The sequence below is a fragment of the Micromonospora sp. CMU55-4 genome, assembly GCF_011602315.1.
GTDB classification, from domain to species: domain Bacteria; phylum Actinomycetota; class Actinomycetes; order Mycobacteriales; family Micromonosporaceae; genus Micromonospora; species Micromonospora chalcea.
Window position 1 is genome coordinate 1 of record NZ_JAAOLH010000010.1, and the last position, 227,414, is coordinate 227,414.

Genomic DNA, 227,414 nt, shown 5'->3' on the forward strand with positions numbered 1-227,414 from the left:
GGCCGTGATGGCTGATCGTCCGGTGCGTCTCTCCCTCGCCGGCCAACTGCTAGCGGTGCGTACAGGCCGACTCGTCCGTCGCCCACCAGGTCAGCCGCCTCTACGTGGCGGTTGACCTGCTCTTTTTCTGGGCAATGCTGGTCGTCGTCGGTCATCTCCGGTCGGCCCTCGGCGGCCCGAACGGCCCAGAAACGCCAAGCTGATCTTCCTGAGCTCCATCGCCGCTGTGGCGCTGTGCCGACTCTACGATCATGCGCATGGAAGGTCTCTTCGCCGTCGGGGCACTGCTCTGCGGCGGGTTCAGTTGTCTGCTGCTGCTGTGCATCGTCGCAGCGATGTGGGCGGCCGGGCGGCCTGAGAAGCGGAAGTGATGACGTCACCGCCTCAGACGTTGAAGCGGAACTCCACCACGTCGCCGTCCTGCATGACGTACTCCTTGCCTTCGATCCGGACCTTGCCGGCGGCCTTCGCCGCCGCCATCGATCCGGCCTCGACCAGGTCGTCGTAGGAGACCACCTCGGCCTTGATGAAGCCGCGCTGGAAGTCGCTGTGGATCACCCCGGCGGCCTCCGGCGCGGTCGCGCCGACCGGGACGGTCCAGGCCCGCGCCTCCTTGGGGCCGGCCGTCAGGTACGTCTGGAGCCCGAGCGTGCGGAAGCCGACCCGGACGAGCTGGTTCAGGCCGGGCTCGGACTGCCCGATGGACTCCAGCAGCTCGCGGGCCTCGTCCTCGGGCAGGTCCACCAGCTCGGACTCGATCTTGGCGTCCATGAAGATCGCCTCGGCGGGGGCGACCAGACCGCGCAGCTCGTCGAGGAACTCGGCGTTGCCCAGCTCGGCCTCGTCGACGTTGAAGACGTAGAGGAACGGCTTGGTGGTGAGCAGGTGCAGCTCACGCAGGTGTTCCAGCTCGACCTTCGCGGCTGCGGCGCCCGCGTACAGGGTCACACCGTTGTCGAGGACCTCGACCGCCTTCTTGGCGGCCTCGACGGCGGCGGCCCGGTCCTTGCGGAGCTTGGCCTCCTTCTCCAGCCGGGGCAGCGCCTTCTCCAGCGTCTGGATGTCGGCCAGGATCAGCTCGGTGTTGATCGTCTCGATGTCGTCGGCCGGGGAGACCTTGCCGTCGACGTGCACCACGTTCGGGTCGGAGAAGGCGCGCACCACCTGGCAGATCGCCGAGGCGTCGCGGATGTTGGCGAGGAACGCGTTGCCCCGGCCCTGCCCCTTGGACGCGCCGCGGACCAGGCCGGCGATGTCGACGAAGGAGACGGGCGCCGGCAGCACCTTCTGCGAGGAGAAGATCTCGGCCAGCTTGGCCAGCCGCTCGTCGGGCAGCCCGACCACGCCGACGTTCGGCTCGATGGTGGCGAACGGGTAGTTCGCGGCGAGCACGTCGTTCTTGGTCAGCGCGTTGAACAGGGTGCTCTTGCCCACGTTGGGCAGGCCGACGATGCCGATGGTGAGACTCACGACGAACCAGCTTACGCGGTTCGCCGCCCGCGCCGGGCAGGCAGGTCCGCGAAGCCTGTCACTCCGACAGCAGGCTCGGCTCGATCCGGGTCTCCCGGGCGGTGCCGTCCTCGGCGCGGACCAGCTCGTACGCGGCCACGCCCGGCCGGTCGGCCACCGCCTCGGCCAGCCGCGTGCCCCGGTAGATCAGCCCGACGCCGTCGTCGGTGCAGTGGCTGGCCGGGAGCGTGCCGTCGGCGACCAGCTGGTGCATCAGCGGTCGCCGCTGTTCCTCGCTGTCGTAGTGCACGCCGTTGCCGTACGGGAGCCAGCCCAGCCCTTCGGTGAAGGGCCGCAGCGTCGGACCGTAGCTGTCGGTGGCGCCGCCGGTGTGCCAGCAGATCGAGCCGGCGGAGACACCGCCGAGCACCACGCCTGCCTGCCAGCACTCGTGCAGGATCTCCGGCAGGCCGTGCACCCGCCAGACCGCGCAGAGGTTGGCCACGCTGCCGCCGCCGACCCAGATGACGTCCTGCGCGAGCAGGTGGGCGCGGATGTCCTCGACGTTCGGCATCGGGTAGAGCGCCAGGTGGGAGGCTCGGAACCGGGTGCCGGCGAAGGCGCCGTAGAAGACGGTGAACCCGGTCGGCTGGTCCCCGGTGGCCTGGCCGAGGTAGCAGACGCGCGGCGCGTCACCGGCCCCGGCCAGGTCGGCCATCAGGTCGAACAGGGCGCTGGGCCGGGCGTCCCAGGGGCCACGACGACGGCTGGCGAAACCCATGCTGGTGGCGACGATCGTCGGTTCAGTGGCGGGCACGGGCGTCCTTCCGGCCGATGACAGTGACGATCATTGTGCCGGACCGGAGGTGTCGGCCGCGGCGAGCAGCGTACGCAGCAGGTCGGCCAGCCGCTCCTGGTCGGCCGGGGGCAGCGCGTCGAGGATCCGCCGCTGCACCGCGAGCCCGGCCTCGGCGGACTCCTCGACCACCCGGCGACCGGTGTCGGTGAGTATGACCCGCAGCGCCCGCCGGTCGGCCGGGTCCGGCGAGCGCCGTACCAGGCCGGCCCGTTCGAGGCGGTCGAGCCGCCCGGTCATGCCGCCCGAGGTGAGCATCAGCGAGGCGGCGAGCGCCTTCGGCGCCAGCGTGTACGGCTCACCGGAGCGGCGCAGCGCGGCGAGCACGTCGAACTCACCTCGGCCGATGCCCCAGGCCGCGTACACCTTCTCCTGGCCGTCGCCGACCAGCCGGGCGAGCCGGTAGATGCGGCCGAACACGGCCATCGGCTCGGGCCGCATGCCGGGTCGTTCCCGCCGCCACTGCTCGACGATCGCGTCCACCTCGTCGCCTGTCACGGCTGCCGATTGTGCCCCACGTCCCACTTCCCTTTTCGCTCGGGCCTGAGTAGCTTAGCCCTAAGATACTTAGAGCTGAGGAAGCTGCTGTGAACTCTCGCTGGACCGACGTCGCGCTCACCGCCGCCGCCCCCGTCACCTGGGGCACCACCTACCTGGTCACCGCCGAACTCCTGCCCCCGGACCGGCCGCTCTGGGCCGGCGCGATCCGCGCCCTCCCGGCCGGTCTGCTGCTGCTCGCGCTGACCCGAAGGCGACCACACGGCCGCTGGTGGGGGCGGGCCGCCGCGCTCGGCGCGCTCAACATCGGGGTGTTCTTCCCGCTGCTCTTCCTCGCCGCGTACCGGCTGCCCGGTGGCACCGCCGCCGTGCTCGGCGCCGCCCAGCCGCTGCTGGTGGCGGTGCTGACGGTCGCGCTGCTCCGCGACCGCCCCACCCGGCCGGCGCTGGTCGCCGCCGTGGCCGCCCCGCTCGGCGTCGCCCTCGTGGTGCTGCGCCCCGGCGCCGGCCTCGACCCGCTCGGCGTCGCCGCCGGGCTCGCCGGGGCCGTGGCGATGGCCACCGGGCTGGTGCTCACCCGCCACTGGGGCCGGCCACCCGGAGTGGGCGTCCTGGCCGCGACGAGCTGGCAACTCGTCGCCGGTGGCCTGATGATCGTGCCGGTCGCCGCCGCCGTCGAGGGCGCGCCGCCCGTGCCCGACGGGCCGGCCCTCCTCGGGTACGCGTGGCTCGGGCTGGCCGGCACCGCGCTGGCGTACGTGCTGTGGTTCCGGGGCGCGGCGCGACTGCCGGTGTCCCGCGTGTCGGTGCTCGGCGCGTTGAGCCCGCTGACTGCGGCGACGCTCGGCTGGGCGGTGCTCGGTGAGGCGCTGGACCCGGTCCAGCTCGCCGGTTTCGCGGTGGCCGTGGCGGCGATGGTGCTCGCCCAGATGCCGGACCGGCCTCCTCGCCCGCGGCTGGGTGGCGACGCGGACCACCCGGCGATGGCGCTGGTCGGCGTTCGGGCGGGCGGCGGAGCGGTGGGCTGGTGGCGGCGCCGTCAGCCGGCCCGCAGCCGGCGCCAGTCGTCCGGCCACGCCTCGGCGGCGACACCCTCGGGCAGCGCACCGGCCGGCAGTTGCGCCGCGGCGGCCAGCGGCAGCGTGAACCGGTGCGCGGCGGCGGGCCCGGCCTCGTACGACCGGTCGAGCAGCCACCGCACCTCGTCGGCGGTCCAGCCCAGGCCGGACCGGGCGGCGATCTCCCGGACCAGCCGCAGGCCGACGCGGGTGTCGTCGTCGTAGAAGCGCATGCACCAGTGGTGCGCCCACATGCCGAGCGCGCGCAGCCCGTCCGGGTCGAGCGAGCCGACCAGCCGGCCGCAGGCGGTGTCGGGGAAGGGGCGCCCGGGGTCACCGGCCCGGTCGCGCTCGATCGCGCCGTAGGCGGCCGGCGCCACCAACCTCATCCGCTCGTAGAAGCCCTGCACCACCGCGGCGTCCAACGGTGCCCGCCCCGATCGCATCAGCGGACACCCCGCCCGGCCACGCTCGCCATGCCCCGCACCTTTTCTTGAGTTGGTGGCGGGACCGTACCGACCACTTACGACACTTTCTCGGGTCCGCCGGGCATGATCCACACCATTCCGCCGAGGTGGCGGCATCCGGGAACCGGCGATACCGCCACCTCCCCGAGCTGGCGCGACTGCCACACGTCATGTCCGAATACCGCCAGCCACGGCCGGGGACGGCGAGGCAGGATCGGGGGCATGGAGCTGGACTTTGAGCGGTGTTACCGGGCCGTCGACAGCCGCGATCCGCGGTTCGACGGCTGGTTCTACACCGGCGTGACGTCGACCGGGATCTACTGCCGGCCGTCCTGTCCGGCGATGACACCCAAGCGGCAGAATGTCCGCTTCTTCCCGTCGGCCGCCGCCGCGCAGGGGGCCGGGCTGCGGGCGTGCCGCCGGTGCCGGCCGGACGCGGCGCCGGGCTCCCCGCAGTGGGACGTCCGGGCCGACCTGGTCGGCCGCGCCATGCGGCTGATCGCCGACGGCGTGGTCGACCGCGACGGGGTGCCCGGGCTGGCCGGCCGGCTGGGCTACACCGAGCGGCACCTGCACCGGATGCTCCAGGCCGAGCTGGGCGCCGGCCCGCTGGCGCTGGCCCGGGCACAGCGCGCGCAGACCGCCCGGATCCTGATCGAGACCACCGGCCTCGGCCTGGCCGAGGTGGCCTTCGCCGCCGGGTTCGGCAGCGTCCGGCAGTTCAACGAGACGGTCCGTGAGGTCTACGGCGGCACCCCGTCCGAGCTGCGCGCCGGGCGACGCGGTCCGGCCTCGGCCACCGGCGCGGGCACGCTCTCGCTGCGGCTGGCATACCGGCCACCGCTGCACGCGGGCGCGCTGCTGGACTTCCTCGCGCTGCGCGCGCTGCCCGGCGTCGAGGTGGTCCGCGACGGCACCTACCACCGGGGGCTGCGCCTGCCGCACGGTCCCGGCACGGTGGCGCTGACCCCGTCCGACGGCCACATCGACGCCACGTTGCGGCTGGCCGACATGCGTGACCTGGCTCCCGCGGTGGCCCGCTGCCGCCGCCTGCTCGACCTGGACGCCGACCCGGTCGCGGTGGACGCCACCCTGGCCGCCGACCCGGCGCTGGCCCCGGCGGTCGTCGCCGAGCCGGGCGTCCGGCTTCCGCACGCGGTCGACGGCTTCGAGCTGGCCGTCCGCGCCGTCGTGACCCAGCAGGTCTCGCTGACCTCGGCGCGGACCACGCTCACCCGCCTGCTCTCCGCCGTCCCGTCGGCGAGCGGTTCGGGCACCGACGACCCGGCCGACGGCCTGGTGGCGTTCCCGGGTCCCGCCGACGTGCTCGCGGCGCCGGACCCGGCGTTCCGGATGCCGGCCGCCCGCCGGGAGACGATCCGGGCGCTGGCCCGCGCCGTCACCGACGGGACGCTGGACCTGGAACCCGGGGGCGACCGGGAGGAGACGGTCCGGCTCCTGGCCGCGGTGCCCGGCGTCGGCCCGTGGACCACCGGCTACCTGGCCATGCGCGCACTCGGCGACCCCGATGTCGCCCTCACCACCGACCTGGGCGTACGCCGCGGCGCAACCGCGCTCGGCCTGCCCGACACCCCCAAGACCCTGCTCGCGTACGCCGAACGCTGGCGCCCCTGGCGGTCCTACGCGACGATCCGACTCTGGAGAGCAGCATGAGCACTGTGGACAGCACCGTCATCGACACACCGGTCGGCCCGTTGAGCGTGCTCGCCGGCCCCGACGGCGCGGTACGTGCGGCCGGATTCACGCCCGACCCGGCGGCCCTGGCGCCGTTGACCCACCCGAGCCTGCGTGGTGACCTGCGGGAGCGGGCCGACCTCGGTCCGGTCACTGCCGCCGTCCGGGCCTACCTGGACGGAGACCTCGCCGCGATCGACGCGGTCCCGGTGGAGCAGCACAGCGGCGGGCTCTTCCTGACGCATGCCTGGCAGGTGCTGCGCGACGTCAAGCCCGGCGACCCGGTCACCTACACCGGGTTCGCCGCGCTGGCCGGACGCCCCGCCGCGGTCCGCGCCGCCGCGGCGGCATGCGCGCGCAACGCGGCAGCGCTCTTCGTGCCCTGTCACCGCGTGCTGCGCACCGACGGCACGCTCGGCGGCTACCGCTGGGGCCTGCCCGTGAAGAAGTGGCTTCTCGGGCATGAGGGACGGGTGACGGCTAGCTGACAGCGGAAACGTCACCCCCGGCGGCTACCGTCGGGTAGTGCCCGCGCCCAGCGACGGCAACCCCGCGGCGCAGAACGACGCCCGGTCCAAGCCGCTGCGCAACCTCTGGCGGCTGCGGCCCTACCTGCGCCCGTACGCGACGGAGTTCGCCTGGCTGCTGGTGGCGGCGCTCGCGGCCACCGCGGCGAGCCTCGCCGTTCCGCTCGTGGTGCAGCGGGTGGTCGACGGGCCGGTGGCCCGGCACGACGAGGCCGGGCTGCTGCGGCTCGGCGCCCTGGCGCTGCTGCTCGGGCTGGCCGAGGCGGTTCTCATCTTCATCCGCCGCTGGACCCAGTCGTCGTCCTCGGTGGGCATGGAGGCGGCCATCCGCGCCGACATCTACGCCCACCTGCAACGGCTCCCGGCCGGCTTCCACGACCGCTGGCAGTCCGGCCAGCTGCTGTCCCGGATCACCAGCGACCTCTCGGTGATCCGGCGGTTCCTCTCCTTCGGGCTGCTGTTCCTGGTCCTCAACCTGATCACCTACGTCGCCGTGGTGGTGCTGCTGATCCGGCTGCACCCCTGGCTGGGTTCGCTGGTCGCGGCCAGCGCCGTACCGCTGTTCCTGATCAGCCGCCGCTTCGCCCGGCACTACCACGCGGCGTCGCGCCGGATGCAGGACCAGCAGGGCGACGTGGCCACGCTCGTCGAGGAGACCGCGCAGGGGCTGCGCACCATGCGGGCGTACGGGCGGGGGCCGGAACTGGCCGCACGGTTCGCCGTCGGCGCGCGCCGGTTGCACGACACCGGGATCGGCAAGGCGCGGCTGCTGGCCCGCACCTCGGCGCTGTTCGACCTGGTGCCCAACCTGACCCTCGGCGCGGTCCTGGTGACCGGCGCGGCGGCCGTCGCCGAGGGCGCGCTGTCCATCGGGGAGCTGGTCGCGTTCGTCAGCCTCCAGCTCATGCTGATCTGGCCGGTGCAGTCGCTCGGCTGGATCATCGCCAACGGCCAGGAGGCCGCCACCGCCGCCGACCGGATCCAGGAGGTCCTCGACACCCGCCCGACGATCGTGGACGCGCCGCACGCCCGGTCGCTGGAGCGCGCCGACGTACGCGGCCGGCTCCGCTTCGAGGGGGTCACCTTTCGCTACCCGGGCACCTCGGCGCCGGTGCTGCACGACCTGGACCTGACCGTCGAGCCGGGCGAGACGATGGCGCTCGTCGGCGTCACCGGCTGCGGCAAGAGCACGCTGCTGTCGCTCGTCCCCCGGCTGCACGAGGTGACCGGCGGCCGGATCACCGTCGACGGGCGCGACGTGCGTGACCTGCGGCTCGGCTCGCTGCGACGGCTGGTCGGGGTGGCGTTCGAGGAGCCGACCCTGTTCTCCATGTCGGTCTGGGAGAACCTGACGCTGGGGCGGCCGGAGGCGGGCGAGGAGGAGGTCCGGGCGGCGCTGGCGCTGGCGCAGGCGGACTTCGCGTACGAGCTGCCCTGGGGGCTGGCCACCCGGGTCGGTGAACAGGGGCTGTCGCTGTCCGGCGGGCAGCGGCAGCGCCTCGCGCTGGCCCGCGCGGTGCTCGGGCGGCCCGCACTGCTGGTGCTCGACGATCCGCTCTCCGCGCTCGACGTGCACACCGAGGCGCTCGTGGAGGCGGCGCTGCGCCGGGTGCTGCGGGAGAGCCGCACCACGGCCCTGCTGGTGGCGCACCGCCCCTCGACAGTGGCGCTGGCGGACCGGGTGGCGCTGCTGGACGGCGGCCGGATCGTCGCCGTCGGCACCCACTCGGAGCTGCTGGCCCGGGTGCCGGCGTACCGGGCGGTGCTCTCCGCCGAGCCGGAGCGCCGTTCCGGCGGCGTCGGTCTGGTGCGCTCGTGACCGGCGGCGCGCCGCGGGTGCCCCGGCCCCGCGACGCGCCGCGCGACACCGGCGCGCGCACCGCCGGGCACGGGCAGGCGCACGGCGCAGCCGGCCCACGCCACGACGACGCGAACCGCACCGGCGGACGCGACGACCTGTCCCGCTGGCGCGGCCGGGCCACCGACCCGGACGCCGACCGCAGCCGCGCCGAGGACTCCTCCCCGGCGGCGGTGGCCCGGCTCCGCGCCCGCAGCCGGCTCCTGCTGCGGCAACTGCTGCGCCCGCACCGGCGTGCGCTCGGGCTGGCGGTGGCGCTTCTGCTGGCCCAGAACGCCGCCGCGATGTCCGGCCCGTACCTGGTCATGCTCGGCATCGACCGGGGCATCGGGCCACTGCGGGCCGGTGATCCCGGCCCGCTGATCGCTGTCGCCGCCGCGTTCGTGGTGGCGACAGCCGTCGAGTACGCGGCCCGGCGCGCGTTCCTCACCCTCGCCGCCCGGATCGGCCAGGCCGTCCTGCTGGACCTGCGCCGACGGGTGTACGGGCACTTCCTCCGCCTCGACGTCGGTTTCCACGAGCGCTACACCTCCGGGCGGATGGTGTCCCGGCTGACGAGCGACCTGGAGTCGATCGCCGAACTGGTCGACGGCGGCATCGACAAGCTGGTGATGGCCGGGCTGTCGGTGCTGTCGGTGGCGGGCATCCTGCTCTGGCTGGACCTGCCGCTGGCGGCGGTGACGCTGCTCGCGTTCCCGTTCCTGTTCCTGCTGTCACGCTGGTTCGCGCGCGCGTCGGCGGGCGCGTACCGGCGTACCCGGGAGGCGGTGGCGCTGGTCATCGTGCACTTCGTGGAGTCGCTGCGCGGGATCCGGGCGGTGCAGGCGTACCGGCGGGAGGAGCGCAACGAGCGCATCTTCGCCGCCGTGAACGACGACTACCGGCGCTCCAGCCTGCGCGCGTTCCGGCTGATCGCGATCTACTCGCCGGGCATCCGGCTGATCGGCAACCTGACCACGGCGGTGGTGCTCGGGTACGGCGGCTGGCGGGTGCTGGGCGGCGGCGTCGAGGTGGGCGTGCTCGCCGCGTTCCTGCTCTACCTGCGCCGGTTCTTCGAGCCGATGGAGGAGTTGAGCCAGTTCTACAACGCGCTCCAGTCGGCGACCGCCGCGTTGGAGAAGCTGGCCGGGGTGCTGGACGAGCGCCCGGCGGTGGCCGAACCGGCGGACCCGGTGCCGCTGCCGGCCGGGCCGCCGCGCGGGGCGGTGACGTTCCGCGCCGTCGACTTCGGCTACCGGCGGCAGACGCCGATCCTGTCCGGCCTGGACCTGACCGTGCCGCCCGGGCAGACGGTGGCGCTGATCGGGCCGACCGGCGCCGGGAAGTCCACAGTCGCGAAGCTGCTGGCCCGGTTCCACGACCCGGACGCGGGCGCTGTCGACCTGGACGGGGTGAACCTGCGTGACCTGGCCGACGCCGAACTGCGCCGGGCGGTGGTGCTGGTGACCCAGGAGACCCACCTGTTCAGCGGATCCGTGGCCGACAACATCAGGTTCGGGCGGCCGGACGCGGACGACGAGGCGGTGGTCGCGGCGGCGCGGGCGATCGGCGCGCACGACTTCATCGCCGCGCTGCCCGACGGGTACGCCACGGACGTGCACCGGCGCGGCGGGCGGCTGTCCGCCGGTCAGCGGCAGCTCGTCGCGTTCGCCCGGGCGTTCCTCGCCGACCCGCGGGTGCTGATCCTGGACGAGGCGACCTCGTCGCTGGACGTGCCGACCGAGCGGTTGGTGCAGCGGGCCCTGCACAACGTGCTGCGCGACCGTACCGCCTTGGTGATCGCCCATCGTCTCTCCACCGTGGAGACGGCGGACCGGGTGCTGGTGCTCGACGACGGCCGGATCGTGGAGGACGGCCCACCGGCCGAGCTGATCGCCGCCGACGGCCGCTACGCCGCCCTGCACCGCCAGTGGCGCGACTCGCTCCTCTAGCTCGCTCCTCCGACCCTCGTTGATCTTGCACTTGCGGCCCGAGGGATGCCCGAAAAGCGGCTTGTGCCGGGGCGGCAAGCGCAAGATCGGCGAGGACGCGCGGGGTGGGGAAAGTCGTGGAGTGCGGCAACCGGGCTGCCTACCATCGGACGATGACCGACACGACGATCAGCGCCCGCGGCGGCGTCCCCGAGCGTCCGAGCCTGGACGGCATCGAGGAGACCTGGGCCCGCCGCTGGCAGTCCGACGGCACGTACGCGTTCGACCGTACGAAGGAGCGGTCGGACGTATACGCGATCGACACTCCCCCGCCGACCGTGTCGGGCGAACTGCACATGGGGCACGTGTTCTCGTACACGCACACCGACACGGTGGCCCGGTTCCAGCGGATGCGCGGGCGCACGGTCTTCTACCCGATGGGCTGGGACGACAACGGGCTGCCCACCGAACGCCGGGTGCAGAACGTGTACGGCGTGCGTCCCGACCCGGCGCTGCCATACGACAGCAACTGGCGGCCGCCGTCCGCGCCGGTGGACGACACGGCCCGGAAGAACCCGACGGCGATCTCCCGGCGCAACTTCATCGAGCTGTGCGAACTGCTCACCGTCGAGGACGAGAAGGCGTTCGAGGCGCTGTGGCGGCGGCTCGGGCTGTCGGTGGACTGGTCGCTGACGTACACCACGATCGGGTCGGCGGCCCGCGCCGCGAGCCAGCGCGCGTTCCTGCGCAATCTGGCGCGGGGCGAGGCGTACCAGGCCGAGGCGCCGACGCTGTGGGACGTCGGGTACGGCACCGCCGTGGCGCAGGCCGAGCTGGAGGACCGGGAGCGGCCCGGCGCGTACCACCGGCTGCGGTTCACCGGGCCGGACGGCCGCGAGGTGCTGATCGACACCACCCGCCCGGAGCTGCTGCCGGCCTGCGTGGCGCTGGTCTGCCACCCCGACGACGAGCGGTACGCGGACCTGGTCGGCGCGTCCGCGCGTACCCCGGTGTTCGGGGTCGAGGTGCCGGTGCGCGCGCACCCGCTGGCGGACCCGGCCAAGGGCACGGGCATCGCGATGGTCTGCACGTTCGGTGACCTGACCGACGTGACCTGGTGGCGTGAGCTGCGGCTGGACACCCGCGTGGTGATCGGCCGGGACGGGCGGCTGCTGCCGGAGCCGCCGGCCGGCGTGCCGGCGGCGCCCTACGCGGCGCTGGCCGGGCAGACGGTGAACGGCGCCCGGCGGACGCTGGTGGAGCTGCTGGCCGACGCGGGTGATCTGGTCGGCGAGCCGCGCCCGATCACGCACCCGGTGAAGTTCTACGAGCGCGGCGACCGGCCGCTGGAGATCGTCTCGACCCGGCAGTGGTATCTGCGCAACGGCGGCCGGGACGCCGGCCTGCGCGAGGAGCTGCTGGCCCGGGGTCGGGAGCTGCGCTGGGTGCCGGAGCACATGCGGCACCGCTACGAACACTGGGTGGGCGGCCTCACCGGTGACTGGCTGGTCAGCCGGCAGCGGTTCTTCGGCGTGCCGGTGCCGGTGTGGTACCGGCTCGACGACACTGGCGAGCCGGACTGGACCCACCCTCTCACACCGGACGAGGCGACGCTCCCGATCGACCCGAGCAGCGAACCGCCGCCCGGATACGAGGAGTCGCAGCGCGGTGTGCCGGGCGGTTTCACCGGCGACCCGGACGTGCTGGACACCTGGGCCACCTCGTCGCTGACCCCGCAGATCGTCGGCGGCTGGGAGACCGACCCGGACCTGTTCGCCAGGGTCTTCCCGATGGACCTGCGCCCGCAGGGGCACGACATCATCCGGACCTGGCTGTTCGCCACCGTCGCCCGGTCCCACCTGGAGCACGGCGCGCTGCCCTGGCACACCACTGTGCTCTCCGGCTGGATCCTCGACCCGGACCGCAAGAAGATGTCGAAGTCCAAGGGCAACGTGGTCACGCCGATGGCGCTGCTGGAACAGAACGGCTCCGACGCGGTCCGCTACTGGGCCGCCAACGGCAAGCCGGGCATGGACCTCGCCTTCGACCCGGCCCAGGTCAAGGTGGGCCGGCGGCTGGCCACCAAGCTGCTCAACGCGTCGCGGTTCGCGCTCGGGCTGGGCGCCGCCGACGCGCTGCGGGCCGCGGCGACCCAACCGCTGGACACCGCGATGCTCGCCGAACTGTCCGGCGTGGTCGCGACCGCGACCACCGCCTTCGACGGGTACGACCACACGGCCGCCCTGATGGCCACCGAAGCGTTCTTCTGGCGGTTCTGCGACGACTACATCGAGTTGGTGAAGGAGCGCGCCTACGGCACCGGGCCGGCGGCCGACTCGGCCCGGGCGGCGCTGGCGACCGCGTTGACGGTGCAGTTGCGCCTGTTCGCGCCGGTGCTGCCGTTCGTCACCGAGGAGGTCTGGTCGTGGTGGCGGTACGGCTCGGTGCACCGCTCGCCGTGGCCGACCACGTACGAGGTGGGCCGCGCGACGCAGGTGCCGGGTGACCCGGAACTGCTGCGACTGGCCGCCGACGCGCTGGGTCAGGTGCGCCGCGCCAAGTCGGAACGGAAGCTGTCGATGAAGGCGGACGTGCCGCTGGCCGAGGCGCTCGGACCGGCCGCGGTGCTGGACCAGCTCGGCACGGTCGCCGACGACCTGCGCGCGGCGGGCCGGATCGCGAAGCTGGACCTGCTGCCGGATCGCACCACCGAACTGGTCATCGCCTGCGCGTTCTGAGCGCCGCCGGCGATGTAAGGAAGGGCCCCTTCTTAACGCCTGGCGTCGTAGAAGGGGCCCTTCTTAACACCCCGAAGGGCCGGCCGGACCGGCCCGCGGCGGTGCATTCCTCAGTCGGCCGCGCAGGCCGCCTTGAGCTTGTCCCGGGCGGCGGTGAGATCCGCCCTGCTCGGCGCCTTGCCCGGCGCCTTGGCCCAGGCGTCGGCGAGGTCGCTCATCTCGGTCGCGACGCCCTTCACCGCGCTGTTCACCTCGTCGCTGTTGGTGAAGGCGTGCGTGTAGAGCGTGGCCGCGCCCGCCGAGTACTGCGCGCTGACCGCCGAGTGACCGGCCGGCGGGCCGATCTTCTCCGCCTCGGCCACCTCCTTCAGGGCGGCCGTGATGTCCTTCTCCGCCGTCGTGCAGGTCTTCCGGGTGGCCTCGTCGAGGCCCACCGGGGCCGGCGTCACCGGCGGCACGGACGTGGCGGCCGGGGCGGAGGGCGCCGCCGACCCGGCCGAGGGGGTGTCCTCGTCGTCGCCGCAGCCGGACATGACGATCAGCGCCACCGCGGCCGGAGCCAGCAGGGCGAAGCGAGCTGAACGCACAGTGTTCTCCCCGTGTCGGTGTTCGTAGCCGCCGCAAACTAGCAGACCGGACACGGCAGGGCGGAACCCGTTTTCCGTCGCGAACGCCGGAAAACGGGTCCCGCCCTCCGGGCTCAGCTCGTCTCGCCGGCCACGCTGAACGAGCGCAGGCGGTCGATCGCCAGCACGGTGAACCCGACCGCCACCAGCGCGGTGAGCACCGCCGCGACCGGCACCGAGACACTGGTGCCGAGCAGCGGCGTCGGCGCCATCCGGTCGGCCAGGGCGATCACCCACTGCTGGATCGACAGCACCCGGGTGCCGCTGACGAACCGGCCCAGCAGGCCTTCCCAGATCAGCACGTAGACCAGGCCGAGCAGCACCGGCCGCCGGGTCACCAGGCTCAGCGCCAGGAACAGCGCCGAGTACGCCAGCGCGCCCGCCGCCGAGGCGACGACCAGGGCGAGTCCGAGGCGTACCGAATCGGCGAGCACGCCCGCGACGTAGATCGGGACACCGACGGTGACCGCCGTGACGCCGGCCGCGACCGCCAGCTTCGGCAGCACGATCTGCCAGCGCGGCAGCGGCTTGGTGAGGATGTGCACGACGGTGCCGTCGTCGATCTCCGCGCCGAGCACGCCGGTGCCCACGATCAGCGCCACCACCGGCAGCACCACCGCCAGGCCGAGGCCGACGAGCACCGGCGGGCCCCACTGGCCGGGGTCGACGCCGAGCGACCGGCAGAGCACCGCCAGGCCGATCAGGATCAGCGGCAACGGCAGCAGCATGAGGAACCGGCTCCGGCCGAACAGGCCGCGCGCGGTGATCCAGGTGACTGTCGACATCATGCCTCCACCAGATACGAGAAGACGCTCTCCAGCGACTCGTCCTCCGGCAGGAGCTGCCGGACCCGGATGCCGTGCCGGAGCGCGATCCGGGGCAGGGCCCGGGTGAACGCGCCGTAGTCGCCGGCCTTGACGGTCAGGCCGGTGCGGCCCAGCTCGACGCCGGAGACCGACGCCTCGGCCATCAGCGCCACCGCCAGGGCGCGGTCGTCGGTGGAGCGGACCGCGAACACGTGCGGCCGGTTGGTCATCAGGCGGCGGATGGTCCGGTAGTCGCCGGAGGCGGCCAGCCGGCCGGCGACCATCACCTGGACGGTGCCGGAGACCTGCTCGACCTCCTCCAGGATGTGCGAGCTGAACAGGATGGTCCGTCCCGCGTCGCCGAGCCGGTGCAGCAGCGCCATCATGTGCAGCCGCTGGCGCGGGTCCATCCCGTTGAACGGCTCGTCGAGCAGCAGCACCTGCGGGTCGTGCACCAGCGCGGCGGCGACCCGGGTGCGCTGCCGCATGCCCTTGGAGTAGGTGCCGATCCGGCGGGTCTGCGCGTCCTCCATCTCGACCAGCTCGATCGCCCGCTTCGTGGCGGCCTCCGGGTCGGGCAGCCGGTGCAGCTTCGCGCTGGCCAGCACGAACTCGTACGCGCTGAGGAACGTGTGCACCGCCTCGCGCTCGCTGACCAGGCCGAGCCGCCGGTAGACGCCGGGGTTGCGCCAGGTCGGCTCCCCGTCCAGCGTCACCGTGCCGCGCGACGGCGACAGGAAGCCCGCCATCATGTGCAGCAGCGTGGTCTTGCCGGCGCCGTTGGGGCCGAGCAGGCCGGTCACGCCGGGGCCGAGCCGCATGGTGACGTCGTTGACCGCCACCACGTTGCCGTACCAGCGGGAGACACCGGCCAGGTCGAGCGTGCTCGTCGCGGCGGCGGGCGCGCCGGCCGCCGACTGGGTGCTGATCGCCGTCATCGGGCGGCCACCTTCCGGTATCGCAGGAGCAGCAGGCTGACGCAGGCGGCGACCAGCAGCACGGCGACCGCGGCGTAGACCGGCCCGAAGTCGCCGATCGGCATGCCACCCCGTCCCTGGGTCAGCCGGTCGCCGAGCGCCCAGTTGCCCACGCCGCCGACGAGCGTCGGCGGGGAGGCGACGAAGGCCAGCTCGTTGATCGTCCGCGAGGGCAGGATGGACAGCACGCCGACGACCGGCGTGGTCATCAGGAAGACCGCCACGATGCCGCCGGCCGCGAACGCGCGCTTGCCGGTCAGCGAGGCGACGAGCAGCGCGATCGAGGCGAACACCACCGCCCAGAGCCCGGCGTAGAGCAGCCCGGGCAGCAGGTCGAGCAGTTCGTCCCACACCCCGCGTACGCCCCGGTTCGTGGTGAACGCGGCGCCGAGGAACATCACCAGCTGCGGGCCGCCGAGCAGCAGCCACAGCGCGGTGACAAGCGCCAGCAGCTTGGACAGCGCGTAGTCGCCGCGCGGCAGCGGCCGGGAGAAGTACAGCGGCAGCACGCCGCTGCGCAGGTCGCGGGAGACCAGCTCGGGCGCGGCCACCGCGGCGAAGAAGATGACCAGCCAGCTCATCGCGTCGGCGAACTGGGCGTACGTCATCACCACCTCGCCGATCTGGCTGCGCACCGCGGTGACCCCGGCGGCCACCACGGTCACCACGGAGACGACCAGCCACGGGAAGATCTTGGCCTTGGCGCTGCGGCCCAGCCCGAAGACGGTACGCACGCCGTGCAGGTAGAGCGCGCCGAAGACCTGCCGGCGGCCGAGCCGCGGGCCGGTGTAGCGCTGGTAGCCGATGTCGTGGATGACCCCGGTCGCGTCAGACATGGCTGGGCTCCCTCGCGGCGAAGAGTTCGGCCACCCGGTGCCGCCGCTGGTCCAGCCGGTGCAGCGGCAGGTCCAGCTCGGCGACCGCGCCGAGGATCTGGTCGTAGGTGGCGTCGTCGGCGAGCGGGACGAGCAGCAGCCGCCCGTCGCGGGTCACCGGCAGGTCGAGCGCGGCGAGCCGGGCGGCCAGGTCGTCGGTGCCCTCGCTCACCTCGACGGCGAGCACGTCGGTGGCGGTGGTCATGGCGGACACCCGGTCGGCGCGCAGCAGCCGGCCGCCGTCGATGGCGACGAGCGTGTCGCAGATCCGCTCCACCTCGCCGAGCAGGTGCGAGCAGACCACCACCGAGATGCCGAACTCGGTGCCGATCCGGTGGATCAGCGCGAGCATGGCGTCCCGGCCGGCCGGGTCGAGGCCGTTCGTCGGCTCGTCGAGCAGCAGCAGATCGGGATCGTGTACGAGCGCCTGGGCGAGCTTGACCCGCTGCTTCATGCCGGTGGAGTAGCCACCGACGGCCCGGTGCCGCTCCTCGTGCAGGCCGACGTGGCGCAGCGCCTCGGAGGCCCGTTCCCGGGCGACGGTGCGCGGCAGTCCGCTGATCCGGCCCAGGTGGGTGACCAGCTCGGCGGCGGACAGGTCGGGCGGGAGGGCGTCGTGCTCGGGCATGTATCCGACCCGGGCGCGGACCGCGGCCGGGTCGGTGGTCGGGTCGAGGCCGAGCACCTGTACCCGGCCGCTGGTCGGCGGGAGCAGACCCAGCAGGATCTTGATCAGAGTGGACTTGCCGGCGCCATTCGCGCCCACCAGCCCGATGATCCCCGGCTCGACCGATACGGTGAGGTCGGTCAACGCGGTGACCCGGCCTCCGTACGTCTTGGTCAGCGACTCGGTCGCGAGCAGTGTCACGCCGTTCAGCGTAGAACTCCGGGGCCGCGCCGGAGCCCGTCCTGACCCGGGCGATCCCCTGATCCCTCGGCTCCGGGCCCCCTAGGTGACCGACGGGGTAGCGGCGTCGCGGGGAAGCTGCCACCGTGTGAGGCGACTCGACGGGGGGCGTCATGAGCGACGGTACGGACCGGCCGGCGGTGAGCGTGGTGGTGCCCACGTACAACTGCGGTGCCCACCTCGATCCGCTCGTCGCGTCGCTGTCGCGGCAGGGGCTGCCGCCCGGCGGATACGAGGTGATCTTCGCCGACGACGGGTCGACCGACGGGACGCCGCAGCGCCTGGACGAGCTGGCCGCTGCCGACCCGCACGTGCGGGTGCTGCGCCTGCCGCACTCGGGCTGGCCGTCGCGCCCGCGCAACCAGGGGCTGGAGCAGGCACGCGGCGAGTACGTCTTCTTCGCCGACGACGACGACTGGTTCGGCGACGAGGCGCTGGCCCGCCTGCACTCCTGCGCCCGGGCACACGACGCGGACATCGTCGTCGGACGGATGATCGGGCACCGGCGGGGCGTACCGCGGGAGCTGTTCCGGGAGAACCGGTTCGACGCCACCCTGGCGAACGCGCCGCTGGCCGACAGCATGACCTGTCACAAGCTGTTCCGGCGGTCCTTCCTCGACCGGCACGGGCTGCGCTTCCCGGAGGGCCACCCGCGACGCCTGGAGGACCACCGGCTGATGGCGGCGGCCTACCTGCTCGCCGAGCGGATCTGCGTGCTGGCCGACCACCCCTGCTACCACCACGCCCGCCGCGAGGACGCGGGCAACGTCACCGCCACCCGGATGGACCCGGCGGAGTACTACGCGGCGCTGCGGGCCGCGATGGACACCGTGGACACCTACCGCCCACCGGCCGCGGCCCGCCTGCGGCTGCACCGGCGCTGGCTGCGCAAGGAGATGCTGAACCGGCTGCGCGGGCAGGCGCTGCTGAGCGCGCCGGAGCCCTGGGCCGGGCAGGTGGCGGACGAGGTGGGGCAGCTCGTGAAGGAGCGTGTCGCACCCGAGGCGATCGCCGGGGTGCCGCCGATGTACCAGGTGATCGCGCATCTCGCCGCGCAGGGGCGGATGGCCGACCTGCGCCGGCTGGCGGAGTGGGACGTGAGTGTCCGGGCGCACGCCGCCGTCGACCGGTGGCAGGTGGAGGGACGGACGCTGACCGTCGCCGTCTCCGCCCACCTGCGCGCCGGGGACGAGCCGCTGCGCTTCGACGACCGAGGGCTGCCGGTGCTCCCGGTGGCCGGGGCCGCGCCCGACGGTGTCGTGATGCGGGCCGGCGGGGCGAGGACCGACGTGGTGATCCGCCGCCGGGAGACCCGGGAGGAGTTCTTCCTGCCGGTCGACGGCACCACCGAGCCGGCCGCCGACGGCCGGGTCTGTCACCGCAGCACCGCCACCGTCGACTTCGCGGCGCTCGACGGCGGCCGGACCCGGGGCACCTGGGAGGTCCGGGCCCGGGTGATCCAGGCCGGGTGGGCGCTGGACGCGAACCTGCCGCTCGTGGTGCGCTGCGCGGCCGACGGCGGGCCGCCCCGGGTGGAGGATCCGCGCCGGCTCCGCGCCCGGATCCGGCGGGCGGTCCGGCGGATCCGGGATCGCGCGCTCGGCCGGACGGCGCGCGCCGGCAGCCGTTCGCACGATCGACCGGCGGCGGCCCGGCGGTAAGGATTCGAAGACCCCGGTTCGTCCTCGGCACGATCGCCGGAACGCGCGATTACCGGGAGGCCGGGTGGCGCTCTCGACCGATCGCCGGTGGGCTGCGAAACTGTGTGCCGGCCGGTGAGTTGGGGGTTCGATGAGCAACGGGTGGCTGCTGCCCGAGGACGTTCTGCGGGATGCGCCGTCGTACGCGCCCAGACCCGCTGAGCTGGCCGATCTCCAGTTGTTGCTGAGCGGGGCGTACGCGCCGCTCACCGGTTTCATGAGCCGGGCCGACCTGACCTCGCTGAGCCGGCGCGGCCGGCTGGCCGACGGCACCCCGTGGCCGGTGCCGGTGACGCTCCAGGTGCCGGCCGCGCTGGCCGACGGGCTCGACCCGGCGGACCCGGCCCGCCGGGCGGTGGTGCTCACCGACGGCGAGGGCGCGCCGGTCGCGGCGATGGACGTGACGGACGTCTGGCCGGGCCGCGAGGGCCTGGTGGGCGTCGGTGGCACGGTGCGCCGCCTGGGCGACGGCGGCCACGGACCGTTCCAGCGCCTGCGGCGCGGCCCCGACGAGGTACGCGGCCTGCTGCCGCCGGGCCGGGTGCTCGGGGTCTTCGCCGACCGTCCGCTGCACCGCCCGCAACTGGCGCAGATCGCGCACGCGGCCCGCACGCTCGGCGCGCACCTGCTGGTGCTGATCCCGGTGGGCGAGGGGTCGACCGGTGGCCTGCCGTCCGAGGCGCTGGTGCGTACCGTGTTCGCCGCCCGCGACCGGATGCCCCCGGCGACGCTGGTGGCGGTGCCGCTGGCCCGCCGGCGTGACGAGATCAGCGACGCGCTGCTGCGGGCCCGGGTCGCCGCCGCGTACGGCGTGACCCACCTGCTCTCCACCGAGGGCATGCTCTCCGGCGCCGGCCTGCGTGTGCTGGTGCCCCGCGAGCTGGCCTACGACAACCGGGACGGGCAGTGGCGCTGGCGGGAGGACATCCCGCCGCGCAACCGCCGGCTGGCGCTGAGCGTGGAGGAGATCGACGACCTGCTGGACCGGGGCTTCCCGCTGCCCGAGTGGCACACCCCGCCGGCGGTGGCGAAGGAACTGGTCCGGGCCCGCCCGCCGCGGCGGTACCGGGGACTGGTGATCTTCCTGACCGGGCTGTCCGGCTCGGGCAAGTCGACGATCGCCCGGGGCCTGGCCGACGTGCTCCGTGAGCAGGGCGACCGCACGATCACGCTGCTCGACGGCGACGTGGTGCGGCGGGAGCTGTCCGCCGGGCTCGGGTTCAGCAAGTCCGACCGGGATCTCAACGTGCGCCGGATCGGCTGGGTGGCCGCCGAGATCGCCCGGCACCGCGGGGTCGGCATCTGCTGCCCGATCGCGCCGTACGCGGCGGCCCGCGCCACCGCGCGGGAGATGGCCGAGGCGGCCGGCGCGGGCTTCCTGCTGGTCCACGTGGCGACGCCGCTTGAGGTCTGTGAGCAGCGCGACCGCAAGGGCCTGTACGCCCGCGCCCGGGCCGGCCTGCTCACCGGGATGACCGGCATCGACGACCCGTACGAGGAGCCCACCGACGCCGATCTCGTGGTGGACACCTCGGACATCAGCGTCGAGGAGGCCATCGGGAAGGTGATGGAACACCTCACCGAGACCGGCTGGGTGGAGCCCCGCCTCCAGCCCGCCTGACCTTTCGGCCGCCGGACGCGTCCGGCCTGCGAGCACCTCGACCGCCGTCGTCCGGCCTTACGGACGACGGCGGTTTCGCATCGCCCCTCGCTGCGCGGTAGTGTTCGCCTTTGTTGGAACACGTTCGACCGCGTGAGCATCGCGGTCGGTGACGCTCGGAGGTGGGCCGGGATGCTGGCGCGGCAGCGGCAGACGGCGATCCTGGAACGACTGCGTCTCGCCGGCGGCGTCCGGGTCACCGAACTGGCCGCCGAGTTCGGCGTGTCCGACATGACCATCCGCCGCGACCTGGACACGCTGCACGAGCAGGGCCTGCTCGCCAAGGTGCACGGCGGCGCGACGCCCGCCGGTCCCGGCTCGACCGACGAGCCCGGCTTCCGCGCCAAGGCCGACCGCCAGTCCGCCGAGAAGGCGGCGATCGCCGACCACGCCGCAGGGCTGGTCCGGCCCGGCGCCGCCATCGCGCTCTCCGCCGGCACCACCACCGCCGAGCTGGCCCGGCGACTTGTCGACGTGCCCGGCCTCACGGTGGTCACCAACTCGCTGCCGGTGGCGGAGGCGCTGCACGTCGGCGGCCGGCCCGACCAGACAGTGGTGCTCACCGGCGGGGTACGCACGCCGTCGGACGCGCTCGTCGGGCCGCTCGCCGTGGCCGCGATCGCCGCGCTCCACCTGGACGTGCTCTTTCTCGGCGTGCACGGCATCAGCGAACGGGCCGGGTTCACCACGCCCAATCTGATGGAGGCGGACACGAACCGGGCGCTCGTGGCCGCCGCGGACCGGCTCGTGGTGCTGGCCGACCACACCAAGTGGGGCACCGTCGGCATCTCGTCGATAGTGCCGCTGGACGCGGCGGACGTGCTGGTCACCGACGACCGGTTGGCGCCCGAGGCACGACGGGTACTCGACGACAGGGTGGGCGAGCTGGTGACGGTGCCCGCGCAGAGGGGGGCGCAGTGAAGCGTACGCAGATCGCGCTGGCCGACGGCCGCGAGCTGATCTACTTCGACGAGCGGGACGACGCGGTCCGGGACCAGCCGGACCGGCGGGACCTGCCCCCTCCCCCACCCGCCTCGCAGCTGCGGTACGACCCGCTGACCGACGAGTGGGTGGCGGTCGCGGTGCACCGGCAGACCCGCACGTTCCTGCCCCCGGCCGACCAGTGCCCGCTGTGCCCGTCCCGGGGCGACCGGCACAGCGAGATCCCGGCGCCCGACTACGACGTCGTCGTGTTCGAGAACCGGTTCCCGTCACTGAGCCAGCGGGTCGCCGACGAACCGGCCGAGATCACGCCGTTCACCCCGGTACGGCCCAGCCTCGGCAGGTGCGAGGTGGTCTGCTTCACCGACGACCACAACGCCTCGTTCGCCCGGCTCCCCCCGCATCGGGTGCGGACCGTGCTGGACGCGCTCGCCGACCGCACCGAAGCGCTGAGCGCGCTGCCCGGCGTGGAGCAGGTCTTCCCGTTCGAGAACCGGGGCGTGGAGATCGGGGTGACGCTGCACCACCCGCACGGGCAGATCTACGCGTACCCGTTCGTCACGCCGCGCACCCGCGACATGCTGGCCGCCGCCCGGCGGCACGCCGAGCGCACCGGCGGCAACCTGTACGCCGACGTGCTGGCTGCCGAACGCGCCTCCGGGGAACGGGTGGTGACGAGCAACGAGCACTGGACCGCGTACGTCCCGGCGGCGGCGCGCTGGCCGTTCGAGGTGCACGTGGCGCCGCACCGGCCGGTGCCGGACATCCCGGCGCTCGACGACGCCGAGCGGGACGCGTTCGGGCCGCTATACCTGGACCTGCTGCGTCGCTTCGACGGGCTGTTCGACCTGCCGATGCCGTACATCGCGGCCTGGCACCAGGCGCCGGTACGGATCGACAGGGAGTTGGGCCACCTGCACCTGCAGCTGTTCAGCATCCGGCGGGCCAAGGACAAGCTGAAGTACCTGGCCGGGTCGGAGTCCGGCATGGGGGTGTTCATCAACGACATCGCCCCCGAGCGAGCCGCCGAGCTGCTGCGCGCCGCATGAAAGGAAGGGCCCCTTGTTAACGCCTGCGGTAGAGAAAGGGCCCCTTCTTAACAACCGCGGCCCGGGCGCGGGGGCGCGGGGGGCCCGGGACAGGACCCCCCGCAGGGAAGGGACGGCTGGCTGCGCTCAGCAGCCTCGAAGGTCGGCCGGCCGGCGCGCGGCGACGGCCCACCTTCACGGACGCGACTGGCATCTCGTCCACCCTGTCAACGAGAACGCACCGAGCGAGGTCACGCCGCCCCGACAGCCCTGAGGTGTTAAAAAGGGCCCCTTCTACAACGCGAGGCGTTAAGAAGGGGCCCTTCCTTACACGTCAGGCGGCGAGCCGGCGCGCCAGGTTCTCGTCGAGCGCGTTCATGAACTCGTCGGTGGTCAGCCACGGGGCGTCCCGCGAGATGAGCAGCGCGAGGTCCTTGGTCATCTGGCCGCCCTCGACGGTGTCCACGATGACCTTCTCCAGCGTGTTCGCGAACTCGGTGACCGCCGGGGTGCCGTCCAGCTTGCCCCGGTGGGCCAGGCCCCGGGTCCAGGCGTAGATCGAGGCGATCGGGTTGGTCGAGGTCTTCTCGCCCTTCTGGTACTGCCGGTAGTGCCGGGTGACGGTGCCGTGGGCGGCCTCGGCCTCGACGGTGCGGCCGTCCGGGGAGAGCAGCACCGAGGTCATCAGGCCGAGCGAGCCGAAGCCCTGCGCGACGGTGTCGGACTGCACGTCACCGTCGTAGTTCTTGCAGGCCCAGACGTACCCGCCCTCCCACTTGAGCGCGGCGGCGACCATGTCGTCGATCAGCCGGTGCTCGTAGGTGAGGCCGGCGGCCTCGAACTCGGCCTTGAACTCGTTCTCGAACACCTCGGCGAAGATGTCCTTGAACCGGCCGTCGTACGCCTTGAGGATGGTGTTCTTGGTGGACATGTAGACCGGGTAGTTGCGGTCCAGGCCGTACCGGAACGAGGCGCGGGCGAAGTCCCGGATCGACTCGTCGTAGTTGTACATGCCCATGGCGATGCCGCCGCCGGGGAAGTTGGCGACCTCCATCTCCATCGGGGTGCCGCCGTCGGCCGGGGTGTAGGTGATGGTCACCGTGCCCGGGCCGGGGACGACGAAGTCGGTGGCCTTGTACTGGTCGCCGTGCGCGTGCCGGCCGATGATGATCGGCTTGGTCCAGCCCGGGACGAGCCGCGGCACGTTCGACATGATGATCGGCTCGCGGAAGACCACGCCGCCGAGGATGTTGCGGATGGTGCCGTTCGGCGACCGCCACATCTTCTTCAGGCCGAACTCCTCCACCCGGGCCTCGTCCGGGGTGATGGTGGCGCACTTGACGCCGACGCCGTGCTCCTTGATGGCGTTGGCGGCGTCGACGGTGACCTGGTCGTCGGTGGCGTCACGGTGCTGGATCGACAGGTCGTAGTAGTGCAGGTCGACGTCGAGGTAGGGCAGGATCAGCTGCTCCCGGATCTGCTTCCAGATGATCCGGGTCATCTCGTCGCCGTCGATCTCCACGACCGGGTTGTTTACCTTGATCTTCGCCATCGGCCGGCGCTCCTCTCGGGGGACACGTGCTCAAGCAGTACGAGCGTACTGGAAACTGGCCGGCAGTCCCCAGGCGGCCCGGGTGGGCCGCCGGAAAAGCGGGCTGCGCCGTACCGCGACCCGCTGGCATCATCGTGCGATGCCGCGCAGCCGCACCCTCGGGTCTATCACGGTCACCGCGCTGTCCGACGGCGAGGGGCCCTTCTTCCAGCCCCGCGGCGAGGCGTTTCCCGGCGCCACCCAGGCGCACTGGGCGGCTGCCGACCGGCTCGACCCGGGCGCCGTCACCGCCGACGGCCGGTGGTGGCTGCGGTTCCGCGCGTTCGCGGTGCGGACCGGCGACGGGCCGGTCACGCTCGTCGACGCCGGCATCGGCCCGGCCGACTCGCTCGCCGCGAGCTGGGCGCCGGTCCCCGGCCGGCTGCCGGCCGAGCTGGCCGCCGCCGGGATCGATCCGGCCGACGTCCGCACCGTGGTCCTCACCCACCTGCACACCGACCACGTGGGCTGGGCCGGCGCGCTGTTCCCGAACGCGGACCACCTGGTACAGCGCGCCGAGCTGGACGCGCTGGAGCTGTTCCACCCGGAGCTGCCGGCCCGGCTGCTGGGGCCGTTGCGCGCCGCCGGCCGCCTGCGGGTGGTCGACGGCGAGACGCCCCTCACCCCGGGGGTACGGCTGCTGCACACCCCAGGCCACACGCCGGGTCACCAGTCGGTGCTCATCGAGGCGGACGACGAGCGCCTCCTGATCACCGGCGACCTGCTCGTGCACGCGATCCAGTTGGTCGCCCCGGAGCTGGCGTACGCCCACGAGGTGGACCCGGACGAAGCCCGCCACTCCCGCACGACCCTGCTGGCAACCCTCTCCCCCGCCACCCTGGCCACTCCCCACCTGACCGCTCCCTTCACCCCCACCCCCGACCGGCTCGATCATGAGGTTGGCGGCGGAATTGGAGATCGAATACGCCGTCAACTTCATGATCGACGGGGAGAGCGGGGAGAACTGGGAGGGCGGGGAGAGACGCGGGCGGGACAGCGGAAGGCCCGCCGGCGGAAGCCGGCGGGCCTTCTGCGCAGTTGGTCGGGCTCACATGCTGGCGACGTCGCCCTGCTTGGCGCGGACGGCCTCGGCGGCCTCCTTCAGCGCGGCCAGCTCGTCGGCGTCCAGGTCGGTCTCGACGACCCGCTTCACGCCCTCGGCGCCGATCTCGGCCTCGACGCCCAGGTAGACGCCGGAGATGCCGTACTCGCCGTCGACCCAGGCGCAGACCGGCATGACCTCGCCGGAGTCCTCGGCCACTGCCTTCGCCATCCGGGCCGCGGCGGCGGACGGGGCGTAGTACGCCGAACCGGTCTTGAGCAGCGCGACGACCTCGGCGCCACCGTTGCGGGTCTTGACGACCAGCTCCTCGATCTGCTCGGCCGGCATGACGTCACGCAGCGGCTTGCCGTTCACGGTGCTCTTGGACGGCACCGGGACCATCGTGTCGCCGTGCGAGCCGAGCGTCAGGGTCCGTACCGACTTCACCGGTACGCTCAGCGCCTCGGCGACGAAGTTGGTGAAGCGGGCGGTGTCCAGCATGCCGGCCTGGCCGAGCACCCGGTTGCGCGGGAACTGGGTGGCGAGCTGGGCCAGCGCGGTCATCTCGTCGAGCGGGTTGGACACCACGATGACGACGGCGTTCGGCGCGTACTTGGCGACGTTCTCGGAGACCTGCCGGACGATCTTGGCGTTGGTCTCCAGCAGGTCCATCCGGCTCATGCCGGGCTTGCGCGGCAGGCCGGCGGTGATGACGACCACGTCCGAGCCCTCGATGGCGTCGTAGCCCTCGCCGTTCGGGCCGGTGGTGACGCCGACAACCTTGGTCTCGAAGCCCTCGACCGCGCGGGACTGGTTGAGGTCGAGCGCGAGACCCGCCGGCTTGCCCTCCACGATGTCGGTGATCACGACGGTGTCGAAGACGTCGTACTCGGCCAGGCGCTGTGCGGTGGTCGAGCCGTAGAAGCCGGCGCCGACGACAGTGACCTTCTTACCCATGGTCGTCCCACTCCCTGATCCCAGTCGGTTTTCCGGACCGTATCAGCCATCCTGGCACCGATCGGGCCAGGGGCGGACGGTTATGACCTGGGTGGGTGTCAGCCCGCCCGCTCGGCCCGTTCGACCACGTTGGTGAGCAGCATCGCCCGGGTCATCGGACCGACGCCGCCGGGCATCGGCACGAGCTTGCCGGCGACCTCGGCGACCTCCGGGTCGACGTCGCCGGTGTAGCGGCCCTTGCCGTCGTCGCCGATCACGCGCGTGATGCCGACGTCGACCACTGTCGCGCCCGGGTTGACCATGTCGGCGGTGAGCAAACCCGGTACGCCGGCGGCGACGATGACGACGTCGGCGGCGCGGGTGTGCGCGGCGAGGTCGAGCGTGCCGGTGTGGCAGAGCGTCACCGTGGCGTTCTCGCTGCGCCGGGTCAGCAGCAGGCCCAGCGGACGGCCGACCGTGTTGCCCCGGCCGACGACGGCCACGTTCGCGCCGCGCAGCGGCACGTCGTGGCGGCGCAGCAGCTCCACGATGCCGCGCGGGGTGCAGGGCAGCGGAGCGTCGTACCCGAGGACGAGCCGGCCCAGGTTGACCGGGTGCAGCCCGTCGGCGTCCTTGTCCGGGTCGATCGACTCCAGCGCGCGCTGGGTGTCGAGGTGCCCGGGGAGCGGGAGCTGGACGATGTAGCCGTGGCAGGCCGGGTCGGCGTTCAGCTCGGCCAGAGCCGCGTCGAGCTGCTCCTGGGTGGCGTCTGCGGGCAGCGTGACCCGCAGCGAGGCGATGCCGACCTCGGCGCAGTCGCGGTGCTTGCCGTTGACGTACGCCTGGGAGCCGGGGTCCTCCCCGACCAGCACCGTGCCGAGGCCGGGGGTGATGCCGCGTTCCGCGAGCGCCTTGACCCGGGCCCGTAGCTCGTCCTTGATCTCCGCCGCGGTGGCCTTGCCGTCCAGGATCGTCGCCGTCACGTCGTGATCGTCTCACGCCCGCTGGCGGGCCCGGACGACGACGGCCGACGATCACGCTGCGCAACGTGCGCTAAGTCACGGAGAGTCACCAATCACGGTGACGCCGCAGCCCGGTCACACCCGGACGGGCAGGGACCGGACAGCGGGAACAGCCGTCGCAGACCGCCCGGCCACGCGCGGACCGGAACAGAGGCAACCAGGAAAGAACCAGGCAGGAGCGAGGTTTAGCACGCGCGAGCGGCAACGACAAGACAGGGCGAACACGATCCGTCATCGATCAACCACGCGCCAGTTGTCGATGGGCCGAACCGCGACCTACCGTTACCGCTCGTTGCGCAGAGTCACCCAACGTCGGGACGACCGCGCAGCGTGAGGAGATGAGGAGACCCCATGCGTGTTCGTAGGCTCGCGGCCTGGGCCGCGCTCCCGCTCGCGGTGACGCTCGGCCTGACGGCCTGCGGCTCGGGCGGCGGCAGCGGCGGTGCCGGCAACCCCGACGCGGCCGTGCGGATCGAGATCGCCGAGCCGCAGCACCTGGTGCCCACAAACACCAACGAGACGAGCGGCTCCCAGGTCCTGTCGGCCCTGTTCAGCCCGCTCGTCGACTACGACGAGGCGAACAAGCCGCACGAGGTGGCGGCGGACTCGGTGACGACGTCGGACAACAAGGTCTGGACGATCAAGCTGAAGCCCGGCTACACGTTCCACAACGGCGAGAAGGTCACCGCCGACAACTACATCGACGCCTGGAACTACGGCGCGTACGCCCCGAACGGCCAGAACTCCAGCTACTTCTTCGAGAAGGTGGCCGGCTACGACGACCTCCAGGGCGAGACGCCGAAGGCGAAGACGCTCAGCGGCCTGCAGAAGGTCGACGACCTGACCTTCACCGTGACGCTCAACGAGCCGTACGTGGACTTCAAGTCGATGCTCGGCTACACCGCCTTCTACCCGCTGCCCAAGGCGGCCTTCTCCGCGCCGGGCGTACTGGCCGAGGGCTACGAGCAGGCCCCGATCGGTCAGGGCCCGTTCAAGATGAAGGGCAGCTGGCAGCACGACGCCAAGGTCGAGGTGGAGCGCTACGACGCCTTCCCGGGCCAGCAGCCCAAGGTCGCCGGTGTCGAGTTCCGCATCTACCAGCAGCCGACCGCCGCGTACGCGGACGTGCTGTCGGACAACCTCGACGTGATCAAGACGATCCCGACCGAGAACCTGTCCACCGCCGCGACCGACCTGGGCGACCGCTACCAGGAGAGCCCGGCCTCGTCGCTGCAGGTGCTGGCCTTCCCGACGTTCCAGGAGGAGTTCAGCAAGCCCGAGGTGCGCAAGGCCATCTCGATGGCGATCGACCGGGACGAGATCACCAAGTCGATCTTCAAGGACTCGCAGCGGCCGGCCCGCTCGTTCGTCTCGCCGGTGGTCGCCGGCTACCGGGAGAACACCATCGGCACCGCGGGCGCGTTCGACCCGGTCAAGGCCAAGGCCATGTACGAGGCCGCGGGCGGCCCGAAGAAGATCGAGCTGTCCTACAACGGCGACGGCGGCCACAAGGACTGGATCGACGCCACCTGCAACCAGCTCAAGGCCAACCTGGGCGTGGACTGCGTCGGCACCGCCGAGCCGAAGTTCGCGGACCTGCTGACCAAGGTCAAGAAGAAGCAGCCGGTCGGCCTGTTCCGGATGGGCTGGGTCATGGACTACCCGTCCATGGAGAACTACCTCGGCCCGCTGTACAGCAGCACCGGCTCGTCGAACTACTACGGCTACAGCAACCCGGAGTTCGACAAGCTGCTCGCCGAGGGCGCCCGCGCGGCGACCGAGGACGAGGCGATCAAGAAGTACCAGGCGGCGGAGGACCTGCTCGCGCAGGACATGCCGGTGATCCCGCTGCGGTACGGGCAGAACAACTTCGGCCACTCGACCAAGGTCAAGAACGTCCACGTGGACCTCTTCGACCGGGTGGACCTGCTGAAGATCGAACTCGCCTGACACCCTGCTGACGGGCCGGGCCACCCCCACCGGGTGGCCCGGCCCTGGCATTGGCCCACATTTACGCCGTTTTCGGCAGACTTGCCAGCATGCTCCGCTTCATCCTGCGGCGACTCCTGCAGATGGTCCTCGCCTTCTTCGGGACCACTCTGATCGTCTACGCGCTGATGTTCGCCGGGCAGGGCGACCCGATCCAGGCCCTCGCCGGGGAGCGGCCGGTGACCCCCGCGCAGCGGGCCTACCTGACCGAGAAGTACCACCTGGACGCGACAGGGATCGGCGGCTTCTTCTACCGCTACTTCAACTACCTCGGCGGCCTGGTCCAGGGTGACCTCGGGCAGTCGCTGACCGGGCGGCAGATCAGCGACATCCTCGCCGCCGCCTGGCCGGTCACCCTCAAGCTGGCGGTGATCGCGATGGCGGTCACGGTGATCTTCGGAGTCACCGCCGGCGTGATCGCGGCCATCCGCCGCTCCGGCGTGTTCGACCACGCCACGCTCGTGCTCACGCTGCTGGTGCTCGGCATACCCACCATCGTGCTCGCGCCGCTGGCGCAGTACTTCCTCGGCGTACGGTGGCCGATCTTCCCGCCCACCGCCGGAGCGCAACCCTCCTTCTACGCGCTGCTGCTGCCCGGCATCGTGCTCGGCTCGCTGTCCCTGGCCACCGCGCTGCGGCTGACCCGTACCTCGGTGACCGAGAACCTGCGCGCCGACTACGTCCGCACCGCCCGCTCGAAGGGCCTGCGGCGACGCCGCATCGTCGGCGTGCACGTGCTGCGCAACTCGCTCATCCCGGTGATCACCTTCCTCGGCGTCGAGCTGGGCAACCTGATGGGCGGCGCGATCATCACCGAGGGCGTGTTCAACGTGCCCGGCGTCGGCTTCAACCTGTTCCGCGGCATCCGCACCGAGGACGGCCCCCTGGTGGTCGGCATCGTCAGCGTGCTCGTCGTGGTCTACCTGCTCTCCAACCTGGTGGTGGACGTGCTCTACGCCGTCCTCGACCCGAGGATCCGCTATGAGTGACTTCGAGACGGTGGCGGCCACCGAGAACCAGGCGGCGCGGCGCGGCGTCTCCGGCGAACCGGGCACGCCCGGCCGGGCCGGGCGGCCGGAGCGGGCCCGCAGCCTGGCCGGGGACGCGTGGCGGGACCTGCGCCGCAACCCGGTCTTCTGGATCAGCCTGCTCCTGGTGGTGCTCGTCGCCGCGATGGCGGTGGCCCCCGGGCTGTTCGCCGCGAACGACCCGCGCGACTGCGTGCTCTCCCGCCAGCACGCCGGGCCGTCCGGCGGGGCCATCTTCGGGTACGACTTCCAGGGCTGCGACACGTTCGCCCGCGCGGTCTACGGCGCCCGCGCCTCACTGCTGGTGGGGGCGCTCTCCGCGCTGATCACCGGCGTGATCGCGCTCGTCGTCGGGATGCTCGCCGGCTACTTCGGCGGCTGGGTCGACGCGGTGCTCTCCCGGGTGATCGACATCGTGCTCGGCATCCCGCTGCTGCTCGCCGCGATCGTGCTGCTCAAGCGGGTCAGCACCAGCGGCGACACGGTACGGCTGTTCGCGGTGATCTTCGTGCTGGCGCTGCTCGGGTGGACCACCGCGGCCCGGGTGGTCCGCTCCTCGGTGATCACCGCCCGGGAGCAGGACTACGTGGCCGCAGCCCGGATGCTGGGGGCCGGCAACGGGCGGATCATGTGGCGGCACATCCTGCCGAACGCGCTCGCCCCGGCCATCGTGGTGCTCACCATCGCGCTCGGCTCGTTCATCGCGGCCGAGGCGACGCTGAGCTTCCTCGGCATCGGCCTGAAGGCGCCGACCATCTCCTGGGGCATCGACATCGACGCCGGGCGGGTGCACATGCGCGAGTCGGCGACGCCGCTGATCGTGCCGTCGGCCTTCCTCGCCCTGACCGTGCTCGCCTTCATCATGCTCGGCGACGCGATCCGCGACGCCTTCGACCCGAAGCTGCGGTGACAACCCATGACCCAGTCGTCGGCCCGGCCCACGCCGGCCTCGCCCACCCCGCCGGGCGGGCACCTGCTGGAGGTACGGGACCTGCACGTCGAGTTCCGCACCCGCGAGGGCGTGGCCCGGGTCATCAACGGGGTGACGTACCACCTGGACGCCGGGGAGACGCTCGCGGTGCTCGGCGAGTCCGGCTCCGGCAAGTCCGTCACCGCCCAGGCGATCATGGGCATCCTGGACACCCCGCCCGCGTACGTGCGCGGCGGGCAGATCCTCTACCAGGGGCGGGACCTGCTGACCCGGCCGGAGGAGGAACGCCGTCAGATCCGGGGCACCGAGATCGCGATGATCTTCCAGGACGCGCTGTCGGCGTTGAACCCGGTCTTCCCGGTCGGCTGGCAGATCGGCGAGTCGCTGCGCGAGCGGGCCGGGATGTCCCGGGCCGACGCACGCAGGCGCACGATCGAGCTGATGGACCTGGTCCGGATCCCGGCCGCGGCGAAGCGGCTCGGCGACTACCCGCACCAGTTCTCCGGCGGCATGCGCCAGCGGGTCATGATCGCCATGGCGCTGGCTCTCGACCCGAAGGTGCTGATCGCCGACGAGCCGACCACCGCGCTGGACGTGACGGTGCAGGCGCAGATCATGGACCTCCTGGCCGACCTGCGCCGCGACCTCGGCACGGCGCTCATCCTGATCACCCACGACCTGGGCGTGGTCGCCGGTGTCGCGGACCGGATCGCGGTCATGTACGCGGGCCGCATCGTCGAGCACGCCGACGTGCACGCGCTGTACCGGGCGCCGGCCCACCCGTACACGAAGGGGTTGCTGGAGTCGATCCCGCGCCTGGACGTGCGCGGCCAGGAGCTGTCGAGCATCCGCGGCCTGCCGCCGAACCTGATGGCGATCCCCTCCGGCTGTCCGTTCCACCCCCGGTGCCCGTACGTCCAGCAGGTCTGTGTGGACGAGGTGCCGCACGACCTGGTGCTCGGCGACGGGCGGACCAGCGCGTGCCACTTCGCGCAGGAGGTGCACGATGACAGCGCCGGCTGACGCCACGAAGGTGCGCGGCGAGACCATCCTCTCCGTCGACCACCTGGTCAAGCACTTCCCGATCAGCCAGGGCGTGCTGTTCAAGAAGACCATCGGCCAGGTCAAGGCGGTCGACGGCGTCTCCTTCGAGCTGCGGCGCGGTGAGACGCTCGGCGTGGTCGGCGAGTCCGGCTGCGGCAAGTCCACGCTGGCCCGGCTGCTGATGCGCCTGGAGACGCCCACCGCCGGGCGGGTCACGCTGGAGGGCCGCGACCTGCTCCGGGCCGGCGGGGCGGAACTGCGCCGGCTGCGCCGCAACATGCAGATGGTGATGCAGGACCCGTACACCTCGCTGAACCCGCGCATGACTGTCGGCGACATCGTCGGCGAGCCGTTCGAGATCCACCCGGAGGCGGCGCCGAAGCGCAGCCGGCGGCAGCGGGTGCAGGAGCTGCTGGACGTGGTCGGGCTCAACCCGGAACACGTCAACCGGTACCCGCACCAGTTCTCCGGCGGCCAGCGGCAACGCATCGGCATCGCCCGGGCGCTCGCGCTGCGGCCCGAGATCATCGTCTGCGACGAGCCGGTGTCGGCGCTCGACGTCTCCATCCAGGCCCAGGTGATCAACCTGTTGGAGCAGCTCCAGGACGAGTTCGGGCTGTCGTACATCTTCATCGCCCACGACCTGTCGGTGGTGCGGCACATCTCCGACCGGGTCGCGGTGATGTACCTGGGCCGGATCGTCGAGATCGGCACCGAGGAGCAGATCTACCAGCGGGCCACCCACCCGTACACCCAGGCGCTGCTGTCGGCGGTCCCGGTGCCCGATCCGGAGGCCCGCGACCGGCAGACCATCATCCGGCTCAGCGGCGACGTGCCCAGCCCGGCCGACCCGCCGTCCGGCTGCCACTTCCGGACCCGCTGCTGGAAGGCCGAGGAGGTCTGCGCGGTCCAGGACCCGCAGACCGTGCCCCGGGCGGCGGACCCGCACCCCAGCGCCTGCCACTTCGCCGAGGTCCGCACCGACGTGCGAGCGTGACGAAGGCCCCGTCCCCCGGAGGAAGAGGGGGCGGGGCCTCCGCTGCGGCGGGTTGGGCGTGGACCCGGGGCGATCCCGGCGGCGTTGAGGCGCGCCGCCGTACGTGATCGGTGTCCCGCGACGGAACCGCCGGGTCGACGCGGCGGTCCGGTGCGGCTCGGGTGAGGTGTCCCGGCGTGCGGGTCCCGGGTCCGGCGTGGCTCAGGCGGCCGGCGGGGCGCGCGCGGCGAGCGGGCCGCGCGGCGGCAGCGGCACGACCGGCGGCCGGGGCGCGGGCACGACGGGTTCCGGCACGGCCGGACCGGCCACGCGCGGGAGCGCGGCCGGGGCCAGGTCGTCCGGTCCGTCGGCGTAGCCGAGGCCGCCGCCGTGGTCGTGCCACGGCCCGGCGGCAAGCCCCGACCAGGAGATTCCGGGGTACGCGGTACGCAGCGCGACCGGGCTCGTTCCGGCGGCCGGCGCGGCGGCGAGCGTTCCGGCAGGTGGCGCGACGACGGCGGGCGCGGCGGCCGATCCCAGTCCGGCCAGGACGAAGGCCAGCGTGACGACGACGGCGGTCAACCGGTCGCGAACGCGCATGGCACACCTGCCGGTCTCACGGGCGGCGGAGACGGTCGATCGTCGCCGCGCACACGCTAGCAACCGGTTCCGGCGGCGGGCAACGGCCCGGCGTCCGGGTGCGTCCGTCGGGTGGACGACCGACGCACCCGGGCGACTACGGCCTGGTCAGTGGAAGAAGTGCCGCGTCCCGGTCAGGTACATGGTGACGCCGGCCGCCTTGCAGGCCGCGATGGTCTCCTCGTCCCGGATCGAGCCGCCCGGCTGCACGATCGCCCGTACCCCGGCGTCGATGAGGATCTGCGGGCCGTCGGCGAACGGGAAGAACGCGTCGGAGGCGCAGACCGAGCCGCGGGCCCGCTCGTCGCCGGCGCGGCTGACCGCCAGCCGCGCCGAGTCCACCCGGTTGACCTGACCCATGCCGACGCCGACGGTGGCGCCGTCGCGGGCCAGCAGGATCGCGTTGCTCTTCACCGCACGGACCGCCCGCCAGGCGAACGCCAGGTCGCGCAGCGTCGCGGAGTCGGCCGGGTCGCCGGTGGCCAGCGTCCAGCCGGACGGGTCGTCGCCGGGCGCGTCGACGGCGTCCCGCGACTGCACCAGCACGCCGCCGCTGACCTGCCGCCACTCGGCGGGCCGCACAGCGAACTCGGGCGCCCGCAGCAGGCGGAGGTTCTTCTTGGCCCGCAGCAGCTCCAGCGCGTCCTCGTCGAAGCCGGGCGCCACCAGCACCTCGGTGAAGATCTCCGCGACCTGGCCGGCCATCGCCGCGTCGACCGGCCGGTTCACCGCGATCACCCCGCCGAACGCGGAGACCGGATCGCAGGCGTGCGCCTTGCGGTGCGCCTCGGCCACGTCTGCGCCGACCGCGATGCCACACGGGTTGGCGTGCTTGATGATCGCCACCGCCGGCTGGTCCGGGAAGTCGTTGGCGGCCCGCCAGGCGGCGTCCGCGTCGACGTAGTTGTTGTAGGACATCTCCTTGCCGTGCAGCTGCTCGGCCTGGGCCAGCCCGGCCGGCGCGCCCGGATCGGTGTAGAGCGCCGCCGCCTGGTGCGGGTTCTCGCCGTACCGCAGCACGGCCTGGCGGCGCAGCGCCAGCCCGGCGAACTGCGGCCAGCCGTCCTCGGCCGGCGCCACGGTGGTGGCGAACCAGTCGGCCACCGCCACGTCGTAGTCGGCGATGTCGGCGAAGGCCCGGGCGGCGAGCGCCCGGCGCTGGGCGATCGTGAAACCGCCGTCGGCGAGCGCGGCCACCACCGCCGGGTACGCGGCCGGGTCGGTCACCACCGCGACCGAGGCGTGGTTCTTCGCCGCGGCCCGCACCATCGCCGGGCCGCCGATGTCGATCTGCTCGACACACTCTTCGGTGTCGGCGCCGGAGGCGACGGTGGCCTGGAACGGGTAGAGGTTGGAGACCAGCAGGTCGATGCCGGCGATGCCGTGCTCGTCGAGCTGGGCGGCGTGCGCGTCCTTGCGCAGGTCGGCGAGGAGACCACCGTGGATCTTCGGGTGCAGCGTCTTGACCCGCCCGTCGAGGATCTCCGGGAAGCCGGTGACCTGCTCGACCGGCGTGACCGGCACCCCGGCGCCGGAGATCGTCGACGCGGTGCTCCCGGTCGACACGATCTCCACGCCGGCCCCGTGCAGGGCGCGGGCCAGCTCGGCCAGGCCGGTCTTGTCGTAGACGCTGACCAGCGCGCGCCGGATCGGGCGGCGGCCGGCGTCCTCAGTGGCGTTCACGGGATGGTGACCTTTCTTCCGGTGATCGTCCAGCCTTCACGGACCAGGCGGCCGACCTGCTCGACGAGCTGGCGCCGCTCGGCGGACTTGATGCGCTCGGTGAGCGTGTCCTCGTCGTCGCCGTCGAGCACCGGCACGGCGACCTGGGCCACGATCGGCCCGGTGTCCATCCCGGCGTCGACGAAGAACAGCGTGGCCCCGGTGACCTTCACGCCGTACGCCAGCGCGTCACGGGGGCCGTGGATGCCGGGGAACGCCGGCAGCAGCGTGTTGTGCGTGTTGAGGTAGCGGTCGCCGAACGCGGCCAGGAACTCCGGCCCGACCAGCTTGAGGAACCCGGCGCTGATGACCAGGTCCGGCCGGTGCTCGGCGACCCGCGCAGTGAGCGCCTTGTCCCAGTCGGCGCGGGTGGGGTGGTCCTTGACACGCTCGACGAAGGACGGCACGCCGGCGGCGGCGGCCCGGTCCAGGCCGGCGATCCCGTCCCGGTCGGCGCCGACGGCGACGACCCGGGCGCCGAAGCCGGGGTCGGCGGTGGCGTCCAGCAGCGCCTGGAGGTTGCTGCCGGAACCGGAGACGAGGACGACGAGGCGGGCGACGGACGCGGGCTCGGTCACGCGGCAACCCTATCGGGCAGGTCAGGCGGCCCGGCCTCGGGGCGGCGGCTCAACGGTTGACCTCCCGGGTGGCGTGCTCGCGGTACGCTGCCGGTCGCCCGGTGTCCGGCCTCGCGCCCGGCCCGCACCCCCACGAAGAATCCGGCACGCCGCGTGCCGTCGGACCGAGGAGTACGTCGCATGCAGCCCGGATACCCCCCGCAGCAGCCGCAGCAGATCGACAACAACATGACGATGTCCATCGTCGCGATCTTCCTGTTCTGGCCGCTCGCGATCCCGGCCATCATCAACGCGTCGAAGGTCAACCCGCTGATCCAGCAGGGCGACTACGCCGGCGCCCAGGCTGCCGCCGCCGAGTCCAAGAAGTGGTCCAAGTGGGCCCTCATCGCCGGCCTGGCCTGGATCGCCATCATCGTGGTGGGATGTTGCCTCCTCGGCGGCCTGGCTGGTATCGCCGGCAACAGCGGCAGCAACTGACGCACAACCGAACCGAACCTGAGGAGCACCCAGACATGCAGCCCGGTTACCCCGGCCAGGACCCGTACGGCCAGCAGCCGAACCAGGACCCGACCGCTCAGCCGAACGACCCGTACGCCCAGCCGCCGCAGGCCCCGCAGTACGGCCAGCAGCCGCAGTACGGCCAGCAGCCGACGTCGGGCCAGCCGTACGGCCAGCCCACCTCGGGTCAGCCCGCCTACGGCCAGGACCCGTACGCGCAGCAGCAGCCGCCGTACGGTGCCGCGCCGCAGTACCCGACCGCCGGCTACCCGGCCGGCCCGGCGCAGGGTCAGGGCCAGAACAACACCATGGGCCTGGCCGGCATGATCGTCGGCATCGCCTCGATCGTGCTCGGCCTGTGCTGCCCGCTGCTGGGTGTCCCGGCCGGCATCGTGGCGGTCGTCCTCGGCGTGCTCGGCCAGAAGAAGGTCCAGGCGGGCGAGGCCAGCAACGCCGGCCAGGCGCGGGCCGCCCTGATCTGCGGCGCCGTCGGCGTGGTCGTCGGCATCGTCAGCGCCATCGCGGGCGCTGCGATCAACATGAACAACTTCGGCGCCTGACCGTCGTTCGAACGAGGGGCGTCCGGCGACCGCCGGGCGCCCCTCGCGCGTCTCTCTCCCCGCGCGACGCCGGACGGTTCAGCGGGGCGCCGGGGTGGCGCGGGGCGGGGGTGCCGGACGCGCCGGGCGGGTCAGGGTGCGGGTGGCGGCCGCGCCGAGTACCGCGCCCACCGCGATCACCAGGGTGGCCACCACCGCCACCGGCCAGGGCGACGGGCCGACCTCGGCCAGCCGCCCGCCGCCGAGCGGCCCGCCGGAGACCGCCGCGACCAGCCCCAGCAGCACGCCGGCCACCGGTCCGGCGAGCGCGGCCGGCCCGAGCAGCGCCGGCCAGGCCACATCGGCCCGTTCCTCGGCGGCCGCCCGGATCAGCCGCCGGGCCAGGAGCCAGCCGGCCGCCATCGCGGCCAGCACCGGCACCGCGAGCAGCGCGGCGCCGAGCCCGTCCATCGGGCCGCGCGGCAGGCCGGCCAGCAACGGTACGGCCGGCAGCGCGCCGACCGACACCTCACTCGTGCGGACGGCGGTGTCGGTGCCGACGGCGAACCCGGGACCGAGCAGGTAGCTGGCCGACCAGGCGATGGCGTTCGGCGCGTACGCGAGGCTGACCAGGGTGATGCCGGCCTGACCGGCCACCCCGGTCCGGTAGGCGCCGATCATGTCGGCCGCGTCGCCGCCGCCGGTGGCCACCGCCAGTCCGGCCGCCCCCGCGCCCGCGCCGAGCAGCAGCAGCGCCGCGACCAGGCCGGTACGCAGGCCGTCGCGCAGCGGCGGTGGGCAGCGCGCGGTCAGCAGCGCCCAGACGCCTGTGGTGCGCAGCGCCCCGACCAGGGCGGCCGGCACGCCGAACGCGGCGAACGTGAGCGCGGCGGTGACCGGGGAGACCCGCAGCCCGCCCGCGTCGACGGCGAACGCGGCGAGCGCGCCGAGCAGCGCGTACGCGATCCCGACGGCGGCCGCGACGGTGAGCGCCTGGCGGGGCGAGCCGGCCCCGCGCGCGCCGACGGCCCGGCTGACGTGCACGCCGGCGCGGGTGAGCCGCCAGACGGCGAGCGCGCTCAGCGCGAGCGGGATCAGGCCCAGCGGCCCGGCTGTGGTCTGCAGCGGCACGCCGTGCCCGAGCAGCCAGCCGGCCAGGCCGGCGCGCAGCGCGCCGCCGAGCGAGCCGGCGTCCTCGCTGAGCTGGGCCAGGCCCAGCACGACGGAGACCGGCAGCCACGAGGTCAGCGCGGCCCAGAGCGCCGCCACCCCGGCCGCGACGGGCAACGGCGCCCGGCTGCGCGGCTCCTCGCCCGAGCGCGGCGCGGGCACCCGCGCGGCCGGGCGGGCGCGGCCGGGTGGCCGTTCCCCGGCGCGGGGACCGGAAGCCGGACGGCGTGGCTGGTCAGGGGTGACACGTGACATCGGGTCTACTCTGGCACGCCGCGGGAAGGACGGCAGTCCGATACCGGGTCGGCAGCGCGGCGAGTTCGCCGAACCCCCGCCTCAGCGGTGGTGATCCGGTCTAGCCTCGGCCTCAGACGCGACCATTCCCGTCGCGGCGCCTACCGTTCGGAGGAAGCCGTGCACGCTCCGTATCCGCCACCACCGCCGCCGCCGGCCGTCGGCCGGGACCGGACCACGCTCTGGGGCGTCCTCGGCATCGTCTTCGGCCTGTTCTGCTGCGGCATCCTGGGCATCGTCTTCGGCGCGCTGTCGATCCGCGACGCGCGGCGCAACGGCAAGTCGCAGCTGCTCGGCTGGCTGGCCATCGCGTTCGGTGTGATCAACATCGTCGCCAGCGCCATCGTGCGGGCCCGGGGCAACTCGTACTACCCGTACTGGTACCGCTGAACGCGAGGGGGCCGGCCGGTTCCCCGGTCGGCCCCCTCGGCGCGTGGTACGGCCGCTCAGCGGCCGGACATGAGCTCCCGCATCAGGTTGGCGGTCTCGGTCGGGGTCTTGCCGACCTTGACGCCCACCGCCTCCAGCGCCGCCTTCTTGGCGTCGGCGGTGCCCGCCGAGCCCGAGATGATCGCGCCGGCGTGACCCATGGTCTTGCCGGGCGGGGCGGTGAAGCCGGCGATGTAGCCGACCACCGGCTTGGTGACGTTGGCCTTGATGAACTCGGCCGCCCGCTCCTCGGCGTCGCCGCCGATCTCACCGATCATGACGATCGCGTCGGTCTCCGGGTCCGCCTCGAAGGCGGCCAGGGCGTCGATGTGGGTGGTGCCGATGATCGGGTCACCGCCGATGCCGACGCAGGTGGAGAAGCCGATGTCGCGCAGCTCGTACATCATCTGGTAGGTCAGCGTGCCGCTCTTGCTGACCAGGCCGATGCGGCCGGAGCCGGTGATGTCGGCCGGGATGATGCCGGCGTTGGACGCGCCCGGCGAGGCGATGCCCGGGCAGTTCGGGCCGATGATCCGGGTGCGCTCGCCCTTGGACTTGTTGTACGCCCAGAACGCGGCGGTGTCGTGCACCGGCACGCCCTCGGTGATCACCACGGCCAGGTCGATGCCGGCGTCGATCGCCTCGACCACGGCGGCCTTGGTGAACTGCGGCGGCACGAAGATGACTGTGACGTCCGCGCCGGTGGACTTCATCGCGTCCGCGACGGACGCGAAGACGGGCAGCTCGGTGCCGTCGAAGTCGACGGTGGTGCCGGCCTTGCGCGGGTTCACGCCGCCGACCACGTTGGTGCCGGCGGCGAGCATCCGCCGGGTGTGCTTGGAACCCTCGGAACCGGTCATCCCCTGCACGATGACCTTGGAGTCCTTGGTCAGCCAGATAGCCATTGTCAGACCCCCGCAGCTGCCAGCTCGGCGGCCCGCTCGGCCGCGCCGTCCATGGTGTCGACCCGCTGGATCAGCGGGTTGGCCGCGCCGTCGAGGATCGCCCGACCGGCCTCGGCGTTGTTGCCGTCGAGACGGACGACGAGCGGCTTGGTGGCCTTCTCGCCGCGCTGCTCCAGCAGCGCCAGCGCCTGCACGATGCCGTTGGCGACCGCGTCGCACGCGGTGATGCCGCCGAAGACGTTGACGAAGACGCTCTTGACCGACGGGTCGGACAGGACGATCTCCAGGCCGTTCGCCATCACCTCGGCGCTCGCGCCGCCGCCGATGTCGAGGAAGTTGGCCGGCTTGACGCCGCCGTGCCGCTCGCCCGCGTACGCGACCACGTCGAGCGTGGACATGACCAGGCCCGCGCCGTTGCCGATGATGCCGACCTCGCCGTCGAGCTTGACGTAGTTGAGGTCCTTGGCCTTGGCGGCCTGCTCCAGCGGGTCCACCGACGCCTGGTCGACCAGGGCCTCGTGGTCCGGGTGCCGGAACGCGGCGTTCTCGTCCAGCGTGACCTTGGCGTCCAGGAGCAGCAGCTTGCCGTCCTTGGTGGTGGCCAGCGGGTTCACCTCGACGAGCGTGGCGTCCTCGGCGACGAACGCCTGCCACAGCTTCACCGCGACGTCGACGACCTGGTCGGCGACCTCGGCCGGGAATCCGGCCGCGGTGACGATCTCCCGGGCCTTCGCCTCGTCGACGCCGGTGTTGGCGTCGATCGGAGCCTTGACGACCTTCTCGGGCGTCTCGGCGGCGACCTGCTCGATGTCCATGCCGCCGGCCACGCTGGCGATGCAGAGGAAGGTGCGGTTCGCCCGGTCGAGCAGGTAAGAGAAGTAGTACTCCTCGGCCACGTCCGCGGTCACGGTGATCATGACCTTGTGGACGGTGTGACCCTTGATGTCCATGCCGAGGATGTCGGTGGCCCGGGCCACCGTCTCCTCCGCGCCCTCGGCCAGCTTCACGCCGCCGGCCTTGCCGCGGCCACCGACCTTCACCTGCGCCTTGACGACCACCCGACCGCCGAGGCGTTCGGCGATCGCGCGGGCCTCCTCCGGGGTAGTGGCGACGCCGCCGGCGAGCACGGGCAAGCCGTGCCGCTCGAACAGGTCCCGCCCCTGGTACTCGTACAGGTCCACGTTTGCGCGTCCCGTCCCGTCTCCGCGGCGCGCCGTCGCGCCGCCACCAGCGTTGGAAAATCAGTTTGACGCCTGTCATCAGAAGAGACAGGCCATTTGCCGCAGCCTAACGAGATGGGAACCGGCGGCAACCGAGCGGGTGCGGGGTGTGCGGTAATGCACAGCCCTCTTCGGCCGGCACCGGTTTCCGGCGGCGCCGGCACGCGGCGGCGGCCGCGGTTGTCAGCCGTCCGGGGGATGTGCCGGACCGGGCGTAACCGCCGGTCGGGGGCGTCGTTGAGTGTGATGTCGGAGCGCTGGTCAAGCGCGACGACGGGAGCGGCCGATGCCCTGTCGGTCGAGGGGTGGCGGCGGGGCATCGTGCATAGAGGGGCCGGGCGTGTGAGGGGTGCGTCCGGCCCCTCCCCCGTGCCCGGAGCCGCAGATGCGGCGGGTCAGCCGACCGGCTGGGCCACGTTCTCCCGCACCCATTCGACGATCGACCCGGTGGTCGCGCCGGGGGTGAAGATCTTCGCGACGCCGAGCCGCTCCAGCTCCGGCAGGTCGGCCTCGGGGATGATCCCGCCGCCGAACACCACGATGTCGGTGGCCTCGCGCTCGGCGAGCAGTTCGAGTACGCGCTTGAACAGCGTCATGTGCGCGCCGGAGAGCACGGACAGGCCGACCGCGTCCGCGTCCTCCTGGATGGCGGTCTCCACGATCTGCTCGGGCGTCTGGTGCAGGCCGGTGTAGATGACCTCCATGCCCGCGTCGCGCAGGGCACGCGCGACGACCTTCGCGCCCCGGTCGTGGCCGTCCAGGCCGGGCTTCGCGACGACGACCCGGATACGAGAGCTCATCTGCGCACACCTTTCACCAGGACTCCTGACCTGAACGAACGGTAACCCGGCGGAGCGGGGGGCGGAAAGCGGGGCCCGGACCGTCCCACGCCCGGGCTACCCTCCTACCGCTCAGGCGCGGACGCGGAAAGCCGGACACCTCCGCCGATCGGTCACTGTCCGCGACGAATGGACAGTCGGAGGCCCATCCGACCGGCGGCACGAGACATGACAAGCCAGGATGGAAACGGACATAACGAATCGCCAGTTCGGCGCTTCGGCTTGTGACAGGAGTGGCAGTTGGCTAACGTGTCCACGGTTGTCATCAGGTCCACGGACGGGTGACGACGCGACACCGGAGGTTCCACCGAGCTTCACCGAACGGTCCGGAGTCGCATCGGATCCCCGACAACGGAGGGTGTGCGTGCGCCAGCGCCTGTCGTCTGAGCCCGATCGCTATCGCGGCCGCCGTCGCGTACCCACCCCCCCGCGGAGCCGCTACGCGGCGGTGGTCACCACCGCGTTCGTCGGCGCCGGCATCGTCGCCATCGGCGCGAACGCCCTTCCTGACGCCAAGAGCGTCAACCCCTCGGTCCTCGACGAGCTCCGGCAGGCCTCGGTCGCCAGCCAGGACGCGGCGGCCCGTGCCGACAGCGCCGACCGCGCGTCCCGGTCCGACCGCACCGACAGCAAGATCACCGAGCAGGACCCGTGGCTCCTGCCGCTGCACGGCTACGACTTCAAGTCCCCCTACGGCATGCGCTGGGGCAAGCTGCACACCGGCATCGACCTGGTCGCGCCGGAGGGCACGCCGTACAAGGCGGTCCACGCCGGGACGGTCACCAAGGCGGGCTGGTTCGGCGGCTACGGCTACGCGGTGATCGTGAAGCACTCCGACGGCACCGAGGCCATCTACGGCCACTCCTCCGCCGTGTCGGTCAAGGAGGGCCAGGAGGTGAAGGCCGGCGACCAGCTCGGCCTGGTCGGCAACACCGGCCACTCCTACGGCTCCCACCTGCACCTGGAGATCCATGTCAAGGGCCAGCCGCAGGACCCGGTGGCGTTCCTCAAGGAGCGCGGAGTGGACATCCAGCTCGAAATCGAAGCGATTTACGGCGACGTAGCCGCCTCCTGACGCTCAGTACGCCCCGTCACCGCCCGGATCACACGATCCGGGCGGTTTCGTTTGGCGGAAGTCTGCCACGTCACACCCGCCGGTGTGAGCGGGACCACATCGGTAGGTGATCGTCTTCGCCGATGAACCGCCCGTCCGGTCCGCAACCGGGCACGCCGCGACGGCCCGCAGCCATTGCTCCGGCCACCCGATACCCGCCACCACCTGCGCCGACACCAGTATTTCGTGGTCACGTGCCCCTCGACTGGTGAAGGATCCCGTGCAGCACAGCAGCCCCACCCCGGACAACGCTCCCGCCCGGCACCGGCGTCCGCGCCGCGCCCGGCGCACCGCATACGTGGTCACCGGCGCGGTGGCCCTGCTCGGCCTCGGCATCGGCGGCGTGGTCACCGTCGCCGACCGGTCCGCGCCGACGCCGGCCGCCGTCGACCTCGGCGTACAGGCCCGCGTCGACGACGCGGCCCGCGCCGACCGCTCGGCCCGCGAACCGATCACCCCGTCCGCCGTCCCGGCCAGCCCCGCGCCGACCCCGAGCGCGACCACCCCGGCACCGAAGAAGACGGCCACCGCCAAGCCCAAGCCGAAGAAGACCGTGGCGAAGAAGGCGGTGGCGAAGAAGCCGACCTGGGTCATCCCGATGAAGGGCGCGGACATCACGTCCTGCTACGGGCCCCGCTGGGGCACCCAGCACGCCGGCATCGACTTCGCCATGCCGGCCGGCACCCCGATCCACGCCGCCGCGGCGGGCACCGTGGTCAAGGCCGGCGACGTGGGCGACGGCTACGGCATCTCGGTCTTCATCGACCACCACAACGGCTACCTGACCCACTACGCCCACCAGAGCCGGCTCGCCGTCGCCGTGGGCGACAAGGTCACCGCCGGTCAGGTCATCGGCTACGAAGGCTCCACCGGCGACTCCACCGGCCCGCACCTGCACTTCGAGGTGCACCAGGGCGCCATGTGGAACCAGATCGACCCGGCGCCGTTCCTGCGCGCACGGGGCATCGACGTGGCCTGCTGACCGCGCCACGACAGGGGCAGGGCCCGGTCCGGCCACGAGCCGGACCGGGCCCGCTCACGCTCAGAGCTTGTCGATCGGGGCGTGCCGCAGCACCAGCCACATCGTCTGGTCGCCGAAGTCGATCTGCGCCCGGGCGCCCGGCCCGGCCCCCTCCACCGCCAGCACCCGGCCCAGGCCGTACCGCTGGTGGTTGACCCGGTCCCCGGCCGAGACCTTCGGGGCCTGCTTCAGCTCACTCGCCGTGGACAGCCGGCTGGCGTCCACGCCCAGCCGCTTCGCCAGCTCGGTCGCCTTCGGCGTGCCGCCGGCGAAGCCGCCGCGGCCCAGGCGGTCCGCCCGGCCGCCGACGCCGCCGCCCCCGCCACCCCACGAGGTGTACGACCCCTCGGTGCGCTCCCAGCGGACCAGCTCCGGCGGCAGCTCCTCCAGGAACCGCGACGGCGGGTTGTACGCGGGCGCGCCCCACGCCGACCGGGTCACCGCGCGGGACAGGTAGAGACGCTGGCGGGCCCGGGTGATGCCCACGTACGCCAGCCGCCGCTCCTCCTCCAGCTCCCGGGTGTCGCCGAGCGAGCGCAGGTGCGGGAAGACGCCGTCCTCCAGGCCGGTCAGGAAGACCACCGGGAACTCCAGGCCCTTGGCGGTGTGCAGCGTCATCAGCGTGACCACGCCCTGGTGGTCCGGGTCGTCGGAGGGGATCTGGTCGGCGTCGGCGACGAGCGCCACCTGCTCCAGGAACCCGGCCAGGGTGGCCCGCTCGTCCTCGGCGCCGAGCGCCTCGATCCGTTCGGTGTACTCCCGGGCGACGCTCACCAGCTCCTGGAGGTTGTCCACCCGGCCGGCGTCCTGCGGGTCGAGGCTCTCCTCCAGCTCGGCCAGGTAACCCGAGCGGGTCAGCACCGCCTCCAGCACCTCCTCCGGCGTGCCGGTGGCGGCCAGCTCCCGCGCCGCGTCGAGCAGCGCGACGAACTCGGCGATGCCGTTCGCGGCCCGGGTGGAGATGCCGGGTGCGTCCTTGGCCCGGCGCAGCGCGGCGCCGAAGGAGATGCGGTCGCGCGCGGCCAGCGCCTCCACGCACGCCTCGGCCCGCTCGCCGATGCCCCGGCGCGGGGTGTTCAGGATCCGCCGCAGGCTGACCGTGTCGTCGTCGTTCACCACCGCGCGCAGGTACGCGAGCGCGTCGCGGACCTCCTTGCGCTCGTAGAAGCGCACCCCGCCGACCACCTTGTAGGGCAGGCCGACCCGGATGAACACCTCCTCGAACACGCGGGACATGGCGTTGGTGCGGTAGAAGACGGCCACGTCGCCCGGGCGGGTGTCGCCGTCGTCGACCAGGCGGTCGATCTCGCGGGCGACCCAGTCGGCCTCGGCGTGCTCGGTGTCGGCGACGTACCCGACGATCTGCTCCCCGGCCCCGGCGTCGCTCCACAGCCGCTTCGGCTTGCGCGAGGTGTTGCGGTCGATGACCGCGTTCGCCGCGTTGAGGATGGTCTGGGTCGAGCGGTAGTTCTGCTCCAGCAGGATCGTGCGGGCGTCGGTGAAGTCCCGCTCGAACTCCAGGATGTTGCGGATGGTCGCGCCGCGGAACGCGTAGATCGACTGGTCGGCGTCGCCGACCACGCACAGCTCGGCCGGCGGGATCCCCTCGGTCCCGGAGACCAACTCCTTGATCAGCACGTACTGGGCGTGGTTGGTGTCCTGGTATTCGTCGACCAGCACGTGCCGGAACCGCCGCCGGTAACTCTCCGCCACGTGCGGGTGCGACTGGAGCAGGTGCACCGTGGTCATGATCAGGTCGTCGAAGTCCAGCGCGTGCGCCTCGCGCAGCCGCCGCTGGTAGAGCGTGTACGCCTCGGCGAGCGCCCGCTCGTTCGGCCCCTTGGCCCGGCCGGCGAACTCCTCCGGGTCGACCAGCTCGTTCTTCAGGTTCGACACCTGGGCGGCCAGACCCCGGGCCGGGTAGCGCTTCGGGTCCAGGTCCAGCTCGCGGGCGACCATCTGCATCAGCCGGCGCGAGTCGTCCGCGTCGTAGATCGAGAACGTCGACTTCAGGCCGGCGTGCTCGTGCTCGGCCCGCAGGATGCGTACGCACGCGGAGTGGAACGTCGACACCCACATCATCCGGGCGCGCGGGCCGACGAGCGCGGCCACCCGCTCCTTCATCTCGCCGGCGGCCTTGTTGGTGAAGGTGATCGCGATGATCTCGCCGGGATGCACGTCCCGGGCGGCGAGCAGGTAGGCGATCCGGTTGGTCAGCACCCGGGTCTTGCCGGAGCCGGCGCCGGCCACGATGAGCAGCGGGGAGCCGGCGTGGGTCACCGCGTCCCGCTGGGGGCCGTTCAGGCCGTCGAGGAGGGCCTGCGGGTCCGACCCGGGGGCCCCGGGGCGGCGCGGCGGGGTCGGCCGGGACTCCGGCGCAGGCGGGGACGCGGGGATGTCGAAGAGAGGATGCATCGCAGTCCGAGTCTATGCCGTCGGCCGGACACTTCCCCGCCCGCGCGGCCGGTCGGCGCCCGGCGGCACGTCTCACCTGTTGGTGCGTCTTCTTGCGCGCCCGCCCGGGTGGTCGGCATACTCGACGACGTGTTCGATCAGCGCTTCTACTTTTACTACGGCACCGGGAGTCCGGCAGCCGTGGGTCGCGCCTGATCACAGACCTACGAAACGCCCCGGGCTCGGAGAGCCCGGGGCGTTTCCGTCCCGGGATCCGGGTACCGGGCCCGAGCCCCGAGAGGGACGACGATGATGACTGACGTGGTGGAGTCCAGCGGCAGCCCGGCGCGCAACGGCCGGCCGGCCGACGCCGACCCGAGCGGCGCCGCGGCGTCCCGGACCGGCACCGACGACGCGACGGCCGCCGAGCGGATCGGTGAGATCCGGCGGCGGATCGACGAGATCGACAGCACGCTCATCGCGCTCTGGCAGGAGCGGGCCGCGCTCTCCCAGGAGGTCGGCGCGACCCGGATGGCCTCCGGTGGGACCCGGCTCGTGCTCTCCCGCGAACGGGAGATCCTGGAGCGGTTCCGGGCCGAGCTCGGCGCGGACGGCACCCAGCTCGCGCTCCTGCTGCTGCGCGCCGGTCGCGGCCCGCTGTGACGCCGTGACGCCCCCGGATACGACGAACCGCCTGCCGGCGTCGAGTTGACGCCGGCAGGCGGTCCGGTTCGGGTCAGGCCGCGTCGTGGGTGACGACGATCTCCCGCTTCTCCGCGAAGTGGCAGGCGCTCGGGTGGTCCGAGCCCGGCCGGATCTGGAGCAGCGGCACCTCCTGGGCGCAGACGTCCTGCGCCTTCCAGCACCGGGTCCGGAACCGGCAGCCCGAGGGCGGGCTGACCGGCGAGGGGACGTCGCCCTGGAGCCGGATGATCGCCTTGCTCTCGCGCACCGTCGGGTCGGGCACCGGCACCGCCGACAGCAGCGCCTGGGTGTACGGGTGGGTCGGACGCTCGTAGATCTCGTCCTCGGTGCCGATCTCCACCATCTTGCCCAGGTACATCACCGCGACCCGGTCGGAGAGGTGACGCACCACCGACAGGTCGTGGGCGATGAAGACGTACGACAGGCCGAACTCGCCCTGGAGCTTTTCCAACAGGTTCATCACCTGCGCCTGGATGGAGACGTCCAGCGCCGACACCGGCTCGTCGCAGACGATCACCTCGGGCCGCAGCGCGAGCGCCCGGGCGATGCCGATGCGCTGCCGCTGGCCGCCGGAGAACTGGTGCGGGTACCGGTTGATGTGCTCCGGGTTGAGGCCGACCAGGTCGAGCAGCTCCTTGACCTTGGTGCGCCGGCTGCCGCGCGGAGCCACCTCGGGGTGGATCTCGAACGGCTCGCCGATCAGGTCACCCACCGTCATCCGGGGGTTGAGCGAGGTGTACGGGTCCTGCATCACCAGCTGGATCTGCCGGCGCAGCCGCCGCAGCGCGCCACCGGAGAGCTTGGAGATGTCCTGGCCCTTGTAGAGCACCTGGCCGCCGGTCGGCTTCTCCAGGTTCATCAGCACCCGGGCCAGCGTGGACTTGCCACAGCCGGACTCGCCGACCACGCCGAGCGTCTCGCCGGCCTTGAGGTCGAAGGAGACGCCGTCGACCGCCTTGACGTGGCCGATGGTCTTCTTGAACACCACGCCCCGGGTCACGGGGTAGTGCTTGACCAGGTCACGAACCTCGATGATGTTCTCAGTCACGGTTCACCAGTTCCTCGGCGAAGTGGCAGGCGCTGGCCCGGCCGTTGCCCAGTTGCAGCAGCGGCGGGACCTTCTCCCGGCACACCGGCTGCGCCATCGGGCAGCGCGGGTTGAACGCGCAGCCCGGCGGGATGTTCATCAGGTTCGGCGGGAGGCCCTTGATCGTGCGGAGCTCCTGGCCCTTCTCGTCCATCCGCGGGATCGAGTTGAGCAGGCCGAGCGTGTACGGGTGTGCCGGCTTGCGGTACAGGTCGTAGACGTCGGCTTCCTCGACGATCCGGCCGGCGTACATGACCGCGATCCGGTCCGCGACGTCGGCGACCACGCCGAGGTCGTGGGTGATCAGGATCATGCCCATCTGCCGTTCCCGCTGGAGCTCACCGAGCAGGTCCATGATCTGGGCCTGCACGGTCACGTCCAGCGCGGTGGTCGGCTCGTCGGCGATCAGCACCTCGGGGTCCAGCGCCAGCGACATGGCGATCATGGCGCGCTGCCGCATACCGCCGGAGAACTGGTGCGGGTAGTTGCTGAACCGGCCCTTGGCGTTGGGGATCTTCACCTGGTCGAGCATCTCGATCGCGCGCTTCTTGGCGTCCGAGCGGCTCATGCCGCGCCGGATGCGGAACTGCTCGGCGATCTGGAAGCCGACTGTGAAAACCGGGTTGAGGGCCGAGAGCGAGTCCTGGAAGATCATGGCGATGCCCTCGCCCCGGATCCGCCGCCGCTGTTCGGGGGACATGGTGAGCATGTCCTTGCCGTGGAAGCGGACCTGGCCGCCGGTGACGAACCCGGGCGGGGTGTCCAGGATGCCCATGATGGTCTGCGCGGTGACGCTCTTGCCGGAGCCCGATTCGCCGAGCACGGCGAGGGTCTCCCCCGCGTCGACGTGGTACGTGACTCCGTTGATGACCTTGGCGACGCCGTCCCGGGTACGGAACTCCACCCGAAGGTCGTCGACCTCGAGCAGCCGGCCCGAGGGGCGACCGGATCCGTCGGCGCCCGGCGCGGACTGCTCGGACACGAGAATGTCGGACAACTCAGTTCCCCTATCGAAGCTTCGGGTCGAGGGCCTCGCGGACCGCCTCGCCGAGCATGACGAAGCTCAGCACTGCGGCGACGAGGAACGCGGAGGGGAAGAACAGCAGGTACGGCGAGACCCGGATGTAGTTCTGCGCCTCGCTGATCATGATGCCCCAGGAGACGACCGGGCTCTTCAGGCCGATGCCCAGGAACGAGAGCGTGGCCTCCGCGCCGATGAACGAGCCGACCATGATCGTGCCGTAGACCAGAAGCGGGGCCAGGCAGTTCGGCAGCAGGTGCTTGAGGATGATCCGGCCGGTGCTGGCGCCGAGCGCGCGGGCCGCGACGATGTAGTCGGCCTCCTTTGTGGCGAGCACCGAGGAGCGCATCAGCCGCATCACCACCGGCCAGCTCAGCACGCTCAGGGACAGGATGACCAGGCCCATGATCGTCCACTCGCCGTTGTCGGTGCCGGAGCCGTTGAACGTGGTCAGGATGACGATCGAGCCGAGCACGAACGGCAGGCCGAAGAAGATGTCCGCGACACGGGACAGCAGCGCGTCCACCCAGCCGCCGCGGTAGCCGGCGATGATGCCCATCGTGCCGCCGACGAGCAGCGTCAGGACGGTGGAGACCACTGCGACCACGATCGAGGCGCGGGCGCCGTAGATGACCCGGGCGTAGACGTCGCGGCCCTGCACGTCGTAGCCGAACCAGGCGGCCGACGACGGCTCGACCCGGCTGCGGTCCAGCGAGCCGTTGACCGCGTCGCCGGAGGTGAACAGCCACGGGAAGGCCGCCATCACGAGGAAGATCAGGATGATCGTCGCCGAGATCCAGAACAGCGGCTTGCGGCGCAGGTCGATCCAGGCGTCACCGAGCAGGCCACGCGGCTTGTTCTGCTTCGCGCTCTCCGGCAGGCCCGCGTTGGTGGGCGCGCCCGACCCCGCCTCGGTGGGCATGGTCGCGGGCGGCGTCGACACGATCGACGCGGTATTCGGGTCACTCATGCCCGTACCTCGCTGCGCTCGGCGCGGGCGTGGTTACCCGCGCAGACTGCTGGGACGTTTCGTACGCTGCGGCGGTCACTCATAGCGGATCCTCGGGTCGAGGGCGGCGTAGAGCAGGTCCACCACCAGGTTCATGATGAGATAGACGAGCACCAACACCACGACGATGCCGACAACGGTAGCGCTCTCCTTGGTGACGATCGAGCGGAGCACCTGACGGCCGATGCCGTTGATGCCGAAGATGCCCTCCGTCACGATCGCGCCACCCATCAGCGCGCCGAGGTCGGTGCCGAGCAGGGTGACCACCGGGATGAGCGAGTTGCGCAGCAGGTGCACGCCGACCACGCGGCGCATCGGGAGGCCCTTGGCGATCGCGGTGCGGACGTAGTCGGCACGCCGGTTCTCGGCGATGCTCGTACGCGCCACCCGGGCGATGTACGCCATCGATGCGCTTCCGAGCACGAAGCCCGGCACGATCAGTTCACTGAACCGCATCTCGTTGGACACGGTCGGGTTGATGATGCCCCACTTCACACCGAGCAGCCACTGCAGCACGAAGCCGATGACGAAGACCGGGAGGGCGATCAGGAAGAGGGTGGAGACCAGGACCAGGTTGTCCAGGAAGCCGTTGCGCCGCAGGCCGGTGAGGATGCCGGCGCCGAGACCGATCACGGCCTCGATGGCGAGGGCGACCACCGCCAGCTTCAGGGTGTTCGGGTACGACGTGGCGATGATGTCGCTGATCTCGCGACCGCCGAACGTGATACCGAAGTCACCCTGCAGAAGGTTCTTCATGTAGCTGGCGTACTGCACCCAGATCGACTCGTCGAGGTTGTACTTCTCGGTCATCATGGCGCGGTAGTTCGGCGGGCAACCGCGGTCGCCGCACTTGCCGGCGAAGGGGTCACCGGGCACTGACCAGACGAGCCAGTAGATCAGGAACGTCGTACCGATGAACACCGGCACGAGTTGCAGCAGCCGTCTCAAGAGATAACGGCCCATGGGGTGGTCCTCCAGACAGGGAGCGCCGGGGCGGGCCGGCGCGGCGGCGACAACGTTGCGAGGGGTTCGTTGTACACCCCCTCGCGGAACGGCCCCGGGTCGGGCTCACCGGTAGGCGAGCCCGACCCGGGGTCAGAGCGTTCGGATCAGAGCTCGACCGAGGTGATGTCGAGCTCGCCGACGTTGGTCAGCTCGAGCTTCTTGATCTTCTCCGAGTGGCCGGACTGCTGGCCACCGAAGTAGATCGGCATCGACGGAACGTCCTGGTCGATCAGCTTGACGGCCTCAGCGAACTTCTTGTGGGCCTCCTCGATGCTGGGGGCCGCGGTGGCCTCCTTCGAGAGGGCGTCCACCTGCGGGTTGCTGTACTTGCCGTCGTTCGAGGAACCACCGGTGACGTAGAGCGGGTTGATCCAGTTCTCCACGTCCGGGTAGTCCTGCTGCCAGCCGGCCCGGTACGCGCCGGTCATCTTGTAGGCGTTGATGTTGGCGCGGAAGACCGCGAAGGTCGGCACGCCGACGGCGACCGCGTCGATGCCCAGGTTGGTCTTGATCTGCTGGGCGACGGCCTCCATCCACTCCTTGTGGCTGGCGTCCGCGTTGTACGACAGGGTCAGCTTGCCCTGGAAGCCACCGGACTCGGCGTAGAGCTTCTTGGCCTCGGCCACGTCGAACTTGCAGGCGGTGCAGTTGCCCGGCTCGGCGCCCGGGGTCAGCGGGTTGGCCCAGCTGTCGGCCGGCTTACGGGTACCGAAGAAGATCTTGTCGGTGATCGCCTGCCGGTCGATGGACAGCGAGATCGCCTTGCGCAGCTTCGGGTTCTGGAAGCGCTTGTCGTAGATCGGGAAGGCGATGATGCCGGTCGACGGGGTGGTCGAGGACATGGCCCGCTCGGCCAGGTCGGTCTTCCACTTGTCACCGGCCAGCGCGGAGACCGGAACCTGCTGCTGGAAGTCCAGGTTGCCGGCGAGCAGGTCGTTGTAGGCCGCCGTGTCGTCCTGGTAGATCTTGACGGTGACGTCCTTGATCTTCATCTTGTCGCGCAGGCTGTAGTCGTCGAAGCGGGTCAGCTTGATCTCGACGTCGTCCTGCCAGGAGACGAGCTTGACCGGGCCGTTACCGATCGGCTTCTTGCCGAACTCCGCCGGGGTGGTGGAGAAGAAGGCGTCCGGCAGCGGCACGAAGGCGCTGTAGCCGAGCTTGGTCGGGAACACGGCGGTCGGCGCGTTCAGCGTGACCTCGAAGTTCCAGTCGTCGACGACCTTGAGGCCGGACATGTCCTTGGCCTTGGGCTCCGGGGCCTTCTGCGGGCCGTCCGGGCCGTCCGGGTCCTCGGTGTAGACCTCGTCGAAGCCCTGGATGTCGGAGAAGAAGGAGGCGTTCTGCGCGCCGTTCGGGCCGTACGCCGCCCAGTTCCAGGCCTTGACGAAGCTCTCGGCCTTGACGGTGGTGCCGTCGTGGAACTTGGTGTTCTGCTTGATCTTGATCTTGAAGACCTTCGAGTCGCTCGTCTCGATCGACTCGGCGAGCAGGTTCTGCGGCGCCCCACCGTTGTTGGGGTACTCGACCAGACCGCTCCACATCCAGTCGATGATCGCGCCGCCACCGGTCTCGGTGGTGTTCGCCGGAACCAGGGGGTTCTCCGGCTGGGTACCGTCGATGACGATCGCGCCGTCCGAGCTGGCGCCGGCGTCGCCACCGTCGTTGTTCCCGCTGGAGCAGCCGGACGCGACGAGCGCGAATGCCGCGCCCACCGCGAGCGCGCCGCTCGCCCGCTTCGAGACTCTCATTCCGAGGGGCCTCCTCTTTCTTAACCTGGTTCCGTCGTGGGTTTCACGCACGTTTGGGGGTGACACCACCGGCGACCCGGACAAGCCGGACGTCGGTTTACCGCAGAGGATTTCGGGACACCCCAGGGGTACCGATCCGCCGGGCGCCACACCTTGGACGTGGGCACCGCGCAGGGTCGACAACCACGCGGCGACGCTGGTGGCGGCGTCCACGTGGTCGGCAGGCCCGACGAGATGCCTCACACCGGGGGGTGAGGTGCTGCCACTGTGACACCCACCGGCCCTTTCCGTGAAGGTGCCGTTATCAAGACGTTAGTTGCCCGCCACGTTGCCGATACTTGAGAAAAGATCACAAAGCGTACGGACGATAGGGCCCTGAACAGGCAAGACGGGCACATGGAGGTTGACGGGCATCCCTGCCGCCCGCATGCGCTGTGACGTGGACCGCGCCCGCTCCGGGCCGTCAACGGGCGCACGGCTGCGGCTTTTTTGTCCGTCCGGAGGATACCGACGTCGACTGTGCGGACAACAACGACCCCCCGGGGGGACGATGCCTCCCAGGGGGTCGCCGAGCGACGTGAGCTCAGACCAGGCGGCGGTCGGCAGCCCAGCGGGACAGCTCGTACCGGTTCGACATCTGGAGCTTGCGCAGGACGTTGGAGACGTGCGTCTCGACCGTCTTGATCGAGATGTACAGCTCCTTGGCGATCTCCTTGTAGGCGTACCCGCGGGCGAGCAGCCGGAGCACCTCGCGCTCCCGGTTGGTGAGCTGGTCCAGCTCGGGGTCGGCCACCGGCGCGTCCGGCCGGGACGCGAACGCGTCAAGCACGAACCCGGCCAGCCGGGGGCTGAACACGGCGTCCCCGTCGGCCACCCGGCGGATCGCGTCGGTCAGCTCCTCCGGGGAGATCGTCTTGGTGACGTAGCCCCGCGCGCCGGCCCGGATCAGCCCGATCACGTCCTCGGCGGCGTCGGACACGCTCAGCGCGAGGAACCGCACCTGTGGGTGGGTACGCCGCATCGCCTCCAGCACCGCGCGGCCGCCGCCGTCGGGCATGTGCACGTCGAGCAGCACCACGTCCGGCGCGGTGGCCGCGATCCGGGTCACCGCCTCGGCCACCGAGCTGGCCTCGCCGACCACCTCGACCCGCGCGCCCAGCTCGGCGCGCACGCCGGCCCGGAACATCGCGTGGTCGTCGACGAGGAAGACCCGCAGCGGCCCGCGCGGCGCCGTGCCCTCGACCGGTTCCTGCTCGGACATGTCACCTGTCCCTTTCCGCCGTGGAGCCGGAGCCGCTGATCGGCAGGATCAGCCGGACCTCGGTCCCTTCTCCCGGCTCGGACCGGATCTCCGCCCGGCCGCCGTGCCGCTTCATCCGCCCGATGATCGATCCTCGGACGCCGTGCCGGTGATTCTCCACCGTATCCGGGTCGAAGCCCTTGCCCCGGTCCCGGACGAAGACGCTCACCTGCTCCGGCTCCACCTCGGCGTAGAGCGACACGGTCTGCACACCGGCGTGCCGGGCCGCGTTGACCAGGGCCTCCCGGGCGGCGGCCACGAGCGCGCCGACCCGCTCGTCGGTCTCCCGGTCGCCGACGACCACCGCCTCGACAGTGATGGCGAACGTGTCCTCCACCTCGGCGGCGGCCTGCTCCAGCGCGGCCGCGAACCGCTCGGTCGGCGAGGCGGTCGGCTTGTAGAGCCAGTTGCGCAGCGAGCGCTCCTGGCCACGGGCCAGCCGCTGCACCGTCTTGACGTCGCTGGCGTTGCGCTGGATCAGGGCCAGCGTGTGCAGCACCTGGTCGTGGACCATGGCGGCCAGCTCGGCCCGCTCCTGCTCGCGGATGCGTCCCTCCCGCTCCGAGCGGAGCTGGTTCCAGGTCCGCCAGAGCACTGGGCCGGTCACCACGCCGACGCCGGCCAGCCCGACCAGCGCGAAGATCACGCCGTTGAGCACCGCGTCGAAGTTCTGCGCCGGCGAGTAGACGGCCGCCACGCCGATGATGCCGACCGCGACGAGCACGCCGCCGCCGATGAAGCGCAGCACGAACGCGCGCCGGTCGGTCTCCTCCACCACCGCGCCCAGCCAGGGCACCGCCGCGTCGCCCCACTGCCGGCGCCGCTCCGGCCCGGACTGGTGCCAGATGACGCCCGCGCCGACCGCGATGATCGCCACCAGCCAGCCGGCGGTGCCGGCCGCGCCCACCGAGTTGAAGGCGAAGACCTGCAACAGCAGTACGCCCAGCCCGATCGCCACGAACGGCAGCAGCTGGGTCAGGTCACGGCGCGGCGGGACGGCGGTGTCGCCGGGGCGGGGTGGCACCACCGCCCAGAAGGCGGCGTACAGCAGCAGCCCGAGGCCGCTGAGCCCGAGCAGGACCATGAACGCCATCCGCACCCGCAGCACCGGGATGCCCAGGTGCTCGGCGATGCCCGCGGCCACCCCGGCGGCCAGCCGGTGCTCGGTGGCCCGGTAGAGGCGCGGGGCGTGCGGGGCAGGGGTGCTGCTGATCGGAAACTCCCAGGTCGAGATGGAGAGGGCGGCGGCGCCGACGCTCAGATCGTCACACGGCGGCGACGTCCCGGACCACGGGGACGCCCCGGACTTTCGCCACCGGCGGATCTCAGGGTGGGGTCAGGGTCGGGTCCTGAGGCAGTCCGGGCGGCCGGGCAAGCAGTATCGGAGGCATGACCGAGGACGCTGCCCGTCCGCCCCGCCCCTGGGCGGCAGCACAGGACGCCCCGCCGCCGCCCCCACCGGGGTCGGCGCCCCCCACCGACCACGCGACCACGCCGCCCGGCGGCGAGCCGTTCACCGGCCCGCCACCCGGGGGGTACGCCCCGCCGCCGGGTGCCGCCGGCTTCACCACCCGGTACGGGCTGGTGCGCCCTCGCGAAGGCCGCTACCTGGCCGGGGTGTGCGCCGCCATCGGCCGGGCCACGAACACCGACCCGGTGCTGTGGCGCGTGCTGCTGGCCGTGCTCGGCTTCTTCGGTGGCATCGGCATCATCGTGTACGTCGCCGGCTGGCTGATCATCCCCGGCGAGGGCGACACCGCTTCCCCGGTGGAGGCCATGCTCGGCCGCGGCCGGTCCAGCATGTCCCCGATCACCGTGATCGTGCTCGGCATCGTGGTGGCGCTCGGCTTCGCCTACGTCGTCACCGACGGGTTCCGGGCCATCCTGCTGGGCGCGGTGATCCTGATCGGCGGCGCGCTGCTGCTCAACCGCGAGCAGCGCGGCCCGGGGCAGCGGCCGGCTCAGCCGGCTCAGCCGGCACCGCCGCCCGGCCCGGTGCCGGGTCCGGTGCCGCCGGTGGCCTGGCCCGCGCCGCCGGCCCCCGGCACGTGGACCGCGGGGGCCGCCGGGCCGCCGTGGACCGCCGCGCCGCCGGTCGGTACCACGCCACCGGTACGCCCCGAAGCAGCGTCGTACGCCGCCCACGCCGAGCCCGGCTACCCGCCGGCCGGCCGCACCGAGCCGGGCTATCCCCCGGCGCCCGCCTCCGAGCCCGGCTACCAACCGGCGTCCCCGTCCGGCCCGGGCCACCCGGCGACGCCGGGACGCGAGCCGGGCCTGCCGGAGGCCGGGACGAGCTACCCGACGCTCCCGGCGCCGGGCTGGCCCGCCGCGGCCGGCACCCGGCCGGGCTGGTCCGAGCCGACGACCGCCGCGATGCCCCCGGTGAGCGGTCCGGTCGCGGACACCGCCACCTGGCCGGCCTACGGCGCGGCGCCCTCCTGGCCGGGTGCGCCGGGCACCGGCGCCCCGCTGGGTGAGCCGGCCGCCGTGCCGCCCCCCGCGCCGGTGGGCGCGCCGCTGCCGCCCGGCGGATACCGCCCGCCGTTCGCCCCGCACGGCCCGTACGCCGGGTCGCCGCCCTCGCCACCGCCGGGCCGGCCGCCGCGACCGCCGAAGCGGCCCAAGGAGCGGTCCCCGCTCGGCGCGATCACGTTCTCGCTGATCTTCCTGGCGCTGGGCGTGGTGGCCATGCTCGACCTGCTCGACGTCTTCCCGGTCGGCGCCGCCGGCTACTTCGCCGCGGTGCTCGCCACCATCGGCCTCGGCCTGCTCGTGGGCACCTGGTTCGGCCGGGCCCGCTGGCTCATCGCCCTCGGCCTGGTGACCGCGGCGGCGCTCGGCATCGCCACCGTCGCCGAGTCCTACGACCGGGTGCGCGGCATCGACGGCAACGTCACCTGGGCGCCGACCGACCTGCGCGACCTGGCCGACCGGTACGAGAACAACCTCGGTGACGCCGTACTCGACCTGCGTGGGATCAACTTCGACAAGCAGGACGTGCAGGTGACCCTCGACGTGAACCTCGGCAACGCCACAGTGGTCGTACCGCCGGACGTGGACGTGACAACCGTCGCCGAGGTGAACGCCGGTGACGCCTCGGTCTTCGGCAAGCGCAGCGGCGGGCTCGGCAACCGCCAGTGGGAGAGCACCGACACCGGCGCCGACGGCCCCGGCGGGGGCAAGCTGCGCCTCTACATCCACGTGAACGCCGGCAAGCTGGAGGTGACCCGATGAAGGCGCACCGCACCGACATCGTGTCGTTCGCTTTCGGACTCGTCTTCCTCGGCCTGTCCGTCTGGTGGCTGCTGGCCCGCATCCTCGGGCTGTCCGTACCTCCGGTCGGCTGGTTCCTGGCCGGCGGCCTGGTCCTGATCGGGTTGCTCGGGCTGATCGGCGCGCTGCGCTCGGGGCGGGCCGCGGAGCAGCCCGCGCCGCCGGAGGCGACGGTCTCCGCGCCGTACCGGGACGACAGCCCGGCCGGCGACGGCGAGACGACGTCCGACGTGGCCGACGAGTGGGCCACCGAGGCGACGACCGACGACGCGGGGCCCGCCACCCGCGAGATGCCGGCGGTGGACCCGCCGGCGGACGAGACACGCGAGGAACGGCGTACGCCGGGCGACCCGGCCTGACCGCGCCACTGCGGGGCCCTCGGAACGCGGCCTATGCTGGTCGGCGGAGATCTCGCCTCCGCCGGCCGGCCCGCGCACCCGACCACGCCGGAGCCGCCGGCCGGGTCGCCGGAGAGCCGCCGCCCGTCCGTCCGCTACCTCGTCAGGAGCCCGCCCGACATGACCCAGTCCCCCGCCGTGCGCGTCACCGGTCCCTCCGGTGCGGTCCGCATCGGCGAGCGCGCCGCCCGCACGCTCGTCAGCGAGTTCGCCCGGCGTAACGACCCGAAGGCCGGCCTGCTGGTCGGCGCGACTCCGGAGTCCGCGGTGCTGGCCGCGGCGATCGAGGCGCTGCTACCCGGCGACCGGCTCACAGTGGTGCCGGCGGAGGGCGCCGCGGCGGCCGCGCTGCGGGAGCACGTCACCGCGCAGGGCCGTTGGGTCGCCGACCGGGTACGGGTGGTCGACACCCTCGCCGAGGCGGACGCCGCCGCCGTGGTGGTCGTCGCCGAGCCGTTCACCGGCACCGCCGAGCAGGCGCGTGCCGCTGTGGACGGGCTGACGAAATACCTGGCCGACGGCGCGGTGCTGAGCGTCGCCGCGCCGCTGTTCCGCACCGAGGGCGCGGACGGCGAACTGGACCGGCAGGGCGTGCTGCACGGCGTCCGCACCGACCTGGTGCTGCGCAACACCCCGCCGGTACGCGTGCACCACCTGCGGTTCACCCCGGCGCCGGTCGCGCTCGCGGCCTCGCTGTCCCCGGCGTACCGGCCGTCGAGCGTGCCGCTGACCCGGGGCATGCACATCGACTCGAACGGGGTGGCCGCCGCCGGCATCACGCTCGGCCTGGCCGCCCTGGCCCGGGCCGCCCGCCCGAAGTCGAAGCTCTGGCTGCTGCCGGCGCTGGCCGCCGCGCCGGTGGCCGCGTTCTTCCGGGACCCGGAGCGGGACGTGCCGGAGGACCCGTCGGCAGTGGTCGCCTCGGCGGACGGCCAGGTGCTCTCCGTGCAGCGCCTGCAGGACGAGCGCTTCGGCGACGGTGAGTGGCTGCGGATCGCGGTGTTCCTGTCCGTGCTGGACGTGCACGTCAACCGCGCCCCGGTGGCCGGCAAGGTGGTCGACTACTTCGTCGCCGACGGCGGGTTCGTCAACGCCATGAAGCCTGATGCCGAGCACAACGTGGCGGCGTACACGGTGCTGGACACCGACCACGGCACCGTGGTCGTGGCGCAGCGCACCGGGCTGATCGCCCGTCGGATCGTGCAGCGGGCGCCGGTCGGTTCGCTGCTGGCCCGGGGTGAGCGCTTCGGCCTGATCCGGTTCGGCTCGCGTACCGACGTCTACCTGCCGGCCGACGCGGCGGACCCGCTGGTCGGTCCGGGCGACAAGGTGGTCGGCGGCGCGACGGTGATCGCCCGCTGGCGCTGAACGCCGGACACGAAGAAGGGGCGCCGCTGCGGCGGCGCCCCTTCTTCGTTCTCGGATCAGGCGGTACGGCGCTGGTGCAGCCAGAGCAGCGGCCCGCTGACCAGGTAGCCCACCACCACGAGGGCGAACGTGAGCCGGATGTCGACGAGCGCGCCGATCACCGGGGCCAGCCAGAGCCACGGCGGCAGCTTCAGCAGCCGGGCGAGCTTGGCGTACGGGAAGCTCGACACCATGGCGAAGGCGAGCAGCGCCACGCCGGCCACCATCACCAGGCCGGGGACCGGCACGCCGATGGCCACGGTCAGGGCGAGCACTGCCGCCGCCATGGTGGTCGGCACACCGCAGAAGAAGCGGCCGTCCTTCGGCGAGACGTTGAACCGGGCGAGCCGGATCGCCGCGCAGGCGGCGACGAGCGCGCAGGAGACCGCGGCGGCCGCCGGGGGCACCGAACCGGCCAGCGAGGCGTAGACCACCACCGGCGCGGCGAGGCCGAAGGAGCACATGTCGGCGAGCGAGTCCATCTGCGCGCCGAACGGGCTGGCCACGCCGAGCTTGCGGGCCAGCGCGCCGTCGAGGCCGTCGAACGCGACGCACGCGATCAGGCAGATCGCGGCGATCTGCACGTCACCGCGCATGGCCAGGAAGATGGCCAGCATGCCGAGCATGAGGCTGCTCAGCGTGCACGCGTTGACGAGCGCGAACTTGACCCGGCGGGCGGCGGTGCGCTCACCCGGCAGGAGCGGGATCGACATCGCCGATGACTCGTCGTCGACCGGGGCGGCCGGGGCGAGCGCCGGGCTGACCGGGCGTACCACCTCGATGTCGGTGTCGAGCCGGCCGTAGCGGAGACGCTGGCGGTCTGCGTAACGGTGGTCGGGGGTGACCAGGTCGGTCCCCGGAACGGCCGCGCCGTCCCGGCGGCCCACCCGGACCAGCAGCACCTGGCGGGCGAACGTGCTGCTGCGGCGCAACCGGCCCGCCCAGCGACGCCCTGCGGGGCGCGGACTGTCAGTCGTACGACGCCGGCGCCATGGGGCTCTCGGCACGTTTCCTCCATCACCGGATCGGCTGGCCGCCCTCGACGGGGCGGGTGTCCGGCTGTCTCGTGCCGGACCTTTCGGGTCCGGCAGCCCTTTTGCGGAGTACACCATTGCACAGGGAACAGGGGCTTGGCGATAGCTGCCGGCGGTACTTATATCTCCCTTAACCGCACGAACCGCTCAATCATTCCCATCTCGGGCTTCAACGTCCGTTTTTGTCGGCCAACCCTTCCTTCCGACTGTACCGGAGGTCACCCAGGGCGGCTCGGCGAGCGATTCACCTCACCCGCTGCCCGGTGGCGCGGGCCGCCACGTCGGTCATCGACAGGCCGCCGACCTGCTCCGGCGCGAACCAGGCCGCCCGGGCGGTGGAGCCACCGGCCAGCTCGGTCACCACCGCCTCGGTCGGCGCGTCCACGCGTACCCGGTAGATCACCCGGATGCCGTGCCAGTCCAGCGGCCGGCCCTCCGGGCCGAGCGCGGCCGGGTTGTGCAGGTTGTCCACCGCCATCAGGTCGACCACCCGGCCCAGCTGTCCGGCCTCCTCGACCAGCTCACGCAGCAGCCCGGTGGCCGGCTGCTCGCCGTGGTCGGTGCCGCCGCCGGGCAGGTGCCAGCGGCCCGCGCCCGGGTAGCCGTCGGCGATCATGGTGAGCAGCACCCGGTCGGCCGGATCGGTGACCAGCCCGTACGCGGCGAAGCGCTGCCGTCGGTCGACGGCCGGCCCGGCCGGGTCGACGGGCAGCCCGCGGGGCATGTCGGCCGGCAGCGGAGTCACCGGCAGGCCGAGCAGCTCGGCGGTGAACACCATCAGCGGGAGGCCCGCCGCCTCCTCCGGGGTGAACCAGCCCACCTCGTCGGTGCCGCCGGCGGGCTCGGGTCGCAGCCGCCCGCCGCGCGCCTCGACGTCGAAGATCAGCCGGTCGGTGTGCATCGCGACGTTCTCGGCGCGGAACGCGGTCACGTCGGCGACGGCGGCCCGGATCGCGCCGGGCGCGACGGTCAACCCGGTCTCCTCGGCGAACTCGCGGACCACCGCGTCGGCCGGGTGTTCCGCGTGCTCGACGCCACCGCCGGGCAGCTGCCACACCCCCGGGTACGGGCACTGCGCCGAGCCACGCGCCAGCAGCACCCGCCCCTCGGAGTCCCGCAGCATCCCGTACGCCCCGACCCGCCGCTGCTGCTCCACCCGCACCACTCCCCCGCACCCGAGCGCCCCACTCCGTCGATCATGAGGTTAGCGGTACCGCGGCGGACATTTCCCGCCGTCAACTTCATGATCGCCGGAGTGGGGCGCGGGTGTGAGCGGGTCGGGTGGGTCTAGAGGAGATGGGCGGCCTGGACCGCCTCGGCGGTCACCTCGGTGAGGCGGTCGGTGGGCAGGGCGCCGAGTTCCTCGCGCCGGAACCAGCGGGCTTCGCAGGTGGAGCCGCCGACGTCGGCCACCGTGGGCGGCGCCGGCTGGTCGACCACAACCCGGTAGAAGGCGCGTACGCCGTGCCAGTCGATCGGGTAGCCCTCCGGGCCGAGCGAGGCGGCGTCCCGGTGGCTGGCCACGCCGAGCAGCTCGACCAGGCGGCCGGTCTGCCCGGTCTCCTCGACCAGCTCCCGGATCAGCGCCGCGCCCGGCTGCTCGCCGTAGTCGGTGCCGCCACCGGGCAGGTGCCAGCAACCGGCGCCCGGGTAGCCGTCGGACACCCGGGTCAGCAGCACGCGCTCCTCCGGGTCGGTCACCACCGCGTACGCGGCGAAGCGCTGCGCCCGGTGCAGCCCGTCCGGGCCGGGCACGGCGTAGAACGAGGGGAACTCGGGCACCTCCTCCGGCACGATGTCGTCGGTGGAGGTGGGCAGGCCCAGCGCACGCGCGGTGAACGACCGCAGCGGCAGCTCCCGGGCCTCGTCGAGGGTGAACCAGCGGGCCAGGTCGGTCGGGCGGTCGATCCGCTCGGTGAGCGTCCCGCCGCGTACCGAGACGGTGTAGAGGAGGCGGTCGGTGTGGATCGTGATGCGCCGCTCGGGCAGGGCCCGCATGTCGGCGAGCACGTCCTGGAGGCCGGCGACGGCGACCGAGAGCCCGGTCTCGGCCGCGGTCTCCCGGACGACTGTGTGCTTGGGGTCCTCACCGTGGTCGACCGCTCCTCCGGGGAGCGACCAGGTGCCGGGGGTGCCGGAGCGCTCCGATGCGCGGACCAGCAACACTCGGCCGTTTGAATCAGCACAAACTGCGTATGCCGCGATCCTGCGGAGCGGCTCCAGCGAGGTGGTCACGGGATCAAATTCTCCCCGGAGCGGGTTACCGGGATCGAAAAGAGTCAGATTCCTGACTCTTCGCTGGCGTCTCAGGGACGCATCAGGGTAGGGCTCCGGGCGGTCACCGAGGTCGCCCGCCGCGGCGCGCGGGACCGTGGAGACATGACCTCTCCGAATCCCTCCCACGCCCCGTACAAGCAGCTCCGCCGCCCGATCAGCGACCGCATGATCGCCGGCGTGGCGAGCGGCCTCGGCCGCTACTTCGCCGCCGACCCCACACTGATCCGGGTGATCTTCGCGACCGCCACGGTGCTCACCGGCGGGCTCGCCGCGCTCGCGTACCCGATCATGTGGTTCCTGATGCCCGAGGAGCCGGCCGGCGCGCCCGCCTGGCCGCACCCGCCGGGCACCGCGCCCGGGTGGCCGCCGGTCCCGCCGACCGGGCCGGACGCCGGACCGCCGCCCGCGGCCTGAGCGGCGTCACTCCCACTCGATGGTGCCCGGCGGCTTGCTCGTCACGTCCAGGACCACGCGGTTGACCTCGGCGACCTCGTTCGTGATCCGGGTGGAGATCCGGGCCACCACGTCGTAGGGCAGCCGGGACCAGTCGGCGGTCATCGCGTCCTCGCTGGAGACCGGGCGCAGCACCACCGGGTGACCGTAGGTGCGCCCGTCACCCTGCACCCCGACGCTGCGGACGTCGGCCAGCAGCACCACCGGGAACTGCCAGACGCCCCGGTCCAGGCCGGCAGTGGTCAGCTCCTGCCGGGCGATCAGGTCGGCCTTGCGGAGCACGGCGAGACGCTCCTCGTCGACCGCGCCGATGATCCGGATGGCCAGGCCCGGGCCGGGGAACGGGTGCCGCCAGATCATCGCCTCGGGCAGGCCCAGCTCCAGGCCGATCGTGCGAACCTCGTCCTTGAACAGCGTGCGCAGCGGCTCGACCAGTGAGAACTTCAGGTCCTCGGGGAGGCCGCCGACGTTGTGGTGGCTCTTGATGTTGGCGGTGCCGGTGCCGCCGCCGGACTCCACCACGTCCGGGTAGAGCGTGCCCTGCACCAGGTATTCCACGTCGCCGTGCGCCGCGATCTCCCGGGCGGCGGCCTCGAAGACCCGGATGAACTCCCGGCCGATGATCTTGCGCTTCTGCTCCGGGTCGGTCACCCCGGCCAGCGCGCCTAGGAACCGCTCCCGGGCGTCGACCACCTTCAGCTTGATGCCGGTGGCGGCGACGTAGTCCTTCTCGACCTGCTCGGCCTCACCGGCCCGCAGCAGGCCGTGGTCCACGAACACGCAGGTGAGCTGGTCGCCCACGGCACGGTGCACGAGCGCCGCGGCGACCGCCGAGTCGACACCGCCGGAGAGGCCGCAGATGACCTCCTTGTCGCCGATCTGCTCGCGGATCCGGGCGACCTGCTCGTCGATGATGTTCGACGGCGTCCACGTCGGTTCGATGCCGGCGATGTCGTACAGGAAGCGGGTGAGCATCTCCTGGCCGTGTGCGGTGTGCCCGACCTCCGGGTGGAACTGCACGCCGGCGCGGCGGCCGGCCAGGTCCTCGAACGCGGCGACCGGGGCGCCCGCCGACTCGGCGGTGACGGTGAAGCCCTCCGGCGCCTCGGTGACGCAGTCGCCGTGGCTCATCCAGACCGGCAGGTCGGCCGGGAGGTCGCGCAGCAGCACGCCGGGCTCGGTCAGGCGCGGGCGCAGCGGGGTGCCGCCGTACTCGCGGTTGCCGGTGCGCGCGACGGTGCCACCGAGCGCCTGGGCCATGGCCTGGAAGCCGTAACAGATGCCGAAGACCGGCACGTCGGCGGTGAACACGCCGGCGTCGATCTGCGGCGCGTCCGGCGCGTACACGCTGGCCGGACCGCCGGACAGGATGATCGCGGCGGGGTTCTTCGCCAGCATCTCGGACACCGGCATGGAGTGCGGGACGATCTCCGAGTAGACCTTCGCCTCGCGGACGCGGCGCGCGATGAGCTGGGCGTACTGGGCTCCGAAGTCCACCACGAGGACGGGGCGAGGCGTGCTCATGTGCGCAAAGCCTACCGACAGTCACCGGGCGCGCGGACGCGCCCCGGCGGTGTGGCGGGGTGAATGTGTTAACAGGGGCCCCTTCCTCTACCGGAGGCGTTAAGAAGGGGCCCTTCCTTTCACCGCAGGGCGGCGGGGGCGTGCGCGGGGACGGCGGGCCGCCGCGGCGGGACCGGCGCGACCCGGGTGTACGGCGAGCCGAGCGCCGGGCGCGGGTCCGCCTCGTCCTTGTTCGGCCAGTACGACATGGCCCGCTCGGCCTGCGCGGTGATCGTCAGCGACGGGTTGACGCCCAGGTTCGCCGAGACCGCCGCACCGTCCACCACGTGCAGCCCCGGGTGGCCGTACACCCGGTGCCAGGGGTCGATGACACCGTCGTCCGGGGAGGCGCCGATGACCGCGCCGCCGAGGATGTGCGCGGTCACCGGGATGTTGAACGGCTCGGTGACCGCCCCGCCCGGGGTGCCGCCGATCTCCTCGGCGAGCAGCCGGGCCGCCGTGTTGCCGGCCGGGATCCAGGTCGGGTTGGGCGCGCCGTGGCCGGGGCCGGAGACCAGCCGGCCCCGGCGGTAGCGGGTGGTCAGCGAGTTGTCGACCGACTGCATGACGAGCGCGATCACGGTGCGCTCGGACCAGCGGCGTACCGACAGCATCCGCGCCGCCAGCAGGGGCTGCCGGACGATGCTGCCCAGCCAGCGCCGGGCGCGGCGGGGACCGCCGTCTACCAGCAAGGACTGGAGCAGGCCCATCGCGTTGGAGCCCTTGCCGTACCGGACCGGCTCGATGTGGGTCTGCGGGTCGGGGTGGAACGAGCTGGTGATCGCCACCCCCTCGGTGAAGTCGAGGCCGCGCTTCCGGGCCGCGCCGGGCGCCACCGAGGCGCCGAGGATGGCCTCGGAGTTGGTGCGGGTCAGCTCGCCGAGGCGGGGCGAGAGCGCCGGCAGCGCGCCGGTCGCCTTCATCTCGTGCAGCAGCCGCTGGGTGCCGAGCGCGCCGGCCGCGAAGACGACCTGGTCGGCGTGGATCACCTCGCGCCGCTTGCGCAGCCAGGCGCCGGTGCGTTCGGTGTGCACCGCGTAGCCGCCGGCCGGGTCGGGGCGGACGGCGGTCACGGTGGTCAGCGGGTGCACCTGCACGCCGAGCCGCTCGGCCAGCCAGAGGTAGTTCTTCACGAGCGTGTTCTTGGCGCCGTGCCGGCAGCCGGTCATGCACGACCCGCAGTGGCTGCATCCGGTGCGGTCCGGGCCGGCCCCGCCGAAGTACGGGTCGGCCACCCGCTCGCCCGGCCGCCCGATGTGCACGCCGACCGGCGTCGGGTGGTAGGTGTGCGCCACCCCCATCCGCTCGGCCACCGCGCGGACGGCCTGGTCCGCGCGGGTGTCGATCGGGTACGTGGTGACGCCGAGCATCCGCTTCGCCTGGTCGTAGTGGCGGGCCAGTTCGTCGCGCCAGTCGGTGATGTCGCGCCACTGCGGGTCGGCGTAGAACGCGTCGAGCGGCTCGTAGAGCGTGTTCGCGTAGACGAGCGAGCCGCCGCCCACCCCGGCGCCGGAGAGCACGAGCACGCCGCCGCCGGCCTTGCGGTCGGCCGAGCGCAGCAGCGTGATCCGCTGGAGCCCGAAGCAGCCGAGCCGGGGCGCCCAGAGGAACCGTCGCGCCCGCCAGGACGTACGCGGGAACTCGTCGTCGGCGAAGCGCCGCCCGGCCTCCAGGACGCCGACCGAGTAACCCTTCTCGGCCAGCCGCAGCGCGGTGACGCTGCCGCCGAACCCGGACCCGATGACGACCACGTCGTAGCGCATGGACGCATCATTACCGACGAGTAGCTATAGCGCCAACGAGACCTTTTCGCACATCATGCAGAGCGCTCGATCGCCGGGATTCCCACCACTGCAACCTCTGGGCCCTCCTGGCGCGTCGAATCACACGGGGAGGCACGAACGTGACGAGACGACGCCTGCTGGGCCTGGCCGCGCTGGTGGCCGCGCTGCTGGTCGCCACCGGAGCGGTGGTGACCACCCGGCTGGTGGCGAACCGTCCGGCCGCCCCGGCCGCCGGCCCGAGCACCACGCCACCGGCCTCGCCGACGCCCGCCCCGACCACCGCCAGCCCGACGCCGCCGCCCGGCGCCGACCTGAAAGGCCCGCTCAACCTGCTGCTCGTCGGCGTCGACACCCGGGTCAGCATCCCCGGCTGGGAGCCGCACGCCGACGCGGTGCTGCTGCTGCACGTACCCGCCGGGCTGGACCGGGCGTACCTGTTCTCGCTCCCCCGCGACCTGGTGGTGGACATCCCCGCCTACCCGAAGGCGCGCTACCCGGGCGGCCGGACCAAGCTCACCCACGCGATGAGCTACGGCAGCCGGGTGCCGGGCGACAAGGCCAACCCCAGCACCGCCCAGGGGTACGAGCTGCTGCGCACCACCGTCTCCCGCTACACCGGGCTGCGCATCGACGCCGGCGCGGTGATCACGTTCGGCGGCTTCGACAAGCTGGTGGACACGCTCGGCGGGGTGGACCTCTACGTCGACCAGCGGGTCGAGTCCCGGCACCGCCGCCCGGACGGCACCATGCGGACGCTGACCGGCGGCGGCTACACCGGGCCGCAGATGGTCTACGAGAAGGGCACCCGCCACCTGACCGGCTGGCAGGCGCTGGACTACGCGCGGCAGCGCTACACCGCGGGCGGCGACTACACCCGGCAGCGGCACCAGCAGCAACTGCTCCGGGCGCTGGCCCGCAAGATCGTCGACCAGGGCACCGCGCGCGACCCGCAGCGGGTCGAGCAGGTGGTCGCCGCGCTCGGCAAGACCCTGGTGTACGCCGGAGGCGGCCGCAACCTGGTCGACTTCGCGTACGCCCTCGGTGGCCTGCCCGCCGACCGGCTCACGCTCGTCGTGCTGCCCGGCGCCGGGGTGAGCAGCGGCGGCGCGTACCGGGGCGAGCAGCTCAAGCCGCTGGGCCGCGACTTCCTCACCGCGCTGCGCGACGGGCGGGCCGACGCCTTCCTGACCGCCCACCCGTCGCTGCGCGTCAAGAACTGAGGACCTACAGCGGTTTCGGGGCGGGCGGGCGCTCGGTGCCGTACAGCCACGGGTCGAAGACCTTCGCCAGCTTCTTGCCCGAGACCCGCTCGGCCAGCGCGACGAAGTCGGCTGTGGTGGCGTTGCCGTTCTTCCGCTCCGCCGCCCAGGTACGCAGGACGGTGAAGAACGCGGTGTCGCCCACCGCCACCCGCAGCGCGTGCACAGTCATCCCGCCCCGGTCGTAGACCGAGCGGCTGAACAGGTTCTCCACCCCCGGCTTGCCCGGCGGCGTCCGCCACACCTGCGAGCCGGCGTTCGCGTACTTCTGCTCGAACGTGCGCTGCACGGTGGTCGAGCCGCTGTGCTCGGCCCACAGCCACTCGGCGTACGTGGCCAGCCCCTCGTTGAGCCAGATGTCCTGCCAGCGCTGGATCGACACGCTGTTGCCATACCACTGGTGGGCCAGCTCGTGCGCGACCACGCCGGTGTTGTCGCCCTGCCGGAAGAAGCTGGCCGAGTAGACCGGACGGCTCTGCGTCTCCAGCGCGTACCGGATCCGGTCGTCGTCGATCACCACGCCGCCGTACGAGTCGAACGGGTACGGCCCGAAGACGCTCTCCAGGTAGTCGGCGACCTCGACGGTACGCGCGATCGACCGGTCCGGGGCGCCCTGGGGCAGCTGCGTGGTGACCGCGCTGTACACCGGCCGCCCCTTGTGCTCGCCGGTGGTGACCCGGAACTTCCCGATCGCCACGGTGGTCAGGTAGCTGGCCGCCGGCGCGCCCTCCGACCATTTCCAGGTGGTCCAGTCGCCGCTTGTCGACTTCCCCTTCGGCACGCCGTTGGAGACCGCCGTCAGTCCCTTCGGGACGGTGATCTCGAAGTCGTAGGTCGCCTTGTCCGACGGGTGGTCGTTCACCGGGAACCAGGTGCTCGCCGACTCCGGCTGACCGAGCGCGATCGCCCCGTCCGAGGTGTGCAGCCAGCCGCCCTCGCCCAGCGACTCGGTACGCAGCGGCTCCGGCCGCCCGTCGTACCGGATCTCGGCGGTGAACCCGTTGCCGGAGGTCAGCCCGGTGGCCGGGGTGACCACCAGTTCGTTGCCGGTACGGCTGTGCCGGGCGGCGGCGCCGTCCACAGTCACCGAGCGGACGGTCAGCCCGGCCAGGTCCAGGTTGAACGCGGACAGGTTCGCGGTCGCGGTGGCGCGCAGCGTGGCGGTGCCGCTGAGCTTGTCCGTCTCCGGGTCGTAGCGCACCTTCACCGTGTAGTGCGCGACGTCGTAGCCACCGTTGCCGTAGCTCGGGAAGTAGGGGTCGCCCGCGCCGGCCGCGCCCGCCGCGAAGCTGCGCGTGGCCGCCGGGGCGGCGGTGGTGGGAGACGCCGGTCCCGGGTCCGGCTCGGCCGAGCCGCAGCCGGCCACCAGCAGCGTCGTGCAGGCCAGCAGCCCGAGCCGTCGTCGTCCGCCGCGCCGCGTCATCGCCTCGATCCCTCCGGGGTCCCGAACAGCGGCCCCGCCCACGGGCCGCTCCGCCCGCGGCAGCCTACCCAGCGGCGGTCACGCCCACGTCACGGCAGTCCCGGTGGCGTCGCGCCGACCAGCCAGGCGTCCAGCAGCGTCCGCAACGGCCGCCCCGACGTGCGTTCGGCGTACCCGACGAAGTCGGCGGTGGTGACGTTGCCGTTGCGGTGCTGCGCCAGCCAGCCGCGCAGCACCCGGTAGAACGTCTCGTCGCCGACCGCGCGGCGCAGCGCGTGCACCGCGAGCGCGCCCCGCTGGTAGACCGCGTCGCCGAACATCCCGGACCGGCCCGGGTCGACAGTGGGCTTCGACCAGTCGGTGTCCGCGTACCGCTCGGCGACCGTCTGCGCCACCGTCCGGCCGCCGTCGTGCTCGGCCCAGAGCCATTCGGCGTACGTGGCGAAGCCCTCGTTGAGCCAGATGTCGCTCCACCGGGCCACCGAGACGCTGTCGCCGAACCACTGGTGGGCCAGCTCGTGCGCGACCACTTCGGTGTTCGGGCGGTCGCCCCGGAAGAAGCCCGGCCCGTAGACCGGCCGGCTCTGCGTCTCCAGCGCGTACCGGATGCGCTCGTCGGCCACCACGATCCCGCCGTACGCCTCGAACGGGTACGGGCCGAAACGCTCGGCCAGGAAGTCGGCGATCTCGCCGGTGCGGGCCACCGACGCAGCGGCCGGCCCGTCCGCGGGCAGCGCCTCGGCGACGGCGGTGACCAGCGGCTTGCCCGCGTGCGTGCCGGTGCTGACCCGGTAGTCGCCGATCACCAGCGTGCTCAGGTAGCTGGCCATCGGCGCGCGCTCCGACCAGCGCCAGGTGGTCCAGCCGCCGCTTGAGGTCTTGCCCTCCGGCACGCCGTTCGCGAGCGCGGCGAGCCCGTCCGGCACGGTAATCGTGAAGTCGTAGGTCGCCTTGTCCGACGGGTGGTCGTTGACCGGGTACCAGGTGCTCGCCGACTCCGGCTGGCCGAGCGCGATCGCGCCGTCCGGTGTGGCGTGGAAGCCGCCGTCGCCGAGTTCGGCGTTCGGCAGCGGTTGCGGCACCCCGCCGTACGTCACCTCGACGGTGAGCCGCTTTCCCGACGGCAGCCCGCGCGGCGGGGTGACGATCAGCTCGGCGCCGTCGTGGCGGTGCTCGGCCGCCTCCCCGTCCACCCGGACCCGCTCGACGTCCAGCCCGGCCAGGTCGAGCTGGAACCGGGACAGCGCACGGGTGGTGGTGGCGGTCAGCGTGGCGGTGCCGGCGAGCCTGTCGCCGGCCGGGTCGTAGCGCACGTCGAGCGCGTAGTGGCCCACGTCGTAGCCGCCGTTGCCGGCCCCCGGCACATACGGGTCACCGGCGTCCGCCGCGCCCGGCCGGAACCCGTTGTCGTCGCCGCCCGTGCATCCGCTCACCGCGAGCGCCGCCGCCACCAGCCCTGCCGCCCAGATCCGCCCCCGTCTCACCCGGCGAGCCTAGACGCGCGACGGCGCGGGCGGGGCCGGAACACGTCCGGGCCGCCGCCCGCGCCGTCATGCGGTGCTCAGCCGGTGCTCAGCGGTGCTCAGCGGTCGAGGACCAGCCCGACCTTCTGGAACTCCTTGAGGTCGCGGTAGCCGCACTTGGCCATCGCGCGGCGCAGGCCGCCGAAGAGGTTGAGCTGGCCGTCCGGCTCGTCGGCCGGGCCGAACAGCAGCTTCTCCATCGAGCCGAGCGGCTCGCCGGCCACCTCGAACGCGCCCCGGGGCAGCGACGGGTGGCTGGCCGCGGAGTGCCACCAGGCGCCACCGGCCGGCGCCTCCTCGCAGAGCGACAGCGGCTCGCCGAGCATCACCGCGTCCGCGCCGCAGCCGAGTGCCTTGGCGATGTCGCCGGAGGTCTGCATGTCGCCGTCGGCGATCAGGTGCACGTACCGGCCGCCGGTCTCGTCCAGGTAGTCGCGGCGAGCAGCGGCGGCGTCGGCGATCGCGGTGGCCATCGGCACCCGGATGCCGAGCACCGACTCGGTGGTCGACCAGTCGTCGCCGCCGATGCCCACGATCACACCGGCCGCGCCGGTACGCATCAGGTGCAGCGCGGTCTTGTAGTCGGTGCAGCCGCCGACGATGACCGGCAGGTCGAGGTCGGCGATGAACTCCTTGAGGTTCAGCGGCTCGTCGGTGGTGGAGACGTGCTCGGCCGAGACGAGCGTGCCCTGGATGACCAGGATGTCCACGCCGGCGTCGAGGATCACCGGGGCCAGCGCGAGGGTGTGCTGCGGCGATACCCGCACCGCCACCGTGCCGCCGCCCTCGCGCAGCTCGCGTACCCGCTCGGCGATCAGGTCGGGCCGGATCGGCTCGGCGTAGACCTCCTGGAGGCGCTTGGTCGCCCGCGCGTCCTCGCCGAGACCGGCCAGCTCCTCCAGCACCTTGGCCGGGTTCTCGTACCGGGTCCAGAGGCCCTCGACGTTGAGCACGCCGAGGCCGCCGAGCTGGCCCAGCCGGACCGCCGAGGCGGGGCTCATGGTCGCGTCCGAGGGGTGGCCGACGCAGGGGATGCCGAACTGGTACGCGTCGAGCTGCCACGCCGTGGAGACGTCGTCGACGTCCCGGGTGCGGCGGCTCGGCACGATGGCGATGTCGTCCAGGTGGTAGCCGCGCTGCGCGGTCTTGCCCAGCCCGATCTCGACCACGTCACGCATGAGGGACTCCAGGTGGTTGGGGGTGGTGGGTCAGCGGGAGTGGTAGTTGGGCGCCTCGACCGTCATCTGGATGTCGTGCGGGTGGCTCTCCTTGAGCCCGGCCGCGGTGATCCGGATGAGCTGGCCACGCCGGTGCAGCTCCGGGATGCTCTCCGCGCCCACGTACCCCATGGCGGCGCGGAGGCCGCCGATGAGCTGGTGGGCGACGGCGGACAGCGGACCCCGGTAGGGCACCTGGCCCTCGACGCCCTCCGGGACCAGCTTGTCCTCGGCGAGCACGTCCTGCTGGAAGTAACGGTCCTTGGAGTAGGACTTGCCCTGGCCACGCGACTGCATCGCGCCGAGCGAGCCCATTCCCCGGTACGCCTTGTACTGCTTGCCGTTGATGAAGATCAGCTCGCCGGGGCTCTCCTCGCAGCCGGCCAGCAGGCTGCCGAGCATCACCGTGTCGGCGCCCGCGACGAGCGCCTTGGCGATGTCGCCGGAGTATTGGATGCCGCCGTCGCCGATCACCGGCACGCCGGCCGGGCGTGCGGCCCGGGCCGCCTCCATGATCGCGGTGATCTGCGGTACGCCGACCCCGGCCACGATCCGGGTGGTGCAGATGGCGCCCGGGCCGACGCCCACCTTCACGCCGTCCGCGCCGGCCTCGACGAGCGCCTTCGCGCCCGCGTACGTGGCGATGTTGCCGCCCACGATGTCGATGCTGACGTCCCGCTTGAGCCGGGCCACCATCTCCAGCACGGCCCGCTGGTGCCCGTGCGCGGTGTCCACGATGACGACGTCCACGCCGGCGTCGACCAGGGCACGGGCCCGCTTGTAGCCGTCCTCGCCCACGCCCACCGCGGCGGCGACCCGGAGCCGGCCCGCGTCGTCCTTGGTCGCGTTCGGGTACTGCTCGCTCTTGGTGAAGTCCTTCACCGTGATCAGGCCGCGCAGCTTGCCGCCCGCGTCCACGATCGGCAGCTTCTCGATCTTGTGCTGGCGCAGCAGGCCGAGCGCGTCGTCCTTGCTCACGCCGACCGGGGCGGTGATCAGCGGGGTACGCGTCATGATCTCGCGGACCGGCGTGGCCGGGTCGGAGACGAAGCGCATGTCGCGGTTGGTGACGATGCCGACCAGCTGGCCCTGCCCGTCGATCACCGGCACGCCGGAGATGCGGTAGCGACCGCAGAGCGCGTCGACCTCGCGCAGCGTGTCGTCCGGGCTGGCGGTCACCGGGTTGGTGATCATGCCGGACTCGGAGCGCTTCACCAGGTCGACCTGGAGCGCCTGGTCCTCCACCGACAGGTTGCGGTGCAGCACGCCGATGCCGCCCTGGCGGGCCATGGCGATCGCCATCCGCCCCTCGGTGACCGTGTCCATCGCGCTGGACAGCAGCGGCACGGTCAGCTCGATGTTGCGGGTCAGGCGGGTACGGGTGTTCACCCGGCTGGGTACGACGTCCGACTCGCCCGGCTGCAGGAGCACGTCGTCGAAGGTCAACCCGAGCGGTACCACCCGGGCCGAACCGGCCGGCAGCTCGGGCAGATGGCCACCCAGCTCCCCGCCGTCGGTGCCGGCCGGGATCTCGGTGCTGGGCGAATTCTCCACGATTGCTCCCCTGAGCTGGTCGATCGGGCTGCAGCGAGGCGGCGCGCGGGGGCACCGGCAGGCGCCTGGTGACGGCGCGTCGCCTCATCGTACCCACTGGCCCGTTCCCGTCCGGGCAGCGGCGGGCCCGGGGGTAGGCCGGGCCACAGCGCGGCCTGGGGCGGGCTTTCCGGCGGCCCGGGGACTACGGTGAGGGGGTGCACGACGAGCCCATCGACCCGTTCAACGGCGACCCTGCCGATCCGGCTGCCGGTCTGCACGATCCCGGCGACGACGACGCGCTCGACCCGCTGACCGACGTCGAACGCCAGGACGTGCTGGAGGACCTCGCCGATCTGGAGATCTACCAGGCGCTGCTCCAGCCGATCGGGGTGCGCGGCTTGGTGATCGAGTGCGAGGACTGCCGCGAGCCGCACTACTTCGACTGGGACCTGCTGCGCGGAAACCTGCGCCACCTGCTCAACTCGGGGCGCCCCCGGGTGCACGAACCGGCCTACGACCCGGACCCGGACCATTACGTGAGCTGGGACTACGCCCGTGGCTACGCCGACGGCGTGCACGACACGCTCACCGAGGGCACCGACGACTCCGCGTCGGAGTGACTCCGGCCCGGGTCAGGCGACCAGGCCGGCCCGGAAGCCGGCCGCCACGGCGTGTGCCCGGTCCCGCGCCCCGAGCTTGCGGAACAACCGTCGGGCGTGCGTCTTGACCGTGTCCTCGGAGACGAACAACTCCCGCCCGATCTCCGCGTTGCTCTTGCCCTCGGCCATGCCGAGCAGCACCTGAAGCTCCCGCTCGGTCAGCCCGATGGCGCCGCGCGGCGTCCGGGCCGGCCGCTGACCGGCGCCCGGGCGGGCCGCCTCCGCCGCGTCGGCCGCCGCCGGATCCTCCGCGTCCTCACCCCGCTGCACCGGCACCACCGTGGGCAGGCCGGCCGCGTCCACCGGCGCCACCGCCGGCCAGCCGGGCCCACCCGGGGTACGCCCCGCCGACCGGGCCGGACCGCCGACCGCTGCCGCGTCCCGGGCGGTGTCCGCCACCCGGTGCCTGTTGCTCCGGCCGGGAGCGGACAGCAGCAGCAGCGCCTTGGCGACCGCGCTGGTCAGATCGTGGTCCGCGTTCTGGATCAGGCCACGCGCTCCGGCGCTGATGGTGGCCGCCGCCGACTCCGACTCCTCGGCCCCGAGCAGCAGCACCGCCGCCTGCGGCGCGCGGGCCAGCACCCGGCGCACGAAACCGGCGCTGTCCGGCCGGGTCAGCGCGGTGTCGGCGAGCACCACGTCCACCGGGCGCTCCGCGAGCCGCAACATCACCTCCGGATCGGAGACGGCCGTCCGGACGACGCCGGACAGCCCGAGCCGCGCCGCCGCGGAGGTCAGATGCTGGGCCGCCAATGGTGTCCGAACGCACACAAGAACACTACGCACAGTGGTCTCCTCTCCGACTCAGAGCAGACCATGCGGAGGTGGGCTCGGGAGGGGGTTCCGGGCAATCATCCGAACTTTTCCGACAGATGGGGCATATGCCACCGACTGTCCGAGGTTTTCGATCACAGATGTGTGAGGCGCGGACCGCTCGGGTACCGAGGGGTTCATCCGGAACCGGCATCCCGCGCGGACCGCCGCCCGGTAGCTGGCCACGAACATTCTCCGCGGTGCCGCGCGGGAGGAGGGGTGCTGATGTCGAACGTACGTAGGCTGCCTGGACCGATCGACGAGCTCTGGGACTGGCAGCGGCTCGGGGCCTGCCGTGGCCGCGACAGCGCGCAGTTCTTCCACCCGGACGGCGAGCGCGGCTCCTCCCGGCTGCGCCGCGAGATGGGCGCCAAGTCCGTCTGCCGCGCCTGCCCGGTACGCGCCGAGTGCGCCGCCCACGCGCTCTCCGTACGCGAGCCGTACGGCGTCTGGGGCGGGTTCAGCGAGTCCGAGCGGCTGCGTCTGCTCGCGCTCGGCTGGGAGGACCTGGCCGACCGCCGCCAGACCAAGGTGGACATCGCCCGGCTGGAGGCGCGCCTCGGCCGCCCGCACAACACCGCCGTGCCGGACCAGCGCAAGGTCGCCTGACCGGCTTCACGACCCCCGACGCCGCGCCCCGGATCCCGGGGCGCGGCGTCGTGTCGTGGCCCGGGGCATCCGCTGGCCCCCGCACCCCGGCGCGGCGAAGGCCGCCGCTGGGCGACTCGCCTACCGTTTCGAATACCAGGATCGGCGTTCCAGAGGCTAGGACACCACATAGATCTTGGTATGAAACGGCCCTTATAGGGGCGTTTCATACCAAGATCTCTTTCGTGAGCGCTCGGGAGTCTGGACTCAGGCCGGAGCCAAGCGGCGCGCACCCGATCGGCAGGCACCCGCCAGTGGCACGGGCAGGCCATCTCCCCACCGAGAGCGGTCCTCGCGACGGTGCGGGTCAGGTGACTGTGACCCTTACCGTGTGCCATCCCGTCGCGCCGTCGGGGGCGACCGGGGCGCGCTGTTCCGTCTGGGTCTCGCCGGTGCTGTCGGTCGCCCGGACCTGGAGCGTGTGCTCGCTCGGTGTGGCGTCCCACCGCCACGACCACTGCACCCACGTGTCCGCCGACACTGCCGGGGCCAGCGTCGCCTCCTGCCAGGGGCCGCCGTCCACGCGTACCTCGACGCGCCGCACGCCCCTGTGCTGCGCCCACGCCACACCGGCGACGGTCACCGCACCGGCGGCGGGACGGCTGCGGGGCCGGGGCGTGTCGATCCGCGACTGCGTCTTGACCGGACCCTGCGCTGACCAGCCGCGCGGCACCCAGTACGCGTCGAAGTCGGCGAAGCTGGTCAGCTCCAGCTCGGTGATCCACTTGCACGCGGAGACGTACCCGTAGAGGCCTGGCACCACCATCCGCACCGGGAAGCCGTGCTGGATCGGCAGCGGCTCGCCGTTCATGCCGACCGCGAGCAGCGCGTCCCGCCCGTCGCGCAGCACCCAGGTGGGCGTGCCGCACGTCCAGCCGTCGACGGCGCGCCCGACCACCTGGTCCGCGCCGTCCTCCGGGTCGGCCTCGTCCAGCAGGTCCTTGATCGGTACGCCGAGCCAGCGCGCGTTGCCGATCAGGTCGCCGCCCACCTCGTTGGAGACGCAGGCGAGCGTCACGTAGCGCTCGACCAGCGGGCGGGCGAGCAGGTCGTCGAAGCTCAGCTCGATCGGGTTGCGGACCCGCCCGTGGATGCGCAGCCGCCAGGTGACCGGGTCCACCTGCGGCACCACCAGCGCGGTGTCGATCCGGTAGAACTCCCGGTTCGGCGTGACGTACGGCGCGAGCCGGGACAGCGACAGGTCCGCTCCGGCGGGCACCGGTGGGGCGGGCGCGACCGGGGCGGGCAGCGTCACCGCGTCCCGGGCCGCCGATACGCCGCGCCGGCCGGCCAGCCAGTGCCCGCCCAGCCCGGCCACCGCCGCCGCGCCGGTGAGCAGCCCGGCGCCACGCAGGAACCGCCGCCGCGACTCCGCGTCGTCGTGCCGGACCGGCTCCCAGCCGCCCGGCGTCTCCCCCTCCCGGGCCAGCGCGGCGACCGCCGGAGGCGGGGCGGATGGCGGGGGCGACGCGGACGGCGGCTCGCTGTCCGCCGAAGCGGCCCCGTCGCGCTCCGCCGGGCCGGTCCCGGCCCGGTCGCGTCGCACGGCGTCGGACCGGCCACGCCCCGGTCGCTTCCGGTGCGCCGGGTCGGCGCTCAGCGGGCCGGCCACGAACGCCCACAGCGTCAGCGCGCCCAGTCCGCCGCCGACCAGGGAGGGCAGCGCGTCGAAGGCGTCCGCGCCGGCCCGGGTCAGCGCGGCGGCGACACCGAGCGCGGCGAACGCGGCGATGCCGGCCAGGCCGATCACCAGCCGCCGGGCCGCTGCCAGGCCCAGCAGCGCGCCGAAGACGGCCAGCAGCAGCGCCGTCCCCATCAGCAGCGCGATCTTGTCGTACGTGCCGAAGACGTCGATGGCGAACTGCTTGAGCGGCTCGGGCACCAGGTCGACGACGAGTCCGCCGACGGCGACGAGCGGAGCGGACCGGGGGCCGGTCAGGACCGCCACGGGTTCGGCGGCGCCGAGCGCCACCACGGCGGCGACGACACCGGCCGGCGCCGCCCGGCGGGGGGAGAGGGTGCTCACGGGCTCCAGTCTGGTCGCCCCGCGGGCCCGGCTGCCAATCTCGTCAGCGATCCGTAAGGACATATGCGTCAGGGCACACCACCGGGTCGGCGGTGTGCCCTGACGTCGGGCGTACTCCTCGGGTCAGAAGCCCGGGCCGTGCTGGTGGCCGTGCCCGTGCGAGTGGCCGTGGCCACCGGCGGCCGGCTCCGGCTCGGCCGGCTTCTCCACCACGAGGCTCTCGGTGGTGAGCAGCAGGCCGGCGATCGAGGCGGCGTTGCTGACCGCGTTGCGGGTCACCTTCACCGGGTCGATGATGCCGGACTTGGCCAGGTCGACGTACTCGCCGGTGGCGGCGTCGAGGCCGTGGCCCCAGTCCTTGCCGACGACCTTCTGCACCACCACGTAGCCGTCGTGGCCGGCGTTCTGGGCGATCCAGCGCAGCGGCTCGACGAGCGACTTGCGCACGATCGAGACGCCGACCTTCTCGTCACCGGTGAAGCCCAGGTCGTCGTCGAGCGCCGGCAGGATCTGGGCCAGGGCGGCGCCGCCACCCGGGACCGTGCCCTCCTCGACCGCGGCCTTGGTCGCGGCGATGGCGTCCTCGATGCGGTGCTTGCGCTCCTTCATCTCGACCTCGGTGGCCGCGCCGACCTTGATCACGGCGATGCCGCCGGAGAGCTTCGCCAGCCGCTCGGCCAGCTTCTCCCGGTCCCACTCCGAGTCGGAGGCCTCGATCTCCTTGCGGATCTGGGCGACCCGGTCGGCGACCTCGGAGGCCTGCCCGCCACCGTCGACGACAGTGGTGTTCTCCTTGTCGACCACGACGCGGCGGGCGGTGCCGAGCACCTCCAGGCCGACCTGGTCGAGCTTGTAGCCCAGCTCCGGGGCGACCAGCTCGGCGCCGGTCAGGATCGCCATGTCCTGGAGCATCGCCTTGCGGCGGTCGCCGAAGCCGGGGGCCTTGACCGCGCAGACCTTGACGGTCTTGCGCAGCGCGTTGACCACGAGCGTCGACAGGGCCTGGCCCTCGACGTCCTCGGCGACGATGAGCAGCGGCTTGTTGTTCTGGAGAACCTTCTCCAGCAGCGGCAGCAGCTCCTCGATCGCCGAGATCTTCTGCGTGGTGATCAGGATGTACGGGTCCTCCAGGACCGCCTCCTGCGCCTCCAGGTCGGTGACGAAGTTCGGCGAGATGAAGCCCTTGTCGAACTGGAGACCCTCGGTCACCTCCAGCTCGGTGGTGAGCGCGGAGCCCTCCTCGACGGTGATGACGCCGTCGCGGCCGACCTTCTCCATCGCCTCGGCGATCAGCTCACCGATCGCGGCGTCCTGCGCGGAGACGGTCGCGACGTGCGCGATCGACTCCTTGCTGGAGACCTCGACGGCCTTGTCGAGCAGCGCCTCGGAGACCTTGGCGGCCGCCGCGTCGATGCCCCGCTTCAGGCCGGTCGGGTTGGTGCCGGCGGCCACGTTGCGCAGGCCCTCGCGGACCATGGCCTGGGCCAGCACGGTGGCGGTGGTGGTCCCGTCGCCGGCGACGTCGTTGGTCTTGGTCGCCACCTCCTTGACCAGCTGCGCGCCGAGGTTCTCGTACGGGTTGGTGAGCTCGATCTCCTTGGCGATGGTCACGCCGTCGTTGGTGATCGTGGGCGCACCGAACTTCTTGTCCAGGACGACGTTGCGCCCGCGCGGGCCGAGGGTGACCTTGACCGCGTCCGCGAGGGCGTTGACACCGTGCTCGAGCAGGTGCCGGGCGTCGTCCGAGAAGCTGAGGATCTTCGCCATCAGTATCCCTTCGAAGCGACGTTGCCCCGGCCCGGCGAGCCGGACCGGGGCAACGACACTGATCGGTTGCTTACTTCTCGATGACCGCGAGGACGTCGCGGGCGGAGAGCACCAGGTACTCCTCGCCGGCGTACTTGACCTCGGTGCCGCCGTACTTCGAGTAGAGGACGGTGTCGCCGACCTTCACGTCGATCGGCACGCGGTTGCCCTTGTCGTCGATCCGGCCCGGGCCGACAGCGAGGACGGTGCCCTCCTGCGGCTTCTCCTTGGCGGTGTCGGGGATCACGATGCCCGAGGCGGTGGTGGTCTCGGCCTCGTTCGCCTGGACCACGATGCGGTCCTCGAGCGGCTTGATCGCAACCTTGGTCGCGGTAGTCACGGGCATACCCTCCCGGGTACTTGGTGTCGTTGCCGGCCGGCGTGCCGACCAGCGTCAATCTGCCACATGCCACCGGGCGGGGCCGTCGTCGCGGGTGCCGGTCCGCCTGGCGCTCAACCCCCGGGCACGAGGCTCGGGCGTTGGCACCCTCAGGGTGAGAGTGCTAATCGCAGGTTATTCCTCGGCTAGCACTCCGTCAAGGAGAGTGCCAACGCGCGTCGCCCTCCGTGTCGCGCCGGAACCGGCCCGGGAGAATGGGCGCGTGGATCTCGACCTGCTCGCCGTGCTGCGTACCCCCGAGGGGTCGGCGGCGCTCGCCGCGGCCGGTCGGGTGGCCGGCGGCGACCCGCTGGCGGCGGCGGCCGCGCTGCGCTCGGCCGGGATTCCGGGCGACCTCGCCGCCGCCGCGCTGACCCAGGCCGAGCTGCGCCGCCGGGCAGCAGGCAAGTTCGGCGCGGCGGCGGCCGGGATGTTCCTCACCCGGCCCGGGCTGGAGCAGGCCACCCGCGGGGTGGTCGCCGGCCGCCGGGCCGCACGGCTGCGCGCCGCGGGCGTGACCACGCTGGCCGACCTGGGTTGCGGCCTGGGCGCCGACGCGCTCGCCGCCGCCCGCGCCGGCATCCGGGTGTACGCGGTGGAGGCCGACCCGCTGACCGCCGCGATGGCCGCCGCGAACGCCGAGGCGGCCGGGCTCGCCGATCTGGTGACAGTCGAGTGCGGCGACGCCACGGAGTTCGACGTAAGCCGCGTCGACGGCGCGTTCTGCGATCCGGCGCGGCGACGGGCCGGCACCGGGCGGCGCGTCTTCGACCCGAACTCCTACTCCCCGCCGTGGGACTTCGTCACCGGTCTCGCCGCGCGGGTGCCGCGCACCGTGGTGAAGGTCGCGCCGGGGCTGGACCACGCGCTGATCCCGGCGGGCGCCGAGGCGGAGTGGGTGAGCGTGGACGGCGACCTGGTCGAGGCCGCGCTCTGGTGCGGCGAGCTGGCCGAGGTCCCCCGCCGCGCCACCCTGCTGCGCGAGAAGGAAGGGCCCCTTCTTAACGCCTCCGGTAGTAAAAGGGTCCCTTCCTATCACCTCACCGGCACGGGCGCGCAGGAAGCGGAGGTGGGGCCGGTCCGGCGGTTCCTCTACGACCCGGACCCGGCGGTCGTCCGCGCGCACCTGGTCGCCGAACTCGCTGCCGACCTCGACGCCACGCTCGCCGACCCGTCGATCGCCTACCTGTACGCCGACGAGGCCCGGCCCACCCCGTTCGCCCGCTGTCTGGAGATCACCGACGTGCTGCCGTTCTCGCTGAAGCGGCTGCGCGCCCTGCTGCGGGAGCGCCGGGTCGGCCGGGTGGAGATCCGCAAGCGCGGGTCGGCGCTGGAGCCGGAGAAGCTGCGCCGTGACCTGCGGCTGTCCGGCGAGGCGGCGGCCGACCTGGTGCTGACCCGGGTGGCGGGCGACCCCACGGTGCTCGTGTGCCGGCCGGTTCCGGTCGGCGGCTGACCCGGCTCACGTTTCCAGCTCGCGGTGTCGCGGCGCGCGGGTTAGCTTGAGCCCGTGGCGGGCCCTGGCACTCCGGCGATCGCGTTGCTGAGCAAGCGGAAGATCGCCCACAGCATCCACCCGTACGACGTCTCGCCGGACGCGCCGAACTACGGCGCGCTCGTGGCCGCGGCGCTCGGGGTGGCACCGGACCGGGTGTTCAAGTCGCTGGTCACCGAGGTCGACGGCGGGCTGACGGTGGCGGTGGTGCCGGTGACCGGCGAGCTGGACCTGAAGGCGCTGGCCGCCGCGATGGGCGGCAAGCGCGCGGTGATGGCGGACCGGGCGGTGGCCGAGCGGGCGACCGGGTACGTGCGGGGCGGCATCAGTCCGCTCGGCCAGCGTAAGCGGCTACCGACAGTCGTCGACTCCTCGGCGCTGGCGCACCCGACCGTGTACGTGTCGGCGGGCCGCCGGGGATTGCAGGTGCAGCTCACGCCGACGGATCTGGTGACGCTCACCGGGGCGGCCACGGCATCGATCGCCGCCGCCTGAGCGGGCTCGTGACGGTACGTGTGGGAGCGTTCCCGGAGCACGCTCTCCCGGCGGTGTCCCGCGGGTGACAACCGCGTTGCTGAATTGTTACCGCCGCCAACAAACTTCTGACCTCGGCAGTCTTGCGGCGCATGGGAGGCGGGGAATACGTTGCCGGACACAACAAAACATCACCACTCCCCCACCTCCGAAAGGACCCTGCACATGCGCAAGGGCTTCCTCACCTTCGCGGCCGTCGGTCTCCTCGCGACCGGCAGCATGGCCGCCTGCGGTGACAACGGCGGTTCTTCCGACGAGGCCGGCGGCTCCAACGCCAAGAAGCCGAAGATCGGCGTGATCCTGCCGGACAGCAAGTCCTCCGCCCGCTGGGAGGGCGCGGACCGCAAGTACCTCAAGGCGGCGTTCGACGCGGCCGGCGTCGACTCCGACATCCAGAACGCGCAGAACGACAAGACCGCGTTCCAGACCATCGCCGACCAGATGATCACCAGCGGCGTCAACGTCCTGATGATCGTCAACCTGGACTCCGGCACCGGCAAGGCCGTGCTCGACAAGGCCAAGTCGCAGGGCGTCGCGACCATCGACTACGACCGGCTGACCCTGGGCGGCTCCGCCCAGTACTACGTCAGCTTCGACAACGAGGCCGTCGGCAAGCTCCAGGGCGAGGGCCTGAGCAAGTGCCTGACCGACAAGGGCGTCAAGAACCCGTCGATCGCGTACCTCAACGGCTCGCCGACCGACAACAACGCCACCCTGTTCAAGAACGGGTACGACTCGGTGCTCAAGCCGAAGTTCGACTCGAAGGAGTACACCAAGGTCGCCGACGACCCGGTGCCGGCCTGGGACAACGCGCAGGCCGCCACGATCTTCGAGCAGCAGATGACCAAGGCCGGCGGCAAGATCGACGGCGTGCTCGCCGCCAACGACGGTCTCGGCAACGCGGCCATCTCGGTGCTGAAGAAGAACAAGCTCAACGGCAAGGTCCCGGTGACCGGTCAGGACGCCACCAAGGAGGGCCTGCAGAACATCCTCGCCGGTGACCAGTGCATGACCGTCTACAAGGCGGTCAAGAAGGAGGCGGACGCCGCCGCCGAGCTGGCCATCGCGCTCGCCAAGGGTGAGCGGAAGGACACCGGCCAGACGGTCAAGGACCCGGAGGGCAACCGGGACGTGCCGGCCGTGCTGCTGGAGCCCAAGGCCATCTTCAAGGACAACGTCAAGGACGTCGTGGCCGACGGCTACGTCACCAAGGAAGAACTCTGCACCGGTGCCTTCGCGAAGCTCTGCACCGACGCCGGCGTGAGCTGACCCACCCGCCTCAGGCGGCGCCGCCCGGCACGGGTTCTCCCGTGCCGGGCGGCGCCCGCGCCGGACGGGATCCGAGACCTCCCTCCGCCCAAAGGAGAACCCCGTGTCCGCAACCCCCCTGCTGGAGCTACGCGGGATCGACAAGAGCTTCGGTCCCGTCCAGGTGCTGCGCGACGTCGCCTTCGCCGCGCACCCCGGCGAGGTGACCGCGCTCGTCGGTGACAACGGCGCCGGCAAGTCGACCCTGGTCAAGTGCATCAGCGGCATCCACCCCACCGACGCCGGCGAGTTCCTCTTCGACGGCCGGCCGGTGACCATCAACAGCCCCCGGGACGCCGCCGCGCTCGGGATCGAGGTCGTCTACCAGGATCTCGCGCTCTGCGACAACCTCGACATCGTGCAGAACATGTTCCTCGGCCGGGAGAAGCGCAGCGGCATCGTGCTCGACGAGCCGACCATGGAGCAGATGGCCGCCGAGACGCTCGCCGGCCTGAGCGTGCGCACCGTGAAGTCGCTGCGCCAGCACGTGGCCAGCCTCTCCGGCGGCCAGCGGCAGACCGTCGCCATCGCCAAGGCCGTGCTCTGGAACAGCCGGCTGGTCATCCTGGACGAGCCGACCGCCGCGCTCGGCGTCGCGCAGACCGCCCAGGTGCTGGAGCTGGTGCGCCGGCTGGCCGACAACGGCCTGGCCGTGGTGCTCATCTCGCACAACATGAACGACGTCTTCGCCGTCTCCGACCGGATCGCCGCGCTCTACCTCGGCCAGATGGTCGCCCAGGTGAAGACCACCGACATCACCCACTCGCAGGTGGTCGAGCTGATCACCGCCGGCCGATCCGGCGGCCTCGGCCTCACCGGCGAGCCGGGCGGCAACGGCGCCGCGCCCGCCGACACCACCCCAGGAGCCATCCGATGACCGCCATCGTCGTGAAGAAGGAAGGCCCGGCCGGCGTCGCGCCGACACCGACCCTGAACAGCCACGTGAACAACTACTGGCGCCGGGTACGCGGCGGCGACATCGGCGCGCTCCCCGCGGTGGTCATGCTCGTGGCGCTGGCGGTGGGCTTCTCGATCGCCCGCCCGTCGTTCTTCACCGCCGGCAACCTGGCGAACCTGTTCACCCAGGGCGCGGCGGTCACGCTCATCGCCATGGGCCTGGTCTTCGTCCTGCTGCTCGGCGAGATCGACCTCTCCGCCGGCTTCGCCAGCGGCGTCTGCGCCGCGATCCTGGCCAACGTGGTCACCGTGCTCGGCTACCCCTGGTACGTGGCGGTGCTCGCCGCCGTCGTCACCGGTCTGGTGATCGGCACCGTGCTGGGCCTGCTGGTCGCCAAGGTCGGCATCCCGTCCTTCGTGGTGACGCTCGCCGGGTTCCTCGCCTTCCAGGGTGTCGTGCTGACGCTGATGGACGAGGGCGCCAACATCGCGATCCGCGACGACGTGCTCGTCGCGATCGCCAACCGCAACCTCTCCCCGGCGCTGGGCTGGGCGCTCGCCGCGGTGGCCGTCGCCGGGTACGCGGCAGTGCAGTTGCTCCGGTACCGCAACCGGGCCGCCCGTGGCCTGCTCACCGACCCGCTCACGGTGGTCGGCGCGCGGATCGCCGGCCTGGCCGTGATCCTCGGCGTGGCGGTCTACGTGCTCAACCTGGAGCGCAGCCGCAACGTGCTGATCACCTCGCTCAAGGGCGTGCCGATCGTGGTGCCGATCATCGCGGTGCTGCTGATCGTCTGGACGTTCGTGCTCCAGCGCACCAGCTACGGGCGGCACATCTACGCGGTCGGCGGCAACGCCGAGGCGGCCCGCCGGGCCGGCATCAACGTCGACCGGATCCGTATCTCCGTCTTCGTCATCTGCTCCTCGATGGCCGCCATCGGTGGCATCGTGGCCGCCAGCAGGGGCAACTCGGTCGACCCCAACACCGGGGGCAGTAACGTACTGCTCTACGCCGTCGGCGCGGCGGTGATCGGCGGCACCAGCCTCTTCGGCGGCAAGGGCCGGGTCCTCGACGCCGTGCTCGGAGGCGCGGTGGTCGCGGTCATCGACAACGGTATGGGACTGATGGGATACAGCTCGGGCGTCAAGTACGTGGTCACCGGCGTGGTGCTGCTCGCCGCGGCGACCATCGACGCGCTCTCGCGTCGGCGGGCCGCCGCGACCGGCAACCGCTGAGCAGGGGTACGGAAACACCATGGCAGTGGCAATGCGCGCGGGCCCCAGTCAGGACGAGATCCGTCGGCAGAACCTGGGCGCATTGCTCCGATACGTGCACGTCCACGGGGCCACCACCCGCGCCGAGCTGACCACCGCGCTCGGACTCAACCGCAGCACCATCGGCGCGCTGACCGCGGACCTGGCCGGCGCCGGTCTGGTCAGCGAGGGGACGCCGAAGGAGACCGGCCGGGCCGGACGACCGTCACTCGTCGTCCGGCCCGAGTCGGGGCGGGTCTACGCGTACGCGTACAGCGTCGAGGTGGACCGGCTGCGGGCCGCGCGGGTCGGACTCGGCGGTGAGGTGCTCGACCGCCGGGAGATGGACCGGCCGCGCAACCTGGTCGCCGGGGAGGCCGCCCCGCTGCTCGCCGGCGCGGTCAAGGAGATGCACCAGTCGGTGCCGCCGGACGCGATCTGCGTCGGCGCCGGCGTGGCGGTGTGCGGCATGGTCCGCCGCGAGGACGGGCTGGTCCGGCTCAGCCCCACCACCGGCTGGGTGGACGAGCCGATCGGTGCGGCGCTCGCCGTCGAGCTGGGGATAGACGTACCGATCACGGTGGGCAACGTGGCCGACGTGGCCGCGTACGCCGAGCACGCCCGGGGCGCGGCGGTCGGCTGCGACAACGTCATCTACATCTACGGCGACGTCGGTGTGGGCGCGGGCATCATCGCGGGAGGGCGGCGGCTGAGGGGGCACGGCGGCTACGGCGGCGAGGTGGGCCACATGGTGGTGGTCCGCGACGGGGTGCGCTGCGACTGCGGCCGGCGCGGCTGCTGGGAGACCGAGATCGGCGAGCACGGGCTGCTGCGCGCCGCCGGCCGGTCCGAGGCACGCGGCCGGGACGCGCTGCTGGCGGTCTTCGACGCCGCCGACCGGGGCGACGCCCGCGCGCAGACCGCGGTACGGCAGGCCGGCGACTGGCTCGGCTTCGGCGTCGCGAACCTGGTGAACATCTTCAACCCGGAGATGGTCATCTTCGGCGGCACCATGCGTGACCTCTACCTGGCCTCCGCCGCGCAGGTGCGCAGCCGGCTCAACTCCAACGGGCTGCCCGCGTGCCTGGAGCACGTGCGGCTGCGTACCCCGAAGCTGGGCGACGACGCGGCGCTGATCGGCGCCGCCGAGCTGGCGTTCGAACGACTCCTCGCCGATCCGCTGAACTGATCGGCCCGGTGATCCGTACCAGTGTGCGGACGGGCGGCCGGCTTGCGCGGCCGTCCACGACCCCGCGTACCGGTCCGGACCGAGGAGGCACCGCAACCATGGCATCGCTGGAATCCGCACGCCGCAAGCTGGCGCACCGGGTGGTACTGCTGCTCGCCGCGCTGGGCGCGGGGATCGGCGTCGTTCCCGGGACGGCGCAGGCCGCGCCCAACCCCGGCGTGCAGATGAACGCCGCCGACATGACGCTGCTCAACGGCGTACGGCTGGCCGGGCTGTGGGAGATGCCGGCCGGGCAGATGGCGGCCGAGAAGGGCCAGTCCGCCCGGGTACGCGAGGTCGGCGCGGAAATCGCCAAGCAGCACGCGGAGCTGGACCAGCTGGTGGTCGAGGCGGCCAACAAGCTCGGCGCCACCCTGCCGACGGATCCGACGGCAGAGCAGCAGGGGTGGCTGACCGAGATGCGGAACGCCACCGGCGCCCGGTTCGACCAGATCTTCGTCACCCGGCTGCGGGTCGCCCACGGCAAGATCTTCCCGGTGATCGGCGCGGTCCGGGCCAGCACCCGCGACCCGATCGTGCGGAAGCTGGCCGAGGACGCCAACAAGTTCGTCAACGACCACATGACCATGCTGGAGAGCACCGGGCTGGTGCGCTGGCAGCAGTTGCCGCCGGCCGCGCTGCCGCCCGCGCAGAGCGACTCGCTCGTCGCCGCCGCCCAGGCCAACGTGGGCAGCGGCGGTGGGCTCCAGGTCGGCACCGGCCTGGTGTGGGCGGTGTTCCTGATCGCGCTCGGCACCGGCGGGTACGCCACCTGGCGGCTGACCCGCCGCTCCTAGCGGGGCGGCGGCGTCAGCGGTCGACCTGGGCGAAGTCCCAGCTGTGCGGCGGGCGGGCGATCAGGCGCGCCGGTGGCTCGGGCAGTTCCCGGGGGTTGTTCCGCCACTTGGAGATGACCACGAGCCGGTGGTCGGTGGAGGAGAACACCTCGCTGGAGACGTGCATCGGGTCGTGCTCGAACTCGGGCAGCGCGGTCTCGCAGACCCAGGTGATCAGGTCGGCGAAGCCGTACGACTCGGCCTTGGCCTCCCACATCCGGACGATCATGTCGGTTTCCTCCCCGCTCACACACTGACCACTGTCAGCGGCATCGCCGAGTCGGCCGGCAGGTCCAGCCGGCTCGGCGCGACGCCCGCGGCGACCAGGTGGGAGCCGAGCGCGGCCACCATCGCGCCGTTGTCCGTGCAGAGCTTCGGCCGGGGCGTACGCACCCGGATGCCGTACTTGCCGGCCCGCTGCTCGGCCATCGCCCGCAGGCGGGAGTTGGCTGCCACTCCGCCGCCGATCACCAGCGTGTCGATGCCGCTGGTGCGGCAGGCGTCGATCGCCTTGCCGACCAGCACGTCGCAGACCGCCTCCTGGAAGGACGCCGCCACGTCGGCGACCGGGACCGGCTCACCGGCCCGCTGCCGCGCCTCCACCCAGCGGGCCACCGCCGTCTTCAGGCCGGAGAAGGAGAAGTCGAACCGGTGTCCGACCAGGTCCTTCGCGGCGGTCAGCCCGCGCGGGAAGGCGATCGCCGCCGGGTCACCGGCACGCGCTTCGCGGTCGATGTACGGTCCGCCCGGGAACGGCAGCCCGAGCAGCCGGGCCACCTTGTCGAACGCCTCGCCGGCCGCGTCGTCGATGGTGGCGCCGAGCGGTACCACGTCGCGGGCCAGGTCGTCGACGCGCAGCAGCGAGGAGTGGCCGCCGGAGACGAGCAGCGCGATGGCGGGCTCGGGCAGCGGGCCGTGTTCGAGCGTGTCCACAGCGACGTGCGCGGCGAGGTGGTTCACCCCGTACACCGGCTTTTCCGCCGCGACCGCGTACCCCTTGGCGGCGGCGACCCCGACGAGCAGCGCGCCGGCCAGGCCCGGCCCGGAGGTCACGGCGATGGCGTCGATGTCGGCGATGGTGACGCCGGCTTCGCGCAGCGCCCGGTCCATGGTCGGCACGATCGCCTCCAGGTGGGCGCGGCTGGCCACCTCGGGCACCACGCCGCCGAACCGGGCGTGCTCCTCGACGCTGGAGGCGAGCGCGTCGGCGAGCAGCGTGTGCCCGCGCACGATGCCCACGCCGGTCTCGTCGCAGGAGGTCTCGATACCGAGGATCAGTGGTTCGTCAGCCATGCGCGTCAGTCCTCGTTGCGCTGCATGACCAGCGCGTCGGTGTTGCTCGGTTGGTAGTAGCCGCGTCGTACGCCGATCGGCTCGAAGCCGTAGCCGGCGTAGAGCCGCTGCGCCGGGGCGTTGTCCGCGGCGACCTCCAGCAGCGTGCTGCGGACGCCGCGCCGGGCCGCCTCGGCGAGCAGCGCCTCCAGCAGCAGCCGGCCGATGCCCCGCCGCTGCGCGTCCCGGCGGACCGCGACGTTCTGCACCCACGCCTCGTCGGGCGGGTAGACGGCCAGCCCGGCGTAGCCGAGCACGGTGCCGTCGTCGTCGGTGGCGGCGAGATAGAAGTGGCCGTTGGCGAGTTCGTTCCAGAACATCGCCGCCGACCACTGCTCGGCGCCGAACAGGTCCGCCTCGATGGGCAGCACCTCCTCGACGTGCCACCAGCGGAACCGGCCCAGCCTCATGGCAGGACCGGCTTGTGGCCGGTGGCGGCGACCGCGTCCGGGCGGCGCAGGTAGAGCGGGGTGAGCGTCTCGCCGGGCGCGCCCGCGCGGATCCGCGGCGCGGCGAGACCGGCCAGCGCCAGCGGGTCCGGGTAGCGCGGCTCGTCCCGCACCGGCAGGCCGAGCACGTCCGCGTACCGGTGCGCGCCGTCGCCGACCGCGACGCTGACCGCCAGGTCGCGCGCCCGCTGCGCGACGACCGCCGGGGCGGCGACCTCCGGCCCGACGAGGCGCTGACCGGCGCCGTCGTAGACGGCCCAGTAGATCTCCCGCCGCCGCGCGTCGCTCGCCGCCAGCACCGGCTCGCCGGCGGCCGCCGGGTGGCCGAGCCCGTCCAGCGAGCAGACACCGTACGTGGGGACGCCGAGCACCTGACCCATGGTGGCGGCGGTGACCAGCCCGACGCGCAGCCCGGTGAACGGGCCCGGGCCGAGGCCGGCGACGATCGCGGCCAGGTCGGCGGGCCGCGCGCCGACGTCCGCCAGCACGGCGTCGACCTGCGGCGCGAGCAGCTCGCCGTGGGCGCGGGCATCGACGGTGCACCGGGACGCGCGAACCGCGACGCCGTCCGCCGAGACCTCGGCCAGCGCCGCGGTCACCGCGGGCGTCGAGGAGTCCACCACGAGTACGAGCACGGTAAGCCAGCCTAGCCGTCCGCCCCGTCCGCCCTCGGCACGCCCTCGCCGCCGACCCGGTCACGGTGCGTAGCGTCCCGCCGGAAGAGGTGACCTGGGAGCGATATACCTCTCGGTCATAAATATGACTCACAGGTATATCGCTCGACGGCGAGTTGCCATCCTCCGGAGATGACGGAGAGTCGCCTGGCCCAGGAGATCGCCCGCGCCCTGCGCCACGAACGGGAACTGGCCGGACTCACCCAGCAGGCCCTGGCCGCGCGGGTCGGGATCAGCCAGGCCGCCGTCGCCCGGATCGAGCGCGGCGACCGGCTGCCCAGCCTGACCACCGCGGAACGTCTGCTCGCCGCGCTGGATCGGCAACTGCGGATCGAGGTCGAGCCGCTGGACAGTCACCTGGACGCGGCGCTTGACGAAATGGCCGGGACCGCGCTGACCGAGCGGATCGATCATCTCCGGCTCGACCCGATCATGGACGCGCTGGGCGACCTGCCGTACGTGCTGGCGGGCGGCACGGCGGCCCTGTTGCAGGGCGCGCCACTGCCGGTGGACGCGGTCGAGATCGCGGTGCGGTGGCGGGACTCCCCGCGGTTCACCGCGTTCCTGGAGCGGGGCCGCGCGCAGCGCTGGGATGCCCGATGGCAGGAGTGGGGCGGGGGCCACCCGGAGCCCGAGGAACCGGGCGAGCACCGCTGGCGGACCCGGTTCGGCGAGCTGCGGGCCCGGATGTGCGACGAACTGCCCAAGCCCATCGAGGTCCGCCTCGGTGAACGTACGTACCCGGTGGAGCCGCTGATCGAGGTGGAGGCGACCGACAAGCGCACGGCCGAGCTGCTGTCCCGGTACCGCCGGCGCCTCGCCGCGGCGGGCGAGGCGCCGGACGGGTCAGCCGGCTGAGCGTTCCCAGTCGACGGTGGGCAGCCCCGCGTCGGCGAGCGCCTTGTTTGCCGCGCTGAACGGACGGCTGCCGAGGAAGCCGCGCGGGTTCATCGGGCTCGGGTGCCCGGCCTCCAGCACCACGTGCCGCGGGTTGGTCACCAGCGCCGCCTTCTTGCGGGCGTAGCCGCCCCAGAGCAGGAAGACCACGCGCTGGTCGAGCGCGTCCAGCGCCCGGATCGTGGCGTCGGTGAACTCCTCCCAGCCCTTGTTCGCGTGCGAGCCGGGGGTGGCCTGCCGGACCGTCAGCACCGAGTTGAGCAGCAGCACGCCCTGCGCGGCCCAGCCGTCGAGGTTTCCGCTGCGCGGCTTGGGCACGCCCAGGTCCTCGCTCAGCTCCTTGAAGACGTTGCGCAGCGACGGCGGCACCGCCACCCCCTCGCGCACGCTGAAGCTCAGCCCGTGCGCCTGGCCCGCCTTGTGGTACGGGTCCTGGCCGAGGATGAGCACCCTCGTGTCGGCCGGCGCGCAGTGCCGGTAGGCGGAGAACAGGTCCTCCAGCGGCGGGAAGACCGTGGCGGTCGCGTACTCCCGGGTGACGAACTCGGCCAGCGCGGCGGTGCGGGCCGGGTCGAGGTGGGGGGTGAGCACGGCACGCCAGGCCTCCGGCAACAGCGCCGGCAGGTCCAGGGTGGGGGCGTCGGGCATCGGCAACCTCTCCTAGTCGGTCGCCATCTTCCTACCAGCCGCGACCGACACTCCCGGGCAGCGGCCGGGCCGGGTACTGGACGGGAAAAGTTACCGGAGCGTAACCTACCGGCAAGTTACTTACGCCACACCACCACTGCTAGCTTGCATCCACCACCATCGATGCTCGCTAGGAGTGCCCGTGAGCAGCAGGAACACCCGTCCCCGCACGCCCTCCGCCCGCCGCGCGATCGGCCTCCGGATCCTCGCCGTCGCCGCGGCGGCAGCCACCTACCTGGCCGGATCCGGCGCAGCCGCAGCCGCCGACGACGCCACGCCCGTGGTCTCCCGCGGCGTGACCATCCCCGCCTTCTACCACCCGCCCGCCGACCTGCCCGCCACCAACGGCACGCTGATCCGCACCGAACCCCTGCCGCTCGGCCTGAGCATTCCCGGGCTCGACGGCCGCGCGATGCCCGGCACCGCCACCCGACTCATGTACCGGTCCACCGACTCCAACGGACGGCCCGTCGCGGTGACCGGCGCCTACATCGAACCGTCGGCGGCGTGGCGGGGCGCCGGCCCGCGCCCGCTCGTCGCCGTCGCCTCCGGAACCATGGGGCAGGGCGACCAGTGCGCGCCGTCGTTCTCGCTGCAACACCCGCTCACGCTCACCGGCGACACCCTGTCCGTCGGCTACGAGGCCCTGGCGATCTATCGCCTCCTCGCCACCGGCGCGGCCGTCGTCGTCACCGACTACGTCGGTCTGGGCACGACCGACCGGCTGCACACCTACGTCAACCGCCTCGACGGCGGCCACGCCCTGCTCGACGCGGCCCGCGCCGCCCGCGCCGTACCCGGAGCATCGGTCACCGCCCAGTCCCGCGTCGGTCTCTACGGCTACAGCCAGGGCGGGGGCGCCAGCGCCGCAGCCGCCGAACTCCACTCCACCTACGCGCCCGACGTGCCGCTCGCCGGCACCTACGTCGGCGCGCCGCCCGCCGACCTCACCGCGGTCATCGGCGGCATCGACGGCAGCGCGCTGGTGGGGGCGCTGGGATGGTCGCTGAACGGCTTCGCCCAGTCCGACCCGGCGCTGCGTGACGTCATCGAGGCCGCCGTCAACGACACCGGCCGGGCGGCGCTGAAGGACACCTCGACCATGTGCGTCGGCGACGCGATCCTCCGGTACGCGTTCACCAGGAGCAGCAAGTGGATCACCGGCGGCCGGTCCCTCACCGCCGTCATCGCCGCCTCGCCCGAGGCCCAGGCCGTCCTCGACCGGCAGCGCATCGGCACGCTCAAGCCCACCGGCCCGGTACGTGTGGCAACAGGCATCCAGGACGACATCGTGCCCCACCGGCAGGCCCGTCAACTGGCTGTCGACTGGTGCCGCAAGGGCGGCAACGTGACCTACCAGGCGATCAGCCTGCCCAACCTCGGCGACAAGATCCTCACCAACCACCTGGTGCCGCTCATCACCGACCAGGGCGACGCGGTGGCCTGGATGAGCGACCGGCTCGCCGGGCGGACCGCCTACTCCAACTGCTGGACGATGCCCCTTCAGCCCTGACTCAGGACAGTTCGGCGACCCGGGCGGCCCAGTCGCCACCGACCGGTTCCAGCGTGACCGCCCGGGTGTCGTCGTCGCGGCGGTCGATGCGTACCCGCAGGTGCGCGTCGACCAGCTGCTCGACCATTCCCTCGCCCCACTCCACCACTGTCACCGCCTCGTCCACCGAGGCGTCCAGGTCGAGGTCGTCGATCTCCGCCCGCGGGTCGGCGGCCTCACCCAGGCGGTACGCGTCGGCGTGCACGAGCGTCACCCGGCCGCCCCGATCCGGGTCGGGGCGGTGCACCCGGGCGATGACGAAGGTGGGCGAGGTGATGTCGCCGCGTACGCCCAGGCCGGCGCCGATGCCCTGGGTCAGCGCGGTCTTGCCGGCCCCGAGCGGGCCACTGAGCAGCAGCAGGTCACCCGCGCGCAGCACACCGGCCAGCCGCCGCCCGAACTCGTGGGTGTCGTCGACCGTCTTCAGCTCCACGACCACTGTCATAGCGAATCCAGGAACCTCTCCAGCGCCGCGTTCACCTCGTCGGCGTGCTCCAGCATCACCACGTGCCCACTGTCGTCGATCTTCACGAACTCGGCGTGCGGCAGCCGCCGGACGATCTCCTCGGAGTGCGTCACCGGCGTGATCATGTCCTTGTCCCCCACGATCACCAGCACCGGCGTGCCGGCCAGCGCGGCCAGCGCCGGGAACCGGGAGTGGGTGGCGATCGTCCGCAGGTAGCGGGTGACCGTGTCGGCCGAGGTGCGCGAGTTCATCATCTCGACGTACGACACCAGGGCCGGGCTCGGCGCCGAGGTGCCGAAGCCGTACTTGCGGGTGAGCAGCCAGGCCACGTTCGAGGTCGACCGGCGCGCCCGGTCGATCACCGTGCCGCCGTACCGGGTGGCGTTGCTCATCATGTAGAGCACCGGCGAGCCGACGCGGCCGAGCAGCGCGGGCGCCACCAGCTTCGTCTCCGCCGCCAGACCGCCCGAGGTCGCCATCAGCACGGTGCCGACCACGCGGTCACCGAACATCTCCGGGTACAGCTCGGCCAGCGCCATGATCGTCATGCCGCCCATCGAGTGCCCGACCAGCACCAGCGGGCCCTCCGGGGCCACCTCGTCGAGCACCCGGCGCAGCGTGTGGCCCAGCGCGGTCAGGTCGTACTCGCCGCTCTCCAGCCGGCCGGAACGGCCGTGCCCCGGCTGGTCGTACGCGACCACCCGGTAGTCGCCGCGCTCGGCGAGCCGCTTGCGCTGGAAGTGGAACGTGCCCATGTCCAGGCAGAACCCGTGCACCAGCACCACAGTCGGGTGCCCGGCGACCGGGCGGGTCGGCTCGACCACCTCCACGTGGATGTCGGTGCCGTCCGGCATCTCCAGCCGGTACGCCTGGTCGTAGCGCTGCTCGCCGAAGACCTCGTCGGCGTACCTGTCGGTGGGGTCGTTCTTGAGCCGGCGGACCAGCACCCGCTCGCTGACCACGCCCGCCGCGAGCCCGGCGGCGGCCACCCCGACGGCGGCGCCGACCAGCCCGGCGACCTTGCCGGCGGCGGTACGCGGACGCGGCAACCGGAGACTCATGCGCGCTCGCCGTCGTAGAACCGGGGCACGCGCACGCCGCCGAAACGGGTCACGATCTCGTAGTTGATGGTGCCGACCGCCTCGGCCCAGTCGTCGGCTGTGGGCCCGCCGTCCGCGCCGTCGCCGAACAGCGTCACCATGTCACCGGCGGCCACCTCGTCGTCGCCGCAGTCGACCACGAACTGGTCCATGCAGACCCGGCCGGAAATGTTCCGGCGCTTGCCGGCGAGGTGCACCGGGCCGGTGTTGGAGGCGTGCCGGGGCACACCGTCGGCGTAGCCGAGCGGCACCACCGCCAGGTTGGTCTCCTGCTCGGTGAGGTAGGTGTGCCCGTAGGAGACGCCGGTGCCGGCCGCGACCCGCTTGGTCAGCATCACCCGGGCGCGGGCGGTCATCGCCGGGCGCAGGCCGAACTGCTCGCCCGCGACCGGCGACAGACCGTAGACCGCGATGCCGGGCCGGACCAGGTCGAAGTGCGTGTCCGGCCGGGTCAGCGTGGCGGCCGAGTTGGCCAGGTGGCGGTACCGAGGGCGCAGACCGGCGCGCGTCACCATCTCCAGCCCCTCGTGGAAGACGGCGAGCTGGCGGTCGGTGGTGGGGTGGCCGGGCGAGTCCGCGTACACGAAGTGGCTCCACACGCCGACCACCTCGACCAGGCCGTCGGCCTGGGCCTTCGCGGCGGCCTCCAGCAGCGCCGGCCAGTCGGCGACGGTGGCGCCGCCCCGCGCCAACCCGGTGTCGATCTTGAGGTGCAGCCGGGCCGGGCGGTCCGCCCGGCGGCTCGCCTCGATCATCTCGTCGAGCTGGGTGAGGCTGGCGCAGCCGAGGTCGACGCCGACGGTGATCCCGTCGTGCAGCGGCAGCCCGGGTGTGAGCAGCCAGGCCAGCACCGGCGCGGTGATGCCGTCCTGGCGCAGCCGCAGCGCCTCGTCCAGCGTGCAGACGCCGAGCTGGTCCGCCCCCGCGTCGAGCGCCGCGCGGGCGGCGGGCACCATGCCGTGGCCGTAGCCGTCGCCCTTGACCACCGCCATCAGCTCGGCGCTGGTGCCGGCCTTGAGCCGGGTCACGTTCTCCCGGATCGCGTCCAGGTCGACGCGCACCTCCGACTGCCACATGTCCCCAGCCTACTTCCGTCAGTGATCATCAGCGCCCTGAGCCGTGCGGGCGGTGCCCGTCGCCACCCGGGCGTCGCCGCCCGGATCAGCCCAGCCGGGCCAGTACCGGACGCAACGCCGCCGCCACGTCGGGCGCGGTGACCGGACCGCCGCGCGCCGCCTCCCGGCCGGCCAGCCCGTGCAGGTACGCCGCCGCGGCGGCCGCCCGCTCCGGGGCCAGCCCGGCGGCGAGCAGCGAACCGAGCAACCCGGCCAGCACGTCGCCGGTGCCACCGGTGGCGAGCACCGGCGTGCCGGTCGGGTTCACGTACGCGCGGCCGTCGGGCGTGCCGATGATCGTGTGGTCACCCTTGAGCAGCACCACCGCGTTCATCCAGGCGGCCAGCCGCAGCGCGGCGGCGACCCGGTCCTCCCCCGGCATCTCGCCGCAGAGCCGGGCGTACTCCCGGTCGTGCGGCGTCACCACGATCGGCGCGTCCCGGCCGCGCAGCCGGTCGGCCAGCTTGCCGTCGACGAGCAGCGTCAGCGCGTCCGCGTCGAGCACCACCGGCACCGGCGCGGCAAGCACCGCGCGCAGCTCGGCGGCGGACTCCTCGCCCGTACCGAGGCCGGAGCCGCACACCCACGCCTGCACCCGGCCCGCGTCCGCGACCCGGCCGGTGGCGATCACCGACGGGTGCTGGTGCAGCACCTCGCCCTTGGCGCTCCCGGCGTAGCGGACCAGGCCGGTCGGGCCGGCGAGCGCCCCGGCGACCGAGAGCACCGCGGCGCCGGGGTAGGTGGCCGAGCCGGTGGCCACGCCGACCACACCCCTGGTGTACTTCTCCGACGACGCGCCCAGCTCCGGCCACCAGCCGACCACGTCTGTCTGCTCGATCACCTGGAGCGCCGGGGTGCCGCGCAGCCACGGCGTCAGCCCGATGTCGACCAGCTCGACCTCGCCGGCCAGCTCGGCGGCCGGGCCGACGACCAGCGCCGGTTTGAGCGCGCCGAACGCCACCGTCACGTCGGCGCGGACCGCGCGGGGCCGCCCGGCGTCGGTCAGCGGGACGTGGCCGGTGTCGACAGCGACGCCGCTCGGCACATCGACAGCGACCACCGTGGCGGGCCCACCGTCGCGCCCGCGCTGCCCGGTCAGGCTCGCGGCCAACTGCTCGGCGGTCTCCCGCAGCCCACCGGTGCCGCCGATGCCCACGATCCCGTCGAGCACCAGGTCGGCTCCGGCGGGCGGCCGATCGACGACGCGCCCGCCGGCGGCACGCAGGGCCGCCAGCCCTTCCGCGTGCGCCCGCCCGGGGCTCAGCAGCAGCGCGGCCACCGCCGCGCCCCGGCGGGCCAGGTGCGCGCCCGCGAAGAGCGCGTCACCGCCGTTGTCGCCGGAGCCGATCAGCAGCAGCACCCGGGCGCCGTAGACCCCGCCCCGGTCACCGAGCAGCAAGGCGCAGCGCCGGGCCAGCCCGGCCGCGGCCCGCTGCATCAGCGCCCCGGGCGGAAGGGTGGCCATCAGGCCCGCCTCCGCCGCGCGAACGTCCGCGACGCGCCATACCGGTCTCATGCCACCCCGTCCCGTTCGTCGCGCCGGCTCAGCGCCCGCCCGCGGCTGTCCCGATCACGGCCTCACCCTACCGGCGGTACGAACCCGGGACCGGCTGACGGAAACGCCCTGTGGAAAACCCCGGCCGTTGTCCACAGGGGTCGGCGGCCGGGTCGCCGGACGGCCTAGCGTCCCGGTGTCCGGGGCCGGTGGGTGGCGTCGGGCGACCTGGGGAGGTCACGTGGTGGAGAAACCGTTCGACGTCGACCCGGAGCTGCTGCGCGCGGTCGCACGGGAGCTGGCCGACGACGCGTACCGGCTGGCCCGAGGGCCGGGGGCGGCGCCGGAGGCGCTGCTGGTGGCGGCGCCGGACGGCTGGCGGGCCGGGGCGGCGCTGGCCGACCTGGAGTCCGCGGTAAGGCGCTGGTCCGGCGCGCTCGGCGCCCGGGTGGCCGACACCGCCGGGGCGTTGCGCCGCGGGGCGGACGGCTACGAGGCGGTGGACGAGCGCGCCGCGCGCCGCCTCAGCGGGGTGCTCCGGTGACCGGCGGCGCTCCCGGGCGGCCCGATCCGAGCTCCGGAGGGCCCGGCGAGGGCCCGGCGGACGTCGGGTACGCGCAGCTCTGGCGGGCCGATCCGGCTGCCTGGTCCACGGCCGGGGTGGCCTGGCGAGGGCTCGCCGGGCCGGTGCGCCGTCGCGCCGACGCGCTGACCGCCCGGATCGGCACGCTCCGGCCCGGGTGGTCGGGCGCCGCCTCGGTCGCGGCCCAGCAGCGGATCGGGGACCTGCGCACCGACCTCACCGACGTGCTGCCCGCCCTGTTCGAGGTAGACCAGGTGCTGGCCGAGTTCGGCGCCCGGCTGGGGGCGGCGAAGGCCCGCCTCGGCGCGGAGGTGGCCCGCGCCGAGTCCGGCGGCCTGCTCGTCGACCGTGCCGGCGCGGTGCGGTCCGATCCGGCCCGCCCGGTGTCCCGGGCCGGTCCGGCGGTGGTGGACGCGCGGGCCGGGATCCGGGGCGCGCTGACACTCGCCGGCGCCGCCGACCGGGAGGCGGCTCGCCGCCTGGCGGAGCTGACCACCGCCACGGTGACCGGCTGGGTCAGCGTCCCGCCCGCGTGGCGGCCGGGCCCCGGCGCCGGGCCGGCCGAGGTGAGCCGCTGGTGGGCCGGGCTGAGCGCGGCCGAGCGGCGCTGGCTGGTCGGGCGGGAACCGGATCGGATCGGCCGCCTCGACGGCGTGCCGGCCGCCGCCCGGGACCAGGCCAACCGGCTGCTGCTCGGCGACCGGCGGGAGCAGTTGCTCGTCCGGCGGCTCGCGCTGCTGCGGCCGCTGCCGGCCGGACCGTTGGAGGCGTCCCGGCGGGTCCGGCTCGCCGGCGTCGAGGCAGCGCTGCGCGGGCTGAACCGGCTGAGCGAGCGGCTCGCCGCGCCCGGGCTGCCGCGGGCGTACCTGCTGGGGCTGGACCCGCGCGGCGACGGGCGCGCGGTGGTGGCGCTCGGCAACCCGGACCGGTCCGCCGCGGTGCTGACCTACGTCCCGGGCATGACCTCGGACCTCGCCGACGCGCCGGACGAGCTGGGCCGGGCCGCCCGGGTGCTGCAGCGGTGCGCGGCGCTGGGGCCGGGCGAGGAGGCGGCGGCGGTGCTCTGGCTGGACTACGACGCGCCCGACTTCCTCACCGAGGCGGCCGGCCCCCGGCAGGCCGAGGACGCCGGGCCGGCTCTGCACCGGTTCCAGGAAGGGCTACGCGCCGCACACGAGGGTTCGCCGGCCCGGCAGACGGTGCTCGGGCACAGCTACGGCTCGCTGGTGGTCGGCGCCGCCGCCCGGGACCACGGGCTGAGCGCGGACGCGCTGGTATTCGTCGGCTCGCCCGGCGTCGGCGTCGACCACGCCACCGAGCTGCGGATGCGCGCCGGCGAGGTCTGGTCGTCGACCGCGCCGGACGACGTGATCCGGCTGGCGCGTCCGCCGGACGAGCTGGCCCGCCGCGCCCTGCTCGCCGGCACGCCGCTCGGCCCGGCGCTGGCCGTGCTCGACCCGCACGCCGAGCGGCTCTGGTTCGGCGCCGACCCGAGCGCGCCGGGTTTCGGCGGGCGGCGGTTCCCGAGCGCCCCGCACGGTCACACCGGCTACTGGGACCCGGACAACCCGGCGCTGGACGGGATGGCCCGGATCGTGCTGGGCCGATGAGCCGCCCGATGCCGTCCGGCGGCCGTCCCAAAGGATCCGGGAGCCGCCCGGGGCGGGCCGGAGACGGCGCGGTCCCTCCCCCCGGCCGACGGGTGGAGGGACCGCTGGCGAAAAGCGGACTACTCGACGGTGACCGACTTGGCCAGGTTCCGGGGCTGGTCCACGTCGTGCCCGCGGGCGGCGGCGATCTCGGCGGCGAGCACCTGCAACGGCACGGTGGTCACCAGCGGCGCCAGCAGTGTCGGCGTACGCGGCACGTAGATCAGGTGGTCGGCGTAGCGGACCACCGCCTGGTCGCCCTCCTCCGCGATCACGATCGTGCGGGCGCCCCGGGCGCGTACCTCCTGGATGTTGGAGACGACCTTGTCGTGCAACATGCCCCGGCCGACCGGCGACGGCACGATGCAGATCACCGGGGTGCCCTGGTCGATCAGCGAGATCGGGCCGTGCTTCAGCTCACCGGCGGCGAAGCCCTCGGCGTGCATGTACGCCAGCTCCTTGAGCTTCAGCGCGCCCTCCAGCGCCACCGGGTAGCCCACGTGCCGGCCGATGAACAGCACCGTCGGCTCGGACTTCAGCTCGCGGCCCAGCTCGCGGACCGGCTCGATCCGGTCCAGCAGCTCCCGCAGCTTGCCCGGCATTTCCTGGAGCTGGGCGACCACCGCGCCCACCTCGTCGGCGAACTTGATGCCGCGCACCTGGGCCAGGTGCAGGCCGATCAGGTAGCAGGCGACGACCTGGGTGAGGAACGCCTTGGTGGAGGCGACGGCGATCTCCGGGCCGCCGTGGGTGTAGAGCACGGCGTCGGACTCGCGCGGGATGGTCGAGCCGTTGGTGTTGCAGATGGCCAGCACGCGGGCCTTCTGCTCCTTGGCGTGGCGCAGCGCCATCAGCGTGTCCATCGTCTCGCCGGACTGCGAGATCACCACGATCAGCGTGGACCGGTCCAGCACCGGGTCGCGGTAGCGGAACTCGCTGGCCAGCTCCACCTCGCAGGGGATTCGGGTCCAGTGCTCGATGGCGTACTTGGCGACCAGGCCGGCGTGGTAGGAGGTGCCGCAGGCGACGATGAAGATCTTGTCGACGTCGCGCAGGTCCTGCTCGCTGAGGCGGACCTCGTCGAGGGCGATCTCGCCGGTCTCGGTGAGCCGGCCCAGCAGCGTGTCGGCGATGGCCTGCGGCTGCTCCTCGATCTCCTTGAGCATGAACCAGTCGTAGCCGCCCTTTTCGGCGGCCGACGAGTCCCAGTCGATGTGGAAGTCGGTGCCGCTGGCCGGCTGACCGTGGAAGTCGGTGATGTCGATGCTGTCCGGGGTGATCAGGACGATCTGGTCCTGCCCCAGCTCGACCGCGTCCCGGGTGTGCTCGATGAACGCGGCGACGTCGCTGGCCAGGTAGTTCTCGCCGTCGCCCCGACCGACGACCAGCGGCGAGTTGCGCCGGGCGCCGACCACCGCGCCGGGGATGCCGGCGTCGACGGCGAGCAGCGTGAACGCGCCCTCCAGGCGCCCGCAGACCACGCGCATGGCGGCGGCGAGGAGCTGCGGGCTGTCGGTCTCGCCGGCCGCGCGCAGGTCGGCCAGCGCGCGGGCGATCAGGTGCGCGGCGCACTCGGTGTCGGTGTCGCTGGCGAACTCGACGCCCTCGTCCTCCAGCTCGGCGCGGAGCTTCGCGAAGTTCTCGATGATGCCGTTGTGGATCACCGCGACGCGGCCGTCCGGGGAGAGGTGCGGGTGGGCGTTACGGTCGGTCGGGCCGCCGTGGGTGGCCCAGCGGGTGTGGCCGATGCCGGTGGTGCCGTCGCCGATGCCGATCGGGCTGGCGGCGCAGTCCTCGGGGTTGTCGGCCGCCCGCTCGGAGAGGACCTTCTCCAGGTTCGCGAGCTTGCCGGCCTTCTTCTCGGTCAGGAGCTCGTCCTCGCAGACCACGGCGACACCGGCCGAGTCGTAGCCGCGGTATTCGAGCCGCCGCAGTCCGTCAAGCACGATGCCGAGCGCCGGGCGGGCACCGGCGTAACCCACGATTCCACACATGGTCCGCAGCCTAACCGAGTTTCGCTCATCGCGCGTGCTCGGAAGGCCGGTTAACGATCACTGAATTTGAGCGAACCGAACACCGGGGTTGCTATGTCGGACAACGCACCAGCCGGGCTCATCTGCCGTTTGCGTACCGGTTCGGGACGTGCCGCGCACCGGGCGGACCGGGTCCACGCGGGTGGCCGCCACGGCCTACATTGGGGCCGGGCTCCGCCCCCGGGCCCATCGTTCCGCGGGCGTCCGCGCCGTACCCCTGTGAGCTGAGCCGATGTCCGAGACGACCCCTACCCCCGAGCCGACCTCCGGACCGGTCGACCCGACCGCCGCGCCGGTGCCCCCGCAACCCTCCACCTGGACGCCGCCGGACCCGCTGGCCGCTCCGCAGCCGTGGACGCCACCCGAGCCCTGGTCGCCGTCGTCGCCGTCGCCCTGGAGCGCCCCCGGCGCCGGTCACCCCGGTCCGGCGGGCGGCGCCGAGGGGCGGCCGGCGGGCGATCCGGGCCGGGCCGCTCCGGCCGACTCACCGGGCGCCGGCGACCAGGGACAGCCCGGGACGCCGGGCGGGCCCGCCAACCCGGACGCACCGCAGTGGCCGGCCCAGCCGGGAGCACCGGGCTGGCCGGCGCAGCCGGGCACCCCTGGCTCGTCCCCACCGCCGAGCGCCTACCAGCCCGGCACGTATCCGCCCGGGCCGTACCCGCCCACCGCGTACCCGCCGGGGCCCTACCCGCCGCCGTACGCGTACCCGGGGATGCCGCCGCGCCGCAGCGGCGGCGGTTGGGCGGTCGGGGTGGTGGTCGGCATCGTCACCGTCCTGGCGCTGATCGTCTGCGGCTGCGTCGGGCTGGCCTTCCTCGGCAGCACCATGGACGACGGGTCCGCAGCCGGCACCGGGTACGAGGAGCCGATCTACGGCGAGCCCGGCGACTGGACCGACGACCCGAGCGCGCCCCCGGCGAGGCCGGCGACCACCCCGTCCGGCGGCCCCGGCAAGTACACAGTGCTGTACGAGGTGACCGGCTCCGAGGGCGACGCGGAGGTGCAGTACTACGACGCGAACGGCGACTTCCACCAGCTCAACCTGGTGGACTCGTCCTGGCGGCTGAGGTTCACCACGAACAACCGTGAGCGGGTCCAGATCGTCACCATGCCCGGAAGCGCTGCTGGGTTGACCTGCCGGATAACCATCGACGGCAAGGTCGTCTCCCAGAAGTCGGGAAGGTGGGGCGTGACCTGCTTCGGCTGGTGAGCCCGTGGTGGCGGGCCGTAGGCTCGCAGCCGTGACGACGACCGATCCCCTGGTGGCCCGGATGCGGCCGTTCGGCACCACCGTCTTCGCCGAGATGTCCGCGCTGGCCGTGCGTACCGGGGCGGTCAACCTCGGGCAGGGCTTCCCGGACACCGACGGCCCGCCGGAGATGCTCGCCGCCGCCGCCGAGGCGCTGCGTACCGGCCACAACCAGTACCCGCCCGGCCCGGGCATCCCCGCGCTGCGCGTCGCCGTCGCCGCGCACCAGCGACGGTTCTGGGACCTGGAGTACGACCCGGACGGCGAGATCGTCGTGACGGCCGGCGCGACCGAGGCGATCGCGGCGAGCATCCTCGCGCTGTGCGAGCCGGGTGACGAGGTGATCTGCTTCGAGCCGTACTACGACTCGTACGCCGCCTCGATCGCGCTCGCCGGAGCGGTGCGCCGCCCGGTGACGCTGCGGCCCGGCGCCGACGGCAGGTACGCGTTCGATCCGGACGAGCTGCGCGCCGCGTTCGGGCCGCGTACCCGGCTGGTGCTGCTGAACTCGCCGCACAACCCGACCGGCAAGGTCTTCACCGCAGACGAGCTGACGACGGTCGCCGAGCTGTGCCGGGAACACGACGTGTACGCGGTCACCGACGAGGTGTACGAGCACCTGGTGTTCACCGACGCCGCCGCGCCGCACGTGCCGCTGGCCACGCTGCCCGGCATGCGGGAGCGGACGCTACGCATCTCGTCGGCCGGCAAGACGTTCTCCTGCACCGGCTGGAAGGTCGGCTGGGTGAGCGGACCCGCGCCGCTGGTGGCGGCGGTGCTGCGGGTGAAGCAGTTCCTCACGTTCGTCAACGCCGGCCCGCTGCAACCGGCGGTGGCGGTGGCGCTCGGGCTGCCGGACGCCTACTTCACCGGGTTCCGGGACGACATGCAACGCCGCCGGGACCAGCTCGTCGCCGGGCTGGCCGACGCCGGGTTCGGCGTGCTCGCGCCGGAGGGCACCTACTTCGTCACCGCCGACGTCACGCCGCTCGGCGGCCGGGACGGGGTGGAGTTCTGCCGGGCGCTGCCGGAGCGCTGCGGCGTGGTGGCGGTGCCCACGCAGGTGTTCTACGACGACGTGGAGGCCGGCCGACGGCTGGTCCGGTTCGCGTTCTGCAAGCGGCCGGAGGTGCTGGCCGAGGCGGTGACCCGGCTGCGCGGTCTGCGCGGAAACTGAACCGCCCGCTGGAGCGAGATCCCCAGCGGGCGGGCGGCGTGGCTCAGGCGACCGGGCTGGCGGTGCGGACCTGCTCGGCGATGCGCTCGGCGACCTCGCGCGCGGTGTCCTCGGTGGCCGCCTCGACCATGACCCGCACCAGCGGCTCGGTGCCCGACGGGCGCAGCAGCACCCGGCCGGTCTCGCCCAGCTCCGCCTCGGCGCGCTCGACCTCGGCCCGGACAGCCGGTGCGGCGGCGCCGACGGTACGGTCGCCGACCGGCACGTTGATCAGCACCTGGGGCAGCTTGGTGACCACGGCGGCCAGCTCGGCCAGCGAGGTGCCGGTGGCGGCCATCCGCGCCATCAGGTGCAGGCCGGTCAGCACGCCGTCGCCGGTGGTCGCGTACGCGGGCAGCACGATGTGCCCGCTCTGCTCGCCGCCGAGCGCCAGGCCGGAGGCGCGCAGCTCCTCCAGCACGTACCGGTCGCCGACCTTGGTCTCGACCAGCCGGATGCCGTGCTCGGACATGGCCAGCCGGAGACCGAGGTTGCTCATCACGGTGGCGACCAGCGTGTCCTGGGTCAGCTCGCCGGCGTCCCGCATGGCCAGCGCGAGGATCGCCATGACCTGGTCACCGTCGACCTCGTCGCCGTCGGCGGTGACCGCGACGCAGCGGTCGGCGTCGCCGTCGTGGGCGATGCCCAGGTGCGCGCCGTGCTCGACCACGGCGGCGCGCAGCGCGTCGATGTGGTTGGAACCGCACTCGTCGTTGATGTTGAGCCCGTCCGGCTCGGCGTGGATGGCGATGACCTCGGCGCCTGCCTCGCGGTAGGCGACCGGGGCGACGTCGGCCGCCGCGCCGTTGGCGCAGTCGACCACGACTTTGATCCCGTCGAGGCGGTGCGGCACGGTGCCGACCAGGTGCTGCACGTAGTGGTCGGCGCCGTCGAGCAGGTCGTGTACGCGGCCGACGCCGGCGCCGGTGGGGCGCTTCCAGGCGGTGGTGGCGTTCGCCTTCACCGCCTCCTCGATCCGCATCTCGATCTCGTCGGGCAGCTTGTGCCCGCCGGCGGCGAACAGCTTGATGCCGTTGTCCGGCATCGGGTTGTGCGAGGCGGACAGCATCACGCCCAGGTCGGCCTTGGCCTCGGCGGTGAGGAACGCCACGGCCGGGGTGGGCAGCACGCCGACCCGGACCACGTTGGCGCCGGCGCTGGTGAGCCCGGCGACCACCGCCGCCTCCAGCATCTCGCCGCTGGCCCGGGTGTCCCGGCCGACCACCGCGAGCGGCGGATGGCTCTTGTCGGTCTCGGCCAGCGTGTGGGCCGCGGCCACCGCGACCGCAAGCGCCAACTCCGGGGTGAGATCCGCGTTCGCCCGCCCGCGTACGCCGTCCGTGCCGAACAACCGGCCCATACCCGCCAACCTCCGTGGAACTGCCGATGAGGAGAGAAACGCGGAACGGCCGGTCCGCCTCCCGGGAAGGGGAAGCGGACCGGCCGTCCGTCAGAAGTACAAGGCGCTTGTGGTGATCAGCGCTTCGAGTACTGAGGAGCCTTGCGGGCCTTCTTGAGGCCGTACTTCTTGCTCTCCTTGACCCGGGCGTCACGGGTCAGGAAGCCGGCCTTCTTCAGGGCCGGGCGGTCGTCGGGCTCGCTGACGATCAGCGCCCGGGCGATGGCGAGCCGCAGCGCGCCGGCCTGGCCGGTGGTGCCGCCGCCACGCAGGTTGGCGATCACGTCGAACGCCTCGGCCTTCTCGGCGGTGACCAGCGGGTCCTTGATGAGCTGCTGGTGCACCTTGCTCGGGAAGTAGGCCTCGAGGTCGCGGCCGTTGCAGGTGATCTTGCCGCTGCCCGGGACGATCCGGACCCGGACGATGGCTTCCTTGCGCCGACCCACGGTCTGGATCGGGCGGTCACCACGGGGCGCGCGCGCGACGGGCGCCGGCGCCTCGGTGGCCTCGGGGGCGACCTCGGTGGCGGTGATGTCGGTCATGCTGCTTCCTTCGCCCGCGCTCACTGCGCGATCTGCTTGATCTCGAACGGCACCGGCTGCTGCGCGGTGTGCGGGTGCTCGGCACCGGCGTAGACCTTCAGCTTCTTGAGAAGCTGACGGCCCAGCTTGTTGTGCGGGAGCATGCCCTTCACGGCCAGCTCGATGGCCCGCTCGGGCCGCTTGGTGAGCAGCTCGTCGTAGCCGACCCGCTTCAGACCACCCGGGTAACCGGAGTGGCGGTAAGCGACCTTGGTCTGGCGCTTGTTGCCGGTCAGCGCGACCTTGCCCGCGTTCACGATGACGACGAAGTCGCCCGTGTCGACGTGCGGCGCGAAAGTCGGCTTGTGCTTGCCACGCAGGAGCGTGGCGGCGTGGGTCGCCAGGCGGCCCAGCACGACATCAGAGGCGTCGATGACGTGCCACTGACGCTCGATCTCACCCGGCTTCGGGCTGTACGTACGCACAGGTCTACCTTGTCTCGTCGTCGGTCTGGGGTCGCGCGCCGAGGTGACCGGGAATACCCAGCCGGACCAGCGCGCACGAACGACCAAGCGTACCTGATGCGGCACGCCTAAGAATGTCGTACAACAGCAGGCAACGATACCCGGCCGCCCGGCGGCAGGTCAAAACGGGGTAGTACCCCGCGTGGCCTGCGCGTTCGCCATGGCGCAGCTCACACGCCGACCAGCGTACGCGGCCCGGGACGCAGGTAGACCACCCAGGTCACCAGGAAGCAGAGCGCGTACCAGGCGATGAATGCCAGGTAGGCGGCGTCAGCCGTGCCGGAGGCCAGGAACGACTGCCGGAACGCCACGTTCACCAGCACCCCGCCCGAGGCTCCGACCGCCCCGGCGATGCCGATCACCGCCCCGGACAGGCGCCGGGCCCGCCGCTGCGCCGCCTCCGGGTCGCCGGTCAGCTCGCTCTCCGCGACGGCCCGGGCCCGGAAGATCGCCGGGATCATCTTGTACGTCGAGCCGTTGCCGATGCCGGAGAAGACGAACAGCGCCAGGAACCCGGCCAGGTAGAGCGGGAACGAGCGCTCCCGGGCCGCGTACAGCACCAGCCCGGCGCCGGCGGCCATGGCCACGAAGTTCCAGAACGTGACCCGGGCCCCGCCCAGCCGGTCGGCGAGCTGGCCGCCCACCGGCCGGATGAGCGACCCGATCAGCGGCCCGAGAAAGGTCAGCCAGGCGGCGTCGACGGGCGTCGGGAACCGCTCGTGGAACTGGAGTTGGAGCACCTGGCCGAAGGCGAACCCGAAGCCGATGAACGAGCCGAACGTGCCCACGTAGAGCAGCGACATCACCCAGGTGTGCGGGTCGCGGGCCGCCGCGCGCAGCGCGCCCGGCTCGTTGCGCGCCCCCGGAACGTTGTCCAGCCAGCGGGCCGCGGCCAGCGCGGCCAGCACGATCAGCGGCAGGTAGACCGCCGGCACCAGCCGGGGGTACGCGGCGCCGGCCGTCGCCAGCACCGCCAGCCCCACCAGTTGCACGGCAGGTACGCCCAGGTTGCCGCCACCGGCGTTGAGCCCCAGCGCCCGGCCCTTGAGCCGCTCCGGGAAGAACAGGTTGATGTTCGCCATCGAGGAGGCGAAGTTGCCGCCGCCGACGCCGGACAGGCAGGCCAGCACCATCAGCGTGGCGTACGACACCCCGGGCTCGATCAGCACCGCCATCGGCACCGCCGGCACGAGCAGCAGCAACGCGCTCACGATGGTCCAGTTCCGGCCGCCGAAGCGGGCCACCGCCAGCGTATACGGCAGCCGCAGCACCGCCCCCAGCGCGGCCGGTACGGCGGTGAGCAGGAACTTCCCGGCCGGGTCGATGCCGTACTCGGGACCCAGGAACAACACGGTCACCGACCAGAGGCTCCACACGGAGAAGCCGACGTGCTCGGCGAAGATCGAGACGTACAGGTTGCGCCGGGCGACCCGGGCGCCCCCGGCGGCCCAGAACGCCGGGTCCTCCGGCCGCCATTCGGTGAGCCGTCCGGCGGTGCGGGCCGACGGCCGGGTCGGTGCGGAAACGAGCGTGCTCACGGCGACTCCTCCTCGTCGATGACGAGGGGACGCTCTCAGCCGGCGGTTTCCCCGGCGTACCCCGCGCGCGTCGGCGCGGCAACGGAGATCGCACGTCCGCCGGAGGGCGCCCGTGAGGCGGTCACAGCTCCTGGAGGATCCGCAGGGCCCGGCCGACCCGCTGCATGGTCTCGGTGTCGGCCACGTCCACGCACTCGGCGAACCACTTCTTCATCGGTGCGGAGATCCGGTCGGGCATCACCACGTACGCGCCCATCGGCACGGCCAGCGGCGAGTCGCGCAGCAGCGACTCCTCGACCACCTCGGCCACGATCACGATGGGTACCGCAGTGGCGTTGTAGACGTCGGAGCTGATCACCAGACCGAACCGTTCCCGGGCGCCGGAGATGCGCCAGACCTCGCCCCTACGCAGCACGCGGACGCCCGCCGAACAGGGCGTCGTCGACGAGCGCGGCCTCCTGGGCGTCGGCCAGGGCGGCGGCTTCCAGGTCCAGGCCGGCACGGCCGACCGCGTCGGCGTGCGCGGTGAAGACCTCGCGCAGCGCCTTCTCCCGGGCGGCCTGGTCCATCCAGGCGGAGAGGGAGAGCCCTTCCCGCTTGGCGAACCGGCGCGCTTCCTCGATCGTCTCGTCGGAGAACGACAGTGTCACCTTGGCGGTCATGCCGGGAAGACTACCCAGCGGTATGACCAGCAGTCATCCTCGTTCCCGCCGGACGAGGAATCGGACACCAGCAGGTGAAACAAGCGAAGCTGGTTGCGGATATTGCACTTGGACGCGACCATGGAGGAGGTCCGACGGACGCGAGCCACATCTGCCACAGGGAGCCGCGATGAGCCTCAGCACCGGCATGGCCGCCTCGGTCATGCCCACCGAGGGAGCGGAGCGCCAGAAGGCGGCCGCCATGGAGGAGTTCCTCGTGCGGCATCCCCTCGCTGCGGGCGAAGGCGTGGCCCGACTCGTCTCGGCGGACGGCGAAGAGGTCGAGGTTCCCGCCCAGATGTTCGACGTCCTCCATCAGATCTCGGCGATGCTCGCCCGCGGCGACGGCGTCGCGATCAGCGCCATCTCCCGCGAACTGACGACGACCGAGGCGGCGAGGCTGCTGGGCATGTCCCGCCCCACACTCGTCCGCCTCCTGGAGAACGGATCGATCGCCTCCCACCGGGTCGGCAGCCACCGGCGCCTCTTCCTCCGCGACGTCCTCGCATTCCGGCAACGACAAATGGAAGAGCGACGGAAGTCGTACGAGGCCCTGATGTGGGAGTCCGACGCGCTGGGTTTCACCGACGACGTGTAGTTCCGGGCCCGGCCAGTGGGCGCTGGGTAGGGTGTCCACTGTGATCCCCAGCGCCCCACTGGTGTTCCTGGACGCGAACATTCTCTATTCCAGGACCCTTCGCGACTGGATCAGTCTTCTCGCGCTCGAAGGCGACTGCGCCGTCTTCGATCTGCGGTACAGCGAGGACGTTCTGGCGGAATGGATGTATCGCCTGCGCCGTAAGCGGCCCGAGCATTCCGAGCAGGCGATCGGCGGCCAGCGACGCCGCTTCGTCCAGGCGTTCCCGTACGGCCTCGTCACCGGCTATTCGCCGAACGACGTCCCGTGCCCGCCGGACCCGGACGACCGGCACGTGCTGGCCGCCGCCGTGCACAGCCGCGCCGACATCCTGGTGACCGACGACCGGCGCGCCTTTCCGCCGGAATGCGTACGGGAATCGCTGTCGGTCCGCACCGGCGACGAGTTCCTCAACTGGGTGGCCGACCGTTCGATGCCTCTGGTCATGAGGACGTTGGCGCGGCAGATCGACTACTACCGGCGCAGCCTGGTCGCCGAGGACAAGGACGCGGTCGAACTGATCACCCATCTACGGAAGGCCGGCGCGCCCCGTTTCGCCGATCGGCTCGAGAATCACCTCGCCGAACCGTCCGGCCGCTGACCGCCGAAGACCGCGAAACGCCATTCCTTGAAGAAGCAGTCCACGTCCTCCAGACCCGCCTCGGTCAGCCACCGGCACTGGTCTGCCACCGTGGCCGGCCGGTCGTGCCGCATCCGCTGCCGGGCGCCGGCGATCTCCTCGGCGTCCGAGCCCAGCTCGGTGATCCGCGCCGTCCACACCTCGTCGTAGCGGCGGTCCAGCGCCGGCGTCGGCCCGGCCACCTGCTCGGCGTTGACGAACACGCCGCCCGGCGCCAGCGCGCCCGCGGCCCGCTTGTACAGCGCCCGTTTGCCCTCGTCGTCGAGGTGGTGGATGGCCAGCGCGGAGACCACCGCGTCGTACCGGCCGGCGGGCAGCGGGTCGGCCAGGTCGGCGTGCACAGTGCGGTGCGCCACGCCGCGTTCTGTCAGGTGTCCGGCGGCCACCGCGAGCATGCCGGGGGCGCCGTCCACGAGCGTCAGGCGGACGCCGGGCACGGCCGCGGTCAGCAGCAGGGACAGCAGGCCGGTGCCCGCGCCCAGGTCCAGCACCTCGGGGGTACGCCCGGCGGCGAGCGCGGCACGCAGCGGCGGCGCGGCCACCTCGACGGCGGTGCCGTAGAAGGCGTCGAAGCAGGGCACCAGGCGGCGTCGGGCCTGGTCGTAGCTGCCGGCCACCGCGTCGAACGCGTCCGCCACGCCCATCAGAGCCTCCCGATATTTGAGACAATTTTCCCACATTGTAAACCCCGCCGGGGACGACGTCACCTACGTGCGATGTGAAGCGCTCGTGACAGGACCGAAACAGAGCAGACCCGGACCGGAAACCGCCCGACGGCACGCTTTTCCGACATGACAGACGGTGCACGCACGGCGACGCGAACGGGTTCAGGCCCCGCGCAGGCCGCCACGCACTGCCCGTACTGCGCCCTGCAGTGCGGCATGGTGCTGCGCGCCACCGGCGACGGCGTCGAGGTCGGCGCCCGGGACTTCCCGACCAACCGGGGCGGGCTGTGCCAGAAGGGCTGGACCGCCGCCGACCTGCTCGACCACCCGGACCGGCTCACCACCCCGCTGCTGCGCGACCGGCCCGGCGGCGAGCTGCGCCCGGCGACCTGGGACGAGGCGCTCGACCGGATCGCCGCCGGGGTGCGGGACGTGCAGCAGCGCCACGGGCCGCACGCGGTAGCGGTCTTCGGCGGTGGCGGCCTCACCAACGAGAAGGCGTACGCGCTGGGCCGCTTCGCCCGGGTGACGCTGCGGACCCGGCACATCGACTACAACGGACGCTGGTGCATGTCCTCGGCCGCGGCGGCCGGCAACCGGGCGTTCGGGATCGACAGGGGGTTGCCGTTCCCGCTGGCGGACCTCGGCCGCGCGGACACGCTGCTGCTGGTCGGCGCGAACCCGGCCGAGACCATGCCGCCGCTGATGCGGCACGTCACCGAACTGCGGGAACGCGGCGGCCGGCTGATCGTGGTCGACCCGCGCGCCACGGCCACCGCCCGCCAGGCCGACCTGCACCTGCAACCGCTGCCCGGCACCGACCTCGCGGTGGCGAACGCGCTGCTGCACATCGCGCTCACCGAGGGCTGGCTGGACCGGGCGTACGTGGCGGAGCGGACCACCGGCTTCGACGAGGTCCGGCGGACGGTGGCCGGCTACTGGCCGGCGGAGGTGGAGCGGCTCTCCGGCGTGCCGGTGGCCGACCTGCACGCGACCGCCCGCGCGCTGGCCACAGTGGACCGGGCGATCATTCTCACCGCGCGGGGCGCCGAGCAGCACGCCAAGGGCGTGGACACGGTCACCGCCCTCATCAACCTGGCGCTCGCCCTGGGCCTGCCCGGGCGCCCCGGCTCCGGCTACGGCTGCCTGACCGGGCAGGGCAACGGGCAGGGCGGCCGGGAACACGGGCAGAAGGCCGACCAGCTCCCCGGCTACCGGCGTATCGACGACCCGGCGGCCCGCGCGCACGTCGCCGGGGTGTGGGGCGTCGAACCGGACTCGCTGCCCGGGCCGGGGGTGCCGGCGTACCAGCTCCTGGACGCGCTGGGCACGCCGTCGGGCGCGCGGGCGCTGCTGGTGTTCGGCTCCAATCCGGTCGTGTCCGCGCCCCGCGCCGCGCGGGTCGAGTCCCGGCTGCGCGCCCTGGACCTGCTCGTGGTGGCGGACTTCGTCCGCTCCGAGACGGCCGAGCTGGCCGACGTGGTGCTGCCGGTCGCCCAGTGGGCCGAGGAGGACGGCACGATGACCAATCTGGAGGGCCGGGTGCTGCGTCGCCGCGCGCTGCGTGAGCCACCGGCCGGGGTCCGTACCGAGCTGGAGATCCTCGCCGCGCTCGCCGGGCGGCTGACCGACGGCGCGCCACTGCCGAGCGACCCGCGCGAGGTGTTCGCGGAGCTGGGCCGGGCCTCGGCCGGCGGTCCGGCCGACTACGCCGGGATCACCTGGGACCGGATCGACGCCGACACCGGCGTGTTCTGGCCCTGCCCGGACCGGGACGGCCCGGACACGCCCCGGCTGTTCGCCGACCGCTTCCCCACCCCGGACGGCCGGGCCCGGTTCCACGCCGTGACCCACCGGCCGGCCGCCGAGCCGGTGTGCGCCGACTATCCGCTGCACTTCACCACCGGCCGGGTGCTCGCGCAGTACCAGTCCGGCGCGCAGACCCGGCGGGTCGCCGCGTTGCGCCGGGCCGCGCCGGGCGGCTTCGTCGAGCTGCACCCGGACCTGGCGGCACGGCTCGGCGTGACCGAGGGAGCGCCGGTACGTGTGGTCTCCCGCCGGGGTGAGCTACGGGCGCCGGCCCGGCTCAGCACCGCGATCCGGCCGGACACCGTCTTCGCCCCGTTCCACTGGCCCGGCGCGCAACGCGCCAACTCGGTCACCAACGACGCGCTCGACCCGGTCTCCGGGATGCCCGAGTTCAAGATCTGCGCGGTCCGGGTGGAGCCGGCATGAACGAGCGCATCGTCGTCGTCGGCCACGGCATGGCCGGCGCCCGGCTCGCCGCCGAGCTGCACGCACGCGGCGGGAACCACTCGATCACCGTGCTCGGGGCGGAGCCGCACCGCGCGTACAACCGGATCATGCTCTCCACGCTGCTCGCCGGACGCATCGGTGAGCCGGACGTGGAGCTGGTCGAAGCGGTGGGGCCGGGCGTCGAGGTGCACACCGGCGCGGCGGTCACCGCCGTGGACCGCGCCGCCGGCGAGGTGGTCACCGACGACGGCGAGCGACACGGGTACGACCACCTGGTGCTCGCCACCGGCAGCCGGGCCGTGGTGCCGCCGCTGCCGGGCCTCGCGCCGATGCCCGAGCGGGTCGTCCCGTTCCGCACGCTCGGCGACTGCCGGCGGATCCTCGCCGCCGCCGAGGGCGCGCGCCGCGTCGTCGTGCTCGGCGGCGGGCTGCTGGGCCTGGAGGCGGCCCGCGGGCTGGCCGCGCGGGGTCTCGACGTGACAGTGGTCCACCCGGTCGGGCACCTGATGGAACGTCAGCTCGACCCACCGGCCGGCGCGGTCCTCGCGGGCACGCTCGCCGGCCTGGGCGTCCGGTCCCGGCTCGGCGCGGCGGCCACCGCCGTGACCGCCGACGCCGACGGCGTCCGCCTGCACCTGGGCGACGCCGGGACGCTCGACGCCGACCTGCTGGTGCTCTGCTGCGGGGTACGCCCCGACACCGCGCTGGCCGCGGCGGCCGGGCTCGCCGTCGAGCGGGGCGTGGTGGTGGACGACCGGATGCGGACCAGTGACCGGCGGATCTCGGCGATCGGCGACTGCGCGCAGCACGACGGCACGCTGACCGGGCTGGTCGCGCCGGCCTGGGCGCAGGCCCGGGTGGTGGCCGACGTGCTGACCGGCGCGGACCCGCTGGCCCGCTACCGGCCCCGCCCGGCGGTGACCCGGCTCAAGGCGGCCGGCATCGATCTGGCCGCGATGGGCGACGTGGCCGGGACCGGCGACCCGGGCGGGCCGGTCGAGGAGCTGACCTTCGCCGACCCGGCCCGGGGCACGTACGCCCGGCTGCGCATCCGGGACGAGCGGCTGACCGGCGCGATCCTGCTCGGCGACAACCCGGCGGTCGGCACTGTGGTGCAGCTGTTCGACAGGGGCGCGCCGGTGCCGGCGGACCGGCGTTCGCTGCTGCTCGGCCGCGCGTTCGGCGAGGCGCCGGCCGGGCCGGCCGCGTCCCCGGCGCTGATGCCGGACGCCGCGACCGTGTGCCGGTGCAACGACGTGAGCAAGGGCGCGCTGGTGGCGTGCTGGCGGGCGGGCGCCCGGACGGCGGCGGCGTTGTCCGCGTCGACCCGGGCCGGCACCGGCTGCGGCAGTTGCCGGGACGCGGTGGCCGGCGTCGCCGCCTGGCTCGCCGAGGCCGACCCGCAGGCGACCGACGCGGTACGCGAGACGGTGGAGGTGGCGTCATGAGTGAGCTGATTGTCGTCGGGAACGGCATGGTCGGGCAGCGCTTCGTCGAGGCGCTGCGGGCCCGGGACACCGGCGGGCGGTGGCGGGTCACGGTGCTGGCCGAGGAGCGGCGTCCGGCGTACGACCGGGTGCGGCTCTCGGCCGTCTTCGACGGGGTGGACGCCGACGAGCTGACTGTGCACACCCCCGACGCCGGAGTGGACCTGCGCCTGGGCGAACCGGCCACCGGCGTCGACCGGGCACGGCGCGTGGTGACCACGGCGGCCGGCGGGTACCCGTACGACGCGCTGGTGCTCGCCACCGGCTCGTACGCGTTCGTGCCGCCGGTCGACGGCACCGATCTGCCAGGCGTCTTCGTCTACCGGACGCTGGACGACCTGGCCGCGATCCGGGAGCACGCCCGGGGCCGCCGCACCGGCGTGGTGATCGGTGGCGGCCTGCTCGGGCTGGAGGCGGCGAACGCGCTGCGGCTGCTCGGGCTCACCACGAGCGTGGTCGAGTTCGCGCCCCGGCTGATGCCGGTGCAGGTGGACGAGGCGGGCGGGTCGATGCTGCGCCGCTACGTCGAGGAGCTGGGCGTCACGCCGTACCTCGGGGTGGCCACCACGGCGCTGCGTCCCGGGCCGGACGGCACTGTGGCCGCGCTCGACCTCGCAGACGGGCGCACGCTCGACGCGGAGCTGGTGGTGGTGGCCGCCGGGATCCGGCCGCGCGACGAGCTGGCCCGGGCGGCCGGACTGCCGCTCGGCCCGCGCGGCGGCGTGCTGGTGGACGCCTCCTGCCGCACCGCCGACGAGCGGATCTGGGCGGTCGGTGAGTGCGCCGCGGTGGACGGGGTCTGCCACGGGCTGGTCGCGCCCGGGTACGCCACCGCCGAGGTGGTCGCGGACCGGCTGCTCGGCGGCGCGGCCACGTTCCCCGGCGCGGACACCGCCACGAAGCTCAAGCTGCTCGGCGTTGACGTGGCCTCGTTCGGCGACGCGCACGGCGTCACCCCCGGCTGCCTGGACGTGACGTTCACCGACCCGGCCACCCGCGCGTACGCGAAGCTGGTCCTCTCCGACGACGCGCGGACGCTGCTGGGCGGCGTGCTGGTCGGGGACGCGAGCGCGTACCCGGCGTTGCGGGCCAGTGTCGGCGGGCCGCTGCCCGCTCCCCCGCTGGCGTTGCTGGCGCCGGCCGGCGGCGCGGGCGCCGGCGCGGGGGCGCTGCCGGCCGCCGCCCAGGTCTGCTCCTGCAACGCGGTGACCCGGGCCGACCTGGACGCGGCGATCGCCGGCGGGGCGACCGACGTGCCGGCGTTGAAGGCGTGCACCCGCGCCGGTACGAGCTGCGGCTCCTGCGTGCCGATGCTCAAGCAGCTGCTGGACGCCGCCGGGGTGCGCCAGTCCACCGCGTTGTGCGAGCACTTCGACCTGAGCCGGCAGGAGCTGTTCGACCTGATCCGGGTGCGGGGCATCCGCACGTTCTCCCGGCTCGTCGCCGAGCACGGGCGCGGGAGCGGCTGCGACATCTGCAAGCCGGTGGTGGCCTCCATCCTGGCCTCGCTCGGCGCCGGTCACGTGCTCGACGGCGAGGCGGCGTCGCTGCAGGACACGAACGACCACTTCCTGGCCAACCTGCAGCGCGACGGCAGCTACTCGGTGGTGCCCCGGATCCCCGGCGGGGAGATCACCCCGGAGAAGCTCATCGCGATCGGCGAGGTGGCCCGCGACTTCCAGCTCTACACGAAGATCACCGGCGGGCAGCGGATCGACCTGTTCGGCGCGCGGGTCGACCAGTTGCCGCAGATCTGGCGCCGGCTCGTCGACGCGGGCTTCGAGTCGGGCCACGCCTACGGCAAGGCGCTGCGTACCGTGAAGTCCTGCGTCGGCGACACCTGGTGCCGCTACGGCGTGCAGGACTCGGTCGGGCTCGCCGTCGCGCTGGAGCTGCGCTACCGGGGGCTGCGCGCGCCGCACAAGCTCAAGTCCGCGGTCTCCGGCTGCGCCCGCGAGTGCGCCGAGGCCCGGAGCAAGGACTTCGGCGTCATCGCCACCGAGGGCGGCTGGAACCTGTACGTCGGCGGCAACGGCGGCTTCCGGCCCCGGCACGCCGACCTGTTCGCCACCGACCTGAGCACCGCCGAGCTGGTCACGCTGATCGACAGGTTCCTCATGTACTACATCCGCACCGCCGACCGGTTGCAGCGCACCGCCGCCTGGATTGAGGCGATGGACGGCGGCCTGGACCACCTCCGGTCGGTGCTCGTGGACGACTCGCTCGGCCTCTGCGCCGACCTGGACGCGGCGATGGCCCGGCACGTCACGAGCTACTCCGACGAGTGGCGTGACGTGCTGGAGGATCCGGACCGGCTGCGCCGCTTCACCTCGTTCGTCAACGCTCCCGGCGTGCCCGACCCGTCCATCTCGTTCACCCGGGAGCGGGGCCAGCCGGTACCGGCCCGAGACGCCGGGCACCGCCGCCAACCCGTCGCGCTCGGACTGCCGGAGGTACGCCGATGAGCCCCGTCGTCACGCTGGACTGGACACCGGTCTGCCCGCTGGACCGGCTCGACCTCGACCGGGGCGTGGCCGCGCTCGTCGACGGCGTGCAGGTGGCGGTGTTCCGCACCGCGAACGGGCTGTACGCGGTGGACAACCTCGACCCGGTCGGCGGCGCGTACGTCATGTCCCGCGGTCTCGTGGGCAGCCGGGGCGGCGTGCCGACGCTCGCCTCGCCGCTGCACAAGCAGGTCTACGACCTCACCACCGGGCGGTGCCTGGACCTGCCCGGCGTGACGTTGACGCGGCACCGGGTGCGCTGCCGGGACGGCCAGGTCGAGGTGCGGTTACGGCAGGAGCAGTGATGCGCGACGAGCTGGCCGGTTTCACCATCGGGGTCACCGCGGACCGGCGGCGCGACGAACTGGCCGCGCTGCTCCAGCGGCGCGGGGCGCGGGTGGTGCTCGCCCCGGCGCTGCGGATCGTCCCGCTCGCCGACGACACCGACCTGCGTGAGGCCACCCGGGCCTGCCTGGAACATCCGCCGGACGTGCTGATGGCCAACACGGGCATCGGCATGCGGGGCTGGCTGGAGGCGGCCGAGGGCTGGGGGCTGGCCGAGCCGCTGCGCGCCACGCTCGCCCGCGCGTACGTGGTGTCCCGGGGCCCGAAGGCGACCGGGGCGATCCGCGCCGCCGGACTGCGCGAGCACTGGTCGCCGGGCTCGGAGAGCTGCGACGAGGTGGTGGAGCACCTGGTCGCGCGCGGCGTGGCCGGCCACGTGGTGGCGATGCAACTGCACGGTGAGCGGCAACCCGAGTGCACCGACGCGCTGGTGGCGGCCGGGGCCACCGTGATCGAGGTGCCGGTCTACCGGTGGGCGCCGCCGGCCGATCCGGCGCCGCTGCACCGGCTCATCGACCTGGTCGCCGGGCGGCTCGTCGACGCGGTCACGTTCACCTCGGCTCCGGCGGCCGAGGCCCTGCTGCGGGCGGCCGGGGACCGTACCGAGACGGTGCTGGAGGCGCTGCGCGGCGACGTGCTGGCCGGGTGCGTGGGCACCGTCACCGCCGAGCCGCTGGTCCGGCGTGGGGTGCCGGTGAGCGCGCCGAGCCGGGCCCGGTTGGGCGCGCTGGTCCGCACCATCGTCGAGGAGCTGCCCCGGCGCACGGTATCGGTGAAGGCGGCCGGGCACGTGCTGACGCTGCGCGGCCACGCCGCGGTGGTGGACGGGGAACTGCGCCAGCTCGCGCCGGCCCCGATGGCCGTGCTGCGGGCGCTCGCCGCGTCACCCGGCAAGGTGCTCTCCCGCACCGCGCTGCTGCGTACGCTGCCGCGCGGCGCCGACGAGCACGCCGTGGAGATGGCCGTCGCCCGGCTGCGGGTCGGCCTGAAGGCGCCCCGCGTGGTGCAGACGGTCGTCAAGCGGGGGTACCGCCTGCGGGTCGACTGACCCGCAGGCGGTCAGCCCACCGAGGCCGGGTAGCCGTGCTCGGCCTGGAGGCGGAGCATCGCGTGCTCGACCACTGTCACCAGCACCTGCTTGACCGAGTCGCGCCGACGGGCGTCGCACAGGACCATCGGCACGTCCGGGGAGATGGCGAGCGCCTCCCGGATCTCCTCCATCTCGTAGTGCGGCGCGTCGTCGAAGCGGTTCAACGCCACGACGTACGGCAGCTTGCGGTTCTCGAAGTAGTCCAGCGGCGCGAACGCGTCGGTGATCCGCCGGGTGTCCACGAGCACCGCCGCGCCCACCGCGCCCCGGATGATCTCGTCCCACATGAACCAGAAACGGGTCTGGCCCGGGGTGCCGAACAGGTAGAGGATCAGGTCCTCGGCCATGGTGATACGGCCGAAGTCCATGGCGACCGTGGTGGTCTCCTTGCCCGGCACCTTCGACGGGTCGTCGATGCCCACGCCGGCGGCGGTCATCAGCGCCTCGGTGGTCAGCGGCTGGATCTCGGAGATCGCACCGACCAGCGTGGTCTTGCCCACGCCGAAGCCGCCCGCGACCACGATCTTCGCGGAGATGATCTCCCGGCCGCGGTTCACCCCGTCGGGGTCATAGTTCGCGAAGTCCACTTAGCACCCTTCCAAGCAGGTTCATCCGCGCCGCGAAACCCGTCGCGGGAGCGGCAGTGTGTAGCGTCAGCAGGCCCTCGGCCACCATGTCGGCGACCAGCACCCGGGTGACGCCCAGCGGCATCCGGGTGTAAGCGGCGATTTCCGCCAGCGACTGTGCCCGGCCTTCACAGACCGAGGAGATGCGGTACTTGTCGTGCCCGGCGAACCGCGCCTCGGCCGACTGCGTGGGCGTGCTGGACAGCACCGCCTCGAGCGCGATGTTCTGCAACGGCTCGGTGCGGCCCCGGGTGACCGCGTACGGTCGCACCAGCGCGCCACGCGGATCACGTCGCGGTTCCATCTCGCGATCACCTCCCCTCGTACGGAGCGCAGCGGCTCCGGCTCATGTCGGCGGGCCCGGTCAGGACCGGACGGCGTCCCTCGGCAGCGGGACCAGCGCCTGCCCGACCCGTTCCACGAGCAACGCCATCTCGTAGCCGACCTGGCCCACGTCGCAGCTGCGCGCCGCGAGCACGGCCATCGACGAGCCGTCGCTGATGGACATCAGGAACAGGTAGCCGCTGTCCATCTCGATCACGGTCTGCAGCACCCCGCCGGCGCTGAACATGCGCGCCGCGCCCTCGGTCAGGCTCACCACGCCGGAGGTGATCGCGGCAAGCTGGTCGGCCCGGTCCCCCGGCAGATCCCGGGAGGAGGCGAGCAGCAGCCCGTCCGCGGAGACCGCCACCACGTGGGCGATGCCCGCCACGCTGTCGGCGAAGTTGGTGAGAAGCCAACCCATGTCCTGCATGGCCGCCGGCCTGTTCATCGGTTCGTCTCCTTGGTCGAGGTGCTGTTCAGGTCGGCGCCGGCCGTACGGCCCCGCTGGACGCCACGGTGGTAGGCGGAGAGCAGCCCCCGGACCTCGTCCGGCGTGCGCCGGCTGCGGTCCCGGCCGCTCTTCGGCTCTATCCCACCAGGCACGAGCTGGGCCTGCGGCACCCGCTTGGGCAGGCCGGAACGGGTGGTGCCGCCGGTGGTGGGCTCCGCGGCCCGGCTGGCCCGCGTCCAGCCCTCGTCGGCCGCCGTACGCCAGGCGCTCGGGTCGATGGCGGGAGCGGGCTCGGCGGCGGGTGGCGGCGCCGGGGCTGCCGGTGGCGGCGCCGCGGCAGCCGTGGGCGGCGACGCGACGGCGGGCGACGACGGGGCGGCGTCCGCGGGTGACGCGGCCGGCACGGCCGGTGCGTGGTACGCGGCCGGCGTGCTCAGCCCCGACGCCTGGGCGCCCGGGGTACGGGTGGGCAGGGGCGGGCGAGCCGACGCCGCGGGCGGCGGCACGGCCGGCTGGGCCGGCGCGGGCGGCTCGTCGAAGGTGGGCCGAGTGAAGATCGTGGTCTCGTCCTCTCCGTGCGAACGGAACCAGACCGCCTCCATCTCCCGGAATATCGGGGCCTCGGCCCGCTGCTCGGGACGGGCCACCACGGGCGTCGCCGGGGTGGTCTCCACCGCCGGCGCCGCGGCGAGCGGCTGGTAGGCCGGAGGTGCGACCGGCTGGGCGGCCTCGACGCCCGGCGACCGCTTGGGCAGCGGGTCCAGCGCCGGGTACGCCACCGTCGGCCCGCCGGCCGACCAGCCCGCCCCGGAGACCGGGGCCGGCGTTGCCGGAGGCGCCGGGACCGCCGGCAACGTGCCGGTCGCCCCGCCCAGCTGTACGGCGGGAGTGGTGTCCCGCGCCTCGGCGGGCGCCTGCCACCTGGCGGGCGGGGCGGTGGTCGCCCCGCGCCACCCGTCGGCGAGCGTCGCGGTGGCGGCGCCCCGGCCGGCGCCGGCAAGCGCGTCGGCGACGCCGACCTGGCTCAGCGGTGACTGCTCGACGGCCAGCGGCTGGCGCGGCCGGGTCAGCGGGGCCTGACCACGGTTGGCCGGCAGCACCACTGTCGAGTTCGGCAGCGTGACCTGGGCGACAGTGCCGCCCTCGACGTTGCGGCGCAGCTCGACCCGGATCCCGTACCGGGAGGCGAGCCGGCTCACCACGGCCAGACCCATCAGCCGGAACGCTGCCACGTCGACGGTCGGCGGCGCGGCCAGTCGCCGGTTGAGCGAGTCGAGCTGTTCGTCGCTGAGGCCGAGCCCCCGGTCCTCGATCTGGATCAGCACGTAGTCGCGGATCCGGCGGCCGTCGGCCACCACCGAGGTGTTCGGCGGCGAGAACCGGGTGGCGTTGTCGAGCAGCTCGGCGACCAGCCGGACGACGTCGTTGACGGCGTGGGCGGCCACCGAGATGTCGGTGTCGACGGTGCCGAACTCGATCCGGTTGTAGAGCTCCACCTCGGACTGCGCGGCGCGCAGCACGTCGACCAGGAGCGCGTCGTCGCGACGCGGCACCGCCGAGTCGGCACCGGCGAGCACCAGCAGGTTCTCGTCGTTGCGGCGCATCCGGGTGGCCAGGTGGTCCAGCTCGAACAGCTGCGCGAGACGCTTCGGGTCCTCCTCGGACCGCTCGATCGCGTCCAGCTCGCCGATCATGCGGTCGACCAGGCTCTGCGAGCGGCGGGCCAGGTTGAGGAACATCGCCGAGACGCTCGTGCGCAGCGCGGCCTGCTCGGCCGCCACCCGCACCGCCTCCCGGTGGACCACGTTGAAGGCGACGGCCACCTGGCCGACCTCGTCGCGGTTGGTCAGCTTGATCGGGTCCCGGACCTGCTGGACGATCTCGTCCACGCCGCCGTCGCCGATGGCGTTGACGTTCTGCAGCCGGCTCACCGCGTCCGGCAGGTCGTGGTTCGCCACCGCGAGCGCGCCCTCACGCAGCCGGCGCAGCGAGTCGTTCAGCGACCGGGCGAGCACCACGGCGAGCGTCACCGCGACGGCCAGCGTGATCAGCACCAGCAGGCCCTCCACGACCGCCTGCTGGATCACGTCGGCGCGTACCTCGTCGGCGTCGGCGAGCAGGTCGTCCAGGAGCTGGATCTCCGCCCACCGCATCAGCTCGTCGACCGCGCCGATGGCGTCGGACGCCTCCTGGCGGGTGACGAGCGCGGGCCGCCCGACCGAGCGGGACAGGTCGGCGGCGACCCGGTCGGCGAGCTGGACCGCGTCACCGGACACGGTGCGGTCCACCAGGGCCCGCTGGGCCGGCGTCGCGGACCGGGAGAACGTGAGCAGCGCCTCCTGCTGACCGGTCAGGGTGGCCACGAAGGAGGAGAACTGCTCCTCGTCGATCCGGCCGGCGCCGAGCGCGGTGAAGGCGACCGCCTGCTCCTCGGCCACCTCGGCCTTGGCGTGGGCGAACGCGGCCACCGCGCGGCGGGCATCGGCCAGGCTCTCCGCGCCCGGCTGCTGGGCCAGCGCGTCGCTGTACGCGACCAGGTCGTCCAGGACGATGCCGTAGCGCAGGCTGGCCTCGGCCACCGGCATCTGCGACCGGTCCAGCACCTCCTGGCGCGTGCCGTTCAGCGTGGACAGGTGGGCGTCGATGACCTTGAGCTGGCTGCTCACAGCGCCCGGCACGTCGCCGAGGCGGCGCCGCTCCTCCTGGTACGCCGCGATCCGCTCGTCGGTCTGGCGCACCCGCAGGTTGTACGCGTCCGGCTTCTCGTCCGGCTTGGCCAGGAAGACCGCCGCGGCCATCCGCTCCTTGTGGAGGTCCTGGGTGAGCGCCGAGATGTCGACCGACACGGCCGTCAGCGACCGGACCCGGTCCGCCTCGTACGCGCCCTGACCCACCGAGACGAGTCGGATAGTTGCCAGTGCGATGACAGCCGCGACCGGAACGACCAGGATGAGGGCGAGTTTCGAGCGGATCCGCGCGTCGCGCAGCCTCGGCAGGCGCCGTCGCCGGTTCCGCTGTTCGGCGTTGGGGCTCCCGGGCAGGGTCGTAGGTCCGGTGCTCACGACATCGCCTCCGTCGTTTCTTCCACGCGCGACCCACTGACCCGTGCCTGGTGCAGCGGCCAGCGCCACGCGCGGCACGGCCGCGATTTCATCAGACGAGATCGTGTTTGGGAAGCCGCAGGGAGGCAGGAAACGGTCGGGGTCGGCGCAACCCGTGATCCGATCACCTAATACCTTCTTTTCTCCAACCCCCTGATCAGGGGATGTCACTCCAGAGTGGTCACACGCTTCTGTGCAGTAATTGTCAGTTAATGTTCCGTGTCCCCAGCATGTGGGATGGCTGTCCCGAAACAGCACTCGAGATCCCGGCTTGACCACAGGCCCCGGCATTGGCAAGGTTTTGCAGGCTTCGCGCACACCGTACGGCACACCAATCCCGTTCCTCCACTGAGGACGGACTAGCGGCGGTGATCGGGCGTCGGCCCGCGCCGCACCTGGAGGACTGAGTTGAGCCCCATCCGCTCCGCGAGCATCGCGGCGCTCGCATCGGCCGTGCTGGCCACCACGCTCACCGGCTGCGGGATCGGCGGGGAACCGCAGGACACCAGCCCCATCGTCATCGCCGCCGACCTGGAACTCTCCGGCGCGTCCGCGCCGGTCGGCAAGGTGTACCAGCGGGCGCTGGAACTGAAGGTCGAGCAGTTGAACTCGTCCGGCGCGCTGGGCGGCCGGAAGATCGATCTGCGGGTCAAGGACAACCGCTCCGACGCTGCGGAGTCCTTGCGGAACATCAATGATTTCAGCGGCGACTCACGGGTGAGCGCCGTCATCATGGGCGGCTGCAACGAATGCGCGGTGGGCGCGGCCCGCACCATCGGCGAGAAGCGCATTCCGACGATCGCACTGGCCTCCTCGAGCGCGGTCACCGAACCGGTGGGCGAACGGCGATATGTCTTCAGGCTCGCCCCGAACGCCGCCGACAGCGCCGCCGCGCTCGCCACCGAACTGGACCGGCGCGACATCCGCAAGGTCGCGCTGCTGCACAGCGCCGACGGTTACGGCCAGGAAGGGCTCACCGCGCTGCGCCGGGAACTGGAAAAGACCACGGTGCGGCTGGTCGGCAACGAATCGGTGCGGCTCACCGACACCGAGGTCGGCACGCAGGTCAACGAATTGATCGCCGCCAAGCCGCAGGCCCTGATCCTCTGGACCACGCCGGAGCAGGCGACGCTGGCCGCGACCACGGCCCGGCAGAGCAAGTTCCGCGGGTCGCTGTTCTTCGACGCCGCGGCCGCCGGCGACCTCTTCCTGGGCCCGTCGGCCCGCTCCACCGAAGAGGCCACGCTGATCTTCACGCAGACCATGGTGATCGACGACGTGATCGCCACCACACCGGCCAAGGCGGCGCGCCGGCAGTGGTTCCAGGAGTACACCGCCCGCTTCGGCGGCTACAACGGCTTCTCCTCGTTCGCGGCCGACGCGGTCCAACTGATCGTGGACGCCGAGCAGCGCGCCGGTGGCGAACCGGGCACTGTCGACCGGGACGCGCTGCGCGACGTGCTGGAGACCTCGCAGCTGGACGGGCTGTCCGGGCCGATCCGGATGACGCCGGACAACCACTCCGGGTTGATGCCGCAGGCGTTGACGACGCTGGTGGCGCGTGGTGGGCGTTGGCGGCTCGCTGGATAGTCGCTGTGGGGGGTGTCGCCCCCGGCACAACCGGCTCCGGGCGGTCAAGCTTGATCCCTGCGCCGGTTGCGCCGGGGGCGACACCTTCGTGGTCGGCTGCGACCCGTGGGTTGAGGTTTCCTTCTGGGTTCTCGGCCGACGTCGGGTTACCTGGTTGTGGTCAGCGGGCTGAGGTGGTGGCCTTCACCCAGGGCAGGGCCAGGCGCTCGACGAGGCTGAGGGCGGCGTAGAGCGCGATGCTCATCAGGGCCACCAGCACGATCGCCGCCCAGGCGGTGGCGGTGTCGCCGACGCCGTTGTACTGCAGGATCTGGTAGCCCAGACCGGGACGGTCCGAGTAGAACTCGCCGATCACCGCGCCGATCGCGGCCAGCGGCATGGCCACCTTGAGCCCGACGAAGATCTGCGGCAGGGCGGACGGGAAGCGCACCTTGCGGAACGACTGCCACCACGAGGCGTTCAGCGACCGGCTCAGCTCCGCCAGGTCCGCCGGCGTGGTGGTCAGGCCGGTGGCGGTGGAGAGCACGATCGGGAAGAAGCAGAGCAGGAACACCATGGTCAGAATGGGTTTCTGACCCCAGCCGACGGCCACCACCAGCAGCGGCCCGAACGCGATCTTCGGGACCGCGTTCACGGCCACCAGCAACGGCGCGAACATCCGCTCGACCCGGCGGGACGCGGCCAGCGCCATCCCGATCAGCACCCCGGCGGCCGACGAGAGCAGGAAGCCGAGCACTGTCATCCAGGTGGTGATGCCCAACGCGGGCAGCAGCACGTCGGTGGCGTTCGCGAGGGACTCCCCCACCGCCTGCGGCGGCGGCAGCGCGGCCGGGTGCACCAGGTTCAGCCCCGAGGTGACCAGCCACCAGCCGGCCACCGCGATCACCAGGCCGAGCGCCGGCAGCCCGACCGCGGCCGGACGTACGGCGAACCCGCGCCGGACCGCCGGGCGCGGCTGTGGCACCTCCGGCCGGGCCTCGGTCAACTGTGTCAACGTGTCCTCCTCTCTGCGCCGGTCGATGCGACCGGCACGGGAAGGGGGTGCGCCCCGCCGGGTGTCCGGCGGGGCGCACCCCCGTTGGCCCGAGCGGACCGGTCAGGCCTTCGGCGCGAGGTCGAAGTCGATGATCTGGTCCGGGGTGAGGTCCTGCTTGAGCGCGCCCGCGCCCTTCAGCAGGGCGATGCTCTTGGCCACCCGGCCGCTGTCCAGCGTGCCGATCGCGGTGCCGGAGTTGCTCGACCGGACGTACGCGGCCATCAGCTGAAGCTCGGCGGAGGCCGCGGCCGGGACGGCGGCCGGCACGTTCTTCTTCAGGATCTCGGCGGCCTCGTCCGGGTTCGCCAGCGAGTACTCCAGGCCCTTGAGCAGCGCGGCGGTGAACTTCTTCACCATCTCCGGCTTCTCCTTGGCGAGCTTCGTGGAAGTGATCAGCGCGTTGCCGTAGAGGTCCTGCATCACGTTGCTGTACGGCAGGATGACCGGCTTCTTCTTGGTCACCGTCTCCACCGTCGGCTGGCCGACGACGAACTGGCCGATGCCGTCCACCGAGCCGGAGCCGAGCATCGGCATCAGGCTCTGCGCCTCACCGTTGACCCAGGTCACCTTGCTGCCGTCGATGCCGGCGAGCCGCGCGTACGTGGGGAAGAGGTTGCGCACGACGGAGGAGGGGGTGTCCGCGAGCTTCTTGCCCTCGAGGTCCTTCGGGGTGGCGATGTTCTTGCCCTCGACCGTGACGATCGCGGCCATGGTGCGCTGCTGGATCGCGGCCACCGCCACGAAGTCCTTCGCCAGGCCGTTGCCGAGCTGGAGGATGCCACCGGTCAGGTCGATCGGGCCGAACTGGGCCTGCCCGCCGGTGATGGTCTGGATGACGGAGCCGGTGCCCTGGCCGGGCTTGATGTCGACGTCGAAACCGGCCTCCTTGAAGAAGCCCTTGTCCTTCGCCACCCAGGCGTAGGAGTCACGGCCGAAGTTGCCGAACGAGGTGAGGTACGTCACCTTTTCCAGCGCGCCGCCGTTTCCGCCGCCGCTCTCGGACTTGTCCGAGTCGCTGCTGCAGCCGCCCACGAGGGCGAGGGCGGTAGCCAGAGCCGCGGCGGCGACCGTACGGGTCAGCCTTCTCATCAGTGCACCATGTCCTTTCCGACCAGGACTTTCTCGCCGGTCGGGTCGTGGGTCCGACGGGGCCGGCAGGAGGGTTGGGCCGACTGGACCGTCGTGAGGGGACTCTTCGCGCGCAACAGCGTACGAGAAGGCGGATGGCGTGCTCCCTCCGTCCCGGTTGCGGAACGGAAACGAAGTTGCGTGACGGAAAGCGGACTGACGTCCACCCCGGACAGTGCTATAAGCACCGTCCGCTACGCTAGCCCGGCTCGCATTCGGACGACGTGGAAGGGAGCCGGCGGAAGATGATCCGACTGTCCGGGGTGTCCCGCACCTTCGACGGCCGATCCGGGCAGGTGGAGGCGCTGCGCGGCATCGACCTCGACGTCGCCGAAGGCGAGTTCGTCGCCGTACTCGGCCGGTCCGGCTGTGGCAAGTCCACGCTCCTGCGCATGATCGCCGGCCTGCTCCCGGTCAGCGGCGGCGAGATCACCGTGGCCGGTACGCCGATCACGAAGCCCCGCCGCGACGTGGCCATGCTGTTCCAGCGGCCGGCCCTGCTGCCCTGGCGCACGGTGCTGGACAACGTGCTGCTGCCGGTGGAGATCTTCGGCTGGCGCCGGGCCGAGCACCGCGACCGCGCCCGCCAGCTGCTGGAGATGGCCGGGCTGGGCGGCTTCGAGAAGCGGCTCCCGCACGAGCTGTCCGGTGGCATGCAGCAGCGCGTCTCGCTCTGCCGGTCGCTCATCGGCTCACCCCGGGTGATGCTTATGGACGAGCCGTTCTCCGCGCTCGACGCGCTCACCCGCGAGGAACTCTCCGGCGAACTCCAGCGGGTGCACATGGAGACGAAGGCCACGATCGTCTTCGTCACCCACTCGATCGACGAGGCGGTGCTGCTCGCCGACCGGGTCGTCGTGCTCAGCCCGCGCCCCGGCCGGATCCGCGAGGTGGTCGAGGTGAACGTCCCCCGGCCCCGCACGCTCGGCCGGCACGAACACCTGGCCGACGTCGCGCGGATCAGCGCCGAGCTGCACGAACTGCTGATGGAGCGGGACGCCCCCGGCGTACCCGTGGGAGGACGGTGACCATGCGGGTCTCGGTCTTCACCGAACCCCACCGCGGAGCGGACTACGACGACCAGCTCCGGTTCGCCCGGCTGGTCGAGGAGACCGGCTTCGAGGGCTTCTTCCGGGCCGACCACTACCGGGCGATGGGGGACGAGCCGGCGCTGCCCGGCCCCACCGACGCCTGGCTGACGCTCGCCGCGCTGGCCCGGGAGACCTCCCGGATCCGGCTCGGCACGCTCGTCACGTCCGCCACGTTCCGGCTCCCCGGGCCGCTCGCCGTCATGGTCGCCCAGGTCGACCGGATGAGCGGCGGCCGGGTCGAGCTGGGCATCGGCGCCGGCTGGTACGAGCGTGAGCACACCGCGTTCGGCATCCCGTTCCCGCCGGTCAGCGAACGCTTCGACCGGCTCGCCGAGCAGCTGGAGATCGTCACCGGGCTGTGGCGCACCCCGGCCGACGAGACGTACAGCTTCACCGGCGAGCACTACCGCCTGGTCGACGCGCCGACGCTGCCCAAACCGGTGCAGCAGCCCGGCCCGCCGGTGATCGTCGGCGGCCGGGGACCGAAGCGCACGCCCGAGCTGGCCGCCCGCTACGCCGACGAGTTCAACATGCCGTTCAAGAGCGTGGCCGAGACCGCCTCCGCGTACGACCGGGTCCGGGAGGCGTGCGACCGCACCGGCCGGGACGCCTCCGGCCGGGCCCCGCTGACGCTCTCCGCCGGCATCGTGGTGGCGATCGGACGCACCGACGCCGAGGCGCAGCGCCGGGCCGCCCCGCTGCACGTCACCAGCGCGCTGCCGCCGGAGGACCCGGTGGTCGGCTCCCCCGCCCAGCTCGTCGACCGGATCGGCGAGTTCGCCGCGGTCGGGGCCACCCGGGTCCACCTGCGCCTGATCGACTTCGACGACCTCGACCACGTGGAGCTCATCGCCGCCGAGGTGCTCCCCCGACTGGACGGACCACGATGACCGAACTCTCCGCCGACCTCGAACTCGGCCCGGTGGGCCAGGAGATCGTGTACGAGAACGACCGGGTACGGGTCTGGCACATCCGGCTGGAGCCGGGTGAGCGGCAGCCGCTGCACCGCCACGACCACCCGTACCTGGTGGTGGCGGTCCAGGGCGCGAAGAACGTGGTGCAGACGATCGACGGCACCACCATCGACGCCGACGAGCCGACCGGCGGCGTCGTCTACCGGGATCCGGGCGCGGTGCACATGCTGACCAACGTCGGCGACACCACCTACCTCGCCCGGCTGGTCGAGCTGAAGTAGCCACGCCGGCAGGTTCGCCGCGCCGCGCGGCGGCAAGGTGGCGATCGGGGGCACCGGGCCGTAACGTGCCGGACATGGCCTTTCGGACGTGGGGCAGGCTGCTGCTCACGGCGCTCGGAGTGAGCGTACTGGCCGGGGCCGGCCAGTTGGGCATCGCGTACGGCTTCGGAGTCGTCCGCCTCGACGGCGCGTTCGTCGACGCCTCGGTGAACAGGTGGCCCGCCCAGCTCGTCTGGGTGGGCTGGTTCGCCGTGGTCGCCACGGTCGCCGGAGCCGTCCTCACCGAGCGCTTCGCCCGCCGCGACGACCTCCCCGGCGGCACCACCGAACTGCTCTCCATCGCCGGCGTCAGCGCGCTGGGCGCGACGGTGGTCGCCCCGCTGTGCATGCAGCCGGCCCGCGCGGCCGAGCTGGCCGGATCCGTCGACCCGGTCTGGGCCGCCGGTGTCTGCGCCGCGCTCGGCGCGGTGGTCGGCGCGGGCGCGGCGATCGCCGTACTGCTGAAGCCGCCGTTCGGCTGGGGTGTGGCGATCACCGCCGGGATCGTCTGGCTGCTGGCGCTGCTGTCCGTCGCGCCCACCATCGTCTCGGACCGCCCGCTGGCATCCGTCCGGCTCGGCGTCCTCGAACCGTCCTGGCTGGACCCGGCGGCCGCGCAGCGCCTGTCCATGCTGCTGCTGCCCACGCTGGCCCTGCTCGCCGGTGGCGCGGTCGGCGTGCTGGCCCGCCGCGCCGGATGGCCGCCGCTGGTCGGTGGCGCGGCCGGCGCGGCCGGTCCGGTGCTCGTCGCGTTCGCCTACCTGACGGCCGGCCCGGGCGCGGCGATCGACAGGTACCAGATCGCGCCCTACTACGGCGCGCTGATCGCTGTCGTCGCCGGTGCGCTCGGCTCGACCGCCACCACGATGCTGCCCCGGCCGGTCACCGCCGACGGCGATCCCGACGCGGTCGAGGCCACCGACATCCTCGCGCCGCTGCCGCACTCGGCCGCTCCGGGCGTCCCGGCCGCCCCGCCCGCGCCGCCGGTGACGAGCGGCGCCGCCGCGCCCGCGCACTGGAACTGGCCGGAGCCCGGCGGCTCGGCCACGGCGACGGCTCCGGCCGGTACCGATCTTCCCGCCGCCGGCCGGCCAGCCCTCGCGGATCTGCCCGCCGCCGATCTGCCCACCGCTGCGGAACGGCCGGCGGGTGAGCGCCCGGCCGTCGCCGACACGAGCCACGGCCAGCCCATGCCGGGTCTGCTGCCCCCGGGGCGCCGGACCTCGGCCATCGACGTCCTCGCCGCGGGCCGCCCCGACCCGGTCGCGGGTCCGGGCACGGGTCCGGGCACGGCCCACGCGGACAGCACCGGCGAGGCGGCCACCACGGACCGTCCGGCCGCTCCCGACCCGGCCGCCGGTTCCGAAGCCGCCGATGGAGCGTCCGGGCAGGCCACCGGCATTCCGGCCGACAGCGAGACCGCCACCGGCACCGGCACCGGCACCGGCACGGACGATGCCGCACCGGCGCCGGAAGCGGCGGCGACCACGCCACGGGTGACCCGGCCGCGCCGTACCCGCGCGGGCCGGTCCAGCGGGACTACCGACGGGCCGGTGTCATCCGCCGACGGCACAGCACCCCGCCCCGGAGACGTCACCACTCCCAGCGCCGGCGCGGGCACCACCGCGAAGGACGCATCACCGGCCACCGCCGACAGCCACGTTCCCGGCCCGCGTACGGACAGCGGCGCCCTCGCCGGGCCGGTCACGGCCGACGCGGGCAGTGACGCCCCCGCCGCGCCACCGGCCGAAGCCCCCGGAGACACCGGCGCGGCCGGCCGCGCCGCACGCCCCCGGCGTACCCGCACTCCGAAGGCGCCGCGCGCCACCGGTCCGGCCTCCTCCGGCCCGGCCGACACCGCGCCGACGACACCGGGCGGCCGAACCGAAGCTGCGCCGAGCGGGGGAGCCGACGCCGAGCCGATCCCCCAGGCCACGAACCCGGACCGGGACGACACGAGCACCGACTCGAACGTGGTGGCGCCGACCGGGCGTACCGGACGCAACTTCTTCTTCGACGACCCGGCACCCGCCCCGTCGACCCGGCCGCGGTTCGCGATGTTCGAGGACGTGACCGGGCAGCCCGGCGAGGTGCGCCCGGCCTGGCCGATCACCCCGGCGGGCCGGCCGCACCGCGCGACCGCCGAACCGGACGCGCCGGACCGGGACGCCGCGGACGCGGTCGCCCCGGGCGAGCCGGCGCCGCGTCCCCGGCACCGTGGTCTGCCCGAGCCGGGTGCGAGCACCGGTTGGGACGCGCTCGCCACGAACGCCCGACCGGCGGGGCCGCTCGCCCGGCCGGAGGCGGGGATGCCGCTCGCCCGGCCCGAGGCGGCGACTGCCGTACCGGGCGAGGCGGGTGCCGCGCCGCCGGAGGCCACGGAGACGGAGGCGGACTCCCGGCGCGGGCGGCACTCCGGACCCGACGACGCCGACGCGCCCGCCGGGAAGTCGAAGGCCCGGCGCGGCCTGTTCCGGCGCAACCGGGCCAAGGATGAGCCGGAGCCGGCCGAGCGTACGGCCGAGCCGACCACCGCGGCCGACGACGAGTACGTGGACTGGGTCGCCGGTCTCGCCTCGGACGACAACGCCGACGACGCCCGCTCGCTGCGTACCGGGCGGCACCACCGCGACTGAACGAGCACCGGGGCGGGCCGGGACACCAGGCCCGCCCCGGCTCCGGTCACGCCAGTGGCAGATAGACCCGTGACCCGCCGGCGACGAACTCCTCCGACTTGTCGCGCATGCCCCGCGCGGCGTACTCCTTCAACTCCTGCGTGATCTTCATGGAGCAGAACTTCGGGCCGCACATCGAGCAGAAATGCGCGGTCTTGGCGGGCTCGGCGGGCAGCGTCGCGTCGTGGTACGCCCGTGCGGTCTCCGGGTCGAGCGCCAGGTTGAACTGGTCTTCCCAGCGGAACTCGAACCGGGCCTTGGAGAGCGCGTCGTCCCACGCCTGCGCGCCGGGGTGCCCCTTGGCCAGGTCGGCCGCGTGCGCGGCGATCTTGTACGCGATCACGCCCGCCTTCACGTCGTCGCGGTCGGGCAGCCCGAGGTGCTCCTTGGGGGTGACGTAGCAGAGCATGGCGGTGCCGAACATGCCGATCATCGCCGCGCCGATCGCCGAGGTGATGTGGTCGTACGCGGGCGCGACGTCGGTGGTCAGCGGCCCGAGCGTGTAGAACGGCGCCTCGTGGCACCACTCCTGCTGGAGGTCCACGTTCTCCTTGATCTTGTGCATCGGCACGTGCCCGGGGCCCTCGATCATCACCTGGACGTCGTACTCCCAGGCGATCTTCGTCAGTTCGCCGAGCGTGCGCAGCTCGGCGAACTGCGCCTCGTCGTTGGCGTCCGCGATGGAACCGGGGCGCAGCCCGTCACCGAGGGAGAACGTCACGTCGTACTTCGCGAGCAGCGAACACAGCTCCCGGAAGTTGGTGTAGAGGAAGTTCTCCTCGTGGTGCGCCAGGCACCAGGCGGCCATGATCGAGCCGCCCCGGGAGACGATGCCGGTCACCCGGTTCACGGCCAGCGGCACGTACGGCAGCAGCACCCCGGCGTGTACGGTCATGTAGTCGACGCCCTGCTCCGCCTGCTCGATGACGGTCTCGCGGAACACCTCCCAGCTCAGCTTCACCGGGTCACCGCCGACCTTCTCCAGCGCCTGGTAGATCGGCACCGTGCCGATCGGCACGGGCGCGTTCCGCACGATTGCCTCGCGCGTCTCGTGAATACGCTTGCCGGTGGACAGGTCCATCACGGTGTCCGCGCCCCACCGCGTGGCCCAGGTCAGCTTCTCCACCTCCTCGGCCACCGACGAGGTGACAGCCGAGGTGCCGATGTTCGCGTTGACCTTCACCAGGAACGCCTTGCCGATGATCGCCGGCTCGCACTCCGGGTGGTTCACGTTCAGCGGCAGCACGGCCCGCCCGGCCGCGATCTCGTCCCGCACGAATTCCGGCGACACCGACTCCCGGATCGCCACGAACTCCATCTCCGGCGTGACGATCCCGGCCCGCGCGTACGCGAGCTGAGTCGGACGGGTTCCGGCCAGCGGCGTACCGGCGCCGCGTACCGGGGCGACGTCGCCGCGCTCGGCGATCCACGGCCCGCGCAGCGCGGGCAGCCCCACCTCCGGGTCGGAGCCGGGACCGGAGGTGTCGTAGAGCCGTACCGGTGGGTTGTCCCCGGTCAGCGGCACCTCGGCGAACGGCACCCGGATGTCCGGGCGCGACCCTTCCACGTACACCTTGCGACGTGCCTGCATGACAGCCTCCCTGTCGCTCATGCGGACCAGCCGAAGTGGTCCAGCGGGCCGCGTCCCGCGCCCAGCTCCCAGGTCCGCGCGCCGGTCAGCGCGCGGGTGACGTACTCCTTGGCGGCCGCCACCGCGACCGGCACCGCGTCACCCGCGGCGAGCCGGACCGCGACGGCGGCCGAGAACGAACAGCCGGTGCCGTGGTTGTGCCGGGTGTCCACCCGGGGCGCGCGCAGCAGCCGAGTGGTTCCGCCGCCCGACAGCACGTCCACCGACTCGCCGTCGGCGTTCACGTCACCGCCGGTCACCACCACGAACGCCGGTCCGCGCGCCGCCAGCGCCTCGGCCGCCGCCACCATTTCCTCGACCGTGCCCACCGGGCCTCCGGTGAGGGCCGCGGCCTCCGCGCAGTTCGGCGTCGCCACTTCCGCGTACGGCAGGAGCCGCTCGACCGCCTCCACCACGCCGAGCCGGTGCCCACTGGTGGCAACCAGTACCGGGTCGACGACCAGGTGTGGCAGCCGCCCGGCCCGGGCCGCCTCGGCCACCGCGTCGGCGACGGCCGGGGTGCCGAGCATGCCGCTCTTCACGGCCCGCACGTCGAAGTCGCCGAGCACGCTGTCCATCTGGTCGCGCACCGTCTGCGGGGGCAGCGGCAGGACGGCGTCCACGCCCCTGGTGCTCTGCGCGGTGACAGCGGTGAGCACGCTCGTGCCGTATGCGCCGAGCGCGGCGAACGTCTTGAGGTCGGCCTGGATGCCGGCGCCTGCTCCGGAGTCGGATCCGGCGATGCTGAGAACTGTTTTCGGCGTCACTGGTCTTCTCCGGTGGTTTGACGGCTGCGGCCGATAGTGGTTGCGGTTCGGGGCTGCGGCCGACCGTGCCCACTCCGGGCGGTCAGGCTTGATCCCTCCGTGGGCACGGTCGGCCGCAGCCCTGTCGCGTGCGGGCTTGCGTCGGATCGCGCGGGGTGGGTGCGCGCCAAGTGGGTGGCCGCCTCCTGGAAGGCTCTGCCCAGCGTGGTGGCGGTTTCTCTCGGGTCGTCCGCGCGCATGATCGCGCCCAGCACGGCTACTCCGGCGGCGCCCGCCTCGACGCATGCGTGGACCTGGTCCGGGTTCTCGATGCCGCCCAGCGCGAGGACGGGCACGGGGCTGACCGCGATCAGCTCGCTCAATCCGCCCGGTCCCAACACAGGGCCGTAGCCGGGTTTTGTCTTTGTCTCGTAGAGCGGGGACAGGGTGGCGTAGTGCTCGGTGGTGAGGCGGGCCAGCTCGGCGGTGTCGTGGCAGGAGCGGCCGACCAGGCCGACGGTGGGCGGCGGGTACGGGCCGGCAGCCGGTAGGTGCACCGCGTCCCCGTCGAGCGGGTCGGGTCCGGCGACGACGAGCGTGCCGCCCGCGTCGGCGAGGATCGCGCGCAGGTCGGCGGCGAGCGCGAGGCGTTCGGGGCGCGGCAGGTCCTTCTCCCGCAGCACCACCCACCGCACTCCCCCACCCACGGCAGCCGCGACCACGTCGACGAGCGCCCCCCGGGCGACCCGCCGATCGGTCAGCAGCACGACCCCGCTCGGCCCGCCCTGGATCTTGGTACGCGGCCGCCCCTCGGGGGGCGCCTCCGTACCAAGATCCGCTACGCGTGAGGCGGTCACAGGTCGGGCCGTCCCTCGTCGGGGGTGGACGGCAGGGCGTGGAAGCGGCGGGTGATGCGGCCGGCGCCGTACGCCAGGCGGCCGGCCTCGACCGCCTGGCGCATCGCCGTGGCCATCGCGACCGGGTCGGCGGCCCGGGTCACGGCGCTGGCGAGCAGCACCGCGTCGCAGCCCAGCTCCATGGCGAGGGCGGCGTCGGAGGCGGTGCCGATGCCCGCGTCGAGCACCACCGGCACGTCGACCGCCTGTCGGATCAGCCGGATGTGGTGCGGGTTGCCGATGCCCAGCCCGGAGCCGATCGGCGACCCGGCCGGCATCACCGCCGCGCAGCCCACGTCGGCCAGCCGCCGCGCGAGCACCGGATCGTCCGACGTGTACGGCAGCACGGTGAACCCGTCCGCGACCAGCTCCTCGGCGGCGCGCAGCAGCTCCACCCCGTCGGGCAGGAGCGTGCGCTCGTCGCCGATCACCTCAAGCTTCACCCAGTCGGTGTCGAACGCCTCCCGGGCCAGGTGCGCCGTCTTCACCGCCTCCACAGCGGTACGGCAGCCGGCCGTGTTCGGCAGCAGCCGTACGCCGCACCGCTCCACCAGGTCGAGCAGGCCACCCGACCCGCCGGGTGTGGTGTCCACCCGGCGCAGCGCCAACGTCACCAGCTCGGTGCCGGAGGCACGGATCGCCGCCTCCAGCACGTGCAGGTTCGCCGCGCCACCGGTGCCCAGGATGAGCCGGGAGCCGAACCCGACCCCGCCGATCTCAAGCGTGGACATCCTGCTCACCCGCCCTGGGTGGCGCTGAGCACCTCGACCCGGTCGCCGTCGCGCAGGACGCTCGCCGACCAGCCGCCGCGCGGCACCACCTCGCCGTTCACCGCCACGGCGAGCCCGCGCTCCCGGTCGGTGACGGTGCGGACCACCTCGGCGACGGTGACGCCCTCGGGCAGCGTCCGGCCGGTGCCGTTGACGATCAGTTCCACGTGCGCTCCTTCCCGAAGCGGTCCGGGGTGAAGGGGGCGAGCGCGGGATCCGGCTCGCCGGTGACGATCAGCTCGGTGACCAGGTCGGCGGTGACCGGAGTGAGCACGATGCCGTGCCGGTGATGTCCGGTCGCGGCGAGCACACCCGGCTGCCCGGGCAGCGGCCCGATGATCGGCGCGTTGTCCGGCGTACCGGGGCGCAGCCCGGCGACTGCCTCCACCAGCTCGTACTCGACGAGTTCCGGCACCAGCTCCGTGGCGGCGTGCAGCAGTGTCAGCACGCCACCGGCGGTGACAGCGGTGTCCGCGCGCTCCTCGACCGTCGCCCCGACCACGACCTCGCCGCTGTCCCGGGGCACCAGGTAGACCGGCTCGCTGTCCGCGTACCCCCGGATCACGTGCCGGAAGCCCGGCGGACCGCCACCCGGCGCGCGCAGCCGCAGCACCTGGCCCTTCACCGGGCGGACCGGCAGGCCGGTCAGCGCCGCCGCGCCGCAGCCGGCCGCGACCACAGTGACCCGCGCGTCCACCTCGGACAGCGCGCCGACGCGCGCCGGGCGCAGCTCCACGCCGGCGCGTTCCGCGGCCGTGCGCAACGCGGCGACCAGCCGCCGCGGGTCGACCTGGTGATCACCGGGGGCCACCGCGCCGCCGCGCACGCGCGGCGCCAACGCCGGCTCGCGGTCGCGCAGCTCCGACGGGCGCAGCGGCGTGATCGGCAGTTCCAGGCCCTGCTGGTACGACCACAGCCGCCTCGCCTCGGCCAGGTCGTCGGCGGTGAGCCCGACGACGAGCGTGCCCTCGGTGCGGTAGCCGATGTCGACGCCGCTCGCCTCGGCCAGCTCGGTCGCGAAGCCGGGCCAGCGGGCGGCGGACTCGACGAGCAGCGCGGTGAGTTCGTGCTCACCGAAGTACGCCTCGGCGACCGGCGACAGCATCCCGGCGGCCACCGACGACGCGCCCGACCCAGGCCGGTCGTCGTGCACCACCACGCGCAGTCCACGCTGCGCGCACCGCCACGCGATCGCCCACCCGACAGGCCCGCCCCCCACCACCGCCACGTCGTTAAGGAAGGGCCCCCTGTTAACGCCTCCGGTAGAGGAAGGGCCCCCTGTTAACACGTCAGGGCCCGCAGCAGCTCGGCGGTGGCGTGCGCGGGATCGGCTGCCCCGCTGAGCGCGCCGACCACCGCCACCCCGTACGCCCCGGCGGCCCGCAGCTCCGGCACGCTCGCGGCGGTCACCCCGCCGATCGCGATCACCGGCGCGGTCACCGCTTCGGCGACCGCGCGTATCCCCTCGGGGCCGATCGGTTCCGGCAGGCCGGACTTGGTGGTGGTGACGTGGCACGGGCCCACGCCCAGGTAGCTCGCGCCCGCGTCCACCGCGGCCCGGGCGGTCACCGGTTCGCGGGCGGTCGCCCCGAGCACCGCGTCCGGGCCGAGCACCCGGCGCGCGGCACGCACCGGCAGGTCGTCCGCGCCGACGTGGCCACCGGCGGCGTCCACCGCGAGCGCCACGTGCAGCCGGTCGTTGACCAGGCACTGTGCTCCGTACGGCCGGCAGGCGTCGACCACCAGCCGGGCCAGCTCGTACGCCTCCCGGTCGGTGGCGTCGTCCTCCACGCGCACCTGCACGACGAGGTCTGCGCCCGCCACGGGCAGTGCGGCACGCAGCACGGCGAGCGGGTCACGCCCCGGCCGGGTGTCGGTGATGAGATGCAGTCGTCCCAGGGACAGCACGGCAACGCTCCTCCCTGCGCCGGCATTACCCGGATCAGGTTCGACGGTCGGGGGCTCCCAGCCCCCCTCTCAGCCCGGTCCGCACCGGGCTCCCGTGGGTCACTTGCGGCCTACCGTACGACGCCTCCCGCCCGTACGGAAGCCCGGGTGAGGTTTTTCCCAGGAACCAGCCGTCCGCCGGATCGGGGCAGCGGGTGACCGTCCCGTCACGACACGCTGCCTGGGTGTCCGTTCCCGCCCGTGTTCCGCGCCGCCTGGAGATCCTGCCGTTCCGGGGCAGCCGTGCCGTCTCCGAAGGGCTACTCACCTGGACGATGCTGCGCGGGCAGACCTGGATCCGCCTGCTGCCGGACGTGTACGTGCACCGGGACGGGTACCGCGCCGACGACCACCGGATGTGGTGCGAGGCGGTGGCGTTGCGCCTGCCGCCGGGTGTCGTGCTGGCAGGGCGCAGCGCCGCGTGGTTGTTCGGCGCGGACGTGCTCCCCCGCGACGCGCCGGTGACAGTACTGTTGCCGACTGCTGCGCGGCTGCGACCGCACCCACGGTTGCGGTTGGTCCGGTCACCGCTGCCGGAGCGGGACCGCACCCTCGTCGGCGGGCTGCCGGTCACCACGCCCCTTCGCACGGCGTTCGACCTGGGCCGGCAGGGCTCACTCGCCGAGGCGTTGGTCGCCGTCGAGGCGCTGCTGCGTCGCCGGGCCGTGAAGCTGCCCGCCCTGCGGGCCTACGCCGCCGCCCGGCCGGGCTGGCCGGGCGCTCCGCTGTTGCGCGAGGTGCTGGCGCTGGCCGAGCCGTTGAGCGAGTCCCCGATGGAGACTCGCCTGCGGCTGCTCCTGCTCGACGCCGGCCTCGGCCCGCTCACCGCCCAACACGAGGTACGCGCCGGTGGACGCTTCGTGGCCCGGGTGGACCTGGCCTGGCCGGCGCTCCGCATCGCGGTCGAGTACGACGGCGACCACCACCGCGAACGGGCTCACTTCCGCCGGGACGTGGCTCGCCTGAACGCGCTGCGCGCGGCCGGGTGGCTCGTGCTCCGCTTCACCGCCGACGACGTGCTACGCCGGCCCGACGCCACAGTGGCCCTGGTACGCCAGGCCTTGGCAGAACGTCGTGCCACCGAGGCGAACCACTGATCCGCGCCCGCCGCCACGAGCCTCACCCCGCTACGCCCCCGGCCCGCCACACGTCACCGCTGACCCCCATTTCGCCACCTACCACCCACCGGGCCACCCACCACCCACCGGGCCCCCGTTACGCCACCTACCACCCACCGGGCCCCCGGCTCGCCGCCCGCCACCCGTTGGGTCCCCGGTTCGCCACCCGTCGAGCCGCCCGAGACACCACGGGCGTCAGAGGCCCGCCCGCAAACACCCATCGCGTTCCACTCGTCGCCAGATCCAGCCCCAAGCGGAACGCCATGGGTGTCTCAAGGCCCTTATGACACCCATGGTGTTCCACTCGTCGTGAGCGCTGCCTGTGGGTGGCACGCCATGGGTGGCTGACGCGTGGGCGAGCCTTGATGGGGCGCAGGCCGCGCGGGCGCGCCCACAACCGAGGGCGCACAGTCCACGTGCGGGCGGAGCCGAACGCGTGGGTGAGCTGAGCGCGCGGGCAGCCCGGTGTGCGCAGGCCCAAACGGGTGAGCACACGCCCCGACGCACGAGCACACGCCCGACGTGCAAACCCGAGCGCGCCAGCACACGCCCGACGTGCAAGCCCGAGCGCGCGGGCGCGGACAGTCAGAGGATGGCGTCCAAGGCGGCCAGGTCCTCGTCGGACGGCTGCCACGTGCCGGCTTCGGCGTTCGCCTTCACCTGGTCGGGAGTGGTGGCGCCGGCGATCACGGACGTCACCGCGGGACGGGCCGCCAGGCCGCCGATGGCCACGTGCAGCATGCTGATGCCGCGCTCGGCCGCGTACGCATCGATCGCCTCGATGACGTCCCAGCGCGCGGCGGCCAGCCGCTCGGCGTACCGGCCGCCGCCGGCCAGCCGGCTACCGGCCGGGGGCGCCTCGCCACGCTTGTACTTGCCGGTGAGCAGCCCGTTGGCCAGCGGGAAGAACGGCAGCATGCCGAGGCCGAACCGCTCGCACGCCGGGATCACCTCGGCCTCCACCCCGCGTTCCACCAGCGAGTAGTGGTTCTGCGCGGAGATGAACCGGGTACGCCCCTGCGACGACGCGGTCCAGTCGGCGTCGGCGATCTGCCAGCCGGCGAAGTTGGAGTTGCCCAGGTAGCGCACCTTGCCGGCGGTCACCAGGTCGTCGAGCGCGGCGAGCGTCTCGTCGATCGGGGTGCCCGGGTCTGGCTCGTGCATCTGGTACAGGTCGATGTGGTCGGTGCCGAGCCGGCGCAGCGACGCCTCGACGGCGCGGGCGATGTAGCGGCGGGCGCCCCGGGCGTCGTGGTCCGGCCCGTTCGCGCCGTGCATGTCCATGCCGAACTTGGTGGCCACCACCACGTCGTCGCGGCGGCCTTTGAGCGCCTGGCCGAGCAGTTCCTCGGAGGCGCCCTGCGGCTCGCCGTAGATGTCGGCGGTGTCGAAGAAGTTGATCCCGGCGTCGAGGGCGGCGTCGACCACCGCCCGGGTGCCGTCGAGGTCGAGTTTGCGGCCGAAGTTGTTGCAGCCGATGCCGACCACTGACACCACGAGCCCGGAGTCGCCCAGCCGGCGATAGGTCATCTCACTCACGAGATCCACCCTATGCCCGCTCCCCGGGGCCCACCCGGGGAGCGGCTCAGGCCACGTCCCAGACCGGCGCCGGCGTCTCCACCACGTCACCGTCGCCCCGGAACAGCACGAACCGGTCGAAGGTACGGGTGAACCACCTGTCGTGGGTGACCGCGACGACAGTTCCCTCGAACGCGGTCAGCCCGGCCTCCAGCGCCTCGGCCGAGGCCAGGTCGAGGTTGTCGGTGGGCTCGTCCAGCAGCAGCAGCGTCGCGCCGGACAGTTCCAGCAGCAGCACCAGGAAGCGGGCCTGCTGACCGCCGGAGAGCGTGCCGAACCGCTGGTCGCCCTGCCCGGCCAGCTCGTACCGGGACAGCGCCGCCATGGCGGCGTGCCGGTCCATGCCGGCCCGGTGCTCGTCGCCGCGCCACAGCACCTCGACCAGCGTCTTCGCCATCAGCTCGGGGCGGTCGTGGGTCTGCGAGAAGTGCCCGGGCCGCACCCGCGCGCCGAGCCGGACCACGCCGCCGTGCGCGACCGGCGCGAGCGCGGCGGCGCCGTCGACCGGGGTGTTGCCGGGCTCCGGGTCGGTGCCGCCGCGGGCCAGCAGGCGCAGGAAGTGCGACTTGCCGGTGCCGTTCGCGCCGAGCACCGCGACCCGGTCGCCGTACCAGAGTTCCAGGTCGAACGGGTACGTCAGGCCGTCCAGCTCCAACTGCTCGGCGATGACCGCGCGCTTGCCGGTCCGCCCGCCGGTCAGGCGCATCCGGATGTCCTGGTCCTTCGGGGGTACGGGCGGCGGCCCGGCCTCCTCGAACTTGCGCAGCCGGGTCTGCGCGGCCTGGTAGCGGGACGCCATCCCGTCGTTGTACGCGGCCTTCTGCTTGTACATCAGCATCAGCTCGCGCAGCTTCTGGTGCTCCTCGTCCCAGCGTTTGCGCAGCTCGTCGAGGCGGGCGTGCCGGGCGACCCGGGCGTCGTGCCAGCTCGCGAAGCCGCCCGGGTGCACCCAGGCGCTGCCGCCCTCCACCGCGACGACCCGGTCGGCGGTCTGGGCCAGCAGTTCCCGGTCGTGTGAGACGTACAGCACGGACTTGACCGACTCGCGCAGCCGCCCCTCCAGCCAGCGTTTGCCGGGTACGTCGAGGAAGTTGTCCGGCTCGTCGAGCAGCAGCACCTCGTCCGGGCCGCGCAGCAACAGTTCCAGCGCGAAGCGTTTCTGCTGGCCGCCGGAGAGCGTGCGCACCGGCCGGTCCCGGGCGCTGTCCCACGGCAGGTCCAGCACGATGGTGGCGACGGTGTCGAAGAGGACCTCCGCGTCGTAACCGCCGGTCTCGCCCCAGGCGGCGAGCGCCTCGGCGTACGCGAGCTGGGCCTTGGCGGCGGCGGAGCTGTACTTGCCGCGGACCTCGGCCGCCCGCATGGCCGCCTCGGTCTCGGCGAGCCGCCGCCCGGCGTCGCGCAGCGCGGGCGGGGCGAGGGAGAGCGCCAGGTCGGCGAGCGTGGACTCGTCGCCGATCATGCCGATGAACTGCCGCATCACGCCCAGCCCGCCGGAGCGCGCGATCGCGCCGGTCTTCACCGGCAGGTCACCGGCGACCATCCGCAGCAGCGTGGTCTTGCCGGCACCGTTCGGGCCGACCAGCGCCACCTTGGCACCCTCACCGACCCGGAACGAGACGTCGCTGAACAGCTCACGCCCGTCCGGGAGGATGTGCCCGACCGCTGCCACGTCCACGTATCCCACGCGGGCATCCTGCCCGAGCCGGGCCGCTGGACGACACCGGATTACCGGGTGACGCGCAGCACCCGGTAGCCCTTCTGGCTGGCGTGCCGCTCGACGGACCAGCCCTGCTCCACCAGCCAGCGGTGCAGCGAGTCGCCGCCGAGGTGCCGGGCGACGACGAGCCAGGCCACGCCGTCCGGGGCGAGCCGGGGCAGCCAGCGCAGCAGCAGGCCGTGCAGTTCCGGTTTGCCGATGTGGATGGGCGGATTGGACCAGATCTGGGTGAAGGTGACGTCGTCCGGCAGCTCGTCGGGCGCGACGGCGCGTACCCGGTCGGCGGCGCCGACCCTTGCCGCGTTGGCGGTGGTGAGGGCGCGGGCCCGCTCGTTGACGTCCACGGCCCAGACGGTGGCCTCCGGCGCGACAGTGGCGAGGACGCAGGTGATCGGGCCGAAGCCGCAGCCGATGTCGAGCAGCGCGCCGGTGACGTCGGCGGCCGGCAGGTCGGCCTTGCGCAGCAGCACGGCGGTGCCGGGGTCGAGCCGGTCGGCGGAGAAGACGCCACCGGCCGAGCCGAGCGTGTAGTCGCGCCCGGCGACTGTGAACTCGACCTCGCGCGGGCGGGCCGGGGCCGAGGGCTCAGCGGTGAAGTAGTGGTCGCCGGTCACGCAGGCATTCTCGCACCGGGCCGGGGCGGTTCCGGCAACGGTGTCAGGGGCGGAGCCGGACGCCACTCCGCCAGAATTTCCCGATATTACCCCTGAAAGGGACAATCAGTCCTACTCTATGCCACATGGTGTACCGGTACGAGTCCGATGAGGACGCCTTCCTGGAGTACCCGAAGCCCGGGTCGGCCCCGCACGGGCCCGCAGCCACGACGCCGCCGCCCGCGGGTCCGTCACGCTCCCGGTTCCCCACGCCGTCGCTGCCCCCGCCGCCGCGCCCGCAACCGGCGCTGCCGCCGGCCGGCGCGGCCGGGCAGGACGACCCCGACGGGCAGGCGGTGGCGGACGACACCCGCGCACCCGTTCCGGCGCCACCGGCCCCGGCGCCGACACCGGGACGGCCCGCGCCACCACGGGAGCCGTCCCCGGTGCCGCAGCCCGCGCCACCCATGCCCGCGCCCGTACCGGCGGCGACGAACCGGCCGACAGTGCCGATCCCCGCCAACCCGACCGCCCGCGCCGGCGACGTCTCCGAACTGCCCCGGGCCCGGCGCGCCGACCGCCGCAACGGCGGCAGCCGGTTCTGGCAGGCGCTCGTCGGTGGCGCCGCCGTACTGCTGCTGCTCTCGCTCACCGGGCTCGCCGTCGCGGCGCTGCTGGACGAGCGGACGGCCACGCCGTCCGCCGGCCAGCCGACCCCGCAGCCGAGCGAGTCGAGCACCCCGGCCGGCGGCACCGACCTGGACTCCCGGGACACCGACCAGGCGACGCTCACCGCCAAGGAGGTCTTCCCGACCAAGGACCTGGTGCTCACCGACGGGAAGCCGGCGTACCGGGTGCTCAAGACCCAGGCCAGTACGAAGTGTCAGGTAGCGGCCACCGGCGAGATCGCCGACCTGCTGGTCCGGCTCGGCTGCAACCAGGTCGTGCGGGGCACGCTCCGCTCCCCCGACGGCGACCACCTGATCACCGCCGGTCTGTTCAACCTCACCGACGTGGCCACCGCCCAGCGGGTACGCGACCGCATCCGGCCGCTGCTCGACGCGCGCCAGGGACGGTTCCGTGGCATGGCGGCGGGCGACGACACCGAGGTGGTGGAGAAGGCCGCGGCCCGGGTCGCCTGGCAGGTACGCGGACACTACGTCGCCTACTGCCTGGTCACGCGCGCCGACGGGGAACGCATCCCCAGCGACGACGCAGCCGCCCGCGAGATCATGTACGACATGGTCGAGCTGCACCTCAACCGGGCTGTGCTGGACCGTCGTGCGGCGGCCGGAACGGCCGGGCAGCCCGACGCGGAGTCGGCCGGGGACAGCGCCGGTCAGCGGGGCACCGACTGACCTCCGGTCAGCCCTCGGCCACCGGCACCCGCAACCGGCGGGTCAGATCGGCGCGGCGGGCGTACTCGGCCGGGTCGGCCGGGTAGCCCACAGCGACCAGGGCGAGGCCGTGCGCCGGCGCCACAGTCACCTCGCTGGAGCGCTCACGCCGGGTCAGCAGGCCGGCCGGCCACTGCACCGGCCGCCGCCCGTCACCGGCCACCAGCATCGCCCCGACCAGGCTGCGCACCATGTTCTGGCAGAACGCGTCGGCCTGCACGGTGGCGACCAGGATCCCGTCCGGGTCGCGCCGCCAGTCCAGCCGGGTCACCTCGCGCAGCGTGGTGGCGTTCTCCTTGCGCCGGCAGTACGCGGCGAAGTCGTGCTCGCCCACCAGCCCGGCCGCGGCGGCGTTCAGCGCCGCGAGGTCCAGCGGCTTCGGCCAGGCCAGGGTGTCCCGGCGGCGCAGCGGCTCGGCGCCCCACGGGGCGTCGGTGACCCGGTACTCGTAACGCCGGAACGTGGCCGAGAAGCGGGCGTCGAAGTCGGCCGGCACCTCGGTCATGGCGCGTACCCGCACATCCGGCGGGAGGAGCCGGGCCAGCCGGCGCAGCAGCCGCCCCTCGTGCTCCCGCCACACCGCGGCGGGCAGGTCGAGGTGGCAGACCTGCCCGGTGGCGTGCACCCCGGCGTCGGTACGCCCGGCCACCGTCAGGCCGGTCGCCGTGCCCGCGCCGAGCACCAGGTCCAGCGTCTGCATGAGCACGCCGGCCACGGTGCGCCGGGTCGGCTGGGGCGCCCAGCCGGAGAAGTCCGTGCCGTCGTACGAGACGTCCAGCCGCAGCCGGATCCGCTCGTCCACCTCGTACCTCCTGTCGACGGCGACGGGCCCGGCACCCCCGAGGGGATGCCGGGCCCGGTCGAGCCTGATCTCAGGCCTTGTCGTTCTCGGTGGCCTCGTCGCTGTCCTCACGGGCGGCGGCGGTGTCACCCGACGCGGAGACCGGGGCCTCGGCGTCCTGGTCGCCCTCGCTGGAGCGCGGCTTCTCCTCGGCCGGGGCCAGGGCCTCGACCTTGTCCTGCTGCGCGGCCTTGCGGGCGGCGGTCTTCTTGTTCGCCTTCGGCTCGGCGACCTGAAGCTCCTCCACCAGCTCGATGATCGCCATCGGAGCGGCGTCACCCTTGCGCGGACCGGTCTTCACGATCCGGGTGTAGCCACCGTTGCGGTTGGCGTACCGGGGCGCGATCTGGTCGAACAGGGCGTAGACCACGTCCTTGTCCTTGACGACGCCCAGCACCCGGCGACGCGAGGCGAGGTCGCCGCGCTTGGCCTTGGTGATGAGCTGCTCGGCCAGCGGACGCAGCCGCCGGGCCTTCGTCTCGGTGGTCTGGATCTTGCCGTGCTGGAACAGCGCGGTGGCCAGGTTGGCCAGCATCAGCCGCTCGTGCGCGGGGCTGCCGCCGAGGCGGGGGCCCTTGGTGGGCGTGGGCATGCTTGGTGCTCCTCAGGTGTGGCGGCAGCGCGGACTAGAGCTGCTCGGTCTCGCGGTAGTCGTCGGTGTCGTAGTCCGCCTCACCGAAGGCGTCCACGACGTGCGCCGGGTCGAAGTTCGGAGCCGAGTCCTTCAGCCCCAGGCCCATCCCGGCGAGCTTCATCTTGACCTCGTCGATCGACTTCTGGCCGAAGTTGCGGATGTCGAGGAGGTCGGCCTCGGTACGCCCGATGAGCTCACCAACGGAGTTGATGCCCTCGCGCTTGAGGCAGTTGTAGGAGCGGACGGTCAGGTCCAGCTCCTCGATCGGCAGGGCCAGGTCGGCCGCCAGCTGGGCGTCCTGCGGGGACGGCCCGATGTCGATGCCCTCAGCGGTCTCGTCCAGCTCACGGGCGAGCCCGAACAGCTCCACCAGCGTCGAGCCGGCCGAGGCCAGCGCGGTACGCGGGCCCATCGACGGCTTGGTCTCGACGTCGATGATCAGCCGGTCGAAGTCGGTCCGCTGCTCGACACGGGTCGCCTCGACCCGGTACGTCACCTTGAGCACCGGCGAGTAGATCGAGTCGACCGGGATCCGGCCGATCTCGGCGCCCGCCTGCTTGTTCTGCGCCGCGGTGACGTAGCCGCGACCCCGCTCGACGGTCAGCTCCATGTCGAGCCGGCCCTTGCCGTTGAGGGTGGCGAGCTTCAGGTCCGGGTTGTGCACCGAGACACCGGCCGGGGGCTGGATGTCACCGGCGGTCACGTCGCCCGGGCCCTGCTTGCGCAGGTACATGCTGACCGGCTCGTCGTGCTCGGAGCTGACGCACAGCTCCTTGATGTTCATGACGAGCTCGACCACGTCCTCCTTGACCCCGGGGATCGTGGTGAACTCGTGCAGCACACCGTCGATCTTGATCGAGGTGACCGCCGCACCGGGGATGGAGGACAGCAGCGTACGCCGCAGCGAGTTGCCCAGCGTGTAGCCGAAGCCGGGCTCCAGCGGCTCGATGGTGAACCGGGAGCGGGTCTCGTTGATCGACTCTTCGGAGAGAGACGGTCGCTGGCTGATGAGCATCTTTTCTCTTCTCTTCCGGGGCGCCCGCTATTTGACGCCCACGACACAACTGTTCCGGTGGCCCGCCCCGGAGGACGGGCCACCGCAACGAGCCCTTACTTGGAGTAGAGCTCGACGATCAGCTGCTCCTGGACCTGGGTGTCGATCACCTGGCGGGCCGGGAGCGAGTGCACGAGGATCTTCAGCTGGCTCGGGATCGCCTCCAGCCACGCCGGAACGGTCCGCGAGCCGGCCTCACCCTGCGCCACGAGGAACGGGGTGAGCTCCTTGCTCTTGGCACGCACCTCGACGATGTCGTGCTCCTTGACGCGGTACGACGGGATGTCGACCTTCTTGCCGTTCACCGTGAAGTGGCCGTGCTTGACCAGCTGGCGGGCCATGTCCCGGGACTTGGCGTAGCCGGCCCGGTAGACCACGTTGTCCAGCCGCGACTCGAGGATCTGCAGCAGGACCTCGCCGGTCTTGGCCTCCTTGCTCACGGCCTCTTCGTAGTAGCCGCGGAACTGCTTCTCCAGCACGCCGTAGACACGACGGGCCTTCTGCTTCTCACGAAGCTGGAGCAGGTACTCCGTCTCCTTCGTGCGGCCGCGGCCGTGCTGCCCGGGCGGGAACGGCCGGGACTCGAACGGGCACTTCGGGCCATCGCACTTGCTGCCCTTGAGGAACAGCTTCATCTTCTCCCGCCGGCAACGGCGGCAGTCAGCACCGGTGTAACGAGCCATCTCTCTCTAACCTCTCAGACCCGGCGACGCTTCGGCGGACGGCACCCGTTGTGCGGCTGCGGCGTGACGTCGGAGATCTGCCCGACCTCGAGGCCCACTGCCTGCAGCGAACGGATGGCGGTCTCCCGGCCGGAGCCGGGGCCCTTGACGAACACGTCGACCTTGCGCATGCCGTGCTCCATCGCGCGGCGCGCGGCGGCCTCGGCGGCGAGCTGCGCGGCGAACGGAGTCGACTTGCGGGAGCCCTTGAAGCCGACCTGGCCGGAGGAGGCCCAGGAGATGACCGCACCGGTCGGGTCCGTGATGGACACGATGGTGTTGTTGAAGGTGCTCTTGATGTGCGCCTGCCCGTGGGCGACGTTCTTGCGTTCCTTGCGCCGGACCTTCTTGACGGCGGCTCCGGCACGAGCCTTCGGTGGCATAAGTCTGTGCGCTCCTAGTTACTTCTTGCCGGGCTTCTTCTTGCCGGCCACGGTCCGCTTCGGGCCCTTCCGGGTCCGCGCGTTGGTCTTGGTGCGCTGGCCACGCACGGGCAGACCGCGGCGGTGCCGGATACCGGCGTAGCAGCCGATCTCGACCTTGCGGCGGATGTCAGCGGCGACCTCGCGGCGCAGGTCGCCTTCAACCTTGTAGTTGCCCTCGATGTGGTTCCGGAGCTCGACGAGCTCCTCGTCCGTGAGGTCTCGAACGCGCTTGTCCGGCGAGATGCCGGTCGCGGCGAGCGTCTCCAGGGCGCGGGTGCGACCGACCCCGAAGATGTAGGTGAGCGCGATCTCCATCCGCTTCTCGCGGGGGAGATCCACGCCGACTAGACGTGCCATGTGCGGGCGTACTCCTCGTGATGTTGTGGCGGAGGTGTGGACCCGTCCCACCCCGCTACCCGACCGTCCCTGTCCTTCCGGCGACGAACGCCGGCGACCGGGACGGGTCGCTGCCCGAGCGGGCCCCGGCCTCCGACCGGGGGTCAACCACGAGGGGGTACGCGCTGCGCGCCCGACCGCGGCTGGGACGAGTTGGTGATGTGTGGGGCGTCAGCCCTGGCGCTGCTTGTGGCGCGGGTCGGTGCAGATGACCATGACCCGGCCGTGCCGGCGGATCACCCGGCACTTGTTGCAGATCCTCTTGACGCTCGGCTTGACCTTCACGGTTGCCTTACTTCCCATCTGGCCCGGAGGCGCGACGCAGCGCGACCCGGACGTCGAAGACGGACACGGGAACGTCCCGGCCGCCGTCAGGCTTACTTGTAGCGGTAGACGATGCGCCCGCGGGTCAGGTCGTACGGCGAGAGTTCGACGACGACCCGGTCCTCCGGCAGGATGCGGATGTAGTGCTGCCGCATCTTGCCGCTGATGTGAGCCAGCACCTTGTGACCGTTCGCGAGCTCCACCCGGAACATGGCGTTCGGCAGGGGCTCGATGACCCGACCCTCGATCTCGATGGCTCCGTCTTTTTTCGGCATGTCCTCCGCTGTCCTGACGTCGGTTACTCCGGACGGCCCACAACGTCTTACACGGGAGAACTGACCAAGATCAGGAAACCCGCGCCAGCCGCGGCTCCGACTCCCACCGAAGCGCAGGGTGGGCATGGCGGAGTGGACGCTGTGCGCCGATCTGAAAGTGTACGCCGACCCGCGCGCGCTCGCCAAACCGACCGGCGGGACCGTCACCCGCAGGGCGTGAATATGACACAGCTCACGTCTCCGGCAGCTCCCGCTTCGCCCGGCGGCGCGCCTCCCGCTCGACCTGCTTGCGCCGCCGGCGTTCCGCGTCCTTCTCCGGCGCGCCGTGCGCCAGCCCCTGGATCGTCTGGTAGAGCACCACGGCGCCCCACGGGCCGAGCACCCAGATCGGCCAGTAGTCGTCGAACTCGCCCTCACCCAGCTGGGAGACGAACCAGATCGCGGTGAGGATCAGGGCCACCTTCAGCCAGGGCCCCCACACCCCCAGCAGCCAGACGCTGCGCGTGCTCACGGCCGCCTGGTCCCGATCAACCGCCGGGCTCTTCCCGGCCGTGCGCGGAGCCGGCAGCGAAGTCTCCGCCGGCCGGGAACCGGGCAGGTCGGTCAGCAGCTCGTCCAGCTCGCCGTAGGTCTTCGCCCCGTACGCCCGGCGCAGCCGCTCGTCGTACTCGTTCAGGTCGAGCCGGCCCTCGTTCAGCGCCGCCCGGAGACGATCCGCGGTGGCCTCCCGGTCCGCGTCGGCCGCCCGCATCCGGTTGCGCTCATCCATGGGAGCAAGCATGTCATCCGGCCGCCAGGCCCGCAGCACGGCGCCCGGGACGGGCGTGCGCCCGCTCAGACCGCCGGAGAGTCGACAGACGTCTGCCGGGCGGTCACCAGTTCGCCCAGGCGCCCCCGTCCGCCGTCCTCGGCGGTCAGCACCCACACGCCGTCGTCCAGCAGCGCCATCGAGTGCTCCACGTGCACCGCCATGGAGCCGTCCCGGGTCACCACGGTCCAGCCGTCGGCCAGCTCGACCGTACGCGGCGAACCCATGGTGATCATCGGCTCGATGGCGAGCGCCAGGCCCGGCACCAGACGCGGCCCCTTGCCGGGGCGCCCGTGGTTGAGCACGTGCGGGTCCTGGTGCATCTCGGTGCCGATGCCGTGACCGCCGTAGCCGTCGACGATGCCGTACCGGCCGCCCTTGCGGACCGCGCTCTCGACCGCGTGGGAGATGTCGGTGAGCCGGCCCTTGCCCGAGGCCGCCCCGCGCGCCGCCGCCGCGATCCCGGCCCACATCGCGTCCTCGGCCACCGCCGTCATCCTCAGCAGCGCCGGGTCGACCTCGCCGACCGGCACCGTGACGGCCGCGTCGCCGTGCCAGCCGTCCAGCACCGCGCCGCAGTCGATCGAGATCAGGTCACCCTCGCGCAGCACCTGCTGGGGCGACGGGATGGCGTGCACCACCTGCTGGTTGACCGAGGAGCAGATCGACGCCGGGAAGCCGTGGTAGCCCTTGAAGGACGGCACCGCGCCGGCCTCGCGGATCGTCGACTCGGCGATCGCGTCCAGGTCTGCCGTCGACACGCCCGGCGCCACCGCTTCCCGCATCCGGCGCAGGGCACGGGCGACGACCAGACCGGCGGCCCGCATCAGCTCGATCTGCTCGGGGGTCTTCAGCTGGATGTCCAGCTGGTGACGGCGCATGGTGGTGGTTACCTTTCGTCGCGCGTACGCGGAGCAGCGGGGCACGTCGCACGTACCCCGCTGTTCGCACTCTATCCGCCGGGTGGCGGGTGGGACCTCAGCCGCCGTACGAGCGCAGCGCGTCGATGGCGCGGACGGTGACGTCCTCCACCGGACCGGTCGCGTCGATGCCGACCAGCTTGCCCTGGGCGCCGTAGTAGTCGACCAGCGGCGCGGTCTTCTCGGCGTACTCGCGCAGCCGGGCGGCGATGGTCTCCGGCTTGTCGTCGTCCCGCTGGAACAGCTCCGCGCCGCAGCGGTCGCAGATGCCCTCCCGGCTGGTCGCGTCGAACTCGACGTGCCAGATCTTGCCGCAGCCCCGGCACGTGCGCCGGCCGGACAGCCGCCGGATCACCTCGTCGTCGTCGACGACCAGTTCCAGGACCAGGTCCAGCGCGGTGCCGAGGTCGGCGAGGAGCTTGTCCAGCGCGGCGGCCTGCGGCGTGGTCCGCGGGAAGCCGTCGAGCAGGAAGCCCTCGCTCGCGTCCGGCTCGGCGAGCCGGTCACGCACCATGTTGATGGTGACCTCGTCCGGGACCAGCTTGCCGGCGTCCATGTACCGCTTGGCCTCGACTCCCAGGGGCGTGCCCTGGGAGACGTTCGCCCGGAAGATGTCACCGGTCGAGATCTTCGGCACCGAGAGGTGAGCGGCGATGAACTCCGCCTGTGTGCCTTTGCCCGCGCCCGGCGGGCCAACCAGAACGAGTCGCATCTACCGCAGGAACCCTTCGTAGTTCCGCTGCATGAGTTGGCTTTCGATCTGCTTCACGGTCTCCAGACCGACGCCAACCATGATCAGCACAGCGGTGCCGCCGAACGGGAAGTTCTGGAACTGCTGGTTGTCCAGCCAGATGAAGAAGAAGTTCGGCAGGATCGCGACGATGCCCAGGTAGAGCGCGCCCGGCAGGGTGATCCGGCTGAGGATGAAGTCGAGGTACTCGGCGGTCGGCTTGCCGGGGCGGATACCCGGCACGAAGCCGCCGTACTTCTTCATGTTGTCCGCGACCTCGGTCGGGTTGAACGTGATCGACACGTAGAAGTACGTGAAGAAGATGATCAACAGGAAGTAGATCGCGATGTGCTCCGGCGCGCTCGCCTTCACGATGTGGTTCTGGATCCACGCCTGGACCTTGCCCGGGTCGTTCTGATCGAAGAACTGGAGCGCGAGCTGCGGCAGGTAGAGCAGCGACGAGGCGAAGATGACCGGGATGACGCCGGCCTGGTTCACCTTCAGCGGGATGTAGGTCGACGTGCCGCCGTACATCCGCCGGCCGATCATGCGCTTGGCGTACTGCACCGGGATGCGGCGCTGCGCCTGCTCGATGAACGTGACAGCGGTGATGACCACCAGCACCAGGGCGATGACGAGGAGGAACATCCCCCAGCCCTTGGTGGTCTTGATCTTCCAGCCCTCACTGGGGAGCCGGGCCGCGATCGAGGTGAAGATCAGCACGGACATGCCGTTGCCGACGCCCCGGTCGGTGATCAGCTCGCCGAGCCACATCACCACGCCGGTGCCGGCGGTCATGGTCATGACCAGGATCGTCAGCGTCAGCCAGTCCGGGATGCCGGTGCCGCGGGGCACGATCGGGAACTGGTCGCACTGGTTGTTGAACAGCTGCCCGGAGCGGGCCAGCGCCACGAACGCCGAGGCCTGCAGAACGCCCAGACCCAGCGTCAGGTAGCGGGTGTACTGCGTGATCTTGGCCTGCCCGGCCTGGCCCTCCTTGCGGAGCTGCTCCAGGCGCGGGATCACCACCGTCAGCAGCTGCAGGATGATCGACGCGGTGATGTAGGGCATGATGCCCAGCGCGAAGACCGAGAGCTGGAGCAGCGCGCCACCGGAGAAGAGATCCAGCAGGTTGAGCACGCCGGTGCTGCCACCCTGGATGGTGTCGAGACACTTCTGCACGTTGCCGTACGAGACGCCTGGGCTGGGCATCGTGGCGCCCAGCCGGTAGACCGCGATGATGCCTACTGTGAACAGCAGCTTCTTGCGCAGGTCAGGCGTACGGAACGCACTGAGAAAGGCGGACAGCAACTTCTTCCTCCTGCGCGACGCGGGCCGCCGGTGACGAATCCTGGCGGGGCGGGGTGGTGTGGCCGGGCGGCGTGCCCGGATTCCATGGCTGGGAACGGACTCTAACAGTCCGATCCCCCTCCGGGCAGATGTGCCCGGCTACATAAAACGAATCCGATGTTACCCGGCGCACACGTGGCCGGTAGACCATGGCGCCCGCCCAGTTGCGAACAACTGAGCGGGCGCCATGAACATCGCCTTACAGCTCGGTGACCGAGCCACCGGCGGCGGTGATCTTCTCCTTGGCCGACGCGCTGAACGCGTGCGCCGAGACCTGGAGAGACACGCCACCGAGGTCGCCGGTGCCGAGCACCTTGACCGGGTGACCCTTGCGGACCGCGCCGGCCTCGACCAGCTCGACCGGGCCGACCTGGCCGCCGTTCGGGAACAGCTCGGCCAGCCGGTCCAGGTTGACCACCTGGAACACGACCTTGAACTTGTTCTTGAAGCCCTTCATCTTCGGCAGGCGCATGTGGATGGGCATCTGCCCACCCTCGAACGCCGGCGAGATGTTCTTCCGGGCCTTCGAACCCTTGGTACCGCGACCGGCGGTCTTGCCCTTCGAGCCCTCACCGCGACCCACGCGGGTCTTGTCGGTCTTGGCACCCGGAGCCGGACGCAGGTGGTGCACCTTGATCGTCATTACTCGACCTCCTCGACCTTCACGAGGTGGTTGACCGTGAAGATCATGCCGCGGATCTCCGGCCGGTCCTCCTTGACCACCACGTCGTTGATCCGCTTGAGACCGAGCGAACGCAGCGAGTCACGCTGGTTCTTCTTGGTCCCGATCTCGGACCGGACCTGGGTGACCTTCAGGCGTGCCATCAGGACGCCACCCCCGCCCGCGACGCCAGCATGGCGGCCGGCGCGACGTCCTCGACCGGCAGACCACGACGGGCCGCGACCTGCTCCGGGGACTCGAGCCCCTTCAGGGCCGCCACCGTGGCGTGCACGATGTTGATCGGGTTGGACGAGCCGAGGCTCTTGGAGAGCACGTCGTGGATGCCCGCGCACTCCAGCACGGCACGCACCGGACCACCCGCGATGACACCCGTACCGGCGGAGGCCGGCTTGAGCAGCACCACACCGGCCGCGTCCTCGCCCGTGACCGGGTGCGGGATCGACTGACCGATCCGCGGCACCTTGAAGAAGTGCTTCTTGGCCTCCTCGACACCCTTGGCGATCGCCGCGGGCACCTCCTTGGCCTTTCCGTAGCCCACACCGACGGTGCCGTCGCCGTCGCCCACGATCACCAGGGCGGTGAAGCTGAAGCGACGACCACCCTTCACGACCTTGGCGACGCGGTTGATCGCGACGACCCGCTCGAGGTGCGGGGTCTTCTCGACGGGCGCGTTTCCGCGGCCGCCCTCACGGCGGTTGTCGCGGCGACCACCCTCGTTGCCACCGGACCCGCCGCCACGGCGCTGTTGACCTGGCATCAGCAGCCTTCCTTCTCTCTCGTGACGGGGTTTCTAGAACTCGAGCCCGGCTTCGCGGGCGGCGTCGGCAAGCGCGGCGACACGCCCCGCGTACCGGTTGCCACCGCGGTCGAAGACGACCTTCGAGACGCCGGCGGCCTTGGCGCGCTCGGCGAGCAGGGCACCGACCTTGCCGGCCAGGGCGCTCTTGTCGCCCTCGGCGCCGCGCAGCGAGGCGTCCATGGTCGAGGCCGACGCCAGGGTGTGACCCTTGGTGTCGTCCACGACCTGGGCCACCATGTGCCGCAGGGAGCGGGTGACGACGAGGCGGGGACGCTCGGCGGTGCCGCTGACGTTCTTGCGGACCCGGAAGTGCCGACGCGCACGCCCGACGGCACGCTTGGCGGCGACGCCGCGGCGGCGCTTGAGCAGCGTGGCGCTCACTTCTTACCTGCCTTTCTCACGGCCTCACGGCCGGCGGACGACCTCGCCCGGGTGTTGATGGCCGCGGTCACTTCTTGCCCGCCTTACCAGCCTTGCGGCGGATGACCTCGCCCTGGTACTTCACGCCCTTGCCCTTGTAGGGCTCCGGCGGGCGGATCTTCCGGATGTTGGCGGCGACCTCACCGACCTGCTGCTTGTCGATGCCGGCCACGTGGAACAGCGTCGGCTTCTCGACCGTGAAGGTGATGCCCTCCGGCGCCGGCACGAGGACCGGGTGCGAGAACCCGAGCGCGAACTCCAGGTCCTTGCCCTTGGCGGTCACGCGGTAACCGGTGCCGGCGATCTCCAGGCTCTTGCGGTAGCCCTCGGTCACGCCGACGATCATGTTGGCCACCAGCGTCCGGCTCAGGCCGTGCAGCTCCTTGGCCTTGCGCTCGTCGTTGGGCCGGTTGACGTGCAGCTCGCCGTCCTCGCCCCGCTCCGCCGTGATCGGCTCGGCCAGCACGTGGCTCAGTTCGCCCTTGGGGCCCTTGACCTTGACGGTCCGGCCGTCGATCGTGATGTCGACGCCGGCAGGCACCGGGATCGACTTACGTCCAATACGCGACATTTCTACCTGTCTCCCGTTACCAGACGAAGGCGAGGACTTCCCCGCCAACGCTCCGCTTGCGGGCCTGCCGGTCGGTGAGCAGCCCCTGGGACGTCGAAATGATCGCCACGCCCAGCCCGCCGAGCACCCGCGGGAGCCCGTCCGACTTGGCGTACACCCGGAGACCGGGCTTGGACACGCGCTTGATGCCGGCCAGGCTCCGCTCGCGGTTCTGGCCGTACTTCAGCTCGACGACCAGTCGCTTGCCGACGGCGCCCTCCTCGGGCTCCTCGACCGACCAGGTGGCGATGTAACCCTCGGCCTTGAGGACCTCGGCGATGTTCGCCTTGATCTTCGAGTAGGGCATCGTCACCCGGTCGTGGTACGCCTGGTTGGCGTTACGCAGACGCGTGAGCATGTCTGCGATCGGGTCGGTCATCGTCATGAAAACTCGTCAACCTTTCTCGCCGGGGTTCCCCGGGCCAGGCCCGGGGCCTACGGCGAAGAGACAGTTCAGCTGACGCGCCGGAGCGCGCCGGGCTATTACCAGGAAGCCTTGGACACGCCGGGCAGCTCACCGCGGTGGGCCATCTCCCGGATGCACACCCGGCAGAGACCGAACTTGCGGTAGACCGCCTTCGGACGCCCGCACCGCTGGCAGCGGGTGTACGCGCGAACCGAGAACTTCGGCTTCGCGGCCGCCTTGAGGATCAGCGCCTTCTTGGCCATCTCAGTTCTCCTTGAACGGGAAGCCCAGGAGCTTGAGCAGCGCCCGGCCCTCGTCGTCGGTCGTGGCGGTCGTGACCACCGTGATGTCCATGCCCCGCTGGCGATCGATCTTGTCCTGATCGATCTCGTGGAACACCGACTGCTCGGTCAGGCCGAACGTGTAGTTGCCGTGCCCGTCGAGCTTGCGCCCGTCCAGGCCGCGGAAGTCGCGGATACGCGGCAGCGCGATCGAGAGCAGCCGGTCCAGGAACTCCCACATCCGGTCGCCGCGGAGGGTGACCTTCGCGCCGATCGGCATGCCCTCGCGGAGCTTGAACTGCGCGATGGACTTGGTGGCCCGCCGGACCTGCGGCTTCTGGCCGGTGATGGTGGCCAGGTCGCGAACGGCCCCGTCGATCAGCTTGGCGTCGCGAGCAGCCTCGCCGACACCCATGTTGACGACGATCTTGACCAGCCGCGGCACCTGCATCGGGTTGGCGAACTCGAACTGCTTCTGCAGCTCGGCCACCACCTCGTTGCGGTACCGCTCCTTGAGGCGCGGCAGGGTCTTGGTTTCGGTAGCCGTGGTCATCAGAGGTCCTTACCGGTGCTACGCGCGATGCGGACCTTCTGGCCGTTGTCGTCGATCCGGTAGCCGACGCGGGTCGGCTTGCCGTCGGAGTCCAGGACCATCACGTTCGAGACGTGGATCGGGGCCTCCTGGGTGACGATGCCACCGGTCTTGGCGCCACGCTGGGTGGTGCTGATACGGGTGTGCTTCTTGACCCGGTTCACGCCCTCGACCAGGACCTTGTCCTGCCGCGGGTAGGCCGCGATGACCTTGCCCTTGGCACCCTTGTCCTTGCCGGCGATGACGACGACCGTGTCGCCCTTCTTGACCTTCACGGTCACAACACCTCCGGCGCGAGAGAGATGATCTTCATGAACCGCTTGTCCCGCAGCTCCCGGCCGACCGGGCCGAAGATACGGGTACCGCGCGGGTCCCCACCGTCCTTGATGATGACGGCGGCGTTCTCGTCGAAGCGGATGTACGACCCGTCCGGCCGCCGCTTCTCCTTGGCGGTCCGAACGACGACAGCCTTGACGACGTCGCCCTTCTTCACACCGGCACCGGGGATCGCGTCCTTGACGGTCGCCACGATGACGTCGCCGATGCTCGCGTAGCGCCGACCGGAGCCGCCGAGCACCCGGATGCACAGGATCTCCCGGGCACCCGTGTTGTCGGCGACGCGCAGTCGCGACTCCTGCTGAATCACGTCTATCTCCTATGTCTGCCGGTTCTCCGGCCGCTCGGGGCGGCCGGAGCCTGGCGGAACCTGCGCCCGACCGAGACCCGGCCGAGCTCGAGCCTTCGCTACTTGGCCTTCTCGAGGATCTCCACGAGCCGCCAGCGCTTGGTGGCGGACAGCGGCCGGGTCTCCATGATCAGGACCCGGTCGCCGATGCCGGCCGAGTTCTGCTCGTCGTGCACCTTCAGCTTGCTCGTACGGCGCATGATCTTGCCGTACAGCGCGTGCTTGACGCGGTCCTCGACCTCGACCACGACGGTCTTGTCCATCTTGTCGCTGACCACGAGGCCCTCGCGAACCTTGCGGCGGGCCCGCGCGGGGGCGGTGGTGTTCTCACTCATGATGCAGTCACCTCAGTCGGCGCGGCCGAGAGACCCAGCTCACGCTCACGCATGATCGTGTAGATCCGGGCGATCTCCCGACGGATGACCTGCAGCCGCCGGTTGTTGTCCAGCTGCCCGGTTGCGGCCTGCACGCGGAGGTTGAACAGCTCCGCCTTAGCCTCGCGCAACTTCGTGACCAGCTCCTCCTCGGAGAGCTCACGCAGCTCGGAGGGCTTGACGCCCGCTGCCATCAGGATTCACCCACTTCGCGCGTAACAATGCGGCACTTCATCGGGAGCTTGTGGATCGCGCGACGCATCGCCTCTCGCGCGATCTGCTCGTTGGGGAAGGACATCTCGAAGAGGACCCGCCCCGGCTTCACGTTGGCGACCCACCACTCGGGCGAACCCTTACCGGAACCCATCCGGGTCTCGGCCGGCTTCTTGGTGAGGGCCTGGTCCGGGAAGATCGTGATCCAGACCTTGCCGCCACGCTTGATGTGACGGGTCATCGCGATACGCGCCGACTCGATCTGGCGGTTGGTCACGTACGCCGGCTCGAGAGCCTGGATCCCGAACTCGCCGAACACCACCCGGTTACCACCCTTGGACGCGCCGCTGCGGTCCGGGTGGTGCGGCTTGCGGAAGCCCTTCGGGGGCTTGCGCGGCATCAGCATCTGTCAGCCCTCCTGCTGCGTTTCTGCCGGCTGGTTACCGACCGGAGCCGAGGCGGCTGCGGCGACAGCGCTGCTGTCGACCGGCTCACCGGCCGGCGTCTCCGCCTGCTGCGCGATGGTGGTCGCGGCAGCCCGGCCGGCCTCGGTGCCACCGGCGGTCGTACCGGACGAGCCCGAGCGGCCACGGCGCGGCCGGTCCGGCCGGTCGCCACGGTCGCGGCGCGGGCCGCGCGACGGGGCGGCCTCGGCCGGGGCCTCGCGGCCCGGGACGGCGTCGCCCTTGTAGATCCAGACCTTCACGCCGATCCGGCCGAAGGTGGTACGGGCCTCGAAGAAGCCGTACTCGATGTTGGCCCGCAGCGTGTGCAGCGGAACCCGGCCCTCGCGGTAGAACTCGGTCCGGCTCATCTCGGCGCCGCCGAGACGGCCCGAGACCTGAACCCGGATGCCCTTGCAGGCGGGGTTCTTCATCGCGGACTGCATCGCCTTGCGCATGGCCCGACGGAAGCTGACCCGGCTGGACAGCTGCTCGGCAACGCCCTGGGCAACCAGCTGCGCGTCCGACTCGGGGTTCTTGACCTCGATGATGTTCAGCTGGACCTGCTTGCCGGTGAGCTTCTCCAGCTCGCCGCGGATCCGGTCGGCCTCCGCACCCTTACGGCCGATGACGATGCCCGGCCGGGCGGTGTGGATGTCGACGCGGACCCGGTCCCGGGTGCGCTCGATGTCGACCTTGGAGATGCCGGCGCGCTCGAGGCCCTTGGACATCATGCGGCGGATCTTGACGTCCTCGCCGATGTAGTCCTTGTAGAGCTTGTCCGCGAACCAGCGGGACTTCCAGTCGGTCGAGATGCCGAGCCGGAACCCGGTCGGGTGAACCTTCTGACCCATTACTCGGCACCCTCCGTCGTGCTCTGCTCCTCGGCGGCCGGCTTGGCCGGAGCGGCCTTCTTCGCCGACTTCTTCGGCGCGGCCGGCGCGACCGCCTCGACCGCCACGGTGATGTGGCAGGTGCGCTTGCGGATCCGGTACGCCCGGCCCTGCGCACGCGGCCGGAACCGCTTCATGGTCGGGCCCTCGTCGACGAACGCCTCACTGACGAGCAGCGCGTCGGGGTCCAGCCGCTCGTTGTTCTCCGCGTTGGCGATCGCGCTCGCGAGCACCTTGTACACCTGCTCGCTCGCAGCCTGCGGCGCGAACTGCAGCACCGTGAGCGCCTCCTTCGCGGGCAGGCCGCGGACGAGGTTGACCACCCGGCGCGCCTTCATCGGCGAGATGCGCACGTGCCGCGCAACCGCCCGCGCGCCCGGAAGCACCGGAGCGTCGCCCTTTCCTGGCATCGCTGTAACCCCTTGTTCCTCTATCCGTATGCCCGCGGCGTCAGCGCCGGCGGCTCTTCCGGTCGTCCTTCTCGTGACCCTTGAACGTGCGGGTCAGCGCGAACTCGCCGAGCTTGTGCCCGACCATGGCCTCGGTCACGAAGACCGGGACGTGCTTGCGTCCGTCGTGCACGGCGATCGTGTGACCCAGCATCTCCGGGATGATCGTCGAGCGGCGCGACCAGGTCTTGATCACGTTCTTCGAGCCCTTGTCGTTCTGCGTCTCCACCTTCTTGAGCAGGTGGTCGTCGACGAACGGGCCCTTCTTCAGGCTGCGAGGCATGTCTTATCTCCCTCAGCCGCGCTTACGCGTGGCGTAGCGGCGGCGGACGATCAGCCGGTCGCTCGGCTGGCCCTTACGACGGGTGCGGCCCTCGGGCTTACCCTGCGGGTTGACCGGGTGGCGACCACCGGAGGTCTTACCCTCACCACCACCGTGCGGGTGGTCGACCGGGTTCATCGCGACACCACGGACGGTCGGGCGCTTGCCCTTCCACCGCATACGGCCGGCCTTACCCCAGTTGATGTTCGACTGGTCGGCGTTGCCGATCTCGCCGATGCTGGCGCGGCAGCGCACGTCCACACGCCGGATCTCACCGGACGGCATACGCAGGGTCGCGTACGCGCCCTCACGGCCGAGCAGCTGGATGCCGACGCCGGCCGAGCGGGCCAGCTTGGCGCCGCCACCCGGACGCAGCTCCACGTTGTGGATGGTGGTACCGACCGGGATGTTGCGCAGCGGCAGGTTGTTGCCCGGCTTGATGTCGGCGCCCGGACCGGACTCGACGCGGTCGCCCTGCTTCAGGTCCTTCGGCGCGATGATGTAGCGCTTCTCGCCGTCGGCGTAGTGCAGCAGCGCGATGCGCGCGGTGCGGTTCGGGTCGTACTCGATGTGGGCGACCTTCGCCGGCACGCCGTCCTTGTCGACCCGCTTGAAGTCGATCAGACGGTACTGGCGCTTGTGACCGCCGCCGTGGTGCCGCGTGGTGATCCGGCCGTGGGCGTTGCGTCCGCCCTTCTTCGGCAGCGGAGCCAGCAGCGACTTCTCGGGCGTCGACCGGGTGATCTCGGCGAAGTCGGCAACGCTCGAGCCACGCCGGCCCGGCGTCGTCGGCTTGTACTTACGGATAGCCATTGTCTACACCCCTCAGCTGACCGGGCCGCCGAAGGCCTCGATACGGTCACCGTCAGCCAGCTTCACCATCGCGCGCTTGGTGTCCTTGCGCTTGCCGAACCCGGTACGGGTCCGCTTGCGCTTGCCCTCGCGGTTGAGCGTGTTGACCGTCAGGACGCGGACGTTGAAGATCTGCTGGATAGCGATCTTGATCTCGGTCTTGTTGGCGTCCGGGTGCACCAGGAAGGTGTACCAGTTGCGGTTCAGCTCGCTGTAGCTCTTCTCCGAGACGACCGGCGCGACGATGACGTCACGCGGATCGGCGATCGTGCTCACTTGCCATCCTCCTCGGTGGTCTCGGCGGGAACGCCCAGGAACTCGTCCAGGGCCTCCTTGGTGAAGACCACGTCGTCGGCCACCAGCACGTCGTAGGTGTTGAGCTGGCCGGCCTCGATCAGGTGCACCCGGCTGTCCCGCGCGTTGCGCAGGTTCCGCAGCGACACCCAGTTCAGCTCGTCGGTGCTGCTCAGCACGACCAGGACCCGACGGGCCTGGGTCAGCTTGGTCAGCGTGGCCAGGGCCGCCTTGGTGGACGGCTTCTCGCCCGAGACGAACGCCTCGACGACGTGCACCTGGCCGGCGCGGGCCCGGTCGGAGAGGGCGCCACGCAGGGCGGCGGCCTTCATCTTCTTCGGGGTGCGCTGGCTGTAGTCGCGCGGCACCGGGCCGTGGACCACGCCACCGCCGGCGAACTGCGGCGCGCGGGTCGAGCCCTGGCGAGCACGACCGGTGCCCTTCTGCTTGTACGGCTTCTTGCCTCCACCGGAGACCTCGCCGCGGGTCTTCGTCTTGTGCGTGCCCTGGCGGGCCGCCGCGAGCTGGGCCACCACGACCTGGTGCATCAGGGCGATGTTGGCCTGCGCGTCGAAGATGTCGGCCGGCAGCTCCACGGAGCCGCTCTTGGCGCCTTCGACGTTGATCACGTCAACGGTGGTCACTTGGCCGCACCGCCCTTCTTCACCTTCGCCTTGGCCGCGGTGCGGACCAGGACCAGCGCGCCCTTCGGGCCAGGGATGGCGCCGCGGACGAGCAGGAGGTTGTTCTCGGTGTCGACCGCCTGGACGGTCAGGTTCTGGACGGTGTAGCGCACGCCACCCATCCGGCCCGCCATCCGGGTGCCCTTGAAGACGCGACCCGGGGTCGCGCAGGCGCCGATCGAGCCGGGCGAGCGGTGCTTGCGCTCGACACCGTGGCTGGCGCGCAGACCGTGGAAGCCGTGCCGCTTCATCGGGCCGGCGTAGCCCTTGCCCTTGGTCTTGCCGGTCACGTCGATCACGGCGCCGGCCGGGAACTCCTCGACCGTGACCTCCTGGCCGGGCGCGTAGTCCGCGGCGTCGGAGGTGCGCAGCTCGACGATGTGCCGGCGCGGCGCGACGTCCGCCTTGGCGTAGTGCCCGGCGATCGGCTTCTTGACCTTGCGCGGGTCGATGACCCCGTACGCCAGCTGGACCGCGGAGTAGCCGTCCTTGTCGGCGCTACGAACCTGGCTCACGACGCACGGGCCGGCCTGAACCACGGTCACGGGCACAACCTTGTTGTTGTCCCAGACCTGGGTCATGCCGAGCTTGGCGCCCAGGATCCCCTTGACTTGCCTGTCCATTTGTCCGGTCCCTACAGCTTGATCTCGATGTCGACGCCAGCCGGCAGGTCGAGGCGCATGAGCGAGTCGACCGTCTTCGGGGTCGGGTCGATGATGTCGATCAGACGCTTGTGCGTACGCATCTCGAAGTGCTCGCGCGAGTCCTTGTACTTGTGCGGCGAGCGGATGACGCAGAAACGGTTGATCTCCGTGGGCAGCGGCACCGGGCCAGCGACCTGCGCCCCGGTACGCGTCACCGTCTCGACGATCTTCCGAGCCGAGGAGTCGACGACCTCGTGGTCATAGGCCTTGAGCCGGATGCGGATCTTCTGTCCCGCCATGGTGGCTTCTGTTCCTTCTCTCGATGCCGCTGTGTTGCGGGCGCCTGTACCGGCTGGCACAGGCCCACTTCCGCCGACCCCCGCGGTCGGGCGTGTCGCGCCCGTGGGCCAGGCTCCGCCCCGGGACTCCGGAGCGATTCTCTGACCACGCGGTGGGTCATGGCGCCGATCGCGGGGGCCGCGACCTGGACGCCGCGCGAGGGTGGTTGACCGCCGATGGCGATCAACCACCCTACGCGAGACAGTCTGACTCCCGGAGGTCCAGCGTTAACCGGACGCAGGCGACCGACTGTCGTTACGCAACCTGACTAGTATGCCGCACGACCGGCGGCGACGCTAATCGGGGTTACCCAGCTCACTTGATGATCTTGGTGACGCGACCCGCGCCGACCGTACGACCACCCTCGCGGATCGCGAACTTCAGGTTCTCCTCCATGGCGATGGGCTGGATCAGCTTCACCGTCATCGAGGTGTTGTCGCCCGGCATGACCATCTCGGTGCCCTCGGGCAGCGTGACGACGCCGGTGACGTCCGTGGTCCGGAAGTAGAACTGCGGGCGGTAGTTCTGGAAGAACGGGGTGTGCCGGCCGCCCTCCTCCTTGGAGAGGATGTAGACCGTCGCCTCGAACTCCGTGTGCGGGGTCGTGGTGCCCGGCTTGATGACGACCATGCCGCGCTCGACGTCCTCGCGCTTGATGCCGCGCAGCAGCAGACCGACGTTCTCACCCGCGCGGGCCTCGTCGAGCAGCTTGCGGAACATCTCGATGCCGGTGCAGGTGGTCTTCATCGACTTCTCACGGATGCCGACGATCTCCACCTCCTCGTTCGGCTTGAGGATGCCGCGCTCGGCGCGACCGGTCACCACGGTGCCGCGACCGGTGATCGTGAAGACGTCCTCGATGGGCATGAGGAACGGCTTCTCGGTCTCGCGCTCCGGCTGCGGGATCGCGGTGTCCACGGCGTTCATCAGGTCCAGGAGCTTCCCGGTCCACTCCGGGTCGCCCTCCAGGGCCTTCAGCGCCGAGACCCGGACGACCGGCAGGTCGTCACCCGGGTACTCCTGCGAGGAGAGCAGCTCACGGACCTCGAGCTCGACGAGCTCCAGGAGCTCCTCGTCGTCGACCATGTCGCTCTTGTTGAGCGCCACGACGATGTACGGCACACCGACCTGACGGGCCAGCAGCACGTGCTCGCGGGTCTGCGGCATCGGGCCGTCGGTCGCCGCCACCACCAGGATCGCGCCGTCCATCTGCGCGGCACCGGTGATCATGTTCTTGATGTAGTCGGCGTGACCGGGGCAGTCGACGTGCGCGTAGTGACGCGCCTCGGTCTGGTACTCGACGTGCGCGATGGAGATCGTGATGCCGCGGGCCTTCTCCTCCGGCGCCTTGTCGATCTCGTCGAACGGCGTGTACGGGTTCAGGTCCGGGTACTGGTCGTGCAGGACCTTGGTGATGGCCGCCGTCAGCGTCGTCTTACCGTGGTCGATGTGACCAATGGTGCCGATGTTGACGTGCGGCTTAGTCCGCTCGAACTTCGCCTTCGCCACTGGTGTCCTCCTGTGGACTTTCTTGGTTCGTTCGCCCCGGCGCGCCGTTCGGCGCTTAGGACTCTGTCGACAGCCTTTCCGGCCGGAAGGCCGGAGAGCTTTTGTGGGTTCTGCGGCGATGAAGCCTACAGGCCCGGTCTCACGCAATCCGATCGAGGTGGCCGCGGGCGGGAGAACCCTCCCGCGACCGCCCTCGTGTCATCGGATCAGCCGAGGGTGAGTGTCACTCACCCGTCGCCTTGGCGATGATCTCCTTGGCCACCGAGTTCGGAACCTCGGCGTAGGAGTCGAACTGCATGCTGTAGCTAGCCCGGCCCTGGGTCTTCGACCGCAGGTCGCCGACGTAGCCGAACATCTCCGACAGCGGCACCAGGGCCCGGACGACGCGAGCGCCGCTGCGCTCCTCCATCGCCTGGATGATGCCACGCCGGGAGTTGAGGTCGCCGATGACGTCACCCATGTTCTCCTCAGGAGTGGTGACTTCAACGGCCATCATCGGCTCGAGGAGAGCGGGGTCGGCCTTGCGGGCCGCCTCCTTCATCGCCATCGAGCCGGCGATCTTGAACGCCATTTCCGACGAGTCGACCTCGTGGTACTGGCCGTCCACCAGGGTGAGCTTGACGCCCACCAGGGGGAAGCCGGCGAGGATGCCGTACTGCATGGCGTCCTGCGCGCCCGCGTCCACCGAGGGGATGAACTCCCGGGGGATGCGGCCACCGGTCACGGCGTTGGCGAACTCGTAGGTCGGGGCCTCGTTGCCGAGCGGCAGCGGCTCCACGCTGATGATCACGCGGGCGTACTGGCCGGAGCCACCGGTCTGCTTCTTGTGGGTGTACTCGACCTTCTCCACCGCGCGGCGGATGGTCTCGCGGTACGCCACCTGCGGCTTACCGATGTTCGCCTCGACGTTGAACTCGCGGCGCATCCGGTCGACCAGGATGTCCAGGTGCAGCTCGCCCATGCCGGAGATGACCGTCTGACCGGTCTGGTCGTCCAGCTTGACGCGGAAGGTCGGGTCCTCCTCGGCCAGCCGCTGGATGGCGGTGCTGAGCTTCTCCTGGTCGGCCTTGGTCTTCGGCTCGATGGCCACCTCGATGACCGGCTCCGGGAAGGTCATCGACTCCAGGATGACCGGGTTCGCCGGGTCGCACAGGGTGTCACCGGTGGTGGTCTGCTTCAGACCCTGCACCGCGATGATGTCGCCGGCCTGGGCGGAGCTGCGCTCCTCCCGCTTGTTGGCGTGCATCTGGTAGATCTTGCCGATCCGCTCCTTGCGGTCCTTGGTGGAGTTGATCACCTGAGAACCGGACTCGAGCGTGCCGGAGTAGATCCGGACGTACGTCAGCTTGCCGAGGTGCTTGTCGGTCTGGATCTTGAAGGCCAGGCCGGAGAACGGCTCGGAGACCGAGGGCTTCCGCTGCAGCGGGGTCTCGCCGTCGGTGGCCGTACCCTCGATCGCCGGGATGTCCAGCGGCGAGGGCAGGTACGCGACGACCGCGTCCAGCATCGGCTGGATGCCCTTGTTCTTGAAGGCGGTACCGGTGAGGACCGGGTTGGCCTTGCCGGCGATGGTGGCCCGGCGGATGGCGGCCTTGATCTCGTCGGCCGAGATCTCCTCGCCCTCGAGGTACTTCTCCATCACCGAGTCGTCGACGTCGGCGAGGGTCTCCATCAGCTTCTCGCGCCACTCCGCGGCGGAGTCGGCGAGGTCGGCCGGGATCTCCTCGACCGCGTAGTCCTCACCCTTCTGGGTCTCGCCGCGCCAGGTGAGCGCACGCATCTCGACCAGGTCGACCACGCCGATGAAGTCGGACTCGGCGCCGATCGGGATCTGGAGCACCAGCGGGGTGGCGTTGAGCCGGTCGATCATCATCTGCACGCAGCGGAAGAAGTCGGCGCCGGTCCGGTCGAGCTTGTTGACGAAGCACATCCGGGGGACGTTGTACTTGTCCGCCTGCCGCCAGACGTTCTCCGTCTGGGGCTCCACGCCGGCCACGCCGTCGTAGACCGCGACCGCACCGTCCAGAACCCGCAGCGACCGCTCGACCTCGACCGTGAAGTCGACGTGGCCGGGCGTGTCGATGATCTGGATCGTGTGGCCCTTCCACTCGCACTTGGTGGCGGCGGAAGTGATGGTGATACCGCGCTCCTGCTCCTGCTCCATCCAGTCCATGACGGCGGCGCCCTCGTGGACCTCACCGATCTTGTACGTGATGCCGGTGTAGAACAGGATTCGCTCGGTGGTAGTGGTCTTACCGGCATCGATGTGGGCCATGATGCCGATGTTGCGTACGTTGGCGAGCGCGTCTGCGGCGGCCACTTCAATCCCTACTTATCGTCGTCTCGACACAACTGGTGGCGGTTCCGGCGCCTGCCGGCGCCGGAACCTCAGGTGTTACCAGCGGTAGTGCGCGAAGGCCTTGTTGGACTCGGCCATCTTGTGCGTGTCCTCACGCCGCTTGACGGCGGCGCCGAGGCCGTTGCTCGCGTCCAGCAGCTCGTTCATCAGCCGCTCGACCATGGTCTTCTCGCGCCGGGCCCGGGAGTAGGTCACCAGCCAGCGCAGACCGAGCGTGGTCGCGCGGGACGGCCGGACCTCGACCGGAACCTGGTAGGTGGCGCCACCGACACGGCGGCTGCGCACCTCGAGGGTCGGCTTGACGTTGTCCATCGCGCGCTTGAGCGTGACGACGGGGTCGGTGCCGGACTTCTCGCGGCAGCCCTCCAGGGCGGCGTACACGATGCGCTCGGCGAGCTGACGCTTGCCGCGCAGCAGGATCTTGTTCACCAGCTGGGTGACCAGGGGCGAGTTGTACACCGGGTCAGCGACCAGCGGCTTCCGCGGAGCGGGTCCCTTACGCGGCATGTCAGCTCTTCTCCTTCTTCGCGCCGTAGCGGCTGCGAGCCTGCTTGCGGTTGCGGACACCCTGGGTGTCCAGCGAGCCGCGCACGATCTTGTACCGCACGCCGGGGAGGTCCTTCACACGACCGCCGCGCACGAGCACGATCGAGTGCTCCTGAAGGTTGTGGCCGACGCCCGGGATGTAGGCGGTCACCTCGATCTGGCTGCTGAGCTTGACACGAGCGACCTTGCGCAGCGCCGAGTTCGGCTTCTTCGGGGTGGTGGTGTACACGCGGGTGCACACGCCGCGCCGCTGGGGAGACCCCTTGAGCGCCGGGGTCTTGGTCTTGGTCGTCTTGGCCTGACGGCCCTTTCGGACCAACTGCTGAATGGTGGGCACCGGGTTTCTCCGCTCCCTTCGGCCGCTGCGAGGCGACCGCGCCGTCTGCTCCAGCCGTCCGGATGGGCGGCTCTCCTACATTCCAACCGGGGCCGCCTGACGGCGTCCCAGCACCCGCGGTCGGGCGTGTCGCCCAAGTCACGGTCCCGGTGCCGGCCGCTGGCGCGTCGTACCGGGTTGTTTGGTCTTGATGGTGCGACCGCGCGATTCACCGGCTGACCGGTTCCAGCGCACGCACGCATTGCCCGGGCGAGCCCGGGCACAAGGGGAAAGAGTACCTACCACAGCCGCGCCGGTCAAAACGGATGGGTCGGGAGGACCGCTGCCGCGGTCCGCCGAGCCGGTCTCCGGATCGCCGACGCGCCCATGATGGGCACCTACAGTGACAAGTGTACCGGCTCGTCCGCCGCGCGGCCCGGCGGCCCCGACACAGCCCACCCCCCGGGCACCCGGACATACCGGTCGCGGCAGGTCACCGGCCGCACCGGCCCCACCGGGGACCTCAGGTGATCTGCACCACGAGGGCCAGCCCGAGCCCGACCAGGCTGAACAGCAGCCCCACCCCGCCGCAGGAGAGCCCGGCCACGGCCAGGCCGGCGCCGGTGAACCGCACCGCCGGCGGCGGCGCCGGCCGCCGGATCTGCCGCCGGGCCAGCAGCCCGGCGACCACCGCGCCGACCCCGATCAGCGCGCCGAGCACGGTGAACGCGCCGGCCGCCCAGGCGCCACCGTAGTCCGGCCCGGCGATACCGAAGCAGAAGACCAGAAGAGAAACCAGAATCGCGGCGATCCCCGCGATCAACGAGCCGATGGCGAGCCCCGAGGTGACCGGCGGCACGTCCAGGTGGACCACCCCGAACGGCGTACCCGGCACCGCGTCGACCCGCTTCGGCGGCCGCGGCGCCTCGGCCGGCGGCGGCGGGAACGCCGGCCCCCAGCCCCCGTGGCCGGGCGCGCTTCCCGGCGCCGGCCACCCGCCGCCGTGACCCGGCGCGTTCCCCGGGTACGCCCCGTGCGGGTGATGCGCCGGCGCGGACGCGGAACCCGGCGGATACGGCCCCGGGCGGTTCGGGTCGCCTCCCGGCGCGGCCGGTTCCGTCACGGTTCCTCCTGTCCACACCCGCCCGCCACCCGGCGGACACCGGCCAGGCTACCGTCGCCGGTCACGGCCGGGTGGGCGGGCGCGGGTCCGCTCCCCCGCCCGGTCAGTCGAAGTTCGGCGCGAAGTCGTGGCCGAACGAGCCGTCGGCGTACCGGACCACGCCGATCACCACCGCCGCCACCACCGCCGCCGCGGTCAGCACCAGCCCGGTCCGCGCCATCTGCTCGCCGCGCCGCAGCCAGTCGCCGCCGGTGAGATAACCACCAGATGTGTACGCCTCGCGGCGCGCCTGCCGGGCCAGCGTGAGCGCGATCGTGGCCGGCACCGCGCCGCCGACGAACAGACCGGTGAGCGCGCCGATCAGGCCGAGCGCGAAGACCGCCCGTGCCTTGGTGGAGCGGACCGGCTCCGGGTCGTGCGGATGGCGGTGCGCCTGCGGCACGACGGGCGCCGGCCCGGGCACTGTCGTCATGCCCTCCATCATGCCCCGGAACCGGTTCCCCGGTCCCGGCAAGCCGGCCCGGACGCGACGAGGCCCCCGGCTGCTGCCGGGGGCCTCGTCGTTTCCTGGTGCTTAGCGGTACGACCCGAAGTCGAAGTCGTCCAGCGGAACCGCCTGGCCGCTGGCCGGCCCGAAGCCGTAGTCGGTCTCCGGGTAGCCGGTCATCGAGTAGACCTTGGCCTTCGCCTCCTCGGTCGGCTCGACCCGGACGTTGCGGTACTTGCTGATGCCCGTACCGGCCGGGATGAGCTTACCGATGATCACGTTCTCCTTGAGGCCGATCAGCGAGTCGCTGCGGGCGTGGATCGCCGCGTCCGTCAGCACCCGGGTGGTCTCCTGGAAGGAGGCCGCCGACAGCCAGGAGTCGGTGGCCAGCGAGGCCTTGGTGATACCCATCAGCACCGGGCGACCGGCGGCGGGCTCGCCACCCTCGCCGACGAGCCGGCGGTTCTCCGACTCGAACAGCGCCCGGTCGACCAGCACACCCGGCAGGAACTCGGTCGAGCCGGAGTCGATCACCGTCACCCGCTTGAGCATCTGGCGGATGATGATCTCGATGTGCTTGTCGTGGATGAGCACACCCTGCGAGCGGTAGACCTCCTGGACCTCCTGGGTCAGGTGGACCTGGACCGCGCGCGGGCCGAGGATGCGCAGCAGCTCGTGCGGGTCGATGGTGCCCTCGGTGAGCTTCTCGCCGACCTCGACGTGGTCGCCGTCGTGCGCCCGGAGCCGGACCCGCTTCGAGATCTTGTCGTAGACGATCTCGTCGCTGCCGTCGTCCGGGATGACCACGATCTTGCGGGACCGCTCGCCGTCCTCGATCCGGATGCGACCCGGGGTGTCGGCGATGGGCGCCTTACCCTTCGGCACCCGGGCCTCGAAGATCTCCTGGACACGGGGCAGACCCTGGGTGATGTCCTCACCCGCGACACCACCGGTGTGGAAGGTACGCATCGTCAGCTGCGTACCCGGCTCACCGATCGACTGGGCGGCGATGATGCCGACCGCCTCGCCGACGTCCACGGTCTTGCCGGTCGGCAGCGAACGGCCGTAGCACGCACCGCAGACGCCCAGCTTCGACTCGCAGGTGAGCACGCTGCGCACCCGCACCGTCTCGGTACCGGCGGCGACGATCGCGTCCACCAGGATCGAGTTGATGTCCTGGCCGCGGTGGGCCACCACGGTGCCGTCCGGCCCCTTGATGTCGTCGGCCAGCGTCCGGGCGTGCACGCTGGTCTCGGCGTGCTCGTGCACGACCAGCTTGCCGTCGATGCGCTCGCCGACCTGCATCGGGATGGCGCGGTCGGTGCCGCAGTCCTCCTCGCGGATGATGACGTCCTGCGAGACGTCCACCAGACGCCGGGTCAGGTAACCCGAGTCGGCGGTACGCAGGGCGGTGTCCGCGAGACCCTTACGGGCACCGTGCGTGGAGATGAAGTACTCCAGCACGGACAGACCCTCCCGGTAGCTGGCCTTGATCGGCCGCGGGATGATCTCACCCTTCGGGTTGGCCACCAGACCACGGATCGCCGCGATCTGCCGGAGCTGGAGCAGGTTACCGCGGGCGCCCGAGTTGATCATCTTCCACAGCGGGTTCTCCTGCGGCAGCGCGGTGTCCATCTCCTTGGCGACCTCGTTGGTCGCCTTGGTCCAGATCTCGATGAGCTCGCCGCGACGCTCCTCGGCGGTCATCAGACCACGCTGGTACTGCTTGTCGATCCGGTCGGCTTCCTTCTCGTACCGCTCCAGGATCTCCCGCTTGCGCGGCGGAGCGATGACGTCCTCCATGCCGATGGTGACGCCGGACCAGGTGGCCCAGTGGAAACCGGCCTCCTTGAGCCCGTCCAGGGTGGCCGCCAGGGCCACCTTCGGGAAGCGCTCGGCGAGGTCGTTGACGATCGCGGAGAGCTGGCCCTTGCGGATCTCGTAGTTCACGAAGCGGTAGCCCGGGGGCAGCGTCTCGTTGAACAGGACCCGGCCCAGCGTGGTCTCCACGGTCACCGGCTCGCCCTCGGTCCAGCCCTCGGGGGCGGTCCACGGCTCGGCGCCGGCGCCGTTGTCCACACCGACGACGTCGCGCAGCCGGATCCGGACCGGCGCCTGCAGGTGCAGCTCGCCGTTGTCGTACGCCATCCGCGCCTCGGCGTCCGAGCTGAACGCCCGGCCCTCGCCCTTGCCACCCGGAGTGAGGTGGGTGAGGTGGTAGAGACCGATGACCATGTCCTGGGTGGGCATGGTGACCGGCTTGCCGTCGGCCGGCTTGAGAATGTTGTTCGACGACAGCATCAGGATCCGCGCCTCGGCCTGGGCCTCGGCGGACAGCGGCACGTGGACCGCCATCTGGTCACCGTCGAAGTCGGCGTTGAACGCGGTGCAGACCAGCGGGTGGATCTGGATGGCCTTGCCCTCGACCAGCTGCGGCTCGAAGGCCTGGATGCCCAGACGGTGCAGGGTCGGCGCGCGGTTCAGCAGCACCGGGTGCTCGCCGATGACCTCTTCCAGCACGTCCCACACGACCGGCCGCTGCCGCTCGACCATCCGCTTGGCGGACTTGATGTTCTGCGCGTGGTTGAGGTCGACCAGCCGCTTCATCACGAACGGCTTGAACAGCTCCAGCGCCATCTGCTTGGGCAGGCCGCACTGGTGCAGCTTGAGCTTCGGGCCGACCACGATGACCGAACGGCCGGAGTAGTCGACGCGCTTGCCGAGCAGGTTCTGGCGGAACCGGCCCTGCTTGCCCTTGAGCATGTCGGACAGCGACTTCAGGGGCCGGTTACCGGGGCCGGTGACCGGACGACCACGACGGCCGTTGTCGAACAGCGCGTCGACGGCCTCCTGGAGCATCCGCTTCTCGTTGTTGACGATGATCTCGGGCGCGCCGAGGTCGATCAGCCGCTTGAGGCGGTTGTTCCGGTTGATCACACGCCGGTACAGGTCGTTCAGGTCGGAGGTCGCGAAACGGCCACCGTCGAGCTGCACCATCGGGCGCAGGTCCGGCGGGATGACCGGGACGCAGTCCAGCACCATGCCGAGCGGCGAGTTCCGGGTGTTCTGGAACGCCGCGACGACCTTGAGCCGCTTGAGCGCCCGGATCTTCCGCTGGCCCTTGCCGGAGCGGATGGTCTCGCGCAGGTTCTCCGCCTCGGCCTCCAGGTCCATGTTCTGGACCAGGGCCTTGATCGCCTCGGCGCCCATGCTGCCGGTGAAGTACTCACCGAAGCGGTCGCGCAGCTCGCGGTAGAGCAGCTCGTCGGTGACCAGCTGCTTCGGCTCCAGCTTGCGGAAGGTGTCGAGGACCTCGTCGAGGCGGTCGATCTCGCGCTGGGCCCGGTCGCGGATCTGGCGCATCTCGCGCTCTCCGCCCTCCTTGACCTTGCGCCGGACGTCCGCCTTCGCGCCCTCGGCCTCCAGCTCGGCCAGGTCGGCCTCCAGCTTGGCGGCCCGCTTCTCGATCTCCGAGTCGCGGCTGTTCTCCGCCTGCCGCTTCTCGGCCAGGATCTCGTTCTCGATGGTCGAGAGGTCGCGGTGACGCGCTTCGGCGTCCACGCTCGTCACGACGTACGAGGCGAAGTAGATGATCTTTTCGAGGTCCTTCGGGGCGAGGTCCAGCAGGTAGCCCAGCCGGCTCGGCACGCCCTTGAAGTACCAGATGTGGGTCACCGGAGCGGCCAGCTCGATGTGACCCATCCGCTCCCGGCGAACCTTGGAGCGGGTCACCTCGACGCCGCAGCGCTCGCAGATGATGCCCTTGAAGCGGACCCGCTTGTACTTACCGCAGTAGCACTCCCAGTCCCGCTGAGGACCGAAGATCTTCTCGCAGAAGAGCCCGTCCTTCTCCGGCTTGAGGGTGCGGTAGTTGATGGTCTCGGGCTTCTTGACCTCGCCGTGGGACCACTGACGGATGTCGTCAGCGGTGGCGAGGCCGATGCGCAGCTCGTCGAAGAAGTTGACGTCGAGCACTATGTCCCCTATGTCGTCGTCTTTACAGCTAGATCATGGGCGGGGTCGGGGGCCGGCCGGCCCGCGTCGGGATCAAGACTGACCGCCCAGAGCGGGCCGGTCGGCCCCCGACCTCACCACTTACACCTCTTCGACCGAGCTCGGCTCGCGCCGGGACAGGTCGATGCCCAGCTCCTCCGCCGCCCGGAACACCTCGTCGTCGGTCTCGCGCATCTCCAGGGCCACACCGTCGCTGGAGAGCACCTCGACGTTGAGGCACAGCGACTGCAGCTCCTTGAGCAGCACCTTGAACGACTCCGGGATGCCCGGCTCGGGGATGTTCTCGCCCTTGACGATCGCCTCGTAGACCTTGACCCGGCCCAGGACGTCGTCGGACTTGATGGTCAGCAGCTCCTGCAGGGCGTAGGCGGCGCCGTACGCCTGCATGGCCCAGCACTCCATCTCACCGAAGCGCTGGCCACCGAACTGCGCCTTACCACCCAGCGGCTGCTGCGTGATCATCGAGTACGGACCGGTCGACCGGGCGTGGATCTTGTCGTCGACCAGGTGGTTGAGCTTCAGGATGTAGACGTAGCCGACCGCGATCGGGTCGGGCAGCGGCTCGCCGGAACGACCGTCGAACAGCTGCGCCTTGCCGCTGCCCCCGATGAGCTGGTTGCCGTCCCGGTTGGGCAGGGTCGACGCCAGCAGACCGGAGATCTCCTCCTCGCGGGCACCGTCGAAGACCGGCGTGGCCACGTTGGTGTCCGGCTCGGACTCGTGCGCGTTGATCGAGCGGAGCTGGCGCTTCCACTCCTCGTCGTCGCCGTCCACGCTCCAGCCGGTCTTGGCCACCCACCCGAGGTGGGTCTCCAGGACCTGGCCGATGTTCATCCGGGACGGCACACCGAGCGGGTTCAGCACGATGTCGACCGGGGTCCCGTCCTCCAGGAACGGCATGTCCTCGATCGGCAGGATCTTGGAGATGACGCCCTTGTTGCCGTGGCGGCCCGCGAGCTTGTCACCGTCCTGGATCTTGCGCTTCTGGGCCACGTAGACCCGGACCAGCTCGTTCACGCCCGGGGGCAGCTCGTCGCCGTCCTCGCGGGAGAAGGTACGCACACCGATGACCGTGCCGGTCTCGCCGTGCGGCACCTTCAGCGAGGTGTCCCGGACCTCGCGCGCCTTCTCGCCGAAGATCGCGCGGAGCAGCCGCTCCTCGGGGGTCAGCTCGGTCTCACCCTTCGGGGTGACCTTGCCGACCAGGATGTCGCCGGGGACGACCTCGGCGCCGATCCGGATGATGCCGCGCTCGTCGAGGTCGGCGAGCATCTCCTCGCTGACGTTCGGGATGTCGCGGGTGATCTCCTCCGGGCCGAGCTTGGTGTCCCGGGCGTCGACCTCGTGCTCCTCGATGTGGATCGAGGTGAGCACGTCCTGCTGCACGAGGCGCTGCGACAGGATGATCGCGTCCTCGTAGTTGTGGCCCTCCCAGCACATGAACGCCACCAGCAGGTTGCGTCCGAGCGCCATCTCGCCCTCGTCGGTGCACGGACCGTCGGCGATGACCTGACCGGCCTCGACGCGGTCGCCCTCGAAGACGACCGGCTTCTGGTTGACGCAGGAGCCGGCGTTGGAGCGGCGGAACTTGTGCAGCAGGTACGTCCGGCGGTGGCCGTCGTCCTGGTGGACCGTGATGTAGTCCGCGCAGAGGTCCTCGACCACACCGCCGACCTCGGCGACGACCACGTCACCGGCGTCGACCGCGGCGCGGTACTCCATGCCCGTACCGACGAGCGGGGCCTCGGCCTTGACCAGCGGCACCGCCTGACGCTGCATGTTCGCGCCCATGAGCGCGCGGTTGGCGTCGTCGTGCTCCAGGAACGGGATCATCGCGGTGGCGACCGAGGTCATCTGCCGCGGCGACACGTCCATGTAGTCCACGGCGCCCGGCGCGACGTCCTCGGTCTCGCCGCCCTTACGACGGACCAGGACGCGGTCCTCGGCGAAGGTGCCGTCCGACTTCAGCGGGGCGTTGGCCTGCGCCTTGACGAACCGGTCCTCCTCGTCCGCGGTCAGGTAGTCGATCTGGTCGGTGACCCGGCCGTCGATGACCTTCCGGTACGGCGTCTCGATGAAGCCGAACGGGTTGACCCGGGCGAACGTGGAGAGCGCGCCGATCAGGCCGATGTTCGGGCCTTCCGGCGTCTCGATCGGGCACATCCGGCCGTAGTGGGACGGGTGCACGTCCCGGACCTCGAAGCCGGCCCGCTCACGGGACAGACCACCAGGGCCGAGCGCGCTCAGCCGGCGCCGGTGGGTCAGGCCCGCCAGCGGGTTGGTCTGGTCCATGAACTGGGACAGCTGCGACGTGCCGAAGAACTCCTTGATCGCCGCCACCACCGGGCGGATGTTGATCAGGGTCTGCGGCGTGATCGCCTCGACGTCCTGGGTGGTCATCCGCTCGCGGACGACCCGCTCCATCCGGGAGAGACCCACCCGGACCTGGTTCTGGATCAGCTCGCCCACGGTACGCAGGCGACGGTTGCCGAAGTGGTCGATGTCGTCGGCCTCGTAGCCCTCCTCACCGGCGTGCAGCCGGCAGAGGTATTCCACGGTGGCGACGATGTCGTCCTCGGTGAGCGTGCCGGTGGTGATCGGCACGTCCAGCTCGAGCTTCTTGTTGAACTTGTAGCGCCCGACCTTGGCGACGTCGTACCGCTTCGGGTTGAAGAAGAGGTTGTCGAGCAGGGTCTGGGCGTTCTCACGGGTCGGCGGCTCGCCGGGGCGGAGCTTCCGGTAGATGTCGAGCAGGGCCTCGTCCTGGCCGGCGATGTGGTCCTTCTCGAGCGTGGTCATCATGAGCTCGGACCAGCCGAACTTCTCACGGATGCGCTCGGCGGACCACCCGATGGCCTTGAGCAGGACGGTGACGGCCTGGCGGCGCTTGCGGTCGATGCGAACGCCGACCGTGTCGCGCTTGTCGATGTCGAACTCCAGCCAGGCACCCCGGCTCGGGATGACCTTGACGCTGGAGAGGTCGCGGTCGGAGGTCTTGTCCGGCTGCTTGTCGAAGTACACGCCCGGCGAGCGGACGAGTTGGCTGACCACGACGCGCTCGGTGCCGTTGATGATGAAGGTGCCCTTCGGCGTCATCATCGGGAAGTCACCCATGAACACGGTCTGGCTCTTGATCTCGCCAGTGGTGTTGTTGGTGAACTCCGCGGTCACGAACAGCGGCGCGCAGTAGGTGAGGTCCTTCTCCTTGCACTCCTCGATCGAGGCCTTGACCTCGTCGAAGCGCGGAGCCGAGAAGGAGAGCGACATGGTGCCGGAGAAGTCCTCAATGGGACTGATCTCGTCGAGGATCTCCGCGAGACCCGAGCGTGCGTGCGGGTCGTCCGCCGACCGGCCCTGCCAAGCCTCGTTGCCGACGAGCCAGTCGAAGGACTCGTTCTGGATGGCGAGGAGGTTGGGGACCTCGAGGTGTTCGGTGATCCGACCGAAAGAAACTCGGCGGGGCGCGAATGCGCTCGACGTACGACTGGTCTTCGCAGGGCGGGAAGCTGCCAAGATGCGTCCTTCCGAGGACCGGTGCTGCAGAACGGCTGGTACGCGTGCACTCCAATGACCCCACCAGAATTATCCGTAAACGGACATTTCCGAGCAGGGGTCAAGTCGGAAGGCAGCGCAAACTAGCAGTGTAGCCGAGAGGCTAACCGCTGTCCAGCCCACCCCGCAGGTCGTCGCGGAACAAGCCCTGGGACCTCGGAAAACCGGGTCGACCGGGCCGCTCGGAACGCGACGCTCCTGCCGGTCCGCTCGGGTGCCGCGGCGGCGGTGCTGCCGTTGCCATTACCCGAGTGGCGGCCGTTGCAAGCGCGGAAAGTCTTGCTGATGTCAGCGTGCCTGGCAGGCCGGTGCCGCGTCAAGGGCCGGTTACCGGTCGGGGTGTCTTTCCCACCGACGGGCTACCGACAGACGCCACTGACCAGCCGGCACACGGGCCGTCGTACGCCCTGCTCACACCGCTGCCGTCCGGGACCACCAACACGGCGGGCGGCGATCCGATTCCGGATCACCGCCCGCCGCGACGCGGTGTGCCCCGGCTCACGTGAGCCGGACGCGCGTCAGGTGGAGCAAGGTCACTTCATGGTGACCTTGGCGCCCTCGCCCTCGAGCTTGGCCTTGGCCTTCTCGGCGGTCTCCTTGTTGACCTTCTCCAGGACGGCCTTCGGCGCGGCCTCGACCAGGTCCTTGGCCTCCTTGAGGCCCAGGCCGGTCAGCTCACGCACGACCTTGATGACCTGGATCTTCTTGCCACCGTCGGCGTCGAGGATGACGTCGAACTCGTCCTTCTCCTCCTCGGCCGGGGCAGCAGCGCCGCCGGCGGCCGGGGCGCCCGCGGCCACGGCGACCGGAGCGGCGGCGGTGACCTCGAAGGTCTCCTCGAACTGCTTCACGAACTCGGAGAGCTCGATCAGCGTCATCTCCTTGAACGCGTCGAGCAGCTCGTCGGTGCTGAGCTTCGCCATGTCTGGCGTCCTTTCTCGCAATGAAAACTAAGAACGTGGTGCGCCGGGAGGGCCTCAGGCCGCCTCGGCGCCCTCCTGCTCGCGCTTCTTGTCCGCCAGGGCGGCCGCCGCGCGGGCGGCCTTGGAGAGCGGCGCCTGGAACAGGGCCGCGGCCTTGCTCAGGTTGCCCTTCATCGCGCCGGCCAGCTTGGCCAGCAGCACCTCGCGGGACTCCAGGTCGGCGAGCTTCGTGACCTCGGCCGCGGAAATGGCCTTGCCCTCGAAGACACCGCCCTTGATGACGAGCTTCGGGTTGGCCTTCGCGAAGTCGCGAAGCCCCTTCGCCGCCTCGACGACGTCGCCCGAAACGAAAGTCAGCGCGGTAGGACCGGAGAACAGCTCGTCGAGGCCGGAGATGCCCGCATCGGCCGCGGCACGCTTGGCAAGCGTGTTCTTCGCGACCGTGTAGCTGGTCTCCTTGCCGAGCGAGCGCCGCAGCTGGGTGAGCTGCGAAACCGTGAGCCCGCGGTACTCGGTGAGCACGGTCGCCCCCGCGTTGCGGAAGCTCTCGGTCAGCTCGGCGACGGCCGTGGCCTTGTCGGCCCGGATCGGCTTGTCCGCCATGTCCCTCCTCTCTCGTTGCTCGGAGCTGGTACGCCGGCGACGAGCCAAGGCTCGACGGCGGCGGCGGAGGCATCACGACAACGAAAAAGCCCCGGCGCAGGGCGCACGGGGCGAGGGCCGGCGGCACGGGCACAGTCGGCGGACCATGCATGACACCGATTTTCGCTTACCGCCCTGCGCGGGTCGCCCGTCGTCGCGGGACCTTCGACCGTGCCGGGGCACGGTGACCAGCGGTCTTTGGGTGGAACTACCGCACCAGGTTACGCGACCGGGACCGCAGCGCCAAATCGCGCCCCGGTGCTCCCGGTCACCGCGCCTCAGGCCCGGGTGCGGCGGGCCCAGGCGTAGCCGCTGAGCGCCACCGCCGCCCAGAGCGCCGCCCAGCCGGTGAGCAGCAGGCCGGCACCGGTGGCGACCGGCCCGGTGACCTCCCGCGCGGTCGCCATGACCGGTGGGGCCAGCCACGGCGCGACCGAGCCGGAGAGCCCCAGCACCACCACCCCAACCGCGCCGGTCACCAGCACCGCCACCCCGTAGCCGGCGCTGCGGGTCACGGCCCGGCTGGCCAGCGCGCCGAGCGCCACCGCCGCGGGCAGGGCGAGCAGGTGCGCCCAGAGCCCGAGCGCCACCCCCACGAGCACCGGCCGCTCCCCCGGCGCTACGGCCGCGGTCACCCCGCCGAGCGGCCACGGCAGCGCCAGCGCGACCACCACCACGGCGAGCCCGGCCACCAGCGCGGCGAGCAGCCCGGCCGCCCACTCCCGGCCCGGCCCGGCCACCACCCGGGCCAGCCGGCGCTGCACGTCGGGCTCGACGTCCAGCAGGATCTTGGTCTGCCAGGCCAGCACCGGGAACAGGACCACGGCGGAGACGCCGTAGGCCTCCGCCGGGCGGGCCCGGCCGCCGCCGTGGAGGACGCCCAGGACGAGCAGGCCGGCCAGCACCGGCGCCAGCGCCCGTCCGGTACGCAGGAAGCCGGCCAGCCGCAGCCGGACCAGCGCGATCACCGGGCCACCTCCGGCGCCGGCCCGGGGCGGCCCGAGTCCCCGGCCCCGGCGTCAACGTGGCCCACCGGGCCGGATAGCGCGTCCGCATCCGGGCAGTCGTCATCGGCGGACGGGCCGACGGAGGCCGGCACCGGGTGCGTGGCCGGAGGCGGGACGGCGTGGTCGCGTACCCGAAGGATCTGGTGGCCGTCGGCGCGCAGGCGGGCGACGGCGGCGGCCAGCCCGGCGGCCGGCACCGCCAGCTCGACCACGGCGACGGCAGCGCCGCCCGGCAGGGCCTGCTCGGTCACCGTGCCGTCGGTGACCGACCAGTGCCGGGCACCGGGCAGCCGGACGGTCTCGCCCCGGTGGTCGCTCACGAGTACGGCGCCACCGGCGGCCAGCACCTCGCCGATGATCTCGGGGACCGCCTCGCGGGCGGCGGCGTCCAGCCCCTCCCAGGGCTCGTCGAGCACCAGCAGGCCGGGCGGACGCAGCAGCGCCTGCGCCAGGCCGACCTTCTGCGCAGTGCCCTTGGACAGCCGGGGCAGACGGACGTCGTGGAACCGGGCCAGGCCGAGGCGCTCGACCCAGTGGCGCACCGCCCGGTCGGCGGCGGGACCGGACAGGCCGGCGACGCGGCCCATGGCGGTCAGGTAGGCCCCGACGGTGAACGGCTGGTCGGCGGGGAAGCGCTCCGGCACCCAGCCGACCACCGGCGGCCGGTCGGTGACGCGGCCCCGGGACGGACGCAGCACCCCGGCGGTGAGCTGCAGCAACGTGGACTTTCCGGCCCCGTTGCGGCCGAGCACCACGGCGACCTCACCCGGGCCGACGGCGACGTCGACCTGCCGCAGGACCCAGGGGCCGTGCCGGTGGTAGCGGAACCACACGCCGTCGAGCCGCATGCGCCGAGACTGCCACACCGGACAGACGAACGGGGCCCCGCCACGACCTGGTGGCGGAGCCCCGTCCGGGACGTGCTGGTTGCTCAGGCCTCGGTCGAGGCCTCCTGCAGGTTCTTCACGACCTTCGGGTCGACCGGGACGCCCGGGCCCATGGTGGTGGTGAGGGTGACCTTCTTGAGGTACGTGCCCTTGGCCGCGGACGGCTTGGCGCGCAGCACCTCGTCCAGCACCGCGGCGTAGTTGTCGACCAGCTGGGCCTCGGAGAAGGAGGCCTTGCCGATGATCAGGTGCAGGTTGGAGTGCTTGTCCACCCGGAAGGTGATCTTACCGCCCTTGATGTCCGAGACGGCCTTGGTGACGTCCATGGTCACGGTGCCGGTCTTCGGGTTCGGCATCAGACCGCGCGGGCCCAGGATCCGCGCGATCCGGCCGATCTTGGCCATCTGGTCGGGCGTGGCGATCGCCGCGTCGAAGTCCAGCCAACCGCCCTGGATGCGGGCGACCAGCTCGTCGGTGCCCACCTCGTCAGCACCCGCGGCGACGGCCTCCTCGGCCTTCGCGCCGGCGGCGAAGACGATCACGCGGGCGGTCTTACCGGTGCCGTGCGGCAGGTTGACCGTGCCGCGGACCATCTGGTCCGCCTTGCGGGGGTCGACGCCGAGGCGCATCGCGACCTCGACCGTGGCGTCGAACTTGGTGTTGGTGGTGTCCTTGGCCAGCTTGACGGCCTCGACCGGGGTGTAGAGCTTCGACCGGTCGATGACCTCGGCGGCCTTGCGGTAGCTCTTACTGCGCTGCATTTCTGGTGACTCCTGTGGTCTCTGGCGGGCGCGCGGCGTGCGCGGCCCTCCCACGAACAGAAAGATCGGGTGGAGCGGTGGAGCGAGATCAGTCGGCGACGGTCAGGCCCATCGACCGGGCGGTGCCGGCGATGATCTTCTCGGCCTGGTCGATGTCGTTGGCGTTGAGGTCCGCCATCTTCTTCTCGGCGATCTCGCGCAGCTGGGCGCGGGTGACCGAGCCGACCTTCTCCTTGTGCGGGACGCCCGAGCCCTTCTGCACACCGGCGGCCTTGATCAGCAGCCGGGCGGCGGGCGGGGTCTTCAGCACGAAGGTGAACGTGCGGTCCTCGTAGACGCTGATCTCGGCGGGGACGATGTCGCCCCGCTGGGACTCGGTCTGCGCGTTGTAGGACTTGCAGAACTCCATGATGTTCACGCCGTGCTGGCCGAGCGCGGGGCCGACCGGCGGCGCCGGGGTGGCCTGGCCCGCCGGCAGCTGAAGCGTGAACGTCTTGACGAGCTTCTTCTTCGGAGGCATGTCTCTTCCTGGGGCTTGAAACTGGGATTCTCGCCGGTCCGCGGGCGCGCACGGTCAGCGCGGTGCGGACAGCCGACGTTCTAGGGTAGCGCAGCCGCCGGCCACCCTCCGCGCCGAGGTCGGTGGGTGGCGAAACGGCGCACCGGCGGCCACCCCGGAAGGGGCGGGCCGCCGGTGCCGACGTACGTCAGATCTTGGCGACCTGGTTGAAGTTCAGCTCGACCGGCGTCTCCCGGCCGAAGATCGACACCAGCACCTTGAGCTTCTGCTGGTCGGCGTTGATCTCGCTGATCGTCGCCGGCAGCGACGCGAACGCGCCGTCGGTGACGGTGACCGAGTCGCCGACCTCGAAGTCGAGGACCTTGACCTCGGGCTTGGCCTTCTTCTGCTCGGTCTCGACCGCCGGGGCCAGCCACTTGAGCACCTCGTCGAGGCTCAGCGGCGCCGGCCGGTCGGCCCGGTCGGTCGCGCCGACGAAGCCGGTGACCCCCGGGGTGTTCCGGACGCAGGAGTAGGACTCGGCGGTCAGCTCCATCCGGACCAGGATGTAGCCCGGGAAGACCTTCGCCTGGACCTGCGACCGCTTGCCGTTCTTGACCTCGACCTCTTCCCGGGTCGGCACCTCGACCTGGTAGATGAAGTCCTCCATGTCGAGGGAGGTGATCCGGGTCTCGAGGTTGGTCTTGACCTTGTTCTCGTAGCCGGCGTACGAGTGCACCACGTACCAGTCGCCGGGCGCGTAGCGCAGCTTCTGGCGCAGCTCGGCGACCGGGTCGAAGTCCTCGTCCGGGGCCGGCTCGGTGGTCGGGAACTCCGGCTCGCTGGCGGCCTCGACCGACTCGTTGTTGGCCGCCGTCGCCACCGTGGACTGGTCGTCCGGGGTTCCGGCGGTCTCGTCGTACTCAGGCACGCTCGCTCACTTCCGTCAGTATCGCTGTCCGCAGGTCAGCTCGGCTCGCCGAAGACCCACAGCACCGCCTTGGCGAAGCCGTAGTCCAGGCCGGCCACGATCGCCAGCATCACCGCGACGAAGGTGACCACCACGGCCGTGTAGGTCAGCAGCTCCTTGCGGGTCGGCCAGATGACCTTACGCAGCTCTGCCACGACCTCGCGGAAGAACCGCGCGATGCGGGCGAACAGCCCGATCCGCTCGGTGTCCTTGCGGGTCTTCCGGCCCTCGGCCGGCTCGGCCTGCGCCCGCTTACGGGTCGCGGTGCCGCCCCGGGAGACCGGCTCGTCCGCGTCGGTGGCGTCGTCGTCGGCCACGCCGTCGACGGTCGCGTCGTCGTTCAGACGCTCGTCGCCGTCGTCCTCGCCGCGGCGCTTGCTCTTGGCCACTTCGCCCTCCGTGCGGGATATGGGGTCGCACGCCGGGCGGCGTGCGCGGCGTGTTGGTCACGCCGGCCGGACCAACCGTCCCGCGACGGGCCGCGGCCGGCGGACCGGCCGGGAGGGCCCGAGCGCCTCGGAACCACCCCACCGGTGCCACCACCACGGGCCGGACGCCGCCGGTGAGGGCGACGCGACCCACGGAACGGTCAGGCCTGAGGCGCAGGGGTGACAGGACTTGAACCTGCAGCCTGCGGTTTTGGAGACCGCTGCTCTGCCAATTGAGCTACACCCCTGTGCGGCAACTCACCTCCACCCGGACACACTGTGCCGAGCGGGGGTCACTTGCCCCACGGCGGACCAGTGTACGGGTAGTCGTGCGACTTTCCCAACCGGTCTGCCCCTCGCGCGTCGGGCGGACCCTCAGCGCGTCGTGCGGATCAGTGCCCGGGCCTGCGACAGCACCTTCTCGCCCTGGCAGGTGGCGGTGATGTCGAGCCTGGTCAGACCGTCTTCGGTGACCTCCTTGACCACCGCCGACACCTCGATCTCGGTGCCCTCGTCGGTGTCCGGGACGACCACCGGCCGGGTGAACCGGACGCCGAAGTCGACCACCGCGTCCGGCGCGCCGGCCCAGCCGGTCACCGCGCGGCCGACCAGGGCCATGGTGAACATGCCGTGGGCGATGACGCCCGGCAGCCCCACGTCGGTGGCGACGCGGTCGCTCCAGTGGATCCGGTTGAAGTCGCCCGAGGCGCCCGCGTAGCGGACCAGGTCCGCGCGGGTCACCCGGTACGTCTGAGTGGGCAGCTCCATGTCCTCAGGCCTCCCCGCGTACGACGATCTTGGACCAGACGGCGACCACCGGCTCACCGTCCACAGTGCTCACATCGGTGCGGGTGGTCAGGAAGCCGTGCCCGCCCCGGGTGGTGACCTCCTCGATGGTGCTCACGCACACCAGCTCGTCGCCGGCCACCACCGGCCGGGTGTACGCGAACCGCTGGTCGCCGTGCACCACGCGGCTGTAGTCGACGCCGAGCGCCGGATCCTCGACGATCTGCCGGCTCGCCGCCATCGTGACGAGCACCGGGAACGTCGGCGGGGCCACCACGTCGGCGTGGCCGAGCGAACGGGCCGCCTCCGGATCGTGGTGGGCCGGGTCGGTCGCGCCGATGGCGGTGGCGAACTCGCGGATCTTTTCTCGGCCCACCTGGTAGGGGGCGGTCGGCGGGTACGTCCGGCCGACGAAGGACGGGTCCAGGGACATGCCGCCGAACCTACACGGAAAACACGAACGCCGATCCGCCCGGTCGGGCGGCCCGGAGGCCACCCGTCAGGTGGATCGGCGTACGCGGAAGCTGGTGCCGACCGGCTGCGCCGGTCGCGATCAGCGGGTCTCGCGGTGAACGGTGTGCTTGCCGTCCCGGGGGCAGAACTTCTTCAGCTCGATGCGGTCCGGGTCGTTACGGCGGTTCTTGCGCGTGATGTAGTTGCGCTCCTTGCACTCCACACACGCCAAAGTGATCTTCGGCCGAACATCGGTCGCCTTCGCCACGGCGGAGTGCCTTCCTCGCTCACGGAACAACTACGGCGTGTCAGCCTACGCGCTGACAACGCGGACATGCAAAGTGGGCGCCTGTGGCGCCCGTCCCACCGACCACCGGGTGTACCCGGAGGACGAGAGTAGCGGTGGCCGGACTTGAACCGGCGACACAGCGATTATGAGCCGCTTGCTCTGCCATCTGAGCTACACCGCCGTGGCGGGTCCAGCCGGACCCTCTGAGCCCCCTTACGGAATCGAACCGTAGACCTTCTCCTTACCATGGAGACGCTCTGCCGACTGAGCTAAGGGGGCCTGCCCGATCACCCCGGGGGTGTCGCGCAGGGGAAACAGTACACGACCGCGTCGCCGAGGTGAAATCGGATCCCCCAGGTACGTGTCGGCCCTGCTCAGGGCACCACACGCAGCCGCGGCAGCTCCCCCGTGGCCACCGTCTCCGGGTCGACCTGGGCGCCGAACCAGGCCTCCAGACGCTCGTACGGCAGGGGGCGGCTGAACAGGAAGCCCTGGCCGATCTCGCAGCCGATGTCCTGCAGGAGCTCCAGCATCAGCTCGCTCTCCACGCCCTCGGCCACCACCGCCAGGCCGAACTGCTGGGAGAGCGTCACCACCGCGTTCACGATCGCCAGATCACCCGGATCGGTCGCCATGCCCTGCACGAACGACCGGTCCACCTTCACCTCGTGCACCGGCAGCCGGCGCAGCTGGGCCAGGGAGGAGTTGCCGGTGCCGAAGTCGTCCACCGAGAGTCGGACACCGAGGTCACGGAGGCTGCGCAGGGTCGGGATGGGACGTTCCGCGCCGTCCAGCACACCGGCCTCGGTGACCTCCAGTGTCAGCCGCTGCGGCGGCACGCCGTACTCGGCCAGCAGATCGCGTACCAGCGCCGGGAAGTGCTGGTCGGTGAGCGTACGCGCGGCGAGGTTGACCGCGACGGAGAGCGGCTGCTCGCCGTGGCTCCAGTCGCGGCTGCGCCGCAGGCTCTCCCGGAGCACGAACTCGGTGAGCCGGCCGAGCTGGCCGGTGTGCTCGGCCACCGCCACGAAGTCGTCCGGCGAGACCGTGCCGTGCGCCGGGTGCTCCCACCGGGCCAGACACTCCACGCCCACCAGACGGCGGTCCCGCAGCGTGACCTTGGGCTGGAAGTAGACCTCCAGCTTGCCCTCGTCCAGCGCCCGTTGCAGGTCGCCGGCGAGGCCGAGCCGGCGCAGCGACCGCGACTCCAGCGCCGGGCTGTAGAGCTGCACGCTGCCCGGGACCGACTTGGCGGCGCTGGCCGCCAGGTCGACGCGCTGCAACAGCGCCACCGCGTCGCTGCCGTGGTCGGGGTGGACCGCCACGCCGACCACCGTGTCCACGTCCACGGTGAGCGCGTCGAAAACCATCTCGTCGCGGATCTGCTCCCGGAGCTGGGCCGCCAGTTCCAGGGCCGCCTCGGTGCTCTCCAGCCGGAGCGTCACCAGGAACTCGTCCCCACCGGCGCGGCCGACCAGCGCCGAGGAGGGCGCGCAGGCGCGCAGCCGCTCGGCCACCTCGACGAGCACCTTGTCCCCGGCGGCGTGGCCGAGCGACTCGTTGACCTGGCGGAGCCGGTCGACGTCGAAGAGGAGCAACGCGACCACCTCGCCCGGCGCGCCGATCTTCACCGCCTCGGCCACCGCCGCGGTCAGCCGGCGCCGGTTGGGCAGCTTGGTGAGCGTGTCGTGGTCGGCGTCGTGCCGCAGCCGGTCGACCAGGCGAGAGTTCTCCAGGGCGACAGCGGCGTGCGCCGCCACCGTCTCCAGGACCGCGACGTCGCGCGCGGTGAAGTGCGAGGGGTCGACCAGCCGGTTGGTCACCTCGAGCGTCCCGATCACCACCCGGCCCGAGCGCAACGGGACGATGATCGTGTCCTTGACGCCCTGTTCGGCCAGGCTGGCCCGGAACTCCGGATCGCTGCACACGCCCCGGCCGACGGTGACCGGGCGGGCCTTCTGCATCGCCCGCTGGCGCAGCTCCACCCCGGTCGGGGCGGTGTCCAGCAGGCCGGGGTCATCGACCCGCGCGGTGAGCAGGGTCTCCGGGTGCCGGCCCTGGGCGGGCAGCCACAACGTCGCGTACTCCGCCTGCATCAGACCGCGGACGCGGCCCAGCAGGGCGTCCGCGAGCGTGCCGTCCTGGCCGCTGGCCGAGATCGCCCGGCTCAGCTCGTACATGCCGCTGAGCGTGCGGTGCTGCTGGAAGAACTCGGTGTACGACCGGTAGACCGCCACCAGCCCCGCGGCCAGCGCGGCCAACGGCACCAGGGACCACCAGGACTGCTCCAGCAGCATCAGCACGATCAGGCCGGCCGACACGTTGATGCCGTTGGTCAGCACGCCCGAACGCAGCGCCCGGAACGTCTCCCGGCCGGCGTGCCACCCGATGAGCAGGGTCTGGACCGCGGCGATCGAGGTGAGGCTCACCAGGATCACCATCGCCACCGCGAGGCAGAGGCCCAGCCACGTGGCGGGGCCCACGCCCTCGGTCGGCGGCAGGATGGTCAGCACCAGGGCGCCGACCGAGGTGCCCGCCGCCGCACGCGCGACGTTGAACCAGAGCTTCGGCGCCGACAACCGGTGACGCAGGTGCGTCACGAGCGAGGACAGCGTGTAGATCAGGACGACGGTGAGCGGCGGCAGGAAGTAGAAGGCGAGCACCAGCGGCAGCTCAGTGAGCGTCATACCGAGTGACTGCCGGCGGATGACCACGCCGACGACCGGCCCGCTGGCGACGATCATCAGCGCCAGGAGCAGCACCGCCGGAAGCCACCCGCCGATGGGTGGCTTCGCGATCAATCCGGTGACCGTCGAACAAGCCACCGCTACCAGGGCGAGCGGCGCGGTGATTATCCAGGCGTCCTCGGAGGGTCTGCGCCTCGGGTTGTCTCGCCCGCTCATCCCACTCCCTGTCCGGTGGGTCCCACTCCCGGTCCGGCGGGCAGGACCCACCGGCTTCCGCCCCCGTGGAGGTCAGCCCGGGTCGCTGTCAGACCCAGACGTAGTCGAGGAGGCGGAGGTCGCCCAGGCCGGACTTTGCACTGATTACCGAAACGCCCAAGGCGGCGGAAACGAGGAGGAGCGAGCCAAACAGCCGGCCCAGCCTACGACCAGACATGATTGCTCCTGTCGGGAGAGTTACAACCATCGTGAAGGTTCCACGATCGTGCCACACCCCGCTCACGGGCAAAAGCTGCGCGAGCCCTCGCGCAGGGGCAGTGGCAGGGAAATCATCCGTTCGACAGGCGCGGCTCACCCTCCGGCCCAGCATACCGTCACGATCAGCCCCGCAGCCGCTACGGAAGGCGCGCACAACGACTTCGCGCGTAAACCACGCTTAGCGCCTGATTCACCCGTCAGCCGGCCGGCACCCGGCCACGGCCACAGTAGATGGCGTCGGCGCTCCCGTCGGCCGCCCTCGGACAGCCTCTACCATCATCGATGCCTGAGGCAAGGTTTCACGCCAGGAGAACCGAGTGAATCATCAGCCGGCCGGTGGCGGTTGCCCCGACGGCGTCGCCAGGTGCGACACCCGCCAGCCTGACTGCTTCACCGCCGACGAGGCAGGCAACAGCCGGTGGCAGCACCCTGACGGTCGGCTACCGCCTCTGCCCGTTCACGCGGGCTTCGTGCCGGTGACGTCGTACTCGAACAGCGCCTTGTTGGAGTTCCGCTTGCGGATGGTCTCCACCTTGACGTACGAATAGCCGAGTTCGCGCAGCATCACGGCATACCAGGTGTGCGCGGGCACCTCGTGCTTGTAGAAGGTGGAGTTGCCGACGATGTAGGAGACGCTGCCGCCCGGCTTCAGGTGCTTCGTCACGCTCTGGAAGTGCAGCCACATGTCGTGGTGGTACTTGTGAACGTAGCTGGCAAGCAGCGGACCGTTCTTGCCGCCGTCGGCCGCGATCTTCTCGCAGACCACCTTCATCGCCCCGTCGACAGGCGTCCCGACGTCCGGCTTCCACGTGTTCAGCTTGCTCGTGGCGGTGCCCCACGTGCCACCGATGGCGCGCCAGTCGAGCTCGCCGGCGTCGCCGGCCACGTCCAGGTAGCGGAGCCAGTACATGTACGGGCGAAGCTCGCGGATGTAGCTCATCCGATTCACGTACGGCGGTGAGGTCAGTACGAAGTCCGCAGGCTCCAGGCCGTCCAGACCCGTCCGCGAATCCCCCTGCCGGACAACCGCCGTGCCGGCGAGGTCGAAACGGGCGGACTCGATGATCGTCGCCATTTCCGTGGCGTACGTGTCGAGCGCCTTGTCGAGGTCGTCGACCACGAAGAGCGCCTGCTCGGCCGGCGCTTCCTTGAAGGACATCGACTGATGGTTGAACGCCGCGTTGGAGCAGGAGATCAGCGACCGGCAGAGACCGATCTCCAGCAGGTCGCGGATCTGCCCGTCGAAACGGTCGATCTCGTTCCGAAGCGCCTTGAGGGCGTGGAGCGCGCCCGGCGACCACCACTTCTCGATCCTGAACAGGCTCGGCTGCCAGAGATCGGCGTCCTCGTCGTGCGCCCGCGCCCCGTCGAGCACACTCGTCACGGCGTCAGCGAGCGCGAGGAGCGTGTCCTCCGGGTAGTTCGTCGTCTTGACCGTGCCGAGCCAGACCAGGAAGGGGTTGATGTCCACCGACTGCCCCCGGTGACCGAGCTCGGCAGCCGCGAGCGGCGTCGTGCCCGTGCCCGAGAAGGGGTCGGTGACGATGCTGCCGGCCGGCATGTGCGACATGCGATCGCGGACGAGGCGTACGCCGTAGGCGGGCGTGAGGCGCAACCAGCCGTGCCTACCCACACCCATGTTGGCGCGGAACGTCATGTGCTCGTTGCGGCTGTGCGCCGCGCGCTCGACGAGCTCCGTCATGCCGCCTCCAGGAGTCGCCGCAGGACGTGCTCCACGCTGGCGCGCAGGTCGGTGGTGTCCCGCCGGAGGTAGCCGCCAACGTCCCGCAGGAAGCCGAAAGTACTGGACAGGGGGTCATGCCCGCCCACGGCTGGGAAGACACTCCAGTTGCCGGTCAGGTATCGCGAGCAGACCATGTGACCTGGTTCTCGGACAGTCCGAACTCCGCCTTGAGGACCTGGCGGAAGATGCGCTCGCAGCCGACGCCGAACTGCCTGTGGATCGACGTCATGCCGCCCGCGGCTCTGCGCGGCGAACATCAGGGGCGAGGCGACGCCCATTCAGTGAAAGAGCGGGTCAGCGCCGTACAGCGCGGTGAAGCCGGCAAGGTCGACCTCGTCGGCCCCTCCCATCTCGGGAAGGCAATCCGCCGACGTGCGGAGCGGCGCGAGCAGGATCTCGCGGTAGAGCCGGTCCCGCTCCTCAGTGCTCGACGCCATGGGACGGCAGCTTACGGCAAAGCTCAGACACCCCCTCGCACCCACACCAATCAAGCAGTTCAGTCCCATTTGGCGCAGATCCGGCGCTCTGCTCGTCACGAGCGCACTTCAGCGGCGGGATGGGCCGAGGCAGCTGCTGCTTTCCTGCCGACCAGCCAGGGCTTGCCGGTCCACGGCCCACCATTTGCCCAACGCCCATGGATCCACCCCTGCCACCGTTCCCGGCGCCCAATAACTTCCGCGACACCACCAGCTTGCCGACCGATCATGTGTCGATGACCAGGGAAGAGGCTCTTGCCAACCTTCACGACACCGTCGCCTTCTGGAGCATCGGCTCCGCCACCTCGGTTGACGTGGTCATGGCCGCCTGCGACTGCCTGGTGGCAGGCGTCGACAGTCCGACCCTCCGGATCCTGGCCGGCGTCTCCCCCGTGAAGGGCAGCGAGGACGACGATCTGCGCCGCTGGCTGGCTGATGCGTTCGCGGAACTCTCCCTGACCTACTACGGGGAAGAGAGCCGGAAGGCCGAAGAGGAAGTCCTCCGCATCATGGCGCGACGACTGCTCGCCAGGAAGATCGCGCCTCGCGAACTCACGTCCTGGGTCTCACAGTTCATCACCTACGCCGGGACTCCCCTGGCAGGCGAACTGATCAACCTGGAGAGCGCCTACGAGTACGTCGAGGCCGCCAACGAGGTACACATGCTGGTCAGCACCAAGCCCGAGGATCTCGACGCGGAGGTCATCGCCGAAGCTCGACGACTGGTCGGCGACAGCGGCGCCGGCAGGGACCAGGGTTGAGCCACCACGGATCATCCCCGATCTTGTCGTGGACGTCCTTTCCGTGGCCCGCCCGCAATCAGTCGCAGACGGCTGGACTCAGCCGGACTCGGCCAGACGAACGAGAACGGCCCCCGATCAGCATCTCTGCTGGTCAGGGGCCGCATCTGCACCTGGTGGCGGGTAGAGGATTCGAACCTCTGTAGCTTTCGCGACGGATTTACAGGGCATCCGCGATCTTGGCTACGTCAACTCGCTGAACTGGAACTTTGCCGCACCCTCCCGGCTTGTCGATCGGAACCGCCCACCATGTGCCCACGCCCCACTCGGGGTGAGTGAGGGCTACCAGTCAACCGAGGGGCTACCCATCAAGCGGTAAATCGTCAACCTCAAGGAGTTTTTTTTGAAGGGCTTCCGGCCGGACAAGCCACTTCGAGGGGTTGCCGGCTGGGTAGGCCCCAGTCCCCAGCCAATCCGCTCAGCGCGCCGAGGACGCCCGCCAGGCCGACCATCAGGAGTTGCGACGTTCCGGGAGCAGCGCCGGGGGCTGAAACAGCCATTGCCACGGACGCGCCGGTGGCAAGGAGCATCGACATCCCAAGGGCGATCAGTGGCCGGAACCTTCGCACGGTTCGACTCTCCCACAGGAGGTCCAGTAGAGGCGTCATTTCAGGGCGTCGCCGATCTTGTCGTTCATGGTGTCGTCGCCACCGTCGATGCAGTTCGCGTAGACGCGGAGCAGGACGGCGACGCCGTGGCCCAGGCGCCGGGCGACCTCGGTCGGCGGAACACCAGCGTTCAGCCAAAGCGAGGCTGCTGCGTGGCGCAGGTCGTAGGGCCGGCGGACGAGCGGCGAGGCTACCTGTGATTCGGTCAGCGCCTTCTCGCGGGCGAGCTTCCACCACCGGTCGTAGACCGACTCGGACAGCGGCCCACCGTGCAGACCCCGGAAGAACCGACCGTCCGGACCGACCCCGTGATTCTCGACGTGCGCGCACAGCAACTCGACGAGCCGGGGCGGGATCGGCACCGTACGAGTCTCAGCCCTCCCCCGGTGCTTGAGTCCACGCCGCTCGTGGGAGCCGCCGTCATCGGTCCAGTGCGACCCGGCGCGCGGCGAGGTGCCGGCGAGCACCAGGCGGCCCCAGCGATATTCGATCTTCTCGTGGTCGCAGGACCGGGAAGACTTGACCACCGCCAGGTCGTCGAAGTCCGCGCCGCACTCGGCGCACCGGCCCGACAGGTCGCAGTCCTCCCGACGTAGGTCCGCCGCCTCCGAGGGCCGCATGCCCGCGTAGTAGAGGCAGCCGAAGAACGCCGTGACCTTGTCGGCCCGTTTGCCGAGAGATCTCACCGCTTCCAGCAGCGTGGCGACCTGGGCCGGGTTCGCCACCACCCGCCGGTCGATGGACTGCGCCACCTCGGGAGCGGTCCACTGGACCTTGTCGACCGGGTTGGAGTCGATCAGCTCCAGCTCGACGGCGTACCCGAGCACGTTGTAGAAGGTGGCCCGCTTCCGCTGGACGGTGGAGGCAGCCGCGGGCTTGCCGTCAAGACGGACGCAGAGGCTGTCGAGGACCCGGCGGACCATCGCGGGTGGGTCCAGCTCGACCACCGGCAGGGACGCGGTTTCCAGCCAGGCCAACGCCGCCGCGTGCTCGGCGGGGATCTCGTCGGACCAGCGACGCGGGTTGAGCCCGTAGAGGTACAGCGCCTCACGGAGCAGCGCGTCAGCCGGTCGACCCCGCTTTACCGGGCGGGTCAGGGTCACCGTGATCGAGGTCAGCGCCTCAACGATCGACCGCCGGGTCTTGGCCGCCGCCCGGGGCCACTTCATCTCGACGTACGCGCGGCTGTGGGCGTACCAGGTGGTGGGGTTCTTGGTTCTGGCCTCGGAGACCGGGCGGCCGGTGGCCGGGTCGAAGGGCTCTCCCGCGTTGGCCGCCTGGACCAGCTCGGCGCGGAACGAGTGCGCCAGGGCCTTGGTACGGAACATGTCCTCGAAGCGGTGGCCGCTCACCGCCCAGCGGACCCGCCAGGGCCGAGCCTTCCGGTCGGCGCGCTTGCCGATCTCCCAGATCTGGACCTCATAGCTCTTCACGCGGCGTCCTGCTCCAGGTCAACGAGCCACCGACCGAGCGCCGACCGGCGGACCCGAAGCTGCCCGTTGGGAAGCTTGATCACCCGTGGCCCCTTGCCGGTCTGCCGCCAGTAGAACCAGGTCGAGCGCGGTACGCGCAGCTCGGCGAGCACTTCCGGCACGGTCAACAACTCCTCGTTCACTGCGTCCCCTCCCCGTCGTGCTGTGCGCTGTGCTGAGTTGCCGAAAGATCTGTGGGCCCCTGCGCGGCCCGGTCCTTGGCGGCGAGCAGTTCGGACCGCCAGCGGGCGCGTTCGCTGATGGAGCGCATGAGCCGGTGGGCCAGCGGTCCCACGTCGGGGTCGTCGGGTCGGGCGAGTTCCCAGGCGTGCCGGATCCGTTCGGCGGTGGCGCCCTGGTCGTCGACGAGCTGCCCGGCGGTGGCGCTGTCGGTGGTGGCGCCGAGCAGTGCCCGGACCCAGGCGCGTACGTCGTGCTTGTGGTCGGCGAGGGTCTTGCCGGACCAGTCGCGGGAGATGAGGATGCGCCGGCCGCCGATGCCGAGGGTGTCGCGTTGGTGGACCTTGCCCTTGCAGCGGCCGGGCTTGAGCTTGGCGTGTGCCTTCTTGGGCTGGACGCCGTAGAGCAGCCAGTTGGCGCATCGCTCGGTGCAGGGGGTGAGCTGGAGTTGCTGCCAGAGCCGGTCGAGGTGCTTGCGTTGCCGGTCGGTGGTCGCCTTGTGGACGTCGCCGGTGTGCTTGGTGATGTATTTCGTGACGTACCGGATGGTCCGTTCGGCGTCCTCGGTGCCGGGCATGACGCCGCGGGCGTCGACCTGGACGCCGAAGCGGACGACGTGCACAGGCTGGGCGTCCGGGTCGTCATCGATGGCGTCGAGGGCTTCCGTCCAGGTGGTCAGCGGCTCCCGGGTGTCCGGGTCGACCCATGCCGCCGCCTGCTCGTCCCAGACGGGGAGCTGGTCGAGGGTGTAGCGCTGGACGTCGACCGCCGGCCACCACACCTGGTGGTAGGTGGCCGCCGCCACGGTGCGGAGGACGTCCCGGGGGATGGTGCCCCGGATGGCGAAGTGGGCGTGTGGGGCGAGCCTGCGTTGCGGCTCGACGCAGCCGGCGTACTGGACGTTCCAGCCCTCGCAGCGGCGCAGGTTCTGCCAGAACCGGTCGAGCAGACGCGGGAAGTGCACGGCGTCCCAGGCGGCGCGGCGGTAGTCGTACCGGTCGGGGTTGAGCGGGGTGCCGTCGGGGCGGACCGGGCCGTACGAGTCGAGAGTGAGCGTCAGCCACATCGACGGCCGGAACGTGGCGCCGTCCGGAGCGGTGTAGGTCTTGCCGACGGTGCGCCGTTCGACCTTGCGCCGAGGTAGCTCGGGTGCGTCCTGACGTCGCTTGGTGGAGCGCTTGCGCCGGCGGCCGGGCTCGTCGTCGGCGTCCTCGTCGCCGGTGGCGTGGGGCGGGCCGACGCGCCCGCGCAGACCTTCGGCGGCGATGGCTTCCTCTACCTCGCGGATCGCCTCGTCGAGGTCGGTCATTTGGTCCCACTGGGCGGCGCGTACGGCCTCGTCGCGGGAGAACTCCAGGTGTGCGCGGAACAGGATCAGGGACTTCTGCGCCTCGGTCGCCGGTTCCGGGCCGGGCAGGGGTTCGTCGTCGCGGTGCCAGCCCTCGCGGATCTGGGCCTGCCGTAGCCGGCGGTTCTTCTTGGCGCAGGGCGCGCACTTGTCCTCGCGGGTCGCGCCGCAGGGCAGGTCGATGACCTCGGTCAGGCCGGTGTCGAGGTCGGTGCGGCGCATGGCGAGGGGGCGCACGCAGACGCCGTACTCGGCGGCGATCTCCTTGAGCACGTCGACCGAGCGGGGCAACGCCATGCGGGCCGCCCGCGACCCCGGGCGAGGAGCAACCGGGGTCGGGGCGGCTGGAGCGAGGCCGGGCAGGGTGGGAGCGGTCATCGGATGATCCCGACGACCTGGGGTCGGTTGGGCTGGACGACGCCGAGCGGAGGCAGCACCGTGGCCGGCGCCGGACGGACCGCCGGGGCAGGCACGGTCGGCTGCTGGGGCTCGGGCTCGGTGGCGACCTGTTCGGGAACCTCGTAGGTCCAGTCGACCAGCGGTTGGTCAGGCTCGGGTGCCGGGGCGGGTGCGCTGGACAGGACGACCTTGACCAGGGCGAGGAACGCGAGCGACGGCACGGCGGCCACGATCCAGCCCCACACGGACGGTTCGGCTTCCGCGACCTGGGCGGCAAGGGAGAGCAGGGCGAACGCGACCAGGAGCACGCCGACCAGGCCGACCGGGCGACCGGCACGACGGCGGGCGCGGATCTCCAGGCCGAGGTAGATCGCCATCAGCTCGACCGCTACCGCGTTGGCCCAGCCGATCCAGTCGGGCTGCCCATGGGCCACGGTCAGGTCGTGGACGTGGGTGAAGGCGGCGGCACCGGCCATGATCCCGATGGCGAGCAGGATCAGCACCCGGATGCCGGACTCGGCTCGGTGGCGGATCATTCGAAGTCGCCCTCCGGAATGCGGATGGTGACGGTGATGCGGATGCGCTGCCCGTCGAGGTCGTCCCGGCGGCGGACCATGTGCGCCAGGCCGTGCAGGGCGGCGGCGAGCCGGTCCGGGGAGCCATCCAGGTCGATGTTCAGCGGCTTGATGCGGTGGGTGCCGAGGAAGAAGCGCTTGAGGGACATCGGGGTTACCTCCGGTCCGGGGTGACGCGAGTACGGATGTGGTCGGGCGGGTCGCCGAGGGAGGCGACCGCTTCGGAGAGGCAGCGCCACAGCGCCCACGCCTCGTCGGGGGTCAGGTGCATGCGGCGCCGGCCACCGCCGACGGCGAGATAGACCGGGTACGGGTCGGGCCGATCGGGGTCGACGCGGACGGATACCGCCGTGCTGCTCGCGCCGTCCGAGTTCGGTGCGCGGAGCCGGTAGAAGGTCGGGGCGGTCACCGCGACTCACCCCCGTCGGCGTCGAGGATGTTGCGCAGCGCGTCCGGCAGCAGCGGCCCGCGACGCTGCCGAGGCAGGGCCGGCCGGACCGGTTCCGGTGTCGACTCGCGGCCGACCTGGGCGAGGATGTCCGCAGCGTCGGCCGGAGCCGGGTACTCGCGGGCGAGGTCGCGGATGTGGTCGTCGGTGACGTACGAGAAGCGGACCCGCATCGGTTCCGGGGTGCCGTCGAGGATCACGTACCCGACCCCCTTGGCCCAGCGGGGCATCTGGTCGGCCAGGGCGCCCCGGTTGCGGGCACCGTCGCCCAACACGAGGTCGACCTGAGCCGCCTCGGTGAGGCCGAGCGCGATGCGGGTCGGGAACAGGTCCCGGAACGGCAGCACCTCCTTGCGGGGGTCCTGCAACGCGGCCACCACCAAGACGCCGACACCGGCACCCTGCGACAGCAGCAGCCCGAGCGAGCCGGCGATGCGCTTGCGCAGCTCGGCGTCTTGCAGGTACGCGGTGAGCGCCGCCATCTCGTCGATGACGACCACGACCAGGGGGTCAGCCTCGGTCGGGGTGTGCACCCGGACCCTGCCGGCGAGCCGGGTTTGCCTCTCTCGCATCACCGCCACGGCCTCGTCGAGGAGATCGGCCATGGCCTCGAAGGACTTGCAGGCGAACCGGGCGAACAGCGGCCGACCCATTGCGAACTCCATCCCGCCCTTGGGGTCGATCACCCAGAGCCGGACCAGGCCGGAGGTGATGCCGCCGGCCAGCGCGCGGACCAGCGACCAGAGCACCGAGCCCTTGCCGGACCGGGTGGCCCCGCCGATGAGGACATGTGTGGCGAGCAGGTGCAGGGACCAGGTGCCCAGGTCTTCCCGTCGCGCCAGCGGCAGAGCGGTGAGGTCCGGTACGGCCGGGGCGTCAAACGGTGCCACGACCGGCCGCAGGGCATCGGTGCGGACGAGGACCAGGTAGACCACGGTCGGCCGGTCCCGGAACCGCATTCGGTCCACCCAGCCCAGCAGCAACGCCCAATAGCCGGTACGGGTGGGCAGGTCGTCGGGCCGCTCGGAGTAGACCCGGGCGTGCCGCCGGCCGAAGGCGTACGCGAGGTTCGCTGTGACCTTCTGGAAGTCGGCCGGGGTCTGCCCGCGGACCATGCGGATGGTCAGCACGTCGAGGGCCTGATCTGAACGCACGCGCAGCAGCTCGGGCAGGACGGCGCGACGGTCGTACGTCTCGGCCAGGCCGCACAGAGTCATGGCCTCGCGCCACGCCCGCCGGTAGACGAAGACCTGACGAAACCGGCCGAGCAGCGGCGCGGCGCACCACCGCCACCAGGACGCCTCATCGCGCCACCGCCACAGGGCCGACACCGCCGACGCCAGGACCAGCGGCACGACCAGGCCCGCCCAGCCGTAGTCGACGTAGAGGACGACGGAGAGCACGACCAGGCCGACGGTGACCGGGTGGCGCAGGCACCACCAGCAGCCCCGGGCGAGCCAGCGCAGCACCAGGCCGAGCACGACCGCCCACATCGGCAGAACGAACCGCTTCGGCCGGACCACCAGCAGATCCCCGGCGGTCGTCAGCACCACCTCGCCACGCGGCCGGCGCATCATCGCGCGTCCCGCAGCGACACGAACCGACCCGACGAGTCCCGGACCGGAGGGAACGGAAGAACGAGCTGCCCGACGCAGAGTGGGCAGCAGTCAGCCGCACCGCTGGCCGGGTCGAACCGGGACTGACACACGCCGCACCGAGGCTGAACCGGGGCAGGCGAACGCCTACGCTTGGACACGTCACTACCTCTCTCGACAGAGCAGGGGGAAGAGACAGAGGGCGGGGCTGCCGTCCGCCAAGACCTGACAGCCCCGCCCCCACCTGATGCGGCTACGCCGCCGCCTTCTTGGCCACGCCCGCCGGAGCGCGCATCCCGGTCGCCCGCAGCGAGTACGCCATCCGGCCGTTGTTCGACACGTACGGCGTGACCGTCATGCCCTCGAACTCCACCGCCTCGAACGGCGCCCCGGTCGGCGGGACCGGCTGGTAGTCGGCGGAGATCTTCACCGTCGTCTCCCGCGAGCGCTTGCCGAGCTCCGGGTCCAGGTCCATCACGCGGACCTGCCACACCCGCTGGCCGGTCAGCTTGTCCTTTGCCGGGCTACGCCGGCCGGTCTTCTCGTCGTAGTCCTCGACCTCACCCAGGGACTCGGGGACCAGGGCGCATCCCGCCGGGAACACGTCCTCACAACGCACGGCGAACCTCGTACCGCCACGCAGAGCCATCGCTCAACCTCCAGGTTGTTGGCATGTCTGCCAAGTCGAGACTCCAAGGTAGACGGCACTTGGCAGACAAGTCAACAAGTGGCGGCGACCGTGCCGGACCTGAAACCGGCAATTGGCTCCAATCACTCGACCATCGCGACACCGTGTGCTGGTCAGGACACACCGGAGCGCAGCGCAAAAAGCGCAGCAGCCGCAAGGCGATTAAGACGGAGCGAAGGAACAGCACAAGCAGGCGTAGCCCGGCATGCAGCCAGAGGTGCTAATGCGGGCCAGCAACTACAGCCAGACCCGCGCGCCTATCAGGGTTGCGAAGAAAACGGAATATTCAGCGCAATCATCAGGCCGTTGTGGATCCACCAGGGCCCAGACCGGTTGTAATCGTAAGTATTCCGGCGATGGTAGAACTGAACGTATCCGGCGTTCGGCCTGAAGTTGCCGATAGCGCCCTGCAAAAAGAGATACTCAGCAAGATCGTCAAGTGTAACCGAGTCTTGTATGCCTGCGGTTTCGATGGCGCTCTTGAGCGCCTCCCGCGTGAATTCCCTCCCAGGCATGGCCTGCAATACTTGTGGAAGCCGGTTGATTACCTGCTGATCGAGCAAGCCCGTCGCCTCCGAGAGAATCTCCGACAAGAGATGAGACGAGGAGAAGCTGTCCGCAGCCGAACGAACCTGCGAACTCGACAAAGATCTACCAGGAGATGCCTTCTCCTTGAGTGCCCCGAACAGCAGATTCATATCCCGGGGCGTATACCTGGTGAAATCTAGCAAGTAGCGCAAGGTGGACTTAGGTCGCGCCGACGGTCCCAGCTCGACAAAGTCGGGCAACAAACTCAGCAGGTCATCCACCTCGACCTGAGCCTTGCGCGCAACGTAATCCCACAGCATGACATCCCTGGGGTCCCTGGCCTCAGCACCCCAGTCAATGTTGATACCACCATCAGCGGCAATCTTGGCCGAGTCAGCGAAGTTAATCCGCCGAAAAACGTCATTTCTGCACATAATTAGCAGAAAGACACTTCTATTCCCAGCGCGAAGCAGGCGCTGAGAGATCCAGTCGGAAGCTCGCACGAGTGCTGCAAGCGTTCGCCAGTACGACTCGTTGTCTCCGATTGCTTTATCGAGACCATCGATTGACAGAAGGTGCCTGTTACTCGTGACCGATGCAGCGGCCAACCGGATCACAGCGTCGCCCAACTGAGGAAGGCTCACTGAGTCCGTGTCCGCAGACTTCCATTCAGTCGAAGCGATCTTTGGAATACTGATCGTCGACTTGCGCTCTCTGATCCTACGCAGCACCTTCGGATAATCATCATCAGCCAGGCCCGCGCTCTTCAAATCCGCCAACAGTTTGAGAGCCCGTGGGTCTCGACTAAGATTACACGCCCCGTCTTGAATCAAAGATTCGAGCATGCGCACGCCAATGAATAGCTTCCATGCGGCATCAGTAAGGGCCGTGACCTCGCCGGAAACCAGCTTTTTCTCAAGCGAGTACAAAGGACTTTGCGAACGGTTCAGCTCGTCAAAGTCTACAAAATTTGTAAATACCGCATGCTCGCCGACTTCCCTCTTCCACTTCAGCGCCACATACTGAGCGGCAGCGCTTTTTCCGGATCCTTTCGGTCCAAGGATCAAGAAGGTCTCGTGATCCAACACGCGCCCTGGAAGGTTCCAGCGATCGAGATAGGTATTTACGAACCGATCGGGGTCATGCAGCACATCCCTCTCGGCGGAAGCCCGGCCAAAATACAGCCTGGTGATGTCGAGCATCCGAGACTCCTGTCGGTTCAGCAGAAGATTCAAGGCTAGCCAACTGATTTAGCTTCACTGCCCTGCCAACAAACGGCGCGTCTACGCCAATCCGCTATATCGGATATTTACGCCAAGTTTTACACAAGCAACCAAGGGTACATATGCGTCAAACTGCCCGCAAGAACGAACACAGTGGGGTTACTGGCATGGGCATGGACCATGAAAGTAGGAGACACCCGGGGGTGGCGGTGGATCGTGCCCACAGCCGTCCGGACGGAATCGACGATAATACCGTCGAAGCTCTCGGAGAACTGAGCAAAGCGCTTGAGACGATTCACCGGGTACGAGGTCACCTGTACTCGGTGCACCAGCTCGTTGGCGGCGCGGATCTCACCCTCGATCGGGTGGTCAAGCTGCTCCGCGAGGCCGGGCACGACGAAACGGCCGACCGGGTCGAGCACGAGCTGTTGGGGCGCAACCTGCTACCCGGCCGTTGGACCTTCCAGATCATGGAGGAGTTCGACGACGGCTACTACGCGGCGTTCCAGGAGATCGAGCGGGACGCGCGGGAGAAGCTGGCCGGCGGCCGGCGGCACATCTACGAGGCGGAGATGAAGGAGCGGCGGCGTACCCACGGCATGCCGGGGCATGAGGCTACGCCAGAGGAGTGAGCGGTAGACCATTCGGCAGCATCGAGGCCAGGGCGTTGGCTCTGGCCTCGATGATCCTCATTCGGGCCTGGTACTCAGCAGGTTCCCGGTGCGCGGCCTGGCTGGTGACCTGGCCGGGCCACTTGCGGTAGAGCAGCCCGTACTCCCGGGTGAAGTAGCCGGCGCTGACGGCGTTGGCGGCGAGCAGCAGGCCCGTGTCCTCGGAGGCGGGGAGGGCCATCCAACCGCCCAGGGCGAAGACGATGTCCCGCCGCAGGCACAGCGTCGCCGGGTGGACCGATGCCCGGTAGTCGTTGGCTTGCCAGAACGACAGGACCGCACCGCGGTCGATGACTCCGCCGGCTGGATCCTTGTCCCATCCGGCGGTCGATCCGTCGGGCAGCAGGTCGAGTACCCGCGAGGTGGTCCAGCCGATGTGCGGGTGCGCGTCGAACGCAGCGATGTCTCGGGCGAGCGCGCCGGGTGTCAACTGGTCGTCAGCGTCCAGGACCTTGATGAGGTCACCGGAGACCCGGGAAAGGGCGAGGGTACGGGCGACGCCAGGCCCACCGGGACGGCCGGTGCCAGGACTGATCCGGGGATCGTCCGGCAGCACGTCGACCAGGACGCCGGCCTGCCCGTCCTCCTGGACCAGCCATTGCCAGTCCCACCCGTCAGGTAGCTCCTGCTTGGCCAACGACTCGAAAGCGCCAGCCAGGTATTTGATGCTGGGCGCGTGGACCGGAGTGATGACCGAGACGAGCTGCGTCAAGTTTTCCACCGCTGGAGTTTGTGGGAGTAGACAAGCTCGGTGCGGTCACCCGGCATCACGATGTCGGCGACCTCGACGACGCGGCCCGTGGTGTCGACGGAGGTCTTCCGGACGGTTAGGACAGAGACGCCCGGGTCGATGTCCAGAAGTTCGGCCTCGTCCGGCGAGGGCGGACGAGCGCGGATCTCGTCATCGATCCGGTCCAGCTCGATACCAATCGTGTAGAGCTGGTGTTGCGTGCCGCCGGGCCACGGTTCCTTGCTCTCGTCGAGCAGGTCCGGGTTCGCGGCCACCAGGTCGTACGGCAGGTAGGAGTACGACACGGTCAGCGGCGCGCTCTCGTGGCGGGAGGAAGTCCAGTAGACCCGGCGCAGCAGTGGCGTGCCCGGGTCGACCTGCAAGGCCGCCGCCATCTCCGCATCGGCCTCCACGCGGGTGTACTCGGCGTGGAACTTCAGGTCGTCGACGGTCAGGCCGGTGTCGTGCTCGGTGGCGCCGGTCTTCAGCCTCTCGTCCTCGTCGAGCAGGACCCGGTCCTTCTCCCACTGGTACCGCTCGCTGTTGCGACGGCGTACCCGCTGCCGAGGCGCCCGGACGTAGGTACCGCGCCCCTGCTCGGCCCGGACCAGGCCCCATTCCCGGAGCTGCCGGATGGCGTTGCGGACGCTGGTGCGGGAGAGGCCGGACGACTCGGCCAGCTCGGTCTCGCTCGGCATGAGGGTGCCCGGGGCCATCTCTCCGGCCATGATCTTTACCCGCAACTCCTCCGCGAGTTGCAGGTAGCGAGGGCGCCAGTCCCGGCCATGCACACCGGTCACCGTACCCCCTAGACGTTCCAACGTCTGCCAGGTGGTCCCGCCCGCCGGCCGTTGGGGAACCGGAGGGACCGTTACCGCTGCTCGCGGCGGCTGTCCACGACGAGGGCCAGAAGTACGGGGAACGGCGATGCTCCGACGGCTGCCGGAGTTCATCGCGTCTCCCCCGTCCGATTGCGCTGAGTGGCCGGTGCTCGCATCACGTCACGGGCGCGCGCCAGCTCGTCGATCAGCCGGTCGAGCTGTGCCGCCGAGAGAAGCACAGTTTGCGTCGCGCCGTAGCGGGTCGCGTCGAGCTTGACGGCCAGGTCCCGACGCGCGAACCGGTCGATGAGTAGCTGAAGGCTGACCCAGCCGGTCCGCTCCCGTCCGATGGTGGCGATGAAGCCGCGGTGCATCGGGTCGTTCGGTCCGCAACCTCGGCACCATCCCGGGCATGCGACCGACGGGACCGACGGCGTGGCGCTCTCGGTCATGGGCCTGCCTTCACTCATCGCCGGCTCCACGGTCGCCGTCGGCCTGCTCCAACAGACCGCGCAGATGCTCGATCAGCTCGGCCACCTGGGGCAGCGACAACTCTGCCCAGCCGTTCCCCGTCCGGCACGTCGCGTGCACGGCGACCAACGGCACCAAGGCGTCAGCGCCGATGAGGTAGGTGAAGACCACTCCGCTCGATCGGGAGTCACCGACCCGGAACATCGTTCCTCGGTGACGTCGGGCCATGTGAGCCATCACAGGCGGCACCAAGTGCCCGCAGCGATCCGGCGCGCACCAGCCCGGGTGACCCGTAGTCTCGCTCGACTTGTTCGTCCGCCTCAACGAGTCCACCGCCCACCATTGCCTCGGTAGGACTGCGCCAGCGTCATCAATGGCGCGTAGCGCAACGTAGGCAACTCCCGAGTCGGTACCCCAGCCCACCAGTACGTCGGCGCGGCATTGGTTGGCGTGGGCCGCAGCGGCGAGACGTGGCTGTCAGCGACAACAGCCCGCGAACGCCTTGAGGACCACCAAGACGAGAACCAACCGCGCCGACGATGAGAGCCGGACATCGCACCTCCACAGGTAGGCGGGGACCGGTGGCCAGCTACGGGGGGAGATGCAGCCGGCCACCGGCCCGGATGAAGGCACGGCGCACCGTCCGACACAGACGGGTCGGGTATCGCCGAGCCAACTTGTCCGCGCGGCTACCGCAACCGGTCCGACAGGACGCCGCGCGCCAGGTGCGACCAGGGCCGGCACGGCACCACCCCTGATACGAACCGTCACCCTGGCCACACACCGGGAAAGGTACCTACAAGTGGACGTGTTGTCCATACGTCGAAACGCATCACTTGGTTGGCACTTGGCAAGACAAGTGCCAGGTACGGTGAAGCGGTGCCCACCCCGCACTACGGACAGCCCCGCTATCGCGTCATCGCTGATGAGCTAAGGGAACGCATCGAAAGAGGCGCAATCCCGCCGGGTGCGCTCTTACCGACCGAGAGCACCCTCACCGCCGAATTCCGGGCAGCCCGCGGCACAGTCCGCCAGGCTATAGCTGCCTTGCGGGCCGATGGCTACGTCACCACTGAACACGGTCGCGGCACCTATGCAAGCCTCGGCCTATCGGCAGGCGGGGAAACCACAGCCCGTCTGCCCACGACCGCACGGCGCGAAGTCGCCGCAGACCCGGAGCTCGCAGCCCTCTTCGCCGTCGAGGTGGGTACGGTCCTAGTCGAACAACAAAGCATTGATCGATCACGCGGAACCGTCGAAGCAGTCGTCAGAACTTACAAATTGCTTCGGCCGAGGCAGTAACCGTGTTCGAGGCTTCGATACGTCCTCAAGGCGGCCCGTGACGGGCCGCACGCGCCGCCGCCTGGGCGCGCGCCGGCCACAGCCGCTGGCGCTCCGCGGCCGTCACGCCGGATGCCCGGTCGGCTGGCGCGGACAGCGAAAAAGCCCGGAGGGCCGCCCCGGAAGGACAGACCGTTGACCGATAGGGGTGGGCCAGCAGCCGGCCGGACCGCGCGGCCACAAGCCCCGCGGCGTAGAGGGAGGGCACGCCGGCCGCGTCGGCGAGCTGGCGGCGGTCGCGGGGCCGCGGTTACTGCGCCTCCGGCGGGGGCGCTCGGGCTCCGAGATGGTGGGACAACGCGGGCGGCTTGCGGCCCGCGGGTGGTCGCGGTAGGCCTTCTCGCCAGCCATCGACCCGGGCAAGCCGAGCAGACCACCGCCCGACCCGCCAGCGTCCAACCGTGCGTCAAGGCCGTCTTGAGGTGGCGGGCCCGGCGGCGGCCCGCTCCCCAAGAGGACGGGTCGACGGCAGGCAGTGATGGCAGAGTCAATCCGAGCTGCTGCCGACGGCTATAGCAACGTTGCTGGACTGTCGGACAAGGGGCTGTTCTTGTGGCGTTGCAGCGACCACCGCCAGTGGCGTTGCCGCATCGTTGGCCGTTCTTCTTTCGAGCACCGCACTGCACGACTGGGTCATTGACGTGGCAGAGACCCGACGGGCGCGGGTTGATGGGGCAGGGGCCGCCCTTGCGGGTGGTGGCCCGGCATCGGGCGGTCGCCTGCGTGGCCTGCGCTCCATTTGCCGCGGGCGATGCGGCTTCGATGCGGGAGTAGAGGAGACGACCCGCGACGCGGCGGCAACTGGTGGGGATGTCGACCAGGGCGATGGGTTGCGGCACAACCCAGGTCAAGGGGCTACCCCAGCGAACCCACACCGTGACGGCCCGGCGTCGGCCTCGCAGAGCAGCTTGCGGGACGACCATTGCTTGTCGGTGCGATCAATCTCGATCGCGATGGGGCGGATCATTCAACCGCTCGCAAACGACATCGAGATAATCGGGCCGGTCGGGATGCGCCCCCGGCAGACCGGCGACGCTCGGAACTTCTCGTCGGACCCGCCAACCGTGCGCAGCGCCCCATTCCACTACGCCCTGCGTCAGAGCGGCAGTGACCCGCGGTGCAGACCAGTCAATGAAACTGAGGGACGCTAGCCACCTGGCAAGGGACTCGGCGGCACGCGATGAACGAAGCGCCAGATCCATAGACAGAGGTTAGCGTCAGTGTTCGGCAGGTCGCCACGTTCCTCTAGCTATTAGCGAGTTGCTGGAACCTGTCCTGCAAGAACCTAAAAGGATACGAGGTGTTGAGATCGAGGTGCTCATCTACAAGCTTCTGCAGATCAGAATCATCAAGTGCCAGGACGAACTCATGCTTTTGCCGAGCTGCATCTGCGCATAGGCTCGTGACCTTCTGCTTGTCGTCGGCGCCGCGATAGACCAAGACCCCTACCATTCCCCGCGACGGGGAGAGGCGGCCTAGCAGTTGATCCACTTCGGGGTTGCCAATCGGCGTATCGTAGTTCTTGCATTCCACAAATATTTGCCCCGCCGGGTAGTTGCGTGCGACCCATCGAAAGAAGCCGCTCTGCCCGTCGTTGGTGAAGGACAGGTCTACTCTCTTGCGACCCTCGTGCATTCGCATTTGTTTGGTGGGGTGCAGTAGATGAGGATAGAAGAGCGCCTCAAGGAGCGCATGGATCCTCATCTCATAGAGATGGGCGTCCTTCTTGCCTCTAGGCGTCCTCAGCACTTCTTCGAGCAGTCGGCGGAGATTCGTCCTTCGACTCCCGACGGCATCAGCCATGTCGTCATTGTTGAGCGGCGGAGTCCGGCTTCGATGCTTTTCCTCGCGATACTGATCGAGGAGTTCAGGGTGTTCAGCAGTTACATGAGCGTTGATTCTCTTCTCTACGCCCGGATTTTCTCGACTAGAGTCAAACCGGTCTTTCCACTTCGCGTTGACCGACTTCTTCGTGGGGCGCTTTCCCTTGACGACTGCTGTGAGCGAATCGGCTGCGTTCTCCTCGCCTACGAGGAAGTTCAGGATGTGATGCCGATAGTAGTTGCCGGCATTCATGTGAAGATTCCGGCGAACGATTGATTTCGGAACGAGTAGCAGCAACTCGTTCCGTGGCGTAGGCAGTTCGACGTGATCCTGGTACCAATCTCCGCCCCGCCCATCCCAAAAGCTCCCGTAGGCGACCTTCTTAGTGAGCGGGATCCCATAGTATCGGCAACAGTCGGCGGTGAAGTCGACCAACTGCCGCCTAATGATATTGGTGGTGATGTCCGATATTCTGTCCTTGTCAACACCTTCGATTAGGAGGGCAGTGTCTTCGAGGTCTTGGATGAGTCCTGTTCGTACCGCCTTGCTTCCCGAGAGCGCCTGCCAAAACTCGATCGCAAGCTTCTGGCCAACACCGCTCCCCCGGGATTTTCCCTTAGATAATCCAAGATGTGTCTCATTGGGCTCCCCGAGCCCGGAGAGGAGCCGAATTGCGCCGTCATCATCGCCGGAGTGGATGGCGTCGAGAACTCGCTGGAAGAACGACTGTATGCTCGAAATGCAGCTACGCGCCCATGCGTTGTTGAGCTGAGCAATGGCTCGGGGGTCAATGAACAAGGGCGTGTCCTTTTCGATATCAACGTCGACAAAGTCGAGTTCGCCCTGAGTTCGGTTGAGCTTGTAGCGCTTCGATACTCGCATACGGTTTCCTCTACCAGGTTGCCCTTGCAGGAAGTAAACCATCGTTCGCGCAGAGTGTATAGGTCGGCGGTGGGCATGAGAACGACAGGGCCCTGCGGCGCATGGATCGTTTCGTCTGACATGTCCGCCGAGGAAGCGATTGGGCCCTCGATATGTCAGATCTACGACAGCCTCAGCCGGAGGCGGTCGTCAGTAGTGCCTCTTCAATCTTGTCTGGCGTGCACAACATGACGTCTTGGTTGAGCTGCGGCGTTAGTCCCCCTCCCCACGCGACGCCCAAGCCATAAGGGACTCCCGCGCCAGCCATCGAGCTGGCGAAGGCCTGCCGGTAGGCGAGGAGGTCGAAAAGGGCGCTGCGGGCGGCCTCCTTTACGCCGCCAGAGGTGCTGAGCTTGCACTCGATCACGAGCGTTCGAGGGCTTCCGGTCGGCGTCTGCCAGTGCAACACGAGGTCGGGTCGCAGGTCTTGGGGGCGCTGGAATCCGTGGCGGGCGAGTACCTCCCGATAGTTGGAAACGTCCGCGAGCACGGATGGCTTTGACTGGTACCACAGGTCGATCCGCCGCCCGTCCCGGCTCGTGCCGTGCGTTTCCACGGCGCCGCGGAACAGCCGGAGGGGCTGAAGTTCCCAGCCGTGGACACCGAGCGAGGCCATCACGCGGAAGAGCGTCAGTAGCTCGAATAGGATGTGCTCTTGGGCCGTCACGAGTCCGACTTCCTCGATCGCCCTCCGGACCTCGGCGCGGTCGAGGCGCTCAACGAGTGCGTTCAGTTTGCCGTAGGCGGCGAGCACGGATCGGTACCTCGTGCCGGTGCGGCCTGCGGCAATTCGGGCCAGTGACCGAGATGTTGGCGGGATTCGCTCAATCGTGGCCAGCATGCTGCTGGTCTGCCACTTCGTTGCTTCGTCCAGGTGGCTCCGGATGGTGGTAGCCGGCTCAGATCGCATGCTGGGTAGATGCCAGCCGCTGGCGGTCGCTAGGTTCGCCACGGCGTCGAGCACGTGAACCAAAAGCTCGTTCTCGGGAGTCTGGTACGCCCGGTCGACCGGCGCTGTGACGTGAAGATGAGGGCTGCCACTGGTGAGTCGTCCCGTCATTGTCTGTCCCCAGTGAACAGCGCCCCGGACGCGCTCGGCGCTGCGCTCCTCGCCGCGGACAGAGGTGGTGCTAAGCCGTCGGGCCAACTCGGGGAGTTGCTGTACAAACTCGCGCACCTCGGCGCTCAGCAAAAACTGGAGTGCGCCCAGTTTGGCGACGTCGCCACCGGGCCATCCCAGGAGTGCGGCTGCGACGAGGAGGCCGGGACCCTCCAGTCGCGCCGCCGGTGACACATAAGACCAGATCTGGTCGCCGACTTCGGCGATGCGCGATGTGCGCTCCCAAGGCAGTGTGTGCACTAAATCAGCCTGTCTATGCGCCCTCGTCGAACTCGTCGTCGTCCGTTAGCAGTGTCACGCCGAGAACCTCGCGGAGGGCTGCGGTCAGGCGTTCTCGCTGGCCGCGACCGACGAGCGGGGCCAACCTCTGAAACAGCCGACGTGCGTCGCGATCGTTTATTCCTTCAAATTGGGGCAAGAGGAAGCTATAGAACAGCTGAAACGCGAGTTTGCCATCGGAGCCGGTGGCACCTGCTGCCAGGTACTGCCGGGCGAAGCCCGCCATGTCTTTGAACACAGCAGGTCCAAGCTGCTTAATCGGCCGGAGATGTTCGAGCTCTGTGAGAATCCGGGCGATCCGCGTGGCCTCGGCGTCGGACAGCCCGGCCAGCTCTCGCTGCCAGATTTTCTCGTTGACCGTCGTGTCGGGGGCCGGCACCTCCACGAAAGCGAACCGCCGCATCAAAGCATATGACATTTCAAACAGCAGGGTCTTATCGAACACGTTCATCGTTGCGATGATGCGCCAATCGCGCGGTACCTCTGTCACCGAGTATTCGTCGCGTCGATACTTGCCTGCACCGCCGTTGACCGCGAGGACAACCCTCTTGCCGCTCAAGTGGTCCTCATACGGAAGCACGACAGATTGGCCCGATAGCACGGTGAACAACTGCCCGAACGCTCGGTCGAAGTTGGAACGATTAAGTTCGTCAACGATCAACCAGCGTTCGGCCGCCGCGGACTCAAGGCACATGCCGGGGTGAAACCGCAGTTCAGTGCCGTTGCCGGCAGGCCGCAAGCCTCCGATCGTTTCGTACGTCGTCCAGTCCGCTGTGGCGGTAGTCAACGTGTATCCCCGACTAAGTCCGGCGTCGTTTGCCAACTGGCACAGCACCTCCGCCAGAGTCGTCTTGCCAGTACCAGGAGGGCCGGTGAGAATCAGATGTTTCCCGCTTTTAATGGCCGCGATGACGGCGCAATAGACTTCGTCCGCAAGTTGTAGACCGTGCGGAGTTACGGAAGCGCGCGAACGTAGCGTGTCGAGGTCGAAGGTAGCGGTGGGCAGGTCCTCGTCCAACTCCTCGTCCTCCTCTTTCTCACTAGCCGCAAAGCAGTAGTCGAACAGCGGGGCGGCCGCCTGCAGCATGTCCAAATAGGCATAGGCGATGCCATCGCCCAGCGCTTCCAACTCCTCGGCTGAGAAGTATCGAGAGACGCTCGCCTGAGTGCCCTCGTCGCTCCCGGCGTAGGACAGCCAGTCGCGGAGGCTATGGAATGCGCTTGCGCCCGACGGACGCCGCCAAGCAGTAAGGTACTTGACATCTTTCGGCAGCCTCTGCGCCACTGCGGCAACGATGGCCTCCGGAACCGAGCGAAGCCTGCGCTGCAAGGTCCGTAGATATCGTTCGCCGTCTTGGCGCATCTCAGCGTGCCTAAGCTGTGATGTGCCCGATCCCAAGCAAAGGCATAGTTCAGCACCGTCAGCCGAGATAATCAGCGCAATCTGCAACGCGTACGACTTGTTCGGTGCATTATCAGGGTAGACGCAGCACCACATGTCTCCGGGCGTCAACCCATTGGGCTGTAGCGTGCTGACGAAGTTCTTAAGGCCGATGTTGGTTGTTGAATGGCTCGCCGCCCAGCGTGCAAGGTCACCCAGCCGTTTCCGCACTCTGCGGAAGACGTCTTGATCGCCTGGCGGTACCGTCACCTCATCCCAGTGAACTCTCTCTGGATAGCGGGCGAAGACCTCGCAATCTGCCTCTATAAACGAAGACTTCGGCGGTCCCGCAGCTCGGCTGACGTCAACGCTCATGCCTGCACTTTAGACGGACGATCCCCGTCCGAGGTTTTCGCCGTTGGGGTGCCGACCCTCACAACAGCGATGACAGCAGCGCCGCCGGGCATGGGGCGCACAGCGAGCATGGAGACGGGGGCAACTCCAGCTAGCGTCTGATCCCGGACATGAGCGGGGCTGCCGGGCAGGGGTTGTGTTGATTTCTTACCTCGCGGCCTTCCCGGGCTCGCAGGGTGCGTCGTTGCCCTCCTCTATGCCGACGGCGGACAGGAAGCGGGCGGCAGAGCGCAACTTGACATCAGTCGCTGACATCAACGATGGCGGCCGTGGCCGGCCTGGTTCGTACGGATCTCTCCTCTGACCCGGCCCGGCGGGCGTCAGCGGACGACGCGACTCTTGCCGAAGCGCGTTACGAGCGAGGGGTTGGGGCAGATTGCCTTGCCGATGGTGCTCACTCGGCCGAGTAAGCTGCTTTAAGCTCCGCCTCTTGATCCTTACGTCTGGCCTTGACCGCTCGTAGCCCGACTGAGCGGGCGCGAAACGACTGGTTGGTGTCACAGGTCATGAGGGTCAACTGGCGTCCGGCGAGCGGCTGAATCCCCAACGCCCGATCGATGATCTCGTCGTCCACGACCGGTAGCCGAATGTGTCCGGGCGGATCGAACAAGATCTCAACGGTCAGATCACCGGTCGGAGCGTGGAGCCCATCAACGACTTCGCGAAGCGCGGGCGGCCGGAGTTCGTGCGGCTCTTGCGGAGAGCCGGTGACCACACGGTCGAGAATGGCAAGCGAAACACGGGCCCGGTGACGTACGGCAGTGCGGGCCTCCTTGAGTTCGTCGAGTTCATCTACGACCGCGATCGGGATCAGCAGCCGGATGGGATCCCTCCAGTTGATGCCCAGAATGCCGTGGTAATCAGCTTGATCAAACAGCGTCTCGCCTTGGCAGAAGAAGCTTGTGTCCGGAACGACGTAGGTGGAGAGGTCGGTCCAGCGGGCGATCTGGGCTTCCAACTCCGTGCAGGCTGCGTCGAAGTCGGCGATCCGCCGGTCAATCTCCCGGGCAAGGACGGAGTAGAACTGCGGAGTACCGATGGTGGGGGACGCGAGCAGTGCCCAGTAGCGAGGTGTGAGGACGAGGCGCTGGATGTCACGTTCGGCGATCTGGCCGGTGAGCTGGCTGACGGCGGAGTCCGTCCAGCGGAAGTATGCGCCAATAGGAACGCCAGCCCCATGATCGCCCCGGCTGCGGATGTTCATCGCTTCGACGTAGAGGGTTCGAAGAACTTCGCGTAGGTTTCGGCGATCGGTTCCTGGCAGCGGTGTAACGAGCATGGAGACATCTTGGCACTCCAATATGGCGCTGTCAGACAGCTACGGTGACAGCAACGGGGTCGGACCTTGAGGGTCGTGTACGGCGGGCTGCGGACTACCGTCCGACGCCAGAGAGCACGAACCTCGCCGGACCCAGCGCCCAGAACTTGTAAGCGAGGTATCGGGCGGCGGGAGTTCAGTGCGAGTTGCTGCCGTTGCGCCGCGCCCTGGTCAGATGGAGCTGCAGCGCGGCAACCGCGGCAGCTGTCAACGGCACGGCCAGAAGCGGCCCGCCAAAGATGATTGTCAGGCCAGCTCCAATGTTGGCGCCGAATCCCCCGGCGGTCAGCACCCGCCACGCGAAGCCGACCACGACGCCAGCCCCACCAAGCGGCAACAGCACCCGCGACCACCGGGAATCCAGACGGCAGGTGTACGTGTCCCGGACCAACAAGGCAAGCGCACCGATGACGCCGATGCACTTCAGACGCCGACGATTCCGTCCCCCACCGGACCAAGGCTGACCGGCCGGATCGCATAGTCCATCTCGACGCCCTCGGTGGCGAGTTGCCGCGCCTCCTGGTTGGTCAGGTCGCCGATGAGCCACCAGGACGCGACCGGTGTCGCCAAGATCAGAACGAGCGCCGGGGTCGGAATCGACATACGGCGCTGCTTCGTCATGTCGGTCGCCCTCTCCCCACGGCCTTGTCCAGGCCGGTCGCGGGTAAGTATGCGGCCACTGCGTGGGCGGGGGCCTGAGCACGTCTACTCAGCGACGGAGCTCGTGAGCACCGGACGCCATCCTCTTGCCGAGTCGGCAGAGAGTCAGCAAACCGGCCGCGACGCAACGATGACCATTGCAAGGAGCGATAAGGCAGCCAGTGCGTGAGCGCACGGCGCGAGCTTCGCTGACGCTGGCTGGTGATGGCGACCAGGCTCCCCCCGGCGGCGTGCATGACATTCGATGGATGGCCAAGATCGTCGGGTACAAGCTGGGCACAACTGACCGACAAGGGCTGTCAACCGCTGTAAGGCGACGGGAGACCTCGCCCAGGTCATGAGGCCGATCTACCCGATCTGAGATGATCCACGGACCACCGGAAAAGTTCAGGGTTCGAGTCCCTGGCAGCAGAAACCGTGCGGCATCCGGGGGCGGGAGCCGATGGCTTCATTGCCGATTTCCTCTGTTTTGGATCAAGGCGCCGCGCTCCGCGCGACGCGGGCGGTAACCCGGCCGGCGGCAAGCCGCCCCGGCCGCCTACGGCGCCGGGGCGGAAAGCCACCGACTACCGCCGGGACCGCCGCCCCGAGTCTGCTGATCCGACCAGCGGCACGATCACGGCCAGGAGGTACGGAAGCCGAACCGGGCGGCCTGGTCGACGGGTCAGGGCTTCCGACTGCCGCGCCAGTCCAACCCCGGGACTGGCTTGCCCCCGATCGCTCTCCCGCAGCCGGCGACACCTCACCGCGGGCCCCTCAGCTGCTCGCTACACACACGGACTCCGCGAGACCGGACAGGGCCACCAACCCCAGCGTCCCCAGCCCCAGAAGAGCCGTCAGCGGCAAGATCGACCTGCCCACCATCTGCCCACAACCAGTCGTCAACGACTGGACTCAGCCGGACTCGGCTAGATCAACGACAACGGCCCCCGATCAGCATCTCTGCTGGTCAGGGGCCGCATCTGCACCTGGTGGCGGGTAGAGGATTCGAACCTCTGTAGCTTTCGCGACGGATTTACAGTCCGCTCCCATTGGCCGCTCGGGCAACCCGCCAGGGCACACCACCGCGTCGCAACGCGGCGGCGGAAGCAAGGATAGCGGTTGCCCCCGGTACCGCCGCAACCGGGTACCGTCAGGAGGTCCCACGCTGGTCAGCGCGGGACGGACCAGGACAGACCGCCGGACAGCAGGAGCATGAGCATGGCAGCGAACCCCTCGTTCGACATCGTGAGCAAGGTCGACCGGCAGGAGGTCGACAACGCCGTCCGCCAGTCGGAGAAGGAGCTCTCGACGCGGTTCGACTTCCGGGGCACGGGTGCCGAGATCTCCTGGTCGGGCGAGGAGGCGATCAGCATTCAGGCGGAGACCGAGGAGCGCGTACGGGCCGCGCTGGAGGTCTTCAAGGAGAAGCTGATCAAGCGGAACATCTCGCTGAAGTCACTCGATGCCGGCGAGCCCAAGCAGTCGGGCAAGATCTTCAAGATCGATGCCAAGGTGGTGCAGGGCATCGACTCGGACAAGGCCAAGGCGATCAGCAAGAAGATCCGCGACGAGGGCCCGAAGGGCGTGCAGGCGCAGATCCAGGGCGACCAGCTCCGCGTCACCGGCAAGAAGAAGGACGACCTCCAGGCCGTCATCACGCTGCTCAAGGGCGAGGACTTCGGTCTGGCTCTTCAGTTCACCAACTACCGGTAAGAGACTCTGGCCGGCCTGGTCATTGGGCCGGCCGGGCCTTGCCACCCGCGCGGATGTCGGTCGGCCTCTCCTCGACCCGGCGCGCGCTCCGACCCCTCGCGGGCAAGGACCGCTGATGGGACACGGCCCCTTCGGCCGGACGCATGATCGGAACGTGTTGCAGACTCCTCGAACACCCACGGCGGCCTACCGCAACCACCATGGACCGTGAGCCGTCGGCGGGCCTCCGTCATGCCGAAGGCGGGTGCGACCGGCCGGCCGGTCGCACCCGCGAAGGGATATCTCCTAGTCCGTCGCCTCGACAGCAGGCGTGGCGGACGTCGCGGGGCCGAGGACCAGGTGCGGATCGAGCACCACGCCGATTGCCTGGTCCGGTGTCAGTGGCAGAGATCCGTTCCTCGCGGTGAGGCGGAGGGACGCTGCGGACCCGTCGGGCCGGAGCAGGTCCACGCTGAGCGTCTCGTACCGCACGACCTGGGCGCCGCGCTCCGCCGGAAGCCGGTGCTCCCGGAGCGAGGTTCGTACTTTGATCTTCTCGCCCGCGGGGCCCACCTGCTGCACACAGGTGCCGCTCGCCGCGCGGGAGGGGCAGGCAGTGGTGATCATCGACGCGAGGGAGGGACCGGCGTTTCGCGTGAGCTGGACCGACAGGTGAGCGTTGCCGTTCCCGGCGCCGAGGGTGCCCTGACCCCAGTAGCCGGTGAGAGTCGTCTCTCCCTCCGTCCCGCCTTGCTTGTTCCAGTTGCTGAGCAGGTCGTGCGGGGCCGGGCCGCTCAGCTCGGGCGCCTGTCGAAGCAGCGCCGGGATGACGGCCGCGTCGATCCGGGCCCAGTCTTCGGGTGTGCCGGCGGCGGTGGTCACGGTCGGGGTGGGCGACGGCCCAGCCGGTGGCACCGGGTCGGTTTGGCGGGGTGCGCGGACGAGCGCGGTGGCCCCGATGGCCACCACTAGGACCGCCACAGCGGCCAACGCCATCCCGCTTCTGCGGTGCCGACGACGCGAGTCGACGGCGGCCCGGAGATCGTCGAGCGGTGGCTGACGAACGGCGTCGGTGATGGTGTCCACGTCGAACCCGCTGAACTCACGATCGGACATCGACCCTCCTACGACTGGCTACGGCATCGACGGTGTCGGCTGGGGAGAGCAGCAGGGCGAGCGCCTGACGCCCCCGGGACAGCCGGGACTTGACCGTGCCGACGGAGACGCCCAGGGTTCGCGCCACCTCCTCGACCGGCAGGTCCACGAGGTAGTGCAGGGCCAGCGCGTGCCTCTGCCCGTCCGGCAGGCGCCGCAGCGCGGCCAGCAGCGCCAGATGCTCCGGCGCGCTGTCGGCGACCACCGGCGGCGACCACGTCCGTCGCAGCAGCCCGTCGAGCACCCGCCGACGCCGATGCCGGCTGCGGGCGACATTGACCGCCACCCGGCGCAGCCACGCCTCCGGGTTGTCGAGGCCGGCGAACCGGCGGGGCGCGGCGAGCGCCCGGGTGAACGCCTCCTGTACCGCCTCCTGCGCCTCGCTCAGGTCACCGGTCACCGCGTAGAGCTGAACGACCAGCCGCCGGAAACACCCGGCATAGACATCCGCGATCACGTCGTCGTCGGACACCCTCACCTCCCTGCTCAGCTTGTTCCACTCACGGCGGGGCGGAAAGGTTCCGTCGTTTCCGGCCGGCTTCTGCCCACAGGCAACTTCGTTGTTCCGGAGGGCGGGCGTGGGGTCGGGTGGTAGCCATGACCTCCGCGCTGCTCCTCCCCTACCGTCCGGTGCTCGGCCATCCCGTGCTGCGCCGGCTGCTGCCGGGCCTCGCCACGTCCGCGCTCGGTGACGGGCTGGCCCTGGTCGCGGTGACGTGGCTGGCGCTGCAACTCGCCCCGGAGGGGCAGCGCGGCACCTGGACCGCGTTGGCGGTGGCGGCGTACACGCTGCCGGGCGCGGCCGGTGCGGTGCTGCTCGGTCGCTGGCTGGGTGGGCGGAGCGGGGCTCAGCTCGCGGGCTGGGACGCCACGGTACGGGCGGCCGCGCTGGGCGCGATCCCGGCCGCACACCTCGTCGGGGTGCTGGACGCCGGTCTCTACGTCGCCCTGCTGGCGGTGTCCTCGCTGCTGCACCCGTGGGGTTCGGCCGGTCGGTTCACGCTCGTGGCCGAGCTGCTGCCGCAGCGGCACCACCTGGCCGCGAACGCGCTGCTCGGGACCCTCGGCCAGGCGGCGACGATCGTGGGGCCGCCGCTGGCCGGTCTGCTCATCGCCGGGGTGGGCCCGGTGTGGGTGATCGCGATCGACGCGGTCAGCTTCGCCGTGCTGGCCGTCAGCTACCGCCTCGTCATCCCGACCACCCGCCACGCGGGAACAGCCCGCCACACAGGCAGCGCGGGCACAGACCGCCACGCGAGCAACGCGGGCACGGGCAACCGCGCAGAACGACCGGCCTCCGGATTCCGGATCATCGCGCGGGACCGGTCGCTGCTCGGTCTGCTGTCGCTGTCCTTCGCGTTCTTCTTCCTCTTCGGCCCGTTCTACGTGGCCATGCCGGTGCACGTCACCGACGACCTGCACGCCTCCGCCGGAACGCTCGCGGGCTACTACACCGCGTTCGGCGTCGGCTCGCTGCTCGGCGGGCTGCTCACCGGGCACCTGCGCGGCTGGCCGCCGCGGACCACGCTCGCCGGCATCGTGGCGTTGTTCGGCACCGCGCTGCTGCCGCTCGGCCTGGGCGCACCTGTGGTGCTGTCACTGTCCGCGTTCGCGCTCGCCGGGCTGGTCTGGGCCCCCTACCAGCCGACCGTGACGGTGTTGTTCCAGCGCCGGGCCGGGGCCGCCGACCTGCCTCGCGTACTGGCGGCGAACGGGGCTCTCCTGGTGCTGTCGGTGCCGCTGGGCACCATGCTCGGCGGTCCGGCGACCGCGTTGCTCGGGGCGCGGCCCACCCTGCTGACGTGCGCGGTGGCGATCCTCGTGCTGGGCCTGCTCGCGGCCGGGCACTCCGGCCGGGGAGGCGCCGGGAGGGGACCGGGCCGCCGGCCGGCCCACCCGGACGCCACCGGTCAGGCGGCCAGTGACTGCTCGGCGCGTACCGCTGTGGCCTCGGCCCGGGAGATCGGGCCGGCGGGCAGCGCGGCGACCGCGGCCCCGACGGCGACCGCCACCCCGGCGAAGACGAACGCCCAGGACACGCCGCCGGCGTGGTCGATGATCAGGCCGGCGATCGAGCCGCCGGCGGCGCTCGCCGCGACCGACATGGTCACCACCCAGGTGTACGCCTCGTTCAGCATGCCGGCCGGGGCGATCCGCCCGACCAGTGTGTTCTCCAGAGTGAGCGCGGGGGCGATGGCCGCGCCGCCGAGCACCAGCGCGACGCCGAGCGCGGCCGGGCCGGGCATCACCGCGAAGACGGCGAAGCTGGCCGCGACGGTGCCGAGCAGCCAGGCGAACTGGCGGGTCATGTTGGCGGCGGGCTTGCGTACGCCGAACCAGAAACCACCGATGGCGCTGCCGATGCCCCAGACGGCGAGCAGCACGCCGGCCAGGCTTTCCGGGTCGTCGGCGCCGGAGTTCCCGGCGAAGGCCGGGACGATGACGCCGGAGGCGCCGAACGCGATGCCGAGGCTGGCCACGCAGAGCAGCAGCGCGGGGAAGCCGCCGATCCGCAGCGGGCCGAGGCCCCGGGCGTGGTGCTCGCGCGGGTGCGGGCGCCAGCCGCGCATGACCCGGCCGAACGCGACGGCGCCGGTGCCGACCAGGGTGACCACGGCGGCGCCGACGAGCGCGGCGGAGGCGTCGGCGAACAGCACGAACCCGGCCACCAGCAGCGGGCCGATCACGAAGACGACCTCGAAGAGGGTGGTCTCGGCGGCGAGCGCGGTGTTGCGCAGGTGCGCCCGGCCGGTGGCGGGGGCGGTGAGGTCGTTCCAGGCGCCCCGGATCGCCGCGGTTAGCGGCGGGTACGTGGCGCCGGCCAGGCCCGCCGCCAGGTAGATCAGCGGGAGGTTGCCGGTGCCGGAGCGGGTGGCGACGAGCAGCCCGATCAGGGCGAGCGGGTGGGCCAGCGCGGTGGCCACCAGGACGGGGGTGGGGCCGACCCGGTCGGCGATGCGTCCGGCGACCGGGCTGAGCGCGGCGCCGGAGAGCGCGTAGATGCCGCCGGCGACGGCGGCCAGGGAGTAGCGGCCGGTGACCTGCTCGACGACGAGCAGCAGCGCCAGCGGGGTCATGCCGATCCCGAGCCGCCCGATGATGCCGAGGATCAGCAGCATCGGCGCGCCGGGGATCCGCCAGACGCCCTGGTACTGGCGCAGTGCGGCCACGGTCGACCTCCGAGGGAGTAATGGGTGGGAGACGTTTCGACCCTAACGGCGCGGCCTGATCGGGGGAAACGCATTGTGCCCGGACACACCACCGCGCCCGCGTCCTGGGGACGCGGGCGCGGTGCGGGCGTACGGCGGGTCAGCGCTGGAACTGCACCGGCCCGGAGTTGCGGGCCATCTGCTCCAGGCGGGCCACCCGCTGCTCCATCGGCGGGTGGGTGGCGAACATCGCGGCGATGCCGCCGCCCCGCTTGAACGGGTTGTCGATCATCAGGTGCGCGGTGCTGGCGAGCTGGCCCTGCGGCGCGAGCGGGCGCGCCTGCGTACCCATGTGGATCTTGCGGAGGGCACTGGCCAGGGCCAGCGGGTCGCGGCTCAGCTCAGCGCCGGACTGGTCGGCCTGGAACTCCCGGCTCCGGCTGATCGCGAGCTGGATCACCGTGGCGGCGATCGGGCCGAGGATCAGCGTGAGCAGCAGCACGGCCGGGTTCGGGCCGTCCTCGTCGTCGGACGAGCCCAGCGGGATGAACCAGGCGAGGTTCGCCAGCATGGTGATGATGCCGGCCAGGCCGGCCGCCACGCTGGAGATCAGGATGTCCCGGTTGTAGACGTGCGACAGCTCGTGGCCGATCACGCCACGCAGCTCCCGGTAGTCCAGGATCTCCACGATCCCCTGGGTCACGCAGACCGCCGCGTTCTCCGGGTTACGGCCGGTGGCGAACGCGTTGGGCTGCGAGGTCGGGCTCACGTACAGCCGGGGCATCGGCTTGCCGGCGAGCGTCGACAGCTCCCGCACCATCTGGTACAGCTCCGGGAACTGTGCCTCGCTGACCGGTTGCGCCTTCATCGAGCGCAGTGCGAGCTTGTCGGAGAAGAAGTAGGTGACGCCGTTCATCAGCAACGAGACGACGACGGCGATGACGAGACCGCCGCTACCGCCGAACCAGTAGCCGATCGCGAGGATCAGCGAGGTCAACAGGCCGAGCAGCGCTGCGGTCTTGAGACGGTTGTGATGCACGATCTCTCCTTCGGTGCGCGGGCCCTTGCGGGAGGCCCGCTGACCGGTTCAACACACCGGTACCCGTCAACCATCCGGCTCATGGCTGAAAGTTGGCTGGATGTTGCTGTGCACACGCTGAAGCGGTCGCCCACCAGGGCACGAACCGGTCAGCGCGTCGCCACGTCCAGCACCAGCTGCGGTGCGAAACCGATCACCACCGCCGCCACGGTGGCCACGCCGAGCGCCAGCGCCACCGTCCGCGCCGGCCGGACCGCCGCCGCGCCCGTGGGCGTCGCGTAGAGGGACGCGGTGACCCGCAGGTAGTAGGCCAGGCCGATCACCGCGTTCAACGCCACCACCAGCGCCAGCCAGCCCGCGTGCCCGGCCAGCAGCGCGCGTACCACTGTCACCTTGGCGAACAGCCCGGCCAGGCCCGGCGGCAGGCCGGCCAGCCCGATCAGCGCCAGCGCGAACGCGCCGCCCACCCACGGGTGCCGCCGCGCCGCGCCGCGCAGGTCGGCCAGCGTGCCGCCGTCGCCGTCCGCCGGGCGCAACGCCACCACCGCCGCGAACGCGGCAAGCTCCAGCAGCACGAAGAAGATCGCGTACGCGACGGCTGCCGCGTACGCGGCCGTGCGCGCGTCGCCGGTGCGGCCCGCGGCCAGCGCCAGCGCGCCCAGCGGGGCGAGGATGTACCCCGCCTGGGCCACCGACGACCAGGCGAGCAACCGCACGGTACGCCGCTGACGCAGCGCCACCAGGTTGCCGACGGTCATGGTCAGCACCGCCAGCGCCGCCAGCACCGGGCCGGTCTGGTCACCGGGCAGCGCGCGCTGCACCACCGCCAGCAGCGCCACCACGCCACCGAGCTTGGAGGCGGTCGACAGGTACGCGGCCACCGGCAGCGGCGCGCCGTCGTACGTGGCGGGGGCCCAGGCGTGGAACGGCACGGCGGCGACCTTGAACGCCAGCCCGGCCACCACGAGCGCCGCCGCGACGCCGGTCAGCGGCAGGTCGGTCAGGTCGGCGCGGTCGGCCAGCGTGGCGCCGAGCCGGTCCAGGTGCAGCGTGCCGGCGACCGCGTAGAGCAGCGCCGCGCCGAGCAGCGTCACAGTGGTGGCGACCACGCTGACCACGAAGAACGTCACCGCCGCCTCGGCGCCGGCGAGGCTGCCCCGGCGCAGGCCGACCAGCACGTACAGCGGGAGCGTCAGCGTCTCCAGCGCCACGATCAGCGTGATCAGGTCACCGGCGGCGCCGAGCACCACGCCGCCGGTCATCGCGCAGGCGAGCAGGAAGCAGTACTCGCCGACCGGGGTACGCCCGGCGCGCAGCAGCGGGCCGGACAGCGCCAGCACGCCGAGCGTGAGCAGGGCGATCACGGCCCCGACCAGCGCCGCTCGCCCGCCCCACACCCAGGAGCAGTCCGCGCCCACGCAGAACGTGCGCCGCTCACCGGCCGCCCCGACCAGTGCCGCGCCGGCCGCGGTGCCGGCCGCGCCGAGCGCCGCCACCGCCACCGTGACGGCGGGCCGGGCCACCAGCAGGTCGAACAGGAGCACCAGCACGGCCGTGCCGGCGGCCAGGTACGCAGGCAGCATCGCCAGGTTGTCGACAGGCTGCACCAGGCTCATGGGACGACCCCCAGCAGCGCCTCCACCGGACCGGAGGCGTAGGACAGGACCAGCGCCGGGGCCAGGCCGACCGCGAGCGCGAGCAGCACCAGCGGCGCCCAGGCGGTCAGTTCCGCACCGGCCAGCCCGGGTGCGAGCCCCGCCACCGCCGGGCTGGGCCGCCCGTGCGAAACCCGGCGCAGCAGCCGCAGGAAGTACGCGGCGGTGAGCGCCCCGCCCAGGGCGGCCAGCACGGCGAGGGTCAGCCAGAGCGGGCCGCCCCGCTGCACGGCGGCGACCACGGCGAACGCCTCGCCCCAGAACCCGGCCAGGCCGGGCAGCCCCAGCGAGGCGACAGCCGCGAAGCCGAGCAGCCCGGCCAGCCGGGGCGCGGTCTCCCGCAGCCCGGACAGGTCGGCCAGCGAGCCGGTGTGCGCGCGGTCCTTGACCGCGCCGGCCAGGAAGAACAGCAGGGCGGTGATGACGCCGTGGGCGATGTTGCCGATCAGCGCGGCCTGGAGCCCGGTGGCGGTGAGCGTGGCGATCCCGAGCAGCACGAAGCCCATGTGGCCGACGCTGGAGTACGCGATCAGCCGCTTCAGGTCGTCCTGCGCCAGGCAGACCAGGCCACCGATCAGAATGGCGGCGACGGCGAGCACGCCGAGCACCGGCGCGGCCCAGCGGGCACCCTCCGGAGCCACCCCCACGGCGACCCGGATCATGCCGTACGTGCCCATCTTGAGCAGCACCCCGGCGAGGATCACGCTGCCGACCGTCGGCGCCTGGGTGTGCGCGTCGGGCAGCCACGAGTGCAGCGGCCAGAGCGGGCTCTTCACCGCGAACGCGAGCGCCAGCAGCGTGAACGCGGCGAGCTGGGTGCCCCGGGACAGCCCGGCGCCGCCGGTGAGCGCGACCAGGTCGGCGGTGCCCGCGGCGGCCACCACCACGTAGACGCCGACCAGCAGCAGCACCGAGCCGAACAGCGTGTAGAGCGCGAACTTGCGGGCCGCGCGCCGCCGGTCCGCGCCGCCCCAGCCGGCGATCACCGCGTACATCGGCAGCAGGACGACCTCGAAGAACAGGAAGAACAACACCAGGTCGAGCGCGAGGAACGTGCCGAGGATGCCGACCTCGACCACCAGCAGCAACGCCACCAGCGCCCGCCCGCTGCCGCCGCCGGTCGGCACCCGCCACAGCGTGTACGCGCAGCACAGCAGCGTCAGCAGCGCGGTCAGCACCACCAGCGGCCAGGAGATACCGTCCACGCCCAGGTGGAAGCGCAGGTCGAGCCCGGGCACCCACGGCAGGTCGACCTGGTGCCAGGGCTGCACCGCCGGGCGGGGCCCGTACCCGAACCAGCCGTGGTCACCGCCGACCAGCGGCAGCGTCGCCAGCAGCGTCAACGCGGCGGCGACGGTGCCGACCACCCGGCCGGCCCGGTCACCGGGCACGACCGCTGTGGCCAGCGCGCCGAGCGCCGGGACCGCCACCACGGCGACCAGCAGGACCTGCCCGAACGTCATGACGTGACTCCGATCAGGGCGACCGCGAGGCCGATCAGCAGCGCGCCCGCCAGCACCCCGGCCGCCGCCCGCGGCAGCGCCGCCCGGTGCAGCGCGGCCAGGCCACCGCCCACCTCGACCGCCGTCCGGCCACTGCCCTCGACCAGCCCGTCCACGCCCAGTTCGTCACCGGTACGCACGACCCGCGCGAGCGCGCCCACCGGGCGTACGACGACTGTGTGCTGGACGTCGTCGAGCCGGAACGCCCGGGCGAACACCGGCCGCAGCGGACCCAGGAAGCGGGCCGGATCGGCGGCCGGGTCGCGGCGCCAGCCCGCCCAGGCGACGCTCGCGCCGACGAGCAGCAGCAGGAACGGCAGGACCAGGTTCGGCGCGAGGTGCACCAGCTCGACCGCCTCGCCGGTGTCGTCGCCCGGCACGCGCAGCCGGTCGGCGAACCACGGCGCGAACGCGGCCAGGCCGAGCAACGCGGCCGGGACCGTGAGCAGCAGCACCGGCCAGCGCAGCAGCGCGGGCGGGTCGTGCGGGCGCAGCAGCGGCGTGCGCGTGGTGCCGAGGAACGTGCGCAGCAGCAGCCGGGTCGCGTACCAGGCGGTCACCGCCACGCCGACCAGCCCGGCCAGCCAGACCAGCCAGCCGACCCAGGCCGCGCTCGGCCCGGCGCCGTCGAGCGCGGCCGCCTCGGCGGCGGCGAGCACGCCGTCCTTGCTCCAGAAACCCGAGAGCGGGGGTACGCCGGCGAGCGCGCCCAGGCCGACCACAGTGCACCAGAACGTCACCGGCATGGCGGTACGCAGGCCGCCCATCCGGGACATCAGCGTGGTGCCGACGGCGTGGATCACCGCACCGGCGGCGAGGAACAGCAGCGCCTTGAACGCGGCGTGGGTGAGCAGGTGGAACAGCGCGGCAGCCGGTGCGCCGACCGCCAGCGCGCCGGTCATGTAGCCGATCTGCGACACGGTCGACCAGGCGAGCACGCGCTTGATGTCGTCCTGCGCGGTGGCGGCGAACGCGCCCAGCAGCATCGTGATCGCGGCCATCACGCCCAGCACGGCGAGCGCGGCCGGGGCGCGCTCGAACAGCGGGAACAGGCGGGCCACCGCGTACACCCCGGCGGCGACCATCGTCGCGGCGTGGATCAGCGCGGACACCGGCGTCGGGCCGGCCATCGCGTCCGGCAGCCAGGTGTGCAGCGGGAACTGGGCGCTCTTGCCCGCCACCCCGGCGAGCAGCAGCAGGCAGGCGGCGGTGAGCGTACCGGTGCCGTAGTCGTGCGCCAGCACGTCGGCGATCCGGAAGCTGCCCGCGCCCACGCCGAGCAGCGCGATGCCGAGCAGGAAACCGACGTCACCCACGCGGGTGACAAGGAACGCCTTCACCGCCGCGCCGGGCGCCTCGGGCAGCCGCCGGTCGTGGGCGATGAGCAGGTACGAGCAGACGCCCATCACCTCCCAGCCGACCAGCAGCATGATCAGGTCGCCGGACACCACCACGGTGAGCATGGCGGCGGTGAAGAGGCTCAACTGCGCCGCGTACGGCGGGTAGCGGTGGTCGACGTCCACGTCGTCGTGCGGGCCCCGGCGCAGGTAGCCGATCGAGTAGACCTGCACGGCCAGCGCGACAGCGGCCACGGCCGTCGCGACGAGCACTGCCACGCCGTCCAGCCGCAGGCCGAGCGTGACCCGCAGTCCGCCCAGGTCGATCCAGGTGGTGGACGCCTCGACCGGCGCGTCCACGCGGACCAGCAGCGCCAGCGCGGCCAGCAGCGACACCGCCGCACCCGTCACGCCCAGTGCGACCGCCAGCCGCCGGGCCGACGCGCGGTCGTGGCTCGGGGCGGGCGGCAGCAGCAGGCCGAGCAGCCCGGCGACGAGCGGGGCGCCCGGCAGCACCGCCGCGAGCCACAGCGTCGGCGTGCTCACCGGACCGCTCCTTCCGGGCGCTCGGCCGGGGTCACCGCGGGCGCCGGCTCGGCCAGCGGGACGTCGTCGACCGTGACGCTGGCGCGCAGCCGGTAGAGCTGGAGCACGATGGCCAGCCCGACACCGATCTCGGCGGCGGCGAGCACGATCACGAACAGCGCGAACACCTGACCGGAGTGCGGCAGCACGGCCTTGACTGTGGTGTCGGCGGTGACCAGCACCAGGTTCACCGCGTTGAGCATCAACTCCACCGCCATCAGCACCAGGACGGCGTTGCGGCGGCGCAGCACGCCGTACACGCCGAGGCCGAACAGCAGCGCGGCGGTGACGTACGGGATGACCGGCCTCACGGGCGCCCGCCCTCGTCGGCGGACCGGCGGCCGATGTCGGGGCGGGACAGCACGATCGCGCCGACCAGCGCGGCCAGCAGCAGCACCGACAGCACCTCGAACGGCAGCACCCAGGAGCGGAAGATCTGCTCGCCGAGGCGCTCGGCGGTGCCGGCGGCCGGCAGGTCCACCCGGGACCAGCGGAACGCGTCGATCAGCAGCACCGCCAGGCCGAGGCCGCTACCGCCGCCGACCAGCGCGGCGGCCCAGCCGGGCCGGTCCAGGTCGTCCGACGGGCCGATCGGCGCGCGGGTCAGCATCACCGCGAACAACAGCAGCACCACCACCGCGCCCACATAGATGAGCACCTGCACCCAGGCCACCAGCTCGGCGGTCAGCACCAGGTAGTCACCGGCGAGCGCGCCCAGGCACACCACCAGCCACAACCCGGCCCGGACCAGGTGCCGGGTCGCGACCACCAGCGCGCCCGCGCCCACCGCCACCGCGCCCAGCGCGAGCAGCAGCACGTCCGCACCGGTCATGAGGCGGTGCCTCCGCCCGGATCGGTGGCGGCGTCGGGGCGTACCCGGGAAGGAGCCGGACGGGCCGACGGACCCGCCGCCTTCCGGGCGGCGGTGGTCTCCTCCTTGGAGGGGTCGCCGAGCGGGTCGTGCGCCGGCGGCGGCGGGACGGTGGCCATCCACTCGCCCAGGTGGTCCTTGTCGTGCAGCAGGTCCTTGATGTCGTACTCGGCGTACTCGAACTCGGGCGACCAGTAGAGCGCGTCGAACGGGCAGACCTCGACGCAGATGCCGCAGTACATGCAGAGCGAGAAGTCGATGTCGAACTTGTCGAGCACGTTGCGCTGGCGGGGGCGGGCGGCGCCGGGCACCGCCACCTCCTCCTTGTGCGAGTCGATGTAGATGCACCAGTCCGGGCACTCGCGCGCGCAGAGCATGCAGACCGTGCAGTTCTCCTCCAGCAGCGCGATCACGCCACGGGAGCGCGGCGGCAGCTCGGGCGCCACATCCGGGTACTGCTGGGTGGTCGAGCGGCGGGTCATCGTCTTCAACGTGACCGCCAGGCCCTTCACCAGACCGCCGCCGGGCACTCCACCGTGCTCGCTCATGCCGCCCATCCTGCCCTGTGACCCGGGCGCGCGCGACCACCACCCGGCGCTTTGGCCCGGGCGTGCGGCCGGATCACGCCTCGCCGGGTGTGAGTGGGGGCAGCATCTCCACGCCGAGCTGCTGGAGCACCTGGAACAGCTCGTTGACGCTCCACACGTCCACGATCCGCCCGTCGTCGTCGAAGCGCAGGAACGTCGCGCCCGAATAGCTGACCACCCGGCCGGTCGGCGGCACCGGACCGAACTGGCCCGCCTGGGTGCCGGCGGCCCGCCAGCGGACCGCCACCCGCGTACCGGCCGCCACCACGTCGACGATCTTGTAGCGCAGGTCGGGGAACGACGCCCGCCGGTCCCGGTGCCACGCCAGCATCGCCGCCGGGCCGGTGCCGCCCAGGCCCGGGCACTCCGCCGCCACCAGCTCGTACGCGCGCTCCTCGCGCCCGGCGTTCCACACGTCGGCGACGAAACGCCGGGCCGCCGTCTCCACATCGGTCACGGCGGGCAGCCTATGCCTCTTTGTGACGCGCTCGACCTGCCGGGAGCCGCCCGAGCGACCATGATGGGAGCGAAAAGCGAACTCGGAGGTAGAGCGTGGGCGGCAGCGACGACGAGGTCCTGGAACGAACCGGCGGCAAGTACGTGGAGCCGGGTGGCGAGTTCACCCGCGACCAGCGCTACATCGCCACCCGGATCACCGCCGACGGGCGGGACGGCTGGCCGGTGGAACCGGGGCGCTACCGGCTGGCGGTCAGCCGGGCCTGCCCCTGGGCCAACCGGCTGATCATCGTCCGGCGCCTGCTCGGGCTGGAGGACGCCATCTCGATGGCAGTGGCCGGGCCCACCCACGACAAGCGGAGCTGGACGTTCGACCTGGACCCGGACGGCAAGGACCCGGTACTCGGCATCGAGCGGCTCGCCGACGCCTACTTCGCCCGCTTCCCCGGCTACGAGCGCGGCATCACCGTCCCGGCGCTCGTCGACGTGCCCACCGGGCAGGTCGTGACGAACGACTACGCCCAGATGAGCCTGGACCTCACGACCGAGTGGACGGCGCACCACCGTCCCGGCGCGCCGGACCTCTACCCGGAGCCGCTGCGCGCCGAGATCGACGAGGTGAACGCGGTCGTCTTCGCGGACGTCAACAACGGCGTCTACCGGTGCGGCTTCGCCGGCAGCCAGGAGGCGTACGACAAGGCGTACCACCGGCTGTTCGACCGGCTGGACTGGCTGAGCGAACGGCTGGCCGGGCAGCGGTACCTGGTCGGCGACACAATCACCGAAGCGGACGTACGGCTGTTCACCACGCTCGTCCGCTTCGACCCCGTCTACCACGGGCACTTCAAGTGCAACCGGCAGAAGCTCAGCGAGATGCCGGTGCTGTGGGCGTACGCGCGGGACCTGTTCACCACGCCCGGGTTCGGCGACACCATCGACTTCGACCACATCAAGCGGCACTACTACGAGGTCCACCGGGACATCAACCCGACCGGGATCGTGCCGCTCGGCCCCGACCTGAGCAACTGGCTCACCCCGCACGGCCGGCAGGAACTGGGCGGTCGCCCCTTCGGCAACGGCACCCCACCCCCGCCCCCACCCCCGTCCGAGCAGGTGGACCCCGCCCACACGCCGTTGCGCTGACGCGCTCTCTTCCGCCCCGCCCCGCCCTGCCCCGCCCGCCCCTGCCTCGTCGATCTTGCACATTGAGCCCGGAACCTGCGAGCTTTGCCCCTTTCGCCGGGGCAGAAAGTGCAAGATCGCCGGGGAGAGGGCGAAGGCCGGGAGGGAGGGTGGGTTACAGGGCCAGGCGGACTGCGGCGGTCAGGACCAGCTGGGCCAGGGCCAGGGGGACCAGGACCAGCCAGCAGAGGCGCTGGAGCTGGTCCTCGCGCAGCCTCGGGTAGCTCACCCGCAACCAGATGATCACGAAGGCGACGGCGAACACCTTCAGCAGCGTCCACAGCCAGCCGAGCTGCGCGTCGGCGAACGGGCCCTGCCAGCCGCCGAGGAACAGCACAGTCGTCAGCGCCGCGATCACCACGATGCCGACGTACTCGGCGAGCAGGAAAAACGCGAACCGCAGACCGGTGTACTCGGTCATGTAGCCGAAGACCAGCTCGGAGTCGGCCACCGGCATGTCGAACGGCGGGCGGCGGATCTCGGCCAGCCCCGCCACGAAGAAGATCACCATGGCCGGCGCCTGCCAGAGCAGCCACCACGGCTGCCACGCCTCCACGATGCCGGAGAGGCTGAGCGTGCCGGCCGCCATCGCCACCGAAGCGGCGGCCAGCACCAGCGGCAGCTCGTACCCGAGCAGCTGGGCCGCGCCGCGCAGCCCGCCGAGCAGGCTGTACTTGTTGGCCGACGCCCACGCGGACATGAGCACCGCCAGCACCCCGACGCCCACCACGGCGAGCACGAAGAACAGGCCGATGTCCAACGGCTGGGCCACCAGGTCACCCGGCCCGAGCGGGATGACGAGCAGCACCAGCAGGTACGGCACCAGCGCCACCGCGGGCGCCAGCCGGAACACCTGCCGGTCCGCGTCGCGCGGGGTGACGTCCTCCTTCTGCACGAACTTGATGCCGTCGGCCACCAGTTGCGCCCAGCCGTGGAAGCCGCCCGCGTACATCGGGCCCAGCCGGCCCTGCATGTGCGCCATCACCTTGTGCTCGGCCTGGCCCACGATCAGCGGCAGCGTGAGGAACGCGACGAGCACGCCCGCCACGCGCAGGACCAGCTCCAACCAGTCCGGCATCAGCTCTCCCCCGCCGCGTCGGGGCCCGGCTGCTGCCGGGGCGGACCGGTCGGCGGTTCCCCGGGCAGCGGCC

At 71.6% G+C, this 227,414-nt stretch carries 221 protein-coding genes, 4 tRNA genes, 3 pseudogenes and 1 riboswitch (1 of these 229 running past the window's edge); of the genes and pseudogenes, 62 read left to right on the plus strand and 166 right to left on the minus strand.

Translation table 11 applies throughout. From position 1 onward, the window contains the following. Positions 1 to 384: 384 nt before the first annotated feature. The 3 genes from ychF to HA073_RS18195 are packed head-to-tail and all read right to left on the minus strand — an operon-like array spanning position 385 to position 2,803. On the minus strand, positions 385 to 1,470 hold the full coding sequence (gene ychF, locus HA073_RS18185) for a redox-regulated ATPase YchF (protein ID WP_043328395.1): 1,086 nt from the start codon (positions 1,468 to 1,470) through the stop codon (positions 385 to 387). Between the two features lie 58 nt (positions 1,471 to 1,528). Further along, positions 1,529 to 2,266 (minus strand): peptidase E, encoded by a 738-nt coding sequence (locus HA073_RS18190; RefSeq protein WP_113974743.1) that lies wholly within the window; start codon positions 2,264 to 2,266, stop codon positions 1,529 to 1,531. Between the two features lie 30 nt (positions 2,267 to 2,296). Next, a complete protein-coding gene (locus tag HA073_RS18195; RefSeq protein ID WP_166456919.1) occupies positions 2,297 to 2,803 on the minus strand; it encodes a MarR family winged helix-turn-helix transcriptional regulator in 507 nt (168 codons plus the stop codon). Positions 2,804 to 2,892: 89 nt separating this feature from the next. Here HA073_RS18195 and HA073_RS30675 point away from each other — a divergent pair. Beyond that, positions 2,893 to 3,666: pseudogene (locus HA073_RS30675) on the plus strand (EamA family transporter); the annotation flags it as partial. A gap of 176 nt (positions 3,667 to 3,842) precedes the next feature. On the opposite strand, the gene HA073_RS30680 reads toward HA073_RS30675, so the two are convergent. Then, entirely contained in the window at positions 3,843 to 4,307 is a 465-nt protein-coding gene (locus HA073_RS30680) for a hypothetical protein (RefSeq protein ID WP_240925835.1), read from the minus strand. 243 nt (positions 4,308 to 4,550) lie between these two features. Here HA073_RS30680 and HA073_RS18205 point away from each other — a divergent pair, with 243 nt between their 5' ends. From HA073_RS18205 to valS, 5 genes are all read left to right on the plus strand, one after another. After that, the gene (locus HA073_RS18205) at positions 4,551 to 6,002 is read left to right on the plus strand and encodes a DNA-3-methyladenine glycosylase 2 family protein (RefSeq protein ID WP_166456921.1); all 1,452 of its coding nucleotides are present in this window, start codon (positions 4,551 to 4,553) and stop codon (positions 6,000 to 6,002) included. After that, positions 5,999 to 6,511: a methylated-DNA--[protein]-cysteine S-methyltransferase gene (locus tag HA073_RS18210; RefSeq protein WP_166456922.1), complete on the plus strand. Its 513-nt coding sequence runs from the start codon at positions 5,999 to 6,001 to the stop codon at positions 6,509 to 6,511. Before HA073_RS18205 ends, HA073_RS18210 begins: the two co-directional genes overlap by 4 nt. Before the next feature lie 37 nt (positions 6,512 to 6,548). Then, positions 6,549 to 8,369 (plus strand): ABC transporter ATP-binding protein, encoded by a 1,821-nt coding sequence (locus HA073_RS18215; RefSeq protein ID WP_166456923.1) that lies wholly within the window; start codon positions 6,549 to 6,551, stop codon positions 8,367 to 8,369. A 137-nt stretch (positions 8,370 to 8,506) separates the two neighbouring features. Continuing rightward, a complete protein-coding gene (locus tag HA073_RS18220) occupies positions 8,507 to 10,339 on the plus strand; it encodes an ABC transporter ATP-binding protein (protein ID WP_205797832.1) in 1,833 nt (610 codons plus the stop codon). 152 nt (positions 10,340 to 10,491) lie between these two features. Further along, complete coding sequence (valS, locus tag HA073_RS18225; protein ID WP_166456924.1) at positions 10,492 to 13,056, plus strand: valine--tRNA ligase; 2,565 nt, start codon at positions 10,492 to 10,494, stop codon at positions 13,054 to 13,056. A 110-nt stretch (positions 13,057 to 13,166) separates the two neighbouring features. Here the strand turns inward: valS and HA073_RS18230 are convergent, their stop codons facing one another. From HA073_RS18230 to HA073_RS18250, 5 genes are all read right to left on the minus strand, one after another. Next, positions 13,167 to 13,604, minus strand: a complete 438-nt coding sequence (locus HA073_RS18230; RefSeq protein WP_187693382.1) for a hypothetical protein — start codon at positions 13,602 to 13,604, stop codon at positions 13,167 to 13,169. Between the two features lie 152 nt (positions 13,605 to 13,756). After that, entirely contained in the window at positions 13,757 to 14,467 is a 711-nt protein-coding gene (locus tag HA073_RS18235; RefSeq protein WP_043328383.1) for an ABC transporter permease, read from the minus strand. Further along, on the minus strand, positions 14,467 to 15,426 hold the full coding sequence (locus HA073_RS18240) for an ABC transporter ATP-binding protein (protein WP_166456925.1): 960 nt from the start codon (positions 15,424 to 15,426) through the stop codon (positions 14,467 to 14,469). The genes HA073_RS18235 and HA073_RS18240 overlap by 1 nt, the downstream gene beginning before the upstream one ends. After that, positions 15,423 to 16,301, minus strand: a complete 879-nt coding sequence (locus HA073_RS18245) for an ABC transporter permease (protein ID WP_043328381.1) — start codon at positions 16,299 to 16,301, stop codon at positions 15,423 to 15,425. Before HA073_RS18245 ends, HA073_RS18240 begins: the two co-directional genes overlap by 4 nt. Then, positions 16,294 to 17,208, minus strand: a complete 915-nt coding sequence (locus tag HA073_RS18250) for an ABC transporter ATP-binding protein (RefSeq protein WP_064448851.1) — start codon at positions 17,206 to 17,208, stop codon at positions 16,294 to 16,296. The genes HA073_RS18245 and HA073_RS18250 overlap by 8 nt, the downstream gene beginning before the upstream one ends. 152 nt (positions 17,209 to 17,360) lie before the next feature. Here HA073_RS18250 and HA073_RS18255 point away from each other — a divergent pair, with 152 nt between their 5' ends. From HA073_RS18255 to galT, 4 genes are all read left to right on the plus strand, one after another. Beyond that, positions 17,361 to 18,908, plus strand: a complete 1,548-nt coding sequence (locus HA073_RS18255; protein ID WP_166456926.1) for a glycosyltransferase family 2 protein — start codon at positions 17,361 to 17,363, stop codon at positions 18,906 to 18,908. A 130-nt stretch (positions 18,909 to 19,038) separates the two neighbouring features. Continuing rightward, a complete protein-coding gene (gene cysC / locus HA073_RS18260) occupies positions 19,039 to 20,568 on the plus strand; it encodes an adenylyl-sulfate kinase (protein ID WP_043328378.1) in 1,530 nt (509 codons plus the stop codon). Positions 20,569 to 20,739: 171 nt separating this feature from the next. Further along, the gene (locus tag HA073_RS18265) at positions 20,740 to 21,528 is read left to right on the plus strand and encodes a DeoR/GlpR family DNA-binding transcription regulator (RefSeq protein ID WP_043328376.1); all 789 of its coding nucleotides are present in this window, start codon (positions 20,740 to 20,742) and stop codon (positions 21,526 to 21,528) included. Further along, complete coding sequence (galT, locus tag HA073_RS18270) at positions 21,525 to 22,598, plus strand: galactose-1-phosphate uridylyltransferase (protein ID WP_166456927.1); 1,074 nt, start codon at positions 21,525 to 21,527, stop codon at positions 22,596 to 22,598. The genes HA073_RS18265 and galT overlap by 4 nt, the downstream gene beginning before the upstream one ends. Before the next feature lie 313 nt (positions 22,599 to 22,911). Here the strand turns inward: galT and HA073_RS18275 are convergent, their stop codons facing one another. Then, positions 22,912 to 24,129, minus strand: coding sequence for an NADP-dependent isocitrate dehydrogenase (locus HA073_RS18275; protein ID WP_043328372.1), 1,218 nt, complete (start codon positions 24,127 to 24,129; stop codon positions 22,912 to 22,914). A gap of 129 nt (positions 24,130 to 24,258) precedes the next feature. Then, positions 24,259 to 24,612: a hypothetical protein gene (locus HA073_RS31165; protein ID WP_309228040.1), complete on the minus strand. Its 354-nt coding sequence runs from the start codon at positions 24,610 to 24,612 to the stop codon at positions 24,259 to 24,261. Here HA073_RS31165 and HA073_RS18280 point away from each other — a divergent pair. Further along, a pseudogene (locus HA073_RS18280) lies at positions 24,500 to 24,949 on the plus strand (MBL fold metallo-hydrolase); the annotation flags it as partial. The gene HA073_RS31165 and the pseudogene HA073_RS18280 overlap by 113 nt on opposite strands. Positions 24,950 to 25,216: 267 nt before the next feature. Here the strand turns inward: HA073_RS18280 and HA073_RS18285 are convergent. Further along, the gene (locus HA073_RS18285) at positions 25,217 to 26,167 is read right to left on the minus strand and encodes a malate dehydrogenase (protein ID WP_043328370.1); all 951 of its coding nucleotides are present in this window, start codon (positions 26,165 to 26,167) and stop codon (positions 25,217 to 25,219) included. 98 nt (positions 26,168 to 26,265) lie between these two features. Next, on the minus strand, positions 26,266 to 27,129 hold the full coding sequence (locus HA073_RS18290) for a bifunctional methylenetetrahydrofolate dehydrogenase/methenyltetrahydrofolate cyclohydrolase (protein WP_043328369.1): 864 nt from the start codon (positions 27,127 to 27,129) through the stop codon (positions 26,266 to 26,268). Positions 27,130 to 27,519: 390 nt separating this feature from the next. Between HA073_RS18290 and HA073_RS18295 the strand changes: the two genes are divergently transcribed. The 5 genes from HA073_RS18295 to HA073_RS18315 all read left to right on the plus strand — a co-directional run bounded on the left by HA073_RS18295 (position 27,520) and on the right by HA073_RS18315 (position 33,157). Next, a complete protein-coding gene (locus tag HA073_RS18295; RefSeq protein WP_064446556.1) occupies positions 27,520 to 29,118 on the plus strand; it encodes an ABC transporter substrate-binding protein in 1,599 nt (532 codons plus the stop codon). Between the two features lie 89 nt (positions 29,119 to 29,207). Next, the gene (locus tag HA073_RS18300) at positions 29,208 to 30,146 is read left to right on the plus strand and encodes an ABC transporter permease (RefSeq protein ID WP_064446557.1); all 939 of its coding nucleotides are present in this window, start codon (positions 29,208 to 29,210) and stop codon (positions 30,144 to 30,146) included. Beyond that, positions 30,139 to 31,095, plus strand: a complete 957-nt coding sequence (locus HA073_RS18305) for an ABC transporter permease (protein WP_064446558.1) — start codon at positions 30,139 to 30,141, stop codon at positions 31,093 to 31,095. Before HA073_RS18300 ends, HA073_RS18305 begins: the two co-directional genes overlap by 8 nt. A gap of 6 nt (positions 31,096 to 31,101) precedes the next feature. After that, positions 31,102 to 32,139 carry an ABC transporter ATP-binding protein gene (locus HA073_RS18310; RefSeq protein ID WP_064446559.1) on the plus strand — a complete coding sequence of 346 codons (1,038 nt, stop codon included), beginning with the start codon at positions 31,102 to 31,104 and terminating at the stop codon, positions 32,137 to 32,139. Further along, a complete protein-coding gene (locus HA073_RS18315) occupies positions 32,123 to 33,157 on the plus strand; it encodes an ABC transporter ATP-binding protein (RefSeq protein ID WP_166456928.1) in 1,035 nt (344 codons plus the stop codon). Before HA073_RS18310 ends, HA073_RS18315 begins: the two co-directional genes overlap by 17 nt. A gap of 201 nt (positions 33,158 to 33,358) precedes the next feature. Here HA073_RS18315 and HA073_RS18320 read toward each other — a convergent pair whose 3' ends face one another. The 3 genes from HA073_RS18320 to purN all read right to left on the minus strand — a co-directional run bounded on the left by HA073_RS18320 (position 33,359) and on the right by purN (position 36,075). Further along, positions 33,359 to 33,736 (minus strand): hypothetical protein, encoded by a 378-nt coding sequence (locus HA073_RS18320; protein WP_166456929.1) that lies wholly within the window; start codon positions 33,734 to 33,736, stop codon positions 33,359 to 33,361. 147 nt (positions 33,737 to 33,883) lie between these two features. Next, a complete protein-coding gene (purH, locus tag HA073_RS18325; RefSeq protein ID WP_043328363.1) occupies positions 33,884 to 35,458 on the minus strand; it encodes a bifunctional phosphoribosylaminoimidazolecarboxamide formyltransferase/IMP cyclohydrolase in 1,575 nt (524 codons plus the stop codon). Then, positions 35,455 to 36,075: a phosphoribosylglycinamide formyltransferase gene (gene purN, locus HA073_RS18330; protein ID WP_069088272.1), complete on the minus strand. Its 621-nt coding sequence runs from the start codon at positions 36,073 to 36,075 to the stop codon at positions 35,455 to 35,457. The genes purH and purN overlap by 4 nt, the downstream gene beginning before the upstream one ends. A gap of 180 nt (positions 36,076 to 36,255) precedes the next feature. Here purN and HA073_RS18335 point away from each other — a divergent pair, with 180 nt between their 5' ends. Further along, positions 36,256 to 36,552: a CD225/dispanin family protein gene (locus tag HA073_RS18335; RefSeq protein WP_043328361.1), complete on the plus strand. Its 297-nt coding sequence runs from the start codon at positions 36,256 to 36,258 to the stop codon at positions 36,550 to 36,552. A 35-nt stretch (positions 36,553 to 36,587) separates the two neighbouring features. After that, positions 36,588 to 37,133: a DUF4190 domain-containing protein gene (locus tag HA073_RS18340; protein ID WP_043328360.1), complete on the plus strand. Its 546-nt coding sequence runs from the start codon at positions 36,588 to 36,590 to the stop codon at positions 37,131 to 37,133. A 78-nt stretch (positions 37,134 to 37,211) separates the two neighbouring features. Here HA073_RS18340 and HA073_RS18345 read toward each other — a convergent pair whose 3' ends face one another. Beyond that, a complete protein-coding gene (locus HA073_RS18345; RefSeq protein WP_043328359.1) occupies positions 37,212 to 38,537 on the minus strand; it encodes a DUF6350 family protein in 1,326 nt (441 codons plus the stop codon). A 159-nt stretch (positions 38,538 to 38,696) separates the two neighbouring features. On the opposite strand from HA073_RS18345, the gene HA073_RS18350 reads away from it, so the two are divergent. Then, on the plus strand, positions 38,697 to 38,966 hold the full coding sequence (locus tag HA073_RS18350; protein WP_043328358.1) for a hypothetical protein: 270 nt from the start codon (positions 38,697 to 38,699) through the stop codon (positions 38,964 to 38,966). A 56-nt stretch (positions 38,967 to 39,022) separates the two neighbouring features. On the opposite strand, the gene sucD is transcribed toward HA073_RS18350, so the two are convergent. The 3 genes from sucD to HA073_RS18365 all read right to left on the minus strand — a co-directional run bounded on the left by sucD (position 39,023) and on the right by HA073_RS18365 (position 41,930). Next, positions 39,023 to 39,910: a succinate--CoA ligase subunit alpha gene (gene sucD / locus HA073_RS18355; protein WP_030501510.1), complete on the minus strand. Its 888-nt coding sequence runs from the start codon at positions 39,908 to 39,910 to the stop codon at positions 39,023 to 39,025. 2 nt (positions 39,911 to 39,912) lie between these two features. Beyond that, complete coding sequence (sucC, locus tag HA073_RS18360) at positions 39,913 to 41,091, minus strand: ADP-forming succinate--CoA ligase subunit beta (protein WP_043328357.1); 1,179 nt, start codon at positions 41,089 to 41,091, stop codon at positions 39,913 to 39,915. Positions 41,092 to 41,525: 434 nt separating this feature from the next. Continuing rightward, positions 41,526 to 41,930: a cobalamin B12-binding domain-containing protein gene (locus tag HA073_RS18365; RefSeq protein WP_030501512.1), complete on the minus strand. Its 405-nt coding sequence runs from the start codon at positions 41,928 to 41,930 to the stop codon at positions 41,526 to 41,528. Positions 41,931 to 42,333: 403 nt separating this feature from the next. Between HA073_RS18365 and HA073_RS18370 the strand changes: the two genes are divergently transcribed. Both HA073_RS18370 and HA073_RS18375 read left to right on the plus strand, forming a co-directional pair. After that, complete coding sequence (locus tag HA073_RS18370; RefSeq protein WP_043328356.1) at positions 42,334 to 43,044, plus strand: M23 family metallopeptidase; 711 nt, start codon at positions 42,334 to 42,336, stop codon at positions 43,042 to 43,044. A gap of 259 nt (positions 43,045 to 43,303) precedes the next feature. Beyond that, the gene (locus HA073_RS18375; protein WP_309228041.1) at positions 43,304 to 44,065 is read left to right on the plus strand and encodes a M23 family metallopeptidase; all 762 of its coding nucleotides are present in this window, start codon (positions 43,304 to 43,306) and stop codon (positions 44,063 to 44,065) included. A gap of 60 nt (positions 44,066 to 44,125) precedes the next feature. On the opposite strand, the gene pcrA is transcribed toward HA073_RS18375, so the two are convergent. Beyond that, positions 44,126 to 46,519: a DNA helicase PcrA gene (gene pcrA / locus HA073_RS18380; protein ID WP_064446564.1), complete on the minus strand. Its 2,394-nt coding sequence runs from the start codon at positions 46,517 to 46,519 to the stop codon at positions 44,126 to 44,128. Between the two features lie 288 nt (positions 46,520 to 46,807). On the opposite strand from pcrA, the gene HA073_RS18385 reads away from it, so the two are divergent. Continuing rightward, positions 46,808 to 47,161, plus strand: coding sequence for a chorismate mutase (locus tag HA073_RS18385; RefSeq protein ID WP_043328352.1), 354 nt, complete (start codon positions 46,808 to 46,810; stop codon positions 47,159 to 47,161). 73 nt (positions 47,162 to 47,234) lie between these two features. On the opposite strand, the gene HA073_RS18390 is transcribed toward HA073_RS18385, so the two are convergent. The 7 genes from HA073_RS18390 to HA073_RS18420 form a co-directional block, all read right to left on the minus strand. After that, entirely contained in the window at positions 47,235 to 48,251 is a 1,017-nt protein-coding gene (locus HA073_RS18390) for an ABC transporter ATP-binding protein (protein WP_043328351.1), read from the minus strand. After that, positions 48,244 to 49,272: an ABC transporter ATP-binding protein gene (locus tag HA073_RS18395; protein WP_043328350.1), complete on the minus strand. Its 1,029-nt coding sequence runs from the start codon at positions 49,270 to 49,272 to the stop codon at positions 48,244 to 48,246. Before HA073_RS18395 ends, HA073_RS18390 begins: the two co-directional genes overlap by 8 nt. 25 nt (positions 49,273 to 49,297) lie before the next feature. Beyond that, positions 49,298 to 50,281: an ABC transporter permease gene (locus HA073_RS18400; protein WP_043328349.1), complete on the minus strand. Its 984-nt coding sequence runs from the start codon at positions 50,279 to 50,281 to the stop codon at positions 49,298 to 49,300. 75 nt (positions 50,282 to 50,356) lie between these two features. Next, positions 50,357 to 51,283, minus strand: coding sequence for an ABC transporter permease (locus tag HA073_RS18405; RefSeq protein WP_013288523.1), 927 nt, complete (start codon positions 51,281 to 51,283; stop codon positions 50,357 to 50,359). A gap of 146 nt (positions 51,284 to 51,429) precedes the next feature. Further along, complete coding sequence (locus tag HA073_RS18410) at positions 51,430 to 53,073, minus strand: ABC transporter substrate-binding protein (RefSeq protein ID WP_043328348.1); 1,644 nt, start codon at positions 53,071 to 53,073, stop codon at positions 51,430 to 51,432. A gap of 583 nt (positions 53,074 to 53,656) precedes the next feature. After that, on the minus strand, positions 53,657 to 54,334 hold the full coding sequence (locus HA073_RS18415) for a response regulator transcription factor (RefSeq protein WP_030501521.1): 678 nt from the start codon (positions 54,332 to 54,334) through the stop codon (positions 53,657 to 53,659). 1 nt (position 54,335) lies between these two features. Beyond that, the gene (locus tag HA073_RS18420) at positions 54,336 to 55,607 is read right to left on the minus strand and encodes an ATP-binding protein (RefSeq protein WP_082930979.1); all 1,272 of its coding nucleotides are present in this window, start codon (positions 55,605 to 55,607) and stop codon (positions 54,336 to 54,338) included. A 155-nt stretch (positions 55,608 to 55,762) separates the two neighbouring features. On the opposite strand from HA073_RS18420, the gene HA073_RS18425 reads away from it, so the two are divergent. The 3 genes from HA073_RS18425 to HA073_RS18435 all read left to right on the plus strand — a co-directional run bounded on the left by HA073_RS18425 (position 55,763) and on the right by HA073_RS18435 (position 59,415). Continuing rightward, positions 55,763 to 57,610 (plus strand): PspC domain-containing protein, encoded by a 1,848-nt coding sequence (locus HA073_RS18425; RefSeq protein ID WP_069087930.1) that lies wholly within the window; start codon positions 55,763 to 55,765, stop codon positions 57,608 to 57,610. Then, positions 57,607 to 58,008, plus strand: a complete 402-nt coding sequence (locus tag HA073_RS18430; RefSeq protein WP_043328346.1) for a hypothetical protein — start codon at positions 57,607 to 57,609, stop codon at positions 58,006 to 58,008. Before HA073_RS18425 ends, HA073_RS18430 begins: the two co-directional genes overlap by 4 nt. 159 nt (positions 58,009 to 58,167) lie before the next feature. Beyond that, positions 58,168 to 59,415 (plus strand): phosphatidylserine decarboxylase, encoded by a 1,248-nt coding sequence (locus HA073_RS18435; RefSeq protein WP_043330939.1) that lies wholly within the window; start codon positions 58,168 to 58,170, stop codon positions 59,413 to 59,415. Between the two features lie 56 nt (positions 59,416 to 59,471). Here HA073_RS18435 and HA073_RS18440 read toward each other — a convergent pair whose 3' ends face one another. The 3 genes from HA073_RS18440 to HA073_RS18450 form a co-directional block, all read right to left on the minus strand. Next, the gene (locus HA073_RS18440) at positions 59,472 to 60,386 is read right to left on the minus strand and encodes a phosphatidylcholine/phosphatidylserine synthase (protein WP_043328345.1); all 915 of its coding nucleotides are present in this window, start codon (positions 60,384 to 60,386) and stop codon (positions 59,472 to 59,474) included. Between the two features lie 346 nt (positions 60,387 to 60,732). Continuing rightward, entirely contained in the window at positions 60,733 to 61,644 is a 912-nt protein-coding gene (locus HA073_RS18445) for an NUDIX hydrolase (protein WP_166456931.1), read from the minus strand. Positions 61,645 to 61,775: 131 nt separating this feature from the next. Then, positions 61,776 to 62,723 (minus strand): NUDIX domain-containing protein, encoded by a 948-nt coding sequence (locus tag HA073_RS18450; protein WP_043328344.1) that lies wholly within the window; start codon positions 62,721 to 62,723, stop codon positions 61,776 to 61,778. 144 nt (positions 62,724 to 62,867) lie between these two features. On the opposite strand from HA073_RS18450, the gene HA073_RS18455 reads away from it, so the two are divergent. Next, on the plus strand, positions 62,868 to 63,179 hold the full coding sequence (locus tag HA073_RS18455; RefSeq protein WP_166456932.1) for a PspC domain-containing protein: 312 nt from the start codon (positions 62,868 to 62,870) through the stop codon (positions 63,177 to 63,179). A gap of 6 nt (positions 63,180 to 63,185) precedes the next feature. On the opposite strand, the gene guaA is transcribed toward HA073_RS18455, so the two are convergent. After that, positions 63,186 to 64,742 (minus strand): glutamine-hydrolyzing GMP synthase, encoded by a 1,557-nt coding sequence (guaA, locus tag HA073_RS18460; RefSeq protein WP_043328342.1) that lies wholly within the window; start codon positions 64,740 to 64,742, stop codon positions 63,186 to 63,188. A 119-nt stretch (positions 64,743 to 64,861) separates the two neighbouring features. Continuing rightward, the gene (locus HA073_RS18465) at positions 64,862 to 66,544 is read right to left on the minus strand and encodes an FAD-dependent oxidoreductase (RefSeq protein ID WP_166456933.1); all 1,683 of its coding nucleotides are present in this window, start codon (positions 66,542 to 66,544) and stop codon (positions 64,862 to 64,864) included. 140 nt (positions 66,545 to 66,684) lie between these two features. Between HA073_RS18465 and HA073_RS18470 the strand changes: the two genes are divergently transcribed. Next, the gene (locus HA073_RS18470) at positions 66,685 to 67,785 is read left to right on the plus strand and encodes an LCP family protein (RefSeq protein ID WP_166456934.1); all 1,101 of its coding nucleotides are present in this window, start codon (positions 66,685 to 66,687) and stop codon (positions 67,783 to 67,785) included. Between the two features lie 4 nt (positions 67,786 to 67,789). Here the strand turns inward: HA073_RS18470 and HA073_RS18475 are convergent, their stop codons facing one another. The 4 genes from HA073_RS18475 to guaB all read right to left on the minus strand — a co-directional run bounded on the left by HA073_RS18475 (position 67,790) and on the right by guaB (position 73,541). Beyond that, positions 67,790 to 69,247 (minus strand): M1 family metallopeptidase, encoded by a 1,458-nt coding sequence (locus HA073_RS18475; RefSeq protein WP_166456935.1) that lies wholly within the window; start codon positions 69,245 to 69,247, stop codon positions 67,790 to 67,792. A gap of 89 nt (positions 69,248 to 69,336) precedes the next feature. Next, positions 69,337 to 70,731, minus strand: coding sequence for a M1 family metallopeptidase (locus tag HA073_RS18480; protein ID WP_166456936.1), 1,395 nt, complete (start codon positions 70,729 to 70,731; stop codon positions 69,337 to 69,339). 98 nt (positions 70,732 to 70,829) lie between these two features. After that, a complete protein-coding gene (locus tag HA073_RS18485) occupies positions 70,830 to 71,948 on the minus strand; it encodes a GuaB3 family IMP dehydrogenase-related protein (protein WP_043328337.1) in 1,119 nt (372 codons plus the stop codon). Positions 71,949 to 71,978: 30 nt separating this feature from the next. Continuing rightward, on the minus strand, positions 71,979 to 73,541 hold the full coding sequence (gene guaB, locus HA073_RS18490) for an IMP dehydrogenase (protein ID WP_064446576.1): 1,563 nt from the start codon (positions 73,539 to 73,541) through the stop codon (positions 71,979 to 71,981). Positions 73,542 to 73,738: 197 nt separating this feature from the next. Here guaB and HA073_RS18495 point away from each other — a divergent pair, with 197 nt between their 5' ends. After that, positions 73,739 to 74,143, plus strand: a complete 405-nt coding sequence (locus tag HA073_RS18495; protein WP_043328334.1) for a DUF5319 domain-containing protein — start codon at positions 73,739 to 73,741, stop codon at positions 74,141 to 74,143. Positions 74,144 to 74,155: 12 nt separating this feature from the next. Here the strand turns inward: HA073_RS18495 and HA073_RS18500 are convergent, their stop codons facing one another. Then, the gene (locus tag HA073_RS18500; protein WP_166456937.1) at positions 74,156 to 74,968 is read right to left on the minus strand and encodes a response regulator transcription factor; all 813 of its coding nucleotides are present in this window, start codon (positions 74,966 to 74,968) and stop codon (positions 74,156 to 74,158) included. Between the two features lie 252 nt (positions 74,969 to 75,220). Here HA073_RS18500 and HA073_RS18505 point away from each other — a divergent pair, with 252 nt between their 5' ends. Continuing rightward, positions 75,221 to 75,604 (plus strand): WhiB family transcriptional regulator, encoded by a 384-nt coding sequence (locus HA073_RS18505; RefSeq protein ID WP_013288543.1) that lies wholly within the window; start codon positions 75,221 to 75,223, stop codon positions 75,602 to 75,604. Positions 75,605 to 75,950: 346 nt separating this feature from the next. Here the strand turns inward: HA073_RS18505 and HA073_RS18510 are convergent, their stop codons facing one another. The 3 genes from HA073_RS18510 to groES form a co-directional block, all read right to left on the minus strand. Further along, on the minus strand, positions 75,951 to 77,732 hold the full coding sequence (locus HA073_RS18510) for a molybdopterin-dependent oxidoreductase (RefSeq protein WP_240925836.1): 1,782 nt from the start codon (positions 77,730 to 77,732) through the stop codon (positions 75,951 to 75,953). Positions 77,733 to 77,792: 60 nt separating this feature from the next. Beyond that, positions 77,793 to 79,436, minus strand: coding sequence for a chaperonin GroEL (gene groL / locus HA073_RS18515; protein WP_166456939.1), 1,644 nt, complete (start codon positions 79,434 to 79,436; stop codon positions 77,793 to 77,795). A gap of 70 nt (positions 79,437 to 79,506) precedes the next feature. Next, positions 79,507 to 79,821: a co-chaperone GroES gene (gene groES / locus HA073_RS18520; RefSeq protein WP_018222648.1), complete on the minus strand. Its 315-nt coding sequence runs from the start codon at positions 79,819 to 79,821 to the stop codon at positions 79,507 to 79,509. Between the two features lie 256 nt (positions 79,822 to 80,077). Here groES and HA073_RS18525 point away from each other — a divergent pair, with 256 nt between their 5' ends. From HA073_RS18525 to HA073_RS18555, 7 genes are all read left to right on the plus strand, one after another. Then, positions 80,078 to 81,310 (plus strand): methyltransferase domain-containing protein, encoded by a 1,233-nt coding sequence (locus HA073_RS18525; RefSeq protein ID WP_166456940.1) that lies wholly within the window; start codon positions 80,078 to 80,080, stop codon positions 81,308 to 81,310. A 54-nt stretch (positions 81,311 to 81,364) separates the two neighbouring features. Continuing rightward, on the plus strand, positions 81,365 to 81,844 hold the full coding sequence (gene ybaK, locus HA073_RS18530; protein WP_166456941.1) for a Cys-tRNA(Pro) deacylase: 480 nt from the start codon (positions 81,365 to 81,367) through the stop codon (positions 81,842 to 81,844). Between the two features lie 204 nt (positions 81,845 to 82,048). After that, positions 82,049 to 83,152 (plus strand): sugar ABC transporter substrate-binding protein, encoded by a 1,104-nt coding sequence (locus HA073_RS18535; protein ID WP_043328325.1) that lies wholly within the window; start codon positions 82,049 to 82,051, stop codon positions 83,150 to 83,152. 103 nt (positions 83,153 to 83,255) lie between these two features. Further along, positions 83,256 to 84,068 carry an ATP-binding cassette domain-containing protein gene (locus HA073_RS18540; protein WP_043328323.1) on the plus strand — a complete coding sequence of 271 codons (813 nt, stop codon included), beginning with the start codon at positions 83,256 to 83,258 and terminating at the stop codon, positions 84,066 to 84,068. Next, the gene (locus HA073_RS18545; protein ID WP_043328321.1) at positions 84,065 to 85,324 is read left to right on the plus strand and encodes a sugar ABC transporter permease; all 1,260 of its coding nucleotides are present in this window, start codon (positions 84,065 to 84,067) and stop codon (positions 85,322 to 85,324) included. Before HA073_RS18540 ends, HA073_RS18545 begins: the two co-directional genes overlap by 4 nt. 31 nt (positions 85,325 to 85,355) lie before the next feature. Next, a complete protein-coding gene (locus tag HA073_RS18550) occupies positions 85,356 to 86,531 on the plus strand; it encodes an ROK family protein (RefSeq protein ID WP_030501547.1) in 1,176 nt (391 codons plus the stop codon). Between the two features lie 98 nt (positions 86,532 to 86,629). Then, a complete protein-coding gene (locus HA073_RS18555) occupies positions 86,630 to 87,367 on the plus strand; it encodes a DUF4142 domain-containing protein (RefSeq protein WP_043328319.1) in 738 nt (245 codons plus the stop codon). A 13-nt stretch (positions 87,368 to 87,380) separates the two neighbouring features. On the opposite strand, the gene HA073_RS18560 is transcribed toward HA073_RS18555, so the two are convergent. From HA073_RS18560 to tsaB, 4 genes are read right to left on the minus strand one after another with little or no spacing between them, the layout of a single operon-like run. After that, positions 87,381 to 87,635 (minus strand): hypothetical protein, encoded by a 255-nt coding sequence (locus tag HA073_RS18560; protein WP_030501549.1) that lies wholly within the window; start codon positions 87,633 to 87,635, stop codon positions 87,381 to 87,383. Positions 87,636 to 87,652: 17 nt separating this feature from the next. Beyond that, positions 87,653 to 88,699 (minus strand): tRNA (adenosine(37)-N6)-threonylcarbamoyltransferase complex transferase subunit TsaD, encoded by a 1,047-nt coding sequence (tsaD, locus tag HA073_RS18565; RefSeq protein ID WP_030501550.1) that lies wholly within the window; start codon positions 88,697 to 88,699, stop codon positions 87,653 to 87,655. A gap of 5 nt (positions 88,700 to 88,704) precedes the next feature. Continuing rightward, a complete protein-coding gene (gene rimI / locus HA073_RS18570; RefSeq protein WP_064446583.1) occupies positions 88,705 to 89,148 on the minus strand; it encodes a ribosomal protein S18-alanine N-acetyltransferase in 444 nt (147 codons plus the stop codon). Further along, a complete protein-coding gene (tsaB, locus tag HA073_RS18575; RefSeq protein WP_113974768.1) occupies positions 89,145 to 89,822 on the minus strand; it encodes a tRNA (adenosine(37)-N6)-threonylcarbamoyltransferase complex dimerization subunit type 1 TsaB in 678 nt (225 codons plus the stop codon). The genes rimI and tsaB overlap by 4 nt, the downstream gene beginning before the upstream one ends. A 171-nt stretch (positions 89,823 to 89,993) precedes the next feature. On the opposite strand from tsaB, the gene HA073_RS18580 reads away from it, so the two are divergent. Continuing rightward, the gene (locus HA073_RS18580) at positions 89,994 to 90,719 is read left to right on the plus strand and encodes a helix-turn-helix domain-containing protein (RefSeq protein ID WP_166456942.1); all 726 of its coding nucleotides are present in this window, start codon (positions 89,994 to 89,996) and stop codon (positions 90,717 to 90,719) included. Here HA073_RS18580 and ung read toward each other — a convergent pair. Beyond that, positions 90,708 to 91,406 carry a uracil-DNA glycosylase gene (ung, locus tag HA073_RS18585; RefSeq protein ID WP_043328313.1) on the minus strand — a complete coding sequence of 233 codons (699 nt, stop codon included), beginning with the start codon at positions 91,404 to 91,406 and terminating at the stop codon, positions 90,708 to 90,710. The genes HA073_RS18580 and ung overlap by 12 nt on opposite strands. A gap of 181 nt (positions 91,407 to 91,587) precedes the next feature. Here ung and HA073_RS18590 point away from each other — a divergent pair, with 181 nt between their 5' ends. Next, positions 91,588 to 92,958 (plus strand): lipase family protein, encoded by a 1,371-nt coding sequence (locus tag HA073_RS18590; RefSeq protein WP_064446586.1) that lies wholly within the window; start codon positions 91,588 to 91,590, stop codon positions 92,956 to 92,958. 1 nt (position 92,959) lies between these two features. Here the strand turns inward: HA073_RS18590 and tsaE are convergent, their stop codons facing one another. From tsaE to HA073_RS18610, 4 genes are all read right to left on the minus strand, one after another. After that, positions 92,960 to 93,442 carry a tRNA (adenosine(37)-N6)-threonylcarbamoyltransferase complex ATPase subunit type 1 TsaE gene (gene tsaE / locus HA073_RS18595; RefSeq protein WP_043328309.1) on the minus strand — a complete coding sequence of 161 codons (483 nt, stop codon included), beginning with the start codon at positions 93,440 to 93,442 and terminating at the stop codon, positions 92,960 to 92,962. Next, entirely contained in the window at positions 93,439 to 94,524 is a 1,086-nt protein-coding gene (locus HA073_RS18600) for an alpha/beta fold hydrolase (protein ID WP_043328307.1), read from the minus strand. The genes tsaE and HA073_RS18600 overlap by 4 nt, the downstream gene beginning before the upstream one ends. Beyond that, entirely contained in the window at positions 94,521 to 95,639 is a 1,119-nt protein-coding gene (alr, locus tag HA073_RS18605) for an alanine racemase (protein WP_043328305.1), read from the minus strand. Before alr ends, HA073_RS18600 begins: the two co-directional genes overlap by 4 nt. An 85-nt stretch (positions 95,640 to 95,724) precedes the next feature. After that, positions 95,725 to 97,194, minus strand: a complete 1,470-nt coding sequence (locus HA073_RS18610; RefSeq protein ID WP_043328303.1) for an NAD(P)H-hydrate dehydratase — start codon at positions 97,192 to 97,194, stop codon at positions 95,725 to 95,727. 220 nt (positions 97,195 to 97,414) lie between these two features. Between HA073_RS18610 and HA073_RS18615 the strand changes: the two genes are divergently transcribed. Next, the gene (locus tag HA073_RS18615; protein WP_069087943.1) at positions 97,415 to 97,717 is read left to right on the plus strand and encodes a type VII secretion target; all 303 of its coding nucleotides are present in this window, start codon (positions 97,415 to 97,417) and stop codon (positions 97,715 to 97,717) included. Then, on the plus strand, positions 97,714 to 99,366 hold the full coding sequence (locus tag HA073_RS31170; RefSeq protein WP_166456943.1) for an alpha/beta hydrolase: 1,653 nt from the start codon (positions 97,714 to 97,716) through the stop codon (positions 99,364 to 99,366). The genes HA073_RS18615 and HA073_RS31170 overlap by 4 nt, the downstream gene beginning before the upstream one ends. A gap of 119 nt (positions 99,367 to 99,485) precedes the next feature. Here HA073_RS31170 and glmS read toward each other — a convergent pair whose 3' ends face one another. Beyond that, positions 99,486 to 101,399 (minus strand): glutamine--fructose-6-phosphate transaminase (isomerizing), encoded by a 1,914-nt coding sequence (gene glmS / locus HA073_RS18625; protein ID WP_064446591.1) that lies wholly within the window; start codon positions 101,397 to 101,399, stop codon positions 99,486 to 99,488. A gap of 271 nt (positions 101,400 to 101,670) precedes the next feature. Between glmS and HA073_RS31025 the strand changes: the two genes are divergently transcribed. Together HA073_RS31025 and HA073_RS18635 are read left to right on the plus strand one after the other, a co-directional pair. Further along, entirely contained in the window at positions 101,671 to 102,651 is a 981-nt protein-coding gene (locus HA073_RS31025) for an MmpS family transport accessory protein (RefSeq protein WP_166456944.1), read from the plus strand. Between the two features lie 31 nt (positions 102,652 to 102,682). Next, positions 102,683 to 103,867: a pyridoxal phosphate-dependent aminotransferase gene (locus HA073_RS18635; RefSeq protein ID WP_166456945.1), complete on the plus strand. Its 1,185-nt coding sequence runs from the start codon at positions 102,683 to 102,685 to the stop codon at positions 103,865 to 103,867. A 43-nt stretch (positions 103,868 to 103,910) separates the two neighbouring features. Here HA073_RS18635 and glmM read toward each other — a convergent pair whose 3' ends face one another. The 6 genes from glmM to HA073_RS18665 all read right to left on the minus strand — a co-directional run bounded on the left by glmM (position 103,911) and on the right by HA073_RS18665 (position 108,550). Beyond that, the gene (gene glmM / locus HA073_RS18640; protein ID WP_030501566.1) at positions 103,911 to 105,266 is read right to left on the minus strand and encodes a phosphoglucosamine mutase; all 1,356 of its coding nucleotides are present in this window, start codon (positions 105,264 to 105,266) and stop codon (positions 103,911 to 103,913) included. 116 nt (positions 105,267 to 105,382) lie between these two features. Beyond that, entirely contained in the window at positions 105,383 to 105,847 is a 465-nt protein-coding gene (rpsI, locus tag HA073_RS18645) for a 30S ribosomal protein S9 (RefSeq protein WP_030501567.1), read from the minus strand. A gap of 20 nt (positions 105,848 to 105,867) precedes the next feature. Continuing rightward, a complete protein-coding gene (gene rplM / locus HA073_RS18650; protein ID WP_013288574.1) occupies positions 105,868 to 106,311 on the minus strand; it encodes a 50S ribosomal protein L13 in 444 nt (147 codons plus the stop codon). A 209-nt stretch (positions 106,312 to 106,520) separates the two neighbouring features. Next, positions 106,521 to 107,888: an MFS transporter gene (locus HA073_RS18655; protein ID WP_166456946.1), complete on the minus strand. Its 1,368-nt coding sequence runs from the start codon at positions 107,886 to 107,888 to the stop codon at positions 106,521 to 106,523. A 121-nt stretch (positions 107,889 to 108,009) separates the two neighbouring features. Next, entirely contained in the window at positions 108,010 to 108,303 is a 294-nt protein-coding gene (locus tag HA073_RS18660; protein WP_166456947.1) for a type II toxin-antitoxin system PemK/MazF family toxin, read from the minus strand. After that, positions 108,293 to 108,550 (minus strand): DUF6364 family protein, encoded by a 258-nt coding sequence (locus HA073_RS18665; protein ID WP_030501570.1) that lies wholly within the window; start codon positions 108,548 to 108,550, stop codon positions 108,293 to 108,295. The genes HA073_RS18660 and HA073_RS18665 overlap by 11 nt, the downstream gene beginning before the upstream one ends. 169 nt (positions 108,551 to 108,719) lie before the next feature. On the opposite strand from HA073_RS18665, the gene HA073_RS18670 reads away from it, so the two are divergent. Beyond that, entirely contained in the window at positions 108,720 to 109,187 is a 468-nt protein-coding gene (locus HA073_RS18670; RefSeq protein WP_166456948.1) for a helix-turn-helix domain-containing protein, read from the plus strand. A gap of 40 nt (positions 109,188 to 109,227) precedes the next feature. Continuing rightward, on the plus strand, positions 109,228 to 109,827 hold the full coding sequence (locus HA073_RS18675; protein WP_083296964.1) for a PIN domain-containing protein: 600 nt from the start codon (positions 109,228 to 109,230) through the stop codon (positions 109,825 to 109,827). On the opposite strand, the gene HA073_RS18680 is transcribed toward HA073_RS18675, so the two are convergent. Further along, positions 109,800 to 110,510 (minus strand): class I SAM-dependent methyltransferase, encoded by a 711-nt coding sequence (locus HA073_RS18680; RefSeq protein WP_166456949.1) that lies wholly within the window; start codon positions 110,508 to 110,510, stop codon positions 109,800 to 109,802. The two genes, HA073_RS18675 and HA073_RS18680, sit on opposite strands and share 28 nt — an antisense overlap. A 147-nt stretch (positions 110,511 to 110,657) precedes the next feature. Between HA073_RS18680 and HA073_RS18685 the strand changes: the two genes are divergently transcribed. The 5 genes from HA073_RS18685 to HA073_RS18705 are packed head-to-tail and all read left to right on the plus strand — an operon-like array spanning position 110,658 to position 118,171. Next, positions 110,658 to 112,766: a molybdopterin oxidoreductase family protein gene (locus HA073_RS18685; protein ID WP_166456950.1), complete on the plus strand. Its 2,109-nt coding sequence runs from the start codon at positions 110,658 to 110,660 to the stop codon at positions 112,764 to 112,766. Then, positions 112,763 to 114,235, plus strand: coding sequence for an FAD-dependent oxidoreductase (locus HA073_RS18690; RefSeq protein WP_166456951.1), 1,473 nt, complete (start codon positions 112,763 to 112,765; stop codon positions 114,233 to 114,235). The genes HA073_RS18685 and HA073_RS18690 overlap by 4 nt, the downstream gene beginning before the upstream one ends. Further along, complete coding sequence (nirB, locus tag HA073_RS18695; protein WP_166456952.1) at positions 114,232 to 116,739, plus strand: nitrite reductase large subunit NirB; 2,508 nt, start codon at positions 114,232 to 114,234, stop codon at positions 116,737 to 116,739. Before HA073_RS18690 ends, nirB begins: the two co-directional genes overlap by 4 nt. Next, on the plus strand, positions 116,736 to 117,083 hold the full coding sequence (gene nirD / locus HA073_RS18700; protein WP_043328283.1) for a nitrite reductase small subunit NirD: 348 nt from the start codon (positions 116,736 to 116,738) through the stop codon (positions 117,081 to 117,083). The genes nirB and nirD overlap by 4 nt, the downstream gene beginning before the upstream one ends. After that, positions 117,083 to 118,171 carry a uroporphyrinogen-III synthase gene (locus HA073_RS18705; protein WP_064446600.1) on the plus strand — a complete coding sequence of 363 codons (1,089 nt, stop codon included), beginning with the start codon at positions 117,083 to 117,085 and terminating at the stop codon, positions 118,169 to 118,171. Before nirD ends, HA073_RS18705 begins: the two co-directional genes overlap by 1 nt. Positions 118,172 to 118,182: 11 nt before the next feature. Here the strand turns inward: HA073_RS18705 and HA073_RS18710 are convergent, their stop codons facing one another. From HA073_RS18710 to HA073_RS18725, 4 genes are read right to left on the minus strand one after another with little or no spacing between them, the layout of a single operon-like run. After that, on the minus strand, positions 118,183 to 118,800 hold the full coding sequence (locus tag HA073_RS18710; protein ID WP_030501577.1) for an ATP/GTP-binding protein: 618 nt from the start codon (positions 118,798 to 118,800) through the stop codon (positions 118,183 to 118,185). Then, on the minus strand, positions 118,781 to 119,143 hold the full coding sequence (locus HA073_RS18715) for a DUF742 domain-containing protein (RefSeq protein WP_030501578.1): 363 nt from the start codon (positions 119,141 to 119,143) through the stop codon (positions 118,781 to 118,783). Before HA073_RS18715 ends, HA073_RS18710 begins: the two co-directional genes overlap by 20 nt. Positions 119,144 to 119,203: 60 nt before the next feature. Continuing rightward, entirely contained in the window at positions 119,204 to 119,611 is a 408-nt protein-coding gene (locus HA073_RS18720) for a roadblock/LC7 domain-containing protein (RefSeq protein WP_013288588.1), read from the minus strand. Then, positions 119,608 to 122,676: a sensor histidine kinase gene (locus tag HA073_RS18725; protein WP_113974775.1), complete on the minus strand. Its 3,069-nt coding sequence runs from the start codon at positions 122,674 to 122,676 to the stop codon at positions 119,608 to 119,610. Before HA073_RS18725 ends, HA073_RS18720 begins: the two co-directional genes overlap by 4 nt. Before the next feature lie 447 nt (positions 122,677 to 123,123). Here HA073_RS18725 and HA073_RS18730 point away from each other — a divergent pair, with 447 nt between their 5' ends. Continuing rightward, positions 123,124 to 124,305 carry an ABC transporter substrate-binding protein gene (locus HA073_RS18730; protein WP_043328278.1) on the plus strand — a complete coding sequence of 394 codons (1,182 nt, stop codon included), beginning with the start codon at positions 123,124 to 123,126 and terminating at the stop codon, positions 124,303 to 124,305. Between the two features lie 160 nt (positions 124,306 to 124,465). On the opposite strand, the gene HA073_RS18735 is transcribed toward HA073_RS18730, so the two are convergent. Both HA073_RS18735 and HA073_RS18740 read right to left on the minus strand, forming a co-directional pair. After that, entirely contained in the window at positions 124,466 to 125,269 is an 804-nt protein-coding gene (locus HA073_RS18735) for an ABC transporter permease (RefSeq protein WP_280841742.1), read from the minus strand. A gap of 132 nt (positions 125,270 to 125,401) precedes the next feature. Further along, positions 125,402 to 126,430, minus strand: a complete 1,029-nt coding sequence (locus HA073_RS18740; protein ID WP_043328275.1) for an ABC transporter substrate-binding protein — start codon at positions 126,428 to 126,430, stop codon at positions 125,402 to 125,404. Between the two features lie 284 nt (positions 126,431 to 126,714). Here HA073_RS18740 and HA073_RS18745 point away from each other — a divergent pair, with 284 nt between their 5' ends. The 4 genes from HA073_RS18745 (at position 126,715) to HA073_RS18760 (ending at position 131,430) form a co-directional block, all read left to right on the plus strand. Then, positions 126,715 to 127,497 carry an ABC transporter ATP-binding protein gene (locus HA073_RS18745; protein WP_064446604.1) on the plus strand — a complete coding sequence of 261 codons (783 nt, stop codon included), beginning with the start codon at positions 126,715 to 126,717 and terminating at the stop codon, positions 127,495 to 127,497. A 2-nt stretch (positions 127,498 to 127,499) separates the two neighbouring features. Next, positions 127,500 to 128,450, plus strand: coding sequence for an LLM class F420-dependent oxidoreductase (locus HA073_RS18750; protein ID WP_166456954.1), 951 nt, complete (start codon positions 127,500 to 127,502; stop codon positions 128,448 to 128,450). Next, on the plus strand, positions 128,447 to 128,755 hold the full coding sequence (locus tag HA073_RS18755; RefSeq protein WP_069087953.1) for a cupin: 309 nt from the start codon (positions 128,447 to 128,449) through the stop codon (positions 128,753 to 128,755). The genes HA073_RS18750 and HA073_RS18755 overlap by 4 nt, the downstream gene beginning before the upstream one ends. Before the next feature lie 74 nt (positions 128,756 to 128,829). Beyond that, positions 128,830 to 131,430: a hypothetical protein gene (locus tag HA073_RS18760; protein ID WP_166456955.1), complete on the plus strand. Its 2,601-nt coding sequence runs from the start codon at positions 128,830 to 128,832 to the stop codon at positions 131,428 to 131,430. A 46-nt stretch (positions 131,431 to 131,476) separates the two neighbouring features. On the opposite strand, the gene thiC is transcribed toward HA073_RS18760, so the two are convergent. The 7 genes from thiC to thiE all read right to left on the minus strand — a co-directional run bounded on the left by thiC (position 131,477) and on the right by thiE (position 137,419). Beyond that, positions 131,477 to 133,060, minus strand: coding sequence for a phosphomethylpyrimidine synthase ThiC (gene thiC / locus HA073_RS18765; RefSeq protein ID WP_166456956.1), 1,584 nt, complete (start codon positions 133,058 to 133,060; stop codon positions 131,477 to 131,479). A gap of 17 nt (positions 133,061 to 133,077) precedes the next feature. Then, a complete protein-coding gene (gene thiD, locus HA073_RS18770) occupies positions 133,078 to 133,866 on the minus strand; it encodes a bifunctional hydroxymethylpyrimidine kinase/phosphomethylpyrimidine kinase (RefSeq protein ID WP_166456957.1) in 789 nt (262 codons plus the stop codon). Then, positions 133,863 to 134,636, minus strand: a complete 774-nt coding sequence (locus HA073_RS18775; protein WP_166456999.1) for a thiamine phosphate synthase — start codon at positions 134,634 to 134,636, stop codon at positions 133,863 to 133,865. The genes thiD and HA073_RS18775 overlap by 4 nt, the downstream gene beginning before the upstream one ends. 62 nt (positions 134,637 to 134,698) lie before the next feature. Further along, positions 134,699 to 135,472 carry a thiazole synthase gene (locus tag HA073_RS18780; protein ID WP_166456958.1) on the minus strand — a complete coding sequence of 258 codons (774 nt, stop codon included), beginning with the start codon at positions 135,470 to 135,472 and terminating at the stop codon, positions 134,699 to 134,701. 5 nt (positions 135,473 to 135,477) lie between these two features. Further along, complete coding sequence (thiS, locus tag HA073_RS18785; protein ID WP_013288601.1) at positions 135,478 to 135,678, minus strand: sulfur carrier protein ThiS; 201 nt, start codon at positions 135,676 to 135,678, stop codon at positions 135,478 to 135,480. Next, a complete protein-coding gene (thiO, locus tag HA073_RS18790) occupies positions 135,669 to 136,799 on the minus strand; it encodes a glycine oxidase ThiO (RefSeq protein WP_166456959.1) in 1,131 nt (376 codons plus the stop codon). Before thiO ends, thiS begins: the two co-directional genes overlap by 10 nt. Further along, positions 136,793 to 137,419 carry a thiamine phosphate synthase gene (gene thiE / locus HA073_RS18795; RefSeq protein WP_104113068.1) on the minus strand — a complete coding sequence of 209 codons (627 nt, stop codon included), beginning with the start codon at positions 137,417 to 137,419 and terminating at the stop codon, positions 136,793 to 136,795. The genes thiO and thiE overlap by 7 nt, the downstream gene beginning before the upstream one ends. After that, a riboswitch (TPP riboswitch) is annotated at positions 137,414 to 137,525 on the minus strand. Its footprint overlaps the gene before it by 6 nt. Positions 137,526 to 137,643: 118 nt before the next feature. Between thiE and HA073_RS18800 the strand changes: the two genes are divergently transcribed. Then, entirely contained in the window at positions 137,644 to 138,555 is a 912-nt protein-coding gene (locus HA073_RS18800) for a DUF559 domain-containing protein (RefSeq protein ID WP_166456960.1), read from the plus strand. 606 nt (positions 138,556 to 139,161) lie between these two features. On the opposite strand, the gene HA073_RS18805 is transcribed toward HA073_RS18800, so the two are convergent. The 3 genes from HA073_RS18805 to HA073_RS18815 are packed head-to-tail and all read right to left on the minus strand — an operon-like array spanning position 139,162 to position 142,488. Continuing rightward, positions 139,162 to 140,124, minus strand: coding sequence for an aldo/keto reductase (locus HA073_RS18805; protein WP_176722774.1), 963 nt, complete (start codon positions 140,122 to 140,124; stop codon positions 139,162 to 139,164). A 37-nt stretch (positions 140,125 to 140,161) separates the two neighbouring features. Continuing rightward, the gene (locus tag HA073_RS18810) at positions 140,162 to 141,841 is read right to left on the minus strand and encodes an ABC-F family ATP-binding cassette domain-containing protein (RefSeq protein WP_166456961.1); all 1,680 of its coding nucleotides are present in this window, start codon (positions 141,839 to 141,841) and stop codon (positions 140,162 to 140,164) included. Positions 141,842 to 141,882: 41 nt separating this feature from the next. Continuing rightward, positions 141,883 to 142,488: a class I SAM-dependent methyltransferase gene (locus HA073_RS18815; protein ID WP_113973440.1), complete on the minus strand. Its 606-nt coding sequence runs from the start codon at positions 142,486 to 142,488 to the stop codon at positions 141,883 to 141,885. Between the two features lie 125 nt (positions 142,489 to 142,613). Between HA073_RS18815 and HA073_RS18820 the strand changes: the two genes are divergently transcribed. Then, positions 142,614 to 143,825 (plus strand): hypothetical protein, encoded by a 1,212-nt coding sequence (locus tag HA073_RS18820; RefSeq protein ID WP_240925837.1) that lies wholly within the window; start codon positions 142,614 to 142,616, stop codon positions 143,823 to 143,825. 7 nt (positions 143,826 to 143,832) lie between these two features. Here the strand turns inward: HA073_RS18820 and truA are convergent, their stop codons facing one another. The 59 genes from truA to HA073_RS19110 form a co-directional block, all read right to left on the minus strand. After that, positions 143,833 to 144,666, minus strand: coding sequence for a tRNA pseudouridine(38-40) synthase TruA (gene truA / locus HA073_RS18825; RefSeq protein WP_043328248.1), 834 nt, complete (start codon positions 144,664 to 144,666; stop codon positions 143,833 to 143,835). A 70-nt stretch (positions 144,667 to 144,736) separates the two neighbouring features. Beyond that, positions 144,737 to 145,297 carry a 50S ribosomal protein L17 gene (rplQ, locus tag HA073_RS18830; protein ID WP_030501600.1) on the minus strand — a complete coding sequence of 187 codons (561 nt, stop codon included), beginning with the start codon at positions 145,295 to 145,297 and terminating at the stop codon, positions 144,737 to 144,739. A 34-nt stretch (positions 145,298 to 145,331) separates the two neighbouring features. After that, positions 145,332 to 146,354, minus strand: a complete 1,023-nt coding sequence (locus HA073_RS18835; RefSeq protein WP_007073009.1) for a DNA-directed RNA polymerase subunit alpha — start codon at positions 146,352 to 146,354, stop codon at positions 145,332 to 145,334. A 95-nt stretch (positions 146,355 to 146,449) separates the two neighbouring features. Further along, positions 146,450 to 147,076 (minus strand): 30S ribosomal protein S4, encoded by a 627-nt coding sequence (gene rpsD, locus HA073_RS18840; protein ID WP_018784565.1) that lies wholly within the window; start codon positions 147,074 to 147,076, stop codon positions 146,450 to 146,452. A gap of 14 nt (positions 147,077 to 147,090) precedes the next feature. Continuing rightward, complete coding sequence (gene rpsK / locus HA073_RS18845; protein ID WP_013288613.1) at positions 147,091 to 147,498, minus strand: 30S ribosomal protein S11; 408 nt, start codon at positions 147,496 to 147,498, stop codon at positions 147,091 to 147,093. An 18-nt stretch (positions 147,499 to 147,516) separates the two neighbouring features. Next, positions 147,517 to 147,897 carry a 30S ribosomal protein S13 gene (rpsM, locus tag HA073_RS18850; protein WP_013288614.1) on the minus strand — a complete coding sequence of 127 codons (381 nt, stop codon included), beginning with the start codon at positions 147,895 to 147,897 and terminating at the stop codon, positions 147,517 to 147,519. Between the two features lie 210 nt (positions 147,898 to 148,107). Then, positions 148,108 to 148,221 (minus strand): 50S ribosomal protein L36, encoded by a 114-nt coding sequence (rpmJ, locus tag HA073_RS18855; protein ID WP_012184307.1) that lies wholly within the window; start codon positions 148,219 to 148,221, stop codon positions 148,108 to 148,110. A gap of 92 nt (positions 148,222 to 148,313) precedes the next feature. After that, on the minus strand, positions 148,314 to 148,535 hold the full coding sequence (gene infA, locus HA073_RS18860) for a translation initiation factor IF-1 (protein WP_007073013.1): 222 nt from the start codon (positions 148,533 to 148,535) through the stop codon (positions 148,314 to 148,316). 232 nt (positions 148,536 to 148,767) lie between these two features. Beyond that, positions 148,768 to 149,286 carry a DUF1707 domain-containing protein gene (locus tag HA073_RS18865; RefSeq protein WP_043330929.1) on the minus strand — a complete coding sequence of 173 codons (519 nt, stop codon included), beginning with the start codon at positions 149,284 to 149,286 and terminating at the stop codon, positions 148,768 to 148,770. 83 nt (positions 149,287 to 149,369) lie between these two features. Continuing rightward, positions 149,370 to 150,224, minus strand: a complete 855-nt coding sequence (gene map / locus HA073_RS18870) for a type I methionyl aminopeptidase (protein WP_064446617.1) — start codon at positions 150,222 to 150,224, stop codon at positions 149,370 to 149,372. A gap of 97 nt (positions 150,225 to 150,321) precedes the next feature. After that, positions 150,322 to 150,975, minus strand: coding sequence for an adenylate kinase (locus HA073_RS18875; protein ID WP_030501603.1), 654 nt, complete (start codon positions 150,973 to 150,975; stop codon positions 150,322 to 150,324). Further along, positions 150,976 to 152,304, minus strand: a complete 1,329-nt coding sequence (secY, locus tag HA073_RS18880; RefSeq protein ID WP_043328244.1) for a preprotein translocase subunit SecY — start codon at positions 152,302 to 152,304, stop codon at positions 150,976 to 150,978. Positions 152,305 to 152,542: 238 nt separating this feature from the next. Then, complete coding sequence (gene rplO, locus HA073_RS18885; RefSeq protein ID WP_018784561.1) at positions 152,543 to 152,986, minus strand: 50S ribosomal protein L15; 444 nt, start codon at positions 152,984 to 152,986, stop codon at positions 152,543 to 152,545. Further along, on the minus strand, positions 152,986 to 153,168 hold the full coding sequence (gene rpmD / locus HA073_RS18890) for a 50S ribosomal protein L30 (RefSeq protein ID WP_013473693.1): 183 nt from the start codon (positions 153,166 to 153,168) through the stop codon (positions 152,986 to 152,988). Before rpmD ends, rplO begins: the two co-directional genes overlap by 1 nt. Further along, complete coding sequence (gene rpsE, locus HA073_RS18895; protein WP_013288621.1) at positions 153,168 to 153,782, minus strand: 30S ribosomal protein S5; 615 nt, start codon at positions 153,780 to 153,782, stop codon at positions 153,168 to 153,170. The genes rpmD and rpsE overlap by 1 nt, the downstream gene beginning before the upstream one ends. Before the next feature lie 33 nt (positions 153,783 to 153,815). Next, positions 153,816 to 154,205 (minus strand): 50S ribosomal protein L18, encoded by a 390-nt coding sequence (gene rplR, locus HA073_RS18900; RefSeq protein WP_030501605.1) that lies wholly within the window; start codon positions 154,203 to 154,205, stop codon positions 153,816 to 153,818. A 67-nt stretch (positions 154,206 to 154,272) separates the two neighbouring features. After that, positions 154,273 to 154,815: a 50S ribosomal protein L6 gene (gene rplF / locus HA073_RS18905; RefSeq protein ID WP_013288623.1), complete on the minus strand. Its 543-nt coding sequence runs from the start codon at positions 154,813 to 154,815 to the stop codon at positions 154,273 to 154,275. A gap of 16 nt (positions 154,816 to 154,831) precedes the next feature. Beyond that, positions 154,832 to 155,239 (minus strand): 30S ribosomal protein S8, encoded by a 408-nt coding sequence (gene rpsH, locus HA073_RS18910; RefSeq protein WP_013288624.1) that lies wholly within the window; start codon positions 155,237 to 155,239, stop codon positions 154,832 to 154,834. Positions 155,240 to 155,337: 98 nt separating this feature from the next. Continuing rightward, on the minus strand, positions 155,338 to 155,523 hold the full coding sequence (locus HA073_RS18915; protein WP_007073023.1) for a type Z 30S ribosomal protein S14: 186 nt from the start codon (positions 155,521 to 155,523) through the stop codon (positions 155,338 to 155,340). 1 nt (position 155,524) lies between these two features. Further along, positions 155,525 to 156,094 carry a 50S ribosomal protein L5 gene (rplE, locus tag HA073_RS18920; protein ID WP_018784556.1) on the minus strand — a complete coding sequence of 190 codons (570 nt, stop codon included), beginning with the start codon at positions 156,092 to 156,094 and terminating at the stop codon, positions 155,525 to 155,527. Next, positions 156,094 to 156,414, minus strand: coding sequence for a 50S ribosomal protein L24 (gene rplX, locus HA073_RS18925; RefSeq protein WP_013288626.1), 321 nt, complete (start codon positions 156,412 to 156,414; stop codon positions 156,094 to 156,096). Before rplX ends, rplE begins: the two co-directional genes overlap by 1 nt. Beyond that, positions 156,411 to 156,779, minus strand: a complete 369-nt coding sequence (rplN, locus tag HA073_RS18930; RefSeq protein ID WP_007073026.1) for a 50S ribosomal protein L14 — start codon at positions 156,777 to 156,779, stop codon at positions 156,411 to 156,413. The genes rplX and rplN overlap by 4 nt, the downstream gene beginning before the upstream one ends. Before the next feature lie 98 nt (positions 156,780 to 156,877). Continuing rightward, positions 156,878 to 157,153: a 30S ribosomal protein S17 gene (gene rpsQ, locus HA073_RS18935; protein WP_030501606.1), complete on the minus strand. Its 276-nt coding sequence runs from the start codon at positions 157,151 to 157,153 to the stop codon at positions 156,878 to 156,880. Continuing rightward, the gene (gene rpmC, locus HA073_RS18940) at positions 157,150 to 157,386 is read right to left on the minus strand and encodes a 50S ribosomal protein L29 (protein ID WP_013288628.1); all 237 of its coding nucleotides are present in this window, start codon (positions 157,384 to 157,386) and stop codon (positions 157,150 to 157,152) included. Before rpmC ends, rpsQ begins: the two co-directional genes overlap by 4 nt. Beyond that, positions 157,386 to 157,811, minus strand: coding sequence for a 50S ribosomal protein L16 (rplP, locus tag HA073_RS18945; RefSeq protein ID WP_007465292.1), 426 nt, complete (start codon positions 157,809 to 157,811; stop codon positions 157,386 to 157,388). Before rplP ends, rpmC begins: the two co-directional genes overlap by 1 nt. A 3-nt stretch (positions 157,812 to 157,814) precedes the next feature. After that, a complete protein-coding gene (rpsC, locus tag HA073_RS18950; RefSeq protein ID WP_013473694.1) occupies positions 157,815 to 158,702 on the minus strand; it encodes a 30S ribosomal protein S3 in 888 nt (295 codons plus the stop codon). Then, positions 158,702 to 159,151 (minus strand): 50S ribosomal protein L22, encoded by a 450-nt coding sequence (gene rplV / locus HA073_RS18955; RefSeq protein ID WP_018784552.1) that lies wholly within the window; start codon positions 159,149 to 159,151, stop codon positions 158,702 to 158,704. Before rplV ends, rpsC begins: the two co-directional genes overlap by 1 nt. A 40-nt stretch (positions 159,152 to 159,191) precedes the next feature. Continuing rightward, a complete protein-coding gene (gene rpsS, locus HA073_RS18960) occupies positions 159,192 to 159,473 on the minus strand; it encodes a 30S ribosomal protein S19 (protein WP_007073032.1) in 282 nt (93 codons plus the stop codon). Between the two features lie 12 nt (positions 159,474 to 159,485). Continuing rightward, positions 159,486 to 160,325 (minus strand): 50S ribosomal protein L2, encoded by an 840-nt coding sequence (gene rplB / locus HA073_RS18965; protein WP_013288631.1) that lies wholly within the window; start codon positions 160,323 to 160,325, stop codon positions 159,486 to 159,488. A 12-nt stretch (positions 160,326 to 160,337) separates the two neighbouring features. Then, positions 160,338 to 160,640: a 50S ribosomal protein L23 gene (gene rplW / locus HA073_RS18970; RefSeq protein WP_013288632.1), complete on the minus strand. Its 303-nt coding sequence runs from the start codon at positions 160,638 to 160,640 to the stop codon at positions 160,338 to 160,340. Beyond that, a complete protein-coding gene (rplD, locus tag HA073_RS18975) occupies positions 160,637 to 161,302 on the minus strand; it encodes a 50S ribosomal protein L4 (RefSeq protein ID WP_013288633.1) in 666 nt (221 codons plus the stop codon). Before rplD ends, rplW begins: the two co-directional genes overlap by 4 nt. Then, entirely contained in the window at positions 161,299 to 161,964 is a 666-nt protein-coding gene (gene rplC, locus HA073_RS18980) for a 50S ribosomal protein L3 (protein WP_030501609.1), read from the minus strand. The genes rplD and rplC overlap by 4 nt, the downstream gene beginning before the upstream one ends. An 11-nt stretch (positions 161,965 to 161,975) precedes the next feature. Beyond that, positions 161,976 to 162,284 carry a 30S ribosomal protein S10 gene (gene rpsJ, locus HA073_RS18985; RefSeq protein WP_007073037.1) on the minus strand — a complete coding sequence of 103 codons (309 nt, stop codon included), beginning with the start codon at positions 162,282 to 162,284 and terminating at the stop codon, positions 161,976 to 161,978. A gap of 355 nt (positions 162,285 to 162,639) precedes the next feature. Beyond that, complete coding sequence (gene tuf, locus HA073_RS18990; RefSeq protein WP_013288635.1) at positions 162,640 to 163,833, minus strand: elongation factor Tu; 1,194 nt, start codon at positions 163,831 to 163,833, stop codon at positions 162,640 to 162,642. 223 nt (positions 163,834 to 164,056) lie between these two features. Next, positions 164,057 to 166,153, minus strand: coding sequence for an elongation factor G (gene fusA / locus HA073_RS18995; RefSeq protein WP_030501610.1), 2,097 nt, complete (start codon positions 166,151 to 166,153; stop codon positions 164,057 to 164,059). A 75-nt stretch (positions 166,154 to 166,228) separates the two neighbouring features. Further along, on the minus strand, positions 166,229 to 166,699 hold the full coding sequence (gene rpsG, locus HA073_RS19000) for a 30S ribosomal protein S7 (protein ID WP_013288637.1): 471 nt from the start codon (positions 166,697 to 166,699) through the stop codon (positions 166,229 to 166,231). Between the two features lies 1 nt (position 166,700). Then, complete coding sequence (rpsL, locus tag HA073_RS19005; protein ID WP_007465318.1) at positions 166,701 to 167,075, minus strand: 30S ribosomal protein S12; 375 nt, start codon at positions 167,073 to 167,075, stop codon at positions 166,701 to 166,703. Between the two features lie 502 nt (positions 167,076 to 167,577). Continuing rightward, entirely contained in the window at positions 167,578 to 167,949 is a 372-nt protein-coding gene (locus HA073_RS30340; RefSeq protein ID WP_176722859.1) for a hypothetical protein, read from the minus strand. A gap of 331 nt (positions 167,950 to 168,280) precedes the next feature. Continuing rightward, entirely contained in the window at positions 168,281 to 168,649 is a 369-nt protein-coding gene (locus HA073_RS19015; protein ID WP_064446843.1) for a hypothetical protein, read from the minus strand. Positions 168,650 to 168,751: 102 nt separating this feature from the next. Continuing rightward, entirely contained in the window at positions 168,752 to 172,639 is a 3,888-nt protein-coding gene (locus HA073_RS19020) for a DNA-directed RNA polymerase subunit beta' (protein WP_043328234.1), read from the minus strand. A gap of 120 nt (positions 172,640 to 172,759) precedes the next feature. Then, the gene (locus tag HA073_RS19025) at positions 172,760 to 176,191 is read right to left on the minus strand and encodes a DNA-directed RNA polymerase subunit beta (protein WP_030501613.1); all 3,432 of its coding nucleotides are present in this window, start codon (positions 176,189 to 176,191) and stop codon (positions 172,760 to 172,762) included. 572 nt (positions 176,192 to 176,763) lie between these two features. Beyond that, on the minus strand, positions 176,764 to 177,153 hold the full coding sequence (gene rplL / locus HA073_RS19030; RefSeq protein ID WP_043328232.1) for a 50S ribosomal protein L7/L12: 390 nt from the start codon (positions 177,151 to 177,153) through the stop codon (positions 176,764 to 176,766). A gap of 54 nt (positions 177,154 to 177,207) precedes the next feature. Then, the gene (gene rplJ / locus HA073_RS19035) at positions 177,208 to 177,756 is read right to left on the minus strand and encodes a 50S ribosomal protein L10 (protein WP_013288643.1); all 549 of its coding nucleotides are present in this window, start codon (positions 177,754 to 177,756) and stop codon (positions 177,208 to 177,210) included. A 317-nt stretch (positions 177,757 to 178,073) separates the two neighbouring features. After that, positions 178,074 to 178,763, minus strand: a complete 690-nt coding sequence (locus tag HA073_RS19040; protein WP_166456962.1) for a hypothetical protein — start codon at positions 178,761 to 178,763, stop codon at positions 178,074 to 178,076. Next, on the minus strand, positions 178,760 to 179,650 hold the full coding sequence (locus tag HA073_RS19045; RefSeq protein WP_166456963.1) for an ATP-binding cassette domain-containing protein: 891 nt from the start codon (positions 179,648 to 179,650) through the stop codon (positions 178,760 to 178,762). Before HA073_RS19045 ends, HA073_RS19040 begins: the two co-directional genes overlap by 4 nt. Positions 179,651 to 179,733: 83 nt before the next feature. Beyond that, on the minus strand, positions 179,734 to 180,450 hold the full coding sequence (gene rplA, locus HA073_RS19050; protein ID WP_064446621.1) for a 50S ribosomal protein L1: 717 nt from the start codon (positions 180,448 to 180,450) through the stop codon (positions 179,734 to 179,736). 88 nt (positions 180,451 to 180,538) lie between these two features. Then, positions 180,539 to 180,970 carry a 50S ribosomal protein L11 gene (gene rplK, locus HA073_RS19055; RefSeq protein ID WP_013288647.1) on the minus strand — a complete coding sequence of 144 codons (432 nt, stop codon included), beginning with the start codon at positions 180,968 to 180,970 and terminating at the stop codon, positions 180,539 to 180,541. A gap of 187 nt (positions 180,971 to 181,157) precedes the next feature. Beyond that, positions 181,158 to 181,880 (minus strand): transcription termination/antitermination protein NusG, encoded by a 723-nt coding sequence (gene nusG / locus HA073_RS19060; protein WP_030501618.1) that lies wholly within the window; start codon positions 181,878 to 181,880, stop codon positions 181,158 to 181,160. 35 nt (positions 181,881 to 181,915) lie between these two features. Further along, the gene (gene secE / locus HA073_RS19065; RefSeq protein ID WP_166456964.1) at positions 181,916 to 182,308 is read right to left on the minus strand and encodes a preprotein translocase subunit SecE; all 393 of its coding nucleotides are present in this window, start codon (positions 182,306 to 182,308) and stop codon (positions 181,916 to 181,918) included. Positions 182,309 to 182,522: 214 nt separating this feature from the next. After that, positions 182,523 to 182,595 (minus strand) — tRNA-Trp (locus tag HA073_RS19070). Positions 182,596 to 182,722: 127 nt separating this feature from the next. After that, positions 182,723 to 183,115, minus strand: a complete 393-nt coding sequence (locus HA073_RS19075) for a MaoC family dehydratase (RefSeq protein ID WP_030501620.1) — start codon at positions 183,113 to 183,115, stop codon at positions 182,723 to 182,725. A gap of 4 nt (positions 183,116 to 183,119) precedes the next feature. Next, positions 183,120 to 183,566: a MaoC family dehydratase N-terminal domain-containing protein gene (locus tag HA073_RS19080; protein WP_030501621.1), complete on the minus strand. Its 447-nt coding sequence runs from the start codon at positions 183,564 to 183,566 to the stop codon at positions 183,120 to 183,122. A gap of 120 nt (positions 183,567 to 183,686) precedes the next feature. Then, positions 183,687 to 183,854: a 50S ribosomal protein L33 gene (gene rpmG / locus HA073_RS19085; protein WP_013288652.1), complete on the minus strand. Its 168-nt coding sequence runs from the start codon at positions 183,852 to 183,854 to the stop codon at positions 183,687 to 183,689. Between the two features lie 129 nt (positions 183,855 to 183,983). Then, positions 183,984 to 184,056 (minus strand) — tRNA-Met (locus tag HA073_RS19090). Positions 184,057 to 184,081: 25 nt separating this feature from the next. Beyond that, positions 184,082 to 184,154 (minus strand) — tRNA-Thr (locus HA073_RS19095). A gap of 95 nt (positions 184,155 to 184,249) precedes the next feature. Then, complete coding sequence (locus HA073_RS19100) at positions 184,250 to 186,778, minus strand: bifunctional diguanylate cyclase/phosphodiesterase (protein WP_030501622.1); 2,529 nt, start codon at positions 186,776 to 186,778, stop codon at positions 184,250 to 184,252. Between the two features lie 715 nt (positions 186,779 to 187,493). Then, complete coding sequence (locus HA073_RS19105; protein WP_166456965.1) at positions 187,494 to 188,738, minus strand: site-specific DNA-methyltransferase; 1,245 nt, start codon at positions 188,736 to 188,738, stop codon at positions 187,494 to 187,496. Beyond that, positions 188,735 to 188,866 (minus strand): hypothetical protein, encoded by a 132-nt coding sequence (locus HA073_RS30930; RefSeq protein WP_255481538.1) that lies wholly within the window; start codon positions 188,864 to 188,866, stop codon positions 188,735 to 188,737. The genes HA073_RS19105 and HA073_RS30930 overlap by 4 nt, the downstream gene beginning before the upstream one ends. A gap of 192 nt (positions 188,867 to 189,058) precedes the next feature. Continuing rightward, the gene (locus HA073_RS19110; protein WP_166456966.1) at positions 189,059 to 189,217 is read right to left on the minus strand and encodes a hypothetical protein; all 159 of its coding nucleotides are present in this window, start codon (positions 189,215 to 189,217) and stop codon (positions 189,059 to 189,061) included. Between the two features lie 197 nt (positions 189,218 to 189,414). Here HA073_RS19110 and HA073_RS19115 point away from each other — a divergent pair, with 197 nt between their 5' ends. Next, positions 189,415 to 190,017, plus strand: coding sequence for a hypothetical protein (locus tag HA073_RS19115; protein WP_166456967.1), 603 nt, complete (start codon positions 189,415 to 189,417; stop codon positions 190,015 to 190,017). A 643-nt stretch (positions 190,018 to 190,660) separates the two neighbouring features. Here the strand turns inward: HA073_RS19115 and HA073_RS31175 are convergent. The 9 genes from HA073_RS31175 to HA073_RS19160 form a co-directional block, all read right to left on the minus strand. Then, positions 190,661 to 192,097, minus strand: a complete 1,437-nt coding sequence (locus HA073_RS31175; RefSeq protein WP_166456968.1) for a tyrosine-type recombinase/integrase — start codon at positions 192,095 to 192,097, stop codon at positions 190,661 to 190,663. Then, positions 192,094 to 192,279 carry an AlpA family transcriptional regulator gene (locus HA073_RS19125; protein WP_166456969.1) on the minus strand — a complete coding sequence of 62 codons (186 nt, stop codon included), beginning with the start codon at positions 192,277 to 192,279 and terminating at the stop codon, positions 192,094 to 192,096. Before HA073_RS19125 ends, HA073_RS31175 begins: the two co-directional genes overlap by 4 nt. After that, positions 192,276 to 194,042 carry a replication initiator gene (locus HA073_RS19130; protein ID WP_166456970.1) on the minus strand — a complete coding sequence of 589 codons (1,767 nt, stop codon included), beginning with the start codon at positions 194,040 to 194,042 and terminating at the stop codon, positions 192,276 to 192,278. The genes HA073_RS19125 and HA073_RS19130 overlap by 4 nt, the downstream gene beginning before the upstream one ends. After that, a complete protein-coding gene (locus HA073_RS19135; RefSeq protein WP_166456971.1) occupies positions 194,039 to 194,599 on the minus strand; it encodes a DUF2637 domain-containing protein in 561 nt (186 codons plus the stop codon). The genes HA073_RS19130 and HA073_RS19135 overlap by 4 nt, the downstream gene beginning before the upstream one ends. Next, positions 194,596 to 194,787, minus strand: a complete 192-nt coding sequence (locus tag HA073_RS19140; protein WP_013473706.1) for a hypothetical protein — start codon at positions 194,785 to 194,787, stop codon at positions 194,596 to 194,598. Before HA073_RS19140 ends, HA073_RS19135 begins: the two co-directional genes overlap by 4 nt. Positions 194,788 to 194,792: 5 nt before the next feature. Continuing rightward, positions 194,793 to 195,047, minus strand: a complete 255-nt coding sequence (locus tag HA073_RS19145; protein ID WP_166456972.1) for a hypothetical protein — start codon at positions 195,045 to 195,047, stop codon at positions 194,793 to 194,795. Next, entirely contained in the window at positions 195,044 to 196,660 is a 1,617-nt protein-coding gene (locus tag HA073_RS19150; protein WP_205797920.1) for an FtsK/SpoIIIE domain-containing protein, read from the minus strand. The genes HA073_RS19145 and HA073_RS19150 overlap by 4 nt, the downstream gene beginning before the upstream one ends. 274 nt (positions 196,661 to 196,934) lie before the next feature. Next, complete coding sequence (locus HA073_RS19155) at positions 196,935 to 197,330, minus strand: transcriptional regulator (RefSeq protein ID WP_166456973.1); 396 nt, start codon at positions 197,328 to 197,330, stop codon at positions 196,935 to 196,937. Positions 197,331 to 197,629: 299 nt separating this feature from the next. Further along, entirely contained in the window at positions 197,630 to 199,099 is a 1,470-nt protein-coding gene (locus tag HA073_RS19160) for a P-loop ATPase, Sll1717 family (RefSeq protein WP_166456974.1), read from the minus strand. 194 nt (positions 199,100 to 199,293) lie between these two features. Between HA073_RS19160 and HA073_RS19165 the strand changes: the two genes are divergently transcribed. Further along, a complete protein-coding gene (locus HA073_RS19165; protein ID WP_166457001.1) occupies positions 199,294 to 199,752 on the plus strand; it encodes a hypothetical protein in 459 nt (152 codons plus the stop codon). On the opposite strand, the gene HA073_RS19170 is transcribed toward HA073_RS19165, so the two are convergent. The 4 genes from HA073_RS19170 to HA073_RS19185 form a co-directional block, all read right to left on the minus strand. Next, positions 199,736 to 200,512 carry a glycosyltransferase gene (locus HA073_RS19170; protein ID WP_309228042.1) on the minus strand — a complete coding sequence of 259 codons (777 nt, stop codon included), beginning with the start codon at positions 200,510 to 200,512 and terminating at the stop codon, positions 199,736 to 199,738. The two genes, HA073_RS19165 and HA073_RS19170, sit on opposite strands and share 17 nt — an antisense overlap. Then, positions 200,500 to 201,321, minus strand: a complete 822-nt coding sequence (locus tag HA073_RS19175; RefSeq protein ID WP_166456976.1) for a GntR family transcriptional regulator — start codon at positions 201,319 to 201,321, stop codon at positions 200,500 to 200,502. The genes HA073_RS19170 and HA073_RS19175 overlap by 13 nt, the downstream gene beginning before the upstream one ends. A 149-nt stretch (positions 201,322 to 201,470) precedes the next feature. Then, positions 201,471 to 201,794, minus strand: a complete 324-nt coding sequence (locus HA073_RS19180; protein ID WP_240925838.1) for a precorrin-4 C11-methyltransferase — start codon at positions 201,792 to 201,794, stop codon at positions 201,471 to 201,473. A gap of 10 nt (positions 201,795 to 201,804) precedes the next feature. Further along, positions 201,805 to 201,984: a hypothetical protein gene (locus HA073_RS19185; RefSeq protein WP_309228043.1), complete on the minus strand. Its 180-nt coding sequence runs from the start codon at positions 201,982 to 201,984 to the stop codon at positions 201,805 to 201,807. A 708-nt stretch (positions 201,985 to 202,692) separates the two neighbouring features. On the opposite strand from HA073_RS19185, the gene HA073_RS31265 reads away from it, so the two are divergent. Then, entirely contained in the window at positions 202,693 to 203,115 is a 423-nt protein-coding gene (locus HA073_RS31265; RefSeq protein WP_166456978.1) for a GntR family transcriptional regulator, read from the plus strand. A 1,284-nt stretch (positions 203,116 to 204,399) separates the two neighbouring features. Here the strand turns inward: HA073_RS31265 and HA073_RS19195 are convergent. From HA073_RS19195 to HA073_RS19225, 7 genes are all read right to left on the minus strand, one after another. Beyond that, the gene (locus HA073_RS19195; protein ID WP_166456979.1) at positions 204,400 to 205,860 is read right to left on the minus strand and encodes a hypothetical protein; all 1,461 of its coding nucleotides are present in this window, start codon (positions 205,858 to 205,860) and stop codon (positions 204,400 to 204,402) included. 172 nt (positions 205,861 to 206,032) lie between these two features. Beyond that, entirely contained in the window at positions 206,033 to 207,259 is a 1,227-nt protein-coding gene (locus HA073_RS19200) for a hypothetical protein (protein WP_166456980.1), read from the minus strand. 13 nt (positions 207,260 to 207,272) lie between these two features. Next, entirely contained in the window at positions 207,273 to 209,054 is a 1,782-nt protein-coding gene (locus HA073_RS19205) for an AAA family ATPase (RefSeq protein WP_166456981.1), read from the minus strand. Between the two features lie 433 nt (positions 209,055 to 209,487). Next, positions 209,488 to 210,372 (minus strand): PIN domain-containing protein, encoded by an 885-nt coding sequence (locus HA073_RS19210; protein ID WP_166456982.1) that lies wholly within the window; start codon positions 210,370 to 210,372, stop codon positions 209,488 to 209,490. A 175-nt stretch (positions 210,373 to 210,547) separates the two neighbouring features. Continuing rightward, positions 210,548 to 210,754, minus strand: a complete 207-nt coding sequence (locus HA073_RS19215) for a hypothetical protein (RefSeq protein ID WP_166456983.1) — start codon at positions 210,752 to 210,754, stop codon at positions 210,548 to 210,550. A gap of 80 nt (positions 210,755 to 210,834) precedes the next feature. Then, on the minus strand, positions 210,835 to 211,032 hold the full coding sequence (locus HA073_RS19220; RefSeq protein WP_166456984.1) for a hypothetical protein: 198 nt from the start codon (positions 211,030 to 211,032) through the stop codon (positions 210,835 to 210,837). A 1,008-nt stretch (positions 211,033 to 212,040) separates the two neighbouring features. After that, a tRNA-Tyr gene (locus HA073_RS19225) sits at positions 212,041 to 212,124 on the minus strand. 147 nt (positions 212,125 to 212,271) lie between these two features. Between HA073_RS19225 and HA073_RS19230 the strand changes: the two genes are divergently transcribed. Beyond that, positions 212,272 to 212,766 carry a YajQ family cyclic di-GMP-binding protein gene (locus HA073_RS19230; RefSeq protein WP_166456985.1) on the plus strand — a complete coding sequence of 165 codons (495 nt, stop codon included), beginning with the start codon at positions 212,272 to 212,274 and terminating at the stop codon, positions 212,764 to 212,766. Between the two features lie 285 nt (positions 212,767 to 213,051). Here HA073_RS19230 and HA073_RS19235 read toward each other — a convergent pair whose 3' ends face one another. Beyond that, positions 213,052 to 213,831: a hypothetical protein gene (locus tag HA073_RS19235; RefSeq protein ID WP_166456986.1), complete on the minus strand. Its 780-nt coding sequence runs from the start codon at positions 213,829 to 213,831 to the stop codon at positions 213,052 to 213,054. A 16-nt stretch (positions 213,832 to 213,847) separates the two neighbouring features. Further along, positions 213,848 to 214,372 (minus strand): RNA polymerase sigma factor, encoded by a 525-nt coding sequence (locus HA073_RS19240; protein WP_166456987.1) that lies wholly within the window; start codon positions 214,370 to 214,372, stop codon positions 213,848 to 213,850. Between the two features lie 158 nt (positions 214,373 to 214,530). Here HA073_RS19240 and HA073_RS19245 point away from each other — a divergent pair. Further along, positions 214,531 to 215,745: pseudogene (locus tag HA073_RS19245) on the plus strand (MFS transporter); the annotation flags it as partial. A 65-nt stretch (positions 215,746 to 215,810) separates the two neighbouring features. Here HA073_RS19245 and HA073_RS19250 read toward each other — a convergent pair. The 9 genes from HA073_RS19250 to HA073_RS19290 all read right to left on the minus strand — a co-directional run bounded on the left by HA073_RS19250 (position 215,811) and on the right by HA073_RS19290 (position 225,082). Continuing rightward, entirely contained in the window at positions 215,811 to 217,070 is a 1,260-nt protein-coding gene (locus tag HA073_RS19250; protein WP_069088041.1) for an MFS transporter, read from the minus strand. A 139-nt stretch (positions 217,071 to 217,209) separates the two neighbouring features. Beyond that, on the minus strand, positions 217,210 to 218,088 hold the full coding sequence (gene htpX / locus HA073_RS19255; RefSeq protein ID WP_064446626.1) for a zinc metalloprotease HtpX: 879 nt from the start codon (positions 218,086 to 218,088) through the stop codon (positions 217,210 to 217,212). Positions 218,089 to 218,237: 149 nt separating this feature from the next. Further along, positions 218,238 to 219,704 (minus strand): NADH-quinone oxidoreductase subunit N, encoded by a 1,467-nt coding sequence (locus HA073_RS19260; RefSeq protein ID WP_166456988.1) that lies wholly within the window; start codon positions 219,702 to 219,704, stop codon positions 218,238 to 218,240. Beyond that, the gene (locus HA073_RS19265; protein ID WP_166456989.1) at positions 219,701 to 221,206 is read right to left on the minus strand and encodes a NuoM family protein; all 1,506 of its coding nucleotides are present in this window, start codon (positions 221,204 to 221,206) and stop codon (positions 219,701 to 219,703) included. Before HA073_RS19265 ends, HA073_RS19260 begins: the two co-directional genes overlap by 4 nt. Then, positions 221,203 to 223,128, minus strand: a complete 1,926-nt coding sequence (locus HA073_RS19270; RefSeq protein ID WP_166456990.1) for an NADH-quinone oxidoreductase subunit L — start codon at positions 223,126 to 223,128, stop codon at positions 221,203 to 221,205. The genes HA073_RS19265 and HA073_RS19270 overlap by 4 nt, the downstream gene beginning before the upstream one ends. Further along, positions 223,125 to 223,478 carry an NADH-quinone oxidoreductase subunit NuoK gene (gene nuoK / locus HA073_RS19275; RefSeq protein WP_166456991.1) on the minus strand — a complete coding sequence of 118 codons (354 nt, stop codon included), beginning with the start codon at positions 223,476 to 223,478 and terminating at the stop codon, positions 223,125 to 223,127. The genes HA073_RS19270 and nuoK overlap by 4 nt, the downstream gene beginning before the upstream one ends. Then, the gene (locus HA073_RS19280; RefSeq protein ID WP_064446630.1) at positions 223,475 to 223,999 is read right to left on the minus strand and encodes an NADH-quinone oxidoreductase subunit J; all 525 of its coding nucleotides are present in this window, start codon (positions 223,997 to 223,999) and stop codon (positions 223,475 to 223,477) included. Before HA073_RS19280 ends, nuoK begins: the two co-directional genes overlap by 4 nt. Beyond that, a complete protein-coding gene (locus HA073_RS19285; RefSeq protein ID WP_051611348.1) occupies positions 223,996 to 224,586 on the minus strand; it encodes an NADH-quinone oxidoreductase subunit I in 591 nt (196 codons plus the stop codon). The genes HA073_RS19280 and HA073_RS19285 overlap by 4 nt, the downstream gene beginning before the upstream one ends. 73 nt (positions 224,587 to 224,659) lie before the next feature. Next, positions 224,660 to 225,082: an ester cyclase gene (locus tag HA073_RS19290; RefSeq protein WP_166456992.1), complete on the minus strand. Its 423-nt coding sequence runs from the start codon at positions 225,080 to 225,082 to the stop codon at positions 224,660 to 224,662. Positions 225,083 to 225,177: 95 nt separating this feature from the next. Between HA073_RS19290 and HA073_RS19295 the strand changes: the two genes are divergently transcribed. Continuing rightward, positions 225,178 to 226,224, plus strand: coding sequence for a glutathione S-transferase family protein (locus HA073_RS19295; RefSeq protein ID WP_166456993.1), 1,047 nt, complete (start codon positions 225,178 to 225,180; stop codon positions 226,222 to 226,224). Between the two features lie 154 nt (positions 226,225 to 226,378). On the opposite strand, the gene nuoH is transcribed toward HA073_RS19295, so the two are convergent. Together nuoH and HA073_RS19305 are read right to left on the minus strand one after the other, a co-directional pair. Continuing rightward, a complete protein-coding gene (gene nuoH, locus HA073_RS19300; protein ID WP_064446633.1) occupies positions 226,379 to 227,341 on the minus strand; it encodes an NADH-quinone oxidoreductase subunit NuoH in 963 nt (320 codons plus the stop codon). Further along, positions 227,341 to 227,414: the end of an NADH-quinone oxidoreductase subunit C gene (locus tag HA073_RS19305; protein ID WP_166456994.1), read on the minus strand. The gene runs 736 nt beyond the window's last position; the window shows 74 of its 810 coding nt (coding positions 737–810); its start codon lies off the right edge, out of view; the stop codon is at positions 227,341 to 227,343. Before HA073_RS19305 ends, nuoH begins: the two co-directional genes overlap by 1 nt.

Bases quoted from the DNA above. Each gene is read 5' to 3' on its own strand.
- HA073_RS18405 (WP_013288523.1), bottom strand. From the start codon at position 51,283: ATGGGCCGTTATCTCTTGAGACGGCTGCTGCAACTCGTGCCGGTGTTC.
- HA073_RS19205 (WP_166456981.1), bottom strand. From the start codon at position 209,054: ATGAGCGTTGACGTCAGCCGAGCTGCGGGACCGCCGAAGTCTTCGTTT.
- HA073_RS18680 (WP_166456949.1), bottom strand. From the start codon at position 110,510: ATGGGCGTGGCGGACGCGTTCGACGCGGTGGCCGGCAGCTACGACCAG.
- HA073_RS18305 (WP_064446558.1), top strand. From the start codon at position 30,139: ATGAGTGACTTCGAGACGGTGGCGGCCACCGAGAACCAGGCGGCGCGG.
- rpsG (WP_013288637.1), bottom strand. From the start codon at position 166,699: ATGCCGCGTAAGGGACCCGCTCCGCGGAAGCCGCTGGTCGCTGACCCG.
- HA073_RS18475 (WP_166456935.1), bottom strand. From the start codon at position 69,247: ATGACGCGGCGCGGCGGACGACGACGGCTCGGGCTGCTGGCCTGCACG.
- HA073_RS18580 (WP_166456942.1), top strand. From the start codon at position 89,994: ATGACGGAGAGTCGCCTGGCCCAGGAGATCGCCCGCGCCCTGCGCCAC.
- HA073_RS18425 (WP_069087930.1), top strand. From the start codon at position 55,763: ATGACCGAGGACGCTGCCCGTCCGCCCCGCCCCTGGGCGGCAGCACAG.
- glmM (WP_030501566.1), bottom strand. From the start codon at position 105,266: ATGGGCCGGTTGTTCGGCACGGACGGCGTACGCGGGCGGGCGAACGCG.
- rplC (WP_030501609.1), bottom strand. From the start codon at position 161,964: ATGGACAGGCAAGTCAAGGGGATCCTGGGCGCCAAGCTCGGCATGACC.
- HA073_RS18365 (WP_030501512.1), bottom strand. From the start codon at position 41,930: ATGAGCTCTCGTATCCGGGTCGTCGTCGCGAAGCCCGGCCTGGACGGC.
- HA073_RS19080 (WP_030501621.1), bottom strand. From the start codon at position 183,566: ATGTCCCTGGACCCGTCCTTCGTCGGCCGGACGTACCCGCCGACCGCC.
- HA073_RS19160 (WP_166456974.1), bottom strand. From the start codon at position 199,099: ATGCTCGACATCACCAGGCTGTATTTTGGCCGGGCTTCCGCCGAGAGG.
- HA073_RS18430 (WP_043328346.1), top strand. From the start codon at position 57,607: ATGAAGGCGCACCGCACCGACATCGTGTCGTTCGCTTTCGGACTCGTC.
- HA073_RS18295 (WP_064446556.1), top strand. From the start codon at position 27,520: ATGCGTGTTCGTAGGCTCGCGGCCTGGGCCGCGCTCCCGCTCGCGGTG.
- alr (WP_043328305.1), bottom strand. From the start codon at position 95,639: ATGTGGCAGTCGGAGGTGCGCGTCGACCTGGACGCGATCCGGGAGAAC.
- HA073_RS18465 (WP_166456933.1), bottom strand. From the start codon at position 66,544: ATGCGCTACGACGTGGTCGTCATCGGGTCCGGGTTCGGCGGCAGCGTC.
- HA073_RS18455 (WP_166456932.1), top strand. From the start codon at position 62,868: ATGACCTCTCCGAATCCCTCCCACGCCCCGTACAAGCAGCTCCGCCGC.
- pcrA (WP_064446564.1), bottom strand. From the start codon at position 46,519: ATGCATCCTCTCTTCGACATCCCCGCGTCCCCGCCTGCGCCGGAGTCC.
- HA073_RS18670 (WP_166456948.1), top strand. From the start codon at position 108,720: ATGAGCCTCAGCACCGGCATGGCCGCCTCGGTCATGCCCACCGAGGGA.
- valS (WP_166456924.1), top strand. From the start codon at position 10,492: ATGACCGACACGACGATCAGCGCCCGCGGCGGCGTCCCCGAGCGTCCG.
- HA073_RS18400 (WP_043328349.1), bottom strand. From the start codon at position 50,281: ATGAGTGACCCGAATACCGCGTCGATCGTGTCGACGCCGCCCGCGACC.
- HA073_RS18485 (WP_043328337.1), bottom strand. From the start codon at position 71,948: ATGCGTGACGTGGTCGAGATCGGGCTGGGCAAGACCGCGCAGCGCGGC.
- rpsS (WP_007073032.1), bottom strand. From the start codon at position 159,473: ATGCCTCGCAGCCTGAAGAAGGGCCCGTTCGTCGACGACCACCTGCTC.
- HA073_RS19135 (WP_166456971.1), bottom strand. From the start codon at position 194,599: ATGATCCGCCACCGAGCCGAGTCCGGCATCCGGGTGCTGATCCTGCTC.
- HA073_RS30680 (WP_240925835.1), bottom strand. From the start codon at position 4,307: ATGCGATCGGGGCGGGCACCGTTGGACGCCGCGGTGGTGCAGGGCTTC.
- HA073_RS19015 (WP_064446843.1), bottom strand. From the start codon at position 168,649: ATGACGACAGTGCCCGGGCCGGCGCCCGTCGTGCCGCAGGCGCACCGC.
- HA073_RS18865 (WP_043330929.1), bottom strand. From the start codon at position 149,286: ATGCGGGCGGCCGACGCGGACCGGGAGGCCACCGCGGATCGTCTCCGG.
- HA073_RS19045 (WP_166456963.1), bottom strand. From the start codon at position 179,650: ATGCGGCTCGACGGCGTGTGGTTCCGCTACCACCGGCACGGCCCCTGG.
- groES (WP_018222648.1), bottom strand. From the start codon at position 79,821: ATGCCCGTGACTACCGCGACCAAGGTTGCGATCAAGCCGCTCGAGGAC.
- rpsH (WP_013288624.1), bottom strand. From the start codon at position 155,239: ATGACGATGACCGACCCGATCGCAGACATGCTCACGCGTCTGCGTAAC.
- HA073_RS18875 (WP_030501603.1), bottom strand. From the start codon at position 150,975: ATGCGACTCGTTCTGGTTGGCCCGCCGGGCGCGGGCAAAGGCACACAG.
- HA073_RS18560 (WP_030501549.1), bottom strand. From the start codon at position 87,635: ATGATCGTCCGGATGTGGGAGGCCAAGGCCGAGTCGTACGGCTTCGCC.
- HA073_RS18535 (WP_043328325.1), top strand. From the start codon at position 82,049: ATGCGCAAGGGCTTCCTCACCTTCGCGGCCGTCGGTCTCCTCGCGACC.
- tsaD (WP_030501550.1), bottom strand. From the start codon at position 88,699: ATGGCTGACGAACCACTGATCCTCGGTATCGAGACCTCCTGCGACGAG.
- HA073_RS18205 (WP_166456921.1), top strand. From the start codon at position 4,551: ATGGAGCTGGACTTTGAGCGGTGTTACCGGGCCGTCGACAGCCGCGAT.
- HA073_RS18665 (WP_030501570.1), bottom strand. From the start codon at position 108,550: ATGACCGCCAAGGTGACACTGTCGTTCTCCGACGAGACGATCGAGGAA.
- HA073_RS18760 (WP_166456955.1), top strand. From the start codon at position 128,830: ATGGCCTTTCGGACGTGGGGCAGGCTGCTGCTCACGGCGCTCGGAGTG.
- HA073_RS18320 (WP_166456929.1), bottom strand. From the start codon at position 33,736: ATGCGCGTTCGCGACCGGTTGACCGCCGTCGTCGTCACGCTGGCCTTC.
- guaA (WP_043328342.1), bottom strand. From the start codon at position 64,742: ATGAGCACGCCTCGCCCCGTCCTCGTGGTGGACTTCGGAGCCCAGTAC.
- HA073_RS18550 (WP_030501547.1), top strand. From the start codon at position 85,356: ATGCGCGCGGGCCCCAGTCAGGACGAGATCCGTCGGCAGAACCTGGGC.
- rplF (WP_013288623.1), bottom strand. From the start codon at position 154,815: ATGTCGCGTATTGGACGTAAGTCGATCCCGGTGCCTGCCGGCGTCGAC.
- rpsE (WP_013288621.1), bottom strand. From the start codon at position 153,782: ATGCCAGGTCAACAGCGCCGTGGCGGCGGGTCCGGTGGCAACGAGGGT.
- rpsD (WP_018784565.1), bottom strand. From the start codon at position 147,076: ATGGCTCGTTACACCGGTGCTGACTGCCGCCGTTGCCGGCGGGAGAAG.
- HA073_RS19210 (WP_166456982.1), bottom strand. From the start codon at position 210,372: ATGCTCGTTACACCGCTGCCAGGAACCGATCGCCGAAACCTACGCGAA.
- HA073_RS18705 (WP_064446600.1), top strand. From the start codon at position 117,083: ATGCGCGACGAGCTGGCCGGTTTCACCATCGGGGTCACCGCGGACCGG.
- cysC (WP_043328378.1), top strand. From the start codon at position 19,039: ATGAGCAACGGGTGGCTGCTGCCCGAGGACGTTCTGCGGGATGCGCCG.
- rplE (WP_018784556.1), bottom strand. From the start codon at position 156,094: ATGACCACGGCTACCGAAACCAAGACCCTGCCGCGCCTCAAGGAGCGG.
- HA073_RS18780 (WP_166456958.1), bottom strand. From the start codon at position 135,472: ATGTCCACGCTTGAGATCGGCGGGGTCGGGTTCGGCTCCCGGCTCATC.
- nuoH (WP_064446633.1), bottom strand. From the start codon at position 227,341: ATGCCGGACTGGTTGGAGCTGGTCCTGCGCGTGGCGGGCGTGCTCGTC.
- HA073_RS19150 (WP_205797920.1), bottom strand. From the start codon at position 196,660: ATGCGCCGGCCGCGTGGCGAGGTGGTGCTGACGACCGCCGGGGATCTG.
- HA073_RS18415 (WP_030501521.1), bottom strand. From the start codon at position 54,334: ATGTCCGAGCAGGAACCGGTCGAGGGCACGGCGCCGCGCGGGCCGCTG.
- HA073_RS18345 (WP_043328359.1), bottom strand. From the start codon at position 38,537: ATGTCACGTGTCACCCCTGACCAGCCACGCCGTCCGGCTTCCGGTCCC.
- HA073_RS18240 (WP_166456925.1), bottom strand. From the start codon at position 15,426: ATGACGGCGATCAGCACCCAGTCGGCGGCCGGCGCGCCCGCCGCCGCG.
- HA073_RS19155 (WP_166456973.1), bottom strand. From the start codon at position 197,330: ATGGCTCTGCGTGGCGGTACGAGGTTCGCCGTGCGTTGTGAGGACGTG.
- HA073_RS18740 (WP_043328275.1), bottom strand. From the start codon at position 126,430: ATGAGAAGGCTGACCCGTACGGTCGCCGCCGCGGCTCTGGCTACCGCC.
- rpsM (WP_013288614.1), bottom strand. From the start codon at position 147,897: ATGGCACGTCTAGTCGGCGTGGATCTCCCCCGCGAGAAGCGGATGGAG.
- HA073_RS19195 (WP_166456979.1), bottom strand. From the start codon at position 205,860: ATGCGAGTATCGAAGCGCTACAAGCTCAACCGAACTCAGGGCGAACTC.
- HA073_RS18275 (WP_043328372.1), bottom strand. From the start codon at position 24,129: ATGGCGAAGATCAAGGTAAACAACCCGGTCGTGGAGATCGACGGCGAC.
- HA073_RS18610 (WP_043328303.1), bottom strand. From the start codon at position 97,194: ATGAGACCGGTATGGCGCGTCGCGGACGTTCGCGCGGCGGAGGCGGGC.
- map (WP_064446617.1), bottom strand. From the start codon at position 150,224: ATGCGCCGTCACCAGCTGGACATCCAGCTGAAGACCCCCGAGCAGATC.
- HA073_RS19285 (WP_051611348.1), bottom strand. From the start codon at position 224,586: ATGAGCGAGCACGGTGGAGTGCCCGGCGGCGGTCTGGTGAAGGGCCTG.
- HA073_RS18410 (WP_043328348.1), bottom strand. From the start codon at position 53,073: ATGAGAGTCTCGAAGCGGGCGAGCGGCGCGCTCGCGGTGGGCGCGGCA.
- rplB (WP_013288631.1), bottom strand. From the start codon at position 160,325: ATGGCTATCCGTAAGTACAAGCCGACGACGCCGGGCCGGCGTGGCTCG.
- HA073_RS19140 (WP_013473706.1), bottom strand. From the start codon at position 194,787: ATGTCCCTCAAGCGCTTCTTCCTCGGCACCCACCGCATCAAGCCGCTG.
- HA073_RS18835 (WP_007073009.1), bottom strand. From the start codon at position 146,354: ATGCTCATCAGCCAGCGACCGTCTCTCTCCGAAGAGTCGATCAACGAG.
- rplK (WP_013288647.1), bottom strand. From the start codon at position 180,970: ATGCCTCCGAAGAAGAAGCTCGTCAAGACGTTCACGCTTCAGCTGCCG.
- HA073_RS18310 (WP_064446559.1), top strand. From the start codon at position 31,102: ATGACCCAGTCGTCGGCCCGGCCCACGCCGGCCTCGCCCACCCCGCCG.
- HA073_RS18915 (WP_007073023.1), bottom strand. From the start codon at position 155,523: ATGGCCAAGAAGGCGCTGATCCTCAAGGCGGCCGCGAAGCCGAAGTTC.
- HA073_RS19110 (WP_166456966.1), bottom strand. From the start codon at position 189,217: ATGGCGTCGAGCACTGAGGAGCGGGACCGGCTCTACCGCGAGATCCTG.
- rpsK (WP_013288613.1), bottom strand. From the start codon at position 147,498: ATGCCACCGAAGGCTCGTGCCGGAGCCGCCGTCAAGAAGGTCCGGCGC.
- HA073_RS19230 (WP_166456985.1), top strand. From the start codon at position 212,272: ATGGCAGCGAACCCCTCGTTCGACATCGTGAGCAAGGTCGACCGGCAG.
- HA073_RS18210 (WP_166456922.1), top strand. From the start codon at position 5,999: ATGAGCACTGTGGACAGCACCGTCATCGACACACCGGTCGGCCCGTTG.
- HA073_RS18385 (WP_043328352.1), top strand. From the start codon at position 46,808: ATGATGACTGACGTGGTGGAGTCCAGCGGCAGCCCGGCGCGCAACGGC.
- HA073_RS18340 (WP_043328360.1), top strand. From the start codon at position 36,588: ATGCAGCCCGGTTACCCCGGCCAGGACCCGTACGGCCAGCAGCCGAAC.
- rplP (WP_007465292.1), bottom strand. From the start codon at position 157,811: ATGCTGATGCCGCGCAAGCCCCCGAAGGGCTTCCGCAAGCCGCACCAC.
- HA073_RS18720 (WP_013288588.1), bottom strand. From the start codon at position 119,611: ATGAACAGGCCGGCGGCCATGCAGGACATGGGTTGGCTTCTCACCAAC.
- HA073_RS19115 (WP_166456967.1), top strand. From the start codon at position 189,415: ATGGATCCACCCCTGCCACCGTTCCCGGCGCCCAATAACTTCCGCGAC.
- sucD (WP_030501510.1), bottom strand. From the start codon at position 39,910: ATGGCTATCTGGCTGACCAAGGACTCCAAGGTCATCGTGCAGGGGATG.
- HA073_RS18285 (WP_043328370.1), bottom strand. From the start codon at position 26,167: ATGGGTAAGAAGGTCACTGTCGTCGGCGCCGGCTTCTACGGCTCGACC.
- thiC (WP_166456956.1), bottom strand. From the start codon at position 133,060: ATGCAGGCACGTCGCAAGGTGTACGTGGAAGGGTCGCGCCCGGACATC.
- rpsC (WP_013473694.1), bottom strand. From the start codon at position 158,702: ATGGGTCAGAAGGTTCACCCGACCGGGTTCCGGCTCGGCATCTCGACC.
- HA073_RS19220 (WP_166456984.1), bottom strand. From the start codon at position 211,032: ATGACGAAGCAGCGCCGTATGTCGATTCCGACCCCGGCGCTCGTTCTG.
- rplO (WP_018784561.1), bottom strand. From the start codon at position 152,986: ATGACGATCAAGGTGCACCACCTGCGTCCGGCTCCGGGTGCCAAGACC.
- HA073_RS18315 (WP_166456928.1), top strand. From the start codon at position 32,123: ATGACAGCGCCGGCTGACGCCACGAAGGTGCGCGGCGAGACCATCCTC.
- HA073_RS18600 (WP_043328307.1), bottom strand. From the start codon at position 94,524: ATGAGTCTCCGGTTGCCGCGTCCGCGTACCGCCGCCGGCAAGGTCGCC.
- HA073_RS18820 (WP_240925837.1), top strand. From the start codon at position 142,614: ATGGTGTACCGGTACGAGTCCGATGAGGACGCCTTCCTGGAGTACCCG.
- rplV (WP_018784552.1), bottom strand. From the start codon at position 159,151: ATGCCAGGAAAGGGCGACGCTCCGGTGCTTCCGGGCGCGCGGGCGGTT.
- HA073_RS31025 (WP_166456944.1), top strand. From the start codon at position 101,671: ATGTCCGAGACGACCCCTACCCCCGAGCCGACCTCCGGACCGGTCGAC.
- HA073_RS18745 (WP_064446604.1), top strand. From the start codon at position 126,715: ATGATCCGACTGTCCGGGGTGTCCCGCACCTTCGACGGCCGATCCGGG.
- HA073_RS18235 (WP_043328383.1), bottom strand. From the start codon at position 14,467: ATGTCGACAGTCACCTGGATCACCGCGCGCGGCCTGTTCGGCCGGAGC.
- HA073_RS18545 (WP_043328321.1), top strand. From the start codon at position 84,065: ATGACCGCCATCGTCGTGAAGAAGGAAGGCCCGGCCGGCGTCGCGCCG.
- HA073_RS18690 (WP_166456951.1), top strand. From the start codon at position 112,763: ATGAACGAGCGCATCGTCGTCGTCGGCCACGGCATGGCCGGCGCCCGG.
- HA073_RS18715 (WP_030501578.1), bottom strand. From the start codon at position 119,143: ATGGAACCGCGACGTGATCCGCGTGGCGCGCTGGTGCGACCGTACGCG.
- rpsI (WP_030501567.1), bottom strand. From the start codon at position 105,847: ATGACCGACATCACCGCCACCGAGGTCGCCCCCGAGGCCACCGAGGCG.
- groL (WP_166456939.1), bottom strand. From the start codon at position 79,436: ATGGCGAAGATCCTCAGCTTCTCGGACGACGCCCGGCACCTGCTCGAG.
- rpsQ (WP_030501606.1), bottom strand. From the start codon at position 157,153: ATGAGTGAGAACACCACCGCCCCCGCGCGGGCCCGCCGCAAGGTTCGC.
- HA073_RS19260 (WP_166456988.1), bottom strand. From the start codon at position 219,704: ATGAGCCTGGTGCAGCCTGTCGACAACCTGGCGATGCTGCCTGCGTAC.
- rpsJ (WP_007073037.1), bottom strand. From the start codon at position 162,284: ATGGCGGGACAGAAGATCCGCATCCGGCTCAAGGCCTATGACCACGAG.
- HA073_RS18300 (WP_064446557.1), top strand. From the start codon at position 29,208: ATGCTCCGCTTCATCCTGCGGCGACTCCTGCAGATGGTCCTCGCCTTC.
- rplL (WP_043328232.1), bottom strand. From the start codon at position 177,153: ATGGCGAAGCTCAGCACCGACGAGCTGCTCGACGCGTTCAAGGAGATG.
- HA073_RS18505 (WP_013288543.1), top strand. From the start codon at position 75,221: ATGTCGAACGTACGTAGGCTGCCTGGACCGATCGACGAGCTCTGGGAC.
- HA073_RS18555 (WP_043328319.1), top strand. From the start codon at position 86,630: ATGGCATCGCTGGAATCCGCACGCCGCAAGCTGGCGCACCGGGTGGTA.
- nirD (WP_043328283.1), top strand. From the start codon at position 116,736: ATGAGCCCCGTCGTCACGCTGGACTGGACACCGGTCTGCCCGCTGGAC.
- HA073_RS19165 (WP_166457001.1), top strand. From the start codon at position 199,294: ATGGACCATGAAAGTAGGAGACACCCGGGGGTGGCGGTGGATCGTGCC.
- HA073_RS18510 (WP_240925836.1), bottom strand. From the start codon at position 77,732: ATGTCCTTACGGATCGCTGACGAGATTGGCAGCCGGGCCCGCGGGGCG.
- HA073_RS18750 (WP_166456954.1), top strand. From the start codon at position 127,500: ATGCGGGTCTCGGTCTTCACCGAACCCCACCGCGGAGCGGACTACGAC.
- glmS (WP_064446591.1), bottom strand. From the start codon at position 101,399: ATGTGTGGAATCGTGGGTTACGCCGGTGCCCGCCCGGCGCTCGGCATC.
- rplQ (WP_030501600.1), bottom strand. From the start codon at position 145,297: ATGCCCACGCCCACCAAGGGCCCCCGCCTCGGCGGCAGCCCCGCGCAC.
- HA073_RS19075 (WP_030501620.1), bottom strand. From the start codon at position 183,115: ATGGAGCTGCCCACTCAGACGTACCGGGTGACCCGCGCGGACCTGGTC.
- tsaE (WP_043328309.1), bottom strand. From the start codon at position 93,442: ATGACAGTGGTCGTGGAGCTGAAGACGGTCGACGACACCCACGAGTTC.
- HA073_RS18685 (WP_166456950.1), top strand. From the start codon at position 110,658: ATGACAGACGGTGCACGCACGGCGACGCGAACGGGTTCAGGCCCCGCG.
- HA073_RS18335 (WP_043328361.1), top strand. From the start codon at position 36,256: ATGCAGCCCGGATACCCCCCGCAGCAGCCGCAGCAGATCGACAACAAC.
- rimI (WP_064446583.1), bottom strand. From the start codon at position 89,148: ATGAGGCTGGGCCGGTTCCGCTGGTGGCACGTCGAGGAGGTGCTGCCC.
- HA073_RS19265 (WP_166456989.1), bottom strand. From the start codon at position 221,206: ATGACGTTCGGGCAGGTCCTGCTGGTCGCCGTGGTGGCGGTCCCGGCG.
- rpmC (WP_013288628.1), bottom strand. From the start codon at position 157,386: ATGGCAGCGGGCGTCAAGCCCTCCGAGCTGCGTGAGCTCTCCGAGGAG.
- HA073_RS19100 (WP_030501622.1), bottom strand. From the start codon at position 186,778: ATGAGCGGGCGAGACAACCCGAGGCGCAGACCCTCCGAGGACGCCTGG.
- HA073_RS18265 (WP_043328376.1), top strand. From the start codon at position 20,740: ATGCTGGCGCGGCAGCGGCAGACGGCGATCCTGGAACGACTGCGTCTC.
- ung (WP_043328313.1), bottom strand. From the start codon at position 91,406: ATGCCCGACGCCCCCACCCTGGACCTGCCGGCGCTGTTGCCGGAGGCC.
- rplA (WP_064446621.1), bottom strand. From the start codon at position 180,450: ATGCAGCGCAGTAAGAGCTACCGCAAGGCCGCCGAGGTCATCGACCGG.
- rpmD (WP_013473693.1), bottom strand. From the start codon at position 153,168: ATGGCACGCCTGAAGGTCACCCAGGTCCGGTCCGAGATCGGGACCAAG.
- HA073_RS18755 (WP_069087953.1), top strand. From the start codon at position 128,447: ATGACCGAACTCTCCGCCGACCTCGAACTCGGCCCGGTGGGCCAGGAG.
- HA073_RS18435 (WP_043330939.1), top strand. From the start codon at position 58,168: ATGACCCAGTCCCCCGCCGTGCGCGTCACCGGTCCCTCCGGTGCGGTC.
- HA073_RS19105 (WP_166456965.1), bottom strand. From the start codon at position 188,738: ATGACGGAGCTCGTCGAGCGCGCGGCGCACAGCCGCAACGAGCACATG.
- rplJ (WP_013288643.1), bottom strand. From the start codon at position 177,756: ATGGCGGACAAGCCGATCCGGGCCGACAAGGCCACGGCCGTCGCCGAG.
- HA073_RS19130 (WP_166456970.1), bottom strand. From the start codon at position 194,042: ATGACCGCTCCCACCCTGCCCGGCCTCGCTCCAGCCGCCCCGACCCCG.
- HA073_RS19180 (WP_240925838.1), bottom strand. From the start codon at position 201,794: ATGACCGAGAGCGCCACGCCGTCGGTCCCGTCGGTCGCATGCCCGGGA.
- HA073_RS19280 (WP_064446630.1), bottom strand. From the start codon at position 223,999: ATGACCGGTGCGGACGTGCTGCTGCTCGCGCTGGGCGCGGTGGCGGTG.
- infA (WP_007073013.1), bottom strand. From the start codon at position 148,535: ATGCCGAAAAAAGACGGAGCCATCGAGATCGAGGGTCGGGTCATCGAG.
- nirB (WP_166456952.1), top strand. From the start codon at position 114,232: ATGAGTGAGCTGATTGTCGTCGGGAACGGCATGGTCGGGCAGCGCTTC.
- HA073_RS18255 (WP_166456926.1), top strand. From the start codon at position 17,361: ATGAGCGACGGTACGGACCGGCCGGCGGTGAGCGTGGTGGTGCCCACG.
- HA073_RS18245 (WP_043328381.1), bottom strand. From the start codon at position 16,301: ATGTCTGACGCGACCGGGGTCATCCACGACATCGGCTACCAGCGCTAC.